At 63.0% G+C, this 226,832-nt stretch carries 234 protein-coding genes and 4 tRNA genes (1 of these 238 running past the window's edge); 72 read left to right on the top strand and 166 right to left on the bottom strand.

Annotated features, from left to right (window positions below; all coding sequences use genetic code 11):
• From mftC to mftA, 3 genes are all read right to left on the bottom strand, one after another.
• On the bottom strand, positions 1-717 hold the 5' portion of the coding sequence (gene mftC / locus R4P70_RS14735; protein ID WP_003942089.1) for a mycofactocin radical SAM maturase. Its footprint begins 501 nt before the window's first position; 717 of the gene's 1,218 nt are visible here — the first part of the coding sequence; the start codon lies at positions 715-717; its stop codon lies off the left edge, out of view.
• A gap of 76 nt (positions 718-793) precedes the next feature.
• On the bottom strand, positions 794-1,081 hold the full coding sequence (mftB, locus tag R4P70_RS14730) for a mycofactocin biosynthesis chaperone MftB (RefSeq protein ID WP_007728309.1): 288 nt from the start codon (positions 1,079-1,081) through the stop codon (positions 794-796).
• A complete protein-coding gene (mftA, locus tag R4P70_RS14725) occupies positions 1,066-1,161 on the bottom strand; it encodes a mycofactocin precursor MftA (protein ID WP_063836238.1) in 96 nt (31 codons plus the stop codon). The genes mftB and mftA overlap by 16 nt, the downstream gene beginning before the upstream one ends.
• 150 nt (positions 1,162-1,311) lie before the next feature.
• Here mftA and mftR point away from each other — a divergent pair, with 150 nt between their 5' ends.
• Complete coding sequence (gene mftR / locus R4P70_RS14720; protein ID WP_007728311.1) at positions 1,312-1,911, top strand: mycofactocin system transcriptional regulator; 600 nt, start codon at positions 1,312-1,314, stop codon at positions 1,909-1,911.
• Positions 1,912-1,940: 29 nt separating this feature from the next.
• Complete coding sequence (gene mftM, locus R4P70_RS14715; protein WP_050656074.1) at positions 1,941-2,774, top strand: mycofactocin oligosaccharide methyltransferase MftM; 834 nt, start codon at positions 1,941-1,943, stop codon at positions 2,772-2,774.
• A 6-nt stretch (positions 2,775-2,780) separates the two neighbouring features.
• Here the strand turns inward: mftM and R4P70_RS14710 are convergent, their stop codons facing one another.
• Positions 2,781-2,984: a DUF4287 domain-containing protein gene (locus R4P70_RS14710; RefSeq protein WP_007728313.1), complete on the bottom strand. Its 204-nt coding sequence runs from the start codon at positions 2,982-2,984 to the stop codon at positions 2,781-2,783.
• A gap of 141 nt (positions 2,985-3,125) precedes the next feature.
• Here R4P70_RS14710 and R4P70_RS14705 point away from each other — a divergent pair, with 141 nt between their 5' ends.
• Entirely contained in the window at positions 3,126-3,338 is a 213-nt protein-coding gene (locus R4P70_RS14705; protein WP_003942061.1) for a molybdopterin-binding protein, read from the top strand.
• A 16-nt stretch (positions 3,339-3,354) separates the two neighbouring features.
• Here the strand turns inward: R4P70_RS14705 and R4P70_RS14700 are convergent, their stop codons facing one another.
• Positions 3,355-3,780 (bottom strand): DUF6314 family protein, encoded by a 426-nt coding sequence (locus R4P70_RS14700; RefSeq protein WP_003941962.1) that lies wholly within the window; start codon positions 3,778-3,780, stop codon positions 3,355-3,357.
• 110 nt (positions 3,781-3,890) lie between these two features.
• On the opposite strand from R4P70_RS14700, the gene R4P70_RS14695 reads away from it, so the two are divergent.
• Both R4P70_RS14695 and R4P70_RS14690 read left to right on the top strand, forming a co-directional pair.
• Entirely contained in the window at positions 3,891-4,367 is a 477-nt protein-coding gene (locus tag R4P70_RS14695) for a MaoC/PaaZ C-terminal domain-containing protein (RefSeq protein WP_050656084.1), read from the top strand.
• A gap of 233 nt (positions 4,368-4,600) precedes the next feature.
• Positions 4,601-5,389 carry a thioesterase family protein gene (locus tag R4P70_RS14690; RefSeq protein WP_042920993.1) on the top strand — a complete coding sequence of 263 codons (789 nt, stop codon included), beginning with the start codon at positions 4,601-4,603 and terminating at the stop codon, positions 5,387-5,389.
• A gap of 12 nt (positions 5,390-5,401) precedes the next feature.
• On the opposite strand, the gene R4P70_RS14685 is transcribed toward R4P70_RS14690, so the two are convergent.
• A complete protein-coding gene (locus tag R4P70_RS14685) occupies positions 5,402-7,072 on the bottom strand; it encodes an ABC transporter permease (protein ID WP_076948840.1) in 1,671 nt (556 codons plus the stop codon).
• Entirely contained in the window at positions 7,069-8,004 is a 936-nt protein-coding gene (locus R4P70_RS14680; protein ID WP_003942009.1) for an ATP-binding cassette domain-containing protein, read from the bottom strand. Before R4P70_RS14680 ends, R4P70_RS14685 begins: the two co-directional genes overlap by 4 nt.
• Positions 8,005-8,072: 68 nt before the next feature.
• On the opposite strand from R4P70_RS14680, the gene R4P70_RS14675 reads away from it, so the two are divergent.
• Both R4P70_RS14675 and R4P70_RS14670 read left to right on the top strand, forming a co-directional pair.
• Positions 8,073-8,567 (top strand): GbsR/MarR family transcriptional regulator, encoded by a 495-nt coding sequence (locus R4P70_RS14675; protein ID WP_047268922.1) that lies wholly within the window; start codon positions 8,073-8,075, stop codon positions 8,565-8,567.
• Positions 8,568-8,650: 83 nt separating this feature from the next.
• Positions 8,651-9,190 carry a hypothetical protein gene (locus tag R4P70_RS14670; RefSeq protein WP_007728324.1) on the top strand — a complete coding sequence of 180 codons (540 nt, stop codon included), beginning with the start codon at positions 8,651-8,653 and terminating at the stop codon, positions 9,188-9,190.
• Here R4P70_RS14670 and R4P70_RS14665 read toward each other — a convergent pair.
• Genes R4P70_RS14665 through R4P70_RS14655 form a run of 3 tightly spaced genes read right to left on the bottom strand, consistent with a single transcriptional unit; the run spans position 9,187 to position 12,489 of the window.
• Complete coding sequence (locus R4P70_RS14665) at positions 9,187-9,870, bottom strand: MadR family response regulator transcription factor (protein ID WP_003942005.1); 684 nt, start codon at positions 9,868-9,870, stop codon at positions 9,187-9,189. The genes R4P70_RS14670 and R4P70_RS14665 overlap by 4 nt on opposite strands.
• Positions 9,867-11,240, bottom strand: coding sequence for a MadS family sensor histidine kinase (locus R4P70_RS14660; RefSeq protein WP_283569181.1), 1,374 nt, complete (start codon positions 11,238-11,240; stop codon positions 9,867-9,869). Before R4P70_RS14660 ends, R4P70_RS14665 begins: the two co-directional genes overlap by 4 nt.
• A 43-nt stretch (positions 11,241-11,283) precedes the next feature.
• Positions 11,284-12,489 (bottom strand): iron-containing alcohol dehydrogenase, encoded by a 1,206-nt coding sequence (locus R4P70_RS14655; RefSeq protein WP_003942060.1) that lies wholly within the window; start codon positions 12,487-12,489, stop codon positions 11,284-11,286.
• 435 nt (positions 12,490-12,924) lie between these two features.
• On the opposite strand from R4P70_RS14655, the gene R4P70_RS14650 reads away from it, so the two are divergent.
• Both R4P70_RS14650 and R4P70_RS14645 read left to right on the top strand, forming a co-directional pair.
• The gene (locus R4P70_RS14650; protein ID WP_003941922.1) at positions 12,925-13,287 is read left to right on the top strand and encodes an RNHCP domain-containing protein; all 363 of its coding nucleotides are present in this window, start codon (positions 12,925-12,927) and stop codon (positions 13,285-13,287) included.
• Between the two features lie 11 nt (positions 13,288-13,298).
• On the top strand, positions 13,299-13,718 hold the full coding sequence (locus R4P70_RS14645) for an RNHCP domain-containing protein (RefSeq protein ID WP_037129880.1): 420 nt from the start codon (positions 13,299-13,301) through the stop codon (positions 13,716-13,718).
• Here R4P70_RS14645 and R4P70_RS14640 read toward each other — a convergent pair.
• From R4P70_RS14640 to mdo, 4 genes are all read right to left on the bottom strand, one after another.
• A complete protein-coding gene (locus tag R4P70_RS14640; protein WP_047268921.1) occupies positions 13,707-14,054 on the bottom strand; it encodes a hypothetical protein in 348 nt (115 codons plus the stop codon). The genes R4P70_RS14645 and R4P70_RS14640 overlap by 12 nt on opposite strands.
• 56 nt (positions 14,055-14,110) lie before the next feature.
• Positions 14,111-15,634, bottom strand: coding sequence for a MadC family VWA domain-containing protein (madC, locus tag R4P70_RS14635; RefSeq protein WP_050656403.1), 1,524 nt, complete (start codon positions 15,632-15,634; stop codon positions 14,111-14,113).
• On the bottom strand, positions 15,631-16,713 hold the full coding sequence (locus R4P70_RS14630) for a MadB family AAA-type ATPase (protein WP_047268919.1): 1,083 nt from the start codon (positions 16,711-16,713) through the stop codon (positions 15,631-15,633). Before R4P70_RS14630 ends, madC begins: the two co-directional genes overlap by 4 nt.
• A gap of 85 nt (positions 16,714-16,798) precedes the next feature.
• The gene (gene mdo, locus R4P70_RS14625; protein WP_003942095.1) at positions 16,799-18,073 is read right to left on the bottom strand and encodes an NDMA-dependent methanol dehydrogenase; all 1,275 of its coding nucleotides are present in this window, start codon (positions 18,071-18,073) and stop codon (positions 16,799-16,801) included.
• 361 nt (positions 18,074-18,434) lie between these two features.
• Between mdo and R4P70_RS14620 the strand changes: the two genes are divergently transcribed.
• Entirely contained in the window at positions 18,435-19,490 is a 1,056-nt protein-coding gene (locus tag R4P70_RS14620) for a ferredoxin--NADP reductase (RefSeq protein WP_003941851.1), read from the top strand.
• Here R4P70_RS14620 and R4P70_RS14615 read toward each other — a convergent pair.
• Together R4P70_RS14615 and R4P70_RS14610 are read right to left on the bottom strand one after the other, a co-directional pair.
• Complete coding sequence (locus R4P70_RS14615) at positions 19,462-20,766, bottom strand: glycosyltransferase 87 family protein (RefSeq protein WP_042921009.1); 1,305 nt, start codon at positions 20,764-20,766, stop codon at positions 19,462-19,464. The two genes, R4P70_RS14620 and R4P70_RS14615, sit on opposite strands and share 29 nt — an antisense overlap.
• A 38-nt stretch (positions 20,767-20,804) precedes the next feature.
• Positions 20,805-21,542: a DNA alkylation repair protein gene (locus R4P70_RS14610; RefSeq protein ID WP_042921012.1), complete on the bottom strand. Its 738-nt coding sequence runs from the start codon at positions 21,540-21,542 to the stop codon at positions 20,805-20,807.
• Positions 21,543-21,903: 361 nt separating this feature from the next.
• Between R4P70_RS14610 and R4P70_RS14605 the strand changes: the two genes are divergently transcribed.
• Positions 21,904-22,272: an SPW repeat protein gene (locus R4P70_RS14605; RefSeq protein ID WP_003941901.1), complete on the top strand. Its 369-nt coding sequence runs from the start codon at positions 21,904-21,906 to the stop codon at positions 22,270-22,272.
• Positions 22,273-22,367: 95 nt separating this feature from the next.
• On the opposite strand, the gene R4P70_RS14600 is transcribed toward R4P70_RS14605, so the two are convergent.
• Positions 22,368-23,132 carry a glutamate racemase gene (locus tag R4P70_RS14600; protein WP_042921015.1) on the bottom strand — a complete coding sequence of 255 codons (765 nt, stop codon included), beginning with the start codon at positions 23,130-23,132 and terminating at the stop codon, positions 22,368-22,370.
• Between the two features lie 42 nt (positions 23,133-23,174).
• On the bottom strand, positions 23,175-24,353 hold the full coding sequence (locus R4P70_RS14595) for an NAD(P)/FAD-dependent oxidoreductase (RefSeq protein ID WP_228232526.1): 1,179 nt from the start codon (positions 24,351-24,353) through the stop codon (positions 23,175-23,177).
• A gap of 184 nt (positions 24,354-24,537) precedes the next feature.
• On the opposite strand from R4P70_RS14595, the gene R4P70_RS14590 reads away from it, so the two are divergent.
• Genes R4P70_RS14590 through R4P70_RS14570 form a run of 5 tightly spaced genes read left to right on the top strand, consistent with a single transcriptional unit; the run spans position 24,538 to position 27,081 of the window.
• Complete coding sequence (locus R4P70_RS14590) at positions 24,538-25,005, top strand: Asp23/Gls24 family envelope stress response protein (RefSeq protein WP_003941912.1); 468 nt, start codon at positions 24,538-24,540, stop codon at positions 25,003-25,005.
• Positions 25,002-25,379: a hypothetical protein gene (locus R4P70_RS14585; protein ID WP_042453130.1), complete on the top strand. Its 378-nt coding sequence runs from the start codon at positions 25,002-25,004 to the stop codon at positions 25,377-25,379. The genes R4P70_RS14590 and R4P70_RS14585 overlap by 4 nt, the downstream gene beginning before the upstream one ends.
• Before the next feature lies 1 nt (position 25,380).
• Positions 25,381-25,560 (top strand): hypothetical protein, encoded by a 180-nt coding sequence (locus R4P70_RS14580; protein WP_003942043.1) that lies wholly within the window; start codon positions 25,381-25,383, stop codon positions 25,558-25,560.
• The gene (locus R4P70_RS14575; protein WP_007728390.1) at positions 25,547-26,521 is read left to right on the top strand and encodes an Asp23/Gls24 family envelope stress response protein; all 975 of its coding nucleotides are present in this window, start codon (positions 25,547-25,549) and stop codon (positions 26,519-26,521) included. Before R4P70_RS14580 ends, R4P70_RS14575 begins: the two co-directional genes overlap by 14 nt.
• Positions 26,518-27,081: a hypothetical protein gene (locus tag R4P70_RS14570; protein WP_042921019.1), complete on the top strand. Its 564-nt coding sequence runs from the start codon at positions 26,518-26,520 to the stop codon at positions 27,079-27,081. Before R4P70_RS14575 ends, R4P70_RS14570 begins: the two co-directional genes overlap by 4 nt.
• Before the next feature lie 137 nt (positions 27,082-27,218).
• Here R4P70_RS14570 and tuf read toward each other — a convergent pair whose 3' ends face one another.
• The 14 genes from tuf to R4P70_RS14500 form a co-directional block, all read right to left on the bottom strand.
• Positions 27,219-28,409, bottom strand: a complete 1,191-nt coding sequence (gene tuf, locus R4P70_RS14565; protein ID WP_003941926.1) for an elongation factor Tu — start codon at positions 28,407-28,409, stop codon at positions 27,219-27,221.
• Positions 28,410-28,534: 125 nt separating this feature from the next.
• Positions 28,535-30,637 (bottom strand): elongation factor G, encoded by a 2,103-nt coding sequence (gene fusA, locus R4P70_RS14560; RefSeq protein ID WP_007728394.1) that lies wholly within the window; start codon positions 30,635-30,637, stop codon positions 28,535-28,537.
• A gap of 200 nt (positions 30,638-30,837) precedes the next feature.
• Positions 30,838-31,308, bottom strand: a complete 471-nt coding sequence (gene rpsG, locus R4P70_RS14555; protein WP_003941856.1) for a 30S ribosomal protein S7 — start codon at positions 31,306-31,308, stop codon at positions 30,838-30,840.
• Complete coding sequence (rpsL, locus tag R4P70_RS14550; protein WP_003941908.1) at positions 31,308-31,682, bottom strand: 30S ribosomal protein S12; 375 nt, start codon at positions 31,680-31,682, stop codon at positions 31,308-31,310. The genes rpsG and rpsL overlap by 1 nt, the downstream gene beginning before the upstream one ends.
• Positions 31,683-32,091: 409 nt before the next feature.
• Positions 32,092-32,637, bottom strand: coding sequence for a DUF3558 domain-containing protein (locus tag R4P70_RS14545; protein WP_042453122.1), 546 nt, complete (start codon positions 32,635-32,637; stop codon positions 32,092-32,094).
• On the bottom strand, positions 32,634-33,182 hold the full coding sequence (locus R4P70_RS14540) for a DUF3558 domain-containing protein (protein ID WP_003941874.1): 549 nt from the start codon (positions 33,180-33,182) through the stop codon (positions 32,634-32,636). The genes R4P70_RS14545 and R4P70_RS14540 overlap by 4 nt, the downstream gene beginning before the upstream one ends.
• Before the next feature lie 83 nt (positions 33,183-33,265).
• On the bottom strand, positions 33,266-33,877 hold the full coding sequence (locus R4P70_RS14535) for a TetR/AcrR family transcriptional regulator (RefSeq protein ID WP_003942008.1): 612 nt from the start codon (positions 33,875-33,877) through the stop codon (positions 33,266-33,268).
• Between the two features lie 60 nt (positions 33,878-33,937).
• Positions 33,938-34,723: an enoyl-CoA hydratase family protein gene (locus R4P70_RS14530; protein WP_007728400.1), complete on the bottom strand. Its 786-nt coding sequence runs from the start codon at positions 34,721-34,723 to the stop codon at positions 33,938-33,940.
• Between the two features lie 13 nt (positions 34,724-34,736).
• A complete protein-coding gene (locus tag R4P70_RS14525) occupies positions 34,737-35,897 on the bottom strand; it encodes an acyl-CoA dehydrogenase family protein (RefSeq protein WP_003942033.1) in 1,161 nt (386 codons plus the stop codon).
• On the bottom strand, positions 35,897-37,882 hold the full coding sequence (locus tag R4P70_RS14520; RefSeq protein ID WP_193595479.1) for an acetyl/propionyl/methylcrotonyl-CoA carboxylase subunit alpha: 1,986 nt from the start codon (positions 37,880-37,882) through the stop codon (positions 35,897-35,899). Before R4P70_RS14520 ends, R4P70_RS14525 begins: the two co-directional genes overlap by 1 nt.
• A gap of 8 nt (positions 37,883-37,890) precedes the next feature.
• Positions 37,891-39,489, bottom strand: a complete 1,599-nt coding sequence (locus R4P70_RS14515; protein ID WP_042921023.1) for an acyl-CoA carboxylase subunit beta — start codon at positions 39,487-39,489, stop codon at positions 37,891-37,893.
• Positions 39,486-40,634, bottom strand: a complete 1,149-nt coding sequence (locus R4P70_RS14510; RefSeq protein ID WP_042921024.1) for an acyl-CoA dehydrogenase family protein — start codon at positions 40,632-40,634, stop codon at positions 39,486-39,488. Before R4P70_RS14510 ends, R4P70_RS14515 begins: the two co-directional genes overlap by 4 nt.
• A complete protein-coding gene (locus R4P70_RS14505) occupies positions 40,631-42,352 on the bottom strand; it encodes an acyclic terpene utilization AtuA family protein (protein WP_047268913.1) in 1,722 nt (573 codons plus the stop codon). Before R4P70_RS14505 ends, R4P70_RS14510 begins: the two co-directional genes overlap by 4 nt.
• Positions 42,349-43,170 carry a TIGR03084 family metal-binding protein gene (locus R4P70_RS14500; protein ID WP_003941918.1) on the bottom strand — a complete coding sequence of 274 codons (822 nt, stop codon included), beginning with the start codon at positions 43,168-43,170 and terminating at the stop codon, positions 42,349-42,351. Before R4P70_RS14500 ends, R4P70_RS14505 begins: the two co-directional genes overlap by 4 nt.
• A gap of 109 nt (positions 43,171-43,279) precedes the next feature.
• Between R4P70_RS14500 and R4P70_RS14495 the strand changes: the two genes are divergently transcribed.
• From R4P70_RS14495 to R4P70_RS14485, 3 genes are read left to right on the top strand one after another with little or no spacing between them, the layout of a single operon-like run.
• Entirely contained in the window at positions 43,280-44,080 is an 801-nt protein-coding gene (locus R4P70_RS14495) for a crotonase/enoyl-CoA hydratase family protein (RefSeq protein ID WP_047268912.1), read from the top strand.
• Positions 44,077-44,937, top strand: coding sequence for an EamA family transporter (locus tag R4P70_RS14490; protein WP_076948841.1), 861 nt, complete (start codon positions 44,077-44,079; stop codon positions 44,935-44,937). Before R4P70_RS14495 ends, R4P70_RS14490 begins: the two co-directional genes overlap by 4 nt.
• A gap of 44 nt (positions 44,938-44,981) precedes the next feature.
• Positions 44,982-45,509 (top strand): gamma carbonic anhydrase family protein, encoded by a 528-nt coding sequence (locus tag R4P70_RS14485; protein ID WP_003941993.1) that lies wholly within the window; start codon positions 44,982-44,984, stop codon positions 45,507-45,509.
• Positions 45,510-45,549: 40 nt separating this feature from the next.
• On the opposite strand, the gene R4P70_RS14480 is transcribed toward R4P70_RS14485, so the two are convergent.
• From R4P70_RS14480 to R4P70_RS14450, 7 genes are all read right to left on the bottom strand, one after another.
• Entirely contained in the window at positions 45,550-46,536 is a 987-nt protein-coding gene (locus R4P70_RS14480) for a pirin family protein (protein WP_039972959.1), read from the bottom strand.
• Positions 46,537-46,556: 20 nt separating this feature from the next.
• Positions 46,557-47,030 carry a MarR family winged helix-turn-helix transcriptional regulator gene (locus R4P70_RS14475; RefSeq protein WP_007728410.1) on the bottom strand — a complete coding sequence of 158 codons (474 nt, stop codon included), beginning with the start codon at positions 47,028-47,030 and terminating at the stop codon, positions 46,557-46,559.
• Positions 47,017-48,111, bottom strand: a complete 1,095-nt coding sequence (locus R4P70_RS14470) for an LLM class flavin-dependent oxidoreductase (RefSeq protein ID WP_054187847.1) — start codon at positions 48,109-48,111, stop codon at positions 47,017-47,019. The genes R4P70_RS14475 and R4P70_RS14470 overlap by 14 nt, the downstream gene beginning before the upstream one ends.
• A 147-nt stretch (positions 48,112-48,258) precedes the next feature.
• Positions 48,259-49,791, bottom strand: a complete 1,533-nt coding sequence (locus R4P70_RS14465; protein ID WP_003942006.1) for a DHA2 family efflux MFS transporter permease subunit — start codon at positions 49,789-49,791, stop codon at positions 48,259-48,261.
• Positions 49,788-50,258 carry a MarR family winged helix-turn-helix transcriptional regulator gene (locus R4P70_RS14460; protein WP_003941890.1) on the bottom strand — a complete coding sequence of 157 codons (471 nt, stop codon included), beginning with the start codon at positions 50,256-50,258 and terminating at the stop codon, positions 49,788-49,790. Before R4P70_RS14460 ends, R4P70_RS14465 begins: the two co-directional genes overlap by 4 nt.
• 89 nt (positions 50,259-50,347) lie before the next feature.
• The gene (locus R4P70_RS14455) at positions 50,348-51,313 is read right to left on the bottom strand and encodes an NADPH:quinone oxidoreductase family protein (RefSeq protein ID WP_076948842.1); all 966 of its coding nucleotides are present in this window, start codon (positions 51,311-51,313) and stop codon (positions 50,348-50,350) included.
• A gap of 79 nt (positions 51,314-51,392) precedes the next feature.
• Positions 51,393-52,049 (bottom strand): TetR/AcrR family transcriptional regulator, encoded by a 657-nt coding sequence (locus R4P70_RS14450; RefSeq protein WP_039972951.1) that lies wholly within the window; start codon positions 52,047-52,049, stop codon positions 51,393-51,395.
• A gap of 65 nt (positions 52,050-52,114) precedes the next feature.
• Here R4P70_RS14450 and R4P70_RS14445 point away from each other — a divergent pair, with 65 nt between their 5' ends.
• Both R4P70_RS14445 and R4P70_RS14440 read left to right on the top strand, forming a co-directional pair.
• Positions 52,115-53,104, top strand: coding sequence for an NAD(P)-dependent alcohol dehydrogenase (locus tag R4P70_RS14445; protein WP_007728421.1), 990 nt, complete (start codon positions 52,115-52,117; stop codon positions 53,102-53,104).
• A gap of 44 nt (positions 53,105-53,148) precedes the next feature.
• Positions 53,149-53,907: an acyl-[acyl-carrier-protein] thioesterase gene (locus R4P70_RS14440; RefSeq protein WP_007728423.1), complete on the top strand. Its 759-nt coding sequence runs from the start codon at positions 53,149-53,151 to the stop codon at positions 53,905-53,907.
• Here the strand turns inward: R4P70_RS14440 and R4P70_RS14435 are convergent.
• Positions 53,904-54,104 carry a hypothetical protein gene (locus tag R4P70_RS14435; RefSeq protein ID WP_003941897.1) on the bottom strand — a complete coding sequence of 67 codons (201 nt, stop codon included), beginning with the start codon at positions 54,102-54,104 and terminating at the stop codon, positions 53,904-53,906. The two genes, R4P70_RS14440 and R4P70_RS14435, sit on opposite strands and share 4 nt — an antisense overlap.
• Positions 54,105-54,177: 73 nt before the next feature.
• On the opposite strand from R4P70_RS14435, the gene R4P70_RS14430 reads away from it, so the two are divergent.
• On the top strand, positions 54,178-54,675 hold the full coding sequence (locus tag R4P70_RS14430) for a SixA phosphatase family protein (protein WP_214923631.1): 498 nt from the start codon (positions 54,178-54,180) through the stop codon (positions 54,673-54,675).
• Between the two features lie 13 nt (positions 54,676-54,688).
• Here R4P70_RS14430 and R4P70_RS14425 read toward each other — a convergent pair whose 3' ends face one another.
• Positions 54,689-55,696 (bottom strand): LLM class flavin-dependent oxidoreductase, encoded by a 1,008-nt coding sequence (locus R4P70_RS14425; protein ID WP_064113961.1) that lies wholly within the window; start codon positions 55,694-55,696, stop codon positions 54,689-54,691.
• An 88-nt stretch (positions 55,697-55,784) separates the two neighbouring features.
• On the opposite strand from R4P70_RS14425, the gene R4P70_RS14420 reads away from it, so the two are divergent.
• The gene (locus R4P70_RS14420) at positions 55,785-56,171 is read left to right on the top strand and encodes a glyoxalase superfamily protein (RefSeq protein ID WP_003942070.1); all 387 of its coding nucleotides are present in this window, start codon (positions 55,785-55,787) and stop codon (positions 56,169-56,171) included.
• A gap of 72 nt (positions 56,172-56,243) precedes the next feature.
• Here the strand turns inward: R4P70_RS14420 and R4P70_RS14415 are convergent, their stop codons facing one another.
• The 27 genes from R4P70_RS14415 to R4P70_RS14285 all read right to left on the bottom strand — a co-directional run bounded on the left by R4P70_RS14415 (position 56,244) and on the right by R4P70_RS14285 (position 83,519).
• Positions 56,244-60,200: a DNA-directed RNA polymerase subunit beta' gene (locus R4P70_RS14415; RefSeq protein ID WP_003941914.1), complete on the bottom strand. Its 3,957-nt coding sequence runs from the start codon at positions 60,198-60,200 to the stop codon at positions 56,244-56,246.
• Positions 60,201-60,317: 117 nt separating this feature from the next.
• A complete protein-coding gene (gene rpoB / locus R4P70_RS14410) occupies positions 60,318-63,824 on the bottom strand; it encodes a DNA-directed RNA polymerase subunit beta (protein ID WP_003942068.1) in 3,507 nt (1,168 codons plus the stop codon).
• A 483-nt stretch (positions 63,825-64,307) separates the two neighbouring features.
• Entirely contained in the window at positions 64,308-65,156 is an 849-nt protein-coding gene (locus R4P70_RS14405) for a hypothetical protein (RefSeq protein ID WP_064113963.1), read from the bottom strand.
• A gap of 45 nt (positions 65,157-65,201) precedes the next feature.
• The gene (locus tag R4P70_RS14400) at positions 65,202-65,930 is read right to left on the bottom strand and encodes a hypothetical protein (protein WP_007728440.1); all 729 of its coding nucleotides are present in this window, start codon (positions 65,928-65,930) and stop codon (positions 65,202-65,204) included.
• Positions 65,931-66,029: 99 nt separating this feature from the next.
• Positions 66,030-67,277, bottom strand: coding sequence for an MCE family protein (locus R4P70_RS14395; RefSeq protein ID WP_003942085.1), 1,248 nt, complete (start codon positions 67,275-67,277; stop codon positions 66,030-66,032).
• The gene (locus R4P70_RS14390; protein ID WP_317830940.1) at positions 67,274-68,551 is read right to left on the bottom strand and encodes an MCE family protein; all 1,278 of its coding nucleotides are present in this window, start codon (positions 68,549-68,551) and stop codon (positions 67,274-67,276) included. The genes R4P70_RS14395 and R4P70_RS14390 overlap by 4 nt, the downstream gene beginning before the upstream one ends.
• A complete protein-coding gene (locus R4P70_RS14385) occupies positions 68,548-69,801 on the bottom strand; it encodes an MCE family protein (RefSeq protein ID WP_317830939.1) in 1,254 nt (417 codons plus the stop codon). The genes R4P70_RS14390 and R4P70_RS14385 overlap by 4 nt, the downstream gene beginning before the upstream one ends.
• Complete coding sequence (locus R4P70_RS14380) at positions 69,801-70,796, bottom strand: MCE family protein (protein ID WP_003942053.1); 996 nt, start codon at positions 70,794-70,796, stop codon at positions 69,801-69,803. The genes R4P70_RS14385 and R4P70_RS14380 overlap by 1 nt, the downstream gene beginning before the upstream one ends.
• Positions 70,793-71,872 (bottom strand): MCE family protein, encoded by a 1,080-nt coding sequence (locus R4P70_RS14375; protein ID WP_283569180.1) that lies wholly within the window; start codon positions 71,870-71,872, stop codon positions 70,793-70,795. The genes R4P70_RS14380 and R4P70_RS14375 overlap by 4 nt, the downstream gene beginning before the upstream one ends.
• Positions 71,869-73,230: an MCE family protein gene (locus R4P70_RS14370; RefSeq protein WP_003942007.1), complete on the bottom strand. Its 1,362-nt coding sequence runs from the start codon at positions 73,228-73,230 to the stop codon at positions 71,869-71,871. The genes R4P70_RS14375 and R4P70_RS14370 overlap by 4 nt, the downstream gene beginning before the upstream one ends.
• A complete protein-coding gene (locus R4P70_RS14365; RefSeq protein ID WP_283569179.1) occupies positions 73,227-74,087 on the bottom strand; it encodes an MlaE family ABC transporter permease in 861 nt (286 codons plus the stop codon). Before R4P70_RS14365 ends, R4P70_RS14370 begins: the two co-directional genes overlap by 4 nt.
• Positions 74,088-74,092: 5 nt before the next feature.
• Positions 74,093-74,887, bottom strand: coding sequence for an MlaE family ABC transporter permease (locus R4P70_RS14360; RefSeq protein ID WP_003942038.1), 795 nt, complete (start codon positions 74,885-74,887; stop codon positions 74,093-74,095).
• 9 nt (positions 74,888-74,896) lie between these two features.
• Positions 74,897-76,018 (bottom strand): ABC transporter ATP-binding protein, encoded by a 1,122-nt coding sequence (locus R4P70_RS14355; protein ID WP_024487305.1) that lies wholly within the window; start codon positions 76,016-76,018, stop codon positions 74,897-74,899.
• Positions 76,019-76,277: 259 nt separating this feature from the next.
• Entirely contained in the window at positions 76,278-76,664 is a 387-nt protein-coding gene (gene rplL, locus R4P70_RS14350; RefSeq protein WP_003941857.1) for a 50S ribosomal protein L7/L12, read from the bottom strand.
• 78 nt (positions 76,665-76,742) lie between these two features.
• The gene (gene rplJ / locus R4P70_RS14345; protein ID WP_275231850.1) at positions 76,743-77,327 is read right to left on the bottom strand and encodes a 50S ribosomal protein L10; all 585 of its coding nucleotides are present in this window, start codon (positions 77,325-77,327) and stop codon (positions 76,743-76,745) included.
• Between the two features lie 419 nt (positions 77,328-77,746).
• Positions 77,747-78,439 (bottom strand): hypothetical protein, encoded by a 693-nt coding sequence (locus R4P70_RS14340; RefSeq protein ID WP_042453090.1) that lies wholly within the window; start codon positions 78,437-78,439, stop codon positions 77,747-77,749.
• A gap of 151 nt (positions 78,440-78,590) precedes the next feature.
• Positions 78,591-79,310 carry a 50S ribosomal protein L1 gene (gene rplA, locus R4P70_RS14335; RefSeq protein ID WP_003941982.1) on the bottom strand — a complete coding sequence of 240 codons (720 nt, stop codon included), beginning with the start codon at positions 79,308-79,310 and terminating at the stop codon, positions 78,591-78,593.
• A gap of 109 nt (positions 79,311-79,419) precedes the next feature.
• Positions 79,420-79,854 (bottom strand): 50S ribosomal protein L11, encoded by a 435-nt coding sequence (gene rplK / locus R4P70_RS14330; protein ID WP_003941896.1) that lies wholly within the window; start codon positions 79,852-79,854, stop codon positions 79,420-79,422.
• A gap of 66 nt (positions 79,855-79,920) precedes the next feature.
• Complete coding sequence (gene nusG, locus R4P70_RS14325; RefSeq protein WP_003942049.1) at positions 79,921-80,757, bottom strand: transcription termination/antitermination protein NusG; 837 nt, start codon at positions 80,755-80,757, stop codon at positions 79,921-79,923.
• 84 nt (positions 80,758-80,841) lie between these two features.
• On the bottom strand, positions 80,842-81,345 hold the full coding sequence (secE, locus tag R4P70_RS14320; RefSeq protein ID WP_283569178.1) for a preprotein translocase subunit SecE: 504 nt from the start codon (positions 81,343-81,345) through the stop codon (positions 80,842-80,844).
• Between the two features lie 31 nt (positions 81,346-81,376).
• Positions 81,377-81,449, bottom strand: a tRNA-Trp gene (locus tag R4P70_RS14315).
• Between the two features lie 173 nt (positions 81,450-81,622).
• Positions 81,623-82,048 (bottom strand): (3R)-hydroxyacyl-ACP dehydratase subunit HadB, encoded by a 426-nt coding sequence (gene hadB / locus R4P70_RS14310; RefSeq protein WP_003941909.1) that lies wholly within the window; start codon positions 82,046-82,048, stop codon positions 81,623-81,625.
• Entirely contained in the window at positions 82,035-82,589 is a 555-nt protein-coding gene (gene hadA / locus R4P70_RS14305; protein ID WP_019744315.1) for a (3R)-hydroxyacyl-ACP dehydratase subunit HadA, read from the bottom strand. Before hadA ends, hadB begins: the two co-directional genes overlap by 14 nt.
• 86 nt (positions 82,590-82,675) lie before the next feature.
• Positions 82,676-82,843: a 50S ribosomal protein L33 gene (gene rpmG / locus R4P70_RS14300; protein ID WP_003941903.1), complete on the bottom strand. Its 168-nt coding sequence runs from the start codon at positions 82,841-82,843 to the stop codon at positions 82,676-82,678.
• Positions 82,844-82,904: 61 nt separating this feature from the next.
• Positions 82,905-82,977, bottom strand: a tRNA-Met gene (locus R4P70_RS14295).
• A 45-nt stretch (positions 82,978-83,022) separates the two neighbouring features.
• A tRNA-Thr gene (locus R4P70_RS14290) sits at positions 83,023-83,095 on the bottom strand.
• Positions 83,096-83,436: 341 nt separating this feature from the next.
• Positions 83,437-83,519: transfer RNA gene (locus tag R4P70_RS14285), tRNA-Tyr, on the bottom strand.
• 224 nt (positions 83,520-83,743) lie between these two features.
• On the opposite strand from R4P70_RS14285, the gene R4P70_RS14280 reads away from it, so the two are divergent.
• Positions 83,744-84,235: a YajQ family cyclic di-GMP-binding protein gene (locus R4P70_RS14280; RefSeq protein ID WP_003941854.1), complete on the top strand. Its 492-nt coding sequence runs from the start codon at positions 83,744-83,746 to the stop codon at positions 84,233-84,235.
• 71 nt (positions 84,236-84,306) lie between these two features.
• Here the strand turns inward: R4P70_RS14280 and htpX are convergent, their stop codons facing one another.
• A complete protein-coding gene (htpX, locus tag R4P70_RS14275) occupies positions 84,307-85,170 on the bottom strand; it encodes a zinc metalloprotease HtpX (RefSeq protein WP_007728460.1) in 864 nt (287 codons plus the stop codon).
• Between the two features lie 153 nt (positions 85,171-85,323).
• Positions 85,324-86,373 carry a polyprenyl synthetase family protein gene (locus R4P70_RS14270; RefSeq protein ID WP_037129929.1) on the bottom strand — a complete coding sequence of 350 codons (1,050 nt, stop codon included), beginning with the start codon at positions 86,371-86,373 and terminating at the stop codon, positions 85,324-85,326.
• Positions 86,374-86,477: 104 nt separating this feature from the next.
• Here R4P70_RS14270 and R4P70_RS14265 point away from each other — a divergent pair, with 104 nt between their 5' ends.
• The gene (locus R4P70_RS14265; RefSeq protein ID WP_411742471.1) at positions 86,478-87,740 is read left to right on the top strand and encodes a geranylgeranyl reductase family protein; all 1,263 of its coding nucleotides are present in this window, start codon (positions 86,478-86,480) and stop codon (positions 87,738-87,740) included.
• Positions 87,741-87,795: 55 nt separating this feature from the next.
• Here the strand turns inward: R4P70_RS14265 and R4P70_RS14260 are convergent, their stop codons facing one another.
• The 4 genes from R4P70_RS14260 to menD form a co-directional block, all read right to left on the bottom strand.
• Positions 87,796-88,494 carry a demethylmenaquinone methyltransferase gene (locus R4P70_RS14260; protein WP_003941879.1) on the bottom strand — a complete coding sequence of 233 codons (699 nt, stop codon included), beginning with the start codon at positions 88,492-88,494 and terminating at the stop codon, positions 87,796-87,798.
• A 37-nt stretch (positions 88,495-88,531) separates the two neighbouring features.
• Entirely contained in the window at positions 88,532-89,677 is a 1,146-nt protein-coding gene (locus R4P70_RS14255) for a glycosyltransferase family 4 protein (protein WP_197523597.1), read from the bottom strand.
• Between the two features lie 68 nt (positions 89,678-89,745).
• Complete coding sequence (locus tag R4P70_RS14250; protein WP_007728471.1) at positions 89,746-90,189, bottom strand: DUF3592 domain-containing protein; 444 nt, start codon at positions 90,187-90,189, stop codon at positions 89,746-89,748.
• Positions 90,186-91,799: a 2-succinyl-5-enolpyruvyl-6-hydroxy-3-cyclohexene-1-carboxylic-acid synthase gene (menD, locus tag R4P70_RS14245; protein ID WP_003942063.1), complete on the bottom strand. Its 1,614-nt coding sequence runs from the start codon at positions 91,797-91,799 to the stop codon at positions 90,186-90,188. Before menD ends, R4P70_RS14250 begins: the two co-directional genes overlap by 4 nt.
• A gap of 68 nt (positions 91,800-91,867) precedes the next feature.
• On the opposite strand from menD, the gene R4P70_RS14240 reads away from it, so the two are divergent.
• On the top strand, positions 91,868-92,470 hold the full coding sequence (locus R4P70_RS14240; protein WP_209908020.1) for a flavin reductase family protein: 603 nt from the start codon (positions 91,868-91,870) through the stop codon (positions 92,468-92,470).
• A 58-nt stretch (positions 92,471-92,528) separates the two neighbouring features.
• Entirely contained in the window at positions 92,529-93,356 is an 828-nt protein-coding gene (locus R4P70_RS14235) for a siderophore-interacting protein (RefSeq protein ID WP_042453072.1), read from the top strand.
• A gap of 66 nt (positions 93,357-93,422) precedes the next feature.
• On the opposite strand, the gene R4P70_RS14230 is transcribed toward R4P70_RS14235, so the two are convergent.
• From R4P70_RS14230 to R4P70_RS14220, 3 genes are read right to left on the bottom strand one after another with little or no spacing between them, the layout of a single operon-like run.
• Complete coding sequence (locus R4P70_RS14230) at positions 93,423-93,869, bottom strand: DUF6918 family protein (protein ID WP_003941973.1); 447 nt, start codon at positions 93,867-93,869, stop codon at positions 93,423-93,425.
• 48 nt (positions 93,870-93,917) lie between these two features.
• Positions 93,918-94,913, bottom strand: coding sequence for an o-succinylbenzoate synthase (locus R4P70_RS14225; protein WP_054187820.1), 996 nt, complete (start codon positions 94,911-94,913; stop codon positions 93,918-93,920).
• Between the two features lies 1 nt (position 94,914).
• Entirely contained in the window at positions 94,915-95,559 is a 645-nt protein-coding gene (locus R4P70_RS14220; RefSeq protein ID WP_037129937.1) for a PaaI family thioesterase, read from the bottom strand.
• Between the two features lie 83 nt (positions 95,560-95,642).
• On the opposite strand from R4P70_RS14220, the gene R4P70_RS14215 reads away from it, so the two are divergent.
• The gene (locus R4P70_RS14215; protein ID WP_024487301.1) at positions 95,643-96,536 is read left to right on the top strand and encodes a 1,4-dihydroxy-2-naphthoyl-CoA synthase; all 894 of its coding nucleotides are present in this window, start codon (positions 95,643-95,645) and stop codon (positions 96,534-96,536) included.
• A 28-nt stretch (positions 96,537-96,564) separates the two neighbouring features.
• Entirely contained in the window at positions 96,565-96,954 is a 390-nt protein-coding gene (locus R4P70_RS14210; RefSeq protein WP_003941917.1) for a VOC family protein, read from the top strand.
• Positions 96,955-97,051: 97 nt separating this feature from the next.
• On the opposite strand, the gene R4P70_RS14205 is transcribed toward R4P70_RS14210, so the two are convergent.
• Genes R4P70_RS14205 through R4P70_RS14185 form a run of 5 tightly spaced genes read right to left on the bottom strand, consistent with a single transcriptional unit; the run spans position 97,052 to position 102,648 of the window.
• A complete protein-coding gene (locus tag R4P70_RS14205; RefSeq protein WP_003942018.1) occupies positions 97,052-97,411 on the bottom strand; it encodes a hypothetical protein in 360 nt (119 codons plus the stop codon).
• 2 nt (positions 97,412-97,413) lie between these two features.
• A complete protein-coding gene (locus tag R4P70_RS14200; protein ID WP_003941866.1) occupies positions 97,414-98,172 on the bottom strand; it encodes an ABC transporter ATP-binding protein in 759 nt (252 codons plus the stop codon).
• Entirely contained in the window at positions 98,169-98,912 is a 744-nt protein-coding gene (locus R4P70_RS14195) for an ABC transporter ATP-binding protein (RefSeq protein WP_007728482.1), read from the bottom strand. Before R4P70_RS14195 ends, R4P70_RS14200 begins: the two co-directional genes overlap by 4 nt.
• Positions 98,905-101,163: an ABC transporter permease gene (locus R4P70_RS14190; RefSeq protein WP_283569176.1), complete on the bottom strand. Its 2,259-nt coding sequence runs from the start codon at positions 101,161-101,163 to the stop codon at positions 98,905-98,907. The genes R4P70_RS14195 and R4P70_RS14190 overlap by 8 nt, the downstream gene beginning before the upstream one ends.
• 60 nt (positions 101,164-101,223) lie before the next feature.
• Complete coding sequence (locus R4P70_RS14185) at positions 101,224-102,648, bottom strand: ABC transporter substrate-binding protein (RefSeq protein ID WP_003942040.1); 1,425 nt, start codon at positions 102,646-102,648, stop codon at positions 101,224-101,226.
• Between the two features lie 284 nt (positions 102,649-102,932).
• Here R4P70_RS14185 and R4P70_RS14180 point away from each other — a divergent pair, with 284 nt between their 5' ends.
• The 7 genes from R4P70_RS14180 (at position 102,933) to R4P70_RS14150 (ending at position 108,164) form a co-directional block, all read left to right on the top strand.
• Positions 102,933-104,132 (top strand): inorganic phosphate transporter, encoded by a 1,200-nt coding sequence (locus R4P70_RS14180; protein ID WP_007728486.1) that lies wholly within the window; start codon positions 102,933-102,935, stop codon positions 104,130-104,132.
• Positions 104,133-104,147: 15 nt separating this feature from the next.
• Positions 104,148-104,411: a hypothetical protein gene (locus tag R4P70_RS14175; protein ID WP_003942079.1), complete on the top strand. Its 264-nt coding sequence runs from the start codon at positions 104,148-104,150 to the stop codon at positions 104,409-104,411.
• A gap of 54 nt (positions 104,412-104,465) precedes the next feature.
• Positions 104,466-104,801, top strand: a complete 336-nt coding sequence (locus R4P70_RS14170) for a DUF3349 domain-containing protein (protein ID WP_003941853.1) — start codon at positions 104,466-104,468, stop codon at positions 104,799-104,801.
• Between the two features lie 4 nt (positions 104,802-104,805).
• Positions 104,806-105,108, top strand: a complete 303-nt coding sequence (locus R4P70_RS14165; RefSeq protein ID WP_003941976.1) for a DUF3349 domain-containing protein — start codon at positions 104,806-104,808, stop codon at positions 105,106-105,108.
• Complete coding sequence (gene menE, locus R4P70_RS14160) at positions 105,105-106,244, top strand: o-succinylbenzoate--CoA ligase (protein WP_042925655.1); 1,140 nt, start codon at positions 105,105-105,107, stop codon at positions 106,242-106,244. Before R4P70_RS14165 ends, menE begins: the two co-directional genes overlap by 4 nt.
• 88 nt (positions 106,245-106,332) lie before the next feature.
• A complete protein-coding gene (locus R4P70_RS14155) occupies positions 106,333-107,340 on the top strand; it encodes a daunorubicin resistance protein DrrA family ABC transporter ATP-binding protein (RefSeq protein ID WP_003941960.1) in 1,008 nt (335 codons plus the stop codon).
• A complete protein-coding gene (locus R4P70_RS14150; protein WP_003941848.1) occupies positions 107,337-108,164 on the top strand; it encodes an ABC transporter permease in 828 nt (275 codons plus the stop codon). The genes R4P70_RS14155 and R4P70_RS14150 overlap by 4 nt, the downstream gene beginning before the upstream one ends.
• A 21-nt stretch (positions 108,165-108,185) precedes the next feature.
• Here the strand turns inward: R4P70_RS14150 and R4P70_RS14145 are convergent, their stop codons facing one another.
• Positions 108,186-111,434: a BTAD domain-containing putative transcriptional regulator gene (locus tag R4P70_RS14145; RefSeq protein ID WP_051649750.1), complete on the bottom strand. Its 3,249-nt coding sequence runs from the start codon at positions 111,432-111,434 to the stop codon at positions 108,186-108,188.
• A 49-nt stretch (positions 111,435-111,483) separates the two neighbouring features.
• Here R4P70_RS14145 and R4P70_RS14140 point away from each other — a divergent pair, with 49 nt between their 5' ends.
• Positions 111,484-112,353: a 1,4-dihydroxy-2-naphthoate polyprenyltransferase gene (locus tag R4P70_RS14140; protein ID WP_007728497.1), complete on the top strand. Its 870-nt coding sequence runs from the start codon at positions 111,484-111,486 to the stop codon at positions 112,351-112,353.
• Positions 112,354-112,365: 12 nt separating this feature from the next.
• On the opposite strand, the gene R4P70_RS14135 is transcribed toward R4P70_RS14140, so the two are convergent.
• The 4 genes from R4P70_RS14135 to R4P70_RS14120 are packed head-to-tail and all read right to left on the bottom strand — an operon-like array spanning position 112,366 to position 114,410.
• Entirely contained in the window at positions 112,366-112,746 is a 381-nt protein-coding gene (locus tag R4P70_RS14135) for a phage holin family protein (RefSeq protein WP_003941998.1), read from the bottom strand.
• A gap of 48 nt (positions 112,747-112,794) precedes the next feature.
• A complete protein-coding gene (locus R4P70_RS14130) occupies positions 112,795-113,361 on the bottom strand; it encodes a Clp protease N-terminal domain-containing protein (RefSeq protein WP_042925657.1) in 567 nt (188 codons plus the stop codon).
• Positions 113,362-113,366: 5 nt separating this feature from the next.
• Complete coding sequence (locus tag R4P70_RS14125; RefSeq protein WP_003941869.1) at positions 113,367-113,618, bottom strand: HTH domain-containing protein; 252 nt, start codon at positions 113,616-113,618, stop codon at positions 113,367-113,369.
• Between the two features lie 54 nt (positions 113,619-113,672).
• Positions 113,673-114,410, bottom strand: coding sequence for a lysophospholipid acyltransferase family protein (locus R4P70_RS14120; RefSeq protein ID WP_283569175.1), 738 nt, complete (start codon positions 114,408-114,410; stop codon positions 113,673-113,675).
• Between the two features lie 122 nt (positions 114,411-114,532).
• Between R4P70_RS14120 and R4P70_RS14115 the strand changes: the two genes are divergently transcribed.
• Entirely contained in the window at positions 114,533-115,156 is a 624-nt protein-coding gene (locus tag R4P70_RS14115) for a GNAT family N-acetyltransferase (protein WP_007728507.1), read from the top strand.
• On the opposite strand, the gene R4P70_RS14110 is transcribed toward R4P70_RS14115, so the two are convergent.
• Together R4P70_RS14110 and R4P70_RS14105 are read right to left on the bottom strand one after the other, a co-directional pair.
• A complete protein-coding gene (locus R4P70_RS14110) occupies positions 115,054-116,157 on the bottom strand; it encodes a PLP-dependent cysteine synthase family protein (RefSeq protein ID WP_003941980.1) in 1,104 nt (367 codons plus the stop codon). The genes R4P70_RS14115 and R4P70_RS14110 overlap by 103 nt on opposite strands.
• The gene (locus R4P70_RS14105) at positions 116,154-116,540 is read right to left on the bottom strand and encodes a DUF4229 domain-containing protein (protein WP_030535490.1); all 387 of its coding nucleotides are present in this window, start codon (positions 116,538-116,540) and stop codon (positions 116,154-116,156) included. The genes R4P70_RS14110 and R4P70_RS14105 overlap by 4 nt, the downstream gene beginning before the upstream one ends.
• Before the next feature lie 291 nt (positions 116,541-116,831).
• On the opposite strand from R4P70_RS14105, the gene R4P70_RS14100 reads away from it, so the two are divergent.
• Both R4P70_RS14100 and R4P70_RS14095 read left to right on the top strand, forming a co-directional pair.
• A complete protein-coding gene (locus R4P70_RS14100; RefSeq protein WP_003942029.1) occupies positions 116,832-117,044 on the top strand; it encodes a BldC family transcriptional regulator in 213 nt (70 codons plus the stop codon).
• A 165-nt stretch (positions 117,045-117,209) separates the two neighbouring features.
• Complete coding sequence (locus tag R4P70_RS14095) at positions 117,210-117,416, top strand: hypothetical protein (RefSeq protein ID WP_003941996.1); 207 nt, start codon at positions 117,210-117,212, stop codon at positions 117,414-117,416.
• A 25-nt stretch (positions 117,417-117,441) separates the two neighbouring features.
• Here the strand turns inward: R4P70_RS14095 and R4P70_RS14090 are convergent, their stop codons facing one another.
• The 7 genes from R4P70_RS14090 to hemL all read right to left on the bottom strand — a co-directional run bounded on the left by R4P70_RS14090 (position 117,442) and on the right by hemL (position 125,353).
• Positions 117,442-119,085, bottom strand: coding sequence for a MinD/ParA family protein (locus R4P70_RS14090; protein ID WP_083471193.1), 1,644 nt, complete (start codon positions 119,083-119,085; stop codon positions 117,442-117,444).
• A 143-nt stretch (positions 119,086-119,228) separates the two neighbouring features.
• Complete coding sequence (ccsB, locus tag R4P70_RS14085) at positions 119,229-120,191, bottom strand: c-type cytochrome biogenesis protein CcsB (protein WP_047268895.1); 963 nt, start codon at positions 120,189-120,191, stop codon at positions 119,229-119,231.
• On the bottom strand, positions 120,188-121,852 hold the full coding sequence (locus R4P70_RS14080) for a cytochrome c biogenesis protein ResB (protein ID WP_003942064.1): 1,665 nt from the start codon (positions 121,850-121,852) through the stop codon (positions 120,188-120,190). Before R4P70_RS14080 ends, ccsB begins: the two co-directional genes overlap by 4 nt.
• A complete protein-coding gene (locus tag R4P70_RS14075; RefSeq protein ID WP_007735278.1) occupies positions 121,849-122,697 on the bottom strand; it encodes a cytochrome c biogenesis CcdA family protein in 849 nt (282 codons plus the stop codon). The genes R4P70_RS14080 and R4P70_RS14075 overlap by 4 nt, the downstream gene beginning before the upstream one ends.
• A 2-nt stretch (positions 122,698-122,699) precedes the next feature.
• On the bottom strand, positions 122,700-123,305 hold the full coding sequence (locus R4P70_RS14070; protein ID WP_042925638.1) for a TlpA disulfide reductase family protein: 606 nt from the start codon (positions 123,303-123,305) through the stop codon (positions 122,700-122,702).
• Positions 123,302-123,961, bottom strand: coding sequence for a histidine phosphatase family protein (locus R4P70_RS14065; RefSeq protein WP_003941868.1), 660 nt, complete (start codon positions 123,959-123,961; stop codon positions 123,302-123,304). Before R4P70_RS14065 ends, R4P70_RS14070 begins: the two co-directional genes overlap by 4 nt.
• Positions 123,962-124,027: 66 nt before the next feature.
• Positions 124,028-125,353, bottom strand: a complete 1,326-nt coding sequence (hemL, locus tag R4P70_RS14060) for a glutamate-1-semialdehyde 2,1-aminomutase (protein WP_037129903.1) — start codon at positions 125,351-125,353, stop codon at positions 124,028-124,030.
• 110 nt (positions 125,354-125,463) lie between these two features.
• Between hemL and R4P70_RS14055 the strand changes: the two genes are divergently transcribed.
• On the top strand, positions 125,464-125,811 hold the full coding sequence (locus R4P70_RS14055; protein WP_007735283.1) for a hypothetical protein: 348 nt from the start codon (positions 125,464-125,466) through the stop codon (positions 125,809-125,811).
• A gap of 59 nt (positions 125,812-125,870) precedes the next feature.
• Positions 125,871-127,802, top strand: a complete 1,932-nt coding sequence (locus R4P70_RS14050; protein WP_024487810.1) for an acyl-CoA dehydrogenase — start codon at positions 125,871-125,873, stop codon at positions 127,800-127,802.
• Between the two features lie 40 nt (positions 127,803-127,842).
• Here the strand turns inward: R4P70_RS14050 and R4P70_RS14045 are convergent, their stop codons facing one another.
• On the bottom strand, positions 127,843-128,859 hold the full coding sequence (locus R4P70_RS14045) for an ABC transporter permease (protein ID WP_215515742.1): 1,017 nt from the start codon (positions 128,857-128,859) through the stop codon (positions 127,843-127,845).
• Between the two features lie 131 nt (positions 128,860-128,990).
• Here R4P70_RS14045 and R4P70_RS14040 point away from each other — a divergent pair, with 131 nt between their 5' ends.
• Positions 128,991-129,551, top strand: a complete 561-nt coding sequence (locus tag R4P70_RS14040; RefSeq protein WP_042925640.1) for a TetR family transcriptional regulator — start codon at positions 128,991-128,993, stop codon at positions 129,549-129,551.
• Here R4P70_RS14040 and R4P70_RS14035 read toward each other — a convergent pair.
• The 9 genes from R4P70_RS14035 to R4P70_RS13995 all read right to left on the bottom strand — a co-directional run bounded on the left by R4P70_RS14035 (position 129,542) and on the right by R4P70_RS13995 (position 139,133).
• Positions 129,542-130,417, bottom strand: a complete 876-nt coding sequence (locus R4P70_RS14035; protein WP_283569215.1) for a TIGR03619 family F420-dependent LLM class oxidoreductase — start codon at positions 130,415-130,417, stop codon at positions 129,542-129,544. The two genes, R4P70_RS14040 and R4P70_RS14035, sit on opposite strands and share 10 nt — an antisense overlap.
• On the bottom strand, positions 130,414-132,072 hold the full coding sequence (locus R4P70_RS14030) for an ABC transporter substrate-binding protein (protein ID WP_215515741.1): 1,659 nt from the start codon (positions 132,070-132,072) through the stop codon (positions 130,414-130,416). The genes R4P70_RS14035 and R4P70_RS14030 overlap by 4 nt, the downstream gene beginning before the upstream one ends.
• Positions 132,073-132,096: 24 nt before the next feature.
• A complete protein-coding gene (locus R4P70_RS14025) occupies positions 132,097-133,158 on the bottom strand; it encodes a DUF1214 domain-containing protein (protein WP_283569214.1) in 1,062 nt (353 codons plus the stop codon).
• 88 nt (positions 133,159-133,246) lie between these two features.
• Positions 133,247-134,392, bottom strand: a complete 1,146-nt coding sequence (locus R4P70_RS14020) for a sulfotransferase family protein (RefSeq protein WP_283569213.1) — start codon at positions 134,390-134,392, stop codon at positions 133,247-133,249.
• A 22-nt stretch (positions 134,393-134,414) separates the two neighbouring features.
• Positions 134,415-135,206, bottom strand: a complete 792-nt coding sequence (locus R4P70_RS14015) for an SDR family oxidoreductase (RefSeq protein WP_064074195.1) — start codon at positions 135,204-135,206, stop codon at positions 134,415-134,417.
• Complete coding sequence (locus R4P70_RS14010) at positions 135,200-135,559, bottom strand: nuclear transport factor 2 family protein (protein WP_070162618.1); 360 nt, start codon at positions 135,557-135,559, stop codon at positions 135,200-135,202. Before R4P70_RS14010 ends, R4P70_RS14015 begins: the two co-directional genes overlap by 7 nt.
• 24 nt (positions 135,560-135,583) lie before the next feature.
• Positions 135,584-137,485, bottom strand: a complete 1,902-nt coding sequence (gene cysN, locus R4P70_RS14005) for a sulfate adenylyltransferase subunit CysN (RefSeq protein WP_054187832.1) — start codon at positions 137,483-137,485, stop codon at positions 135,584-135,586.
• Positions 137,485-138,390 (bottom strand): sulfate adenylyltransferase subunit CysD, encoded by a 906-nt coding sequence (cysD, locus tag R4P70_RS14000; protein ID WP_019744365.1) that lies wholly within the window; start codon positions 138,388-138,390, stop codon positions 137,485-137,487. The genes cysN and cysD overlap by 1 nt, the downstream gene beginning before the upstream one ends.
• Positions 138,387-139,133 (bottom strand): 3'(2'),5'-bisphosphate nucleotidase CysQ, encoded by a 747-nt coding sequence (locus R4P70_RS13995; protein ID WP_042453014.1) that lies wholly within the window; start codon positions 139,131-139,133, stop codon positions 138,387-138,389. The genes cysD and R4P70_RS13995 overlap by 4 nt, the downstream gene beginning before the upstream one ends.
• A gap of 254 nt (positions 139,134-139,387) precedes the next feature.
• On the opposite strand from R4P70_RS13995, the gene R4P70_RS13990 reads away from it, so the two are divergent.
• Positions 139,388-139,999 (top strand): TetR/AcrR family transcriptional regulator, encoded by a 612-nt coding sequence (locus tag R4P70_RS13990; protein ID WP_003942004.1) that lies wholly within the window; start codon positions 139,388-139,390, stop codon positions 139,997-139,999.
• 12 nt (positions 140,000-140,011) lie between these two features.
• On the opposite strand, the gene R4P70_RS13985 is transcribed toward R4P70_RS13990, so the two are convergent.
• The 12 genes from R4P70_RS13985 to R4P70_RS13930 form a co-directional block, all read right to left on the bottom strand.
• Entirely contained in the window at positions 140,012-140,293 is a 282-nt protein-coding gene (locus R4P70_RS13985; protein WP_003942012.1) for a metal-sensitive transcriptional regulator, read from the bottom strand.
• 31 nt (positions 140,294-140,324) lie between these two features.
• Entirely contained in the window at positions 140,325-140,597 is a 273-nt protein-coding gene (locus tag R4P70_RS13980; RefSeq protein WP_007735305.1) for a hypothetical protein, read from the bottom strand.
• Positions 140,590-141,105, bottom strand: coding sequence for a hypothetical protein (locus tag R4P70_RS13975; protein ID WP_003941872.1), 516 nt, complete (start codon positions 141,103-141,105; stop codon positions 140,590-140,592). Before R4P70_RS13975 ends, R4P70_RS13980 begins: the two co-directional genes overlap by 8 nt.
• Positions 141,098-141,535, bottom strand: a complete 438-nt coding sequence (locus R4P70_RS13970; RefSeq protein WP_003942066.1) for a hypothetical protein — start codon at positions 141,533-141,535, stop codon at positions 141,098-141,100. The genes R4P70_RS13975 and R4P70_RS13970 overlap by 8 nt, the downstream gene beginning before the upstream one ends.
• 15 nt (positions 141,536-141,550) lie before the next feature.
• Positions 141,551-141,706 carry a hypothetical protein gene (locus R4P70_RS13965; protein ID WP_003941930.1) on the bottom strand — a complete coding sequence of 52 codons (156 nt, stop codon included), beginning with the start codon at positions 141,704-141,706 and terminating at the stop codon, positions 141,551-141,553.
• A gap of 57 nt (positions 141,707-141,763) precedes the next feature.
• Complete coding sequence (locus tag R4P70_RS13960) at positions 141,764-142,426, bottom strand: hypothetical protein (protein ID WP_007735307.1); 663 nt, start codon at positions 142,424-142,426, stop codon at positions 141,764-141,766.
• 49 nt (positions 142,427-142,475) lie between these two features.
• The gene (gene hemB / locus R4P70_RS13955; protein ID WP_007735309.1) at positions 142,476-143,450 is read right to left on the bottom strand and encodes a porphobilinogen synthase; all 975 of its coding nucleotides are present in this window, start codon (positions 143,448-143,450) and stop codon (positions 142,476-142,478) included.
• A gap of 75 nt (positions 143,451-143,525) precedes the next feature.
• Entirely contained in the window at positions 143,526-145,088 is a 1,563-nt protein-coding gene (locus R4P70_RS13950; RefSeq protein WP_003941969.1) for a uroporphyrinogen-III synthase, read from the bottom strand.
• A 60-nt stretch (positions 145,089-145,148) separates the two neighbouring features.
• Positions 145,149-146,123 carry a hydroxymethylbilane synthase gene (hemC, locus tag R4P70_RS13945; RefSeq protein ID WP_019744374.1) on the bottom strand — a complete coding sequence of 325 codons (975 nt, stop codon included), beginning with the start codon at positions 146,121-146,123 and terminating at the stop codon, positions 145,149-145,151.
• On the bottom strand, positions 146,120-147,481 hold the full coding sequence (locus R4P70_RS13940; protein ID WP_003941867.1) for a glutamyl-tRNA reductase: 1,362 nt from the start codon (positions 147,479-147,481) through the stop codon (positions 146,120-146,122). Before R4P70_RS13940 ends, hemC begins: the two co-directional genes overlap by 4 nt.
• Positions 147,478-148,365: a redox-sensing transcriptional repressor Rex gene (locus tag R4P70_RS13935; RefSeq protein WP_007735314.1), complete on the bottom strand. Its 888-nt coding sequence runs from the start codon at positions 148,363-148,365 to the stop codon at positions 147,478-147,480. The genes R4P70_RS13940 and R4P70_RS13935 overlap by 4 nt, the downstream gene beginning before the upstream one ends.
• Before the next feature lie 140 nt (positions 148,366-148,505).
• A complete protein-coding gene (locus R4P70_RS13930; protein ID WP_003941953.1) occupies positions 148,506-148,766 on the bottom strand; it encodes a glutaredoxin family protein in 261 nt (86 codons plus the stop codon).
• Positions 148,767-148,966: 200 nt separating this feature from the next.
• On the opposite strand from R4P70_RS13930, the gene R4P70_RS13925 reads away from it, so the two are divergent.
• Entirely contained in the window at positions 148,967-149,962 is a 996-nt protein-coding gene (locus tag R4P70_RS13925) for an HAD family hydrolase (protein WP_020968932.1), read from the top strand.
• Positions 149,963-150,001: 39 nt separating this feature from the next.
• Here the strand turns inward: R4P70_RS13925 and R4P70_RS13920 are convergent, their stop codons facing one another.
• From R4P70_RS13920 to R4P70_RS13890, 7 genes are all read right to left on the bottom strand, one after another.
• Positions 150,002-151,039: a lysophospholipid acyltransferase family protein gene (locus tag R4P70_RS13920; RefSeq protein ID WP_007735315.1), complete on the bottom strand. Its 1,038-nt coding sequence runs from the start codon at positions 151,037-151,039 to the stop codon at positions 150,002-150,004.
• The gene (locus tag R4P70_RS13915; RefSeq protein WP_063314775.1) at positions 151,036-152,169 is read right to left on the bottom strand and encodes an NAD-dependent epimerase/dehydratase family protein; all 1,134 of its coding nucleotides are present in this window, start codon (positions 152,167-152,169) and stop codon (positions 151,036-151,038) included. Before R4P70_RS13915 ends, R4P70_RS13920 begins: the two co-directional genes overlap by 4 nt.
• Before the next feature lie 217 nt (positions 152,170-152,386).
• Positions 152,387-152,488, bottom strand: coding sequence for a 30S ribosomal protein bS22 (locus tag R4P70_RS13910; protein ID WP_003402602.1), 102 nt, complete (start codon positions 152,486-152,488; stop codon positions 152,387-152,389).
• A 244-nt stretch (positions 152,489-152,732) separates the two neighbouring features.
• Complete coding sequence (locus tag R4P70_RS13905; protein ID WP_003941845.1) at positions 152,733-152,969, bottom strand: helix-turn-helix domain-containing protein; 237 nt, start codon at positions 152,967-152,969, stop codon at positions 152,733-152,735.
• Positions 152,970-153,095: 126 nt separating this feature from the next.
• The gene (gene proC / locus R4P70_RS13900) at positions 153,096-153,911 is read right to left on the bottom strand and encodes a pyrroline-5-carboxylate reductase (protein WP_003941923.1); all 816 of its coding nucleotides are present in this window, start codon (positions 153,909-153,911) and stop codon (positions 153,096-153,098) included.
• A 34-nt stretch (positions 153,912-153,945) separates the two neighbouring features.
• Entirely contained in the window at positions 153,946-154,791 is an 846-nt protein-coding gene (locus R4P70_RS13895; protein WP_118606373.1) for a thioesterase family protein, read from the bottom strand.
• On the bottom strand, positions 154,788-155,426 hold the full coding sequence (locus tag R4P70_RS13890) for a MerR family transcriptional regulator (protein ID WP_058038152.1): 639 nt from the start codon (positions 155,424-155,426) through the stop codon (positions 154,788-154,790). The genes R4P70_RS13895 and R4P70_RS13890 overlap by 4 nt, the downstream gene beginning before the upstream one ends.
• 150 nt (positions 155,427-155,576) lie before the next feature.
• On the opposite strand from R4P70_RS13890, the gene R4P70_RS13885 reads away from it, so the two are divergent.
• The 4 genes from R4P70_RS13885 (at position 155,577) to R4P70_RS13870 (ending at position 161,592) form a co-directional block, all read left to right on the top strand.
• Positions 155,577-156,200 (top strand): TetR/AcrR family transcriptional regulator, encoded by a 624-nt coding sequence (locus R4P70_RS13885; protein ID WP_118606376.1) that lies wholly within the window; start codon positions 155,577-155,579, stop codon positions 156,198-156,200.
• A 155-nt stretch (positions 156,201-156,355) separates the two neighbouring features.
• Positions 156,356-157,822, top strand: a complete 1,467-nt coding sequence (locus R4P70_RS13880) for a wax ester/triacylglycerol synthase domain-containing protein (RefSeq protein WP_003941881.1) — start codon at positions 156,356-156,358, stop codon at positions 157,820-157,822.
• A 3-nt stretch (positions 157,823-157,825) separates the two neighbouring features.
• The gene (locus R4P70_RS13875; RefSeq protein WP_007735324.1) at positions 157,826-160,162 is read left to right on the top strand and encodes a glycerol-3-phosphate 1-O-acyltransferase; all 2,337 of its coding nucleotides are present in this window, start codon (positions 157,826-157,828) and stop codon (positions 160,160-160,162) included.
• The gene (locus R4P70_RS13870; RefSeq protein ID WP_003941905.1) at positions 160,159-161,592 is read left to right on the top strand and encodes an HAD-IB family hydrolase; all 1,434 of its coding nucleotides are present in this window, start codon (positions 160,159-160,161) and stop codon (positions 161,590-161,592) included. Before R4P70_RS13875 ends, R4P70_RS13870 begins: the two co-directional genes overlap by 4 nt.
• Here R4P70_RS13870 and R4P70_RS13865 read toward each other — a convergent pair.
• From R4P70_RS13865 to R4P70_RS13855, 3 genes are read right to left on the bottom strand one after another with little or no spacing between them, the layout of a single operon-like run.
• On the bottom strand, positions 161,572-162,456 hold the full coding sequence (locus R4P70_RS13865; RefSeq protein WP_003941889.1) for a sugar phosphate isomerase/epimerase family protein: 885 nt from the start codon (positions 162,454-162,456) through the stop codon (positions 161,572-161,574). The genes R4P70_RS13870 and R4P70_RS13865 overlap by 21 nt on opposite strands.
• A gap of 7 nt (positions 162,457-162,463) precedes the next feature.
• Positions 162,464-163,597 (bottom strand): hypothetical protein, encoded by a 1,134-nt coding sequence (locus R4P70_RS13860; RefSeq protein WP_256520488.1) that lies wholly within the window; start codon positions 163,595-163,597, stop codon positions 162,464-162,466.
• Positions 163,597-164,547: a Ppx/GppA phosphatase family protein gene (locus R4P70_RS13855; protein WP_003941975.1), complete on the bottom strand. Its 951-nt coding sequence runs from the start codon at positions 164,545-164,547 to the stop codon at positions 163,597-163,599. Before R4P70_RS13855 ends, R4P70_RS13860 begins: the two co-directional genes overlap by 1 nt.
• 66 nt (positions 164,548-164,613) lie before the next feature.
• Here R4P70_RS13855 and R4P70_RS13850 point away from each other — a divergent pair, with 66 nt between their 5' ends.
• Positions 164,614-165,399 carry a hypothetical protein gene (locus R4P70_RS13850; RefSeq protein ID WP_003941928.1) on the top strand — a complete coding sequence of 262 codons (786 nt, stop codon included), beginning with the start codon at positions 164,614-164,616 and terminating at the stop codon, positions 165,397-165,399.
• A gap of 87 nt (positions 165,400-165,486) precedes the next feature.
• Here R4P70_RS13850 and R4P70_RS13845 read toward each other — a convergent pair whose 3' ends face one another.
• The 8 genes from R4P70_RS13845 to R4P70_RS13810 form a co-directional block, all read right to left on the bottom strand.
• The gene (locus R4P70_RS13845; RefSeq protein WP_003942020.1) at positions 165,487-166,176 is read right to left on the bottom strand and encodes a response regulator transcription factor; all 690 of its coding nucleotides are present in this window, start codon (positions 166,174-166,176) and stop codon (positions 165,487-165,489) included.
• Positions 166,173-167,408 carry a sensor histidine kinase gene (locus tag R4P70_RS13840; protein WP_003941938.1) on the bottom strand — a complete coding sequence of 412 codons (1,236 nt, stop codon included), beginning with the start codon at positions 167,406-167,408 and terminating at the stop codon, positions 166,173-166,175. Before R4P70_RS13840 ends, R4P70_RS13845 begins: the two co-directional genes overlap by 4 nt.
• 162 nt (positions 167,409-167,570) lie before the next feature.
• Positions 167,571-168,326, bottom strand: a complete 756-nt coding sequence (locus R4P70_RS13835; RefSeq protein ID WP_317830937.1) for a phosphoglyceromutase — start codon at positions 168,324-168,326, stop codon at positions 167,571-167,573.
• A gap of 46 nt (positions 168,327-168,372) precedes the next feature.
• Entirely contained in the window at positions 168,373-169,974 is a 1,602-nt protein-coding gene (locus R4P70_RS13830) for an AMP-binding protein (RefSeq protein WP_317830936.1), read from the bottom strand.
• 139 nt (positions 169,975-170,113) lie between these two features.
• Complete coding sequence (locus R4P70_RS13825; RefSeq protein WP_047268888.1) at positions 170,114-170,611, bottom strand: YbjN domain-containing protein; 498 nt, start codon at positions 170,609-170,611, stop codon at positions 170,114-170,116.
• Positions 170,608-171,936: a D-inositol-3-phosphate glycosyltransferase gene (gene mshA / locus R4P70_RS13820; protein ID WP_075832632.1), complete on the bottom strand. Its 1,329-nt coding sequence runs from the start codon at positions 171,934-171,936 to the stop codon at positions 170,608-170,610. The genes R4P70_RS13825 and mshA overlap by 4 nt, the downstream gene beginning before the upstream one ends.
• Positions 171,937-171,978: 42 nt before the next feature.
• A complete protein-coding gene (locus R4P70_RS13815; protein WP_317830935.1) occupies positions 171,979-172,806 on the bottom strand; it encodes an alpha/beta hydrolase in 828 nt (275 codons plus the stop codon).
• The gene (locus R4P70_RS13810; RefSeq protein WP_003942019.1) at positions 172,752-173,978 is read right to left on the bottom strand and encodes an MFS transporter; all 1,227 of its coding nucleotides are present in this window, start codon (positions 173,976-173,978) and stop codon (positions 172,752-172,754) included. Before R4P70_RS13810 ends, R4P70_RS13815 begins: the two co-directional genes overlap by 55 nt.
• Positions 173,979-174,089: 111 nt before the next feature.
• Here R4P70_RS13810 and R4P70_RS13805 point away from each other — a divergent pair, with 111 nt between their 5' ends.
• The 3 genes from R4P70_RS13805 to R4P70_RS13795 all read left to right on the top strand — a co-directional run bounded on the left by R4P70_RS13805 (position 174,090) and on the right by R4P70_RS13795 (position 176,321).
• Positions 174,090-174,863 carry a PIG-L family deacetylase gene (locus R4P70_RS13805; RefSeq protein ID WP_003942001.1) on the top strand — a complete coding sequence of 258 codons (774 nt, stop codon included), beginning with the start codon at positions 174,090-174,092 and terminating at the stop codon, positions 174,861-174,863.
• A 64-nt stretch (positions 174,864-174,927) separates the two neighbouring features.
• A complete protein-coding gene (locus R4P70_RS13800; RefSeq protein ID WP_058227471.1) occupies positions 174,928-175,320 on the top strand; it encodes a PaaI family thioesterase in 393 nt (130 codons plus the stop codon).
• Positions 175,317-176,321, top strand: a complete 1,005-nt coding sequence (locus R4P70_RS13795; protein WP_007735336.1) for a tocopherol cyclase family protein — start codon at positions 175,317-175,319, stop codon at positions 176,319-176,321. Before R4P70_RS13800 ends, R4P70_RS13795 begins: the two co-directional genes overlap by 4 nt.
• Here R4P70_RS13795 and R4P70_RS13790 read toward each other — a convergent pair.
• Positions 176,287-177,156, bottom strand: a complete 870-nt coding sequence (locus R4P70_RS13790) for a LysR family transcriptional regulator (RefSeq protein ID WP_054828413.1) — start codon at positions 177,154-177,156, stop codon at positions 176,287-176,289. The two genes, R4P70_RS13795 and R4P70_RS13790, sit on opposite strands and share 35 nt — an antisense overlap.
• 70 nt (positions 177,157-177,226) lie before the next feature.
• Between R4P70_RS13790 and R4P70_RS13785 the strand changes: the two genes are divergently transcribed.
• Positions 177,227-177,586 carry a YybH family protein gene (locus R4P70_RS13785; RefSeq protein WP_054187841.1) on the top strand — a complete coding sequence of 120 codons (360 nt, stop codon included), beginning with the start codon at positions 177,227-177,229 and terminating at the stop codon, positions 177,584-177,586.
• A gap of 15 nt (positions 177,587-177,601) precedes the next feature.
• Here the strand turns inward: R4P70_RS13785 and R4P70_RS13780 are convergent, their stop codons facing one another.
• Positions 177,602-178,873, bottom strand: a complete 1,272-nt coding sequence (locus R4P70_RS13780; protein ID WP_208689752.1) for an ROK family transcriptional regulator — start codon at positions 178,871-178,873, stop codon at positions 177,602-177,604.
• A gap of 342 nt (positions 178,874-179,215) precedes the next feature.
• Between R4P70_RS13780 and R4P70_RS13775 the strand changes: the two genes are divergently transcribed.
• From R4P70_RS13775 to R4P70_RS13765, 3 genes are read left to right on the top strand one after another with little or no spacing between them, the layout of a single operon-like run.
• Entirely contained in the window at positions 179,216-180,193 is a 978-nt protein-coding gene (locus R4P70_RS13775) for a TauD/TfdA dioxygenase family protein (RefSeq protein ID WP_007735342.1), read from the top strand.
• Positions 180,190-182,511: an arylsulfatase gene (locus R4P70_RS13770; RefSeq protein ID WP_317830934.1), complete on the top strand. Its 2,322-nt coding sequence runs from the start codon at positions 180,190-180,192 to the stop codon at positions 182,509-182,511. Before R4P70_RS13775 ends, R4P70_RS13770 begins: the two co-directional genes overlap by 4 nt.
• 15 nt (positions 182,512-182,526) lie before the next feature.
• Positions 182,527-183,276, top strand: coding sequence for an SDR family NAD(P)-dependent oxidoreductase (locus tag R4P70_RS13765; RefSeq protein WP_003942076.1), 750 nt, complete (start codon positions 182,527-182,529; stop codon positions 183,274-183,276).
• A 15-nt stretch (positions 183,277-183,291) separates the two neighbouring features.
• On the opposite strand, the gene R4P70_RS13760 is transcribed toward R4P70_RS13765, so the two are convergent.
• The 4 genes from R4P70_RS13760 to R4P70_RS13745 form a co-directional block, all read right to left on the bottom strand.
• Positions 183,292-184,050, bottom strand: a complete 759-nt coding sequence (locus R4P70_RS13760; RefSeq protein ID WP_054187843.1) for an ESX secretion-associated protein EspG — start codon at positions 184,048-184,050, stop codon at positions 183,292-183,294.
• The gene (locus tag R4P70_RS13755) at positions 184,047-185,594 is read right to left on the bottom strand and encodes a hypothetical protein (protein ID WP_317830933.1); all 1,548 of its coding nucleotides are present in this window, start codon (positions 185,592-185,594) and stop codon (positions 184,047-184,049) included. Before R4P70_RS13755 ends, R4P70_RS13760 begins: the two co-directional genes overlap by 4 nt.
• 120 nt (positions 185,595-185,714) lie before the next feature.
• Positions 185,715-186,911: an Ig-like domain-containing protein gene (locus tag R4P70_RS13750; RefSeq protein ID WP_042452959.1), complete on the bottom strand. Its 1,197-nt coding sequence runs from the start codon at positions 186,909-186,911 to the stop codon at positions 185,715-185,717.
• 32 nt (positions 186,912-186,943) lie between these two features.
• Entirely contained in the window at positions 186,944-187,987 is a 1,044-nt protein-coding gene (locus R4P70_RS13745; RefSeq protein ID WP_051649640.1) for a UDP-N-acetylmuramate dehydrogenase, read from the bottom strand.
• 74 nt (positions 187,988-188,061) lie between these two features.
• On the opposite strand from R4P70_RS13745, the gene R4P70_RS13740 reads away from it, so the two are divergent.
• The 3 genes from R4P70_RS13740 (at position 188,062) to R4P70_RS13730 (ending at position 189,932) form a co-directional block, all read left to right on the top strand.
• Positions 188,062-188,559, top strand: coding sequence for a DUF2505 domain-containing protein (locus R4P70_RS13740; RefSeq protein WP_003942023.1), 498 nt, complete (start codon positions 188,062-188,064; stop codon positions 188,557-188,559).
• A 76-nt stretch (positions 188,560-188,635) separates the two neighbouring features.
• Positions 188,636-189,136 (top strand): DUF2505 domain-containing protein, encoded by a 501-nt coding sequence (locus R4P70_RS13735; RefSeq protein WP_007735352.1) that lies wholly within the window; start codon positions 188,636-188,638, stop codon positions 189,134-189,136.
• A 7-nt stretch (positions 189,137-189,143) separates the two neighbouring features.
• Entirely contained in the window at positions 189,144-189,932 is a 789-nt protein-coding gene (locus R4P70_RS13730) for a hypothetical protein (protein ID WP_007735354.1), read from the top strand.
• A gap of 70 nt (positions 189,933-190,002) precedes the next feature.
• On the opposite strand, the gene R4P70_RS13725 is transcribed toward R4P70_RS13730, so the two are convergent.
• From R4P70_RS13725 to R4P70_RS13715, 3 genes are all read right to left on the bottom strand, one after another.
• Positions 190,003-192,036, bottom strand: coding sequence for an Ig-like domain-containing protein (locus R4P70_RS13725; protein WP_212633909.1), 2,034 nt, complete (start codon positions 192,034-192,036; stop codon positions 190,003-190,005).
• 81 nt (positions 192,037-192,117) lie between these two features.
• Positions 192,118-193,548: an Ig-like domain-containing protein gene (locus tag R4P70_RS13720; protein ID WP_064688312.1), complete on the bottom strand. Its 1,431-nt coding sequence runs from the start codon at positions 193,546-193,548 to the stop codon at positions 192,118-192,120.
• Positions 193,549-193,858: 310 nt separating this feature from the next.
• Positions 193,859-194,437 carry a hypothetical protein gene (locus R4P70_RS13715; protein WP_317830932.1) on the bottom strand — a complete coding sequence of 193 codons (579 nt, stop codon included), beginning with the start codon at positions 194,435-194,437 and terminating at the stop codon, positions 193,859-193,861.
• 127 nt (positions 194,438-194,564) lie between these two features.
• Between R4P70_RS13715 and R4P70_RS13710 the strand changes: the two genes are divergently transcribed.
• Complete coding sequence (locus tag R4P70_RS13710) at positions 194,565-195,335, top strand: DUF2993 domain-containing protein (RefSeq protein ID WP_007735358.1); 771 nt, start codon at positions 194,565-194,567, stop codon at positions 195,333-195,335.
• Here R4P70_RS13710 and deoC read toward each other — a convergent pair.
• A complete protein-coding gene (gene deoC / locus R4P70_RS13705; RefSeq protein ID WP_047268935.1) occupies positions 195,332-195,997 on the bottom strand; it encodes a deoxyribose-phosphate aldolase in 666 nt (221 codons plus the stop codon). The two genes, R4P70_RS13710 and deoC, sit on opposite strands and share 4 nt — an antisense overlap.
• A gap of 64 nt (positions 195,998-196,061) precedes the next feature.
• Between deoC and purU the strand changes: the two genes are divergently transcribed.
• Positions 196,062-196,949, top strand: coding sequence for a formyltetrahydrofolate deformylase (gene purU / locus R4P70_RS13700; RefSeq protein WP_003941509.1), 888 nt, complete (start codon positions 196,062-196,064; stop codon positions 196,947-196,949).
• 12 nt (positions 196,950-196,961) lie between these two features.
• On the opposite strand, the gene R4P70_RS13695 is transcribed toward purU, so the two are convergent.
• From R4P70_RS13695 to R4P70_RS13675, 5 genes are all read right to left on the bottom strand, one after another.
• Positions 196,962-197,993, bottom strand: a complete 1,032-nt coding sequence (locus R4P70_RS13695) for an alpha/beta fold hydrolase (RefSeq protein WP_021333908.1) — start codon at positions 197,991-197,993, stop codon at positions 196,962-196,964.
• A 168-nt stretch (positions 197,994-198,161) separates the two neighbouring features.
• Entirely contained in the window at positions 198,162-198,458 is a 297-nt protein-coding gene (locus tag R4P70_RS13690) for a DUF2516 family protein (RefSeq protein WP_003941505.1), read from the bottom strand.
• Positions 198,459-198,553: 95 nt separating this feature from the next.
• On the bottom strand, positions 198,554-199,381 hold the full coding sequence (locus tag R4P70_RS13685) for a heparin-binding hemagglutinin (protein ID WP_003941552.1): 828 nt from the start codon (positions 199,379-199,381) through the stop codon (positions 198,554-198,556).
• On the bottom strand, positions 199,374-199,880 hold the full coding sequence (locus R4P70_RS13680) for a helix-turn-helix domain-containing protein (RefSeq protein WP_003941483.1): 507 nt from the start codon (positions 199,878-199,880) through the stop codon (positions 199,374-199,376). Before R4P70_RS13680 ends, R4P70_RS13685 begins: the two co-directional genes overlap by 8 nt.
• Positions 199,881-199,983: 103 nt before the next feature.
• Entirely contained in the window at positions 199,984-201,264 is a 1,281-nt protein-coding gene (locus R4P70_RS13675; protein ID WP_020968906.1) for a DUF445 domain-containing protein, read from the bottom strand.
• A 170-nt stretch (positions 201,265-201,434) separates the two neighbouring features.
• Here R4P70_RS13675 and R4P70_RS13670 point away from each other — a divergent pair, with 170 nt between their 5' ends.
• Together R4P70_RS13670 and R4P70_RS13665 are read left to right on the top strand one after the other, a co-directional pair.
• Entirely contained in the window at positions 201,435-202,169 is a 735-nt protein-coding gene (locus R4P70_RS13670; RefSeq protein ID WP_003941527.1) for a TetR/AcrR family transcriptional regulator, read from the top strand.
• Positions 202,170-202,226: 57 nt separating this feature from the next.
• A complete protein-coding gene (locus R4P70_RS13665) occupies positions 202,227-203,081 on the top strand; it encodes a polyphosphate kinase 2 family protein (RefSeq protein WP_042951170.1) in 855 nt (284 codons plus the stop codon).
• A gap of 16 nt (positions 203,082-203,097) precedes the next feature.
• Here R4P70_RS13665 and R4P70_RS13660 read toward each other — a convergent pair whose 3' ends face one another.
• Complete coding sequence (locus R4P70_RS13660; protein ID WP_020968904.1) at positions 203,098-203,319, bottom strand: hypothetical protein; 222 nt, start codon at positions 203,317-203,319, stop codon at positions 203,098-203,100.
• Positions 203,320-203,433: 114 nt separating this feature from the next.
• On the opposite strand from R4P70_RS13660, the gene R4P70_RS13655 reads away from it, so the two are divergent.
• Positions 203,434-204,003 carry a DUF2231 domain-containing protein gene (locus R4P70_RS13655; RefSeq protein WP_020906743.1) on the top strand — a complete coding sequence of 190 codons (570 nt, stop codon included), beginning with the start codon at positions 203,434-203,436 and terminating at the stop codon, positions 204,001-204,003.
• A 22-nt stretch (positions 204,004-204,025) separates the two neighbouring features.
• Here the strand turns inward: R4P70_RS13655 and R4P70_RS13650 are convergent, their stop codons facing one another.
• Positions 204,026-204,439 (bottom strand): DUF6292 family protein, encoded by a 414-nt coding sequence (locus tag R4P70_RS13650; RefSeq protein WP_020968902.1) that lies wholly within the window; start codon positions 204,437-204,439, stop codon positions 204,026-204,028.
• A 120-nt stretch (positions 204,440-204,559) separates the two neighbouring features.
• Here R4P70_RS13650 and R4P70_RS13645 point away from each other — a divergent pair, with 120 nt between their 5' ends.
• A complete protein-coding gene (locus tag R4P70_RS13645; protein WP_020906742.1) occupies positions 204,560-205,828 on the top strand; it encodes a glycosyltransferase in 1,269 nt (422 codons plus the stop codon).
• Positions 205,829-205,899: 71 nt separating this feature from the next.
• Here R4P70_RS13645 and R4P70_RS13640 read toward each other — a convergent pair whose 3' ends face one another.
• On the bottom strand, positions 205,900-206,343 hold the full coding sequence (locus tag R4P70_RS13640; RefSeq protein ID WP_020968900.1) for an STAS domain-containing protein: 444 nt from the start codon (positions 206,341-206,343) through the stop codon (positions 205,900-205,902).
• A gap of 391 nt (positions 206,344-206,734) precedes the next feature.
• Here R4P70_RS13640 and R4P70_RS13635 point away from each other — a divergent pair, with 391 nt between their 5' ends.
• Both R4P70_RS13635 and R4P70_RS13630 read left to right on the top strand, forming a co-directional pair.
• Positions 206,735-207,166 carry an ATP-binding protein gene (locus R4P70_RS13635; RefSeq protein WP_020968899.1) on the top strand — a complete coding sequence of 144 codons (432 nt, stop codon included), beginning with the start codon at positions 206,735-206,737 and terminating at the stop codon, positions 207,164-207,166.
• The gene (locus R4P70_RS13630; RefSeq protein ID WP_020906739.1) at positions 207,163-207,957 is read left to right on the top strand and encodes an RNA polymerase sigma factor SigF; all 795 of its coding nucleotides are present in this window, start codon (positions 207,163-207,165) and stop codon (positions 207,955-207,957) included. Before R4P70_RS13635 ends, R4P70_RS13630 begins: the two co-directional genes overlap by 4 nt.
• A 37-nt stretch (positions 207,958-207,994) precedes the next feature.
• On the opposite strand, the gene R4P70_RS13625 is transcribed toward R4P70_RS13630, so the two are convergent.
• From R4P70_RS13625 to aceA, 4 genes are all read right to left on the bottom strand, one after another.
• Complete coding sequence (locus tag R4P70_RS13625) at positions 207,995-209,035, bottom strand: NAD(P)-dependent alcohol dehydrogenase (RefSeq protein ID WP_019744429.1); 1,041 nt, start codon at positions 209,033-209,035, stop codon at positions 207,995-207,997.
• 72 nt (positions 209,036-209,107) lie between these two features.
• Positions 209,108-211,414, bottom strand: coding sequence for a 5-methyltetrahydropteroyltriglutamate--homocysteine S-methyltransferase (gene metE / locus R4P70_RS13620; protein WP_019744430.1), 2,307 nt, complete (start codon positions 211,412-211,414; stop codon positions 209,108-209,110).
• A 91-nt stretch (positions 211,415-211,505) separates the two neighbouring features.
• A complete protein-coding gene (locus tag R4P70_RS13615) occupies positions 211,506-212,402 on the bottom strand; it encodes a 3-hydroxybutyryl-CoA dehydrogenase (protein WP_003941541.1) in 897 nt (298 codons plus the stop codon).
• A 184-nt stretch (positions 212,403-212,586) separates the two neighbouring features.
• The gene (aceA, locus tag R4P70_RS13610; protein ID WP_003941533.1) at positions 212,587-213,876 is read right to left on the bottom strand and encodes an isocitrate lyase; all 1,290 of its coding nucleotides are present in this window, start codon (positions 213,874-213,876) and stop codon (positions 212,587-212,589) included.
• Between the two features lie 504 nt (positions 213,877-214,380).
• Between aceA and R4P70_RS13605 the strand changes: the two genes are divergently transcribed.
• The 4 genes from R4P70_RS13605 (at position 214,381) to ramB (ending at position 218,259) form a co-directional block, all read left to right on the top strand.
• Positions 214,381-215,004 (top strand): serine/threonine protein kinase, encoded by a 624-nt coding sequence (locus R4P70_RS13605; RefSeq protein WP_244891388.1) that lies wholly within the window; start codon positions 214,381-214,383, stop codon positions 215,002-215,004.
• Positions 215,005-215,083: 79 nt separating this feature from the next.
• Complete coding sequence (locus R4P70_RS13600; RefSeq protein WP_020906737.1) at positions 215,084-215,371, top strand: FmdB family zinc ribbon protein; 288 nt, start codon at positions 215,084-215,086, stop codon at positions 215,369-215,371.
• 94 nt (positions 215,372-215,465) lie between these two features.
• Positions 215,466-216,725, top strand: coding sequence for a formamidase (gene fmdA, locus R4P70_RS13595; RefSeq protein WP_019744435.1), 1,260 nt, complete (start codon positions 215,466-215,468; stop codon positions 216,723-216,725).
• A gap of 121 nt (positions 216,726-216,846) precedes the next feature.
• Complete coding sequence (gene ramB, locus R4P70_RS13590) at positions 216,847-218,259, top strand: acetate metabolism transcriptional regulator RamB (protein ID WP_019744436.1); 1,413 nt, start codon at positions 216,847-216,849, stop codon at positions 218,257-218,259.
• A 5-nt stretch (positions 218,260-218,264) separates the two neighbouring features.
• On the opposite strand, the gene R4P70_RS13585 is transcribed toward ramB, so the two are convergent.
• From R4P70_RS13585 to R4P70_RS13550, 8 genes are all read right to left on the bottom strand, one after another.
• On the bottom strand, positions 218,265-219,287 hold the full coding sequence (locus tag R4P70_RS13585) for an alpha/beta hydrolase (RefSeq protein ID WP_070384577.1): 1,023 nt from the start codon (positions 219,285-219,287) through the stop codon (positions 218,265-218,267).
• Between the two features lie 131 nt (positions 219,288-219,418).
• Entirely contained in the window at positions 219,419-220,438 is a 1,020-nt protein-coding gene (locus tag R4P70_RS13580; RefSeq protein WP_317830931.1) for an alpha/beta hydrolase, read from the bottom strand.
• Positions 220,439-220,506: 68 nt separating this feature from the next.
• Positions 220,507-222,147 (bottom strand): class I adenylate-forming enzyme family protein, encoded by a 1,641-nt coding sequence (locus tag R4P70_RS13575; protein ID WP_317830930.1) that lies wholly within the window; start codon positions 222,145-222,147, stop codon positions 220,507-220,509.
• A 9-nt stretch (positions 222,148-222,156) separates the two neighbouring features.
• On the bottom strand, positions 222,157-222,861 hold the full coding sequence (locus R4P70_RS13570) for an ABC transporter ATP-binding protein (protein ID WP_317830929.1): 705 nt from the start codon (positions 222,859-222,861) through the stop codon (positions 222,157-222,159).
• A 1-nt stretch (position 222,862) separates the two neighbouring features.
• On the bottom strand, positions 222,863-223,636 hold the full coding sequence (locus R4P70_RS13565) for an ABC transporter ATP-binding protein (RefSeq protein WP_046378188.1): 774 nt from the start codon (positions 223,634-223,636) through the stop codon (positions 222,863-222,865).
• Positions 223,633-224,661 carry a branched-chain amino acid ABC transporter permease gene (locus R4P70_RS13560; RefSeq protein ID WP_084325138.1) on the bottom strand — a complete coding sequence of 343 codons (1,029 nt, stop codon included), beginning with the start codon at positions 224,659-224,661 and terminating at the stop codon, positions 223,633-223,635. The genes R4P70_RS13565 and R4P70_RS13560 overlap by 4 nt, the downstream gene beginning before the upstream one ends.
• The gene (locus tag R4P70_RS13555; protein ID WP_317830927.1) at positions 224,661-225,536 is read right to left on the bottom strand and encodes a branched-chain amino acid ABC transporter permease; all 876 of its coding nucleotides are present in this window, start codon (positions 225,534-225,536) and stop codon (positions 224,661-224,663) included. Before R4P70_RS13555 ends, R4P70_RS13560 begins: the two co-directional genes overlap by 1 nt.
• Positions 225,537-225,551: 15 nt before the next feature.
• Complete coding sequence (locus R4P70_RS13550) at positions 225,552-226,736, bottom strand: ABC transporter substrate-binding protein (protein ID WP_019744444.1); 1,185 nt, start codon at positions 226,734-226,736, stop codon at positions 225,552-225,554.
• Positions 226,737-226,832: the final 96 nt, after the last annotated feature.

Genomic DNA, 226,832 nt, shown 5'->3' with positions numbered 1-226,832 from the left:
GCCCGTCAGGACGCCTTCGCCATTGGCGACCAGCCAGTTGTAGAGCTCACGCTGCTGCTCCGGACGCGGGTGCAGGTCGTCCCACACGTCGGCGCCGCGGCCCGAAGGACGCAGTCGAGTGATGCGCAGGGTCGCGTCGTACTTGTCCGCGAGAGCCTTGAACTCGTCGAGCTGACTGACGTTGTGCCGCGTGACGACCACCGAAATCTTGGCGTCCTTGAAGCCGGCTTCCTTCAGGTTCGCGAGAGCGCGCTCGGCCATCGCGAACGAACCAGGCCCGCGCACAGCGTCATTGACCTCAGCGGTGGCACCGTCGATGGAAATCTGCACGTCGACGTAGTCACTGGCTGCGAGGCGCGCCGCGACCTTCTTGTCGATCTTCACGCCGTTGGTGGAGAACTTCACACCAACCTGGTGGTCGGTCGCGTAGTCGACGAGCTCCCAGAAGTCGGAGCGTACCGTCGGCTCGCCGCCACCGATGTTGACGTAGAAAACCTGCATACGCTGCAGCTCGTCGATGATGGACTTGCACTGTTCGGTGCTCAGCTCGTTGGGGTCACGACGACCCGACGACGAAAGGCAGTGCACGCAGGACAGGTTGCAGGCGTAGGTGAGTTCCCACGTCAGGCAGATGGGGGCGTCGAGTCCGAGTTCGAACTGATCGACGAGGCGACCCACCTTGGCGGGCGGGGAGGGCTGTTCAAGAACTGAGGTCATGGCTGTGTCCTCGCGAAGAAATGAAGCGGGCGAACGTGCGGAAGGGCTGTTCCGCACGTGGGGGCGAGCGTCTGGCTCAGACAGGCACGATCATGTGCGAGTCGGCGAGAGTGCTCAGCGCGCGGGCATATTGGGGAGCCGCGTCATCTTCGATGCCTTGCGCACGTAGTGCGGACCGGACATCAGGATGGTCTGGCAACGCCTTGACCACCGCAACGATGGTCGTGTTCTTCAGGAACGACAGCTTGCGTGTTCCGAAGTGGTAGAGCAACGCCCCGAAAGGTTCGGGGCGAAGCGCTACCTGCGGGTGGAGTTTCCACCCCGCATCGAGATCCAAAGCAGACACGGTCAGTACACGCCGCACATGCCGTCGATGGAAACTTCCTCCACGAGGGACTCCTCGACGAGGTCGTTCTCGAGCGCCTTGTTGTCACGATCTGACATGGATTCCTCCTGCGGTCGCACTCCGTCTGGAAGTCTGTAGATCAGACTTCCAACCTGGGAGTTGGTGGTCACTAGTGGGACTTCACTGTGACTCGGTTCACCACTGTAATGGCATCGAGTGCAGAATGACACACATGGAGCGAAAAAAGTATGCGTAGCCGCAAGAAACCGTCCGCTCGGATAGGTCGTCGCCCCTCCACAACGAAGGAGGGAATCAGCACGATCGGGATCGAACTGTTCTCGACAGTCGGCTTCAACGAGGTGAGCGTCGACCAGATAGCCGATGCCGCCGGCATCGCGCGTCGGACCTTCTTTCGCTACTTCCCGTCCAAGAACGCCGTCCCCTGGGGAGACTTCGACGGACATCTCGACGAGATGCGCGAGCACCTGGATTCACTGCCCGCTGATATTCCGTTGGTCGACGCACTCGAATCCGCATTGTTGACGTTCAACACCTTCCCACCGGAAGAGACTGCGGTACATCGCAAACGGATGGAATTGATCCTCGAAGTTCCGACGCTTCAGGCATACTCTGTGGTGATGTACGAAGGTTGGCGGCAGGTGGTCGCCGACTACGTCGCACGCCGAATGAATCTCGAGCCGACCGATCACGGCCCACGCACGGTCGGCTATCTTCTGCTCGGGGTCGCGATGTCGGCGTACGAGCAGTGGCTCACCGACGATTCACTCGAGCTACCGGAACTCTTGAAAACAGGTACGCAGTCCCTGCGGACCGGTATCAGCACCTGAGAAAGCATCACCACCTGAGAAAGGCGATCATGTCCACCATCACGAACGAACCCGTCCTGGATTCGCTGGCACCGTCGACGCCGGGCTTGTGGTCGTTCGGGCATGTCACCGTCGAACGTGTCGATTCCGGTCCGATCTCGCTCGATCGTCGAGGCGGCCGACTCCACGTCAGGCACTCCCTCACTCCCGCCGATCTGAGCGAGCGACTCGTAGCCGGAGTCACCTCGTCGATCCAGGACGCGGAGTTCGGTCAGGACGAATTCGAGTTGACGATGGTCGGACTGGTTCGGTCCACCGTGGACGGCGCTCTCGAATCCTGGACCACCTACTACCGGAACTCCCTTGCCGAACTATTGGACGGCACTGCAGATTTCGCGCCGATTCACGACAAAGCCGAAGAACTGGTTCGCGGTTCCGTACTCGATCTGGGTTCCTGCTTCGGTTTCCTGCCCCTGCGGCTCGCGCGCGCCGGAATGGACGTGACCGCCACGGACATCCTGCCCGGAACGATGATCCTGCTCGACGCGGTCGCCCCCGAACTCGGCATCACGATCGACACGGTGATCTGCGACGCGGGTGAAGTACCGGCACCGGACAACAGCGCCGACACCGTCACCGCGATTCATCTCCTCGAACACGTCGACGACGCAGTCGGCGAGGCCGTGATCGCGCAAGCACTCCGGATCGCGCGTCAACGGGTCGTCATTGCAGTCCCCTTCGAAGACGAAGCCACCGCGTGCCACGGCCACATCCGCACTTTCGATCTCGAGTCACTGCGTGCGGTCGGCCGGCAGAGCCGTGTGCCCTTCGAGGTATTCGAGCATCACGGCGGCTGGTTGGTGCTGGACGCATCGGCCGCCTGAAAAGAACTAGCCTTCTTTCAGCGTATGGGCGACAAGCGCATTCGCGTGCCCATGACCCATACCGTGCTCCGACTTCAACCAGTTGACCAATTCCATGTGCTTCGTGAGGTCTGAGCTTCTGATCAGCTCTTGCCATTCACCGATCGGCCGACCGTACTTCTTCTCGATCGACGGAAAATACGACGCCGGGCCTTTCACGGGTTCAGTCATGACCGGAATCTACCTCCACCGCCCGACAATATTCGCGCACCGGCGGCGCCCGCATGTCCGCACCTGCGGAATCGCTGGGTAGACACGCGACCATCGCATTATGGTCGAAGAACACCCACCCGAGAGCACAGGAGTTCAGCGATGCGACTGTCCACACGAAATCAACTCACCGGCACCATCACCGAGGTCAACCTCGGCACCGTCATGGCGACGGTCAAGGTGAAGTTGGACGGCGGGAATCAGATTGTGACCTCGTCGATCACCCGCGATGCCGCACTGGATCTCGATCTTGAACCAGGCCAAGCCGCAACGGTATTCGTGAAGTCCACCGAGGTGACGATCGGCGTCGAGTAACTGGCGAGCGATGTGATCAGGGCCGGGTGAGATGCGTGGTCATCGTGTAGTCCTTGCTCGGCCCCGTCACGGTCCAGACGACAGTCCAGGTCGATCGATCTCCGGCAGTGACGTCGATTCGCCCGCGGTAGGTATCCGCACCGCACAGGTGCTCGACTTCCTCCCCCGGCGCCCAGTCGTGGAACTCTCTGCCGTCTTCGAATGTCACGGCCCACTCGAGGCCGCGCTCGGCAATGAACAGAGTTCGGAACACGGGTAATTCCAGGTCGCCGTCACGCAGCGTGCCGCTCTCGTACCAGCGCATCCGACCGTCACCGGCGTCGGAGATAGTGGTCTCGCCGAATACATGCTTGGTGGAACCGGAAAGGCGGTCGACGATGTCCCGCTCGAAGTGCCACTTTCCTACCAGCGCCCTCGGCTCGATTTTCGCGTCGTCGACCATGTGGCGATTCTAGTGACCCTGCATTGCCCGACGACACCGGAGACCGACTCGAACACACTGCGAGAGTATGTTCCGAGTACACCCGGAACACGCAGGAGATTTTCACAACCATGAACGATTCGGCCGCCCTTCACAAACGCGCAGTGTTCGCCGAGGATCTCGAGATCGGCCAAGTGATCCCATTGGGTTCGTATTCGGTGACCGAAGAGGAAATCGTCGAGTTCGCAACTCAGTGGGATCCCCAGTGGTTTCACATCGACAAGGAAGCCGCCGAGTCCGGCGTCTTCGGCGGGTTGATCGCCAGCGGGCTGCACACCCTGTCGATCTGCCAGAAGTTGGTGGTCGCCAGTCTCTACGACCAGTGGAACGTGATCGCCGGGAAAACCATGCGCGACGTGAGCTTCCTCCGTCCGCTTCGCCCCGGTGACACCCTGAGCGGAAAGGTCACCGTCGACAACGTCGTGTTCGACAATCGCGCGCGAGGATTGGTGACCATCACAGCGAAATTGGTCGATGCACACGGCAATCGCGTTCTCGACGTGGTCACTGACGCCTACCTGCACTGCCGCTCGACTCGCGGACAGTGAATTATCGGTAAATTTCGCACCACACTGTTCGAATTGCCGTACTTTCAGTGACGTTGCGACGCAACAATACCCATCCCTGCAATCAGGAGTTCCTCACACATGAGCAGCCTCGGCGAGATCAATCCTCTCGGCATTCTTCAGATCCTCATCTACATGCTCTTCGGTGGGTCGTCCAGCACTCCCGAATAGACCCTAGCTTGCCATAGCCATAGTCAGCACCTAGGGTGCTGACTATGGCAATTACTAGTCAGGCATCAGTGGCGGCCGCGCCGTCGACCGACGCAGCGCGTCATCACACCGAATTCGACTCCAGTTGGCGGAGTTTCGACGGCATCCAGGGCGGACTCGCAATTGCACGGATGCTGCGGGTGGCGGCCGACGCGTCCGGAGCCGAACCGCTGGCAGTCACGGCGCATCTGGACCGCCCCGTTCCTCCTGGGCCGGCCGAGTTGACTGTCGGCGAGATGCGGGGCGGGCGGACCGTCAGTTGCCACGTCACGCTGACCGGTTCGGGATCCGCTCTCGTTCGGTTGGCCCGCGACATAGGAGCTACAACAATGTCCGCCCCTGTCGCCGAACCGGCTCCGGCCGACCCGTCAACCCTGCCGCCGCTGGAGATCCCGGTGGATTTTGTGCCGTTCGCCCAGCACCTCGACATCCGGCCGATCAATTCCGCGAGGCCGTTCGCCGGTGGCGACTCCCCTGAATTCGACGTCTGGATCCGCCTGCTCACAGACCTCGATTTCACGGCCCAAGAGCGCGCCGCGGTCCTTCTCGACGCGCTTCCGCCCGGACTGTTCGCGACACTGACGATGCCCGTGGCCATACCGACCATCGAGTTCACCGCGCATTTCACCCCGGAGCACCTCACGGCAGATCCCCGAACGCTGTCACCGTGGTATCGCCTACGCCACGGGACTGCCTGGGCGACGGACACTCTCTGTGTTGACGAATCCGAACTATTCGACTCGACCGGACGACTTGCTGCTCGGGCTCGCCAGCTTCGTCGAATTCTGAGTTGAGTTTCAGCTCTCCTACACCTGGAGGTCGCGACGACGGAACGCAACAAGCGATGCTGTCGAAAGCACCACTGCCACAACGATCATTGCCAGCAGTGGCAGAACTGTCACCGGCTCGGCAGGGGCACCCGGCACGTGAGTGTAGGGCGACAGATCCAGCACTACCTGCGGAAGCTTCAGCAACGTGCCGAGTTGCCCGAGCACGATGCATGCCGCCAAGATTCCCCAGGAGAGCGCCGACGCGTACGTCGGAAACAGTCCGAAAGCCAACGACACCAACCCCACGACTACGAGCACCGCAGGCAGATAGGCCAACGCGGCGCCAGTCATACGAAGTGTGTTGCCGCCGATGTCGTCCGTGACGAGCCCGAAGGCAAAACCGGTGAAGGCACCCATCAAGACGTGCGCGAGGATCACGCCGCCCACAACCACACCCAGGTGGGAAAGCATCCACCTCCACCGCGACAAAGACGTTGCCAGCAACGGTTCGAGCCGTCCCGATGTTTCCTCGCCCCGCATCCGGAGAAGACTCTGGACCGAATACGCCGCGATGACTATCGACGTGAGCCCCAGAGCAGTGGCCAAGTAGGAATCCACCAGATCCGATCCGCCGCCGCCAAGTTTCTCGAACATCTCCGCGGTCTGCTGCGACGATCCCACCATCGCGTCGATCTCGTTGCCCACAGCGCCGTACGCGAACCCGAGTATGACAACGGCAAAGATCCACCAGAACATCGTCATTCGCTGCATGCGCCACGCCAGGCCCCAGGCCGACGGTAGCCACGATGCCGCGACTGGCGGGCCGGGTCGGGGCTGAACGAGTCCCGCTCCCTGATCGCGATGGCCGATGAGAACAAAAGCCACCACCACGTGCACAGCCGCAAATCCGATCAGCAACAACAGGATCCACCAGGCGTCGTCGTCGAAGGGCCGGATCTGTTGTGCCCATCCGATCGGCGAGAGCCACGACAACCAGCCACTGACCACGCGAGTTCCGACGTCGACGACCGTACTGTTCACGTCGCCGATCGCGCGCAGCATGAAGGCAACGCCGATCGCGGCACCCGCCAGGCCGTTGGCCGTACGAGCACCATCGGTGATCTGCGCCGTCACGGCTGCCACTCCGGCAAACGCGATTCCGGTCCCACCTATCGAGGCGCCCAACGCGAACGAACCGACGACAGGCAAACCGACGGCGATCGATCCCAGTGCAATTCCCAGTGCAAGAACGACGTTCGCACCGACCGTTACGATCAGTGCGGAGGTCAGGAGCGCTCGTCGACCTACCACCGCTGCACCGATCATCTCGGCTCGGCCGGTCTCCTCGTTCTGTCGCGTATGGCGAACCACCGCAAGGGTGCTCATCAATGCGGCCACCAACGCGAACACGAGCACCGACTGACTGGCGACTATCGCGCCCTGCGAATCACCGGACACGATCCCGTTGGTCGCCAGCGCGACCGGCGATACCGCGGAACTGACTGCGATGTTTCGTAATTCCTCGGGTGTCGAGTACAGCCCGGTCACACTGGCGACAACCAGCAGCATGAACAAGACGATGGAGATAACCCACACGGAGAGCTGAATTCGGTCCCGCCGCAAAGCCAGCCGAACCAGTCGGCGTGTGCCGGTGAATTGACTTGCCGAGGCCGGTACCGGTGGAGCGGCCTCGACAACAACGGTCACGGCCGTACTCCGGTCTCGGCTCGCAGGTGTACCGAAGTCTCCCTAGCCCGTTCGTCACCGTAATGCCGCAAGAAAAGTTCTTCGAGAGTCGGCGGAGTGGAAGTGAGCGCCACGATTCCGAATCCGACCAAGTACGTCATGAGTGGTCCGAGTTGCGCGCTGTCGACTTCGCAGGTGACGTGGTTACCGTCGATCACCGCGTCGTGGACACCGCCGAGTCCGTCGAGTCCACCGATCGGACGCTGCGTCTCCGCCGCGACGGACGTGCGCGTGAGATGCCTGAGTTCGGACAGTGTTCCCTCTTCCACCGTCCGCCCGTCGCGGATGATGCTCACACGATCGCACAGCGCTTCGACCTCGGCGAGGATATGGCTCGACAGCAGTACCGTCTTTCCGGCGTGAGCCACCTCCTCGACGCAGTCCTGGAATACCGCCTCCATCAACGGGTCGAGCCCCGATGTGGGTTCGTCGAGGACGTAAAGGTCGACGTCGGACGAGAACGCGGCCACGAGTGCAACCTTCTGCCGGTTACCTTTCGAGTACGTGCGCGCCTTCTTGGTCGGGTCCAATTCGAAGCGATCGAGCAACTCGCTGCGGCGTTTTCGGTCCAGGCCACCGCGCAGGCCCGCCAACAGATCGATAGCCTCACCGCCGGTGAGGTTGGGCCACAGATTCACGTCGCCAGGCACATAGGCGAGACGTCGATGCAAAGTGACAGCGTCTCGCCACGGATCGCCGCCGAGAACGGTTGCGTCTCCGGAGTCCGAGCGGAGCAGGCCGAGGAGCACCCGAATAGTGGTGGACTTTCCGGAACCGTTCGGCCCCAGGAATCCGTGCACTTCACCCGTCGAGACGTCGAGGTCGAGGCCGTCCAGCGCGCGGGTGGTACCGAAGGTCTTGACGAGGCTTTTCACTGAAATTGCCGCACCCATGAATTTGACCGTACGCCGATTTCACAAATGTGTGAAGATAGAAAAGACGGAAAGATCGAAGGGTTCCGATGACCGACACCAGCCACACCGTTGCACCGGACGAGAGCCGACACTATGTCGAGCGACTCTCACTCGTACTGAGCAACATGGGTTTTCCGCCGATGCCCGCCCGCGTCTGGGCCGCGTTGATGACCAGCGAGGCACCCTCGTCCACGCCAGGAGATCTCGGATCTCGGTTGGGAGTGAGCCCCGCCGCCATTTCCGGAGCCGTCAGATACCTCCAGCAAGTCGGATTGATCGAGCGTGTGGCCGTCCCCGGATCGCGGCGTCAGCACTACTGCGTCAGCGTCGACATGTGGGCCGACGCGTTTGTCACGAAACAGTCCTCGCTCTACCAGGTCTCGGCAGTTGCGGACGAGGGCATACGAGTCCTCGGTGAAGGAACAACAGCCGGCGATCGAATGGCAGATCTGCGCGACTTCTTCGACTTCATGGCCGCGGAAATGCCGCGAATGCTCGCGGACTGGCGCTCCCGGCGAAAAGACCGGACACCTGGCAGGTAACTTCAGGTTTACCCGCAATTTCGGCGGGGTACCTCAATTCTCGTTCCAGCATGGTCAGGTGCGGTGTAATCGAGGAGTTGCTGATGAAGCTGTCGATCAGGGGCGCGAACACTTCACCGACTCCACCCTTCGCGCGTACCGCTTCACCCGAAACCTGTGAACGATCGATTTCCCTGAATCGCACCGCCGCCGAGGCATTCGCCGGTGATCACCATGCACTGTCGAAACTACTGGCCCGGTTGCACCCTCGCGTCGTTCTCTACTATCGCGCCAGACTCCTCGGGACGCCCGTCGCGACGTTCGCCGACGATCTCGCCCACCAATGCACCCTGGACGTCGTCACACGAATGTCCGACACGATCTCGGCCGACACACGCATCGAGACCTTCGCGTACGAGTTGGCCTCTCGACGAATTGCGTCAATTCCCCAGTCACGCAACATCGACGGACAATTCAAACGCCCGCGTCGCCTGACCGACGACCAACGTGAGGTTCTGGTACTACGAATCGCAGTGGGTCTGACTGCCGAGATGACCGCGTCGACTCTGCGCACAACTCGTTCGAGCGTGCTCCTCCTACAGCATCAAGCGCTGCGCGCCTGGACGGTCTCCGAGCAGAGCTAGATCAGACCTTGCTTACTCGCGGCGTAGACGGCCTCTGCTCGACGGCTAACCTCGAGTTTGCGCATGATGTTGCTGACGTGAAACTTGACGGTGGTCGGTGAGATGAACAATCTCTCACCGATCTTGATGTTGGACAAGCCGTTTGCGAGGAGTCTGAGCACTTCGAGTTCGCGATCGGTCAATCGTTCTTTCGACGACGACTGCCCGTTGAGCGATCGCACGACAGCTGACGCGCTGCGCGAATCGAACGCACTCTCACCCCGCGAGACCGCCCTGATCGCACGCACCAATTCGGTGGTGTCGACGTCTTTGACGACATAGCCGCGAGCACCCGCGTGCACCGCTCGCACCACCAGTTGATCGTCGAGAAACGTGGTGAGAACCAACAGTCCGAGGCCGGGATGCGCCGAGGACAGCTGGCCACACAGGGTCAGTCCCTCGTAGTCGGAACTGGCGGAGAGTTTGAGATCCATCAGGACGATGTCCGGGCCGACCTTGTCGACCACGGCGAGTGCCTCGGCGAGGGACGACGCCTCCCCCACGATCTCGAGATCGCTTTCGCGCTCGAGAACCGAGCGGAGCCCTTGCCGCAGAATTGCATGGTCGTCGACCAGGACGATTCGAACCAATCCCTGAACCGGCGATGCTCCGCGGGTGATGACGGGACGCGCAGTGGTCATGATTCCTCGCTCTCGATTTCAGTGGTGGAGCAAAGGTTTTCCATGCCCGAGTCGAACGGCAGTGGTAGTCGCACGAGAATCTGAATCCCACCGATCCGCGCGCGCCGTACTTCGAGCGCACCACCCAACTCGAGTGTTCGCGCCTGCATGTTCGCGAGACCGCGATGGCGGCCGTCGACGTCGTTGGTGGCTGCGAGTTTGAGGATCAGACGCATTCGCGCAGGGTCGCCGTCACCGTCGTCGGAGACCGACAGCAACACGGAGTCCGCCCGATAGGTCAGACGTAGCACCGCCCGATTCGCGTGAGCATGGACCGCTGCATTGAAGAGAGCTTCCCCCGCGATCCGGAGAAGAGCGTGTTCGGCATCGCCCGGAAGTTCGGTCGGGGTACCGCCGACGCGAACGCTCACCGCCAACTCGTCCGGCATGTGAACCACGCCGAGTTGCTCGAGCATCTCGGGCAACGACGTCCGGTCCGCGTCCGACGAATGATTGAGCGCGTAGATCGCCGAACGAAGCTGCTCGACCGCCCTCCTGGTCAAATCCTTTGCCAAGTCCAGTCTTTCACTGCGTTCAGCCTCCGGGATGTCACTCCGGCAGACCTCGATCTGCATGCCGGCCGACAACACCGCCTGTGTCACACTGTCGTGCAGTTCGCGGGCGATCCGGTGACGTTCGTCGTCGACCACTTGGTGCCGGTGCGCCACTCCGAGTTGACGCTGGGTGGACTCCAATTCGCTGTTGCGCACCGCAAGGTCGGCTGCAGTACGATTGGCCTCCGCATACGCATCTTCGGCACGCTCGAGCAGCAGTTGTCCGCGCTGATAGAGCGCCGAATTCTGCAGAGCCACAGCAGTCTGGCTGGCCAGAATGCTGAGCACGGCTCCGTCCGTCGTGTCGAGGGTTCGGTTGGCCGGCGTCCAGGCTGCAAAGGCACCTACCACGCCGCCACCGAGCACGATCGGCACAAACGCGTAGTGCGCGTCGATCACCGAGCTGGATTCGATTCTTCCGTACCGGATGTCGTCGAGGCATTCGACGACATCCTCCGGAAGTGGCGGCCCCTCCACATTGTCGACCAGAAAAGGGGTGGCGTCCGGGCCGAGAACCAGTCGCCGTGGTCCGGCGTCGGGCAAAGTTCCGTCAGCCAAGGCGAAGACTATCCAGTTGGCACTCAGATGCGCACGGGCAGCTTCCGCGACCGCGCAGACGAGGGTTTCCGGCCCCTCGACGGTGCGCACCAAAGCCCGCGAGATCAACTCCAAGGCATGCACGACGCGTTCGAGGCGCTCGGCCGCACCGCGATACTGCGGGTAGAACGAACTCTTACCCGATCGTAATCCGGTGAGCCGGGACAGGTCCGCGGTCATCGCCTGCACCAATTCACAGCGGCCCTCTTCACAGCGTCCATCTTCACAAGGCACCTCGGAACAACGCCACCATCTGTTCCTGCGTCGCTTCCCTGGGATTGGTGGACATGCAGGCGTCGAGCAACGCGAAGCTGGCGAGCCTACTCAGGTCTTCCTCGCGAACACCCAACTCCCCCAGCCCCTTCGGCACACCGACCTCCCGGGCGAGACGTTCGACACGGTCGGCCACCGCCAGCGCTGCTTCCTCCGGGGTGCCGCGCTGCTCGGGAAGACTCAGTGCCGCAGCGATGGCGACAAAGGGGGCGGCGTCCGTGGTGGAATTGAACCGGATGACGTGGGGCAAGAGAATTCCGTTGATGACGCCGTGCGGAAGGTCGAGCATGCCGCCCACCTGATGGCTCATGGCGTGCGCGGCTCCGAGTATCGCGTTGGTGAACGCCAACCCGGCCTCGAGGCTCGCCTGCGCCATCACCGATCGAGCTTCCATCTCCATCGGGTCCTGGATCGTGTGCACCAGATTCTCGGTCACGAGGCCGACAGCGCGGAGCGCGTGATGATCGGTCAACGGATTGTGCGCCAGTGAGACGAAGGCTTCGATTCCGTGCGTCAGTGCGTCCAATCCTGTTGCCGCATTGAGCCACTCGGGCATCGTCGTGAGCAACCGCGGATCGATGACCGTCACATCTGGAACCAGCGCCCGGCCGATGATGGTGATCTTGGTGCCGCGGGTCGTGTCCGTGACGATGCAGAACTGCGACACGTCCGCGCCCGTGCCGGACGTGGTGGGAACCATCACCAACGGCGGGATCGGTTTGGTCGCCTGATCTACCCCCTCGTAGTCGAGTATGTTGCCACCGTTGGCAGCGAGGACGGCTACACCTTTAGCCGCGTCGATGACCGAACCGCCGCCGAGCGCGATGATGACGTCACACTCGCCTTCCTGGTACACCTCGAAACCGGCCGCGATCTCGAAGTCCTTGGGATTGGGCGTCAGCCCTGACCACACCGTCGCCGTCAATCCCTGCTCCGTGAGATGGTCTTCGAGTTCGCTGACCCATCCCGCGTCGATCAGACCGGGATCGGTGACCAGGAATGGTCGGAACCCGCCGAACCTCAGAGTCGCGTGTGCTGCCTCGACCAGGGAACCGATACCGAAGACGATCTCGGGGGCGTGAAATTTGACCAGTCGAGCAGCAGTGCCGCGGCGATGAACACCGTGGTTCACAGCATCCGGGTATGCCACGGACACGACCCCACTCTCCTCTCGCTGCTCTGAGATCTCCGGTCGGGATTTCGCATCCGTCGCTCTCAGCGCATCAACTCCCACGTGCACAAACTGGTGTGATCCACCTTACAATCGCTGGCCCCGAGCCTACGCGGACAGCAGTCGGGGCACACCCACCGAAGGAGAGGCGCTTACCTACCCGTTCGGGCAGGTAAGGCGTCTCGGGAAAATGAATGGCGCGGCGAGAAGGTCCCGCTGTACTTTCGCTTGCGGCCAGAGTGGCCCGTAGAACCGATTCAGAAGGTGTTTATGACCCAGCCCGCGCCGAGCGCGCCTCCCGCCCCTGCACTGCCGGCAACCTCGAGGGTCACATGCTGATCCTCGAAACGTCGGACTGACAGCCGCGAGGCCCCCTCGGCCTGCTCCTACTGCTTTGTTCACTCAGCTAGGAGTTCTCCAGTGCCTCAATCACACAATTCCATCTCGAAAACCGACACCTTCTCGTGCATTCAGTGCGGACTCACAGTCATGACGTACGGCCCCGATGGTGATCGCCGAAACCACTGCCCCAGTTGCCTGCATTCCCGACACTTGTTCGACCAGGTGGAAGGTGGACCGTCGGACTGCGGAATGCGGATGGCTCCCATTTCGATCGCAGTACTGCGCAGTGGCGATTGGATGATCATCCACCGCTGCGCACAGTGCCTCGAGCTCACCTCCAACCCCGTCAGCCGAGACGACAACCAGTTGTTGTTGATGAGAATGGCAGTGCGGCCGCTCGCGCAACCGCCCTTCCCGCTCGAAGCCTTCGGCGACTTGTGAGGAGGAATCAGATGCCACGTAGGAATCCCAGCACCCGCCCGCGGCGGGCACCGCAACGGGCCAAGCACGTACTGCACGGAATCGGCGGAGAACAAGGATCGAGCTTCCGTTGTCTCACATGCCGTTTGGACATCTCCACTGCGGCGCCGGGTACCGCTCATCGGAACCACTGCCCGAACTGTCTGGCCAGCCGCCACGTGGACGGTCGCGTTCCGGGCGACCGAGCACAACAGTGCCGAGGTGCCATGGCGGCGCTCTGCCTGTCGGTCCGGCAAGACGGTGAATGGATGCTCGTTCACCAGTGTGTCGAGTGCAATACGTTGAAAGTCAACAGGATTGCCGGCGACGACAACGTCTTGGTCCTGCTGCGCTTGGCGCTACGTCCGTTGGCAGACCCTCGCCTGCGCTCGCGCGCGTTGCTAGCGCTCTGATGATTCGTCCGGTGCAATCGTGCGGTTCTGCGCACGATTACACCGGACGAACACCACGAACACGATCCCGGCGAGCAAGCCCACCGCCGTCGGTCCGAGGACCAGTCCCGAGTACAGCCACGGGGCAGGTTCTGCCGGAAAGAGGTCCATGAATCCGGGTCCGGTGTATGTCGGTTCGGAAAACGGCTCCCGATAGGATCCTCCGGTGAGAATGTGCGGTGACGCCAACGACTTCCACCACCACTGAAACACGCCGAGCGCCACAACCCCACACACGGCGCCGAGCACTGTCAGCGCCGCGATCGGTCGCCAGATCGATCCCCTGATTTCGGACATGAGATCAAACTAGTTCACGACAGATCGCGCAGTGACATCGGTGAAGTGCACTGACATCAGCGAAGTGCGTGCCCCAGCTCGGCGGCCTTTGCCATCAGTTGCGCGGCATCTCGGGCAACAACAACCTCGTCGCAGATCTCCGAATACTCCGGCATCGCGCACGATGCCTGGTTCCAGTAACGCTGTGGTTCAGGCGTAATCCAGGCCAGACGGTGGACCTTTCGGCGGAGTTCCTCGAGCTTGTCCGCCTGCGGGGGCAACCCGTTGCACCGACCGTCGCCCACGATGATGACAGACGTCCGTGAGTTCAAGGTGTTTCCGTGCTCGTCCAACAATTCTGTGAGCACCCGCCCGTAATCGCTGCTGGCTTCCAGATCCAGACCCGGGTGCGCGAGTACCGCGGCCAGTGCGCCGTCACCACTACTGGCGAGAAGGGTGTCGGTCACGTCGACCGGACGATCGACGAAGGCGAGGACTTCACAACGATCTGCTCGGCGATGCATTGCCTGAGCCAAGCGCAGAGTGAACGCGGTGATGGGGCGCACGGACAGCGACACGTCGGCGATGAGAAGTAGTCGAACACGATCGGGGCGAGGAGCTTTCACGACGAGATGGAAGGGTATCCCGTCGGTGCGCAGGCTCGAACGCACCGTGCGCCGCATGTCGAGATGCCCACGAGAGCGCTCTCGGGGCCGCGGTCTGGACGGTCCTCTCATCCGCCGAAGCACTTCGTGGCACGCGAGTTCGATGTCGTTGTGCGTTGCGCCCGCAGCAGATTCGCTGTCGGGCGCATCGGGAGCGCTTTCGGCGAGTGCAGCGGCCGAGAGTGCTTGCACGAACGCTTCGACCGCCTCGACGAGCCGGTTCAGTTGCGCCTGCGTCAGCGGCCCGTCGTCGGAGACGTCCGCATACGCTTTGCTCGGGTCGTATGCATCCAGCCAGGCGAGGATCGACGTCGGATCGTCCCAGGACAACGAACCGACCACTGCTGCAGCAACACTGGTGCTCAAGTCGCCGACCACTGCCGATGCGGCACGGTCCACGTCGACCGTGTAGCTGACTCCCCGTCGACCGGTCTCCGAACCGGTATCCACCGACAGTTCCGCATCGCTGGACGTCATCGACACATCGTCGTCGTCCTTGTGCGGGTTGAACCCCTTCTCCGCTTCCGGAGTATCGAAGTAGTCGCCGACCTCGGCTGCACGCTCGTTGTACTCGGCATACCGGCCTACTTCTTGATCCTCGTCGATCCCCAGCGCGGTGGGCAGACCGTCCGCCACCTCGGCGCGCGAAGCCATCCGCTCGGCGTGCGCTTTGCCTGCGGCTGGCCGGAACAGCGCGTCGAACGCCCGATCGAAACCGGCCTGCTCGTGAGAGTACTTGGCGCACACTGCCCGAAGACATGCTCGCAACGTCTCACGATCCGAAGCGCCGACCATCGCGAGAACACGCCGAACCTCGATGACCTCGGCCGGTGACGCGGAAACTCCGGCCGCCCTCAGCAATCGGCCGAAACTCGCGGACACCACGTCGAGAACAAACGACGGTTGCCACACGGCAAGGCCACCGAGCGTCGTCATCGCGTCGAACGGATTCCGCTGCCGCCGCGGATTCCCTGTTGATGAGGGTCACGTCCACCCGTGCCCCGGAACACGGCCGTCGTCGTGTTGGCGGGTTTGCTTGCCACCGTGGCCCGCTCGATCGGCTCGCCACCGTCACGCGACGATGATTCGAAACGCTTTCCGTCGAATCGTTCCTTGGCCAGCGTCACATCGGACGAGTACTTGAGCAACGCCGTGAGCAGGATGTCGCGCACCTTGGCGTCGGAAGCGGTGTCGAATCCGCCGGCCGCGAGCACTGTTGCCGCTCTGGCCGCGTCGATGACCTCCGAGATGGACGGGCTCTTGCGCAGCGGGAGATCACGCAAGATGCGAGCCAATTCGACAACCTCGGTGGCCGTAGCCGTATCCACCTCAGGCGCTCGGGCCGTGACGATCTCGCGTTCACGCTCCGATGTCGGATAGCCGAGATGGTAATGCAGACAACGACGCTTGAGCGCGGGTGAGAGCTCGCGGGTGTCGTTGGACGTCAGGATGACCCAGGGCTGCGAGCGGGCAACGAACGTACCGACCTCGGGAATGGTGATCTGCTGTTCGGCGAGAATCTCGAGGAGCAGTGCTTCCATCGATTCCTCGGTGCGATCTACCTCGTCGACCAGAAGCACTACCGGATCGGGTGAGAGGATTGCTTCGAGCAGCGGTCGTACGGACAGGAAGTTCTCGGAGTACAAACCGAAATCCTGATCGGCCAGAAACTTGGACGCTTCGGCGACGCTGTCGAATTCGGAAACCTGATCGCTGATCCGGTCGCGGAGCATCTGCACGTGCAGGAGTTGCTTCGCGTAGTCCCATTCGTACAGGGCGCGATTGTCGTCCAGCCCTTCGTAGCACTGCAATCGCACCAGTTTGCGGCCCCCGATCGCAGCCAGAGACTTCGCCAGTTCCGTCTTGCCGACACCGGCCGGACCTTCGAGCAGGAGCGGGCGCCCCAGCGCCGTCGCCAGATGAACGACTACCGCGAACTCGTCATCGGCAATGTAGTCCTGCTCTCGCAGAGCATCTTTCACTTCGATTCCGCTGGAGAAACTGCGACCGGACATGGAACACCTTTCATGGGGGGCAAGCCCCTGTGCGCCTTTTTGGTAGTGCGGGCTACCAAAAAGGCGCACGGGGCCGAAGGCCCTGCTAGAAGTACGACTTGTTGATCGCGTGATCGACAACCGGGATCATCGACTCCACGGTGACCTCACGGGGATTGCCCGGGGTGCACCAGTCGTCCTGAATGTGCTCGGAGATGGCGCGCACAGTCTTCTCGTCACCCTTGATGACATCACCACGGCCCTCGTACTTCTTGGTGTTCATCTGGTTCTTCGCGTACGAGTCGGTGCGAACCTGACCGAAGTTGTCGGGGATACCGACGTCCTTGGCCAGACGGATGGCAGCCTCGACGGCAGCATCTGCGGCCTGAACCGTGGTGAGGTTGCGAGTGTCGACACCGAGTGCGCCGGCCAACTGGGCGTAGCGCTCGTAGCGCGAAGGCAGGTTGTACTCCCACACACGCGGCAACGCGATGGCGTTGTTCAGACCGTGGTGGCTGTCGAAGAAGGCACTGACCGCGTGCGAGATCGAGTGAACGATGCCGAGGCCACCGGAGTTGAAGGCCTGCCCGGCAATGTACTGCGCGTTCATCATTCCCTCGCGGGCCTTGAGGTTGCGAGGCTCGAAGACGGCCTCGCGCAGGTTCTTCGCGACCAACTCGACCGAGTAGATCGCGTTACCGAGCGAAGGCGCGAAATCGAGACGAGACACGAAAGGCTCACTGCCGTGCGCGAGTACGTCGAAGCCGCAGTACGCGGTGAAATGCTGAGGGCAGGTGTAGTAGAGCAGCGGATCGTCGATCGCCAGGGTGACGATGGTCGCCTCGTCGAAGCCCACCCACTTGTGCGGGTTGTTCATGTCCGACGTGTCGGTGATGACGTACGCCCACGACGTCTCGGAACCCGTTCCGGCCGTGGTGGATACGGCGATATGGGGCGGGTTCTCCTTGTTGGTGGACTTGGCGAAGCCCTCGAACTCGTTGATGTTGCGACCGTCGTGTGCGATCACGACGCGAGCGCCCTTGGCGGCGTCGTGGCTCGAACCACCGCCGATCGAGATGATCGAGTCGCACTTCTCCTTCTGGTAGAGAGCCGCGGCCTCCATGACGTTGTAGTCCTTGGGATTCGACTCGACCTTGTCGTAGAGCACGACCTCGACACCCTGGTACTCGATCTTGCCGACGAGTTCCTCGATGATGCCCGAACCGCGCAGACCGGTCGTCATCAGAAGGGTGCGCTTGAAGCCGAGGTTCTTGGCCTCCACCCCGATGATGTCGTGAGCGCCCACACCCATCAGGGCGCGAGGGAAGGGGTGGAACTCCTTGATGGGAAAGTCCCAGATCTGGTTGAGCTCGATAGCCATCGGTATCTCCTCAGGGATGTGCACGAATGTGACTGCGGGAGGGATTCGAGCCGAATCTTTGTGACCGGCGTCTCACCTGGTTCCCACTGTGTACCGACAAACAGCCCGTGCACAGACTTCGGCAGCTCAACCGCCCGGACGCCACTCACGAACCGCCCGTTCGGGCAGGTCGACGCCACCCCGGACTGCCAGGACGGCTGGATCAGACCGCCGTGGTTCCCGCTGATCGGGAACGTGTTGCTCGGCGACTACGATCCCCAGTAGCTTTTCATCACTGCTAACATTGAACTAGAACACGTTCTAGATGTTGCACTTCACTGACCTGCGCTTTACCCAGCTTCACGAGAGGACTAGCTTCGCGATGACGACAGTCGAGGTACCGCACAGCTCGCGATCGGCGGTACTCACCGTGTCCGGAGTCATCGAAGAGACTTCCGACGCCCGGTCGCTGGTGTTCGAGATTCCCGCAGAACTGAAGGACAAGTTCGACTACAAGCCAGGTCAATTCCTGACCCTGCGCATCCCGAGTGATCAGACCGGCTCGGTCGCACGCTGCTACTCGCTGGCCAGTTCACCCTTCACCGACGACGCCCCCAAGGTGACCGTCAAGCGAACCGTCGACGGCTACGGCTCCAACTGGTTGTGCGACAAGCTCCAGGTCGGCGACACCATCGAAGTGCTGCCGCCGTCAGGTGTCTTCACGCCCAAGTCGCTCGATCACGACTTCCTGCTCTTCGGTGCAGGCAGCGGAATCACTCCGGTGATCTCGATCCTCAAGTCCGCCCTCACGCAGGGCAGCGGCAACGTCGTGCTGATCTACGCGAACCGCGACGAGAAGTCCGTCATCTTCGGCGCCGAACTTCGCGAATTGGCAGCGCAACACCCCGGCCGCCTCACCGTTGTCCACTGGATCGAAACCGTGCAGGGACTCCCCGCCGTCTCACAGTTGGCGACACTGGCCAAGCCATTTGTCGCGTACGAGGCCTTCATGTGCGGTCCAGGCCCCTTCATGGACGCCGTCCACAAGGCACTGGCAGAGGCCGGCATGCCCCGCACGCAGGTTCACGCCGAGGTCTTCAATTCACTCGCGGGTGACCCGTTCCGTGACGTCGAGGTAGCCGAGGTCTCCGACGAGGAAGCAGCCGACGCCGCAACCGTCGAGGTCGAACTGGACGGTGAAACCCACACCCTCGTCTGGCCGCGCAAGCAGACGCTCGTCGACATCATGCTCGCCAAGGGCCTCGACGTGCCGTACTCCTGCCAGGAAGGCGAGTGCGGGTCGTGTGCCTGCACCGTCACCGAAGGCGAAGTTCAGATGGACAACTCCGAAATCCTCGACGCCGAGGACGTGGCGAACGGCTACATCCTCGGTTGCCAGGCGAAGCCGATCACCGATCACCTGAAGATCGAGTTCTGAACCCTGCTTCGATGCATGACGGCCCCTGATTCCCTGCGGAATCGGGGGCTTCGTCATGTTCGGAGTCTCCCGAGTCCCGCCGCGAAACCCACGCAGGCGCCGTTGTGGGCAACCGCCACAGGGCAAGAATCAGTACGAGGGTCACGATCAGGAAACCCTCACGAAGGACCAACCCGAACGGCAGCAGGAGCGGTGACGTCTCGATGAACTGCTGTCCCATACTCGGCCCGCAGTAGACGATGGCCAACCCCAGAGCGGCCGCACCGAACTGCAGCGGCGATCGAAGCCGAAAGAGAACCGTGACGGCAGCAGGCACGAGATACACCCAGTGGTGAATCCAGCTGATCGGCGAAAGAATCGGCGCGCTCAATCCGATCACCAACGCCGCATCGACCGCTCGCCCGACGCGATAGACATCTCGGGCGATCCATAGCGCTACCCCCGCGCACAGCACGGTCGACGGCATCGCCAGAGACGCTGTCCATGGGCCCAGCGCGGCAAGTCCGCCCTGCAGCGAACTGTTGCCGGCACTCGCGATCGCCTGCCCGCTCAAATCCACCCGGTCGCTGAGGTTCCAGACTACGTCCGACCAGAAGGTCCAGCTGACGGCCGGGTCCACCACTGCTGCGACGGCGGTCGCCGCGGCAAATCCGATCGAACTCCAGATCGCGAGTCGCCACTGCTTCGTGACGACGAAGTAGACGATGAAGAGAGCCGGAGTCAGCTTGATCGCGGCCGCGACGCCGATCAGCAGTCCTCGCGGAAACCACCGGCCGAATCTCGAATCCTCTCGGCGAGTCACATCGAGCAGTACGAGCGCCATCAGCACCAAGTTCACCTGGCCGAATGAGATGTGCGCACTGACGATGGGAGTCACCGACACGGCCAGGACCAATGCCGCCATGACGAGCGGCCGCTTGGGGACGCGAGCGGGAGTGAACCTCGCAACCGTCCACACCAACGCCGCGATGCACAATCCCGACCACAGCAGATAGGCAGTCCACCAGTCGAAGAGGACAGTCGGCCAGAGGAAGATCACCGCGAACGGGGTGTAGGTGAACGGCATACCCTCGTCGACGATCAACGGGCCGGACAGATTGCCCTCGTAGATGTTCGATCCCGCTGCGAACGCCTGGGCAGCGTAGCGGTAGACGAGAAAATCAACGGGTTCGACGGCTCGAACGGAGTACACGAGATAACACAGAGCTGCGACGCCGGCAGCGATCAGTGAACCGATCGTCACAATTCGAGACGCCTCGACACGGGTGGCGGGCATACCGAGAATCGTCCCACAACCTACCGAGCGGTACTTCGCTAGCGGGCCGCCCGGAAGTGCGCTCGCTCGTCTGCGGTCAGGTGTTCGCACGCGTAGCTCAGTGCCGTGCGTCCCATGTCTGCTGCATTCGTCGCGAGGAAACCGGTCAACAAATCCCGGTCCACCCGCTTGCCCACCTCGCGGAGCATCCAGCCCATCGCTTTCTGGGTCAGGTCTCGTCGATCACCCAGCACCCGCGCGGCAAGCTCGAGCGTGGTCGACCCGTCGCCGCGAGTGATGAATCCGTACGTCGTCAGCAGCGCCACCCGTCGTCGCCACAGGTCACCCGAATCGGAAAGCTCGAAGATCAGCCGGCGATCTCGGTCGTACAGCCAGCCGCCGAGGATCTGTCCGGCGGACGAATCCACGAGATCCCAATTGTTCACCCGCCCGTCCTCGACAGCGCTGAGATAGAAGTCGGCGATGCGGGAGCGACTCTCGTCGTCGAAAAATTTTGGGCGACTGACCTTTTCGAATCGAGCAACAAGGATCAACAGACCGGCCAAGCGATGCTCGTGGACGTCGCTGTCGAGAAGGAGGCGTACCTGAGGCAACTCGAGACCGACATGCTTCTTCACCACCGAACGCGTCTTCGGTACTCGCACGCCGATGAAGACGTCACCCTCTCCGTACTCCCCCGGCGCTGTCTTGAAGAACTTCTGTAGCTGGACGGCATCCGCGGGATCCGCGAGGTCGGCCAACTGTTCGATCACGTCCTGGGCACTCGATTGCGTCACCCCAGAACCTTCTCACGGGTCGTCTGTGCGGACTCTTCGATTCTCTCAGCGTCCTCACACCGTGTGCCCTGCTCGGCCACAGGTCGGCAGACGACACTCGAGGACAGTCAGTGAAAGGACCACCCATGATCACCGCCGCTATCGCATTCACCACTCTCACCCTCATGGCACTCTCGGGACATATCGCGGCCAGCGCTCCGCGCGGGCTCGTGGCAATCCGGACGAATAGTCACAAATCTTGATATTCGAGCCGCCACATCGCCTCTAACTGCAACGCGAATGCAATTGGCGGAGAGTTGATCTCGATCTGCCGCGGGCGTGTACTACAGGTGGACACACTCTCGTCTTTGGAGGTCTCGTCATGAAGTCGTGGAATCGAATGCAAGATGCCGTCGCGGTGGTTCTCGGCGTCTTTGCGGCTCTCTCGCCGATGTGGCTCGACACCACCGATCGGGCAATGTGGTCACTCGTCGTCCTGGGTGTCCTGGTTGCACTGTCGGGTCTGGCGCACATGGCACGTCCGGACATGGCCATGGCGGATTACGCGATGGGCGTTTTCGGCGTCTTGATGTTCATTTCACCCTGGGTCATGAGCTTCGACGCTCTACGCGGTGCGTCGTGGACGGCCTGGGTGGTCGGGGTCCTGACCGTTGTGGTCGCGGTGAGTGCGATGCCGGTGATGAGTGCGCGGATGCATCACGGGGGTCACGGCGGCGTAGCCGCACATTGACGGAGCGGCGTAGCCGCACATTGACGGAGCGGCGTAGCCGCCCATTGACAGAGCGGAGTAGCTGCCCGTTGATGAATGGCTGAATACAGGTTGGATCAGGCTTTGATCGCGCCCAACAACCGCCCGGCGTCGAAGGCTTCGGCGCTGGGCGGTAGCGCGCCCGGACGACCACTCACGAAAACCTCGACGGTTCCCGATCCTTCACCCGCGTCACCGAGCCCGTCGATCCGCCGCAGGGTCTGTCGTGCAACGGCTTCGGCACTGTCGAAGAGTGTGACGCCGGCGGGTAGCCGCGCTGCGATTTCGTCCGCGAGCAGTGGGTAGTGCGTGCAGCCGAGGACAACGCCGTTGACGTCGTCCGGCGTCCGGGCCACTGCGGATTCGATGGCTGCAAGTGCGGCTGCACGATCACCGAGGTCTATCGAATCGGCCAGGCCGTGGCACGGCACCCCGACGACTTTGGCGCCGTTGCCGAACTGTTCGATCAGATCGGCTTGGTACCGGCTGGCAGTCGTCGCGGCGGTAGCCCAGATCGCCACTGAATCGCACGCGGCGGCCGCGGGCTTGATCGCGGGCACCGTTCCGATGACCGGCACACCCGGTCCGACCAGTTCACGGACGTGTGGGAGAGCGGTGACGCTCGCGGTATTGCATGGAAGAACGATGACCTGAGCCCCACGATCGAGGCTCCGGCGCACCGCACCGAGTACCCGGTCGACGACCCACTCCTCGGGCTTGGGCCCCCAGGGGGCGCCGTCCGGATCGAGGGACAGCACAAGATCGAGATCCGGGCGCAGGCGTCTGAGCCACGCAGAGGTAGGGAGCAGGCCCAGTCCCGAGTCGATGAGTGCAACGATCACCGCACAAATCTATCGTCTCGGAACCGGTCCTGCCTCATCCGTTCAGGCCGGTGTGGACTCCAACACGTCCGAGATGGGCGTGCCGGCTGCGATCTTCGCGCGCATCTTCATCACAGCTCCCGCGCTACCGCCGCCGACGACAGCTGCCAGCACACCGTCGCGCTCGTAGTAGGCGACGAACTTTCGGCCGTCGTCCTTCACGATGTGAACGGTGTCCGTGGGTGCGACGGTCCCCAATGCCTGGATCTTGACGTCGTACTGATCGCTCCAGAAGTACGGAACCTGCGCCGGCGCATCCGGATCACCCGTTCCGGTGATCGCTCCCGCCAGGATCTTGGCCTGGTCCCCAGCATTGGTCCAGTGTTCGACACGCTTGCGTCGATCTCCGATCTGCCAGGACGCGACGTCGCCGACCGCCCAGACGTGTTCGGTGCTGGTGCGGCCGACGCCGTCGCAGAGCACTCCGTTGTCGAGTTCGATCCCCGAACCGTCGAGCCATTCCGTGACCGGCACCGAACCGACTCCGATCGCGACCACGTCGACCGGGATTTCCGAACCGTCACTCAAGGTCGCAGCGGCAACCGCTCCGTCGCCGGACAACGAGGTCAAGCCCGTACCGACTCGGACGTCGATGCCCTCGTTCCGATGCAGACGTTCGACGAGGGCGCCGACGGTGGGGCCGAGCACCGACGCCAGCGGCGTCGGCTGGGGTTCGAGCAACACGACGTCGACGCCGTGAGACTTCATGCTCGCGGCCAGTTCGCAGCCGATGAAGCCGGCCCCGACGATCAGCGCACGCTTACCGGGAGCAAGGTCGGCGCGGAGGGCCAACGCTTCCTCGATGGAGCGCAGAACGTGCACTCCGGACAACTCCGGAAGGCCGGCGATGCGGCGCGGAGTCAGTCCGGTCGCGATGACCAACTCGTCGTAGTCCAGGGTGGATCCGTCGGCGAACGCCACCGACTTGGCGACCGTGTCCACCGAGGTTGCCGGCGAACCGAGCTTGAGATCGACCTTGTTCTCGACGTAGAACTCGGCCGGACGCAAGGTCGTCTCGTCCTTGTCGCCGCGGATCACTTCCTTCGACAACGGAGGCCTGTCGTAGGGCAGATGCGTTTCCCCACCCGCGAGCGTCAATTCACCTTCGAAACCCGCTCGTCGCAGTTCCTCGACGGTCCGCAGTCCCGACAAACCCGCACCCACGATCACTATCCGTGCCACCACGTACCACCCTGTCCGACCCACGTCACTTGCAGCGCTCACTATGAACGCCGTCACTATTTGCCTCCGACTCTGCCATACCAAATGCCGGAGTAGGTGTGGTGCATCCCGCATGGTCACCTACCAGTCACTACAGTTGGAGGTACTTCAGACGCACGCACTGACACATGAGCAGGGAGCCCCCATGACCAGCGATTCCAGTGAAAAGAACAGCGTCCGATTCGGCGCCGACGGTGGCGCGGAACTAGTCAGCACCCAGGGTAAGACGATCATCGCCGACGCCGTGGTCGCCAAGATCGCCGGTATCGCGACCCGCGAGATCAACGGCGTGTACGACGTCGGCGGGGGCACAGCGCGTGCGGTGGGGGCACTTCGCGACCGCATACCGGGCGCCCGCGTCAACCATGCCCAGGGCGTGGCGGTGGAGGTAGGCGAGAAACAAGCCGCCATCGACATCGGCATTGTCGCCGAGTACGGCGTCGCACTCCACGAACTGGCGGTAGGTATCCGCCGCAACGTCATTGCCGCAGTGGAAAGCATGACGGGTCTCGAGGTCACCGAGGTCAACATCACCGTCTTCGACGTCATGCTCTTCGAGGATGCAGAGAGCGGCGGCAGTACCGATCCGGAAGCCAAGCCGAGGGTTCAGTGAGTACCGCCGACGCCGGCCGCGAGATCGACGCGGCCGAGGTAGTCGCCGACGCGGTTCTTGCCATCCCGGAAGTGGCAGATCTGCACGGAGGACAGTTCGGCGAAGTGGGAACCTACCTCCCCGGACGCCGCATCACCGGCGTCGTCGTCGACGAAAACTCCTGTGCTGTACACATTTCCGTTCACTATCCGGCAGACGTTCGCAGCGTCGCCGAACGCGTACGAGCGGTGGTGGCGAGATTGGTCGACGTACCGGTGAACGTGACCGTCGGCGACCTGTCGACAGCGGGATATCTACCCGTTGATGCCGAAAATGCAGTCACCGAGCCTGCCACCGTCACAGACATTGCACCGAACATTCGAGAAGGGAACTGACATGAACAGCACCACCGTCGGACTGCTGGTCGGTCTGCTCCTCGCACTCGCCGGAATCATGGGTGGGTTCAGCGGTTTCGTCTTCGCAGTCCTGCTCGGCGCCGCCGGTATGGCGATCGGAGCACACCGCGACGGACATCTCGACCTCGGCGCGATCCTCCGAAGCCGTGGCCGTGGCTGAGCCGTCCGATCCCAGCGCAGCGGACGATCCTGGTCTACGCGGCTCCTTGGTCATCAAGGACCGTGCGATGGCCAAGATCGCCACGGCCGCAGCGGTGAACGTCCCGGGGGTGGTCCGCCAGTCCGGTGGCTTGACTCGCCTGACAGGACGCGACCTTCCGCGAGCCGACATCTCGATGGGTAGCGACGCCGTCGCCATCAATCTCTTCCTCGCCGTGTCCTGGCCGTGTTCGGTCACCGAGTTGACCGGCCGGGTGCGAACGGAAGTCGGACGCAGCGTCGAATCGCTGACCGGGCTTCCACTCCACGACATGAACGTGATGATCGCGGCAACCGAGGGTTCTGACGACTCCTGTGTTTCCGGCGTCGAGATCGCGGAGGGCCCGGCACAGCAGGCACTCTCGGATCCGATTCCGCCGCGTGTCCCCTCTGCGAACCCGGCGGCCGCAGTTTCGGCCGTCGTCATCGCGTGTGGTCTACTCGCACTCGCCTTCGTCGTCTCGCGCGAATGGTTCATCAACCGTGGAACTTTCGAATCGGCACCCTGGATCCGAAACTCCGTGGAGTGGACGTCTCGTCTGCACTGGCAACCGTGGCTACTTCCGGTGGCAATCGCTGCCGTTGTCGCGGGTGTTGTCCTGATAATGTCGGCGATCAAACGCCGTGCGAAAACCCATGTCCCACTCGGGAACCCGAGCGCATCGACGGTGTGGATGCGGCCGACTGACATTGCACGTCTGTGCAGTAGCCACGCAGCGGTCGTTCCCGGCGTCGGCTCGGCTCACACCAGCGTCGACCGTAAACACGTCAAGGTCCACATCGAATCGACCGGTGGCGATCGAGCTGAACTTGCCGCAGCCGTCGACGCGGCGGTTCGGCCTCATCTCGCGATACTGCAGCGGCCACTGCAACTTTCGGTTGTCGTGCGAGAAACTGTAGTACGACGAAAGGACGCCTCGTGAACCGTTGGATCTCCGTGGTCGATCGGATCATCGTCCTCATCGTCGGAATCGCACTCCTCGCGGCGGGCGCATACGCCATCGCGTGGGACGCGGGCGCGTCGCTGATTCGAACCTGGGTGTCACGCCTCGATCGGGAGGTCCTCTTCGGCCTTCCGGAGGAGCCGTGGTGGCACTGGGTACTGTCGGGCACCTTCGTCCTCTGTGTCTTCGCCGGTTTCGGGCTGTTGTACCTGAACCTTCGCCGGCGCCGTACAAGCGCAGTCACATTGCGGCACAACGAATCCGGTACCGACGTCAGCGTGGATCTCGGACCCGTCGCAGACGGCGTAGCGGCCGAGCTCGCTCAGCTGACCGGCGTGCGGAGCACCAAGAGCAAAGCGACGGTCGATCGCGGATTGCCGACGCTGTCGATTGTCGTCACTGCAGATCCGTCGATCGACGTCGCCGGATTCACCGCTTCGGCCGAACGTATCGCCGGCGCAACCAGGCGCAGCCTCGACGGCTCAACCGTCGCAGTACAGGTTCTGCTGCACCTCGACCGGGTGGAAGCCAACAAGTAAGCAAGAACCACGCAGGCACCCGATCACCGAACACTCGATCACAGGCCAACCGATGGAAGACACAGAAAAGGCGCTCACTCCCCGAAGGGAATGAGCGCCTTTTTCAGTGCTGTGAATCAGCTAGCGAGACAAGAGTCTCACTTGATGATCTTGGCAACCTTGCCGGCGCCGACCGTACGGCCGCCTTCGCGAATTGCGAAGCGCAGGCCCTCGTCCATGGCGACAGGCTGGATCAGCTTGACGGACATCTCGGTGTTGTCACCGGGCATGACCATCTCGGTGCCCTCAGGCAGCGTCACGACGCCCGTAACGTCCGTGGTACGGAAGTAGAACTGCGGGCGGTAGTTGTTGAAGAACGGGGTGTGGCGGCCGCCCTCGTCCTTCGACAGGATGTATGCCTGGCCCTCGAACTCCGTGTGGGGAGTCGTGGTGCCCGGCTTGACGACAACCTGTCCACGCTCGACATCTTCGCGCTTGATGCCACGAACGAGCAGTCCGACGTTGTCGCCGGCCTGGCCCGAGTCGAGCAGCTTGCGGAACATCTCGATACCCGTGACCGTGGTCTTGGTCGAGGTTTCCTTGATGCCGACGATCTCGACCTCTTCGTTGACGTTGACAACGCCACGCTCGATACGACCGGTGACAACGGTGCCACGGCCGGTGATCGTGAAGACGTCCTCGACGGGCATGAGGAAGGGCTTCTCGGTCTCACGAATCGGGTCCGGGATGGACTCGTCGACAGCAGCCATCAGGTCGAGAATGGACTGCGTCCACTTCGGGTCACCCTCGAGTGCCTTGAGTGCCGAGATCGGAATGACGGGGGCTTCCTCGTCGAATTCCTGAGCGGCCAGCAGTTCGCGGACCTCCATCTCGACGAGCTCGAGGATCTCGTCGTCGTCAACCATGTCGGCCTTGTTCAGGGCGACGAGGATGTAAGGAACGCCAACCTGGCGAGCGAGCAGGACATGCTCGCGCGTCTGGGGCATCGGGCCGTCGGTAGCTGCGACGACGAGGATAGCGCCGTCCATCTGAGCTGCGCCGGTGATCATGTTCTTGATGTAGTCGGCGTGACCCGGTGCATCGACGTGCGCGTAGTGGCGCTTTTCCGTCTGGTACTCAACATGCGAGATGTTGATCGTGATGCCACGAGCCTTTTCCTCGGGAGCCTTGTCGATCTGATCGAAGGCCGAAGCCTCGTTCAGGTCGGGGAATGCATCCGCGAGAACCTTGGTGATGGCCGCCGTCGTCGTGGTCTTGCCGTGGTCGACGTGACCAATGGTGCCGATGTTCACGTGCGGCTTCGTCCGCTCGAACTTCGCCTTCGCCACTTTGTGTCCTCCTGGACTGTTGTTGCTTGCCGTATGCAGCAGTGCGGTTGGTTGTTACTAGGTCGTGCTTCGTGCCGGAAGAAACCGAGGTTACTTGCCGGCGCGGGCTGGGGAGCTCGCTGTGCTTACTCGCCCGTCGCCTTGGCGATGATTTCCTTCGAGACGTTCGCGGGAACCTCTGCGTAGGAATCGAACACCATGGAGAAGTTCGCTCGGCCCTGGGTCTTCGACCGCAGGTCACCGATGTAACCGAACATCTCCGAGAGCGGAACCAGCGCCTTCACGACACGGGCACCACTGCGTTCCTCCATGGCCTGGATCTGGCCACGGCGGGAGTTGAGGTCGCCGATCACGTCGCCCATGTACTCCTCGGGCGTTGTGACCTCGACAGCCATGAGCGGCTCGAGAATGACGGGGCCGGCCTTGCGGGCGGCTTCCTTCAGTGCCTGCGAACCGGCAACCTTGAACGCCATTTCCGAGGAGTCGACGTCGTGGTAAGCACCATCGAGCAGCGACAGCTTCAGGTTCACGAGCGGGTAGCCGGCGAGAACACCGTACTGCATCGCGTCCTGCGCACCGGCATCCACGGAGGGGATGTACTCGCGCGGGATACGTCCGCCGGAGACCTTGTTCTCGAACTCGTAGGTAGCACCGTCTTCGCCCACGAAAGGCTCCAGAGCGATGATGACCTTTGCGAACTGGCCCGAGCCACCCGTCTGCTTCTTGTGGGTGTAGTCGTGCTTCTCGACCTTCTTGGTGATGGTCTCGCGGTACGCAACCTGCGGCTTACCGACGTTCGCCTCGACCTTGAACTCGCGACGCATGCGGTCGACGAGGATGTCGAGGTGGAGCTCGCCCATACCGCCGATGACGGTCTGACCGGTCTCTTCGTCGAGTTCGACCGAGAAGGTCGGGTCCTCTTCGGCGAGCTTCTGGATCGCGACGCCCAGCTTTTCCTGGTCGGACTTGGTCTTGGGCTCGATGGAGACCTGGATGACCGGCGCGGGGAACGACATCGACTCGAGGACGATGGGGCTCGCCTGATCGCACAAGGTGTCACCGGTGGTGGTGTCCTTGAGGCCGATCATTGCGTAGATGTGGCCGGCTACGGCCTCGTCTACCGGGTTCTCCTTGTTGGCGTGCATCTGGAAGAGCTTTCCGATGCGCTCCTTCTTGCCCTTGGTTGCGTTGAGCACCTGAGCACCCGGATCGATACGACCCGAGTACACGCGGACGAAGGTCAGCTTGCCGAAGAACGGGTGAGCAGCGATCTTGAAGGCGAGAGCCGAGAACGGCTCGTCCTTGCTCGGCTTGCGAGTGATCTCTACTTCTTCGTCACCGAGCTTGTGGCCGATGACCTCGCCGATGTCCAGCGGGTTCGGAAGGTAGTCGATGACAGCGTCGAGCATGGGCTGAACGCCCTTGTTCTTGAACGCGGAGCCACAGAGAACCGGGTACAGCTCGGAGGCGACCGTCATCTTGCGGATGGCGCCCTTGATCTCCTCGATGGTGAGCTCTTCGCCGCCGAAGTACTTCTCCATGAGAGCTTCGTCGGACTCTGCAACCGTCTCGAGCAGCTTCTCGCGGTACTCGGCAGCCTTCTCGACGAGATCCGCGGGGATCTCCTCGATGGTCGGAGCGGTTCCCGTCGGGACCACGCCGCGCCAGGTGATGGCCTTCATCTCGACCAGGTCGACGACGCCGTCGAAGTCGTCCTCAGCGCCGATGGGCAGCTGGAGAACGAGCGGCTTCGCGCCCAAGCGGTCGATGATGGTCTGGACTGTGAAGTAGAAGTCCGCGCCCATCTTGTCCATCTTGTTGACGAAGCAGATGCGCGGAACGTCGTACTTGGCAGCCTGACGCCAAACCTGCTCGGACTGCGGCTCGACACCCTCTTTACCGTCGAAGACAGCAACTGCGCCGTCGAGCACGCGCAGCGACCGCTCCACCTCGACCGTGAAGTCGACGTGGCCGGGGGTGTCGATGATGTTGATCTGGTTGTTGTTCCAGAAGCAAGTCACGGCGGCAGACGTGATCGTGATGCCGCGTTCCTTCTCCTGCTCCATCCAGTCCGTCGTCGACGCACCGTCGTGCGTCTCACCGATCTTGTAATTGACACCGGTGTAGAACAGGATGCGCTCGGTGGTGGTGGTCTTGCCGGCATCGATGTGCGCCATGATGCCGATGTTGCGGACCTTGTTCAGGTCAGTCAGCACTTCCTGTGCCACAGGTTTCTTCCCCGCTCGTTGCTTGGTTTTCGGGTGTCGGCCTTATCGGTGTGTTCCACCGTCAGGGCCATGGTCTTTCAATTATGTCTCTGCCGAGGCGAACCTGGCCACCTGCGTCCGGAATCCGTCGCGATGATCAGGCCGCCAACGGCGACAAGCGTCGGAGCCCCACCCGATGGCAGTTGCTCCGACGCTTTACATCACCAGCGGTAGTGGGCGAATGCCTTGTTGGCTTCGGCCATCTTGTGAGTGTCTTCGCGACGCTTCACAGCTGCACCGAGGCCATTGCTGGCATCGAGGAGCTCGTTGGCGAGACGCTCGACCATGGTCTTCTCACGACGTGCACGCGAGAAGGTGACCAGCCAGCGCAGTGCCAGCGTGGTGGAACGACCGGGGCGAACCTCGACCGGCACCTGGTAGGTAGCGCCACCGACGCGGCGGCTACGAACCTCGAGTGCAGGCTTGACGTTGTCCAGGGCGCGCTTGAGGGTGACGACCGGATCGGTGCCGGTCTTCTCGCGTGCCTGCTCGAGAGCCTGGTACACGATTCGCTCTGCGGTGGACTTCTTGCCGTCCAGCAGGATCTTGTTGACGAGCTGCGTCACCAACGGGGAACCGTAAACCGGGTCGTTGATGAGCGGGCGCTTCGGAGCGGGGCCCTTACGTGGCATTAGCTCTTCTCCTTCTTGGCGCCGTAGCGGCTGCGTGCCTGCTTGCGACCCTTGACACCCTGGGTGTCGAGGGAGCCGCGGATGATCTTGTAACGGACACCCGGGAGGTCCTTCACACGACCGCCACGGACGAGCACCATGGAGTGCTCCTGAAGGTTGTGACCTTCACCGGGGATGTACGCGGTGACCTCGACCGAAGTCGTGAGGCGAACACGTGCGACCTTACGGAGCGCGGAGTTCGGCTTCTTGGGGGTGGTGGTGTACACGCGAGTGCACACGCCACGACGCTGCGGGCTGCCCTTGAGGGCTGCCGTCTTGACCTTGGCGGTCTTGTCGCGGCGACCCTTGCGGACCAGCTGGTTGATGGTTGGCATTTACCGGCTTTCTTGTGACGAACAGACTGCTCGAGCGAACTCGGGCCGTTCGAAAACGTGGCTGTTCTGAAATTAGGGATCTAGCAGTTGGAGCAAGAGAGCTGCTGCTCCTCACCCACCTCAGAGTCTGTACTCAGCACTTTCATGCCGCGCACTGCCCCCGAGGTCGGGCGTGTCGCATACCCCCACACAGGCAGCCGGATGCTCGTTCATCAGCAGTTTCTGCTCGAACGCGCGCACGGCAATACCTAGCTAGGCACACAGATCGGCCCGGGCATGCCGGACACGACCCATAACGATACCTGTCGGCGCGCCACGAGGTCAAAGCGAGGCCACGGTGATAGTGACCTCACGCTCTGACCAGAGACTCTGGCTGCACACTCAGACCACGCAGCCGGACCGGTCGCGATCAGATGCTGCGGTTCAACGTCAACGCGCCGAGCTTTGCCGCAGCCTCGCACGGATCCGCGCCGCCTTGCGGCTCGGTGACCCACCAACCGAACACTCCCCCGGCCGGTGCGCTCGCGCTCACCCCGCAGCTCTGCGGATCGGCCGGCTGGCGAACCTGGTACCCGCCACTGCCGTTGATGTCGATTTTCGCCACCACGTATCCCAGGTGCTCGAATGCAGCGCGCTCGTGATCGAGGGTGCCCGTCTCGAACCAGTTGAAGGTGATCTTGATCGGACCCGCGGCTCCGATGCCGTCCCAACGGCAGATAGCGCCGAAGAACCCACGCCCGACGGCGTCGGCACCCACTGCGCCGGCGATCTGCTCGTCGGTGACGGCTTCGCATTCTTGGAGGACGTTCGCGAATTCCTGGCTGTCACTACCGCCGTAGCTGCCCTCCGCACGAGGAGTCCCGGTGACCACGGAGCCGCACCCCGTGAGTAGAACCAGCGACCCCGCCAAGGCGAGCCCGATCCTTACGCGCTTCACGGCGCCCTCGAACTTCACTGTGCCCTCGAAACTGTTTTTTCCATCAGATCCCGCGCCACCGTGCATGGATCCGCGGTCGGTGGCAGCAAACCGTAGGTGATCGACCAGTGCACGAAGTCTCCGCCGAACGCGATACCCAACTCGCACAACGAACCTGCCGTGGACGCGATGAAGCCCTGGTGTCCACCGATCGTGATGTCGTCGGCAGGACGTCCGAGCAGGTCGGACCCGGCCCGTTCGCGGCCGATCGGGCTACCGCGGTACCAGGAGAAACTGACGCTCGGGCCGTTCGAACCGGCGACTTCCCACTGGCAACCGACGCCGTTGCGCGTCGTCGTCGCAAAAGCGCCGAGATTGAAGGCGTTGACAACTTCCTCGTCGGTCACCGAGCCGCATTCGGCGAACATCGGGCCCGGATCCGTAGGTGCGAGTGCCTGCGAACCCGCACCGTCGCCCGGCTGATCGACGGACCCGTCGCCGGAGCTGCAGCCGACCACGGCCGAGAGCACGGCAGCCGAGACCAATACCGAAGTCCCGATCGAAGTGAGAGTGCGTGCGGCCATGGAGCCGACTGTACTTCTCGGTGGCCCCCGACACACGCCACGTGCGCGTCGAGAGCACCGGCGCCGGCCCCGCCGCTACCGATTCAGGGAGTTGCCACCGGTACCCGAACAAGCGTGGAATCCAATTGCGCCGCCCACTGTTTGACCACCTCGGTGCGTCGGCGCGAGTCGTCTGTCAAGACATCAGCCAGCCCCAGCCCGCGGGCCAGGTCCAGGGTCGCCTGTACCAAGCGGTGCGTCACCGGGTCGGAGTCGTCGACACCCAGACTCTCGACGGCCATGCGGTGCGCGATGCGCCCGAATCGTTCCTCGAGGGGCAGTACGCGGGCACGCAGGTCGGGGTCGGAGGCAGCGGCCGTCCACACCTGCAGCGCTGCTTTGAACAGAGTCCCGGTGTAGTACTCCACCAACCGCGAAATGATCGCCTCGGTTCGTCCGGCACCCACCGGAAGGTCGGTCGATTCCTTTCGTGCCTGATCCATCCGGGCGTCGAACATCACCTCGAGCGCCGCGGTGATGAGGTCCTCGCGGGTCGGGAAGTGATGCTGCATGGCGCCTCTGGACACCCCGGCACGCTGCGCGACGACGCTCATCGTCGTTGCGCTCCACCCGAGTTCGGCGAGACACTCCACAGTCACTTCGAGCAGGTGGGAGCGCGTGACTCGACTTCGGTCCTGCTTGGGCTCTCGAGTCATCGCGCCGCCATCCCTTCTACTTCTGTGTTCCAGCGCTTCTGTGTCCCAGCTGCGCAGTTTCTACTGCGCCCAGGCCGCTGGACGCTTCTGCAAGAAAGACATCATGCCCTCACGAGCCTCGTCAGAGGAAAACAGCCGAGCCGACTGCGCGATCATCTCCTCGCCGTCCCGGTCGAATCCAGCCAGGACCGAACGCGTCGTGATCCACTTCGATTCGGCAAGTCCCTGCGGTGAACATTGGCGCAAGGTGCCGAGCAGTTCGGTGATCGACTCCTCCGTGTCCTGCGACGCGGAGGTGACGAGTCCGATGGATTCGGCCTCGTGCTGGCCGAACTTCTCGCCGGTGAGCAGATAGCGGCTCGCAGATCGCTGGTCGAGCCTCGGTAGGACCGTGAGCGAGATGATGGACGCCGCCAAACCCAACCGTGATTCCGTCACCGCGAAGGTGCTCGCCGGTCCGGCGACGACGATGTCGCACGCCCCGACAAGACCCATGCCTCCGGCCCGGACGTGACCGTCGATCCGCCCGATCACCGGCTTGGGAAGCTCGAGAATGCTGCGCAAGAGTGTCAGCATCCCCCGTCCTCGCTCCTTGACGGCGTCCTCCGGTGATGCGGACGAACCGGAGGCCTCACTGAGATCGGCTCCCGCACAGAATGTTCCACCGGTGTGGGTGAGTACCACCGCTCGAACTGCCGGATCGGCGGCAGCCGACGTCAACCCAGCCTGCAACTCCGTGACCAACCGCGTCGAAATCGCGTTGCGGTTGTGGGGTGAGTCGAGAGTGATCGTGGCAGCACCGCCCGATACTTCGTACCGTACGTATGGCTTGTCCTGATCCGTCATGAGTCGCCTCTTCCTAGTAGGACCGTGGCAGACCGAGGGAATGCTGTGAGACGAAGTTGAGGATCATCTCGCGGCTCACCGGCGCGACGCGGGCGATACGAGCCGCACCGAGCATGGCGGCCAGTCCGTATTCCTTCGTCAGTCCTGCGCCGCCATGCGTCTGGATCGCCTGATCGAGCGCCTTGATGCTGGCTTCGGCGGCGGCGTACTTTGCCATGTTCGCGGCTTCGGCAGCACCGAAATCGTCACCGCTGTCGTAGAGCACCGCGGCCTTCTGCATCATCAGCTTGGCGAGCTCGAGTTCGATCTTCACCTGCGCGAGTGGATGCGAAATACCTTGGTGCGCACCGATCGGCGTCTTCCACACCGTGCGCTCGTTGGCGAACTTCACTGCGGCGTTCAGGGCGTAACGGCCCATGCCGATGGCCATCGACGCACCCAGGATGCGCTCGGGGTTGAGGCCGGCGAACAACTGCATCAAGGCGGCATCGGCTTCGCCGACCAGAGCGTCGGCCGGCAGACGGACGTCGTCGAGGAAGAGGATGAACTGGTGGTCCGGCTCGATGATGTCCATCTCCATCTGCGTCTTCACGAATCCGGGAGAATCCGTGGGGACGATGAACAGAGCAGGCTTGAGCTTGCCCGTCTTGGAGTCCTCGGTCCGCGCAACGACGAGGACCGCGTCAGCCTGATCGACACCCGAGATGTAGATCTTGTTGCCGCTCAGGATCCAGTCGTCGCCATCCCTGCGTGCCGTCGTGGTGATCTGATGAGAGTTGGAACCAGCGTCGGCCTCGGTGATTCCGAACGCCATGATCTTGGAGCCGTCGGCGAGGCTGGGTAGCCACTGCTGCTTCTGCTCCGCCGTGCCGTACTTGCCGATGATGGTGCCGCAGATGGCCGGGGATACGACAACCAGGAGCAGACCGGCACCCTGCGCCGCCAATTCCTCCTGCACCAGCGCGAGTTCGTAGATGCCTGCACCGCCGCCGCCGTATTCCTCAGGCAGGTTGACGCCCAGGAATCCGAGTTTGCCCGCCTCGTTCCACAATTCGGTGAGCGGCTCCCCCTTTCGCGCCTTGGGCAGCACGTAGTCGACGTAGTTGAAGCGCTCACCCAGTTTGGAAACGGATGCCCGCAGTTCCTTCTGCTCTTCGGTTTCGATGAAACTCATCATGCTTCCTCTTCTGTAGCGGGTTCTTCCACACGTGCGAGTACCGATCCGACCTCGACCTGCTGGCCGACGGCGACCGGAAGTTCCACCAGGACACCGGCAGTCGGCGCGGTGACGGTGTGTTCCATCTTCATGGCCTCCAGCCACAGAATCGGCTGGCCGGCGGTGACGGTGTCACCGAGTGCGGCACCGAGGCGGATGACCGATCCCGGCATCGGAGCGAGCAACGAACCGGCGGCGACTTCTGCCGACGGATCCACGAAGCGCGGTGCTGCCGTCAACGCGACGGGTCCGAGCGAGGAGTCGACAAAAATCTCACTCCCGTAGGCCGCAACGTCGAACGAGCGCTGTACTCCGCTCTGCTCGAGCACTACCCGGGTCGCAGTTGCCGATACCAGGCGCACGTCGTCGAAGCCTTCTGCACTCAGCACGCCGCTTCGGCTCAGGGAGTAGCGGACGTCGTAGTCGCCCGACGCAGTGGAATAGCTCTTGCTCTGCGGCTGCGACGGGAGGTTGCGCCACCCGCTGGGCAAGCGGCCGATGACGCGGGCCGACGCCCGGTTGTGCGCGGCATCGGCAAGTGCCGCCGCCAGCGCCGAGAGTCTTTCGGCGGCGGTATCGGCCAAGGGCGTAGACAGCTTCTCGAGGTCGTGAGTCTCGAAGAAGGCAGTGTCGGTGTCTCCGGCAATGAAGGCGGGGTGGGCCAGGACGTTGACGAGCAGGTCGCGGTTGGTGCGCAGGCCGTGAATCCTGGTGCGCGCCAGCGTCGATGCGAGCAGCCGGGCAGCTGCGGTCCGCGTCGGCGCGTACGAGATGACCTTGGCCAACATCGGGTCGTAGTGGACGCCGACAACACTGCCGTCGACGACGCCGGAGTCGAGGCGAACGCCCTGCTCACGCAGAACACTGAATTCTTGCGGGTCACCGGGCAACTCGATGTGGTGGACGGTTCCGCTCTGCGGCTGCCAGTTCTTGGCGGGGTCCTCGGCGTACAGGCGCACTTCGATCGAATGCCCCCGGATCTCCGGCTGTTCGTCCGGAAGTGCTTCACCTGAAGCGACCTGCAATTGGAGTTCCACCAGATCGAGTCCAGTGGTGCACTCGGTGACCGGATGCTCCACCTGCAAACGCGTGTTCATTTCCAGGAAGAAGAAGTCGCCTTTTTCGTCAGCCAGGAATTCAACGGTTCCTGCGCCTTCGTAACCGATGGCGTTGGCGGCGAGCCGCGAGGCGTCGAACAGCTTGTCGCGCATGGCGGGGATGCGTTGCACGAGCGGCGACGGTGCCTCTTCGACCACCTTCTGATGCCGACGCTGGATCGAGCACTCGCGCTCCCCCACCGCCCACACCGCACCGTGGCGGTCGGCCATGACCTGAACCTCGATGTGCCGACCGGTCTCGAGGTACCGCTCACAGAAGACTGTCGGGTCGCCGAAAGCGGACTGCGCCTCACGCCGCGCCGCTTCCAGTTCGCCGTCCAGCGCCGACAATTCACGAACGACACGCATTCCGCGTCCGCCGCCGCCCGCCGACGCCTTGATCAGCACCGGCAGATGAGCCTCGGTCACCGCGGCGGGATCGAGTTCGGAGAGCACCGGCACTCCGGCGGCGTCCATGATCTTCTTGGACTCGACCTTCGACCCCATGAGCTCGATGGATTCGACGGGCGGGCCGATCCACGTCAGTCCCGCGTCGATGACGCTGCGCGCGAACTCCGCGTTCTCGGAGAGGAATCCGTATCCGGGGTGAATCGCGTCGGCGCCCGAAGCCTTGGCGGCGGCGATGACGAGCTCACCCCGCAAGTAGGTCTCGGCGGGCGTGTTACCCGGCAGGCGAACCGAAGCATCGGCTTCGGCGACGTGCGGGCTGTCGGCATCTGCGTCGGAAAATACCGCGACCGTGCCGATTCCGTTCTTGCGGCAGGTTGCAAAGACACGGCGGGCGATTTCGCCACGATTGGCGACCAGTACTGAAGTGATTGTCACGGCGTGCCTCACATACGGAAGACGCCGAAGTTGTCGGTGCCTTCGATCGGGGCGGTGGCGATGGCCGACAGGCACATTCCCACCACGGTGCGGGTGTCTCGGGGATCGATGACGCCGTCGTCGTACAGACGACCCGACAGGAACATCGGGAGTGACTCGGCCTCGATCTGGTTCTCGATCATCGCGCGCATGCCGGCATCGGCCTGCTCGTCGAATACCTGGCCGCGCGCCTCGGCAGCAGCGCGTCCCACGATGGAGATGACGCCGGCGAGCTGCGCACCGCCCATGACGGCGGACTTGGAACTGGGCCACGCAAAGAGGAACCGCGGATCGAACGCGCGTCCGCACATACCGTAGTGACCGGCGCCGTAGGACGCTCCGAGCAGGATCGAGATGTGCGGAACCTTGGAGTTGGCAACCGCATTGATCATCATCGATCCGTGCTTGATCATGCCGCCCTCCTCGTATTCCTTACCCACCATGTACCCGGTGGTGTTGTGCAGGAACAGCAACGGCGTGTTGGAACGATTGGCGAGCTGGATGAACTGCGTGGCCTTCTGTGATTCCTCACTGAAGAGCACTCCACGTGCGTTCGCCAGGATGCCGATCGGGTAGCCGTTGAGCTCGGCCCACCCGGTCACGAGGGAGGAACCGTAGAGCGGCTTGAACTCGTCGAAGTCGGAACCGTCGACGATACGGGCGATGACCTCACGCGGATCGAACGGGATCTTAAGGTCGGCCGGAACGATGCCGAGCAACTCTTCCGGATCCTCGAGCGGTTCGATGATCTCCGCGCGCGGCGCCGGCCCCTTCTTGGTCCAGTTGAGCCGCTTGACGATCGAGCGCCCGATGCGGATCGCGTCCTGCTCGTCGGCGGCGAAGTAGTCGGCCAACCCGGACTTGCGAGCGTGCATTTCGGCGCCGCCGAGTGCCTCGTCGTCGGATTCCTCACCGGTGGCCATCTTGACCAGCGGCGGGCCTGCGAGGAACACCTTGGAGCGTTCCTTGATCATCACGACGTGGTCGGACATGCCCGGGATGTACGCACCGCCGGCCGTCGAGTTACCGAAGACCAGTGCAATGGTGGGGATTCCGGCTGCGGACAGCTGAGTGAGGTCACGGAACATACGCCCGCCCGGGATGAACACCTCTTTCTGCGTCGGCAAGTCTGCGCCACCGGACTCTACGAGGGAGATCACCGGGAGGCGGTTCTGCATGGCGATGTCGTTGGCCCGGAATCCCTTACGCAGCGTCCACGGATTGCTGGTGCCGCCGCGCACGGTGGGATCGTTGGCGACGATCAGGCATTCGACACCTTCGACGACGCCGATACCGACCACAGTGCTGGCGCCGACCGGGAAGTCACTCCCCCACGCAGCGAGGGGACACAGTTCGAGGAACGGTGAATCCTGATCGAGCAGGAGTTCGATCCGCTCGCGTGCCAGGAGCTTTCCCCGCTTGTGGTGCCGCTCGGTGTACTTCTCGCCGCCACCCGCCAACGCCTTGGCGTGCTCGACCTCGATCTCGGCGAGCTTGGTGTTCATGGTCGAAGTTGCGGTCTTGTACACCTCGGAATTGGTGTCCAGTGTTGACCGGATGACACTCATGACTGATACCCCAATCGCTTGGCCGCGAGGCCGGTGAGGATTTCGGTGGTTCCGCCACCGATTCCCAGAATTCGCATGTCCCGGTACTGCCTCTCCACTTCGCTTTCCTGCATGTATCCGAGGCCGCCGAACAGCTGAACGGCTTGGTTCGCAACCCATTCGCCCGTCTCGACTGCCGTGTTCTTGGCGAAGCACACCTCGGCGATCAGATCGCCGTCACCGGCCATGTGCCGTTCGATCACCGAGTGCGTGTACACCTTGGCGACGTCGATCTTGCGGGCCATCTCGGTGACGGTGTTCTGCACGGCCTGCCGGCTGATCAGGGGGCGACCGAAAGTCTCGCGGGCGCGACACCATTCGAGGGTCAGCTCCAGGCAACGCTCTGCACTGGCATACGCCTGCGCGGCGAGAGCGACACGTTCGGAAACAAATGCCTGGGCGATCTGTGCGAAGCCGCTGTTCTCTGCGCCAACCAGATTCTCCACCGGAACCCGAGCGTCGACAAAGGACAGTTCCGCGGTATCGGATGCGCGCCAGCCCATCTTCTCGAGTTTGCGCGAGACGGTGAATCCCGGTGTGCCCTTCTCGATCACGAGCAGTGAGACACCACCCGCACCAGGGCCACCGGTGCGGACGGCGGTGACAACGAAGTCGGCGCGAACACCAGAGGTGATGAACGTCTTGGCCCCGTTTACGACGTAGTGATCACCGTCGCGCTTGGCCGTTGTCGTCAGGTGGCCGACGTCGCTGCCACCGCCGGGTTCGGTGATGGCGAGCGAGCCGATCTTGTCGCCGCGCAGGGTCGGCTTGACCCACTTCTCGATCTGCGCCTCGTCGCCGGCCGCGATCAGGTGCGGCACCGCGATGCCGCAGGTGAAGAGCGATGCGAACAGCCCGCCCGATGCACCTGCCTGATGCATCTCCTCACAGATCACGATGGAGTCGACGGCGTCGCCGCCCTCACCACCGGCCGATTCGGGTGCGCTGGCCCCGAGGAGTCCGAGAGCGCCTGCCTTGCGGTGCAATTCGCGCGGAATCTCGCCGTCTCGCTCCCACTGCGTCAGATGCGGCAGAATCTCCTGGTTCACGAATCCGCGTACGGTCTCGCGAAGCGCAAGCCTTTCCGGTGTGGTCCACACGGTCACCGTGAATCCTCTTTCTCGTCAGTTACGGGGAGTAGCGAAATCGGGATGTCGATGTGGCGCGAACGCAGCCATTCACCAATTCCCTTGGCCTGCGGATCGAACCGCGCCTGCGAGGCGACGCCCTGACCGAGAATTCCCTCGATCACGAAGTTGACGGCACGAAGGTGCGGAAGCTGGTAGCGAGTGACGTTCAGGTCTGCTGCTTCCGGTAGCAGTTCCTTGAGCATCTCGACGGTCAGTGTGTGCGCCAACCACTTCCACTGATCGTCCGTGCGAACCCAGACGCCGACGTTGGCATTTCCGCCCTTGTCGCCGCTACGGGCACCGGCGATCGTGCCGAGTGGTACTGAAAGCGACGTCTGTGGCGGCAACGGCTCCGGACGCTCCGGTTCGCCGACGGGTTCGAGGTCCTGCGTCAACGTGGACGGAGCGATGTCCACGCGCGTGCCGTCCGGCAGTACGGCCACGTGCGGCACCGATCCCGCGTCGACGTAGCCGGGGGTGAACACTCCGTACGGTTGGCCGTTGCTCGGCGGAGCCGTCAGCGAGAAGCCGGGGTAGCTGGCAAGTGCCATTTCCACCGCAACCGCGGAGAAAGGGCGACCGATCACCTTGGGGTCGGAATCGCGAACCACGCAGCGCAGCAACGCACTCGCGGTTTCCTCGGTGTCGGAATCCGGATGATCCGTGCGAGCGAGAGTCCAGACCAGTTCGGCGGGCTTCTTCGTCAGCCAGGATTCGAGCTGAGTCTTCGCCAGATCGGCCTTGGCCTCGATGTCGAGACCCGTGAGGATGAAGGTGGCCTCGTTACGGAACCCGGCCAGCGTGTTCAGGGAGACCTTGTACTGCGGCGGCGGAGCCTCGCCCGTGACGCCGCTGATCAACACCCGGTCCGGGCCTTCCTGGGTGAGCACTGCGTTGTCGATGCGGGTCGTCACGTCCGGGCCTGCATAGCGTCCACCGGTGATCTCGTACAGCAGCTGCGCCGTCACCGTGCCGACGCTCACCTCGCCGTCCGTTCCGGCGTGCTTGGTGATGACCGAGGTTCCGTCCGCGTTGATCTCGGCGATCGGGAAGCCAGGCCGGCCCAGATTGGGAATCTCTGTGAAGAACGCGTAGTTGCCGCCGGTGGCCTGGGTTCCGCACTCGATGACGTGGCCCGCCGCGACAGCACCGGCAAGCTGATCGAAATCATCTCGCTTCCAACCGAAATGGTGAGCGGCCGGACCGACGATCACCGACGCATCGGTGACCCGTCCGGTGACCACGACATCGGCGTCGGCCGACAATGCTTCGACGATGCCCCAGGCGCCGAGGTACGCATTGGCCGTCAGTGGGGAGCCGAGTCCGAGTTCGTCTGCCCGAGAGATCAAATCGTCGCCCTCGACGTGGGCGATCTTCGCGTTCAACCCCAGCTTGGTGTTGACCTCGCGCAACGCGTCGGCCAGTCCGGCGGGATTGAGACCGCCTGCATTCGCGACGATCTTCACCCCCTTGTCGAGCGCAAGGCCGAGCGTGTCCTCCACCTGCCGCAGGAACGTCTTCGCGTAGCCGAGCGACGGGTCCTTCATCCGATCCCGCCCGAGGATCAACATCGTCAGTTCGGCCAGGTAGTCGCCGGTCAGGTAGTCGAGTTCGCCGCCCTCGAGCATCTCGCGCATCGCCGAGACGCGGTCGCCGTAGAACCCGGAGCAGTTACCGATCCGTACCGAACTCATTTGCCCACCTTCGATGCTCGTCCCTCACCGCTGGATCCGACGGCGGCTCGTCCCTCACCGCTGGGTCCGGCAAAGGCCTGCGCGAACCCGAGCCACTCGTCCGCATCGGCACCCACGGCGACCAGATCGAGATCGGCGCGATTGGCACGCTGGGTGACCAGCAAGCAGAAGTCCAACGCCGGCCCGGTGACCTTCTGCGGCGCATCTTCCGGCCCCCAGGTCCAGAGCGACCCGTCCGGCGCGGTCAACTCAACCCGGAAATCGTCGGCGGGCGGCGTCTTCTCGTTGACCGAGTACGCGAAGTTTCGCGTCCGCACACCCAGGTGAGCGATGTTCTTGATGCGCGCCGTCGGAGCGCGTTCGACGCCGAGTGCGTCGGCAACGTCCTGCCCGTGCGCCCACGTCTCCATCAGTCGCGCGGTAGCCATGGAGACACCGCCCATGGGCGGGCCGTACCAGGGGAACTTGGTTCCGGCCGGGGCGGCGGTGAGCGCCTCGACGAGAGCGGTGCGCCCCGCTCGCCAATCGGCGAGCAACTCCGCCGGCTGGCGGGCCGCCTGTTCGGCAGCACCGTCGTCGACAAACCCTGCCGGGTTCACGAACGCCGCCTTCAACTGCTCCGCGAACCCGTCCGGGTCGGTGATCGCCAGGATCGCTGCACTGTCCGTCCAGTGCAGGTGCCCGATCTGATGTGCGATGGTCCACCCTTCCGCAGGCGTCATTGTCGCCCACTTCTCCTCGGGCAGATCCGCAACCAGGGCGTCGAGGCTCTCGCCTTCGGCCCGCAAGTCATCGATGAACGTCTGAAGTTCGGCCATGCGACCAGCATCACACTCACATCCATAAAAATCAAGCACGAATGATTGTTATTGCGAAATCCTGTGGTGAGAGACTGAGCTCAACTGCCATCGACAACCAGGAGCACCCATGAGCGACGCCGTACTGATCTCGCGAACCGGCGATGTGGTCACGTGGACCCTCAATCGCCCGGACACCCGCAATGCGATCTCCGAGATCGACATGATCGAGGCCCTCGAAGACGCAGTCACCGCGGTCAACCGAGATCAGAGTGTGCGCACGGTCATTCTGACGGGGGCCGGATCGGCCTTCTCCTCCGGCGGCAACGTCAAGCACATGCGAGACAAGGAGGGCATGTTCGGTGGCGCACCCGGCGAGATCCGCCAGGGCTACCGGCACGGCATCCAACGCATCCCGCTCGCGCTGTACACGTGTGAGGTGCCGACCATCGCGGCGGTCAACGGCCCGGCCATCGGAGCGGGCTGCGACCTCTCACTCATGTGCGACCTCCGCATCGCCTCGACCGCCGCAGTCTTCGCCGAGAGTTTCGTCAAGGTAGGACTCATTCCCGGCGACGGCGGAGCGTGGCTGCTCCCCCGCGCGATCGGCAACGCCCGCGCGGCCGAGATGGCGTTCACCGGTGAACCGATCGATGCTGCGAAGGCACTCGACTGGGGTCTGGTCTCGCAGGTGACCGAGCCCGAAGAATTGCTTTCCGCTGCGCACGCTTTGGCAGCTCGAGTAGCCGCCAATCCCCCGCAGGTACTCCGCATGACCAAAAAGCTCCTCCGCGAGGGCCAGCACCAGAGCCTCGAGAGCTTGCTCGAACTCTCGGCCGCCATGCAGTCGATCGCCCACCACACCCGAGATCACCACGAAGCCGTCGCCGCGATGCTCGAGCGTCGAAGTCCCGAGTTCACCGGAGAATGAAGGCCGGCAGTCAACTACTGCCGGTCGGAGCAGTCCTCACGTCGATACTGTCGCTCCAGTTCGGAGCGGCATTCGCGACGACACTGTTCTCGCAGATCGGGCCGGCCGGAGCCACGACGCTGCGGCTGACGATCGCCGCGATCATCCTCGGCGTCATCGTCCGCCCGCGATGGAGCAGATGGTCGAACCGGCAGCGCAAAGGCATCTTCGCGCTGGGCATCGCCCTCGCCGTGATGAACGGCGCCTTCTACCTCGCCCTCGACACGGTGCCCATCGGAACGGCCGTCACCATCGAGTTCCTCGGACCGCTCACCCTGGCCGCAGTTCTGTCTCGTCGGTGGGCCGACGGAGCATGGGTGCTGCTCGCCTTCGGCGGAGTGTTGCTGCTCGGGTTGGGCGATCACGGCGAATCCGGTTTGGACCCGATCGGGGTGATGTTCGCGTTGATCGCCGCTACTGCGTGGGCCGGATACATCGTGGCCGGTTCCCACCTGGCCGCGACGCTCCCGAGCGCCGACGGGTTGGCAGGCGCAAGCATCGTCGCGGCCGTATTGACGCTGCCCTTCGGCGTCGTCTCGGGCGGAAGTGAACTGCTGGATCCGACGATGCTCGCCGCAGGCGCAGCCGTCGCCGTCCTCTCGTCCGTCATCCCGTACAGCTTGGAAATGTGGGCGCTGCGCTCTCTAGCCAAGAAAGTCTTTGCCGTCCTCATCGCCCTCGAACCCGCAGCGGCCGCACTGGCCGGAGTCCTCGTGATCGGGCAAACGCTCGACGCGTTCGCACTCGTGGCCATCGCACTGGTGGTGGCCGCGGGCGTCGGCACAGTCGTCATGAATCGAAAACCCACAGCGAAGTAGTCCAGGTACCGTCAGAGCACGTCATTCCAACGCACAGGAGAACCATGACCAACCCGATAATCGCCACCGTTCTCGGTAACACCCCGCAGATCGACGAAAGTGCGTTCATCGCACCCAACGCCACCGTTGTCGGCGCGGTGACCATCGCTGCGGGAGCCAGCATCTGGTACGGCGCGGTCATCCGCGGCGACGCAGAATCGATCTCCATCGGCGCTGACACCAACATTCAGGACAACTGCACCGTGCACGCCGACCCGACGTTCCCCGCAGTGCTGGGCGAACGAATCTCGGTCGGCCACAACGCAGTGCTGCACGGGTGCACCGTCGAAGACGACGTTCTCGTCGGCATGGGTGCCGTGGTGCTCAACGGCGCACACATCGGCTCGGGGTCACTGATTGCAGCCGGCGCCGTCGTGTCTCAGGGGATGCAAATCCCGCCTGGATCACTGGTCGCCGGCGTGCCCGCCAAGGTCAAACGTGAACTCTCCGAAGGCGAAAAGGCCGGTATCACCGCCAACGGCGCCGGCTACATCATGCTCGCGAAGGCTCACCAGGACATCGAACAAGCCTGATCGAAACGACGCTCGCGGCCGGTAGCAGCAAGAGCAACGACTAGCCTCGGGGCCGCAACGTGCTGTTCGGCAACTCGGGTGCCGGGAGCGCCGGACCGTCGTATCCCGGCACGACGCCGAAACGCCGGTCCGGGACGCTGCCGTCGAATCCGGAGGCAAGCTCGGCCTGCCACTTGCGTCGATACTCGACGATCTCTTCGTGTGTACGGCCCATGAAGTTCCACCACATGATGACCTGCTCGCCCAACGGTTTCCCGCCGAGAAGTAGCAGTCGAGCCGGTTCGGATCCCGGATTGCGCAAAGTCAGTTTTCCGAAACCCGGTGCTTGATAACCCAACTCGGCCCAGCCGACAGTGGTACCACGCAGAACAACCGATCCTTGATCGACGATCACGCCGTGCTCATGTGAACGATCGACATCGAGGGCGATCTCGGCCCCAGGATCGAGAATCACCTCGGCACCGAGTAATTCGGTGAAGGTAGACACCGGAGACGTTTCACCGGCGAGCGAACCGAGGAACACACTGAGCGTGACACCATCGGTGGTCACCGGCTCCGGTCGATAGTGAACGAACGCGGGTGCGGTATCGCGCGCCGCATCCGGCAGCGCCACCCACAACTGCATCCCGTGCAGAACCTTCGTATTCGGCGTCGACACCTCGGAGTGCGCGATCCCACTCCCGGCCGTCATCAGATTCAGTTCACCCGGCCGTACCATCGCATGGGAACCGATGCTGTCACGGTGCTCGATCTCTCCGGTGAACAGCCAACTCACCGTCTGCAAACCGGTATGCGGATGCGGCGGCACATGCATGCCCGGTCCTGAGCCGACGTCATCCGGACCGTAATGATCTGCAAAACACCATCCCCCGATCAGCGAACGCTCGCGTTGCGGGAGGGTGCGTCGCACTCGCATGGCCCGCGGGCCACCGAGCGGTACGTCGCGCGGGGTGAGGATCTGAATCTCGCTCTCCGCCGGATGGCCTTCGCATTCCTGCTCGACGGGCTGCGCTTCGAGGTTGCTCATATCGTCCATCCTGCCTCCAGTCATGACTGCGCGAGACGCAGACGCGTGCACAATTCGGCCAACAGTCGAAGTTCATCCGCGTCCAGGGCCGGTCCGACGTGGCGGCGAATGCTCGCCGCATGACGGCGACCCACTGATTTCTGCAGCGCTGCACCCGTTTCGGTGAGTTGCACGATCGTCCCGCGGCGATCCTGTGGATCAACACTTCTCGTTACCAGACCTTCGCCCTCCAACCGTTCCACCAGGCGACTGAGCGAAGGCTGGCTCAGCAATATCTCCCGATTCAGGTCATGCAGGCGAAGGGAACTACTCGGCGCAAGACTCAGCGTGAACAGCACGTCGTACTCGCGCATCGACACCTGATCCCAGACGTCGTCGGCAGAGAGCCGCCGCATCACCGACACCTGGGCGCGAAACAAGGCTTCCCAGGCGTCGGTGGCGAGTTCGGTGGTGCTGACCGGAACCTCAGGCGGTTGCTCGTCAGGCAGTGACACTGCTTGCCTCACGAGCCGCCTTCATCGACGCGTGAGTGGGCGGGTTGTCCGGCACATGTGCTGGCCGCCTGGCCGCGAACTCACGGCGCAGAACCGGAACAACTTCCTCACCGAGCAGATCGAGCTGCTCGAGCACCGTCTTCAGCGGCAGTCCGGCGTGATCCATCAGGAACAGCTGGCGCTGGTAGTCACCGAAGAAATCGGCAAACGCCAACGTCTTCTCGATGACCTGTTCAGGGGAACCGACGGTCAGCGGCGTCTGCTCGGTGAACTCTTCGAGTGAGGGCCCGTGGCCGTACACCGGAGCATTGTCGAAATACGGACGGAATTCCTTGACCGCGTCCTGACTGTTCTTGCGCATGAAGACCTGACCACCGAGACCGACGATCGCCTGATCCGCGGACCCGTGGCCGTAATGCTCGTAACGCCGGCGGTAAAGATTGATCAGCTCGATGTAGTGCTCTTTCGGCCAGAAGATGTTGTTCGCGAAGAATCCGTCGCCGTGATACGCCGCGATCTCCGCGATCTCGGGGCTGCGGATCGAGCCGTGCCACACGAACGGCGCGACGCCGTCCAGCGGGCGCGGGGTGGACGTGAATCCCTGGAGTGGAGTGCGGTACTCCCCTTGCCAGTTCACGACCTCCTCGTCCCAGAGCCGGCGAAGAAGTTGATAGTTCTCGAGCGCCAACGGGATACCGGCGCGAATGTCCTTGCCGAACCACGGGTACACAGGCGCGGTGTTTCCGCGTCCCATCATCAGGTCGACGCGCCCCTCGGCGAGGTGTTGAAGCATCGCGTAATCCTCGGCGATCTTCACCGGGTCGTTGGTGGTGATCAGCGTCGTGGACGTGGAGAGCGTGATCTTCTCGGTCTGGGCCGCGATGTATCCGAGCATCGTGGTCGGAGATGACGGCACGAACGGCTTGTTGTGATGCTCGCCGGTCGCGAAGACGTCGAGACCGACTTCCTCGGCGTGCTTGGCGATGGTCGTCATGGCCTTGATGCGCTCGTGCTCTGTCGGGGTCTTACCCGTCGTGGGATCAGTGGTGACGTCACCGACCGTGAAGATTCCGAACTGCATGGTTGCTCCTCCGCGAACTAGATCCATGCGTTTGCATGTAACTGATCAAACATTCAACCATCCAGCTGTATTCCACGGCAAAAAGGTGAGGGCGGCACACAAGATGTGTGCCGCCCTCACCTGGACGAACGATCTACCGAAAAGCGGTCAGTGCATAACGATCGGCGTTGCCGTCTCGCCCTCGGCCACCGGCCTGGTGGTCTTGCTCCGCGGCAGGAAGAACGCCGGGATGAGGGTCAGGACGATAAGCACAGTGGCAACGAGGAAGGTGTTACCGAAGGCATCCGACGCCGCACTGAGAATCGAATTCGCAGCAGACTCCTGCGGACTTCCCGGTTCGGTCGGAATGTGCGAGGCCGCACCGACCATCGTCGTGTCGAGGCCACGATCGAGAAGCTGGTTGGTCAAGACCACCGACATCACGGCGGTACCGATCGAACCTGCGGTCTGCTGAACGATGTTCATCAGGGTGGAGCCGCGAGCAATCTGCTCGTTGGAGAGCGTCACGATAGCTGCGGTCATCAGCGGCATCATGGTGCAACCCATACCGAGGCCCATGACGAACAAGGCGCCCATCAGCAGCCACGTCGGGGAATCCGAGGCAACCTGTGTGAACACACCCAAACCGATGAGAATCAGCGGCAAACCGGTCAGGACGATCTTGCCCGGGCCGATCTTGTCGACCAGTCGACCAGCGATCGGCATGGTGACCATAGCGCCCAGACCCTGCGGAGCCATCAACAATCCGGCCGCGAGCGTGGTGTGACCGCCGACCTGGATGAAGTAGCTCGGGAACAGCAACCCGGCGCCCATGAAGGCGACGATGAACAGCGACGTCGTGATGACGGCGGTGGTCAACTGACGGTTCTTGAACAGGTGCAGGTCGATCAGCGGGTGATCCTTGTTGAGCGCGTGGAACACGAAGGCGATGATCAGCGCCAGACCGATACCGGCCGACACCAGAACCCGAGCGGACGCGACGGTTCCCACCTCAGGGATGGACGACACACCGAACAGGAACAGCGCCAGGCCGGGCGACAGCAGGATCATGCCGAGGAAGTCGAACGACTCCGAAGGCTTCGCCTTGTCGGACGGCAGAATGATGAATGCTGCTGCCAACGCGATGATGCCGATCGGCAGGTTGATCAGGAAGATCCAGTGCCAGCTCGCGGCCTCGATCAGCCAACCACCGAGGATCGGGCCACCGATGGGGCCGAGCAGCATCGGGATACCGAGAACTGCCATGACGCGACCGACGCGGTCCGGACCGGCGGCCCGGGTCATGATCGTCATACCGAGCGGCATCAACATGCCGCCGCCGAGACCCTGGAGCACGCGGAAGCCGATGAGCGAGGTGATGTCCCACGCCATCGCACAAGCGACCGAACCGAGTACGAACAGCACCAGGGCCGTCATGTACAGGCGCTTGGTGCCGAAACGGTCGGCAGCCCAACCGGTAACCGGAATGACCGTCGCCAAAGCGAGGGTGTAGGCCGTCATCGTCCACGCGACGGTGGCGTACGAAGTTTCGAAGTCCTCGGCAAAGGTGGTGAGCGCGACGCTCACCACGGTTACGTCGAGAATCGACATGATGGCGCCGAGCACCACCACGGAAGCGATCTTGAGGACCGCCCCGTCAAGTTTGTCGGACGCCGGTGCCGGCGCGTTCGGCGATGTCATCGCGAAGTCTCCTGGTTAAGTGCTCGCAGATAGTCACCCGCGAGAATGGGCTTGAGAGCCTCGAACAAACGAATCCGCTCTGGCTCAGGAACACGCGACGCGAATTCGCGAAGCTGGCCGCGCTTGCACTCGATGTGGTTGGTCGTCACCTTACGACCGGCCTCCGACAAGGAAACCCGCTTGACGCGTCGGTCCCGCTCGTCTTCACGGCGATCGACCAGACCCATATTCACGAGCTGATCGATGTTCCGCCCCGTAGCTGCCACCGAGAGCCGAAGCTCGTCGGCAACCTCGTTGATCGGGATCGCCGCATCACGTTGTGCAAGTACGAACAGCACACGCACCTGAGAGAACGAGAGATCCAGTTCGATCAACGCATCGATCGACTCCGAATCACCGGCGCTCATCAGGCGAGTGAACAACTCGTCGAGTGCTCCATACAGGTCATCAGAATCGGAAGCGATCACCTGGCAAATGGTAGTGCGGTTGCAACTATTGCCCAAATGAAAACATGTTGCAACTTATTATTTGGTGACCACCATCACGTTGCGAAGAATCATTCCTGCAGCAAGATGGCCTTTCCGAGAACTTTGCCGCTTTCGAGATCAGCCAGGGCAACTGCTGCGTCGGCAAGCGGATACCGTGCCTTGACCAGCGGACGCAAGCCGTTTAGGACGTGTTCTACCAGCGATGCGTGTACCTCGGCTACCGCCTCGGGATTGGTACGCGTGAACTCACCCCATGCCGCGCCGACAATGCTGATATTGCGAAACAGCACCCGGTTCACCTTTACCTCGGGAATACCGCCGCCGGCGAATCCGATCACCACGAGTCGTCCTTCTGGTGCCAGAACCCGGACCGCGTCGTCGAACGCATCGCCGCCCACCGGATCCACCACGATCTGAGCGCCGACGCCGTCGGTCAGTTCCCGAATCCGCTCTCCCCATCCCGGAGCCAGCGCGACCACCTCGTCGGCACCGAGCTCACGCAAGAAGTCATCGACGCCCTCGCGTCGTACCACGGCGATCACCCGGGCACCGTGCGCCTTGGCCAGCTGGATGGTTGCCGTTCCGACTCCGCCTGCAGCGCCCAGCACGACGACAGTCTCCCCCGCGACGATCTTCGCGCGACGAGCGAGCGCGAACTCCATCGTCTGATAGTTGATGATCAGCGAGGCCGCCTCGTCGAAGGCGAGTCCGTCCGGAATTCGGAGTACCTGCGCCGGGTTGACGGCAATCCGCTCTGCATACCCACCCAGATACGCGGCCGCGAGAACACGATCGCCCGGAGCGAAACCCGACCCTTCCGGCGCGGAGACCACGACGCCCGAGATCTCCGCGCCGGGAATGAACGGCGGTTCCGGGCGGATCTGATACTTGCCGTAGGTGATGAGCAGGTCCGGAAAGCAGACGCCACTTGCCTTCACATCGATGAGAACAAGACCTTCGGCTGCGGGCTCGGGAACCTCCTGCGCGACAATTCCTTCGGGACCGGACAGTTCCGTAACCACCATGGCGCGCACAGAAAGCTCCTCTTCGGGACATCTGAAGTCTGGACCGGTAACCCGGTTTTCTCGACTTTAACCCGGTACTCACGTCAGATCATCGTTCGCTCCCGATGTGCAGACGTTCGAGTCCGTCGAGAATCAGATCGAGACCGAAAGCGAATTCGGCGGCGTAGCTGTATCCCGGAGCAAGGACGTGCTTGGTGGTCAACTCGGCCAGGTGCGGATACTGACCGCTCTCGAACGAGCCCATGATCGCCTTCGCCAGTTCCGTCGTTTCCTGCGCTGTTTCGAACGGCAAGCTCACTTCTTGCAGCACGAAGCCGTAGATGTACGCATCCATGATCGAAAAGGCATGCGCAGCAAGGGCGACGGGAAAGTCGGCGGCGCGTAGCGTTCCGATGACGGCATCGTGGTGGCGCAGGGTCGCGGGACCAGGCGTCGTTCGGGACTCCATCAACGGAGTTGCCCACGGGTGCCTCCCCAACACTTCCCTTGTCGATACCGCTCGCACGTGAAGTTCCGTGCGCCACGGGCGTCCCGGCGTCGGCAGATCGATCTCCGCGAAGACCGCATCGACCATTCCGTCGAGCAGATCCCCTTTGTCCGAAACATGGTTGTACAGAGACATCGCTTCGACGCCCAGTTCGGTGCCCAGCTTCCGCATGGTCATCGAATCGATTCCGACGGAATCGGCAAGCGCGACAGCAGCGTGTACGACGTCGTCTCGGGTCAATCTTGCGCGCTTCTCCACGTTGACAGAACTTACACCGTAAGTGCAATACTTACGCTGTAAGTATTCGACGAACGGAGACTCGCATGCCGAAGGAACTGATGACCGCCGTCGTACAGGATCGCTACGGCGAGGCCGACGTTCTCTACGTCGACCACATTCCGCGCCCCACTGTCGCCGACAACGAAGTGCTGATACGCGTCGAGGCCGCGTCCGTCGACCGCGGGGCATGGCATCTCATGGCCGGACTGCCATATCCGTTGCGCCTCGCGGGTTTCGGGCTGCGCAGACCTAGGAACCGGGTACGCGGACTGGACGTATCCGGCCGAGTCGAGGCCGTCGGCAGTTCGGTGACCCGCGTGGCAGTCGGCCAGGAGGTATACGGGATCGCGGTCGGTTCGTTCGCGGAGTACGCACGCGCACTCGAGACGAAGATTGCCGCAAAACCTGCCCGGTTGTCGTTCGCACAAGCAGCAGCGGTGCCGGTCTCCGCCCTCACAGCGTTGCAAGCCGTGCGCGACCACGGCCGCGTGCAGGCGGGCCAATCCGTCCTCGTACTCGGCGCATCCGGTGGCGTCGGGATTTACGCGGTGCAGGTGGCAAAAGCCATGGGCGCTCACGTCACCGGCGTGTGCAGCACCTCGAAAACCGATACCGTCCGCTCCATCGGTGCCGACGAGGTTCTCGACTACCGCGTCGACGACGCCACCGACGGATCGCATCGGTACGACGTCATCATCGACACCGGCGGCAACCGCCGACTGCGAGATCTTCGACGGGCGCTCACACGCACTGGAACGCTGGTGATCGTCGGCGGCGAGAACGGCGGACGGTGGCTCGGCGGAACCGATCGCCAAATACGCGCACAGTGCTTGTCTCCGTTCATATCTCAGAAAATGGGCACCTTCATCGCTTCGGAGAACGCCGACGATCTGGAGGTCCTGACGCAGATGATCGACGCAGGTGACATCACCCCGGTGATCGACTCCGTTCATCCCCTTGCCGACACCGCCGTCGCCGTGGCACGAATGGTCGACGGCTCCGGCTGCGGAAAGCAGATAATCGCCACTCGCTGAAAAGCCTGACAGAATCGGCTCACTCCAGCGAACAGGAATCTCACGTGAACCCAGATCTCACGCTCGCGCAACAGCCGGACCGAGGACCGATCTTCGTCAAGTCCCGCCCGGTCCGCACCGGCGACATCGACGTCGCCAAGCAGGTCAGGCTCGACGCCGTCGCCCGCTACCTGCAGGACATCGGCAACGACAACATCGAGGCCGCGGGAGCCATCGACACCCATCCGCTCTGGATAGTGCGTCGTACGGTCGTCGACGTCGTACGCCCGGCGATCTGGCCGGAAGAGTTGACGATGACTCGCTGGTGCTCCGGCTTCTCCACGAGATGGGCGAACATGCGTGTGCGCTTCGACGGCAGCAACGGCGCGCTGATGGAAACCGAAGGCTTCTGGATCAACATCAGCGCCGAGTCGGGCATGCCCACGCGGATGAGTGACGACTTCATGCGGCCACTGGAGGAATCCACCGACGAGCATCGCCTGAAGTGGAAGCGAGTCCTCGCCGAGAACGCACCGGAGGCGGACGACGCCGGTGTTCTGGACACGCCGTTCGCTCTGCGCGCCACGGATATCGACCCGTTCGACCACGTCAACAACGCCGTCTACTGGCAGGCAGTCGAAGAGGTCCTCAGCGCTCGCACCGAACTACGGACAGTTCCGCATCGAGCACTGATCGAGTACCTCTCCCCCATCGTCTCCAGCGACGACGTCGTCCTGCGCAGCCGCGTCGACGACAAGACCGTCACGGTCTGGTTCCTGGTCGGCGAAGCGCTCCGCGCAGTTGCGCAGGTGAGCGCCCTCTAACGCAGTTTCTGGGTCGCGACAGCCGCGACACCGAACACCAACGCAAGAAGAATCGCGGCCCAGAAACCGAAGAGCCACCACACCACGCCGAACACGACCACTGCCGGGGCAACAGTGATGAAAGCGATGGTGGGGCTTTCTCGTACCACCTCGAGTGCAGTTCGGGCATTAGTTCGATCGAGCTTCTTACCGGCCATCGAAAACCTCCTTCAAGGTCCTGACCATCCAGAGTAACCGGACTGACGGGCACAAAGCGGATACCGTGAACGCATGGCCGACCACCGCACCCTCGTCCTCATGCGACACGGCAAGTCCAGCTACCCCGAGGGCATCCGTGATCACGAGCGTCCGCTCGCCGAACGGGGCCTGCGCGAGGCCCGCATCGGCGGCGAATGGATCCGTAAAAACGTCCCGCCCGTCGACGCCGTTCTGTGCTCCACCTCCCGGCGGACCGTCGAAACCCTTGCCTCGACGGGAATCGAAGCTCCCGCCGGGTTCGAGAAGTCCATCTACGGCGGCTCACCCGCAGACGTCATTGCAGCTGCGCGAACCACGTCCGACCACGTCAAGACGCTCCTGATCGTCGGACACGAACCCGGAATTCCCTGGACTGCACTCGATCTCGCATCGAACGAAAACTCCGAAGCGGCCCAACGTATCCGCGACAAGTTCCCGACTTCGGCGATCGCCGTCCTCTCCGTACCGGTGCCGTGGACCGAACTCGACGACTCCGTCGCCACTCTGCTCGAGTTTCACGTGCCTCGTTAGATCAACCACACTGCTAAACCACCTCACGCAGTAGGCGGTCCGAAAGTGCAAGCGCGTCACGGTCGTACGTCGATGTCGACGCCAACACTTCGTCGGCACCGGTCCGTTCGGCGAGATCGTGAAGTTGCTGTTTCACCTCGACGGGTGTGCCGTGCAGCGCCGACGCCATGAACGACTCGATCCGCCTGGCGTTTCGATCACTGCGCGGAGCACGCCTGATCTCGTCCAGCGACGCGAGCGGCGGAAACTCCCCTGTCCGTGACGATTCTGCGAGCGCGTATGCCTCCGGGATCAGCAACTCACGCGCCGCGTCGGTGGAATCGGCAACCGCCACTTCGAGAGAAACCACCACATAGGGTTCGGGATGAGCGTCGGTGGCCCGGAAAGCTCGGCGGTACTCGTCCAATGCCTCCACCCGGTCGGTGCTCCCAATTCCGAGTATCGGCCCACCCACGACCACCGGAAGCCCCAGTTGCGCTGCCACTTTCAGACCTGTGCGCGTCGCCAGCACGAAGATCGGGACTCCAGTCTGCGACGCCGGCCGTGCCGTCACTGCCGCGGATCCGTCCAGATAACGCCTCACCTCGTCCAGGTCCGACACAAACGTGTCCGGAGCGTCCTTGCTGCGTCGTAGTGCCTGACGTACGGGCTCCGTGAATCCCAGCGATCGGCCGAGGCCGAGATCGATTCGCCCCGGGTAGAGAGCCTCCAGCATCAGGAACTGCTCGGCGACGATCAGCGGTTGGTGATTCGGCAGCATGACCCCACCGCTGCCGAGTCTGATATCGCGCGTATGCGCGCCGATCGCGGCAAGCAGTACTGCCGGCGACCCGCTCCCGATCCCGGGCACCGCGTGATGCTCGGCGACCCAGAACCGGTGGTAGCCGAGAGCGTCGGCGTGCGCGGCACGTTCGACGGAATGCGTCAGAGCTGCGGAGTCGGGGTATCCGCTCCGGGTTCGGGATCGGTCGAGCAGTGAGAGAAGCACCCTCGGAGCAACAAGGAATTCGGAAAGTTTCATCCGGACGCCTAATGAGGACCGTTTCTGACCGCAATACCCGCAACACTGGACCTGTCGCCGGAATTCACCATCACATGAAGGGCACGTCATGGACATCAAGCTCGAACTGGTCGCCATTCCCGTCACCGACATCGACCGCGCCAAGGACTTCTACGTCCGCCTCGGATTCAATGCCGACCACGATCACACGGTCAGCGAAGACCTGCGATTCGTCCAGCTGACCCCTCCCGGTTCGGCCTGCTCGATCTGCATCGGCAAGGGAATCACCGACGCCGAGCCCGGCTCGGTCGTCGGCATGCAGGTAGTGGTCAAGGACATCGAAGAGGCTGAGCGCGAGTTCAAGAGCCGCGGCATCGACATCAGCCCGATCGACGACCAGGCCTGGGGGCGGTTCATCTACTTCGCCGACCCCGACGGGAACAAGTGGGCCGTCCAGGAGATCGTCATCCCGGACCTCAGCGGCAGCAACTCCTGAAAACGTCCCACTCCTGACATGAAAAATCCCCCCACCTCTTTCGAAGTGGGGGGATTTTCTACGAACTAACGCTTAGCGGTAGTCGTTGCTGAAGCCGTAGTCGTCCAGCGGAACTGCAGCACCGGTGTTCTGGCCGAAGCCGTCCGGGCTGTAGTACTGGTCGTCGTACGACGGCACTGCGTAAGCAGCGGCGCGTGCCTCTTCGGTGGGCTGAACCTGGATGTTGCGGTAACGGTTGATACCGGTACCGGCAGGGATCAGCTTGCCGATGATGACATTTTCCTTCAGACCGATCAGCTTGTCCGAGCGGCAGTTGATAGCCGCGTCGGTCAAGACACGAGTGGTCTCCTGGAACGATGCCGCGGACAGCCACGAATCCGTCGCGAGCGACGCCTTCGTGATACCCATGAGCACCGGACGGCCGGCTGCGGGCTCGCCACCCTCGGCGACAACGCGGCGGTTTGCCGACTCGAACTCGGCGCGCTCGGTGAGCGAACCGGGCAGGAACTCGGTGGCACCGGAATCGATGATCGTCACGCGACGAAGCATCTGGCGCACGATGACCTCGATGTGCTTGTCGTGGATCGACACACCCTGGCTCCGGTACACCTCCTGGACCTCGTTGACCAAGTGGATCTGAACCTGACGCGGACCCATGACTCGCAGGACCTCGTGGGGATCGGCAGCACCTTCCATGAGCTGCTGTCCGACCTCGACGTGGTCACCGTCAGCCAAGAGGCTTTCGCGACCGTCGGCGTGCTTGAAGACACGCAGACGCTGACGCTTGCTGAGCTTGTCGTAGACAACCTCTTCGCCGCCGTCGTCCGGAACGATGGTGATCTTGTAGAAACGATCGCCGTCTTCGAGCTGTACCCGACCGGTGACGTCCGCGATAGGAGCCTTGCCCTTGGGCACACGTGCCTCGAACAGCTCCTGGACACGCGGCAGACCGCCGGTGATGTCATCTCCTGCGACACCACCCTGGTGGAAGGTACGCATGGTCAGCTGGGTACCGGGCTCACCGATCGACTGTGCGGCGACGATACCGACAGCCTCACCGATGTCGACCAGCTTGCCGGTGGCCATCGAGCGGCCGTAGCAAGTGGCGCAAACGCCGGTGCCGGTGGTGCAGGTCAGGACCGAGCGGACCTTGACCGTCGTGATGCCGGCTTCGAGCAGAGCATCGATCGCGGGGTCACCGAGATCGTGGCCACGCTCGACGATGACGGTGCCGTTCGCGTCGACTGCATCGGCCGCCAAGGTACGGGCGTACGTGCTGGTCTCCACGTGAGCATCGCGGATCATCGTGCCGTCGGCCTGCTTCTCGGCGATCGTGGTGACGATGCCGCGCTCTGTTCCACAGTCGACCTCGCGGACGATGACGTCCTGCGAAACGTCCACCAGACGACGGGTCAGGTAACCCGAGTCGGCGGTGCGGAGTGCGGTATCGGCCAGACCCTTACGAGCACCGTGCGTGTTGATGAAGTACTCGAGCACGGTCAGGCCTTCCTTGAAGGAAGACTTGATCGGACGCGGGATGAACTCACCCTTCGGGTTTGTCACCAGGCCCTTCATACCGGCGAGCGAGCGAACCTGAGTCATGTTGCCGGCTGCGCCGGACTTCACGATCATCGGGATCGGGTTGCTGTCGGGGAAGTGAGCCTCCATGGCCTTGCCGACCTTGTCGGTCGCTTCCTGCCAAATGGTGACCAGAGCGCTGTTGCGCTCCTTCTTGTCCAGAGCACCACGCTGGTACTGCTTCTCGATCTTGTCGGCCTGAGCCTCGAAGTCCTCGATGATGGCAGGCTTCTCCGGCGGCACGAGCACGTCGGAGATCGAGACCGTGACACCCGAACGGGTGGCCCAGTAGAACCCGACGTCCTTGAGCTTGTCGACGGTCTGAGCAACCACGATCATCGGGTACCGCTCGGCGAGATCGTTGATGATCGTCGCCTGGCGCTTCTTCGGCATCTGCTCGTTGACGAACGGGTAGTCCGCCGGAAGCAGCTCGTTGAAGAGCACACGGCCGAGTGTCGTGGTGGCGGTCCAGCCGTCACCGTAGTTCCAGCCCTCGGGGAACAGTTCGTTCTCGAGGTCGCGCGGCGGACGCTGCTGCGTCAGACGCACCTTGATCTGAGCCTGAACCGAGAGCGCGCCGCGGTCGACTGCCATCTGAGCCTCGGCGGGCGAGGAGTACACGCCCTGCTCTGCCTCGTCGTTGGTCGGAGCAACGAGCTCACCGGTGACACCCTCGTCGAGACGGGTCAGGTGGAACAGACCCGTGACCATGTCCAGACGCGGCATGGCGAGCGGGCGACCCGAAGCAGGCGAGAGGATGTTGTTCGAGGACAGCATCAGGATGCGTGCCTCGGCCTGTGCCTCTGCCGACAGCGGGAGGTGAACAGCCATCTGGTCACCGTCGAAGTCGGCGTTGAAGGCCTCACACACCAGCGGGTGGAGCTGAATGGCCTTGCCCTCGACGAGCTGCGGCTCGAATGCCTGGATACCCAGACGGTGCAGCGTAGGTGCACGGTTGAGCAGCACGGGGTGCTCGGCGATGACCTCTTCGAGGACGTCCCACACCTGGACGCGCTTGCGCTCGACCATGCGCTTTGCCGACTTGATGTTCTGCGCGTGGTTCAGATCGACCAGACGCTTCATCACGAACGGCTTGAACAGCTCGAGAGCCATCAGCTTGGGCAGACCACACTGGTGCAGCTTGAGCTGAGGACCGACGACGATGACGGAACGACCCGAGTAGTCGACGCGCTTACCGAGCAGGTTCTGACGGAAGCGACCCTGCTTGCCCTTGAGCAGATCGCTCAGGGACTTCAGCGGGCGGTTACCCGGTCCGGTGACCGGACGTCCACGACGACCGTTGTCGAACAGGGCGTCGACCGACTCCTGCAGCATCCGCTTCTCGTTGTTGACGATGATCTCGGGAGCACCGAGGTCGATCAGTCGCTTGAGGCGGTTGTTGCGGTTGATGACGCGGCGGTACAGGTCGTTGAGGTCGGACGTCGCGAAACGTCCACCGTCGAGCTGAACCATCGGGCGAAGCTCCGGCGGGATCACCGGAACAGCGTTGAGGACCATGCCCATCGGCGAGTTGCCGTTGGTCTGGAATGCCGCAACCACCTTGAGGCGCTTGAGTGCACGCAGCTTCTTCTGGCCCTTGCCGCTGCGGATGGTCTCGCGGAGAGACTCTGCCTCGGCGTCGAGGTCGAAGTTCTGCATCAGGATCTGGATGGACTCTGCGCCCATCGCACCCGTGAAGTACTCGCCGTAACGGTCGACCAGCTCGCGGTACAGGAGCTCGTCGATGATGAGCTGCTTGACGCTCAGCTTGGTGAAGGTGGTCCAGATCTCGTCGAGACGATCCAGCTCACGCTGCGCGCGGTCACGGAGCTGACGCATTTCGCGCTCGCCGCCGTCCTTGACCTTGCGGCGGACATCGGACTTCGCGCCCTCTGCCTCGAGCTCGGCGATGTCGGCTTCGAGCTTCTGCGCACGTGCCTCGAGATCGGCGTCGCGCTGATCTGCGACGGTCTTCTTCTCGACCTGCATCTCGGCTTCGAGGGTGGACAGCTCGTTGTGACGGAGCTCCTCGTCGACACCGACGATGACGTAGGCAGCGAAGTAGATGATCTTTTCGAGATCCTTCGGAGCCAGGTCGAGCAGGTAACCGAGACGGCTCGGAACACCCTTGAAGTACCAGATGTGCGTGACCGGTGCGGCCAGTTCGATGTGACCCATGCGCTCACGACGAACCTTGGCGCGAGTGACCTCGACGCCACAGCGCTCACAGATGATGCCCTTGAAGCGGACACGCTTGTACTTACCGCAGTAGCACTCCCAGTCCCGAGTGGGGCCGAAGATCTTCTCGCAGAAGAGGCCGTCCTTCTCGGGCTTGAGCGTGCGGTAGTTGATGGTCTCCGGCTTCTTGACCTCGCCGTAGGACCAATTGCGGATGTCCTCTGCACTGGCCAAGCCAATGCGGAGTTCATCGAAGAAGTTGACGTCGAGCACGTAACTTCCTTTCCCCGTTGGGGTTACGGTTGCCGGTCACCCGGCAACCTGACTGCCAATTCAAATGTGAACTACGCCCCCGGGCCGCTCTTTCAAGAGCAACCCGGGGACCGAAACCTAGTTCGCGAGGTCGTCGACCGTCGCAGCTTCGTTCCTGGACAGGTTGATGCCCAGGTTCGCTGCGGCCCGCTCCAAGTCCTCGTCGTCGCCGTCCGCCATCGTGATGGCCGCGCCGTCCGAGGACAGCACCTCCACGTTGAGGCAGAGCGACTGGAGCTCCTTGAGGAGCACCTTGAACGACTCGGGGATGCCGGGTTCGGGGATGTTCTCGCCCTTGACGATGGCTTCGTACACCTTGACTCGACCGACCACGTCGTCAGACTTGATGGTCAGCAGTTCCTGCAGCGTGTAAGCCGCGCCGTAGGCCTGCATCGCCCAGCACTCCATCTCACCGAAGCGCTGGCCACCGAACTGGGCCTTACCACCGAGAGGCTGCTGCGTGATCATCGAGTACGGACCGGTCGAACGAGCGTGGATCTTGTCGTCGACCAAGTGGTGCAGCTTGATGATGTACATGTAACCGACCGAGACCGGGTACGGGAACGGCTCGCCGGAGCGGCCGTCGAACAAGGTGGCCTTTCCGTCGGGTCCGACCATCTGCTCGCCGTCACGGTTCGGCAGCGTCGCGCCGAGGAGACCGGTGAGCTCGTCTTCCTTCGCACCGTCGAACACCGGGGTGGCGATGTTCGAGTCGGCCGGAGCGGACAGCATCTCTTCCGGCAGGGTCGCAGCCCAGTCGGGACGAGAGCCGTCGGACGCGATCTGAACGTTCCAGCCGGTCTTGCCGATCCACCCGAGGTGGGTCTCCAAGACCTGACCGATGTTCATACGACGCGGGACGCCGTGCGTGTTCAAGATGATGTCGACAGGCGTGCCGTCCGAGAGGAACGGCATGTCTTCCTGCGGCAGGATCTTGCCGATGACGCCCTTGTTACCGTGGCGGCCGGCGAGCTTGTCACCGTCCTGGATCTTGCGCTTCTGTGCCACGTAGACGCGGACCAGCTCGTTGACACCGGGAGGCAGATCGTCGTCTTCGTCACGCGAGAACACGCGGATTCCGATGACCTTGCCGGTCTCACCGTGAGGAACCTTGAGGGACGTGTCACGAACCTCGCGAGCCTTCTCACCGAAGATGGCGCGAAGGAGGCGCTCTTCGGGGGTCAGCTCGGTCTCGCCCTTCGGCGTGACCTTTCCGACCAGCACGTCGCCGTCACGAACCTCGGCACCGATACGGATGATGCCGCGCTCGTCGAGGTCGGCGAGGACCTCGTCGGAGACGTTCGGGATGTCGCGAGTGATTTCCTCGGCACCGAGCTTGGTGTCGCGGGCATCGATCTCGTGCTCCTCGATGTGAATCGAGGTCAGGACGTCCTCTTCCACGAGACGCTGCGACAGAATGATCGCGTCCTCGTAGTTGTGGCCTTCCCACGGCATGATCGCGACGAGCAAGTTCTTGCCCAGCGCCATCTCACCGTTCTCGGTGCAAGGACCGTCGGCCAGAACCTGGCCGGCCTCGACACGCTGTCCCTCGTCCACGATCGGACGCTGGTTGGCGCACGTGCCCTGGTTGGAACGCGCGAACTTGCGCATCCGGTACGTCTTGCGGCTTCCGTCGTCAGCCATCACCGTGACGTAGTCCGCGGAGATCTCCTCCACGACACCGGTCTTCTCGGTGATGATGACGTCGCCGGCATCCACAGCTGCACGCAGCTCCATGCCGGTACCGACGAGAGGTGCCTCGCTGCGAACCAGCGGGACAGCCTGACGCTGCATGTTCGCGCCCATCAGGGCACGGTTTGCATCGTCGTGCTCGAGGAACGGAATCATCGCGGTTGCGACGGACACCATCTGACGCGGCGAAACGTCCATGTAGTCGATGTCGGAGGACGCGACGAACTCGACCTCGCCACCCTTACGGCGGACGAGAATCTTCGAGTCGGTGAAGCGACCCTCGCGGTCGATGGCCGAGTTGGCCTGCGCGACTACGTGGCGGTCTTCTTCGTCAGCGGTCAGGTAGTCGACCTCGTCGGTCACCTGTCCGTCGACGACGCGACGGTACGGGGTCTCGATGAAACCGAACGGGTTGACGCGGGCGTAGACCGACAGCGAACCGATCAGGCCGATGTTCGGGCCTTCCGGGGTCTCGATCGGGCACATGCGGCCGTAGTGCGACGGGTGAACGTCGCGAACCTCGAGGCCGGCGCGCTCACGGGACAGACCACCCGGGCCGAGGGCGGACAGACGACGCTTGTGCGTCAGCCCCGACAGCGGGTTGTTCTGGTCCATGAACTGCGACAGCTGGGAGGTTCCGAAGAACTCCCTGATCGCAGCGACGACGGGACGGATGTTGATCAGCGTCTGAGGCGTGATTGCCTCGACGTCCTGTGTGGTCATGCGCTCACGAACCACACGCTCCATGCGGGACAGGCCCACGCGGATCTGGTTCTGGATGAGCTCGCCGACGGTACGCAGACGACGGTTGCCGAAGTGGTCGATGTCGTCGACCTCGACGGGAACCTCGACGCCGCCCGGAGCCGTCATCGAGGTGTCACCTGCGTGCAGACGCACGAGGTACTCGACGGTGGCGACGATGTCTTCTTCGGTGAGCGTGGATGCAACGATCGGCTGACCCGCGTTCAGGCCGAGCTTCTTGTTGATCTTGTAACGACCCACGCGAGCGAGGTCGTAGCGCTTGTCCTTGAAGAACAGGTTCTCCAGCAGGGTCTGCGCGCTCTCCTTGGTGGGGGGCTCGCCCGGACGCAGCTTGCGGTAGATGTCGAGCAACGCCTCATCGGTGCCGGCGGTGTTGTCCTTCTCCAGCGTGGCCATGAGGATCTCGGAGAAGCCGAAGCGCTCCGTGATCTGCTCGGTGGTCCAGCCGAGTGCCTTGAGCAGGACGGTGACAGGCTGACGACGCTTGCGGTCGATACGGACACCAACGGTGTCGCGCTTGTCGACGTCGAACTCGAGCCATGCGCCGCGACCCGGGATCACCTTGACGCTGTGCAGATCCTTCTCGGTGCTCTTGTCGACGCTCATGTCGAAGTACACACCGGGGGAACGCACGAGCTGCGAGACGACCACACGCTCGGTGCCGTTGATGATGAAGGTGCCCTTGTCGGTCATCATCGGGAAATCTCCCATGAAGACCGTCTGGCTCTTGATCTCACCAGTGTTGTTGTTGATGAACTCCGCGGTGACGAACAACGGCGCCGCGTAGGTCATGTCCTTGTCTTTGCACTCGTCCGTCGAGGCCTTGACCTCGTCGAATCGAGGGTCGGAGAAGGACAGCGACATAGTGCCGTTGAAATCCTCGATCGGAGAAAGCTCCGCGAGGATGTCCTCGAGACCACCGGACACTGCATTGTCGCCGAGTGCCGCTGCTCGTTCACGCCAACTCTGCGCGCCGATCAGCCACTCGAACGAATCTGTCTGTACGTCAAGAAGCCCGGGAACTTCGAGGGGTTCGCGAACTTTCGCGAACGAAACCCTCTTCGGGGCTCCGGGGATTCCGGAAACTGCCTTGGTCTGGCTAGAGACTGCCAAGATGCGTCCTTCCAGCACCTCACGCGGGCCGCTCCGTGCTGTTGCGACCGCCGCTGTATCTGCTTCGAATTTCGCTGGTTACAACCCGAACGAAACCCGTCGCAGAAAGCAAGAAGTACTTGACTTCGCAGCGGTTGAGACGAGGGGTGGACAGGAGGCAGCCAGCGCAACGTCCAAAAGTACACCCTTACTCTGGAAATGTCGAGTCGGGTGTAACTGAGGGTCGAATTCAGATACTGACGTGAGACTGCCGATCACTCGTCCGTGCATGTTCACCGATCAGAGTGGACCTTGCGGACCGCTCCGTCAAGGGCGAGAGCGCGTGTCGCAGCATTCGAACATTCGTGACGCGCATTCGAACACTGCCACCGGGAGTGTAGCCAGCAACGGCGTCACATACGAAAAATCTGGACCGACATCGTGCGTCGATCCAGATCTTCGCGCTGGTGCGCAGGTGCTACTGGTCGCGAATCTCCGAGCTACTGGTCGCGAATCTCCGAGCTACTGGTCGCGAATCTCCGAGATCAGCCAGTTTCCGTCCTGCTTCTCCAGACTCACGATGACCATTCCGGAGCGAGAGTCTGCCGCCACGCCGTTCTGCGTCGAGCTGACGTTCAGTTGGGCGAGCAACTGCGCCCGGTCCTTCTCTAGCCGTGTGATCCCGATCAGCGGGACATCAGCGGTCGTTGCCGTCTGGGTTTGTTCGACGCCGGCCTTCTGCGTGTCCTTGTACTGCGTCAGCTGATCGCGCATCGACTGGTTCAGGCCCTGGACACCCTTGTCGAAATCGGCGTCGAAGGTGTCGGGAGAAAACGTGAAGACTGCAGCCAACGCCGACGGCGTCACACGAAGAACTTCAGCCGTGGCGCCTTCGTCCACCCAGGCGATGTCGTCCGTCTTCGCGCCGACTTTGAAGAAGGCGATGCCGGCGAGGATCGCGACGATGACCGCTGCGGCCCCCAGGATCGCGACCAGGCGCCAACCGGCCTTGGATTGTGTAGGTGTTGTCGCCGACTCCCCCGCGCCCGTCTCCGGGGTAGCAGGGGCCTTGGGCTCGTCTGCGACGGTTTTCGCCGGTTTGGTCAGATCGGGGCCCGGTGTGGATTCCGGAGCGTCGGTTTCCGTCTTCGGCGGCTCGATTTCTCCGGACTCGGCCTTCGTGAGCGTCGGCTTCGCAACCTCCGGCTTCACAGCCTCCTGTGTTTCTTCTTCCGGCTGTTCGATCGTGGGCTCGACCGGATCCGAATCGGACGTCCCCGCGGGGACGTTGAGCGAGCGAGCGCTTCCCGCGATCTTCGGCCGACGGTTCTGCGGGGAGGACGGTCCGCCGGTACGACGTTTGGGTGGCATTACGCGCTTCTCCTTCGAGGGATGTCGGTGTGCAGGTTCGACGAACTACTGGCCACCGGAATCACCACCCTCGGTTGTCGGTGCGGGAGCACCGGAGGCAGGTGCCTCGGTCCCCGAACCGGGTGCGGGCGTTGCGTCAGGAGCAGGCGTGGAGCCGTCGGTGGCCGGCAGGGTGCCGGAGCCGAGATCGAGCCGAGAGCCGATCGGATCAGCCGACTGAGCCTTCCAGACCCCGTCGACCTCGACCATGCCCAGCCGCATGCCGAGCTGATTCTTGACGAACTGGTTGCCCTGGGTCGTGGTGACTCGAACGACGACCAGTGCCGTGGCGGTCCGGTCATCGGTATTGAGCTCGGTCAGCGCGGACTGAACGACTTCGGTGTCAGCCTTCGAGCCCGAGTTACGCAACTCGTCTGTGATGGAATCCTGAACGGTCTGCAGATACGTCGTCATCTCGTCACCGGTCACCGAAGAACGCATGTTCTCGATCGACTGGTCGAGATTGGCCGAATCCGCGTTGTTGAGGTTGATCGCGACTTGCTGCGCACCGATCAACGCGTCGTCACGCATCTCGGCGGTGGTGCGGTCGGTGGTGAGCGCCCGAACGTACGGGACGCCGAACACACCGAGCGCAACCACTGCCGCCAGAAGCAAGACACCGACCGCAATCAGAGACGCTGTCAGCCCCTTCGGTCTACCGGTTGTCGGCGCTCCCGATTCGACTTGCTCGGGCCCGCCGGACTGCGGGGAACTGTTTCTCTGAATCACACTCACTACCCTACTTACCTGTTTTGCCCAGCCTCTGGCCGCGAATCGTCAACTGCCACAACTCAGTAGCCTGAACTGCACAAACTCGACCACATTCGGATCGGTCTACTTCGGTGTCACTCCGAGCAACGGCGCCAACTGCGTCGCGATCGGGTTGAGGTTCAACTTGTCCGGATCGACCTTCGGCTTGAAGTCCCAAGGCTGGATCGTGTCGGGATCGGCGTACACCACGCGGTTGGCACTGCGGACGCCCGTCTCGCTGCCCAGCGGCGTCTCACACGAGGCCGCGGTGTTGAGCGGGAAATCCTGCTGGGTGTCGTCGAAGTTGGGATTCTGACGCTTCATCTCGTCCAGGATCGCCATGGTGCCTTCGTAACCCACCGTGCACGAGAGCGGATTGTTGGTCTCGAGCACCAAGCCCTGATGGACCGTTCCGTCGCCGGGAGCAACCGTCGGTGCGGCAGCGGCCAGGCCGGGAAGGAAGATCAGGAACGGCTGCAGCGCGATCGTTCGGGGTGCAAGCGTCTTGGTGGTCGCGGCAAGATTGGTCAGGTCAGTCGTCAGGCTCGGGCCCGCCTCGTTGATGAGGGCACCGATCTGATCGCTGGCCGGGATGCCGTTGTCGATCAAGCGACGGATGTCCGGATCGCTGGTCCTCAACTGCGCCGTGACAGCATCGAGATCGGTACTGAACTGCTTGATCGCGGAGGACTGATCCGACTGCGTCGTCAGTACCGTCTCACTGTTCCGAATCAGCGCGAGCGTCTGAGGCAGAGTGTCGAGCCCGGACTGCGAGAGACCGGACAGCGAATCGGCCAGGACCTGAATGTCCTCGCCCTTGCCGTTGAACGCTGCACCGAGTTCGACGGCGACGGTGTGGAGCGCGTCGACGGGCACGGACTTGACCAAGCCGTTGGCACTGGTCAGCACATCCTCGATCGGGATCGGAGTTGTGGTGTCCCCCACCGCGATCACCGAGCCGTCCTCGAGAAACGGTCCCTGGTCGGTATCGGGCTGAAGGTCGACGTACTGCTCACCGATGGCGGAGCGGTTGGCCACGACGGCACGGGCCGACGCGGGAATCTCCGGAGCACTGTTGTCGATCTTCAGGTCGACCTGAATTCCGTCCTCGGTCAACGACATGTCGCCCACTCGCCCGACCGGCACGCCGCGATACGTCACCTCGGCGTTGGTGAAAATTCCACCGGACGTGGCCAATTCGGTCTTGACCGTGTACTGACCGAACCCCATGAGGTTGTCCAGGCGCACGTACTTGGCGCCGACGTAGATGAGACCCAGGAGCGCAACCACGACAAAGCCGACGAGCTGCCATCTGACCAGAGCTGATCTCACTGTCCATCACCGCCGATTCCGAACTGTTCCAGCATTCCCTGGATGGGGTTGAGTGGGTTCGCCGCGGGCGCCGGCGTTGCCGGGTCACCCGCTGTTGTGGCGGGAAGGCCGGCGACAACGGGAACCTGCGGCAGGATCGGAGCGATCGGCAGCAGTGACACTGTCGGCCAGCCCGGTCGCGGTCCGTTGCCGTTGTAGTACGGGTTGGAGGGGTCGACCACCGGCTTGGGATTGCCGAACTTGGGCTGGCGGTATTCCGGTTCTCCCTGCCCGACACCGAGACCCGAGAGTGTATTGCCGATCTGCAGGTCGACACTCAGGAAGAGGTTGACGGAACCACCCTGTGCAATCTTCTCGACACCGTCCGGGAACGGGAACGTCGGAAGGAACGGAAGTGCCCCCACGAAGTCGTCACCGGAGTCTGCGAGCGCCTGCAGCGTCGGACGCAGAGCCTGAAGATCAGCGATCAGATCGTCCTTGGACTGTGTGAGGACGTCGGTTCCCACTGTTCCGAGTCGATCCACCTGAGCGAGCATCTGCGTCAGCTGCGGACGCTGCTCGTTGAGAACCTGTGTCGCAACGGGGAGTTCCTCGAGAATCTTCCCGATCTTCTCGTTCTGATCGTTGACGCGAGTCGAGAGCACATCCAGGCCGTCGAGCGCGCGTGTGATGTCGTCACGCTGCTCGTTGAGTCCACCGATGAGTGTGTTCGCCTGCTCCAGAAGACTTCTCGTCTTGCCTTCGCGACCGTCGAACGCGGCACCGAGTTCTTCGACGATGGGCTGCAACTGGCCCACACCGCCGCCATTGAGCAGCAGCGACAATGCGCCGAGAACCTGCTCGATCTCCGTGGCGTGGCGAGTGCGATCCAGCGGAATGAGATCACCGTCGGCCAGCTTCGTAGAGTCCGGTCCGGACGGCGGGGCCGACAGCTGGATGAACTTCTCGCCGAGCAGGTTGGTCTGCTCGACCGCGGCAATTGCGTTGGCGGGCAGATCAACCGACGAGTCGAGGATAATGCCGACATCCGCGGTCCATCCGTCCGGTCCGACCGACACGTCGTCGACGCGACCGACGGGAACGCCGTCGACCTTCACAGCGGAGTGCGGAACCAAGTCGAGCACGTCGTCGAACTGAATGGTCAAGTGCATCGGATCGGAACCCACATCAGGACCGCCGGGAAGCGGGACAGCGTAGATCCCCTCGGACGAGCAGGCGGTTGCCGAGATCAGGACGGCGCACAATCCGGCGCCGACTATCAATGAACGCTTCACTCGCCCTCCCCGTTTCCACTGGTCAGTCGCGGTGACACGACGCCGGGCACAGTGCCCGGAACTACCTGCATCTGTCGTTCGGAACCGGCAAGGATGCCGAAGGGAAGGTTCAGGCCTGCAGCCCGATTGGCTGCGTCGGTCATCGCTGCGACGTTTGCGCACTGGTCGATAGCCGGTTGCATCTGCCTTCCCAATGCCTCGAACCGCGGATCACCGGGCAACAGCTTGCCGAGGTCCATCAACTTGCAGAGCACGCCGGCCGGGTTCTGAAGATCAGGGAACGCCAGACGTGAAGCCAGCACACCTGATTCGGCGTCGTACGAGTTGACCAAGTTGGAGATCGCCAGCGGAAGCATGGTGAGCGTGTTGGCCAGTGCTTCCTTGTTGTTCGCCAATGTCTGTGTCGGTTCGACGAGACCTTCGGTTGTCTGGACCAGTTGATCGCGGTTGTCGGCCACGAACTTCGCGACGTCGCCGAGCGCAATCGAGAGCTGGTTCAGAGCGGCACCGAGATCGTCGCGCTCACCTGCCAGGAATCCGGTCAGGTCCGACAACTGCGTGTTGAACTGGCGCACCTGCTGATCGTTGGCCGCGAGAGCGCCCACAAAAGTATCCAGGTTCTTGATGGTGAGCGAGATGTTGTCACGCGAATCGTTGAGCGTCCGTGCGGCATCCGAGAGGTTGGTGATGCTGTCTCCCAACGCTTCACCGTTGCCCTCGAGGTTGGCCGCACCTGTCTCGACGAAATCGGACAGTGCTCCGTTCTTGTTGGCACCTTCAGGACCGAGAGCCGACGCGAGTTCGTCGATGCTGGAGTACAACTGGTCGACCTCGACAGGCGTCGCCGTCTTCTCGATCGGAATTACTGCACCGCTGGCCATCTTGTCGCCGCCGGTGAAGACCGGTGTCAGCTGGATGTAGCGGTCGGCAACCACCGACGGCGTGATCTGAGCGGCACTGGCACCCGCGGGAATGTCGATCCCACGATCGACACGCAGCTCGACCTTGACCTGATCTCCCTGGGGTTCGACGGATTCGACGGTGCCGACCTTGACACCGAGGACACGAACGTCGGAACCGTCGTAGATACCCACCGACTTGTCGAAGTAGGCGGTGATCTTGGTGGTACCGGCGCGAGTGAACACCCACCACAGCGCGCCACCGATTACGAGTAACCCGATCAGAACAGCGGCGATGATCGCGACCGAGCGCTTCTTGGAGCCGCTTCCGGCTTCGGCAGTATCAGCCATCAGTTGCCTCCCAACGTACGAACGGGGTCACGGTAGCCCGGAATGTCCGGCAGACCCGGCGGAAGGAGGTTCACGACGACCTGGTCGAACCAACGGCCGTTGCCGACCACGTTGGCGTACAAGCGAATGAAGGGTTCGTAGAGCTTCAGTGCCTTGTCTAAGTTCTCGTTGTTGGCCTTCAAGATGTCGATGACGCCGTTGAGCTGCGTCAGCGCCGGCCCGATTGCCGCCTCGTTGTCACGAACGAGACCGGTGAGCTGCTGAGAGACGCGCTGAGTTCCGGTGAGCAGCTGCGAAATCGCTTGCTGGCGATTGTTGAGTTCCTGCACCAAAAGTCCGCCGTCACGGATCAGCTGGGTGAATTCCTTGTTGCGGTCAGCAAGAATCTGCGACGTCTTCCCGGTGGCGGCGAAGAGCTTCTGCAAGTCCTGATCGCGGCTCGCGATCGTCTGCGACAGCCGACTGACGCCGTCGAGCGAAGCGCGGACATCGCCAGGTGTCTCGGAGAATGCCTGGGACAACGTCTCCATGCTCTTCGCCAACTGGTCGGTGTCGATGTCGCCGACGGTGTCCGCCGCGGCCGAGAAGGCCTGAACGACGTCGTACGGAGAGGTGGTGCGCTCGAGCGGAATCCGATCCTTGGGATCGAGGTTGTCGGTTCCGCGCGGATCTAGGGCGAGGTACTTCTGTCCCAGAATGGTCTTGATCTGAATGGACGCAGAGGTTTGATCTCCCACCCACGCGTCACTGACCTTGAAGTCGACGAGAACACGGTCACCGTCGAGATCGACGGAAGTGACCTTGCCGACCTTCACGCCGGCGATACGAACCTCGTTACCAGGCTTGAGACCCGCGGCTTCGGAGAACTCGGCGGAGTAGGACGAGCCTGCTCCCACGAACGGAAGCGAATCGAGGAAGAACGCGGACAAAGTGGCCAGCAGCACCACGAAGATACCGATGGCTCCGGCCATTGCCGGACTGCGACGTTTACTCATCGACCTTGCAACTCCCTCATACCGTCTTGAGTGCATCGCGTGGCCGCGTTGGTGTAAATCGGCTGATTGACCGTCGGCAGGCCGGTGGGCAGATTCAGCGACGCAGACTGTCCTGGACCGGCAACGATGTCGATTCCGCACAGATAGAACTGGATCCAGGAACCGTAGCTCGCTACGCGTGCGAGCTTCTCGAGCTTGACCGGCAAGGTCTCGAGCACCGCGTTGACGTCGTCACTCCGACGATTGAGTGTGGTCGCCAGCGTGTTGAGTGCCGTGATCGAGCCCTGAATCGACGGCCGCGTCGGCTCGAGCAAGTCTGCCGTCGCGTCGGTCAGGCCTGCGAGTGAGGTGACGGCCGAACCGACCACCCCACGCTCGTTGGCCAACCCGGTGACGAGTTGCTGGGTGTTGACGATCAGTGAATCGAGGTTCTTGTCGTTCGCGTTGACGGTGTCGAGAACGTCGTTGAGGTTCTTGATCACCGCGCCGATGACCGCGTCCTTGTCCGCGACGGTGTTGGTCAGGCTCGCGGTGTTGCGCACGAGCTCACTGATGGTGCCCGATTCGCCTTGGAAGACCTGGATGATCTGGTACGACAGCTTGTTGACGTCGTCCGCGCTCAGGGTGGTGAACAGCGGCTTGAAGCCGTTGAAGAGTGTCGTGAGGTTGACTGCCGGGCGCGTCTGAGACAGCGGCAGGGTATCGCCGCCGGTGATCTTCTTGCCTTGGCTGCCTTCACCTTGCGAGAGCGAGATGTACCGCTGCCCCACCAGGTTGCGGAACCGGATGGTGGCGATGGAACTGGCCGGCAACCAATCACGGTCGGATACCGAGAACTGGACCTCGGCCTGGTTGTCGTTGACGATGGCAATCTTCTCGACCTGGCCGACACGAACACCGGCAATGCGAACCTCGTCGCCCTCGTTCAACGAAGTGACGTCGGAGAAGACTGCGTTGAACTTGGTGCCGCCACCGCCGCCGAGGTTGGCGATACTGGCTGCCAGCAGTCCTGTCGCCAGGACCGTCACCACAACGAAGATGATGAGCTTTGTCAGCGGAGCTGCGAGTCCTCTCATTGGACGCTCACCTCCGCACCTGCGAATGCCGGAGCGCTGACCATCGTGGTCCACGCCGGAACATCGTCCGGCGCAACACCGTTGGCCTGTCCGTAGATCACCTTCAACGTATCCTCTTCGAGTTTCGAGCCCGCGTAGCCGGCCTGCTGAGCCGGACCGCTGTTGTTGGTCGAGAACAACTGAGGTCCGGAGCCCTCGGGTGCAGGCAGGAATTCCATGGTGGCGGGACCTGGATTGCGGGAAGGAACCTGGTAGGAACCGTCACCGTACGAACCGCCGGGGTACTGCGGGAACGGACGGCCGGGCTCGGTGACGTTGTCGTAGCAAACCGGGCCGCGGTTGTCGACGAGCCGTGGCTCGTCTTGGTTGGGCAGGTAGCGACCCTTGGGGTTCACGATCTGAATACTCGCACGCACACCAGGATTGGGCGCGTCGGTGGACAGGATCTTGGCAGCTTCCGGAGCGGTGTCCGAGAAGCCCTTGAACGTGCACCCGAAGGTCGGAGAGTACTGGGCCAGAAGCTGGAGAGCTTCCTTCGAATCCGCAGCGAGCGTGATGATCGAGGACGAGTTCGCTTCGAGGAAGGCTGCGGTGTCCGACGATGTCACGGTGAGCGACGCCAGCAGTGTCCGCAACTGGTCCTGCTTCTGCACCACCGTGTTACCCGTGGTCCGCAGATTGTCGAGAGCGTTGATCAGATCGGGCGCAGCGTCCGAGTACGTCTGGGAGAAGTCCGCGAACTTGCGCAGATCCTCTTGCACCGCGGGCAGTTCGGTATTGACGCCGCGGAAGATCTCCTCGAGACGATCGACCGTCAGACCGAGCTCGGCGCCGCGTCCCGTCAGACCCTGCGCGAGAGAACCGAGAGTGTTCGCCAGATCCTGCGGCGGAATCGCCTGCAGAAGTGGGAGCAGTCCGTCCAGAACGTCGCCGACCTCGACAGCATTGCCGCTCTTGTCCTGGTGGATCACCGTTCCCGCGGAAATCGGGGTCGCGGTGGTTCCCTCCGGAATGATCAGGGAGACGTAGCGCTCACCGAAAAGCGTCTTCGGGAGCAGACGCGCCGTGACGTTGGACGGAATGAGATCAGCCTTGTCCGGCTCGATCGCGAGGACCGAGGTGACCTGGCCGTCTTTCGTCGACGCGGATCGCACCTCGCCGACCAGCAGCCCACGGACCTTGACGTCCGCGTTGGGTGGCAACGCATTTCCGACTGTGTCGGTCACGAGGTCGATCTTCACGACGTCCTTGAACGTCTTGTTGAAGGTTCCGATGGTGAAGGCCAGGAACAATGCCAACACCACGAAGAACACGAGTCCGAGCACACGGCGGCGCAGGACTGACGGAGCCTCGATCATCCGGCCACCCTCACTGTCGTCGTGGTGCCCCAGATTGCGAGGCTGAGGAAGAAGTCGAGAACGGCGATCGTCACGATTGCGGCGCGAACAGCGCGGCCGACGGCCACGCCGACACCTGCGGGACCACCTGAGGCATGGAACCCGTAGTAGCAGTGGATCAGGATCAGCACGAAGGCGAATACCAGGACTTTCGCAAACGAATACAGCACGTCCTGCGGTGGCAGGAACAGGTTGAAGTAGTGGTCGTAGGAACCCGTCGACTGCCCGTTGAAGACCGTGCTGATCACTCTCGAGGCGAGGTACGCCGCAAGCAGACCCACGATGTACAGCGGGATGACGGCGACGAAGCCGGCGATCATGCGCGTCGTGACCAGGAACGGCACCGACGGAACTGCCATGACCTCGAGCGCGTCGATCTCTTCGGAGATACGCATGGCACCGAGTTGGGCGGTGAAGCCACAACCAACCGTGGCCGAGAGCGCAAGAGCCGCAACGATCGGAGCGATCTCACGGGTGTTGGCGTATGCGGAGAGGAAGCCGGTCAGGACCGAGCTACCCAACTGCTCCAGAGCGGCGAAGCCCTGGAGGCCGACGACGACACCGGTGAATCCGGACATCATCGCGATGACGCCGATGGTTCCGCCGATCACTGCGAGCGCACCGCTACCGAAGGTCACTTCGGCGAGTAGTCGAAGCGTCTCCTTCCGATACCGATGCAGGGTGCGCGGGGTCCACGCGATGGCGCGCGCGTAGAACGACATCTGCTCGCCCGCGCGGTCCAACGCGTTCACTGGAATTCTGGCTACTTTGCGACTCTTCAGCAGGAACTGATCGCCGCGGCCTCGTGCGATGGTCATTTAGGTCAAGATCCCTTCGCCGGCACGATCTGGAGGTACACCATCGTCAGAATCAGATTGGCGAAGAACAACAGCAGGAACGTGATGACGACGGCCTGGTTCACCGCCTCACCGACGCCCTTCGGGCCACCGGACGGGTGGAGTCCCTTGTACGCGGAGATCACACCAGCGATGACACCGAACACCGCGGCTTTGATCTCACCGCTCCAAATGTCCGGTAGCTGCGCAAAAGCTGAGAACGACGAGATGTAGGCGCCGGGGTTACCGCCCTGCAGGATCACGTTGAAGAAGTAACCACCCGCGATACCGACGACGGACACCAGTCCGTTGAGCAGAACAGCGATCAGCACCATCGCGAGTACACGCGGAACCACCAGGCGCTGAATCGGATTGATTCCGAGGACTTCCATCGCGTCGATCTCTTCGCGAATGGTTCGAGAACCGAGGTCGGCCGTCACGGCCGATCCGGCCGCACCGGCGACCAACAATGCTGTCACCAGAGGGCTACCCTGCTGGATCACCGCCAGGACGCTGGCAGCGCCGGTGAACGATTCTGCGCCCAACTGCTTGATCAGCGAACCGGTCTGCAGTGAGACGACGGCGCCGAAAGGAATGGCTACCAATGCCGTCGGCAAAATTGTCACGCTGGCGATGAACCAGGCCTGCTCGATGAACTCACGGAACTGAAATGGACGCCGGAACGTATTCCTGACGACGTCGACAAACAGTTCGACGATGTTTCCGGCCTGAGTTAATGCTCCGTTGACCGGACTCAGAACCGAGTTGCGGGTAACCCCCATCCGATATGCCTACCCTTGCCCGTGTGTCGTGTTTCCGTAGGGATCGCCCTCGTATGCAGGAATGACCTGCGTGTCTTGCGAGTTGTCGTTCCACTCCCCCTGATAGCCGCTCGCGTCGGCGTACTGGGGAGCGTACTGCCCAGTTCCGTCAACCTCGTCAAGGCTGTCCTGAATTGCCGCCTGAGCGTTAGCTGGGAGGGTGTGCATGATCTGGCGGACGCGCTCCTGGCGACGACGAACAGCCTGACGCTCCGGGTTTCCGGGGGTGGCCTTCATCTGCGGCACGATGCCCTCGACGTCGTCGACACCACCGGCGTGGTGACCGGCGTCGACGAGCGCCTGCTCGTGCGCCATCTGAGCCTCGTCCTTCTCCTCCGACATACCGATCGGACCGATCATCGTTCCGTTGAGGAACTGCTTGACGACGGGCTCGTCCGAGGTGAGCAGCACCTCACGAGGACCGAACATCACCAACTGACGACGGAAGAGCATGCCGATGTTGTCCGGCACCGTGCGTGCGAGGTTGATGTTGTGCGAGACGATCAGAATCGTCGCGTCCGACTGGGCGTTGATGTCGATCAGCGTTTGGCTGATGTACGTCGTACGCACCGGATCCAGACCGGAGTCGGGCTCGTCGACGAGGATGATCTCGGGATCGAGAACGAGTGCACGCGCCAGACCGGCACGCTTGCGCATACCGCCGGAGATCTCACCGGGAAGCTTGTCCTCGGCGCCGACCAGACCCGTGAGGTCCAACTTCTCCATCACGATCTTGCGGATATCGGATTCCGACTTCTTGGTGTGCTCACGAAGCGGGAAGGCGATGTTGTCGTACAAGTTCATCGAGCCGAACAGTGCGCCGTCCTGGAAGAGAACGCCGAACAGTTTGCGGATCTCGTAGAGCTCCTTGGAGGAGCACTGCAGGATGTCCGTGCCGTCGATGACGATGGAGCCTTGTTCAGGGCGGAGCAGTCCGATCAGGGACTTCAGGAACACCGACTTACCGGTACCCGAAGGCCCGAGCAGTGCGCTGACCTCACCCGCGGGAAGTGTCAACGACACGTCCTGCCAAATCCTCTGCGACCCGAAAGACTTTGTCAGTCCTTGTACCGCTACCTCGACTCCCACCATTACCTCCGCGACGTCCGTTGCATGCATGCACCCGTGTGGGTTGGGTCACTCTATCGCATGGGAGTGGTACCCGTGACTGCGAATACTACCAACGAGTAGGGAAGAAGCATAATTCAGATCACAGCCTAGTTCGGACACCCCTCCCACCTGCATGAATTCCGGCATATCACCCGCGAAAAAAGTTCAAAAAAAGAGGGCCACTCCCCGTGGGGAGTGGCCCTCTTCGTTACTACTCGCGAAGAGCAGCGGGAAAACCGTCTTACTTGATGACGATCTTTGCGCCGGCAGCTTCGAGCTTTTCCTTGGCAGCCTCTGCGGCGTCCTTGGCAACCTTCTCGAGGATGGCCTTCGGAGCGCTCTCGACGAGATCCTTGGCTTCCTTCAGGCCGAGGCCGGAAACGACCTCACGGACGACCTTGATGACCTGGATCTTCTTGTCGCCAGCCGACTCGAGGACGACGTCGAACTCGTCCTGCTCTTCAGCAGCTTCTGCGCCGGCAGCCGGTGCGCCTGCAGCGGCGACGGCGACGGGAGCAGCAGCGGTGACCTCGAAGGTCTCCTCGAATGCCTTAACGAACTCCGAGAGCTCGAGGAGGGTGAGCTCCTTGAACTGGTCCAACAACTCTTCGGTGCTGAGCTTCGCCATTGTGGCGGTCCTTCCTGTAAGTCCCATGTCGCTGATCCGCGACCGGGCGGGGTTATAGCAGTGATGCGCGGGTGCGGATCAGCTTTCGGCTTCGGCCTCGGCCGGAGCCTCGTTGGCAGCCTCTGCGGGGGCCTCTGCGGCTCCGCCTTCTGCAGCCTTCTTCTCCTGCAGGGCAGCGGCCAGACGGGCCATCTGCGAAGCGGGAGCATTGAACAGGCCTGCGGCCTTTGCCAAGTTGCCCTTCATCGCGCCGGCAAGCTTTGCCAACAGGATTTCGCGGGATTCGAGATCCGCGATCTTGTTGACCTCTTCCACGGACAGCGCAGCGCCGTCCATGTAGCCGCCCTTGATGATGAGCGCCTTGTTGTCCTTAGCGAAGTTCTTCAGAGCCTTCGCAGCGTCGACCGGTTCGCCCTTGATGAATGCAATGGCGGTCGGACCAACGAACAGGTCATCAAGGCCCTCGATGCCAGCCTCTGCGGCGGCACGCTTGACCAGGGTGTTCTTGGCGACGGAGTAGGTGGCACCTTCTCCGAGAGCGCGTCGCAGTGTCGTGATGTTGCCAACCGAAAGGCCACGGTATTCCGTGACCACAGCGGCGGTCGAACCCTTGAACTGCTCGGTGATTTCCGCAACTGCGGAAACCTTCTCAGGCTTTGCCATACTTCGCCTCCTCTCGTGACAGTCGTTGTCCCACTCAGGAACCGCTGCACCTCATCGGGGTGAACCCGAGAAGACACAGTCCGCGACATGCAAAACGCCCCGGCGCAAGCGCACGGGGCGTACAGAGGAAACATGAAGAAGAGGCTTACGAATCAGCGTAACGATGCAAAGCGAGGCAGTGCATAACCAGGCAAACTGTAGAACCACTACATCAAGCTATCCCCCTACCTCGTTCACCTACGTGGGCCGCCGGGCACTCCCGGACTTTCAACCACACCCATCACTGAGTGCAATCACCAACGGTCTTGGGTAGAACATGATTTTGGGGTGAAGTTCATATCCAGCACTGAACTCCGCCTCGAAGACTACCTGACTGCTCGCTGCACAACCAAATCGGGTTCGTCACGCACCCGATTCCTTCAAGCACCGATAGCCCTGGCGATCTTGTGTTCGATTGCTGCCCGAGCTCGGTCCGGCAACACCAGCAATCCATCGAGTTCCTTGTGCGCCTTCCGGTACGCACTCTGACGTTCCTGTGGCGTCGCGCCCTCGTCCATGGCCAGTCGCAGCAGACGTTGCGCCCTTACCAGGCGTTCTTGTTCGTCGAGGGTGAATCCGCTCCGTCGGCGGCGCTTCGCCTCAGCTTCCGCGATTTCGAAGGCGATCGAGTAAGCGTGCACCGCCTCGCGGTACTCGGTTTGTGCCTGCTGGTTGCCGATCATCGTCTCCGGATTGCCTGGGCGAAGCAGATCGGCACGATATTTGGCTCGATGAAAATCGGCCGTCAAAGGCTCGCGCATGTCCGTCATCATCGGGGTGTCGAGCAGTGTGACCGGATCGAGCTCGTACGAGAACCATCGGGCGTCGACCGCATCGTGCTGCTCGATTGCCTTGGCCAGCTCTCGGCGCTGTGTTTCTTCGTCGGCGTGATGTTGTGCGTTGGCTTGCGCGATGGCCACCTTGGTCTGCTGCTTGAGCCGGAAGCGCTCTTGCCGGCGCTCGATCCGCCTTTCGTTGGCAACCGCGACACCTTTCAGCGCCCCACCGATGGTGCCGCCGAAAACGAAGATCAGCCACCAAAAGTTTCCGAGGAACTGGAACGCTTCGTGCATACCCCGATGATGCCACCGTTAGATCGATACCACCGTTGGACCGATACCACCGTTGGACCGATACCACCGGCAGGGATCACCCTCTCCCGAAACGACAAGAAGGCCGGCAGGGAGTGATCCCTGCCGGCCTTCTTGTTCGTATGCGGACTGCTTACGCGTCTGCAGCATCCTCGAGGAGGTTGCGAGTACGGTTCGGATCCACCGGGATGCCCGGACCGGTGGTGGTCGAGACCGTGATCTTCTTCACGTAGCGACCCTTGGCCGACGAGGGCTTCGCACGCAGGATCTCGTCCAGGGCTGCGCCGTAGTTCTCCACCAGCTTCTCATCGTCGAACGATGCCTTGCCGATGACGAAGTGCAGGTTGGCCTGCTTGTCGACGCGGAAGTTGATCTTTCCGCCCTTGATGTCGTTGACAGCCTTGGTGACATCCGCCGTGACGGTGCCCGTCTTCGGGTTCGGCATCAGGCCACGCGGTCCGAGGACACGGGCGATGCGGCCGACCTTGGCCATCTGATCAGGAGTCGCGATTGCGGCGTCGAAATCGACCCATCCACCCTGGATGCGCTCGATCAGGTCTTCTGCACCGACTACGTCAGCGCCTGCAGCCTCGGCTTCTGCTGCCTTCTCGCCAACAGCGAACACGATGACGCGAGCGGTCTTACCGGTGCCGTGGGGCAGGTTGACCGTTCCGCGGACCATCTGGTCAGCCTTACGGGGGTCGACGCCCAGACGAACTGCAACCTCAACGGTTGCATCCATCTTGGTGGACGACGTCTCCTTGGCGAGCTTTGCAGCCTGAAGCGGGCTGTAGAGCTTGTCTGCGTCGATCTTCTCAGCGGCGGCGAGGTACGCCTTGCTGCGCTTTGCCATTTGTTCTGTCCTTACTTGTCACTGCAGCGAATTACCTGTGCAGTGGTGAATGGTTCAGTTGTGGTCGGGGCCTGGCCGGCCCTCCCACGTAATGCTGTGGAGCGGACTATCAGCCCTGGACCGTGATGCCCATGGAACGAGCGGTGCCGGCGATGATCTTCGCGGCCTGCTCGATGTCATTGGCATTGAGGTCTTCAGCCTTGGTCTTCGCGATTTCGCGCACCTGATCCATGGTCACCGAAGCAACCTTGGTCTTGTGCGGTTCGCCGGAGCCCTTGGCGACGCCGGCTGCCTTGAGGAGCAGCTTGGCGGCGGGAGGGGTCTTCAGCTTGAAATCGAAGGTCCGGTCTTCGTAGACCGAGATCTCGACCGGCACAACGTTGCCGCGCTGGGACTCAGTCGCCGCGTTGTAGGCCTTGCAGAACTCCATGATGTTCACGCCGTGCTGACCGAGCGCGGGACCCACGGGAGGTGCAGGGTTAGCCTGACCTGCCTGGATCTGCAGCTTGATGAGCCCGGCGAGCTTCTTCTTCTTTGGGGGCATCTCTAGTTCCTAGTTTCTAGCTTGGGTGTGTGTCTTGCGTCGAACAAATTGCAAGTTTTGGGGTGGTCAGATCTTCGCGACCTGGTTGAAGTTGAGCTCAACCGGGGTTTCACGACCGAAGATCGACACGAGAACCTTGAGCTTCTGCTGCTCGCCGTTGACCTCGCTGATGCTGGCCGGAAGGGTTGCGAACGGGCCGTCCATGACGGTGACCGACTCGCCGACCTCGAAGTCGACCTCGATGAGGGGCTTGCCGAAGGACTCGGACGGTGCCTCGCCTGCTGCGACGGCGGCCGCTGCAGCCTGCTGCTTCTTCTGCTCCTGCTGCGGGAGCAGGAACTTGACGACCTCGTTGAGGGTCAGCGGCGAGGGACGCGACGTGGCACCGACAAAACCGGTGACACCAGGCGTGTTGCGCACGGCGCCCCACGACTCGTCGTTGAGCTCCATGCGAACGAGGATGTATCCGGGCAGAACCTTGCGGTTGACCTGCTTGCGCTGGCCGTTCTTGATCTCGGTGACCTCTTCGGTGGGAACTTCCACCTGGAAGATGTAGTCGCCGACATCGAGGTTCTGAACGCGAGTCTCGAGGTTGGTCTTGACCTTGTTCTCGTAACCGGCGTACGAGTGGATGACGTACCAGTCACCCGGGGCGCGGCGCAGCGCAGCCTTGAGTTCGGCAACGGGATCCTCGACCTCGAGCTCGGCGGCGGGAGCGGCCTCGTCGGAGTTCTCGGCATCGTCGGAGATGACGTCCTCGGTCGCTGCAGCGTCTGCATCAGTGCCTTCGGCAACGTCTGCATCGGTGCCTTCGGCAACCACGACGTCTACTTCGGCTGCCGCCTCGGCAGAAACACGCTCTTCGGCCAAAGCCTCATTCGTGTCGTTCTCGGGGGTGCTCACTGGGGCACTCGCTTCCTCTCGTTACTCGGACCCGGGTCGGGTCTTGTCGCGCTCGCAGGCAAAGACGCCCGACTGCTACGGCGATCAGCCGAACAGCCAGGTGACACCCTTGATCACAGCGATATCGACGCCGCTGATGAAAGCGACCATGAAGACCACGAACGTCAGCACGACGCTGGTGTAGGTGATCATCTGCTTGCGGTTCGGCCAGATGACCTTACGGAGTTCTGCGATGACCTCGCGGAAGAATTTGCGCAGGCGCTTGAAGATGTTGTCCTTCTTCGCCTTGGGCTTCTTGCCGGGGTTCGTTGCAGTCGGCTTGGCCGAAGATGTCCGGGATGCCGTCCGGGCCGGAGTCTTCACGGTGGACGCGCTGACCGAGGCGCCGCGTGCAGCGCGCTTGCCGGTCGGCTTGTTGGAAACCCCACTGGATGCGGAGGGAGCCTTCTCGGCACCGTGCTTGTCCAACGAAAGATCGGAACGCGTAGTCGCGTCAGCTGCAGTGTCGTCGACACCGGTCGAATCGGCAGACAGTGAAGTCTCCGCATCCGAAGTGTCGGCGTCGCGCTTGGCGCGCTCCTCGCTCACGTCGTTCCTCTCAGTCGCTGGCATCCGGGGGCAGGGGCGACAGGACTTGAACCTGCAACCTGCGGTTTTGGAGACCGCTGCTCTGCCAGTTGAGCTACGCCCCTTTGGTTGACCTCGACAGGTAGACCCTGCCTGAATCAACCGTTCTGCGATCACACAACATACGCGCTACCCGAGGTGAATGTCTTGCAACATTCAGGGCAGCGCGCAGCGCTGAGGAATCCCAGAAATCTCAGTGTACTTCAAAGCCCCGGAACAAACACAATCCGCCCTGCGATCAGGCTAGACGGACCGTGGCAGTGGCACGACCGAAGATCTTCTTACCTTCGGACTTGGCCACAATTGCCAGTACTGCGGTCTTGCTTTCTTCGTCGATCGACTTCACCTTGGCGGTGAACTCGATCTCGGCAGCCTTGTCGGCTGCCACGATCACCGGGCTCGTGAACCGTACGTTGTACTCGGTCACTGCGCCCGGATCTCCCAGCCATTCAGTGACGTAGCCGGCACCGATGCCCATGGAGAGCATGCCGTGCGCGACGACGTCCGGCAAGCCGGCAAGTCGTGCGACCTCGTCACTGAAGTGAATCGGATTGGGATCTCCCGAAACACCTGCGTAGTTGGCGAGGTTTCCACGCGTCAGGGTGACGGACTTCTCGGGGAGAAGTTCGCCGACACTCACGTCGGAAAATTTACGAAGCGACATGCATCATCACGTCCTTGACTGCGTGGGCGATGTTCTCGTCCACTTCCCCACCCGTTCGAGCAACAAGCGTCGTCCACGTGGTGACGACTGCTTCGTCGTTCTGATCGGTGATGATGTTCTTGGTCACGATGATGTCGCTACCTGCGGCCTGCCTGAACGAATCCAGGAAGACGTCGCAGAAGAGTCGGTCACCGACCTGCATGGGCTTGTGCAGCACCAAGCGCTGATCGGTCTGAAGAATCTGACTCAGGTCGTAGCCTGTGACGATCTCTTCGAACAGACGTCGCTGAGCGATGGCACCCACGATGGCGACGAACGTGATGGGAGCGATCAGGCCGTCGTATCCGAGGCCCTTGGCTGCCGACTCGTCGTAGTGCGCGGGATGGGCGTCCTGGACGGCGCGAGCGAACTCGCGCACCTTCTCGCGTCCGACCTCGTAGAAGTCTTCGACACGATAGTGGTGACCGACCATCTGGACGGCATGAGCGGCCGGGTCCGTAGGGACCTCGGCCGCTGCCTGGTTCTCTTGCAAATCTGTCACGCGGTGAGACTCTCTTCTAGCTAGGACCCGAAGACGCAGGCCCAGAGAGGGTCTTCCGCGAAAATCGTCGTCCTGTTAAGGACTTACTACTTCGACTCGCGATGCGACTGGTGGGTTCCGCAGTTGGGGCAGAACTTCTTGAGCTCCAGGCGATCGGGGTCGTTGCGCCGATTCTTCTTGGTGATGTAGTTGCGGTGCTTGCATACCTCGCAGGCCAAGGTGATCTTGGGCCGAACGTCGGTCGAGGAGGCCACGGGATGCCTTCTTTCGGGTGTATCTGATTACGAGCAATCAGGGTGGATCATGCATATTGTGTAGCGGTGACCGGACTTGAACCGGCGACGCAACGATTATGAGTCGTTTGCTCTACCAACTGAGCTACACCGCCTCGGTGTCGAGTGTCGCGCGGAAAGCACGGCACCACAATCCAGCGAGCCCCCTAACGGAATCGAACCGTTGACCTTTTCCTTACCATGGAAACGCTCTACCGACTGAGCTAAGGGGGCGTGGCTCAGGAGCGCGTTGCCGCTCTCTTGAAGCCTCCGAAAGATTACACACGAACGAGCGCCAGCACCAAATCCGCTGGTCATCGGGGCAAAAATGGTGCCGGAGCCCATTGTTGCACCGATCGGGGCCGCTGGCGAGGGCTTTGCGGGAACCAGTCTCGACCCTGCACTCCCCCTGAAACCATCCCCCGGTGCCCATCCCGAGGCCCCTGAGCCCCCGACACCCCCGACACCCCTGAGCCGAAGCCGGCGCCTGCGTCGCCAACGCGCGCTCGACCTCGGTACACGCACAAAAAAAGTCAGCCCCGACTCTCGCGAAGAGAATCGGGGCTGACTTGGTGTGGCAGATGTAGGATTCGAACCTACGTAGGCATAAGCCGACGGATTTACAGTCCGCTCCCATTGGCCGCTCGGGCAATCTGCCGTGCTTGCACCAGGCTTCGATCCGGCGCATTCGCAAGTATATCGCGACGTGCGGCGGCCGAAAACGGCTTCCTCGGTGCGGTGAGAAGAATACAACGAACACACCCCCATTTTGCAAACCGGGTGGTAACGGGCGGTGCCGACCCGATAACGTCGAGGTGTCCACCGGTATGGAAGGTGGGCGGAACTCGATGTTCGTGAACTACCGGAAAGCGGGAGTGTGAAGTGGCTGATTCGTCCTTCGACGTGGTGAGCAAGGTTGACCGTCAAGAGGTGGACAACGCCCTGCATCAGGCTGCCAAGGAGTTGACCACGCGTTTCGACTTCCGAAACACGGGAGCGTCGATCGAGTGGTCTGGTGAAGAGACGATCACGTTGAACGCCGACACCGAGGAGCGACTGCTGGCCGCCCTCGACGTGTTCAAGGAGAAGTTGATCCGTCGTGACATCTCGCTGAAGGCATTCGATGCCGGCGAGCCGGCGCAGTCCGGAAAGATCTACAAGCTGTCCGGAACCTTGGTCCAGGGCATCAGCAGCGAGAACGCGAAGAAGATCACCAAGAAGATTCGCGACGAGGGCCCCAAGGGCGTCAAGGCGCAGATCCAGGGTGAGGAACTTCGTGTGAGCAGCAAGAAGCGCGACGACCTCCAGGGCGTCATCTCCCTGCTCAAGGGTGAGGACTTCGGGATCGCCCTGCAGTTCGTGAACTACCGGTAGTAGGGGCTGTGCCCCTGTGCGCCTTTTTGGTAGTTCCGACGACCAGAAAGGCTCACAGGGGCCGAAGGCCCCTACATCCCCGCCATCTTCTCCAAACGCTCGATCCGGTCCGCCATGGGCGGATGCGTCGAGAACAGCTTGCTGACCTTGTCGCCCGCTCTGAAGGGGTTGGCGATCATCAGGTGGGACTGCGCCGCGAGCTTGGGCTCAGGCGGCAACGGCGCGGCTGCGACGCCCGACTCGAGCTTGCGCAGCGCCGACGCCAACGCCAGCGGGTCACCGGTGAGCTCGGCTCCTGATTGATCCGCCTGGTACTCGCGAGAGCGCGAGACGGCCAGCTTGACCACGGTTGCCGCGATCGGTCCCAGTAGGGAGACGAGCAGCAGCGCGATCGGATTGCTTCCCTGCCCGTTCCCTCGGCCGCCGAAGATGCTCGCGTACATCGCGAAGTTGGCCAGGCCAGAGATGACGCTGGCCATCGCGCCGGCCACGGACGAGATCAAAATGTCCCGGTTGTAGACGTGGGAGAGTTCGTGCCCGAGCACGGCACGCAGTTCGCGTTCGTTCAGGATCTGCATGATGCCGCTGGTCACGCACACCGCGGCATGCCGAGGGCTACGACCGGTGGCAAACGCGTTCGGGGCGTTCGTGGGGCTGACGTACAGCCTGGGCATCGGTTGGTGCGCCGTCGTGGCGAGTTCGCGCACGATCCGGTAGATCGCCGGTGCCTCGACCTCGGTGATGGGCTGGGCGCGCATCGATCGAAGCGCCAGCTTGTCGCTGTTGAAGTACACGTAGGCATTCATGCCGACGGCAAACAGAACGGATCCCCACAGAAGGAACGGGCTGTTGAACAGCGAGCCGATGAAGACGATCAGCGCCGACATCCCCACCAACAAGCCGAATGTCTTCGCACCGTTCGCGTAGCCGTGCAAACCGCTCACCTCTTGCCTCGCTGGAGCCGAAGGCTCACCCGAACTCCCCGGTGTATGCACCGGTTCTGTTCAGTCAACGAAGGACAGGGGCATCAGGGTTCCCACCCAGTGACTGTCGGGGTTTCCACCCGGTAGCCCCGATTCGCCGAGGTGTCAGCCGACTCGTTCGATCGTGTAATCGACGAGACGCACGAGCGCTTCGTTGGCCGGTCCCTGCGGGAGCTCAGCCAACTGAGCTTTCGCCGCGACGGCATACTCGCCCAGCTTTGCCTTCGCCTTGACCATGCCCGGCGAACGCTCGAGCAGTTCGAGGGCCTCTTCTACCAGGGCATCTTCGGTAACCGGGCCCGCGAGCAGCTCCCGCAGGCGATCTGCGTCGGCCCCTTCTTCGCGGAACGCGTACAGGACGGGCAGGGTGTGGACACCCTCGCGCAGGTCGGTGCCGGGCGTCTTGCCGGACTGCGCCGATACGGACGAGATGTCGATGATGTCGTCGGAGATCTGGAACGCGGTGCCGACGGCGTCACCCAGGCGCTCGAGGCGCTCGATGTGAGCTGCGTCGGCGCCGGAGAAGGTGCCGCCGAAGCGTCCCGAAGCAGCGATCAGCGAACCGGTCTTCTCCCACACGACCTTGAGGTAGTGCTCGACCGGATCCTGCTCCTTCTTGACACCGATCGTCTCGCGCATCTGGCCGGTGACCAGTTCGGCGAATGTTTCGGCGATGATCCGAACGGCCTCGGGTCCGAGCGTCGACACCAGTCGTGATGCGTGCGCGAACAGATAGTCGCCGGCCAGGATCGCCACACTGTTTCCCCAGCGGGCGTTGGCGCTGGGTGCTCCGCGCCGCATGGACGCCTCGTCCATGACGTCGTCGTGATAGAGCGTCGCCAGGTGAACGAGTTCGGTGACAGTCGCTGCGGTGATGATCGACGGATCGTTCGGCACCGGTCCGAGTTGCGCGGTCAGGATCGTGAACAACGGACGGAAGCGCTTTCCACCAGCTCGCGCGAGATGCAGCGCGGCCTCGGTGAGGAAGTCTTCTCCGTCGGACAGCTCGCTGACCAACAACTCCTCGACATCGGAGAGTCCACCACGCACTACTGCGGCGAGCTGTTCGTCGCCCAGGTCGATGCCTGCAACGACGGTGCTCGATGCGGTTGCGTCGGCAGCAGTCTTTTCGGTGCTCACGATGTCAGTACCCATTCCTGTCGTCAGTGACGGCTCGGTTCCCACGGTAGTGAACCTAGCGGTTCGCACTCGGGACGGCCTCGCCACGGTGGCGATCGCGAGCCTGGGAAGATGTGAGTGTGTCCGTAGAAGAGCAGTCCCCCGTCGTCGATACGCTTCCGACCGAAACCGACATTGTGGTCATCGGCGCAGGTCCCGCGGGTTCTTCGGCCGCGGCATGGGCCGCCCGCAGCGGCCGAGACGTCGTGCTGGTGGACGCTGCCGTGTTCCCGCGAGACAAGACTTGTGGTGATGGACTCACTCCGCGCGCCGTGGCCGAACTGGATCTCCTCGGCCTCGGCGAGTGGGTTCGGTCACACACGACGAACAAGGGACTACGGTTGTCCGGCTTCGGACAAGAACTCGAACTCGAGTGGCCAGGGACGTCGTTCCCGCCGATCGGCAGTGCGATCCCCCGCACCGAACTCGACGACGCCATTCGCCGGTGCGCCGTCGAATCGGGCGCGGTCATGGTCGAGGGCACCAAGGCCGTCGACGTCGAACTCGACGGTGATCGAGTAGCCGCCGTCGTACTCGCCGGCCCCTCGGGACGAAGCACCCTTCGTTGTCGGACGCTGATCATCGCCGACGGCGTTCGCTCGACGCTCGGCAAGAAGCTGGGACGGCAGTGGCACCGGGACACCGCGTACGGCGTCGCGGCACGCACGTATGTCGCGACGCCGCGCAGCGCCGACCCGTGGATCACCTCGCATCTGGAACTGCGGGACACCGAGGGCACGTTGCAGGCGGGGTACGGCTGGATCTTCCCGCTCGGCACCGGCGAGGTGAACATCGGCGTCGGGACACTGGCGACGTCCAAGCGCCCGGCTCCAGGTGCCCTGCGACCCTTGCTCGACCTCTACACCGATCAGCGCCGAAGCGAGTGGCAGTGGAGCAGCGAAATACATTCCGTCGCTTCGGCTTTGCTACCCATGGGTGGAGCAGTTTCCAACATCGCCGGACGCAACTGGGCCGTGATCGGCGACGCCGCAGCGTGCGTGAACCCGCTCAACGGTGAGGGCATCGACTACGGCCTCGAAGGCGGACGTCTGGTGGTCGAACAGCTCGGCGCCGACGATCTGACGGAGCTGTGGCCGACCGTGCTTCGGGAGCATTACGGGCAGGCGTTCTCGGTCGCGCGCCGGCTCGCAGGCCTGCTGACGGTTCCGCAGTTCCTGCCCGCCTCGGGCCCGATTGCGATGCGCTCACGGGCACTGATGACGGTCGCCGTTCGGGTGATGGGGAACCTCGTCACCGACGCCGACGTCGATCTGACGGCGAAGGCATGGCGTGCGTCGGGGGCCGCGTCGAGAAAGATCGACTCCCGACCGCTGTTCGGTTGAGCAAGTGCTGTGCGCCTTTATTAACCGCCGGGGGTTGATAAAGGCGCACAGCAGTTCAGGCAGTGGCGTAATGCAGCGCCACGATGCCGCCGGTGAGGTTGCGCCACTTGACGTTCTTCCAGCCGGCAGCCTCGATCTTGCGGGCCAACTCTTCCTGGGTCGGCCAGGCGCGGATCGATTCGGCGAGGTAGACGTAGGCGTCGGGGTTGCTGCTGACGGTGCGTGCGACCTGCGGGAGCGCCTTCATCAGGTACTCCATGTAGACCGTGCGGAAGGGCCCGAAGACGGGCGTCGAGAACTCGCTGACGACGAGACGTCCGCCCGGCTTGGTGACGCGGGCGATCTCACGCAGTCCGGCTTCGAAGTCGGAGACGTTGCGCAGGCCGAAGGAAATCGTCGCGGCGTCGAACACGTTGTCGGCATAGGGCAGGTACATCGCGTCACCGGCGACCATCGGAACTTTGCGCGAGATTCCGGCCTTGAGCATGCCCTTGGAGAAGTCGGTGGCGACGCACCAGGCACCGGAGCGCCCCAGTTCGACGGTCGAGACTCCGGTTCCGGCGGCGAGGTCGAGTACCTTCTCGCCCGGCTTGAGGTCGAGGGCTTCGCGGGTGGCCTTGCGCCAACCCTTGTCCTGGCCGAAGGACAGCACGGTGTTGGTGAGGTCGTATCGCTCCGCGACGTCGTCGAACATCGACGCGACTTCGTGCGGTTGCTTCTCGAGAGTTGCTCGGGTTCCGTGTGTAGTGGCCACACCCGAAACGCTACCAACCCTCGGGCAGCGAGGGCGTTCAGGCTGCTCTGGCACCCGTTCGCCGCCCGAGGCCCTGCACGTCCTCGTAGTGACGGAGCAACTCTTCGCAGATTGCCGGCCAGGTCCGGTGCAGCACCGAGCGCCTCGCCGCGGAGCCGAACTGCACCCGCAGATCACGCTGACGAAGTGCGTCGACGGCGCTTGGCAGGAGTTCGGTGAACCGGTCCGTCGGCAGGAGGTAGCCGTTGCGGCAATGCGAGATCAGGTCACGCGGTCCGCCGGCGTCCGGTCCGACGACAGGCACACCACTCGCGAGGGCTTCCTGAACCGCCTGGCAGAAGGTCTCGTGCTCGCCGGGGTGAACGAATACGTCCAGGCTCGCATAGGCGTCGGCCAGCGCGGTACCGCCGAGTTGTCCGGTGAAGATCGCGTCCGGCATCAGTCGTCGTAGGTTCTCGCGGTCCGGGCCGTCTCCGACGACGACGATCTGCACACTGGGATCGCCGGCCAGGGCCGCCAATCGTTCGACGTGCTTTTCGGGCGCGAGGCGACCGACGAAGCCGACCACCAACCGGTCGCTGTCGCCGATCCAGGACTGCCGCAACACCGAGCTACGACGCGAAGGCGCGAATCGTTGTGCGTCGACGCCGCGGGCCCATCGGTGCACGCGCGGAATGCCGTGCTCTTCGAGGGCGTCGACTGCCGACGTGGAGGGCGCGAGTGTCCTGTTGCAGCTCTTGTGGATTCGACGGGTCCACGCCCATGCGGCGCGGCTGGTGACGCCGAGACCGTAGCTTTCGGCAAATCCGGCGACGTCGGTCTGGTAGACCGCGACGGTCGGGATCCCGAGCCGCTTGGCGACGGCCACTCCCCCGGCGCCGAGCAGGAACGGTGACGCCAGATGGACGACGTCGGGCGCGAAGGTCCGCACGGCCGTGGTCAATCGTGGTTGCGGCAGGCCGACGGGAAGTGAACTGACTTTGGGCACCATGACGGCTGGCACCCGAACCACCTGAACGCCTTCGTGTTCGGTGGCGGCAGAGGTGTCGGATCCGACGGTGTCCGGCGCAATGACCATGGCGTCGTGGCCAGTGCGATCGAGGTGTTCGAGCACGCGTAGTACCGAGTTGGTGACGCCGTTCATGTTGGGCAGGAATGACTCCGCAACGATGGCTACTCTCACACCGAGAACGGTGACAGGGCCAGGAAAAGTCCACGTCATGTTCGTGTGAAGTTCGGGCGAAGCGCGAACTAACTCGAGGCGACCGGCGCCGAACTTGCCGCCTGCGCTTCCCGCTTGCGCAGGTACCAGATCGACGGTCCAGCCAGGAGCCACGTCACGACGATCACCGATCCTGCCGGGATCAGCGCCACCGTCGCGTTGCGTCCCGCTACCCGGACCAAATCAGGGTCGGCTTTGGAGTACTCCACCTCGATGCGTTGTCCCACAGTCAGATTGGTGGGGTAGAGCACGCCGAGTTCAGGGTTGTGGTTGGCGCCGTCCGGTGTCACGAAGCTGATCGCCGAACGTAGCGAGCCTGCCGAGAGCACCTCGGCGGTTGCGGTCCCCATGTTCGATTCGATGGTCCGATCGTTGCGCCAGGCACCGAGAACCAGAATCACCGCGAGCACGGAAATGCCGACCGCAACCACCAGCACACCGATGCGGAGGCGACGCAGAACTGTTTGCGTCACAGCTGTGCCCGCACGGAAGCGTGGAGTTCGCGCAGCCCACTGCGATCCGTCGCGACCTCGAGCACACGAATGCCGTTGGCCGGTTGCGCCAGCGTCGTTGCCAGGGCGTCGACGGTGACCGCTGCGTGCGGCACGCGGTAGGCCGCGCACAGCGCAGCCAGGTCCATGCCGTGTGGTGTTCCGAACACTCGCTCGAAGACGCCGGCGTACTGCGGGTCGCCTTGTTCGAGGAGCTCGAAGATACCGCCGCCGTCGTCGTTGGCGACGACGATGGTGAGGTCGCTCGGCCTCGGCTCACCGGTCCCGATCAGCAGCCCGGACGCGTCGTGCAGGAAGGTCAGGTCGCCCATGAGAGCGACGGTCCGGCCGCCCTCGTACGCCAACGCAGCACCGACCGCCGCCGAGACGGTGCCGTCGATACCTGCGACGCCGCGATTCGACAGCACCCGTACGGCGGGCTTGGGATAGCTCACGAGGGCCGCGTCGCGAACAGGGTTGGATGCGCCGAGCAGAAGCTGGTCGCCGTCCGCGAGAGCATCCATCACAGCAGCTGCCACGTGCAGGCCGGTGGCCTTGGGGTGGGCGTCGAGTTGCTTGCGGACGGCAGTTTCGGCGTGTTCGGTCAGCGCGGCGCATCGAGCGATCCAGGCGGGATCGGGAGTCCCGGTGACCACTGCTCTGGTTCCGGTGGCGAGTACGTTGCCGGATACGTCCGGCCAGCGCGGCCCGGTAGTCAGCGCGTAGACGTCGACGCCCGGGTCGGCCAGCACCTTCGAGACCTGACGATGCAACGTCGGGCGGCCGGTGATGATCGCCTGCTTGGGCTTGAGTTGCGAGAGCGCGAGTGGATGCAGTGCGATCCCGTGCATCGGAGCCGTCGGCTCGGCCACGGTCGGCAGGCCCGCCAGCTCAGGCCGAAGCGCACTACCGTGTCCGGAAATGACCACCGTATCTGCGGTGAGATCCAGATCGACGGGAACGTCGAGCGTCGCATTCTGGGTGGTGGTCCAGGCCGCACCGCCGGGACGGCCCTCCGGGACCGGTCCCTGCACGTGCACGTCCGGCACCAGCGGCTCACGAAGTGGAATGTCGAAATGCACCGGACCCGCGTTTCCGGATCGGGTTCCGCGGGCAGCGGCGAGGACCCGGCAGACCGCCGAGCGCCACTGGCTGTTCTGCGTCGAATCGTCCTCCGCCAGGCCCAGGCTGATGGTTGCGCGGACTTGACTGCCGAAGAGCCCGAGTTGCTCGACGGTCTGGTTGGCGCCGGTGCCGAGCATCTCGTACGGCCGGTTGGCGCTCAGGACCACCAGCGGCACTCGCGCGTAGTTGGCCTCGAGGACAGCGGGTCCGAGATTCGCGACGGCGGTCCCGGAAGTCATCACGATGGGGACCGGTCGTTTCCCGGCGATTGCCAGTCCGAGTGCCAGAAAGCCTGCTGTCCGCTCGTCGATCCGCATGTGCAGACGCAACCGGCCGTCGAGATCGGCGGCCTGGAGGGCAAATGCGAGGGGCGCGTTGCGAGAGCCTGGACACAGCACGACTTCACGCACGCCACCACGAACCAGTTCGTCGACGACGGCTGTGGCTTGTGCAGTGGACGGATTCACGCCTTCAAGAGTGTCAGATGTTCGGGCGCAAGCATGCCCAGGGGCGGGGACAGCGGCATTATGTGTGGGTGCGCACACTCTTCGATCCAGCCGAGCTCGAACCCCGTCGGTTCTATCAGTTACTCACCGCTTCGGTGGTCCCCCGGCCGATTGCCTGGGTGTCCACCCTGTCGGCGGACGGCGTCGGCAATCTGGCTCCGTACAGCTTTTTCACCGTGGCAAGTTCGGCGCCGCCGATCGTGCAGTTCACGTCGGTCGGACGCAAGGACAGTCTGCGCAACATCGAAGCGACCGGCGAATTCGTGATCAACCTGGCGACTGCCAGGCTTGCCGACGTGGTGAACCAGAGTTCCGCCTTCTACGACGCCGAGGCCGACGAGTTTCTCGAGTTGAACATCCGTAGCGAGCCGAGCGAGCGGGTTCGCCCCGTCCGGGTCGCCGACTCCCCGATCGCCATCGAATGCACGCTCCACCAGGTCGTCGAGGTCGGTAATTCATTTGTCGTGATGGGAAATGTGGTCGCGGTCGCAGTACGTCCCGAGGCTGTCGCCGACGACGGCCTACCGGACTTCGCGTCAATCGCACCGATGAGCCGACTTGGCCGAGCGCAGTGGGGTCTTCCTCCCGAAGTCGTCGAAAAGGACAGACCCACCACTCCACAGCGACCATAAATCAGGTTAGGGTTACCTGATTAGGTACGAGTAACAGATAATCAGGGAGCAACCAGTCATGGCCAAGCGCGCCAAGTTCGTGAAACCGGCCTCACGCAGCATCGTGTCGGCGCAGGTCGTGGCGAACAAACGAATCAGCCCCAGCTTCATCCGGGTGACCATTGCCGGCGAAGAGCTGTCCACCATCGCTCCGATGGGTGCCGATCAGTGGTTCCGCATGTTCATCCCGCAGGTCGGCCAGAGTGAACTCCGGTTGCCGAGCGCGGCCAGCAATCTCTGGTATGCGCAGTACCTGTTGATGTCCAAGGACACGCGACCCGTCGTGCGCAACTACACGATTCGCGCCTACCGTGCTGCCGGATCCGGTCTCTTCGGCGAGACCACGGAGATCGACATCGACTTCGCTTATCACGGCGACATCGGCCCGGCATCCGCGTGGGCGGACACCGCGTCGGCCGGCGACGAGGTCGCCCTCTTGGACGAAGGCTGCATCTACAACCCCACACCCGAGGCCAAGTGGCAACTGCTCGTCGGCGACGAGAGTGCACTTCCCGCGATCATCGGCATTCTGGAATCCGCGCCCGCAGACCTGCGTGCCGAGGTCTTCGTCGAGATTCCGAACATCGAAGACAAGCAAGACATTCCGGAGTTGGCGAACGTCAACGTGCATTGGCTCGTTCGCGAGGACGAACACGCGACGCCGGGTGTTCTGACCCTCGAGACCGTCCGCGCCGCCGAACTGCCCGAGGGGCCGTCGTACACCTTTGTCGCCGGCGAACAGGCACTCACCACCGGGCTGCGTCGGCACCTCGTGAACGACCGGAAGTTCGCCAAAACCGACATCACCTTCACCGGCTTCTGGCGCCACGGACATTCGGCTCACTGACAAACGCACCGAAAACGACGAGTGGCCCGAGAGAAACTCCCGGGCCACTCGTCGTTTTACGTTCGCTTATGCAGCGTGCTTCTGGATCACATCGCCCAGACGCGGCAGAGCTGCAGTCACATGCTTCTTCGCCGAACCGCGCAGCTTCGAGTACATCGACTTGACGACGGCCTTGTCGCTGCCCTCGATACGCTCGTCCGTCACCTCGAGGAGGGAATCGGCAACCGCGTCACCGCGGGCGCTGATGAAATCGGCGAAGCTGCCTTCACCGGAAGCCGAGAATTCCTGCCAGTACGGCTCGAGCTTTGCCACGAAAGCCGGCAGAAGCGCGGTGACGGCGTCCGGCACGATGGACGGGCTCACCTTCTTGACCGCGCCGTAGCCACCCTTGAGAGCCAGCCCTGAGGCCCCCGACTTATCCGAAACCTCTGCGTCGATCAAGGTCTGCACGTCCGCGACGACCGCGGGAACCCGTGATTCCTCGAGCAGGGTTTCGTTCAGAGCTGCAACCACTTTCGATCCCTTCATTCTTCACTGATGTTCATCAGGTCGCGCCCGAGACTATACGAAATTCGGCTGGTCCCTACTGCCGAGTATCCGATGGCAGCGCCGAGCCCGCTCCAGCCACCAGTCGCGCCGGTCCGCGGGCGCGGCCAGCGTCTCGAGCAGAACCGGATCAGGCTCGACGGCACCCACCGACAAAGCACCGTCGACAGCTGCCCCGGTGACCGCGACATCCCGGACGAACAGGCCGCCGGTACCGAGTCCGCAGGCAAACGGAAGGGTGGGCAAGGCTGCCGCGGCCGCCAGTCCCGCGGACATCCCCACAGCCGTGTCCAGAGCGCTCGAGACCACCACCGGCACCCCGTAGTCCGCCAGCTGCGCCGACAGCGCCACCACAGCACGCATTCCGCCCAGCGGCGGCACCTTCACGACGGCGACGTCCGCTCCCCCCGCTCGTACGACGCGCAGCGGGTCCTCGGCACGGCGAATGCTCTCGTCGGCAGCGATCCGCACACCGGTCCCCGCGGCGCGGACCCTGACCAGTTCCTCGACGCTTGCACACGGCTGCTCGGCGTATTCGAGTTCACCGTCATCGGTGATCGCTCGCAAGGCCGTGATCGCCTCGTCCACGCTCCACCCGCCGTTGGCGTCGACGCGCACGTTCGGGATGTGCCGACGCACCTCGTTCACCCGGGCGACGTCCTGCGCCAGCGACTGTCCCTTCTCGGCGACCTTGACCTTGGCGGTCCGGGCCCCGGGGAAGCGCTCCAGCAATTCCGGAACGGCAGACGCGTCGATCGCCGGCACGGTCGCGTTGACGGGAACTGCGTCACGAAGCGCAGGCGGCGGACCCAGCCACGCCGCTTCGATACCCGCGAGCAGCCACTGCGACGCCTCGTCGTCGTCGTACTCGACGAACGGGGCGAATTCTCCCCACCCGGCCGGGCCGCGAACGAGCAGGGCCTCACGAGTCGTGATGCCGCGAAAGCGAACTCGCATCGGCAGCGCGAGCACCACGGCGTCCGCGATCAGATCGTCGAACGAGGGGAACATGTCAGGGCTGTCCCGGAAGCAGTTCGATCATGAGCGCCTCACCGTCGGCGAGGAGCTTGCCGTCGAGATCGGTCAGGCGCGCGCTGACAAAAGTCTTGCGACCCTCGACCCGATCCACCTGCCCCTCGATCACCAGTTGTTGATTGAGCGGAGTGATCGCGCGGTAATTGATGTGGAGGTAGCCGGTGCGGGAGATCGGACGGCCACCCGCGTGGACCGTCATCCCGAAGACGTCGTCGAACAGCAAGGGCAGGACACCGCCGTGAGCGGCGCCGTTGCCGCCCAGGTGGTAGCGACGGAAGACGCCGGTACTGCGGACTCCTTCGGTGTCGAACTTCTCGACCATCCACGGGAGCATGAGGAGGCTGCCGCGTCCGGGCAGTTGGATGTTCGAGCCTGCGGGCGACTTGCCTTCCGGGACCTCGTACGGAGTCAACCGATCGGCAAGCTCCTCGGCTTGCGTAGCGATGTCTGCGAGTACGTCGTCGGGAACATTGGTCGAGACGGCAAGGTCCTGCAACCTGCGCATCGCTTCGACGAAGCGGCCGAAGTCCGGACCTGCGGGAGTGTGCCGGAACCGTGGAAATCCGCCCCGCTTCTCACCGTCTGTGACGATCTCCGTGCCGTCTGCGGTTTGTTCGCTCATGACCTGCACGTTAGCGCGCCCGGGAACGTGTTCTACCTCAGGTATCCGTTAGACGCGCGAGCCGTGCCTCTATCGTGGCTGAGGTGACCTTCAACCCGCAGCTCTGGCGCCCTGTCCCCGGATTCGAGAACCTCACCGACATCACGTACCACCGGCACGTCAGTCAAGGCACCGTTCGCGTCGCCTTCGACCGACCGGAAGTGCGTAATGCGTTCCGCCCGCACACCGTCGACGAGTTGTACCGCGCGCTCGATCACGCCCGGATGACCTCCGACGTGGGAGCGGTGCTCCTGACCGGCAACGGACCGAGCGAGAAGGACGGCGGTTGGGCGTTCTGCTCCGGCGGAGACCAGCGCATCCGTGGTCGCAGCGGCTACCAGTACGCCGAAGGTGAAACGGCGGACACCGTCGACAAAGCACGCGCCGGGCGCCTGCACATCCTCGAGGTCCAGCGCTTGATCCGCTTCATGCCGAAGGTCGTGATCTGCCTGGTCAACGGCTGGGCTGCGGGCGGCGGCCACAGCCTGCACGTGGTGTGCGACCTGACGCTCGCCAGCCGCGAGCACGCACGGTTCAAGCAGACCGACGCCGACGTCGGAAGCTTCGACGGCGGCTACGGCAGCGCCTATCTGGCAAAGATGGTGGGCCAGAAGTTCGCTCGCGAGATCTTCTTCCTGGGTGAGACGTACACCGCCGAGGAAATGCATCAGATGGGCGCGGTCAACAAGGTTGTCGACCACGCTGAACTCGAAAACGTCGCGATCGACTGGGCCGGCAAGATCAACGGCAAGTCGCCGCAGGCACAGCGGATGCTCAAGTACGCGTTCAACCTGCAGGACGACGGGTTGGTCGGCCAGCAGCTGTTCGCCGGTGAGGCAACACGTTTGGCGTACATGACCGACGAGGCCGTCGAGGGTCGTGACTCGTTCCTCGAAAAGCGTGATCCCGACTGGTCACCATATCCCTGGTATTTCTGACACAGTAGGTGCGAGAGGGAGGTCGGACGTGGAGATTCTGAGCAGTCGGACGATATTGCGCCCGAGCGAGTACGAACGAACGCTGAGCTTCTACCGAGACACCCTCGGTCTGGCGATCGCTCGTGAATATCCCGGCGGCACAGTCTTCTTCGCCGGCCAAGGGCTGATCGAAGTCGCTGCGCACGGCGGCACCGGCGAGGGCGGCTTTCGCGGCGCGATCTGGCTGCAGGTCCGGGACCTCACTGCCGTTCAGACCGAACTGGTTCTCGCCGGGGTCAAGATCGCGCGCGAGGCAAGACAGGAACCGTGGGGTCTACACGAGATGTGGATCGCCGACCCGGACGGGACACCGATCGTGATGGTGCAGATCCCGGAGGACCATCCCATCCGACGCGATTCCCGGCCACCGTCCGCGTAGTCGAGACACCGCGGTAGTCGAGACACCGCTGTAGCCGAGCAGTGACAGATGCCCGCCACGACTTTCGTGGCGGGCATCTGTCGGTTCTTCGCAGAGATCAGTTGCGCGTGCTCAGCGCCTGAGAGATCTGATCTGTCTGTGCCTGGCCCTCGAGCAGTTGGCGAACCAACCACAGCCGCAGCACCTTTGCCACCGATGCGGCCAGGAAGAGTGCGGCACCGACCACTGTCAGGGCGAGGAAAACCACGGTGAGGATCTGGTACGACACCAGATCCCGCAGGTCCGAGAGCGTCAGCGAAGAGATGTAGACGACGAAGGCGCCGACCACTCCGACGACCATGAGCACCAGGCCCGCGATGCGCGTCGCCGCGTCGCCGCCTGCCTGCTTCTTGTCCAGCTTCAACTCTGCGATGTTCTTCTTGAATTCCTCACGGCGATCTTCGGCGAGAGTAGTCATCGTCATCCTCCTAGATAACTGGTAGAAAGTTCGTTTTCGATGTCGTGTGGATCGCCGGTCTTGACGACGCGTCCCTGCAACATCAGTGCGGCCGAGGTCGCGATGGGCAGCACCGCTCGCGCGAACTGCTCGGCGACGAGAATGGAAATGCCTTCGGCTGCAAGCGAGCCGACGACGTCGTACATCTGCGAGACGATTCGAGGTGCGAGACCCATCGACAGCTCGTCGAGCAGGAGCACCGTCGGGTGAGTGCCGAGTGCCCGTGACAGCGCCAGCATCTGCTGCTCACCACCGGACATCGATCCGGCCAACTGTCCGCGCCGCTCCCCCAGGATCGGGAACCTGCCGTACGCAACCTCTTCGAGTTCGGCCAGCCCGACGCCCGTTCCGGTGGCGATCCACAGGTTTTCCCGCACAGTGAGGTTGGCGAAGATCCCGCGTCCTTCGGGGATGGAGCAGACCCCCAGCCGAGCCAACTCCGAAGGCTCGACTCCGTTCACGACCTGGCCCGCGAGCCGGAACTCGCCGCGGGTGACCGGAAGGACGCCCGAGCAGATCTTGAGCGTCGACGTCTTGCCGCCACCGTTGGGTCCGAGTAGCGCCACCACGGCGCCCGGTTCCAGAATCAGGTCCACCCCGTGCAGAACTTCGATGGATCCGTAACCGGCGCGGACACCGGACAGTTCGAGCAACGGTTCGGCGCGGTCGGGGCTGCGTATACCCTCGTCGATTTTCGCCTCGCCAATTTTCGCTGACGTCATACCGCCTCCTCCTCGGTCCCGATGTAGGCCGCGATCACTTCCGGATCCGTCCGGATCTTCTCCGGATCACCCGAGGCGAGGACTGCGCCGTAGTCGAGCACGTGGATGGTCGAGCACACTTTCATCACCAGCGGAATGTCGTGCTCCACCAGACAGATTCCGAGTCCACCCGCAGCAAGTTCGGTGAGCATCTCGGCAAAGACCTCGGTTTCCTGCTCGGTCTGACCCGAGGCCGGTTCGTCGAGCAGCAGCACTCGCGGGTCGGTCATGAGCGCCCGTGCAACTTCGACGACGCGGGCGCGTCCGGTGGGGATGTCCGCGACGTCCTTGTCCGCGACATCCGTCAGCCCGGTCAGCTCCAGCAGACGATCCGTCTCGCTGTCCACGTCGATCTTGTTGCGGCCGTTCGCCTTGTGGATGTCTCCGGCGACGCGCAGGTTGTCACGCACCGACAGCGAGACGAACAGTTCGAGCCGCTGGAAGGTACGTGCCAGCCCGCGACCTGCCCGCTTGTGCGGCGGTAGCTTCGTCACGTCGACGCCGCCGAGGAACACCTGGCCGGACGTGGGTTTCTGCAGCCCGGTGATGGTGTTGAAGAGCGTCGTCTTGCCGGCACCGTTCGGTCCGATGAGTCCTGTCACGGTGCCGGGTTGCACGGTGAGCGAAACGTCCTTGACCGCGACGTGTCCACCGAAACGAACGCTCACACCGCGCGTTTCGAGAAGTGGTGTATCAGACATGGACGGTCAACTCCTTCGGCGAGCCACCCTGGTACTGAGGAATCCCCAGTTCGCGGTCGATCTCGTCACGGATCTCGGGGCTGTAGGGGACATCGATCCCGATGTCCTCGGGAACGACTGTCGCTTTGGCGGCCAGTTCCTCCGGAGTGAGAACCGCGCTGGGCATGACCATCTCACCGATCACCGGCAGCATGAACACCACCGCGATCGTGATGGACGCGAACCACCAGTTGCCGAGTACACCGGTCAGAGCAAGGACGTAGATCAGCAGAACGACTGCGGCGCCGCCGATCAGAACAGGCTTGGCACCGGCGAGCCGTCGGTAGCCCTCGATCACGCTGTGGACCGTTCCGCTGGGGTTCGCGCCGACGCCGATGCCGATCAGTGCCGGGCTGACTGCCGCGATGTTGCCGAAGAGCAGCCACATTCCCTCCAACTCCGGTTGCGCCGAAGCCAGATTGGTGAACGAGACCATGATGACCGCAAACCCGATTCCGGCCATCAGTCCACCGAACAGGGCGCCGGTGACGTATCCGATACCCGCGACGACGGTCAGCATGAGCAGCGAGAGGCTGACCATGATGGCAAAGCTCTCGCCCGAGACGGACCCCATGGCGCTCGACATCAGAATGCCGCCGAGACCGGCGATCCCCGAAGAGATCATGAAGACGCTCAGCTTGAGCCGAACCAGGCTCTGTCCGAGCATGGCCGAACCGGCCGGGCTGTCCTTCATCGCCGCGAGTCGGCGCCCGTAGCCGCTGTTACGCAACGCGATGACGCCGACGCCGAGTATCGAGAACAGCGCGGTCACGGTCATCAGGAACACCGTCTCGTTGCTCAGATCGAGCGGACCGATCTTCAGCGGAGGGAGGGCGATGTTCCCGTCCTTGAACAGCGAGTACTTCATGCCGAACATCTCGTGTTCGGTGGTGTCACGAAGAACCATGTTGGAGAGGAACACTCCGAAGGCCATGGTTGCCAGCGCGAGATACAGCCCTCTCAGCCGCAGCGCCGGTAGGGCGACGAGGCCACCGATCACGGCGGTGACGAGGACTCCGACGACGATGCCCCACAGGTTGAGGTGCGCAGCCAACCCGGAACCGGAGATCCCGAAGTGGAAGGCCACGATGGTAGCGATAGCGCCGAAAGACACCGGCGCCAAGTTCAATTCACCCGCGTAACCGGTGAGGAGTGTGAGCGAGAGCGCGATGATCGCGAACGTCATTCCGATGGTCAGTGTGGTGACGGCGGACGTCACCATCAGCAGACGGATCAGGTAGACGATGACGATCAGGGCCACGCCCCAGACGACGGCCTTGCGCACGCTCGGCACGTGGTAACGCTCGCGAGTACGAGTGACCGCGCCACGCAACCGGTCCTGTGGGAGCACGATCAGCACCACGAACAGCGCGATCATCGGCAGGGAGACACGGAAATTCGACGTCCAACTCCAACTCGTCGGGAAGTACGCCAATACGTACGTACCGGCAAGCCCGAGGACCACGGCGCCGACGAACGTGCGCGGAATGCTGCGCAACCGGCCGAACATGGCCGCGGCAAACGCGTCGATCACCAAGAGTGTCAACATGTTCGCCTCGAGTGTGCCGCCACTGATCGGGGTGATCAGGATGCCGGCCAGGACTGCGAGCGTCGAACCCATCGCCCAGGACAGGGCCGCAAGACGCTCCGGATTGTGGCCGTTGAGGCGCAACAGTTCCGGATCGTCGACGACGCCGCGCATCGCGACACCGGCGCGGGTGCGCGTGAACAGGATGCGCAGGCCGACGGCGATGGCGATCGCAACGAGGATGCAGATCAACTCGTGGTAGCGGATGCTCGCGCCGAACACCGTGATCTTGGACTGGTCGCCGAAGAACATCTGCATCGTCCGAGCGGTCTCGGGGTGCCAGAACCAGTGCGAGATCGAGAGCATTCCGAGCAGGATCGAGACCGTCACAACGATTTTGGTGACCTCGGCGGTATCGCGCAGACCCTTCATGATCAAGACGTAGAGGCCGAGGCCCATCAGTGGCCCGACCAGGACGAGTGAAATCAGCAAGGCGACGAAAGTGGGAAGTTCCCAGCCGTAGCGCAACTGCCAGTAGATGAACGCACCGAGCATTGCCTGTGCACCGTGCGCGAAGTTGAAGATGCCTGACGTGTTGTACGTGAGTACCAGCCCGGAGGCGGCGATCGCGTACACGGACCCCAGGACCAGGCCCAGGATCGTGAAAGTGACAAAAGTGTTCATGGCTGAACCCTCGTTAGGGACTCGGGCGGCGGTTGGCGCTCGCCGCCCGAGTCGGAAGAATCAGGACTGCGGCTTGATGACGTTGGCGTTCTGGTACTTCGTCGACACGCGGTCAGCGCCGAGTTCGGTTCCCCAGGTGCTCTTGTCGGTCGCGACGAGGTACTTGGGGTCACACTTGAATTCGCCCGCGGTGGACGGGAACGCCTGCGCGTAGGTACTGCCCTTCAGAGAGGTCATGAGTCCGCAGGTGGCCGGCATGTTCTTGCCGGGATCGGTGACGGCGTGCAATCCGCCGCCGTCCCACTCGTGAATGTTCGAGAGTTCGTTCACCATGCACTGACGCGTCAGATCGCTACCGCACTCGTCCGCGGCGGCCGCCCACAGCAGGAACGACGACGCCGCCTGCATACCGAGGAGCGCGGTCTTGCCACCCTGCTCGGAGACCAGATCCACGTACTTCTTCACTGCGGGCACCTTGTCCGCGTTCTCGAGCATCTGGAAGGTCATGCCCGCGTTGAGGTTGTCGAGCAGTCCGGTGTCCTTGTTCCAATCGGAGACGGTCGCGCCGTACCAGGTGGCTTCACCGAAGAAGATGGGATCGATCCCGACCTGATCGAGCGCCTTCACGAAGTTCAGCTCCGACGGGCTCGCCGATCGTGACGTCCAGATACCCTTCGCACCGCACTCCTTGTACTTCTCGGCAAACGGCACGTAGCTCGATTCCCCCTCGTAGTTGAGTGTGACGCCGCAATCCTTGAGCTTGAAACCCGCAGCCTCGGCGATCGAGCGAATCTTCGTGGTGGAGCTGATGATCGTGGGCATCGTGCTGTTGACGACGTCGAAGTCGTTCACCAGATCGGGGTGCATCTCGGCCATCTGGAACCACTGCGAACCGTTCGCGTAGTCGACCGGGAACGGGACACCCTGGAATGTCATCGGTCCGTTGGCTGCGTCGGGTGACACGGTGAAGCCTGGCACGGACACCAGGTTGCACGCGACACGCGTCTGCTCGGCGGTCTGATCCATCGCGAAGCCGTAGCCGACCATCATGAACTGGCTCGCGCACGCTTCCTGCATGACCGAGTTGGCCTGCGTCATCGCGGCGTCGTAGTCGGTACCGACAACCTTGCGGCCGTTGATGCCGCCCTGATCGTTGCACCAAGAGATGAGCGCGTTCACCGCATCGCTCATTTCCTTGTTCAGCCCAGGAGACTTCACATAACCGCGGTCGTCACCGAACCCGATCTTGATCTCGGTGTCGCTGACGCCTTGATCGGTTGCGCCGGTGGCGTCGCCTTCACCACAGGGCGAATCGAGGGTGCCGAACTTCGCGTCGGATGTGCTCGACGCAAGGTCTGCGCTGACGCCGGGTCCGCCGACAGCGACGGCGTAGGGATCGTCACCACGATTCGATGCGCAGGCTGACGCCAGAACGGCGGTCGCGGCGAGTGCCACGATCAGCTTCGTGGACTTGTTGGGCTTCACGGTCGGAGCTCTCCTTCTCACTGACAGACACCGAGAAACAGGGGTGAAACCCCTGTTCCGGTGCGCTCGGTGCCCGTAGGTAATCAGCGTTTAAAACGGTCCGAATGTGCCTTCCCGGTGAGTGAGACCAAAAAGTGAGGTCCCACACAGGGTTCCGATTTCGTGGCGCTGAACACATCGCGAACGGCAGCGCCGCAGCCCACGCGCGGGGACGTACTCCGCGGAGCCCCTGTTCGCATCCCGTTCGCTGTACTTTTACGCGTTCGATACGCACAATTCACGTTGTGACCGCAGAGCTCGTAATCCTCCTGGTGGTAGTTGTCACCGCCCTCGCGTTCGATTTCACGAATGGTTTTCACGACACCGGTAACGCAATGGCCACCTCCATCGCGACCGGAGCACTCAAGCCCAAAGTTGCGGTCACACTTTCCGCGATCCTGAACCTGGTCGGTGCGTTCCTGTCCGTCGAGGTCGCTGCGACCGTGGCCAAAGGCGTCGTCAACCTCGGCGCGGTCAGTGGGCAGGATCTGCTGCTGATCGTCTTCGCAGGTCTCGTCGGCGGAATCATCTGGAATCTGGCGACCTGGCTGCTCGGATTGCCGTCGAGCTCCTCACACGCACTGTTCGGCGGATTGATCGGCGCCGCAATCGCCTCCATCGGTATGGGCGGCGTCGAGTGGGGTGGAGTTCTGACCAAGGTCGTCGTCCCCGCGATCCTCGCGCCGGTCGTCGCGGCCCTGGTCGCAGGCGTCGGTACCAAGCTCGTGTACCGAATCACCGCATCCGTCAAGGAAGACGAGCGTGAGCGCGGTTTCCGTTTCGGCCAGATCGGCACCGCCTCGCTGATCTCACTTGCGCACGGCACCAATGACGCCCAGAAGACTATGGGCGTCATCTTTTTGGCCCTGGTCGCTCACGGCACCATCACCGCCGAGACCGAGATGCCGTTCTGGGTGAAGTTCACCTGTGCCGTCGCGATCGCTCTCGGCACCTACCTGGGCGGTTGGCGCATCATCCGCACCCTGGGCAAGGGCCTTGTCGAGATCGCCGCGCCGCAGGGTCTGGCAGCCGAAGCGTCGTCCGCCGCCATCATTCTCACGTCGAGCCACCTCGGACTCCCCCTCTCGACCACCCACGTCGCCACCGGATCGATCCTCGGTACCGGCATCGGGCGCAAGGGCGCCGAGGTCCGCTGGGGCGTCGCAGGCCGGATGGCCGCCGCCTGGTTGATCACCTTGCCGTCGGCTGCAGTGGTCGGCGCCATCTGCTGGGCACTCGCGCATCTGATCGGCGGCCTGGCCGGCGTGCTCGTCGTCTTCGCTGCCCTCATCGCGTTCGCGATCTTCATGTACCTGCGTTCGCGTAAGGAACCCGTAGACGCCGCCAACGTGACCGCCGAATGGGACGAGAATCCGGATGCGACGGCTCGCGAGATTCCGACTGCTGATCCCACTCCGTCCACCGAACCCACTCGCAACTCCTGAAAGGGGCGCAAGAGAATGCATCTACTCACCGATACCCTCGATTCGCTCTGGCAGGTAGTGGCAGTCGGACTGCTCTTCGGAGCCGGACTGCCGGCGATCTTCGCCTTCGGCCTCAAGTCGCTGAGTCTGCCGAACGCCGACGGCACCGAAGGACCGTCCACACTGGGTAAAATGGGTGCGTACCTCTGTTTTGCGGTCGTGCTCGTCACGATCTTCGCCGGAATTCTGTTGTTGATGAAGAACTTCTTGGCCAGCACGTTCGGAATCCACGTCTTCTGAGTGGTCGTCGCGGCGCACCACTGAAACCACCGAAACGAAAATGAGGCCGAGGATTTGAGCAAGTATTCATTGCGCAGCGTGCTCGACTGGCTGCGTGCCGGGTATCCCGAGGGCATCCCGGACAAGGATCATTTTGCGCTGCTCGCCGTTCTCCGTCGTCGTCTGACCGACGAGGAGATCGAGCAGGTCGTTTCGATGTCCATCGAGTCGGCACACGAAGTGCCGGACCGCCACGTCGACTACGACACCATCCGCGCCATCATCGAGGGAATCCTCAACGAGGAGCCGTCCGAGGACGACGTCGATCGTGTCACCGAAAGGCTGCGCGCAGGTGGGTGGCCGGTCATCGAAGACGTGGACACCGACAACGAAGTTCGAGACGTGAGCTGACGTCATGGCCCTTCCGCCCTTCCTCACGTCGATAGTCGGCTGGTTGCGGGCCGGCTATCCCAATGGCGTCCCCGAGCAGGACTACATCCCACTTTTCGCGCTCCTCACTCGCAGACTCTCCGAAACCGAGGTCGACGCCGTCGCCGATGCGTTGATCGAGGACGGCGATCTGCCCATCGAGAAGACCGACATCCAGGTCCTCATCACGAAGATCACCAACGAGATGCCACTCGAAACCGACGTCGACCGCGTACGAAGCCATCTGGCTGCCGGTGGTTGGCCGCTGGCCGGGCCGGACGTCCGGTGAACGTTCTTCGCACACTGGCCGTTCCACAGGGTGAGGCGGTCTTCGAGGTACTGCCTGCCATCGCGCAGATCCTGGACGGCGTGCACGACGCCGTGCTTCCCGTCCCGGCGGCCGACGCACGCGAGACGGCCCGACTGAGCGACGCTCTGCACCCCGATCAGCCCATCGACGACGGCATCTCGCTGGTGGTCGCCACGTCGGGGACCACCGGAACCCCGAAGGGCGCGATGCTCGCCGCGAGCGCACTGCGAGCCAGCGGCGACGCGACCCATGAACGCCTCGGCGGCACCGGATCCTGGTTGCTGGTTCTCCCCCCGCACCACATCGCCGGGATGCAAGTTCTGTTGCGCAGTGTCCTCGCCGGAACACAACCGGTGATCGTCGACGTCAGTGCGGGTTTCGACCCTGCCGCATTGCCGGGCGCTGTCGCCGCGATGAGCGGACCGCGCCGCTACACCTCGTTGGTGCCGACGCAGTTGGTCAAGGCACTCGGTGATCGCGCCGCGGTCGAGGCTCTGGCTTCGCTCGACGCGGTTCTGCTCGGCGGCGCTGCTACTCCCGCACCGGTACTCGCGCAGGCCACCGAAGCGGGCATCACCGTCGTCCGCACCTACGGGATGAGCGAAACGTCCGGCGGTTGCGTCTACGACGGAATCCCGTTGTCCGGAGCGCAGATTCGTATCGACGACGGCCGAGTTCTGCTGGGCGGTCCGATGCTCGCGTCCGGGTACCGCGGGCTTGCCGACCACCCCGCTTTCGCCGAGCCCGGGTGGTTCCGGACCGACGACGCCGGATCAGTGGTCGACGGAGTCCTGCGCATCACCGGCCGGTTGGACGAGGCAATCTCCACCGGCGGGCTGACCGTCGTACCGCAGGTGGTCGAGGCCGCGCTGGCCGATCACCCCGCCGTTCGCGAGTGCGCGGTGATCGGCATCAAGGACCCGCGGCTGGGGCAGCGGGTGGTGGCCGTGGTCGTACCCGAGGGCGAAGCTCCGACGCTCGACGAACTGCGCGCACATGCTCAGCGGACACTCGACGTCACCGCGGCGCCGCGGGAACTCTTCGTCGTGGACGCGCTCCCCCTGCGTGGACCGGGAAAGCTCGACCGCGCCGCCCTGGTAGAGCGGTTCAGCTAGCAGCCGCAGCACCGACCTCGCGCGCTGTGCAAGTAACCGCAAGTTCCACGCAAGGTCCATGCAAGATCGGTCTGCCAAGCTTCATCCCATGAACCACACAGCTTCGCCTCTTGCCATCGAGGCCGACGGACTCGTCAAGAAGTTCGGCGAGCACCGCGCGGTCGACGGCGTCAGCCTCACCGTCCCCACCGGCTCGGTGTTCGGCGTCCTCGGGCCGAACGGCGCCGGCAAGACCACCACCGTCCGCATGCTCGCCACTCTCCTTCGCCCCGACGGCGGTGAGGCGCGCATCTTCGGCCACGACGTCAGCCGTGAACCCACCGCGGTCCGATCCCTGATCGGCGTCACCGGCCAGTACGCCTCCGTCGACGAGGATCTGACGGCGACCGAGAACCTCGTGATCTTCTCGCGGCTGCTCGGCCTGAGCCGCCGCGATGCGCGCACCAAGTCCCTGGAACTCCTCGAGGAGTTCGATCTGGTCGAGGCCGCGACCAAACCGCTGAAGAACTTCTCCGGTGGCATGCGTCGACGCCTGGATCTGGCGGCAAGCCTGATCGCGCGCCCGCCGCTGCTGTTTCTCGACGAGCCCACCACCGGCCTCGATCCGCGCACCCGCGCCCAGATGTGGGTGACCATCCGGCGACTCGTCGCCGAGGGTTCGACGGTGTTGCTCACCACGCAGTACCTCGACGAAGCCGATCAACTGGCCGATCGCATCGCGGTGATCGACCGCGGCCGCGTGATCGCCAACGGCACCGCCGACGAACTCAAGGCTTCGGTCGGGATCTCCTCGCTCCAACTCAAGCTGGTCGATCGTGATCGCACCGAGGAGGCTCGCTCGCTCATCGCCGCTGCGCTGAGCGTCGAGGTGGGTGTCACTCCCGAGGTCGGGCGGATCACCGCCCCGCTGAGCGACCCGTCGATCACGGCGGACCTGTTGATCCGTCTGCGTGAGCAAGGTATCGCCGTCGACGAAATCAACGTACAGAAACCCAGCCTGGACGAAGTGTTCCTGACCATCACCGGGCACCAGCCCGAAGACGGTGGTCGCAACGACGCCCAGTCCGACAACGACTCCGATCGGAGCGTCGCATGACAACCACTCTCACCAAACCCCGGTCGCCGATAGCCCAGCCGGATGCCGCACCCCGCCGCATCAGCCTGCAGCAGAGCTTCGCGAACACGTTCACGATGGCGTACCGCGGAATTCTCAAGATCAAGCACAACCCCGAGCAACTGTTCGACGTCGTCATCCAGCCGATCATCTTCACGTTGATGTTCACCTACATCTTCGGCGGCGCGATCGCCGGTGACGTGACGGCATATCTGCCGACGATCATCCCCGGCATCCTCGTCCAGACCGTCATCACCGGTTCCATCGTCACGGGCACTCAGCTTCGTGAGGACATGGACAAGGGCGTGTTCGACCGCTTCAAGTCCCTTCCCATCGCTCGTATCGCCCCGCTGTCCGGTGCATTGCTCGCCGACGTCGTGCGCTACGGCATCGCCACGACCATCACGTTCATCGTCGGTTTCGCGATGGGTTACCGCCCCGCAGGCGGCGTGGTCGGCATTCTGTCTGCCGCGATCCTGGTCATGGTGTGCGCGTTCTCCATCAGCTGGATCTTCGCTCTCATGGGCGTGCTGATGAACAAAGCGTCCACGGTGCAGGGTGTTTCGATGCTCGTGCTGTTCCCGCTGACGTTCCTGTCGAATGCGTTCGTCGATCCTGCCACCATGCCGAGTTGGCTTCAGAAGTTCGTGAACGTCAATCCGGTCTCACACCTGGTGACCGCGGTTCGCGAGCTGGCCAACGACGGCCACTTCGGTATCCACGTCGTGTGGTCGCTGGTGGGCGCCGCGGTGATCGTTGCCGTCATGGCACCTTTGACCGTGCGGATGTACATGCGCAAGACATAAGTCCCGCACCATCGTCCAGACCTAGTCCAGCACCGGTCCGCGAAGCGCAGCCAACACTGCTTCGCGGACCGCTCTGCGTGAGTAACCCGATACCTTCTCGGTTTCCACAGACCACCTGTCGGCTCCGACCAGACCAACCGCGAAGTCGGAGAGGCGCGCGTGATGGAGCGAGACGAAGTCTTGTCTCCCCGGCATTTTCAACGACAAAGCCATCAGTTCGACTCCGCGTTCGATGTTGCCCGTGACAAGATCGAACGACCCGATCGCCGACGCCAACGAACCCGCGAGCGGCAGGTCCGCGTAACCGTTGGGATCGAGCTTGAGAGCACTCGACTCCTTCATCTGCAGAACGCGGCCCGCCACCAGTTCGTGCCGGCCGTGAACTGCGTGAGCGCACACAGCCGCGGCACCGAGCAGAACGACGAAGGGATCACCGAAGATGTTCTCGATCGCAGAACCCAACAGCTCCAGCGCTTCTCGATACCGAGCCAAGCCCTCGTCGATGCGGCCGTCCGCGAGATCCGCCTCGGCGATACTCGCTGTGAGCGCCGCGCGCCGTTGATCGGTTTCGATGGCCCCGGTCCCACCCGAATGCGCCAATGCCGGACGTGCACGATCGAGAAGCACCCGACCACCAGCGGTGTCACCGGCCGCGATCATTGCTCCGGCTTGAAAGCAGATGAGCTGCATCGCCTCGTCACGCGCACCGAGGCGTTCCATCGACGCCGCCGCGATCGCGTAGAACTCGATGGCCTCGCCATAGCGGGCGGATTGGCTGTGAACCGACCCGACATGTTGGGCCGCCATCGCCAGACCCCACTCGTCACCGATGCTGGTGGCGTAGTCGAACAGAGTCTCCCCGTCCAGCAACGCACCGCGCAGATCTCCGATGTTCTCCCGCATGTTCGAACGCGCGGACAGCGCCGCCATTCGGGTCTCGGGATCGGAACTGCGAACGCCTTCGGCCACCAACCGCGCAAGTTTGTGGTTGGCGATCCCACTCGTGGTCAGCTTGATCAGAAATGCGAACAACGGACCGAGATCATCGCGCTCACGCAACAGCTTTCGAAGTCGGATCCGCGCACGGGCATGGTTTCGATCGGCCTCTCCGAAGAAGAGATGCATCGCCACCAGGATGAACGTAGCGCCCACCAGTTCTGCATTCACGTCGCGCAGATCGTTGTCCGCGGTCGCCCCGACGATCTTCGACGCCCAGTTCGAAATTTCCGAGTTCGATCCTCGTACGGCCCACAGAATCGCAAGGACGGGGAAGACGTTGGCTACGGTCACCGCGTCGCCGCGTTCCACGGCCCAGCGAAGTACAGCCAGAAGGTTGTCGTGCTCGGCGTCGAGGTCGGCAATCAGACGGAGCTGATCCGTCCGTGCACGCACGACGGCATCCTCGGCGATCGCAATCGCCCAGTCGTCGAGGCGCCGAATCACTTCCGGTCCCTCCCCGGACGCGGCGAGTTGCTCCTCGCCGTATTCACGGACAGTCTCGAGCATGTAGTACCGAAGATCTCCCTGCCCGTCGCTGACGGAAAGAAGTGACTGATTCACCAGCGCTTCGACGGCACTTGCCACATCGGTCAACTCGCCCCACCCGGCAACGGCCTGCGCCGAAGAAAGGGTGAAGCCGGCCGGGAATCGGCACAATCGACGCAACGCAATCTGATCCCCGCTGCCCAACAGATTCCAGCTCCAGTCGATCACCGCGTGCAGGGTGCGATGCCGATCCGGAGACGTCGGATCATCGGAGCGCAACAACGCGAACCTGTCTCGCAGTCTCGAACCGATTTCGTCGACGCTCATGGTGCGGACCCGCGCGGCAGCGAGCTCGATCGCCAGCGGGAGTCCGTCGAGCGTCGTACACAGCTTGACGACCGCGTCGACGTCCAGATGAACAGACGGCCGCACCGCACGGGCTCTCGCCGAGAAGAGTTCGACTGCCGAGCCGGTTCCGTCTTCGATCGCCAACGGCGGCAACGGGTACACCGCCTCGGCACTGATCATGAGCGGAGAACGACTGGTGGTCAGTACCGTCAGCTGACGACCGGCCGCGATCATCTCGGCCACGATCTCCGAACACGCGCCGATCACGTGCTCACAATTGTCGAGGATGAGCAACATCGGACCGGCGGACAGCGCCTCTTTGAGTCGCTCTCTCGCCGAATGCGTTCGGCCGACGGTCAATTTGCCTGGCGCCAGATCGGATTCGCTGATTCCGAGGGTGCCTCCGATGGCCGCGATGACATCTTCGCTGCTGCGCAACGACGCCAACTCCACGAGGACCACCGAGACGCCCGGCTGGTTCACGGATCCGCGCAAGCCCAATTCGTGTGCGAGACGGGTCTTTCCGGCGCCACCAGGTCCGAGAATGGTGACGACGCGCGAGCGGGCGAGCAAGGATTCGATCTGGTCGATGTCGTTGTCGCGACCGAGCAAGGTGTTGGGGGCAGCGCGGAGACCGATCGCACGCGCGGCCCGCGGTGTAGCCGCAGGTGCCCCGAGAAGTTCAGCATTGAGGGTCACCAGTGCGGGTGACGGATCAGCGCCCAGGCGATTGGCGAGGTGGTTGCGGAACTCCGCGAACACTTCGAGTGCCTCGTTGACTCGGCCTGCTCCGGCGAGCGCACGCATCAACGCCTCGGCCGCTGTGTCGTCGAATGGGCTCGCCAGATGGCGTCCGCGCACCAGGGGAATGGCTGCCGCGTACTCCCCCAATGTGAGCAACGCGTCGATCTGCGCCGTCTCCAGTTCGTCGTACACCCGGCCTGCGTCGAGCGCCAGACGATCTGCAACGTCGCCGACGACGTCACTCCCGGGGGTACCGCGCCACAGGCGCAATGACGCGGTCGTGACGGCGAGCGCTTCGGACGCGTCGGCGCCGACGGTGCGCAGACCACGGGCGGCGTCCGCAGCCCTGGCCAGGTCGACACGCTCCCGAGCGAGAGTGAGCCGGTATCCGGCCGCCGTGACTTCGAGGGCCCCGTCCGGGAGTGCAGATCGCAGGCGCGAGACCTGAGTGTGGAGGGCGTTCATCGGTGAGCGCGGCGGCTCCAGCCCCCAGACGTCGTCGATCAGGCTCTGCGCGGTACGTGGCTCACCCGGATTGCGAGCCAGCGCAACCAGCAGAGTTCGAGCTCGCGGACCCGGCAACGGAACCAGACGATCGCCCACTTTGGTCGAAACGGGTCCGAGCAAGGCAATGTCTGCCAGGTCTTCGCCCGACTGCGCGTACCTGGCGCGCTCACTCACGTCTCGAGTCATGTGCTGATCCACCGCGTTCGATCGTATTGCACAGTGCAAAGATCGTTGTATGGCAACAGCTGCTCAATGGATCGAAGGCGCGAGGCCGCGCACACTCCCGAACGCGATTGCGCCCGTGCTGGTCGGCACCGGAGCCGCGGCGTCCCTGGACCTCGCAGTGTGGTGGAAGGCGCTCCTGGCACTGATCGTCTCCTTGGCCTTGATCGTCGGGGTGAATTTCGCGAACGACTACTCCGACGGAATCCGCGGAACGGACGACGACCGCGTCGGGCCACTGCGCTTGGTCGGATCGAAGTTGGTCAGTCCCGGAGCTGTGAAGGCCGCGGCGATCAGCTGCTTCACCGTTGCCGCGGTAGCCGGGTTCGTTCTGGCGGCGACCACAGCCTGGTGGCTGGTTGCGGTCGGCGTGTTCTGCATCATCGGTGCCTGGTTCTACACCGGCGGCAAGAAGCCTTACGGATACAGCGGGTTCGGCGAGATCGCCGTGTTCATCTTCTTCGGACTGATTGCAGTGCTGGGAACTCAGTTCGTACAGGCCGAGCGGGTGGATCTGGCCGGGCTGGCCGGCGCGATCGCCATCGGCTCGTTCTCGAGCGCGGTGCTCGTTGCCAACAATCTTCGAGACATCCCGACCGACACCGAGTCCGGAAAGATCACTCTCGCAGTCCGGCTCGGCGACGCCAGGACACGCACGCTGCACGTGATCCTGCTGGCCGTCCCGTTCGTCGCGACCCTGCTGCTGATCCTGCGTACTCCGTGGGCATTGCTCGGATTGCTGGCGTTGCCACTGGCAATCCGAGCCAACGCCCCACTGCGTTCGGGCGGGCAGGGTATGGCCCTGATCCCCGCGTTGCGCGACACCGGACTCGCCATGCTCGTCTGGGGTGCCGCGACCGCAGTTGCGCTCAGTCTCGCCTGAAAGTCGACGGACTCAACGGTTGTCCGGGACGAACGCGCTGAGCAGGAAGTTCACGATCGAGATGATCAGCGCGCCCCAGACTGCCGTCCAGAAGCCGTCGACCGTCAAGCCGTAGGACGTTCCGGACGAGATCCACGCCGTCAGCATCAGCATGAGGGCGTTGATCACGAGCGTGAACAATCCGAGAGTCAGGATGAGCAGCGGTAGCGAGAGAAGCTGCACTACCGGCTTGATGAACGCGTTGACCACCGTGAAGATCAAAGCGATCACCGCGATCACGAGAACCGTGCCCCAGGTGCCGTTGTCGTGGTTGGCGATCGTGATGCCGGTGACCCACGCCGACGCCAGCCAGATGGCTATGCCGTTGATGATGAGACGTGCCAGAAATGTCATGTCTGAATGCTGGCACATCCCTCCCGTGCATGCGGAACCGTGCCGAATCTAGGCCGCGCGATTCATCTTCGCTTCCAACCGCTCACGGATCGCCGACATCGTGACCTGCGTTTCGAGGGCCTGACGGGTAGGCCCGTCGGCGACACGCAGGATGCCGAGCAGGATGTGTTCGGCGCCGATGCGATTGTCCTTGTGCGCGAGCGCTTCACGGAGCGAGAGTTCCAACACCTTCTTGGAGTCCTTCTCGAATCGTGAACGAGGGAACCCGAATCGGCTCTTGCGAGAAGTATCGACGCCGTCCGGCACAGGAGTCTCGTCCAGCACACCTTCGCCGAAGGACTGCTCGAGACTCTCCCGAACCGCATCGAGATCGATGCCGATCGACTTGAGTATCTCGGCGTCGTCGTCGAAATTGTTCGAGCTACCTTCGTTCGAGCCGGCGCCGGCGTGGCGGATCACGTCGAGCGTGACACCAGACTCGGTGAGCACCTCGGTGGCGATGCCCCGATCAGAGGTGAGCAGCGCGGTCAACAGTTCCATCGGAGTGACAGGACCGGAGCCGGCGACAGCATCGACAACGACGCCTCGAGCCTGTGCGGAGAACCTTTCGAACATGGCAATTACCTGCCCTTCTCGCGCAGTGAACGCAGCATCGATTCCGACTGCGCGGACGCGTATTTCTTGTGGACGGCTTGACGGCTGACCTCGAGAGCTTCCGCGATCGCCTGCCAGGACCATCCGTGACGGCGCGCATTGGCGACCTGAATGGCCTCGAGTTTTTCGAGTAGACGACGCAGCGCTCGAACAGCACGCAATCCCTCGGTGGGATCCGGGCTACCGGCGGCAGCAGCGAGAGAGGTTGCTTCGGTCATGTTGTCAATTTAGGTTGACAACCGGAATTTGTCAACCAAAATTGACAGGCGCGCCTAGTACCCGGCGACGGCCCCGTCCACTGCCACCTGCAAGTCGGCCTGCACAGTTCGGGCGATATCCATCGGCTTGTCCGGAAGTTCGGTCACCGGCATTCCGACAAAGACACTCGCGGCCTTGACGTCGCCGGCCACCGGACCGTAATTGATGCCGATCGACACCAGCGCCGGTGAGCATCCCAACTTCTCGGCGCGCGCGACGATGTGGCCGATTCCGCTGTTGACGTGCTGCAGCCGCGTCGGATCTTCGGTGTTGCACGTCCCTTCCGGGAAAATCGCCAGACAGTCCCCCTTGCCCAGCCGCTCGGCCGCGACGTCCATCATCACTCGGCCGGCATCCGAAACTGCACGGAGGCCGTAGTTCTTGCTGCGAAAAACCGGGATGCTGCCCATCATGTCGACCTTCTTGCGCTGTGAAGGATCAACGAAGAGTTCGTCTTTGGCGAGGACCCGGGTCCGTCCGATCACTCGACGCAACGGAGTACGCCACGCGGTCGCGGCGAGCGTGAACTGGTCGCTCTCGGTCAGATGATTGACTGCCACGACCAACTGCGTCTTACGTTCCAGGAGAGTCTTCAGCGCAGCTTCCGCACCCGGCGCGTACCTCACTCGCGGGCGGTACTTCAGCGCCAATGCGGCATAGGCGAGCTTCGCCACGAATCGGTTCTGCTGATGACTGCGGTAGTACTCGTACACAGCCTCGTAATTGTCGAGTGAAACTTCAGGATTGCCCATGATCCGCCCTCGCTGGAGAAGTGCCCCTTGACCAAACGATACACAACCTACGGTTGCGTAGGTTTGCGTTACAGAAGGCGTAGCGCTGGGAGAAACGCACTTCTCGAGGTAAAACGGTTTCTGTGATCCGCTCGGCCATATCCACCGACCTACCCGCACTGCAACAGATCGAGGTCGCCGCGGGCGAACCGTTCCGAGACATCGGGATGGACGCCATCGCAGACGATCCACCGCCGACGCTCGACGAGTTGAACGATTTTCTCGCGGCCGAGCACATCTGGGTTCAGACCGACGCGAACGACGTGCCCGTTGCGTACGCACTCGTCGAGATCGTGGACGGCGGCGCGCATATCGAACAGGTCTCCGTTCACCCCGATCATGCCCGCAAAGGCCTCGGAGCCCAGCTGATCGACGCCGTCACCGAATGGGCGGCGGACCATCACCACGATCTCGTGACTCTGACGACGTTTGTCGACGTTCCGTGGAACGCGCCGTACTACGAGCGCCTCGGGTTCGTGCGCCTGGCCGAGAACACGCTCTCCCCCGGCCTGATACGCATCAGAACGGACGAGCAGTCGTCCGGGTTGGACGCCTGGCCGCGCGTGACGATGAGCCGCCCGTCACACGGTCCGGCGCCGGCGATTCAGGAACTGGCCGTCCACGCACCCGAACGGACGAACTCGTCCAGCACTGTCGTCGGGCCGAGCAGGTCGATCCCTTCCGAAGCCACCCATTCGTCGTTGTAATAGGTGCCCGAGTAACGCTCTCCGCCGTCGCACAGGAGGGTGACGACGCTGCCGCTGCGCCCGGCCGCCATCATTTCGGCAATCAACGCAAAAGCTCCCCACAGGTTCGTCCCCGTCGAGCCGCCCACTTTGCGCCCCAGGGCTGCGCTGGCGTGCCGGGCGGCCGCGATCGAGCCTGCGTCCGGCACCTTGATCATTCGGTCGACCACCTGACCGACAAACGACGGTTCGACGCGCGGACGGCCGATGCCCTCGATCCGGGAACCTCGCGTACCGACGATCGACGGATCGCTCGCTCGCCACGCGTCGAAAAACACGGAGTGCTCCGGGTCCACCACGCACAGCCCCGTGTCGAATTTCCGGTAACGAAGAAAGCGGCCGATCGTGGCACCGGTTCCGCCCGTCCCGGCTCCGACGACCACCCAGTCGGGAATCGGATGTTCCTCGTGTTCGAGCTGAGTGAAGATCGATTCGGCGATGTTGTTGTTTCCGCGCCAATCCGTCGCGCGCTCGGCGTGGGTGAACTGGTCCATGTAGTGACCGTTCAACTCACTCGCGAGCCGATGCGATTCCGAGTAGATCGACGACGGATCGCTCACGAAATGACAACGTCCCCCCTGCGCCTCGATCAACGCGATCTTGGCGGGACTCGTGCTCGCGGGCATCACCGCAACAAAATCCAGGCCCAGCAACTTCGCGAAATACGCCTCGCTGACAGCCGTCGATCCGGACGACGCTTCGATGACAGTGGTCTCTTCGGTAACCCAGCCGTTGCAGATCGCGTAGAGGAAAAGCGACCGTGCGAGTCGATGCTTGAGACTCCCCGTGATGTGGGTCGACTCGTCCTTCAGATAAAGCTGGACGGTCCAGTTACTCGGCAGCGGATAGCGCAGCAGGTGTGTGTCCGCGCTGCGTTGCGCGTCGGCTTCGATCAACCGCACCGCGTTGTCGACCCACTGGCGTGAGGTCCGACGGTCGACGTCGAGCGACCCCGTGGTCACCGCCCGTCTCCGCGCAGCTTGGAGCGAAGATCGTCACGATCGGACCGACGCTGGGCGTCGACCGCCGCAATGCCCGCATTGACACGCTTGCGCAGTTTCGCGAAGAGCAGCAACGACAGCGGCAGCGCGATCAGAACTGCGAACAGCGCCGCGACGATCAAGGGAACGTCCGTGCCGGCGAGCTTTCCGCCACCGATGATGACGGCACCGATCACGACGACAAGCAGCAGCCGAGCGACCGAGTACAGCACCACGTCGCGGGCTAGTTGACCCTTGGTCACCGGCCCGGAAGCCGACTTTGCTTGCCCAGAGTTTGCGGAAGGTTTACTGGCCTTGACCGGCTCAGAAGGAACATTTTCGGGGTTTTCAGACAACTGACTCACCCTCTCAGGTTACCCATTCCGAATACGGGTGGGACCGAGCCCGCTATATCCATTTTGTCCTTTACTTAAACATTACTTTTTCTTGAAAGATCGACTACCCGGCTATATCTGTGCAAACATTGCGCTACCACTCAGAAAACGGTCGAATGTGAGCGAAGGACTTCGAAACAAACTCGACGCAGGTTTTTGGCAACTGGTCGACACACCGGTTCGGAACCAAAGTTCGGAATCACTGCTCGGTTCGGAATCACTGTTCGTCAAACGTTCGACATCAACATGGAGGACCTCACAATGAGCGCACCAACCTTCAATACCGCCGCAGACGCACTCATGACGCCCGGACAGGTAGCGGCATTGTTTCATGTCGATCCCAAGACCGTGACCCGCTGGGCACACGCAGGACGACTGGGCTCGCTTCGCACGCCAGGAGGACATCGTCGATTCCGTGAGACCGAGGTCATGCAGCTTCTGCGCTCGCTGACCACCGAAGCAGACAACAACTGAGCAACTTCACCTCACTTCGAAGCACTTTGCAGTACCCGACAGATCTTGCAGTACCCGACAGATACAGCACTAGCGCACTGAGCCGAAACGCTTGTCCGCACCACTTCTGGTGAAGCGGGGCGGAGACTGAGTAGGCTCGACTTCAGTTCCCTGAGGAGGTGCGCCGTGTTGTATCTGTTGGCGTTGGTGGGTTTGGTGACATTGATCGTTCTGATGTGGAAGGCATTCGGGCCCGATCCGTCGACGCGCACCCCGGTGAGCGGTGTACGCGGGCCGGATGACGATCCCGAATTCCTGTGGAATGTGAACCAGCAAACACGACGCAAGCGCACGGAAGGTCCGGACGTACCGCCGACTGACGCGTCGACGTAGCGTCCGGGCTCGCCCGGCTATCCGATTACCGCCCCGTCAACGCGAACGGGGAGGCCGGAAAGTCCTGCGCAACCACCGCAGCCAACTCCAGCACCGCTTCCCGAGTACCTGGACGCAGCCGGTCCAGATCGATTTCGGCGCCCTCTTCCAAATGCGGATCGAACGGAATCAGTTTCACCGCTCGACAGCGCTGCTCGAAGTGCTCGACGACCCGCGGCAGATCAACCTTGCCCGAGCGAGGCCGTACCGCGTTGATGACAGCTACGGACGTGGCGACCAGCCTGCTGTAACCGTGAGCGTCGAGCCAGTCAAGTGTTGCGGAGGCGCTACGTGCACCGTCGACGGAACCGGAACTGACGACGATCAACGAATCTGCACCTTCGAGAATGGCCTGCATCGCCGAGTGCATCAATCCGGTGCCGCAGTCGGTCAGAACTATGCTGTAGAACTTCTCGAGCATGTCGACCGTGCGCGTGTAGTCCCCACCGCTGAAGGCCTCTGAAACTGCTGGATCGCTGTCGGAGGCAAGCACTTCGAGCCGGTGTCGATTTTGCGATGTGTAGCCACGGACGTCGCTGTACTTCTCGATGCTGTTCTCGTCGCGCAGCAGGTTTCGCACTGTTGCCGGAGTTTCGAGCGGGATCTTCTGGCTCAGCGTTCCCCGGTCGGGGTTTGCATCGACAGCGACGACGCGATCGCCGCGGATCGAGCCGAACATCGACCCCAGTGTCGCTGTGGTCGTGGTTTTTCCGACGCCGCCTTTGAGACTGAGCACCGCAACCTTGTAGCAGCCCTGCAGCGGCTGGTTGATCTGGCGCGTCAACTCGACGAGGTGCTGCTCTTTTGCACCGTTTCCGAGGTTCACCGATCGGCCGGACAACGTGTACAGCGCCTTGCGCCAGCCGCCCACCGGGGCAGGCCGGACAGGCCGCTTGACGAGGAGCGCAGCCGAGAGATCTTGCGCAGTCATCGGGAGAGCGGACTCGAAGCGACTGTCCGGAGCCGAGGTGAGTCCGGACTGCGGCATCGGAGCGCGAGTAGGTGGCGCCGTCGGCGGGGCCATCGGCACGGCCTGACCATTCTGGAGGGCGTGGCCGTTCTGCACCGGCGCAGCGCCGGGATGACCGAACTGCCGAATCGCGGGATTGGGCGGATGGACGCCGGGCGAAAAAGGTGCCTGCGGTTGCTGGAGCGGTCTCGCGGATGAATGCGCCGTCGGGCCGGGCTGCGAATTCTGGACAGGCTGCAGGTTCCGAACAGGCTGCGAATTCTGAACAGGCTGCGGAACGCCAGTTCGTGAATCCGGAAGCGACCCTCCACGATTCGTAGGTTCGTAGGTCTGCATCGGCATCGCAGGCGAGGTCGAGAACTGGCCGTTGATCGGGCCTGGCTGCGCTGCCGGATACTGGATGACCGGAGTCTTGGGACCTGTCACCGGAGCCGCTGGGGTCGTCGTCGGCGGCGGAGCGGCGGGTGCACTGGGCGCCTGGCCGGCGACTTGCTGGAGCGGCCCGGAGTCGACCGGGGCCACGAAGAGACTACGAACGTCGCTGGGAACCGAGTCCGATGACGGCTCGGGCGCGGATGCGCGCGGCTCGCGCCGCGTCGGCTCGGCAGGGCGCACCGGCTCCCACAATCCTGCTCCGGCGTCTTCAATCTTGTCGGCCATCTCGCCGCTCCCCCTCGTCGATCCCACAGCTACCAGACAGCTAGTAATTCGCCAAGCTGCATCGTAACTGTTGCCCGCCCCTGACGTACCTACCGGTAATACCTACAGACCGGTCGGCAGCCACCCACGGTACCTCGAGAGGATCAGGTGAGTCCCGCGTAGGAGTGCAAGCCGGAGACGACCATGTTGATGATGAAGAGATTGAACAGCATCGCAACAAAACCGGCGATGTTGATCCAGGCGGCCTTCGTCTCCCGCCACCCGGACGTTGCCCTCGCATGCAGGTAGGCCGCGTAGATCACCCAGGCGATGAAGGACATCGTCTCCTTCGGATCCCAACCCCAGAAGCGTCCCCACGCAGCTTCCGCCCAGATGGCACCGAGGATGACGCCGGCGCCGAACAGCGGAAACGCGATGATCGTGCTCTTGTACGCCAAGCGGTCGAGAGTCTGGGCATCCGGCAGTCGCTCTGCGATCCGGCCACCGATGCTCGTGCCTTCCTCACCGGGCGGGAACTTCAGTCGCAGCAGGAACAGAAGGCTCGCGATACCGCCGATCATGAAGATTCCGGAGCCGACGCTGACGATCGTCACGTGAATCGGAAGCCAGTACGAGCGTAGCGCCGGCACCACGGGAGCCGCGTCGGCGTAAAGGACCGTGCCGGCGAGGAACATCAAGATCAGAACCGGTACCAGCAGGAAGACCCACATCGGACGGTACGCCGGCTTGATCAACAGGACGTGCCCGACCAGCAACGACGCCGCACACGCCATCGCCACGAATTCGTACATGTTGCCGAGCGGGAATCGTTCCGTCGCAAATCCGCGGAGCACGATCGACGCGATGATCAGCACCGTTCCGACGACCAGGACAGCTCGGCCCATTCCGCCGAATCGCTCCGAGAGCGACTTGCTCGGAGTCTCCGCGACCCTGCCAGGCACGGACGCGTCGACACCGCCGGCGGAGACCAGTTCCTTGTCCTGAACCGCCTTTGCTCTGGCCGACGCGTACTGCACGATGAGCAGCACAAACGCCAGCACGAGCACGGTGAAGGCGGACTTGAAGGCCCAGTCGCTGTACTGCGCGAGTGTCTCGTTCGTTGTCATCGGGCGTTCTCCTGCGCGTGCGGTTGGTTCACCGCGGTGGTCGGATTGCTTTTCAGCAAGCGGTCGGCGAGGCGGTCGAACTCGTCGCCCCAGCCTGCGTGGTCGGTGCGGGCAAGCCCACCAAGTTCTACTACAGTACGTCGTTCGTCATCTGGATAGATACGTGCCCAGACGCGGCGACGCTTGATCACGAGCGAGACGAGTAGGCCCGCCATCATGGTCAACGCCGAAACCAACACCCACACCTGAGCGGGATCGTGGGAGACCTGCAGGTTCACGAAGTCGACGGCACCATCGAATCGCACCTGGGTTCCGTCGGCAAGCGTCGCGCTCTCCCCCGGAAACAGATTGACTCGATCCTGCTTGACCAGTCGGCCCTGATTGATCAGTTCGGTGTTGAGTTCGAACAGCGATTGCGGGTTACCGGTATCGAGTCCGGTGTCGCCCTTGTAGATGTCGATGGCGACTGCCGGATCGTTCATCGCCGGGTAACTCGACGACAGCAGGTTGCCGTGGAACAGCGCTGTGGGCGCGAACAATCCTTCGATGGCAATCTGATTCTTCCGACGCTCGTCCGCATCGGGATACATGCCGCCCGGCGGGTCGAAGCGCATCGCGCCACTGCTCAGGAACGTCGTGGCGTCGTCCGGACGCCACTGGAGCGTCTCGGTGCGGGTCTCACCGTTCGGGAACGTGACGGTGAACGTCGGCGCGTATCCGTGTCCCTGCAGGTACACACGATCGCCGGCGATCCGCAGCGGGTGGTTCACCTGGATGGTCGTGTCCCGCCAGGTATCGGACTCGAGGTCGTCGCCTGCCTGGTACGAGATGTCCGAGGTGAACATCTCGGCCTGACCGGTCTCGAGGTAGTCGGCCTGGAAATTCTTCACACGTACACACAGCGGGGTCATGCCGGTGCCGTCGAGGCTCAGACCGGCGACGAAGGAGTCGAACACTGCCGGCGAGGTCGTGCAGAACCCGGGGCCGTCGTTGGCGATGACGATGCGATTGCCCTCGTAGCCGAACAACTTGCCCGCGGCGATCGCGATCAACAATCCGACCAGCGAGAGGTGGAACACGAGGTTGCCGAACTCGCGGAGGTATCCCTTCTCCGCCGAGATGGTGATCTCGCCTTCGCGTCGTGATTTCGAATCGCCGCGACGCGTTTCGACGCGCCACCCGCGCAGTTCTTTCGACACCCGGGCAGCAAGTTCGTCGGGAGTCTCGCCGTCCACAACGCTCTTGGTGTGGTGCGGCAGGCGAGCAAGATTGCGCGGCGCATTCACCGGACGGGTGCGCAGCGCCTTCGCGTGCTCCACGCAACGCGGCAGGATGCAGCCGACCAGCGAGATGAAGAGCAGTGCATAGATCGCGGTGAACCAGAAACTGCTGAACACGTCGAACAATTCGAGGCGGTCCATCCACGGACCGAGCGTCGGACGCGCGGCGATGTAGTCGGTGACCTTGCCCTCGTTGAGGGTTCGCTGTGGCAGCAGGGCGCCGGGGATCGCAGCGAGCGCGAGGAGGAACAGCAGTACCAGCGCGGTCCGCATCGAGGTGAGCCCGCGCCAGGTGTTGCGCCCGAGTGCAACGACTCGACCGATCACCGACTGCTTCGGCAGCACGGGTTTCGGGTGGTCGTTATTGTCGTCAGCTGTCATATCGGCAGCGTCACCTCCGAGATAAATGCGTCGCGAACCCAGCCGACGAACTGGTCCCACGCGCCGGTGACGAGGGCGATTCCCACTGCCACCAACATGATTCCTCCGAAAATTTGAATGGTGCGTGCATTACGACGCAACCAGCCGACGCCGGTCAGCGCGCGCGCCGATCCCAGCGCCAAGATGATGAACGGCAGGCCGAGTCCGATGCAGTACGCGACGATCAACGTGACACCACGCGCGGCGGTCATCCCGTCGGTTCCCGCCGCTACGGACATCACGCCTGCCAATGTCGGACCGAGGCACGGCGTCCAGCCCAGAGCGAACACTCCCCCGAGCAGCGGCGCACCCACCAGTGACGACACGCGACGCGGTTCGAAACGAACGTCCTTCTGCAGCGCCGGAATCAGCCCGATGAAGACGAGACCCATTGCGATGGTGACGACACCGCCCACTCGCATCAGGACCTCGCGGTTGACGAGCAGCGTGGAGATCACGCCGAATACCGACGCGGTCGCGAGGACGAACACAACGGTGAAGCCCGCGACGAACAGTCCGGCCGCACCGGCCACCCTCAGTCGACTGCTCCGGGTGATCGTCCGCGTCTTCGCCTCTTCGGCGGTGATCGCGGGAGCGTCGGCACCGACGACGCCGGCCAGGTAGGACAGGTAGCCGGGAACGAGCGGCACGACGCACGGTGAAGCGAACGACACCAGACCGGCGAGCACACAGGCGCCGAGGGCGAGCAGAAGCGGACCGGACGACGCCGCGTTCTGAAACGCTTCGCCCACACCGGCACTCAATGTGTCGCTGCCGGCCAGCAGCGTAGTGGTCGTGGTTGTCATCTTTACTGCGCGTCTTCCTGAGCTACTCGCTGGACGACGGGCAGCAAATCCTCGGCGAGAAGTTCTTGGAGGAACACCGCGGCGACGCGATGCTGGCGGTCCAGGACGATCGTCGTCGGAATGACCGACGTGGGGTAGCCGTCACCGAGGGCGATCAGCGAACGCATCGACGGGTCGTAGATCGACGGGTACGAGACCTTGTTGTCGACCACGAAGTCCTGCGCTTTGTTCTTGGTGTCGTCGCGGACGTTGATGCCGAGGAACTGCACGCCCGAATCCTTGGTCTGCTCGTAGACCTGTTCCAGGTCGTCGGCTTCGGCGCGGCACGGTCCGCACCACTGACCCCAGACGTTGAGAACGACGACCTTGCCCTCGAAGTCCTCGACACCGACCTTCTGACCTTCGTTCATCAGATCGGGCCCGGAGAGCTTGCCGATGGTGCCTCGGTCGGACGGCGGATCGTAGAAGATCTTGGTTTGTCCGCCCGGTGAGACGAAGTCGAAAGTTCCGCCCTGTGCGACGGCGTCGTCGCCGGTCGCGCAGGACGAGAGAATAAGCATCGCCGACGCAGCGGCTGCGAATGCTGCGGCGATGCGGCGCGAAATCATGCTCCTGTCACTCTCGGGTCGGAGGCGCCGGCAGGTTCGGAGTAGACGATGTCGACCAGGGTGTCGCCTTCGTAGACCAGTGACGTCAACGACGCCAGTCCACACTGACGGTGACGGGGGTCGTGCCAGAGACGCTCACCCTGCAGGAATCGACGCAGAGTCCAGACCGGAAGCTGATGGCTGACGACGACGGCTTCGTGTCCGACTGCCGCGACGCGTGCGGCATTGACGGCTGCGAGCATGCGATGGGCGATCTGCAGGTAGGGCTCGCCCCAGGACGGGGTGAACGGGTCACGCAGTTTCCACCAGTGACGCGGACGCGAGAGCGCACCGTCCCCGACGGCAACCTTGAGACCCTCGAACTCGTTGCCTGCCTCGATCAGGTTTTCGTCCGTGACGATGTCGAGCTTGTGTGCCTCGGCGATCGGAGTCGCGGTCTCTTGTGCCCGCTGCAGCGGCGACGCGACCACGTGGGTGATGTCGTGATCGGCGAGCACCGACGCGACCGCACGAGCCTGAGCTTCGCCCGCCACCGACAACCGGAAACCCGGGAGCCGTCCGTAGAGGATCCCGCGCGGGTTGTGTACTTCGCCGTGGCGCAGGACGTGGACGATGGTGCGGGTGGACGTGTGGTCGGGGTGATCGGCGTCGGTCACAGTCGAGGGTCCTCGCTGAAGATGATGGATGTCGGAAGCGTGCGGGTGTTCTGGAACTGGAACTGCTCAGGGCTTGACGGCAGCAGCCGCGGCCTTGGCTGCGTGAGGCATGGCGTCGGCGATGATCGAGAAGGCTCGATCGTCGAGGGCTGCGGAGACGAACCACGCTTCGAACGCGCTCGGCGGCGGGTACACGCCGCGGGAGAGCAGTGCGTGGAAGAAGGCGGGGAATCGCCAGGTCTGCGCGGCTTTGGCTTCGTCGTAGTTGGTCACCGTGTTCTCGGTGAAGAACACGCTCACCAAGGTGCCTGCGTACTGCACTCGGTGTTCGACGCCTTCCGCGGTGAGTGCTTGGGTCATGAGGTCGCCGAGGGCGGTCGCGTTCCGGCCGAGCTTGGCGTACACCTCGGCGTCGGCGGCGCGAAGGCTCGCGAGTCCGGCGGCGACGGCGACAGGGTTACCCGAGAGGGTGCCTGCCTGGTAGACGGGACCGTCCGGTGCGAGGTGGCCCATGATGTCGGCGCGGCCGCCGAATGCTGCGGCAGGCAGGCCGCCGCTCATGACCTTGCCGAAGGTGTAGAGGTCGCCTGCGACGTTGTCGATGCCGTACCAACCCGAGGCACTGACGCGGAATCCGGTCATCACCTCGTCCATGATCAGGAGTGCGCCGTGCTCACGGGTGAGACGACGCAGACCCTCGTTGAATCCGGGAAGCGGTGCGACGGCGCCCATGTTTCCGGCGGCAGCTTCGGTGATGACGCACGCGATGGCGCCGGGATTGGCCGCGAAGGCCGCGGCCACCGCGTCGAGATCGTTGTAGCGCACGACGATGGTGTCTTCTGCTTGAGCGCCGGTCACGCCGGGAGAGGTCGGCAGCCCGAACGTCGCGAGGCCGGATCCGGCGTCGGCGAGAAGGGCGTCGACGTGGCCGTGATAGCAACCGGAGAACTTGACGATCTTGGTGCGTCCGGTGAATCCGCGGGCGAGGCGGACTGCGCTCATCGTGGCTTCGGTTCCGGAGTTGACCAGGCGAACCTTTTCCACGGGCGCGACGCGGGCGACGATTTCCTCGGCGAGGGCAACTTCGCCTTCGGTCGGCGCACCGAAGGAGAGACCTCCGAGGGCTGCTTCGCGAACGGCTTCGACGACTGCCGGGTGAGCGTGCCCGAGAATCATCGGACCCCAGGACGACACCAGGTCGACGTAATTGTTTCCGTCGACGTCGGTGAGGGTGTAGCCGGATGCTTCGCGAATGAATCGCGGTGTTCCGCCGACCGAACCGAACGCGCGGACGGGCGAGTTGACGCCACCCGGAATCACGTTGCCGGCACGTTCGAAGAGCCGAGCGGAGTTCGTTGCATGCACGTCGGGATCACCGGAAGACACAGTCACGGCTTCCAGTGTCCCAGTTCTGTCGAATCTGACAACGACAGGGTGTAGGACTTCGGTGCTCGAGGCGAGTTTTCCGGTCGAACCGGGCCCCGCGTGAGACGATTCCGGGCATGAAGCGACTGTTGACGACGCTGATGGTCTCGGCTGCGATTCTTCTCACATCGTGTGGTTCGGACGCTTCGAACGACGACAAGGCGACAGTTTCGTCGCCGCCGAGCGCCACCGACTCGGCTCGAACCACCGCGGCGACGAGCACCGACCCCGCGTTTCTCGGCGGGTGTTCGGCGGTGTCCGTCTACGTTCAGCAGCGTGTTCAGAGCGGCGACACGTCGACCCAGACGGCGGGCGCCGACTTCCTGAAGATCGTCGAGAACGACCCTTCGTACCAGGCTATGTCCGAGAGCGAGAAGGAACTCTTCCGCCAAGGAATCGAAGCGGGTGCCGCGGGCTCCTGCTGAATGTGAGGTTGGGATCGAACCGGGTTGCCCGCGGTGCGCTACGCGCTATCGTCGGTTCCATGGCCACCACAGCGGACCACCTCAGGACAACACTCGACGGACGCTGGCGGGAGGTGCGTGAGCGCGTTCGCGGCGAATTGAACGACGAACGTTTTGCTCCGCACTACACACCCAACACCGCCATTGCGCGCTCCAAGGCTCTCGAACAGATGCGGGTCCTCGCCGATCTCGGGTACGCCGCAAACGGTTTCGCCGTCTCTCACGGCGGAACGGGCGACGCGGGTGGCGCCGTCACCAGCATCGAGATGCTCGCGATGTCCGACCTCTCACTGATGGTCAAGGCCGGCGTCCAGTGGGGTCTGTTCGGCGGCGCCATCGAAAACCTCGGCACCGAGCGTCACCACCAGGCGTACGTCAAGCCGCTGATCGATCTGGACCTGCTCGGTTGCTTTGCGATGACCGAGACCGGTCACGGCAGCGACGTCCAGGAACTCGAAACCACGGCGACCTACGACGTCGAGACGGGCGAGTTCGTCGTCAACTCCCCCACTCCGTCCTCTCGCAAGGACTACATCGGCGGCGCTGCCCAGCACGCCACCGTCGCAGCGGTGTTCGCACAGCTGATCACCGGAGGCGAAAGTCAGGGCGTCCACTGCTTTGTCGTGCCGATTCGTGACGACGCCGGCAACGACCTCCCCGGCGTCACGACGTCCGACTGCGGGCTCAAGGGTGGACTGCCCGGAGTCGACAACGGCCGCATCGTCTTCGACCAGGTCCGCATCCCGCGTGAGAATCTACTCAACCGTTACGCCGACGTCGCCGAGGACGGCACGTACAGCTCGGCGATCGAGAACCCGAACCGTCGTTTCTTCACGATGGTCGGCACACTGGTTCGTGGACGTGTCACCGTCGGTGGTTCCGCGGCAGCGGCCGCCCGCGTCGGATTGGCCATCGCCGGTCGATACGCCCTGCAGCGCAGGCAGTTCAGTGCTCCGAAGAGTGACGACGAAGTCCTGATCATGGACTACCTCGTCCACCAGAAGCGTCTGCTGCCGTTGATCGCCCGCTCGTACGCTCTGCAGTTCGCACAGAACGAACTCGTAGCCGCGATGCACGACATCCAGAGCAGCGACGACCCGGATCCGCAGGAGCAGCGCGAACTCGAAGGTCGCGCCGCCGGACTCAAGGCCGCCAACACCTGGCATGCCACTCGGGCCATCCAGGAGGCACGCGAAGCCTGCGGCGGCGCAGGCTATCTCGCCGAGAACCGCCTCACCGCACTCAAGGCGGACACCGACGTCTTCACCACGTTCGAGGGTGACAACCACGTTCTGACGCAGTTGGTCGCAAAAGAACTCCTCACCTCCTACGCCGACGAAGTCCGCGGCATGAGCCCGGTCGACTGGATGCGCTTCGCCGCTACGACGGTCTCCGACGTGGTCAAGAAACGCACGGCAGCGCAGCAGATCCTGCAGACGATCGTCGACACTCGCCAGGACAACGAAGAGGACGGCAGCCTCTTCAATCGCGGCACCCAGATGAAGATGTTCGAAGACCGCGAAGAGTACCTACTCGCCACTGCGGCAAGGCGATTGCAGGCAGCGCAGAAGCGCGAGGAGAACCCGTTCGACGCGTTCAACTTCGTGCAGGACCACGTGCTCAAAGCCGCTCAGGCGCACATCGAGCGCGTCATCCTGGAAGCATTCGTCGCCGGCATCGACTCGTGTGAGGACGAGACCGCGAAGGAACTCTTCGGCGAGGTGTGCGATCTCTACGCACTGTCCGTGATCGAAGAGGACAAGGCCTGGTTCATGGAGCACCGGCATCTGTCGGTGGAGCGTTCGAAGGCCGTGACGCGCGGAATCAACGAGCGTTGCCGCACCCTGCGCCCCCACGTCGAGACACTGATCGACGGGTTCGGCATTCCGGACATCCTGCTGGGGTCCGCGATGCTCGACGGACCGGGCACCGACGCGGTACGGCTGAAGTAAAGGGTTCGGGTGGGGTCGGCAATCGCCGGCCCCACCACACTCAGTGCGCTGCTGCCTTTTTCGACTGGCGAGAGGCGAGCAGTCCGGTCAGGCCGAGTGCCGCGACCAGCCAGATCCCCAGAACGAGCAGGTGCGGTCCGGCGCCGCTGCCACTGAAGTAGATGACGGAGCGGATGGGCTCCATGGCTGCCGATCCGAGCCAGAACGAATGGATGTGCTGCCAGAATCCCGGCAGGAACGACACCGGAATGGCACCACCCGAACTCGGGAAGTTGATGAAAACGAGCACCGTCAGCACCGCGAAGATCGCGGCTTGGCCGAGCAGTCGATTGAGCAGGATGCTCACCGCACCGACGGTGAACGTGTAAACCATCGAGATTCCCAGCAGTTGCAGGATCTGGCCGAACGACGCCCCGAAGGCGTGCATGAAGATGCTGGTGATGCCGAAGGCTATGAGCGGGGTGAGTATCGCCGCACCGGCCAGGATCGAATACTGCTCTCGCAACCGCATTCTCGGCGCAACCTGACTGAGCACCGTGATGGTCAGGTAGCCACCGAGGGTGCAGACGATCAGGAAGTAGAAGAGTCCGACGGTCGAGGAGTCTCGCGCCGTGACAGGCGCCGAGTCGATCACCGTGACCTGCTGCCCCGTCTGCTCCGCAACCGAATGCGCCAAGCTGCTCACCACGGAAACCGTCGAGGCGCCCGCGCCGGTGGCGATATGTGCGGTCACGGTGTCACCGATCTCGATGGCGCCGATCGCATCGCGGTTGTCGATCCGAGAGAGTGCGTCGGCGGCGTTGGCTGTGGCAACGATGTCGAACTTGTCACCCGACGAAGCCTGGATTCCGTCGATCAGCGGGGCCGTGACGGACGGCGACCCGACCACCACGATCGGTGCCTGATTCGGCGTCGGCGCATGGAAGGCGCTGACGTAGCACAGGCAGAACATGATGACGAAGAACAACGGAAATGCGAGTCCACTGCCCACCATCTTCCAATTGGTCGGCGGATCGACAACTTCTTCGCTGGGTACTCGGACGTCGGTATCTGTCATATTCCACGCTCTCTTCACTAACCGCATCTAGCTGTCAACACCGTTGACAGACTCAACAGTCAACACCGTTGACACGTTATAGTCAACGCCGTTGACAACGCGGTCGGCGAGCGAGCACAGAGGTCGATGTCGTGACACCCACGAGGCACACGCCAGAGCAGAAGCAACCCTCGACATCCGAGGCGATTCGCGCGGCGGCGTTCCAACTGTTCGGCGAGCACGGGTTCGGCGGCACGTCAGTTCGCGCCATCGCCAAAGTTGCCGGAATCGATCCGGCCCTGGTCATCCGGCATTTCGGGTCCAAAGAAGCACTGTTCCTGGAAACCACGCCGGTTGCGGACTACTTCGAAGGCCAGTTCGACGGCCCACTCGACACCCTCGGTGAGCGAATCGCCGCCTTCGTCCTGGGCAAGGCCGACGCCCGGATGCTGTCGGTGTACACAGCGCTCATGCGAGCGTCGGACAGTCCACGCATCCGGGAGCGACTCCGAGACATGACCGGAGTATTCGCCACCAATCTCGCCGCTCGTCTAGACGGCGAAGACGCGTACACCCGCGCACTCCTGGTCTCCGCCCAGGTGTCCGGGCTGTTGAGCGTCCTCAGCGACGAGAGCATCCCCCAGTCCGCAGATCGCGACGAGTTGGCAAAACTCTACGGCCGGGCGATGCAGACGCTGATCGATCAGTACTGAGCGATGACCTCCTCGGCAAACCGCCGAACGGAGTCGAGTCGCCCCTGACGATCACCGGCGTCAACTCCGTAGCGATACCAGGGCAAAACTCTGATTTCCGTGACTCCGAGAGTCTCGAGTTCGCGATATCCGTCCAGATCACGAACATCCGTCGGCGAGACGTTGACGCCGAAAGGAACATCGGCACGACCGTACTCGACCCGCAATTCCGTGAGACAATCGATGGCGCAGGCTAATTCGGCTTTGGTCGTGTTCACCGACATCCAACCGTCAGCCAGCCTGGCTGCACGACGCAACCCCGGTTCGCTGTGCCCACCGATGTAGATCGGAACCGGAATCTCCGGAGCAGGACTGATCATCAGAGCGTCGAAATCGTAGTGCTTGCCGTGGTATTCGACCCATTCCGGCCCACGTCCCGCACACACCGCCTTGATGATCTCGATGGCTTCGTCGGTACGCGCGCCGCGGGTGCGCATCTCGGTACCGGTGAAGGTGAATTCCTCGGGAATCCAGGACAAACCGACGCCGAGAGCGACGCGGTTCCTCGACATCACGGCCATGGTCGCGACCTGCTTGGCTACCAACAGCGGATCGCGCAGTGGAAGTTTGAACACGTTGGTGTAGAAATGAATTCGCGATGTGACGGCCGCCATCGCCGCCATGGCAATGAACGGATCAGGCATCGGCGTCTCGGGCGCCCACATCCGCTTCCCGTCAGCAGTGTACGGGTACGGCGCCGACACCTGCTCCGGATAGAACACGGAATCCGGCATCGCGATTCCGTCGAACCCCACCTCTTCGGCGACCTGCGCCAACTCGCACAGTTCCAGGGCGTCGATCATCGCACCGGCCAAGGACCACTTCATCGTTCCACCGTTTCGCCGTTGGGCGAGATCCAAGCGCCGCCCAAGAACATGATGTCGGTGATGTTGCGTACGACGCCGTGAACATTGCCGTCCCATGCGGTCAACACCGACGCCGGCCCCCAGATCACGTAAGGCACAGTCGCGTTGGCGTACTCCTGCACCTTGCTGATCGCCTCACGGACAGCATCGTCCGTCGATGCCGTCTGCACAGCTGTGATCATCGCGTCCATCTCCGGGTCCGCGAAGCCGGACGGGTTGTTCCTCGAATCACTGGCCATACTGTTGTACAAATTGAGGTACGGCGCTTCTTCTCCGACCGGAGCGCCACCTCTGGTCATGTCGAAATCGTGGTCCTTGTATACCCGTCGAACCAGATCGGTCACATCGGTCGCGTAGTCGATGGTGACGTCGAAACCGATCGCGTTCAGCGACGCCTGAACCGTCAGTGCCGTCGCCTGTTGGCTCGGCTCCGAGGTGGTGAGGTAGCGGAGTTTCCCGTCGTACCCGTCGGACTTCGCTTGATCGAGCAGCGCCTTTGCCTTCACCTGATCGAACGGAATGCCTGCTGTGTTGTTGTACCAACGTGACGTCTGCGGGACCAGTTCGGAACTGGCGGTGCCCAATCCGTTGTTCGCCCGGGTATTGACCGCCGCCGGATCCACCCCGTAGGCGATCGCCTGACGGACGCGAACATCGGCCCCGGGCTTGCCCTCACGGTTGTTGATCGTGCCGATCCCGTTCTGTCCGGTCGGACTGAGGTAACCCGAGTATCCGTCGTCGAGAGCTTGTTCGATCACGGCCTCGTCGCGGAGGATGTACGTCATGTCGATCTGGCCGCTCTTCAACGATTCGTACTGAGACTGCGCACCCGACGTGGGAACAAACCGCACTGTGTCCAGTGGAGGTTTACCGCCCTGATAATCCGTGCGTGCGGCGAGTACCAGTTCTTCGTGCGGGGCGAACTTGGCCAAGGTGAACGGACCCGCCCCGATCGGTGTGAACGCTCTCTCCCCGGTTCCTGAAACCGACCCTGCCTCTCCCCCTGAACTTCGCGCAACGATCATTCCGGGCCCGAGCGACAACAGCGCCGGGAATTGACGCCAGGGCCGCTCGAGCACGAATTCGACTGTGGTGGCGTCGGGCGTCTCGATCCGATCCACGATGTTGAGCCAGGTCTGCGATACATCACCCTTGCCTGCCACGAATCGATCGATACTCCACTTCACCGCTTCCGCGTCGAGCGGACTTCCGTCGCTGAAGGTGAGGCCGTCAGCCAAAGTGACGGTGTACGAGGTGAAGTCGCTGTTGTTCGACAGTGTCTTCGCGAGTTGTGGCACGAAGCTCCCGTTTGTGGAGTCGCTGCGTACCAGCGTGTCGTAAATCGCGGCCATTTCGGTTCCGCCGGTCGAACCGGCGGCTTGCGTTCTCGTGGGGTCCAACGAGGAAGGGAACGAATAGGACCCGAAGGTGAGAACACCGCCGTCGATCCGCTCCCCCACATCTGGGGCGCCCACAAAACCAGCTGCGCCACTACTGCTCGGTGAAGCCGATCCCGAGTTGTCCCCACTGCTCGACGCGCAGCCGGCCAACATCAATGCACCGGCAAGCCCGAGCGCGACAAAGCGAGGGCCGAACCTAATCTTCCTGGTGTACATACGTTCCCAATCTCCGTCAGCGTGTCAGATCTTGACTACCTTCGACGTCGGGATCGGGTGCGAGTCCGCCTTGATCCAGCGCAGCGCCCATGTCCCATCGGCATGCGAATCGGTGTCGATCCAGTTGCCATAACCCGGATCCTTCGCCGCCACGACGATTGTCATGGTGCCGTCGTCGTTGAGCTTCGCGGTGTGATTGTTGATGTAGATGTTCGTGCGGTTGTAGTCGAGGGACTCGACCCAGAAGTTCTGCAGCACGAAGTTGAAGTACTCGCAGTTCGGAACCTCGGTCTCGATGACCCACGCCTCGTCCTCGGCGAGCTTCCAGTAACCGTGGAAGTAGAAGATCGTCGGATCGCCGCCGGCATCCTGGAAGTAGTCCTGTCCCCAGTCGAAGATCTCGTTGGTGTGCGGCTGGAATTTGCGCGACCATTCCAGGAAGGTCTCCGCCATCCCCTTCACGATCCCGACGGACTTGGTGAGGCGCTCGCCGATCTCTTCCGGAGTCAACGGGACGAACTCCCCGTCCGGGTTCAGGCATTCGATGGTCAGATCACCGACAATCTCGTTGCGTCGATCCTGGTGAGTTTGCCGAACGGAGATGAGGTTGCTGTCGGGCGCCAAAGGCAGCCAAGCGCCCTCATCGGGCTTGTCGACGCTCGCGATGAACTCGAAACGGCCGTTCTCGTCGACCTCGAGGTCGTGGATATGCAGATCGCCGGTCTGCAGCATGGTGCCGTCGATGTGGTACCGATTTACGCGCGAGCCGAAGGTGATCAGCGGGACGGTGCCTCGGGTGCCGATGATCCGGTAGTTGTACTTACCGGAAATGTTGGCGCGCATGTAGACGTTGTCCGGGTTGTCGGCACCGATCTTCGTCATCATGTTCGGGTTCGGAGCCGACGAGAACTGCGGCCACCGCGGATCGGTGTACTCGACACAGTTGATCGTGCCGTACCGAAGCAACCGACTCAGGTAGCGGACGCCCTCGGCTTGAGTCAGCGGATCCTGAGGGACGATCTCGTCTTCCAGGACCTTTCCGACCTCGAGCAGATCTGCGCAGAACTTTTCCCAAACAGCATTCATGTGAATCTCCTTGTTTCGGTTGGGGCTTCGCCCTGTGCGCCTTTTTGGTAGTCGGCACTACCAAAAAGGCGCACAGGGCCGGAGGGCTTCAGGGTGTGGTGGCGAACTTCGCTTCGACGTCGGCAGCGCTCACGCCGAAATCCTCGAGCGAATAGCGATGCGACGGACGACGGTGCTCGGCAAGGCTGGCCTGATGCGACGCCTCCACCGCGGCGCGGGCGTCGTCTGTGAAGGGCAGGGCGAACTGTGCATAGATCTTCTCGACGGTGCCGACCGCATCGGCGATGAAGTCCTTGTAGTCGACGTCGATGAACTGATCGGGGTTGTAACGGCTACGGGCATTGTTGAAGTTCGCATTCCCTCGCGCCCACAACTCCAGTTGCGTGCGCCCGATGGCCGGACGATCGAAGGCCCTCGACATGTCGTGTCCGCCCTGCTCGACGAGGCTGAAGGTGGACGCCATCGATGTCAACGGGTCCCGGAAGGTCCGAACGAACAGTGCATCCGGATAGACCGACATGATCTCGTCGATCGCGAAGACATGGCTCGGGCTTTTGAGCACCCACCGTCTGTCCTGGTCGTGCAGCCCGATCAACTGCAGGTTCTTCTTGTGCCGCGCATATGTTTCGGTCCAGTCCTGCTCCGCCGGCCACCGGGTGTAACTCGGCACGTACGCCACCGTCTCGAACGCGGTCGAGAGCATCGTCTGCTGCAGCAGCCGCCAGCATTCCTCGACCTCCTCCGCCCCCATGAAATGAACCTTCATCAGGTCTGCCTCGTTACGCTGGCGAGCACGGTAGAAGGCGTCGGAGCGAACGTAATCTTCGTTCTCCGACCACTTGTCGCGCTCGGGGCGCGGCTGCGGCGTCTCGGCGAGCCACATCTCGGCGCCCTGATGCGCCGGGTCGGCACCGAGCAAACGGTGCAGCGCGGTGCTGCCGGTGCGGGTCAACCCGACCACGAAGATCGGGCGTTCGATCGGAACATCTACGTGCTCTGGATATTTCGCGAATCCGGCCTCACTGGTCAGGCGACCCGCGAGCGCTCCGACGATCATCTTGCGAGCGATCACCTTGCCGTGAGGAGTGAGGTCGGCCTCGTTCTGGAACGACTCGAGGAGAACTCGAAGTCCTTCGAGATAGCTTTCGCTGCCGAAGTTTTCGTACCCGGCCGCCTCGCGCGCAGCCTGGTGCAGGTGATCGATGGAACCGATGCCGTCGTAATCCTGTGTCATGGCTAGTCCTTGTATGAGTTGATCAGTGGTGCGTGTGACCGCAGTTGACGTCGAGACATTGCCCTGTGATGGCCCTCGCTGAATCGGACAGGAGGAAGACGACAGCGTTTGCGATGTCATCTGGCTCCGGCAATCGGCGCAGATCGGCGCCCGCTGCGATCTCGTCGTAGATCACCTTGGGGTCGACTCCTGCCGCCGCCGCCTTCTTCTCGAACATGTTCTTGACCGAGTCCGCCCAGATATAGCCGGGAGCAACCGAATTGACTCGAACGCCCTTGGGACCGAGATCGATCGACAAACTGCGTGCCATTGCCAGGAGCCCGGATTTCATGATGCGGTAGGCCCCGAACCCGGGAAGCTGGTTGCGCAACACCATGGACGTGACCATCACGACGGACCCGTGCGACTCGATCAATGCCGGAGCAAATTCTCTGGTGACGTTCAACGCCGCGAGCAAGTTGATGTCGATGCCCGACTGGATGGACACCACGTCGGCGTCCAGGAGCGGGACCTGCGCGGGTTGAACAAATGCGTTGTTCACCAAGCAATGCACCGCACCGAACTCAGCGACAGTTGTCTCCGCCAACGAAGCGATCGAATCGACGTCGGTGAGGTTCGTCGGTACGGCCAACGCGATTCCGCCGCGGTCTCGAATCTCCCTTGCCACCGATTCCAAGCGCTCGGGTGTGCGGGCAGCCAGAACAACCTTCGCTCCGGCCGCCGCACTCTGCAGCGCAATCGAACGACCCAGCGCCGGGCCCACTCCCGAGACGACGACAACCTTGCCTGCCAGCAGGCCCTGATGGGTCAGCACAGCGCCTGCGGATCGAGAACAACACTCAGGAAGATGATCTTGCCGTTCTCGTCGAACTCGAACACGTCGGTGGCAGCGAAGTCAGGGATACCGGCGCGCTGCACCCGAAGCTGCATCGCTGCGTACTTTCCCGTCACCGAAATCGGACCGAGCAGGCTGACTGTGAAATCGACCTGCGCGTTCGCGGTATCGAATTCGCGAATCTCGTCGATGCCGCGGTAGGTCTGGACCCCCAGCGGTTCGTGTTGAACTGCGTCGGGCGCAAACAGCGCAACCAGTCCGTCGACGTCGTGACTTCCGAGACACTTGACGTAATCTTCTACGGCAGAAACTATTTCAGCCCTGTCAGGCATGGATGCTCCTCGTGTTCAGGCGGATCAAGAAATGGTTCCGCGGGCGCGGAGATGGTCGACGATCGCGATCGCAGCGTCCTCGGTCGTCGTGACACTGGTGTCGATGTGAATGTCAGGGTTCTGCGGCGGTTCGTACGGCGAATCGATTCCGGTGAAGTTCACCAACTCGCCCCGTCGAGCCTTCTTGTACAGCCCCTTGGGATCTCGCTCCTCTGCGACGGCAAGAGCGGTGTCGACGAAGATTTCGACGAACTGTTCGTCGCCGATCAATTCGCGGGCGGCATGACGCTCGGCCTCGAACGGTGAAATGAAGGACGCGAGCACGATCAGACCGGCGTCCGCCATCAGTCGGGTGACCTCGGTGACGCGACGGATGTTCTCGACGCGGTCGGCTTCGGTGAATCCGAGGTCTCGATTCAGCCCGTGACGGACGTTGTCTCCGTCGAGGAGGTAGGTGTGCGCGCCGAGTGCGTGTAGTTGACGCTCGACATCGTTCGCGATGGTCGACTTTCCCGAACCGGAGAGACCGGTGAACCACAGAACTGCGGGTTGGTGTCCCTTGAGCCTGGTGTGCGCGGCCTCGTCGACGTCCACGGATTGCCAGTGAATGTTGTCCGATCGACGCAGCGAGTGCGTGATCATGCCCGCACCGACAGTGCCGTTGGTAAGGCGGTCGATGAGGATGAAGCTACCGGTGTCACGGTTGCCGACGTACGGGTCGAACGGGACCGGTCGATCGAAACTGAGGTTGCAGACACCGATTTCGTTGAGCGCGAGAGTAGTCGTTGCGGTCTTCTCGAGAGTGTTGACGTTGATCTTGTGTTTCGGTTTGGTGATGCGCGCAGTGACTGTGACGGTACCGATCTGGCACAGGAACGGCCGTTCGGGCAGCATGGGAGCCTCACCCATCCAGACGATGCAGGCCTCGAACTGATCGGCTACGGCCGGCGGATTGTCGCCGATGGACAGCACATCACCGCGACTGATGTCGATCTCGTGGGCGAGCGTGATGGTGACCGAGCGGCCCGCACCGGCAACGTCGAGGTCGCCACCCATGGTCACGATGCGCTCGACTGTGGACGTCTTTCCACTGGGGAGCACGCGGATGGGATCTCCGGGAGATACGGTGCCGGAAACGATCTGGCCGGAGAATCCGCGGAAGTCGAGGTCCGGCCGGTTGACCCACTGCACCGGCATCCGGAACGGAGCCGCGGCGGCAGCATCGTCGATGTCCACGCTTTCGAGATGCTCGATCAGGCTTGGTCCGGAGTACCACGGGGTATTCGCACTGCGCTCGGTGAGATTGTCACCCATGTATGCCGACATCGGGATGGCGACGAACCCGTCCAGACCGATCTCGTGAGCGAACTCTGCATAATCCGCGGTAATGGCATCGAAGACCTCTTGCGAGTAGTCGACGAGGTCGAGTTTGTTCACGGCAAGCACCACGTGCTTGATCCCCAGCAACGACACCAGATACGAGTGCCGGCGGGTCTGGGTCAGTATCCCCTTGCGGGAATCGACAAGGATCACAGCAAGATCGGCGGTCGACGCGCCCGTCACCATGTTTCGGGTGTACTGCTCGTGCCCCGGAGTATCGGCGACGACGAACTTGCGTCGCTCGGTCGTGAAGTAGCGATAGGCGACGTCGATCGTGATGCCCTGCTCACGTTCGGCGGCGAGACCGTCGACCAGGAGCGCGAAATCGAGCCCCTCCCCCTGGGTTCCGCTCTTGCGCGAATCGGCTTCGAGCGCCGTCAACTGGTCGTCGAAGACGAGTTTCGATTCGTAGAGCAGACGGCCGATCAAGGTGCTCTTGCCGTCGTCGACGCTGCCGCACGTGATGAATCGCAGCATGCTCTTGTTTGCATGACGTTCGAGGTACGCCTCGATGTCGTCAGCGATCAGATCCGAGGAAACAGTCATCAGAAGTACCCCTCTTGCTTCTTCTTTTCCATCGACGCGCTGGAGTCGTGGTCGATGACCCGTCCCTGGCGTTCGGAAGTGGTGGTGAGCAACATTTCCGAGATGATCTCGGTCAGGCTCGTTGCGGTCGATTCGACGGCTCCGGTCAGCGGGTAGCAGCCGAGGGTGCGGAAACGAACGCTCTTGAGTTCCGGGGTCTCTCCCGGCAGTAACGGCATCCGGTCGTCGTCGACCATGATCAGCGCACCGTCCCGCTCGACGACGGGCCGCTTGTCGGCAAAATACAGCGGAACGATCGGAATCTCCTCCTGGCGTATGTATTCCCACACATCCAGCTCGGTCCAGTTCGAGAGAGGGAAGACGCGCAGGCTCTCGCCCGGCGCTTTGCGGACGTTGTACATCCGCCACAGTTCCGGTCGCTGCTGCTTGGGATCCCAACGGTGCGCAGCTGATCGGATCGAGAAGATGCGTTCCTTGGCGCGGGATTTTTCTTCGTCACGTCGGGCGCCGCCGAATGCAGCGTCGAACTTGTAGTGATCGAGGGCTTGTTTGAGGCCTTCGGTCTTCCACATATCGGTATGGACAGCGCTGCCGTGAGTGAACGGGTTGATCCCCTGCTTCACGCAGTCCGGGTTGGTATGGACGATCAGATCGAGATCGCCTGCAGCAGCGGTACTGTCACGAAGTTTGTACATTTCACGGAACTTCCACGTGGTATCGACGTGCAGAAGCGGAAACGGCAGCTTCGACGGATAGAAGGCCTTGCGCGCCAGATGCAGCATCACGGCGGAGTCCTTGCCCACCGAGTACAACATCACCGGGTTCTCGCTCTGGGCAACAGCTTCACGCATGATGTGAATGCTCTCGGCTTCGAGTCGTTCGAGGTGCGTCAGTGTCGCGGTCATCGGCCCAGTTCCTCCAGTGCTTTCGGGGCGAGTTCGGGTCGGCAGATCAGCAGATCCGGCAACCACGGGTTTTCCTGGTTGTAGCGCAGTTCGCTGCCATCGATACGCGAAACATGCAGTCCCGCAGCATGTGCGACAGCAACGGGCGCCGCCGAATCCCACTCGTACTGTCCGCCCGCATGTGCATAGATGTCTGCCTCACCCGAGACGACAGCCATTGCTTTGGCTCCGGCGGATCCCATTTCGATCAACTCCGCGCCCATCGAGTCGGCCATGCGCATGACCGGTTCCGGACGACGCGTCCGCGATACGACGACTCGAACCGGCGTCGCGGCATCCCGTTCGGTCCGATCATCGCTGCTCGAATAGGTGACGCCAAGGGCAGGCATTGCGACCGCACCGGTTGTGAGGACACCGTTTTCGGTCAGCGCAACATGAACGGCCCAGTCCGATCGTCCGGCCTCGCCGTACTCACGGGTGCCGTCGAGAGGGTCGACGATCCACACCCGATCCGCAGCCAGCCTCGCGAGGTCGTCAGCCCCTTCCTCCGACAGCACTGCATCCGCAGGAAAGCGTCGGGCAAGTTCGGCGACGATGAATTCGTGACTTAGCCGATCGGCCGCGTTCTTGAAAGTCGCGACATCACCGTCGTTTTCGCCGAGGGATTTCCGATGGTCGAGCAGAAGTTCTCCAGCTGCAGCGGCGATGTCGATCGCCGCGCGTTCATCGTTAGTGCGTGTCATAGGTACTCCACAACTGTGTAGACCTCCCGATCGATACGGGAAGAAAGGTCAGGCCGACCGCAGAGTGTCCAGCACTTTGCACTGGCCTCGATGTGGTCTGCGCCATACCGTAACACCAGAATGAACGATGTTCATTCTATTTCGAACAATGTTCATTCTATGATCTGAGTCACATCCAATTCTGGGCGGCGTTCGACAACGAACAGTGTTCGATGTGAATTGAGGATGCCGACCACCGCGACTACGGTGATCAAATGAGCAGTACCAGCAGCAAGTCGATCTACGGCGACGCCGAAGTGCGTCGACGCCGAACTCTCGACGCGGCGATCTCGCTTCTGGACGAAGGAGGCTACTCCGCGCTCACGATCCGCGCTGTCGCCAAACGAGCCGGCACCAGCACTGGCCTGATCTACCAGTACTTCGTCGACAAGCAGGACATCTTCGCCGCCCTCCTCAGCGAAAGTCAGCTGGAAATGGCGGACTTCGTGAACTCGCTCCCCCGCGAGCAGGGACTGAGCGCCTTACTCGAGTCCATGATTTCCGAGTTTGCTCGGCACTGGGCACGGGTGGGTCGACTCACCACCACTTGGCGCGACATCGAAGGCATGGCCGGGTCCGACCGAGAAAGCATGCGGGAACTTCACGCATCCGTAGCGGTCTACAACTCGGCATTGATTCGAGCGCTCACCGAATCTGCTGCAGCCGAAGGGAGCAGGTTGATCGACGACCCCGCGTTGATCCATCTCGTGCTCTCCGGACTCAAAGGCCTGTCGGACACCATCGTCATCAACATCGCCAAAGAAGTCACACCCGAGTACTTCGTGAGCTTCTCCGCCCGGGCGCTCGCGCGGTCCATCACGGAGTGACGGACCGACACCTTACGAACGAACGAGGCGAGCGATGGCCGCCTGAGCTTCCTTGATCTTGACGTCCGCTTCCGGACCACCCTGCTTGGCAGCTTCGACGACGCAACCCGCAAGGTGGGCGTCGAGAAGCTTCAGGGACACGGACTGCAACGCGCTCGTCGCGGCGGATACCTGGGTGAGCACGTCGATGCAGTACCGGTCGTCTGCGACCATGCGTGAAATTCCGGCTACCTGACCTTCGATACGACGAAGGCGCTTGAGCAGATCGTCCTGCTCGGGGCTGTAACTACTCATACCGCAACTATACCCCCTACCCGTATGAGGGCTACTGCGATGCGACGAAGCCCACCCGGACGCGGCGCACGACATCGATGGCCATCAGCCCCGCAACCAGAATCGACAACCCGGCGCCCGAGATCCAGAGACCGTCGTAGTGCGTGCTCTCGAACGGTGGAGCGCCCTCCAGTATCGGTCCGAAGTCGGACGTCGTCGTACCCGCTCGCCAGCACACGACCGCCAGAATCGTTGCGGCGACTATACCGAGTACACCGATCCACGTCTTCACGTCGACACGCGGGGATGGCTGTGGCTCAGTCATCGGCAGACCCGTCCGGTTCGACACCAACCACAACGACCTGACTCAACGCCTCGCGCAGTGCCTGATCGTCCTTTGCCCACGCCCGCACCAATCCCCCGGTGGTCAAACGTAAGCCGATACCGTGCCGACGCCTGGGCACTCCGGACAGCTCACCGAGCGCGCGTGCCGTTTCCCACGGTTCCATTTCGTCCTCGTAGGCAGCGTCGTCGGACTCCGGGAACACCTCGGCGATCTCGGTGATCGGCACCTCTTCGGTTCCCTGACGCAACGTGGTCGCGGTCAGAAGTACGCTCGCGTGCCGCCGTGCTGCGATCACCTGCACGTAGACCAATCCGGTGAGGATCACGGCGAACATCGCCAGACCGAACCAATGCACCACCGGGCCCGTGAACAGTTCGATGACCAAGGCGATCAGGCAGAAGATCGGACCGAACGCGATGGCCCACCACCGAGAACCCGGTTCGTAGTACAGAACGTCCGGGCCGATTTCCGGCGCGCGATCAGCCACGGGCAAACCAACTTCGGGTGGTGTCGCGGTAGATCGCGACGCAGGCACAGATCAGCATGACGGGAACAACCAGCGCGAGCACGGTACTGATCCCGGCGACGACCAGCGCGATCTGCAGCACCGCGAACACTCCGGACACGATCACCAGGATCCGTCGGCACAACGCCCGTCCGGCGCGAGTGGGACCGGCGAGGCCGCCGATCGCGAGGCCGGTCAACAGCAGAACCAGCCCGGACACCCGCACGAAGGTGACGTAGATGTCGATGTTTCCGGCCGAAACGCCTTGATCGGTGAACTGCTCACGCAACGAATACGAAGCGCTGGTGACATTGATCAGGCCGAAGAGTATGAGCAGGAACGCGCTGGCGATCCACAGCCAGAATGCTGCCTCGACAGCCGTCGGGCGCCTGACCTTCGTAGAGATACTCACGGGTTCAAGTGTGCGCTATCCGCTGACGATGCCCGGAATCATGAGCATCAGGAGTGTCACCAGAACAGAGGCTCCGAGGATCGCGAACAAGATCACTTCGGTGCGTGAACCACGTTGGCGCAGTGGCGCGTCGTGGGTGCTTTCCGTACGCAGGGCTTCCTGAGAACTCATCGCGTCCGACCTCTCCCCTACTACTTCAGTGACCCGTTTCACAGTACCCCGAGCTACCTACCGGTTCCCCGCCGGGGGGAAACGAAGAAAGTACGGATTGGACTCTTTTCGGTGCATCATCACGATCGCCCCGACAGCAGCAACTGCCTGCAGGATTTCCGCTCCGCCGAACAGCAGAGTGGCCGCGCCGCCGTCTCCGCCGAGCCCGAAGATCACCGGGATCGCGGAGACCAGCATGAAGACGCCACAGAACGTCAGCAACATTCGAGCCCAGTTCCTGCCGCGACTCATCGCGCGCACGAACAGAAGGAACACCGCGGTGACGATCACGACCAAAACCGCAGAGAACACGATGACCAGTGGGAACATGCCCTCCACGTCGGAACGCGTCAGACCGGCGTCGACAGCTGCCTGATTTCTGAGCATCTCGTCGACGAACATCGACTTCTGCCCGAGCAGCATCCAGATCATCGCGCCGCCCTGGACCAACCCGAGCGCCGTCACAGCCCACCACAACTGAATCGCAGTCACGACGTCCGTCGGCGGCTCGGGTTTCGGCGCAGGTCCCGGGTATCCGTTGTAACCGGGGCCGTATCCCGGGATCTGACCCGTCGGCATCGGTCCGAGTTCGCGGTACGGCTGATTCTCGAACGGCTGGTTCTCGTAGGGAGGTTCCCGGCGGGGCGGTTCCTGGCGCGACGGCGGCCACTGCTCGGTCATGACACCAGCGTATCGGTCGATACCGGCGCAGCCACCATGCGTGACTCCGTCACAGCCATCCGGCAACTTCCGACGCCCAGTACGTGAGGACCACGTCGGCACCGGCGCGGCGAATGCTGATGAGCGATTCGAGAATCGCCGCGTCCCGATCGATCCACCCGTTCTGCGCGGCCGCGGTGATCATCGAGTACTCCCCCGAGATCTGGTACGCAGCGACCGGAACCGGGGACCGGTCGGCGGTCTCACGCAGAATGTCCAGGTAGGACATTGCAGGCTTGACCATCACCATGTCGGCGCCCTCGGCGACGTCGAGGTCTACCTCGCGCATCGACTCGCGGCGATTGGCGCCGTCCTGCTGATACGTACGACGGTCGCCTTGCAGTGAGGATCCGACGGCTTCACGGAACGGCCCGTAGAACGCTGACGCATATTTCGCGGCATAGGCGAGCTGGCCGACATCGACATACCCCGAAGCATCGAGTGCACCGCGGATCGCAGCCACCTGACCGTCCATCATGCCGCTGGGACCGAGCAGGTGCGCACCCGATTCAGCCTGCGCGAGAGCCATTTCTACGTATCGGATCAAGGTCGCGTCGTTGTCGACAGCGCCGCCGGCAGTCAACACGCCGCAGTGGCCGTGATCGGTGAACTCGTCGAGGCAGGTATCGGCCATGATGACCGTCGAATCGCCGAGTTCGTCTGCCAGAGCGCGCAATCCGACATTGAGGATTCCGTCGGGATCGGAGGCACCGGACCCCTGGGGATCCTTGTCCTCCGCCTTCGGGACACCGAACAGCATCAGGCCACCGACGCCGGCTTCCACCGCTTCCACCGCTGCGGACCGCAGCGAATCGAGGGTGTGCTGGAAAACGCCTGGCATGGAACTGATCTCACGCGGTGCGTCGATGCCGTCGGCGACGAACATCGGCAAAACGAGGTGCCGGGGTTCGAGCGAGGTCTCTGCCACGAGTCGCCGGAGCGCAGGAGTGCGCCGGAGCCGGCGAGGGCGATGAGTGGGAAACACGAGAAGTAGCCCTCCTTCGTCGGAACCTGTGAGCGGTTGAGGAGTCCACAGACTCCTCAACCACTCACGGGTGCGCTAGCGCCTTCGAGACTTCTTGCGCGGGGGCGGCAAAGCACCTTCGGCGCGCAGACGAGCAGCATGCTCGGCGAGAGCCTCCACCAGCGGTCCCACCTGCGAGGTCTCGGGCTGCACGTCGACGCGCAGACCGAACTCGATAGCGGTTTCGGCCGTCTTCGGGCCGATGCACGCGACCAACGTGCGGGCGTGCGGCTTGCCGGCGATGCCGACGAGGTTGCGCACGGTCGAGGACGAGGTGAAGCAGACGGCGTCGAATCCACCGGTCTTGATCATCTCGCGGGTCTCGGCCGGCGGCGGCGCTGCCCGGACGGTGCGGTAGGCGGTGACGTCGTCGATCTCCCAACCGCGTTCGCGCAGGCCCTCTGCGAGGGTTTCGGTCGCAATGTCCGCCCGCGGCAACAGAACCCGGTTGACCGGATCGAAAACGTCGTCGTACGGGGCGAATTCGGCCAACAGGCCTTCGCTGGACTGCTCACCGGTCGGGATCAGCTCGGGGTTGATGCCGAACGAGCGCACCTTGGCTGCGGTTGCTTCACCGATGCAGGCGATCTTCACACCGGAGAAGGCGCGAGCGTCGAGGCCGAACTCTTCGAACTTCTCCCACACTGCGCGAACAGCATTGGTGGAAGTGAAGACGACCCACTGGTAGCGACCGTCGACGAGTCCCTTGACCGAACGCTCCATCTGAGCCGGGCTGCGAGGCGGCTCGACGGCGATGGTCGGAACCTCGATCGGGATCGCTCCGTGAGTGACCAGACGGTCGCTCATCTCGCCGGCCTGATCCTTGGTGCGCGGCACGAGGACGGTCCAGCCGTACAGAGCGCGCGATTCCCACCACGACATCTTGTTGCGCTGCGCGACAACCTTGCCGACGGTGACGATGAGCGAGCCCACCAGTTCGGATCCGGCTTCGTTGAGCGTCGCGAGAGTTGCCTCGACGGTTCGCTGCTGACGAGTGGTACCGCGGACGGTGATCGCAGCAGGCGTCTGCGGGGCCAAGCCGTTCTCGACCAGCGCGCTGGCGGTCTCGGCGAGATGTCCGGACGTCGCGTGCAGGACAAGCGGTCCCGGTGCAGCGGCCAGAGCAGCCCAGTCGACTTCACCGCGAACGTCGGCCTCGGTGTGACCCGAGCCGAGCGCCATGCCGGCGTAGCTCGGCACAGCCGAACCGGAAGGCAGACCCGGGAGAACCTCGAACTGAACCTGCGTGCGGGCGACTGCGGTGACCTCTGCGATCACGGAATCCGTGGTCAGCGGGTCGCCGGAGACCAGACGCACGACGTCGTGGCCGTTCTTGGCCTCGTGCACCAATGTCTTTGCAACCTCGGCAGGCTCGCCGAGTGCCGGACGCACGTCCGCGATCAGCTCGCCGGTCTCCTCGTCGCGGCCCATGTCGATGCCGACGAGTGCGACGACGCCCTTGTCTACATCCGGATCGGTGAATGCCATTGCGGCGCCGGTGAGGACGTCACGTGCGCGAACGGTGAGCAGGGCGGGGTCGCCCGGTCCCGATCCCACGAACAGGATCCGTCCGGGAGTGTTCTTTCGGACTCGGGTCATCGGTGATTCTCCAGTGCGCTGTATCGAAATGGGAACTTGGTGCAAGTGCAAAGTGGGGCGTCAAACATCGGCTGCCTCGCCTGTAGTCACGTTCATCAACTCGCGGGCGCCGAGTTCGAGTAACTCGCGCGCTACCGCTCGGCCGAGTTCCTCGGCCTTGTCCGGCGCACCCACGGCGCCGGTACGGATGACGTCCGAACCGTCGATGGCGGCTGCGCAGCCGCGTACCGACAGTTCGTCGAAGATTCTGCCGTCGTCGTCGAGGGATTCGACGATCTCCGCGATCGCTCCCACCGGAGCGGTGCAGCCGGCTTCCAACTCGGCGAGCAGGGCGCGCTCGGCCGTAACTGCCGCCCGGGTACCCGCGTCGTCGTGCTCGGCGAGGATCGCCGCCAATTCCGCATTGGCAGAGAGGCATTCGACGGCCAGAGCACCCTGCGCCGGAGCGGGGAGCATCTGCACGGGCTCGATATTCTCGGTGATGAGATCGAGCAGGCCGATACGGGACAGGCCGGCGCGAGCGAGGATCACGGCGTCGAGTTCACCGGATTCGACTTTGCCGAGACGGCGCTGCAGGTTGCCCCGCAACGGCACGATGTCGAGGCCGAGACCGAGTGCCTTCAGCTGCGAAACACGGCGCGGCGCCGAGGTTCCCACCTTGGAACCGGCCGGAAGCTCCCCGAGGACCAGACCGTCACGGGCGACGAGCGCGTCACGCGGATCTTCGCGTGGCGGAATCGCCGCGATGACGAAACGCGGGTCCTGCGCGGTCGGTAAGTCCTTGTAGGAATGCACCGCAACGTCGACGCGGTTGTCCAGCAAGGCTTCTCGAAGCTCTGCCGTGAACACTCCGACGCCGATCTTCTGGACGGGATCGGTGGACTGGTCGCCCTTGGTCTTGATGATGACCAACTCGGCGGGATGTCCGGCCGCAATGAGGGCATCGCGCACGGTACCGGCCTGCGTGGTCGCGAGAAGACTTCCGCGAGTGCCGATCCGCAGCGGGCTCCCCGATCGAGGGGTGGTGACGCTCATGCCTGCAGGTCCCTTCCAGTGCGGTCGCCGTCCACCAGATCGGTGGGTGTGGCCACGGCCGCGGGAGATCCGGGGCTGAGTTCGAAGAGTTCGCGCAGCGCTGCTGCGTAGGAGTCGCCGCCGGGGGCCGACGCGAGTTGCTTGACGCGCACGGTCGGGGCGTGGAGCAGCTTGTCCACGACGCGTCGCACGGTGCGTGCAACCTCGTCGCGCTGCGGATCGTCCAGGCCGGGCAGACGCGAATCGAGTCGCATCAGTTCGGCTTCGACGACGTCGGCGGCGCGCTGCCGCAAAGCCGTCACGGTCGGAGTGACCTCGGCGAGGCGCTGTCCGGCAAGGTAGGTCGCAAGCTCACCGGCGACGATGGTGCGTGCGGCATCTGCGTCGGAAGCGGCTGCGCCTGCCGCTGGATCACGCTGCAGCGTCTCCATGTCGAGAACGGTCACACCCGGCAGGCCGGCGACGGCGGGATCGATGTCGCGCGGCAGCCCGAGGTCGCAGATGACGAGGTGCTTGGTGTTGTCGCGATCGGGCTCGGCGAGTGCGCGGTGCACATCCGCCAGGGTGACCACTGCCCCGACCGCGCCGGTACAGGTGACCATGACATCTGCCTGCGCCATCGCGGCCGAAAGCTGATCGAAGGCAACACCGTCGGCGTCGACGCCGTTGGAGCGTGCCGTCTCTGCCAGGTGCTCGGCGCGTTCCTGTGTCCGGTTGACGACGACGATGCGTGCGATTCCGGCGCGGGTGAGATGCGCAACCGACAGACCGCCCATCGATCCTGCCCCGACAACCACGGCAGTGCGGCCGACCAGGCCACCCTCACCGATGATGCCCGCTGCACGATCGAGAGCCACGGACACGACTGATGCTCCGGCGGAGTCGATTCCGGTTTCGGAATGCACTCGCTTGCCGACGCGCAGTGCCTGCTGAGCCAGTTCGTGGACTACGCGTCCGGCGGCCTGCTGCGCATCCGAAGATGCGTAGGCCGAACGGATCTGGCCGAGGATCTGCTGTTCGCCGATCACCATGGAATCGAGGCCGCTGGCCACCGCGAAGAGGTGCTCGACGGCTGCTTCGCTGTAGCGGACGTACGCGTGAGCGTGCAGCGCTGTCAGGTCGAGACCCGAATGGTCGGCCAGGATTTCACCGACCTCGGTGAGTGCACCGTGGAACGCGTCCACCACCGCGTAGACCTCCACCCGGTTACAGGTGGAGACGATCATCGCTTCGGAGATGTGCGAAGACGCCAGAAGCTTGTCGATCAGCTTCGGACGATCGGTGTCGGTGACAGCTACTCGCTCGAGCACCGGGACGGGCGCGGTTCGATGCGAGACCCCGACAAGCAGAACACTCACGGCGCGATCACTGATCCGTTTCTTGTCGAACCTGCTCCGACCGGAGCGGGTGAACTGGTGGATGGGACTGACGAAGCGGATGCGGCGTGAGCCACTCGTACTCGCGGCGCGCTGGATGCCTGATCGGCATTGCGCGCACTGTTGAAGGAGAGAACCTGCATCTCGACGGCTAGATCTACACGTCGCAGTTCCACGTGATCGGGAACGTCGAGGGCGATCGGCGAAAAACTCATGATGCAGCGCAGCCCGGCGCTGACGAACTGGTCGCACACGCCCTGAGCTGCCTCGTCCGGTGTGGAGATGACGCCGATGGTCGCATTCAGTTCACGGCAGGCGACGGTCAGTTCCTCGGTGCTGCGCACGACGAGATCCCCGACTCTGCTTCCGATTCGATCTGCGTCACTGTCGAAGAGTCCGACCATCTCGAAACCGCGGCGGCTGAATCCGCCGTAGCCGACCAGTGCCTTGCCGAGGTTTCCGACTCCGACGAGAACGACCTTGTGCCCACGATCGAGTCCGAGTGCACGCTCGATGCGGATGCGGAGCCTGTTGACGTCGTACCCGACGCCGCGGACGCCGTTGGGTCCGAGGAACGACAGATCCTTACGCAACTTCGCTGATCCGACACCTGACGCCTGCGCGAGTTCCTCGCTCGAGACGATGGAGGTACCCCGGTCGGACATCACTCCGAGGACCCGCAGGTATGCGGCCAAGCGCGTCACCGTAGCCTGGGGGATGACGCGATCCTGAGCGATCGGGTCGGTAACCGAGGCGCTGGAAGCGTCGGTGACGGAAGAGCCCGCAGCGCCGGTGACGCGCTGAGCCACAGGCTCATGCGTCTGGTGCGGTTCGGTCACGTCGCTGGCTCCTCGTCCGGTCGACACGACTGTCGACCTCCACGATGCTCCGGGGGAATGTTCACACCACGGTAACCGCTTGTGAACCCATGCACAAAGTTGCTCGAGACGGGTTCGATGTGCCGTTCACCTGCAAAGCGGCTCCGCGGACAACTTTGAGGGTTGCCTTACTTGCGTAAATCGTCACGAAGGCGCTCCTCGTCGACTTCCCAGTAACCGTGCTCGCGTCCGTCGAGAAGAATGACGGGCAATCTGTCTCCGTACTCCGCTCTCAGCTCTGGATCCGTCGCGGCAGCTTCGTCCACGTCGATGCACGTCAATTCCAGCTCGAACTCGGAACAGACCCGTCGCAGGACCTCCGCCGCGCCGACGCAGGACGCGCATCCTGCGCGTGTCAACAGGGTCACTTCATGCGTAGCTGCAGTCATCGACGCATACCTTTCTTCTACGGGGACGCCATCTACTTGATCGGTCGAGTGTGCCTCCGGAGCCCCACTCGGTACCAAATCGGCGGAGAGGAACGTCACACACCACAGGGAAGGTCACCATCCAACCCATCGGGCCTCATCGCGGAGGATAGGCTGACTCGAAGAGTTCTCTGCTCGAGAATGCAACACGGGAGGTGCGGGTGCCTGCGCGATCACTACCGAACGGCTCCGGATTCGGATCAGGGCTTGCCGGGGTCATTCTCCCCGGACGTCGCCATGTGAAGAATCCGCTGGGCCCGAGTGAGTCGGAAGTTCGAGCCAATCTCGCCGGCGAGGCGAGCGCTGACGCAGCTCTGGCATTGCACGAAGCTGCCAACCCCACAGAACCGGAAACCGGCGAAGAGCCCCCGGCCGTTCCGCGCGACCTCACGGCCGCCGCATTCTTCGACGTCGACAACACCATGGTGCAGGGTGCGTCGATCATCCACTTCGCCCGTGGTCTCGCTGCACGAAAGTATCTCAAGACCTCGGATCTGGTGGATTTCGCGTGGAAGCAGATCAAGTTCCGAGTCACCGGCCGAGAAAGTAGTGACGACGTCGCCGAAGGCCGCGAGAAAGCACTGTCCTTCGTGGCCGGTCGATCCACCGCCGAACTCGCCCGCCTCGGCGAGGAGATCTACGACGAGGTCATCGCCGACAAGATATGGCCAGGCACGAGGGCGTTGGCCCAGATGCACCTCGACGCCGGACAACAGGTGTGGTTGGTGACGGCAACTCCGGTCGAACTGGCTCAGGTCATCGCCGAGAAACTGGGATTGACCGGCGCCTTGGGCACTGTCGCCGAGAGTGAGGACGGCGTCTTCACCGGCCGACTCGTCGGCGACATCCTGCACGGCATGGGCAAGGCGCACGCCGTACGGACGTTGGCGGTGCGTGAAGGACTCAATCTCAAGCGCTGTTCCGCCTACTCCGACAGCCACAACGACGTTCCGATGCTCTCGTTGGTGGGGACACCGGTGGCGATCAATCCCGACGCAGATCTTCGTGAACTCGCGAAGAACCGCGGGTGGGAAGTTCGCGATTTCCGCACCGGACGAAAGGCCGCCAAGATCGGCGTACCGACGGCGCTGGTGCTCGGAGCGGTCGGCGGGGCGCTCGCGGCAATTCTCGCCAGGCGCAAAGAACAGAACGCCTGAGCGGGTTCGGTCCGGATCGAGCAGCGATCCGGACCGAACTCAGCCGAGAAAGACGTTGCGACGCTTGGCCAACAGTCGATACAGCGTCTGCTGAATCGTTTCTCGGACGTGGTCCGTGACCTCGAACAGGACCATCGGATCGTCGGCGGCACCGCTCTCGAAGGTATCGGTGACGATGGGCTTTCCGAACTCGATGTACCACTTCGACGGCAACGGAACCAGGCCGAGCGGCCCGAAGTGTGGAAACAGCGGTGTCACCGGGAAATACGGAAGACCGAGAACGCGTGCGAGTGTGGTGAGATCACCGATTTTGGGATAGATCTCCTCCGAACCCACGATCGAGCACGGAATGATCGGAACACCGGTTCGCATTGCGGCCGACACGAAGCCACCGCGCCCGAACCGCTGCAACTTGTACCGCTCACTGAACGGTTTCCCGATGCCCTTGAATCCTTCCGGGAACACGGCCGCGACTTCACCGTCGTTGAGCAGACGCTCGGCGTCGGGGTTGCAGGCCAACGTATGACCGGCTTTGCGCGCCAGTCCACCCACCACCGGCATCTCGAATGCCATGTCCGCAGCCAACATTCGCAGTGGACGATGCGCTGGATGGTGATCGTGCACGGCAACCGACGTCATCAGTCCGTCGATCGGGATCACACCGGCGTGGTTGGCGACCACAAGCGCTCCCCCGGTGAGGGGAATGTTCTCGATCCCACTGACCTCGACGCGAAACCACTTCTCGAACAACGGGCGCAACATCGGCATGACGACGTTGTCCGCGAAATGCGGGTCGAACCCGAACTCGTCGACCTCGTAGTCGCCGGACACCCGACGTCGGAGGAATTCTGCTGCCGAGGCGATCTGGTCGACGATCGCCGACCTGGCCGAATCGACGAACGTGCTCTCACCGCCGTGGTCGGCCGCCGAGGACACTCCGGACGGATGCCGGCGCTCACTTTGTTCACGGATGTCACGCTCTGCACCGGTGACGGACTCACGCGAACGGGAAGTTGCCGACTTTCCGGTGTGAGTTGCGCTGGGCCGCAGGGGAATTACCTTCGCCACGTCAGTCACCCCTTCACCGCACTTCGTCCCGACAGCGGCATGTGCATCACGTCTGCACTTGTTGCCGCCGCGGCGGCGTCACCGCCGAGGATGGTGGTCAACGCATTCTCCGCCCGATCGATCCACTCGGACTTGATGATCCGGCGCGTCTGCATCGCACGCATGAAATCGTCGAGTGCTTGCATGGTGGTCCATCGCGGCTCGAACCCCAACTCGCTGCGCATGCGAGTGGTGTCGAGTCCGCAGCCGAACCGGAAGTACTCGAGTTGCTCGTCGGTGTACAGCCTCATGGACGACCCCACCAACGCGCTCCCGACGCTGCGGAACAGAGCGAGCGGCATGGGAACTTCCACCCTGCCTGCCCGGCGGATCGCCTGCGACATCATGACCACTCCGTCGCCGGCGATGTTGTACGTACCCGAAGCGTGTCCGATGGTCGCCTTCTCCAGCGCCGCGAGGGCATCCTCGACGTGGAGCAATTGCAGGCGCGCGTTGCGCCCGACGATGGTGGGCACGAGTGGGGCGGTGACGTAGTGCCCGACGGTTGCAGTCAGCTGAGGTCCGATCAACGGCGCCAACCGCAGAATCCCGACCGAGATGTCCGGGCGCCGACGCCCCATTCCGCGGAGGTATCCCTCGATCTCGAGGCTGTCGCGGGCATATCCGCCCGGCGGCCGGCGGCGCGCACTCATTTCTTCGGTGAACTGAGCGGGATCCTTGGCACTGCACCCGTAGACGACCGAAGCCGAGCGCAGGACCACCTTGCGAACCGTCGGAGCTTTCTGGCAGACCGCGAACAGTTGCATGGCGCCGATGACGTTCATGTCCTTCATCGCGGCGCGGCTGCCGGCTTTGGGGGCTTTCTGAAGCGTCGACGCGTGCACGACGGTGTCGACCTCGGCGTTTCGGATCACTTTGCCGATCAGCGGATTGCGGATGTCTGCTCGCACGAATTCCGCGCGGCCCATTCTGCGCATCATGTCCTTGCTCGGACTGACGGCGTCGACGGCGATGACACGCTCGATCGACGGATTCTGCGCAAGCCTGGTCACCAGGTAGCCGCCGAGAAATCTGCTCGCCCCGGTCACCAGTACGACGCGAGGCGTCGTGCCCCCTGAAGTGTTGTCACCTTCAACCACCAAGTACCCCCATATCCAGTAGAAACGCGCTCTGCCGAAGCGTCCCTCCCGCGATTTTCCCCCACTTTACGGGCAGAGGGGGTCCCGCGCTGACTACCCAAATTTCGGCCATTCAAGACAAACCGCCCAGCCAATGAGACGTGGCACACATCGCTTCCCCCCGAATATGCTGATGCCCGCCACCCCGGAAGGGGTGGCGGGCATCAACAGGTACTGCTTATTTACCGAGTTTCCTGCGCTGTACTCGGGTACGACGAAGCAGCTTGCGGTGCTTCTTCTTCGACATGCGCTTGCGACGCTTCTTGATCACTGAACCCATAGCGGGTGTCCCTCACGTTCTTCTCTAGCGTTCCTGCGCACGCCGGTCACGTACGCCTGCGCCAAGCAATTGGCGCCTGGCCCTCGTTTTAACTAGCTCAGCGCCTTACGACACCAGCTTGCTGGTACGACAGTGACTCATCGTACCGGTGTGGTCTCACTCGGCATAAACCGAGCCTCCGGCACAGCAACCGCTGTGCCCGCGACTCGGCTCACGCCGAGGTCATCCTCTTCGAACCGGCTGGTCAGCCGGCATCGAAGTACGAGGTTTCGAGGTAATCGTGCACTGCCTTCGCATGTACACGGAACGAACGGCCCACTCGTACAGCGGGCAATTCGCCACTGTGTACCAACCGGTACACAGTCATTTTCGACACCCTCATCAAAGTTGCTACCTCAGCAACAGTGAGGAATTGCGTGCCGGCCACTGCCGGCTTTCCGTCGTGGGACGAACCCATGGACGGCTTGTTTGCAGACACCATTAATCCACATACCTCCAGCACGACTCGCGCCGCCGGCTTCCCCTCCGGCGGAACAGACACGTACGTACTAAGTCGAGCTTAGCTGTACTGGTGGGGTTAAAGCGACGGGTGTGGCTAAACGGACGACTAATCCGCAGCTGCACCCATTGCGGCCGAGCGCGACTTGGCGGCATCCAAGGCATCGAAGAACGCCGTCCGCAGGCCGCCCGCTTCGAGCTGACGCAGTGCCGCAGCCGTCGTTCCGCCCGGTGACGTCACCGCGGCGCGAAGATCCGTCGCGCTGTCGCCGGTGCGATCGAGCATCGCTGCGGAACCGACCATCGTCTGCACCACCAATTCGGTAGCGACCGGGCGCGTCAGGCCGAGACCGACTCCCGCGTCGATCATCGCTTCGGCGACCAGAAAGAAGTAGGCCGGGCCGGAACCGGAGACCGCCGTGACCGCGTCGATCTGCGATTCGGGAACCGTGACCACCTTGCCGACGCTGCCGAGGATGCCGCGTACGAGCTCGAGATGCTCGGCCTTGACGTGCCGTCCGGGCGAGAGCACGCTCACGCCCTCCCCGACCAACATGGGGGTGTTCGGCATGACGCGGATGACCGGGAACCCTGCGGGCAGACGCGTTTCGAAGAATCCCGTGGGGATTCCCGCCGCAAGGGAAACGATCAATTGTTCGAGGTCGCCGTCCAGATCGACCTTCGTCAACGCCGTGAGCGCTGACTCGACGTCGTTCGGCTTCACCGCGATGACGATGACGTCCGCACCCTCGGCGGCATCGGCGACCGTGCTGACGCGGATGGAGTATTCGGCGATCAATTCGTCTGCGCGAGGCTGATATTGCTCGGCGACGACCAGATCCTTGATGGCGTGGCCGGCCTGCAACAGCCCGGAGATCAGCGCCTCGCCGATCTTGCCGCCACCGATAATCGCAATTCTTGTCATGGCGAACAGCCTGCCACGACCGCAGCGATCGACCCTAGCGGGGCATCATCGCCAATTGACGACTCTGGACGACGACTGCGCCCGTCGAATCGAGAACAGCATGATCCTCTTCGAACCACGTGCTGCCCAGAACATCCGAGCTCGCCCGCACGCGAAGCCATCCCGGCGTCGGCAGTCGGCGCAGGTACGTCGTCAACTGCACGGTCGGCGCCCACCCGAACAGGCCGCGGTTCATCGTCACCGGCGCGCTGATGTCACCCGCCATGATCGCGAACAGCACGGCGGTGTCGAGGTCGTTTTCGTCCTCGGGTCGAGGACGGACCCACATCCTGACCTCGGCCTCGCCTTGGCTGCCGGTCAGGAAGTGCGCCGAGGTGGTGTCGATTCGCATGTCGCAACCCTGACCGACATGCACGACCTGCGCCATCGGGTGATCGCCGATGACTGCCACCGCACTCTCCGGCGGTTCCGGTGACATGGCATCGATCGACGAGGCCGTGACGAAGGTGGGGTCGCCGTCATCGGGGAATCCGAGCGTGACCGCCGCGCGAACAGCGCTGCGGCCCGCCTGGCTCAACTCGACGTCGAACAACGCGACCTGGCGTCCCTGCTTTCGGACGATCACCTCCAGTTCGACTTCACCCGGATCTGGGGCCGACAGATAGTTGGCGCTCACCGCGAGTGGCTGCATCTTCAGAAGCGAGTCGTTCTCACCTGCGCCGTCTCGCAGACATCGACGCGCGGCCGCGGCGCACACAGCCATCATGGAACCTCCGTGCACTTTCGGCCCGATGGTCCAGATCGAATCGATCGTTGCGGTGTATCGCCCGTCGCCGAGCGAGGTGAGGCGATTGAGATCTTGAAAGGGACTGGTGCTCATCGATTTTCCTGTTCGGTGCTTTCTCGGTGTTGCGGGAAATGTCGTGCGGCCAAATCTTGGTGCGCCAGGCGTCGCAAAGCTGTCAGGACGGGTTCGTACATGGCGGTTCCGAGGACCGCATAGCGAATGCCGTCCTCGGTCGAACTGGTAGGCATCAGCTCGATTTCCACTTCGGCAATCCCTCGGATGTGGTCGCCGTAGGCGCGCAGGCGCTCGTCCGAGAGACTCAGTCCTGCATCCTCGAGGCCGATCAGTGCCCGCTCGAGGTGCGCGACCGCCACGTACCTCGGTTCGAAGACCTGACCGAGAAACTCCAGAACCTTGCGAGCTCTGGGGAACTCTGGATCCGGTTCAGGTTCGACGTACGGGGGTAGTTGCGCGATTGCGCGGCCGAAAGTCTCGAATTCGGATCGCTCGTCACTGTCCACCAGTTCGAGCACCGCGCGAATCCGTGGAATCGCGAGTCCCGCCCCGGCCAGGGCCCTGATCAACGCGAGTCGCCGGACGTGCTGTTCGCCGTACCTCGCTCCCGTTGCGCTGGTCGGCTCACCAGGCATCAGCAGACCTTCACGGAGGTAGTACTTGATAGTGGCCAGTGCAACGCCGGACTGTGCGGCCAGTTCGGAAACCTTCACCGCTCCTCCGTCCAACTCGCTCGACCCTTTACTGGATAGTGATGCTATCCAATGGTGGCCGAGCATCGGTAAGGAGGACACGCCTTGCGCTAGGGTTGAACCTTCTTTAGTCACACCACCAGAAATTTCCGAACGGAGCGAACAGGCGGAATGACGGATTTGCAGTCGGAGGCTCAGCCCGACGAACAGTGGCGCATCGTGGAACCACTGACGCTGACTCCCCTGCTCACCGCCGCACTCGAGGTGTTCCACGAACTCGGTTACCACGGAGCGTCGGTTCGTGACATCGCAAAACGTGCCGGTGTCACCGTGCCGACGCTGTATTACCACCACGGCAACAAACAGGGCATCCTCGTCGCGCTGATGGAACCGGGCATCGAGAACGTCACCGCACGCGCGAGCGCTGCGGTCGACGCTGCCGGACCGTCGCCGACGGCACAGTTCGGCAATCTCGTCGAGGCGTGTGTTCTGCACATGACCAGTCGCTCCGACATAGCCTTCCTCGATTCCGAACTGCGATACCTCGAGGACGCGGAACGAAAGAGCTACGCCGCCAAGCGAAAGAAGCTCGAGAACCTACTCGTCGACGTACTGACGGCAGGCGTCGAGAGCGGTGAGTTCACGGTCCCGGACATCACCGGAACGGGCCGTGCACTACTGGGAATGTGTCAGTCCGTCGTCCTCTGGTATCGACTCGACGGACCGCAGACTCCGCGCGAAGTCAGTGTTCTCTACCGCGAGATAGCCCTGAAAGCCGTCGGCATCACTTCTTGAGCACTGAACTTCCCGGCATGTCCGATTAGCCCTTAACTGACGAACGTCACACCTGTCGGCTGACACCGAAACCGGGACGCGCCCACGGTCGCGGGTCCACACTTAGAAGCAGAGATGCGCGGGGTGGATCCGCAGACCGAGGGAGTTCTTGACGTATGGCCAACAGCAATCCATTTGTTCCTCCTAGCGCGGTCGACGTCGACCTTTCCGCGGTCGCCTGGGGGGCGAACCGCACGATGTCCGACTTCGAGACTGGAATGTGGCGGATGGAAGAGGCGCAGCCGCAACTGCGCTCACCGATCGTTGCGGTGGAGGTTCTCGATCGTGCCCCGGACTGGGATCGACTTCTCGACGCAGTCGAGTGGGCATCGCACGTGGTTCCGCGTATTCGTATGCGAGCAGTGGAACCGGCAATGCAGCTGGGCAATCCGGTGTGGTCCGTCGATCCCGAGTTCGACATCGGCTACCACCTACGACGCGTCCGCTTACCTGCACCGGCGGACTTCGATCACGCACTGCGCATGTGTCGTCACCTTGCGACGGAACCTTTCGACAAGGCTCGACCGCCGTGGAGCGCGCTGCTCATCGAAGGTCTCGACGACGGTCGCGCCGTGTTCGTGGTCAAGACTCACCACTCCATCACCGACGGCATGGGCGGCATCCAGATGATGACGCTCCTGCACAGCAGACGCCCGGACCCCACTCCGAACAAGCCCGACCGCACACCGCCTGCTCCTGAGCATCTGTCGTCGGTGGGCGCCTTCGGCGAGGAGGTGGTCAGCGAGATCCGGCGTGCGCCCTCGCGTATCGCCAAGCTGGTCCGTGGTGCCACCAATGTTGCGACCACGGCGATCTCGAGTCCGATCACGACAGCTTCCGAGGTCCTCGGTTACGCCAATTCACTCCGCAAGATCGTCACTCCCCCAGCTCGTTCCGGTTCCCCTCTGCTCCACGATCGTGGTCTCGGACGATGGTTCGGAACTCTCGAAGTGGGTGTTCCCGAGCTCAAGGCCGGAGCAAAAGCTGCCGGCGGCTCACTCAACGACGCGTACGTCGCCGCTTTGCTCGGCGGCTTCCATCGCTACCACGAAGCCTTCGGACAATCCGTCGAGAGCATCCCGATGGGTATGCCGATCAGCATGCGCACGGGCGCGGATGCCAACGGCGGCAACCGGTTTGCAGCCGTTCGCTTCAACGGCCCGGTCGCCGAAACGGATCCGGCCAAACGCATCAGGCAGGTGCGAGAGATCGTTCTGAGTCTGCGTGAGGAACCGGCGTTGGACGCTATCGACGTCGCCGCCCCGATCCTCGCTCGCCTGCCGAACTATCTACTCGCGAACTGGTATCTGTCCCAGTCGACGGGTCTGGACCTGCAGGCGAGCAACGTCGCCGGCGTACCGGTACCGGTCTATCTCGCCGGAGCGAAGATCGAGCGGATGTTCCCGTTCGGCCCGGCGCCCGGTTGCGCGGCGATGGCGACACTGGTCTCCCACGTCGGGGTGTGCTGTATCGGAATCAATCTCGACACCGCCGCGATCACGAAGCCCGCGCTGCTGATGCAGTGCTTGCAGGAGAGCCTGGACGAGATCGTCGCTCTCGGAGTCACAACGGAAGGTGCGTGAGTCATGAGCGAGAACACGACCAACCCGCGCGTGTACCTCACCGAAACCATGACAGAGGCCGAAGCCGGCGTGCTGCGAAAGTGGCTTGCCGACAAGGCAAGCTCATCCGAAACTCGGCCGGTCACCGTCAACATCACCGACAAGACCCTGGCAGAACTGGCGGCACGGACCGACGACCCGATGCTCGCACCGCTTCGCGTGGTGTGGATTCCGGACACCCATACCAAGCACAACGTCGCGGTGCGACTACGTGATGCGCTGGCACCACGCGATCCTCTCCACCCCGGACGCGGTGCACAACGCAGAACCCTGCGCACCGACCCCTCTCGGTGCCAGGTCATCGAAGGTGAACCCGCACCACTGAGCGATCTCGAGCGTCGCCTCGAAAAGAGCGGTGGCGGTTCGCTACCGGAGTTCATCCGACGGCAGGCCGCTCTGGCACTCGAACGCGCCGAATTGGGCCTACTGGGTGGCCAGTACAAGGTGTCACGGTTCGTCGTCGACGAGATCACCGACACCCGCCGATTCGCCACCGAGGTCATGGCTTTGGCCGACCGGTTGAACATCGCCGTCGCCGAAGTCGATCGCCGCGCACGTGAAGCTCTCGAAGAAATGGTTGCCACCCAGAGTCGCCAAGCCATCGCGGTGTGGGATCGCCTGGGCCGCTACTTCGCTCGCGCCTACAAGCTGGACGTGGACACGAGCCGCTTCGAGGAACTCCGTGAGCTGAACAAGGAACACTCACTGGTCTTCCTCCCCAGTCACCGTTCGTACCTCGATCCCCTCGTCCTGCGTCCGGCGTTGATCGCGAACGGCTTGCCGCTCAATCACGTCATGGGCGGCCTCAACATCAGTTTCTGGCCCATGGGCTCGATCCTCAAGCGCAGCGGCACCGTCTTCATTCGTCGAAGCATCGGCAACGACGAGGTCTACAAGTGGTCGATGCACGAGTACATGCGCTATCTGCTGACCAAGCGCTTCAATCTGGAGTGGTACATCGAAGGTGGACGCGGACGTACCGGGAAACTACGCCCGCCGCGCTTCGGTCTCCTGACCTACCTGACCAAGGCATTTCAGGTCAGCGGAGCGTCCGACGTGTACCTCGTCCCGGTTGCGCTGAGCTACGACCAACTCTACGAGGTCGGGGCCATGGCTGCCGAGGCGCTCGGCGCCGAGAAGACACCGGAAGGCCTGCGCTGGATGGTGGGTTACGTACGCGCCCAGGGAAAACGCAACGGTGTCGCGCACGTGACCATCGGCCGGCCGCTCTCACTCGCGGACGCACTCAGCCAGGAAACCGATCAGCGCCTCGCCATTCAGAAGGCCGGCATCGAGGTGTGTCACCGCATCAACGAGGTCACCCCGGTGACCGTGTCTTCACTGGCGATGTTGGCGTTCCTCGGAATCGAAGACCGGGCGTTGACAGTTCGTGAACTCACCGCGATTCTCACGCCGCTGTTCGGCTACATCACCGCGCGAAATCTTCCGATCGCCGGCGACGTCGAACTGTCCGATCCGCGTGTCATCGAGAAGGCATTGCAGACACACGTCGATTCCGGGGTGCTCGAGCGCTTCGATCGGGGCGGCGAGCAGGTCTTCTACCTCGGCAAGGACCAGCATCTTGTCGCTGCCTTCTACCGCAACAACACGATTCACTTTCTTGTCGTGCGTGCCATCACCGAACTCGTACTTCAGGCAGCCGTCGAAGAGCGGTTCGAGGACCCCATCGGGGACGGGTGGGCAGAGGCCAAGCGCATCCGAGATTTGTTGAAATTCGAGTTCTTCTTCAGTGACCGGGACACGTTCGAGCAGGAGATGCGGACCGAGCTGACGCTGATCGACCCCGAGTGGGAAACCGTCATGGCCGACGACAAACGAACCGAGCACATGATCGAGACGGTTCGCCCGTACCTCGCGCACCGCGTGCTCCAACCGTTCCTCGAGGCGTACCAGGTTGTCGCCGATCAGCTTGTGCTCGCGCCGATTTCGACATCGTTCGACGAAAAGTCGTTCATCAGCAACTGCATCGACGTCGCACATCAGCGTCGACTGCGGCAGCAGATCGCCAGCAACGAATCCGTCTCCGGCGAATTATTCGCCACCGCACTGAATTTGGCGCGCAACCGTAACTTGATCGAAGTCGACGACGACGGAGTCCGGGCCAGGCGCCTGGCATTCGCTGCCGAGATCAAGGTTCAGGTCGAGCGCCTGCGTCACCTTCGCGCACTCGCGCATGCACGACTCGATCAGGTGGCGATGCCGGTACCGGACGCCGCCGCGGTAGTGACCATTCCAGAAGCAAACCGAGCGCCCGCCGCGAACGAGGAAGTAGGACTGTGACCGGACTCGAGCGTCTGCACTCCGCCATCGAAGCCGCCCCGCCCGGGCCCGGAACGATCGCCGCCTTCGACCTCGACGGCACCTTGATCAGCGGGTACTCGGCCAGCGTTGTGTACCGAGACCGCCTGCGACGCTTGGATATCAGCGTCGGCGAACTCTTGCGCACCACCGGTGCCGCGATCGACACCCAATTCCGCGGCGCTGACGTCGGAGCACTGATGGACATCGGCGTTCGAGCATTGGGCGGCCGTACCGTCGAGGAACTGAACGACTGGGGCCGACGGCTGTTCAAGCAGGAGATCGCCGCGATGATCTACCCGGAAGCCCGCGGGCTACTGGCGGCACACCGGCGAGCCGGCCACACGATCGTGATGGCTACGTCGGCGACTCCGTTCCAGGCCAAGTACGTCGCCGAAGATCTCGACATCGAAGACGTGCTGTGCACCGAGCCCGAAGTCGTGGACGGCATGCTCACCGGCGAACTGTCTTCGCCCGCACTGTGGGGGCCGGCCAAGGCCAATGCCCTTGCAGGCTATGCCGAGAAGATGGGCGCCGATCTGAAGAACGCGTTTGCGTACTCCAACGGTGTCGAAGACGTATTCATGCTCGAGGCCGTCGGGCGACCTGTCGCGTTGAATCCCGATCGTGGTCTGGCCAAGATCGCGTTGCGCAATCACTGGCCTTCGGTCAGCCTGCGTAAACCGCAACGAGGCGCAACACCGATCTCCACGATCCGAACGGCGACTGCCATGGGCGCGCTTGCTGCCACCGCCGCCCTCGGTGCGTCGGCAGGCATTGTCACCGGGAACCGTCAACTGGGTGCGAACCTGGTCGGCACGTACGGCCCTGACATCTCGCTCTCACTGCTGGGCATCGACGTCGAGATCGACGGCGAGCACAACGTGTGGGATCACCGCCCGGCGGTGTTCATGTTCAACCATCAGAGTTCCCTGGACATGTTGGTCCTGGGCACCGTGATCAAGCGTGACGTGACCGGCGTCGCGAAGAAAGAAGCGGCAAGCGATCCGCGGTTCATGCCCGTCGGTGCACTGCTCGACGTCGCCTACATCGACCGCACCGACACCACGAAGGCGAAGGCTGCACTGCAACCGGCAGTCGACAAGCTGAAGAATGGTGTCTCGATAGTCATAGCTCCGGAGGGCACCCGTTCTCCGACGCCACGTCTGGGCCCTTTCAAGAAGGGTGGATTCCACTTGGCGATCCAAGCCGGTGTGCCGATCGTGCCCGTGGTGATTCACAACGCGGGTGAACGGATGTGGCGCAATTCGCTTGTCGCCCATCCAGGCCCGGTCTATGTCTCGGTGCTCGATCCCATCTCGACCGAAGGCTGGGAGACCAAAGACCTCGACGCACACGTCGAGAAGGTGCGCGCGCAGTTCGAAGCTGCGCTACTTGCCGGCCACCGCTGAGCGTGCCAGGTGCTCGCGTGCAAACGCGAGCGCCTGCGCCAGCATCGACGACCGCTCCCGCCGGGTGCGCGCGTTCTGCGTGTTGATCTCGATGACAGCCTGGCCGCTGAATTCGCTCGCAGCCAATTGCTGACACAACTCCGCGCACGGCTGTGAGCCATGCCCCGGAATCAGGTGCTCGTCCATCGACGCCCCGCGACCGTCGGCCAGGTGCAGGTGCTCGAGCCCCTTGCCCATACGGGAGGCCAACTCCAGGGCATCCATGCCCGCCGTCGCGGTGTGCGACAGGTCGAGTGTGTAGTGAGCATGATCGGAATCGGTCGGGTCGTACGACGGACTGAACGCGGACAACGCTGCCCCTGGACCGCCACGTTTACGCAGACGCTCCGCGGACTTGTCCTTGCCGCCGAAGAAGCTGTCGGCGCGCATGGGGAACATGTTCTCCACCGCCACCACGACGCTGCTCTTCGATTCGAGATCGACAACCTGTTCCGCGAAGCCTTCGGCGTACTTGCGCTGCCACCGGAACGGCGGGTGGACGACCACCGTCGTCGCTCCCAAGGTTTCGGCCGTGCGCACCGAACGCTCGAGCTTCTCGACCGGATCGGAACCCCACACGCGCTGCGAAATCAGAAGACACGGCGCATGCACGGCCTGCACCGGAATGGCGTACTTGCGAACGAGGGCGGCAACAGCACCGACGTCCTGACTCACGGATTCGGCCCACACCATCAGTTCGACACCGTCGTATCCGAGATCAGCGGCGTAGCGAAATGCTGCTTCCGTGTTCTCCGGATATACCGAAGCCGTCGACAGGCCGACGGCTATCGGCCGACGAACCATGCGCTGCGATCCCCCGATCATCGTCCGATCAACCCGAGGTCAACAAGAACGCCAGTGGACCGAGCGTCACGATCATGCCGACGACCACCGCGATCACGAAACTCGTGATGTCGTCCGTCTTCCGCAGAACCCGCACGACGGCAACCAGGCCGACGATCACGATCAGCGCGAGCACCAACGCCACCCACGGCAGCATGTCCCACAGCTTCTCGAAGCCCTTGAACATCGCGCCGCCGACGATCAGTGCAACAACCACCTGACCGGCAAGCACTGCCCATTCACGGATCGAGTTACGCTCGCCTGTCTCTTCCGCTGCCGATTCGGCTTCGACATCGGACTCCGCGACGGCACTGGACTTTTTTGCACCGTCATCGACTGCCGGAGCCTTGACCAGATCGACAACAGCGGTGGATTCGGCCTCGCCGACATCCGCGTCTGCGATCTTGTCGATCAGTTCGGTGCTCTCTTCCGGCGCGGCCGGAGCGGGAGCGGTCTGTGCAGGTGCCTTGGCGACGGGAGTGGGGACACGCGGCGGCAGGATCGGCGGACGCAACGACGGCGACTGCGTTGCGGCGCGCTCCTGACGCATCAGGTCGCCCGCCAGGGTCTGACCCGACAGCAGGGCTGGTTCCTGCGTTACCTGCGTCGGTGACGAGGAGTTGAGCGGTGCCCGGCTCACCCACTGCCCGGGCGAGGACTTCGAGGTCTGTCCCGGCGAACGTGTGGAAGTCGGCTTCGGAGTGGTGACCGGCGGCGCAGCAACCGGCTTCGACTCACCCTTGGGTGCCTGCGGCTCGTCATCGTCATCGTCGTCGTCGAACGAGACGGCGAAGGCTGCGGTGCGATCGGCGGGAACCTTCGGTGCCGGTTCGACTGACTTGGCGGTTTCCGCGACAGCCTCGGCCGGCGCTGAAGGTGCAGAGTTCTCCGGCGCAGCGGTTTCCGGCGCAGCGGCTTCAGGCTGGGCTGCTGGTTCGTCGGACTCGGGCTCGGCGGCCGCGCGCGATCCCGACTGGCGAACGATCGGGATCTCACCCGTCAGTTCGGCGACGGAGATGCCACCGGCTACGCCGCGCCGGCGTCGTCCACCTCGGGATTCGACGCTCTGACCGTTCCGCTTGAGCAGTTCCGCTACGGAAATCTGCTGACTGTCCTCGGTCATCAAGCACTCACCACCAATTCACCGCCCATTTCTGTGTCGAGCTTTCGCAGAATCAGACCCTCACGCAGTGCCCAGGGACAAATTTCCAGTTCGTCCACTCCGAGCGCCCGCATGGTTGCCTCTGCGATGAGCGCGCCGGCCACAATCTGCTGTGACCGATCCGAGCTCACTCCTTCCAATTCTGCACGGTCCGCTGCCGTCATCCTGGATATGAAGGCTATGAGTTGCCTGAGTCCGCTGGAAGTCAGGGTCCGTTTTGCCCGGGGGCCTGCGGCAGAAGGGGCCGCGCCGGTGAGCCGAGCCAACGATCGGAAGGTCTTCGAAGTCCCGACCGTGCGGTCCCAGTCGCCGGCGGCGCGCAGTTCCTTGGCTGGTCCGACCAACTCCGCGTCCAGCCAGTCGCGCAATACAGCGACCCGGCGCTTGCCCGGCGGATCGGCCTGTAGCCAGTCGCGCGTCAACCGTCCGGCACCGAGTTGCAGTGAGAAGGCGACGTCCGGATCCTCGTCACCACCTGCTGTGAGTTCGAGCGAGCCGCCGCCGATGTCCAGGTTCAGGATGCGTCCGGCGCTCCAGCCGTACCAGCGGCGCACGGCCAGAAAGGTCAAGCGGGCTTCGTCGACCCCGGACAGAACCTCGAGGTTGACTCCGGTCTCGGCGCGGACGCGGGCGAGTACGGCTTCGGAATTGTTGGCGTCACGGACCGCGGAAGTGGCAAAAGCCATCATTTCCTCGCACCCGGACGTCTTGGCGATACCGGCGAATTCGGAAACCGTCGACACCAACCGATCGGCTCCTGACGTGGTGATATCGCCGCGGTCGTCAGTGTTTTCTGCCAGCCTCAACGTGGACTTGGTCGAGCTCATGGGTGTTGGGTGGCCGCCCCGATGGGCGTCCACAACCAATAGATGGACGGTATTGCTTCCGACGTCGAGTACCCCTAGTCGCACATCGCCACGTTACTGGGTCTACGGTCGGCCCTTGTGACAGCAGGTAACCCAGACCGGTCCCACAAGATGACTCCGAGCCCCGAGGTCGATCTCGATTTCCCGCGCGAATGGGTCGAATTTGTCGATCCGGATAACTCCGAACACCTCATTTCCGCTGATATGACGTGGTTGCTCTCGCATTGGACCTGCGTGTTCGGCACGCCGGCGTGTCAGGGCATCATCGGAGACCGCCCGGACGACGGTTGCTGCTCGCACGGCGCTTTCCTCTCCGATCAGGAAGATCAGGACAAGCTCGATGCGTCAGTGAAAATGCTCACAGCCGAAGACTGGCAGTTCATGGAAAAGGGTCTCGGCAAGAAGGGCTACGTCGAAGAAGACGACCTCGAGGACGAGCCCGCGCTGCGCACCCGCCGCTACAAAGGAGCGTGCATCTTCCTCAACCGGCCGGGTTTTGCCGGAGGCGAGGGCTGCGCTCTGCATTCCATGGCGCTCAAGAAGGGCATCGAGCCGCTCGAGGTGAAACCGGACGTGTGCTGGCAGCTACCGATCCGCCGCACCCAGGACTGGGTCGACCGGCCGGACGGCGTCCAGATCCTCAAGACCACGATCACCGAGTACGACCGCCGCGGCTGGGGTGAGGGCGGCGACGACCTCGCCTGGTACTGCTCCGGCTCCCCCGACGCTCATGTCGGGGAGCGGCAGGTCTGGCAGTCCTACGGGCCCGAGTTGACGGAACTTCTCGGAAAGCGCGCGTACGACGAGCTGGCTCGCCTCTGCAGGCGTCGCGCGGGCCTCGGCCTCATCGCAGTCCATCCGGCGACCACGATCGCTCAGAACAAAGCTCAGGGCTGACTCCGCCTGAACAAAAAGAATTCAGCCGCTCACACGATCGTGTGAGCGGCTGAATTCTTCTCGACATTTCTTCTCGACGAGGTTCGATCACGCTTCGAGCTTGTAACCCAATCCACGGACCGTGACCAGATGTTCCGGCTTGGCCGGATCCGATTCGATCTTCGAACGCAACCGCTTCACGTGTACGTCAAGGGTTTTGGTGTCACCGACGTAGTCGGCGCCCCAGACGCGGTCGATCAACTGTCCGCGGGTCAGCACCCGACCGGAGTTGCGGAGCAGGTACTCGAGGAGGTCGAACTCCTTGAGCGGCAACGTCACCGGGTTACCCGCGACCTGCACGACGTGGCGCTCGACGTCCATCCGTACCGGTCCGGCCTCGAGCACCCCGTTGTCGGAGGCGAGGTCCGCCTCGTTCTCCACCCCGCGGCGCAGCACCGCACGGATGCGAGCGATCAGCTCACGCGCCGAATACGGTTTGGTCACATAGTCGTCCGCACCGAGTTCCAGTCCGACGACCTTGTCGATCTCACTGTCACGCGCCGTCACCATGATGACGGGGACGCCGGAGCGCGACCGCAGCGCCTTGCAGACGTCCGTGCCACTCATGCCGGGCAGCATGAGGTCGAGCAGGACGATGTCCGCTCCGGAGCGATCAAATTCCGCCAACGCCGACGGTCCGTCGTTGACGATGGTGGTCTCGAAGCCTTCCTTGCGGAGCAGGAACGCCAGCGGGTCCGCCAAGGACTCCTCGTCCTCCACGATCAGCACACTCGTCATCGTTTGGCCTCCATGCCGTTTTCTCTACTGCCTTGTTCTCGTCTGCCGATCCGCGTGGAACCGGCGGTTCCCGCGTCGTCAGAGTCGATGTCGTCGTCCGACTCCACGTGTGCCGGTATCTGCAACGTGAAGGTAGACCCTGTTCCCGGTTTGCTCCACAGTTCGATGGAGCCGTTGTGATTGGCCGCGACGTGTTTGACGATCGCCAGCCCCAGACCGGTTCCACCGGTCTGCCGTGACCGCGCCTTGTCCACGCGGAAGAATCTCTCGAACACTCGCTCCTGGTCCGCTTTCGCGATGCCTTCTCCTCGGTCGGTGACTGCGATCGCGACATTGTCGCCGCGTACCGAACGACTGACGGACACCGGAGAACCCTTGGGCGAGTACGCAATAGCGTTCTCGATGAGGTTGGACAATGCTGTGACGAGGAGAGTCTGATCCCCGAGTACTTCCAGCCCACTCGGATGGTCGGTGGTGACCGTGATCCCGGCGGCCTCGGCCGACAGATTCGACCTCGACAGTGCTTCGGACACCACGGTGTCGACGTCGACCACGTCGAGATCCGGCAGCTTCTCGGCACCTTGCAGACGCGAGAGTGCGATCAACTCGGTGACCATCTTGCCCAGACGAATCGACTCACCGAGCACCCGTTCGCCGAAGTGGCGCACCGATTCCGGGTCGTCAGCGGACTCGAGCAGCGCCTCCGCGAGCAGGCTCATCGCACCGACCGGCGTCTTGAGTTCGTGGCTGACGTTCGCGACGAAATCGCGTCGGGTCGCCTCCATGCGGACCTGCTCGGAATCGTCGTCGGCGAACAGGACCACGAAGTTGCGATCGTCCTTGCTGAGCAACCGGGCCGTGCCACGTACCGCGATCTTGTCGCGGCCGCGCTGAGCGGTCTGCGCCGTCAGATCGACCTCGACGGGTTGACCCGTCCGCAGAACTTCCTGAGCAGCCCGCCAAGCTCGCTCGTCGACCAGACGATTCTTGACGAGACCGAGTTCCTCGGCGCGAGGATTGAAGAGCACGACGTCGTGAAAACCGTCGACGACGGCGATACCGCTTTCCGAAGCCAACACGATGAGGTCGAGAACCTGGGACATCGTGAGCCCGGTCTGTTCGTCCGAGCGCTGACTCTGGCGCGACGACAGCCTGGGTACCAGCACCCCGCCGACGAGGTAGCCGACCAAGCCGGCGACCACGACCAGCAGCACTGCAATCACGACACTCACGGCGCAATCGTACGTTCGCGCGAAGAGTCGGTTACGGCGGGTTCGGACGTTCCCACCCGTGTAATCCGCCAGGTGGACGGCGTTGGTTCGTCGTTCATCTGCTGTTGGCCGAGGCCCCCCGAAATCACTGTTCGGGGGGCCTCGACGCACATCATCGGGTTGCTACTTTCCGCCCTGATTCGCCACCGCGGCGGCGCCGGCAGCTGCGGCCTCCGGATCCAGGTAGGTGCCGCCGGGATTGAGCGGCTTCAGGTTCTCGTCGAGGTCGTAACGCAGCGGGATTCCGGTCGGGATGTTCAGGCCCGCGATGTCCTCGTCCGAGATGCCGTCGAGGTGCTTGACCAACGCACGCAGCGAGTTGCCGTGCGCGGTGACCAGCACGTTCCGACCGGCGAGCAGCTCCTGGGAGATGGTGTCCTCCCAGTACGGGATCAGACGCTTGACGACGTCGAGCAGGCACTCGGTCAAGGGAACCTCGTCGAGGTTCGCGTACCGGGGATCGGTGTCCTGGCTGTACTCGCTGCCGGCTTCGATGGCGGGCGGCGGGGTGTCGTAGCTACGACGCCAGAGCATGAACTGCTCGTTTCCGTACTCTTCCTTGGTCTGCGCCTTGTTCTTGCCCTGCAGAGCGCCGTAGTGACGCTCGTTGAGACGCCAGTCGCGCACTACCGGGATCCAGTGGCGATCGGCGGCGTCGAGCGCGAGGTTGGCTGTGCTGATCGCGCGGCGCAGCAGAGACGTGTAGAGAACGTCGGGCAACAGGTTGTGCTCGGCGAGCAGTTCGCCGGCGCGCTTGCCCTCGGCGATGCCCTTGTCTGTCAGGTGTACGTCCACCCAGCCGGTGAACAGATTGAGTGCATTCCATTCGCTCTCGCCGTGGCGGAGCAGGACCAGGGTTCCGATACTCATGGCGTTCATCCTGGCACGAGTACCGGAACCCTTCTTGATCAACCCTGTCCGGAAATCAGCTCGGGGCAACTTCCGCAGTTCGCAGATCCTTGCGGAGGATCTTTCCGGCCGCGGATTTCGGCACGGTGCTGATGAACGAAACCTGGCGGACCTTCTTGTGCGGCGAGACGCGCTCGGCGACGAAGGTGATCACGTCGGCTTCGGTCAACTCGGCGCCGTCCTGGAGCACCACGAATGCCTTCGGAACCTCTTCGCCCTCGGCGTCGAGCACGCCGATCACTGCGGCGTCGGCGATCTGCGGGTGGGTCAGCAGCAAGGCCTCGAGTTCCGCCGGGGGAACCTGGTAGCCCTTGTACTTGATCAGTTCCTTGAGGCGGTCGACGATCTTGACGACGCCGTCGCCGTCGACGGTCGCGATGTCACCGGTGTGCAGGTAACCGTCGTCGTCGAGGGTGTCCTTGGTGGCCTGGTCGTTGCCGAGGTAGCCGAGCATGATGTTCGGGCCCTTGCACCACAGTTCGCCGGGCTCGCTGACGCCGTCCGAGCCGAGAGGCGGGTACGCGACCTCTTCGCCCGTTCCGGGGTCGACGAGCTTGCATTCCATGTTGGCGATGGTCGGACCGCAGGTGTCGAGCGCGATGTCGTCGCGGTCGAACGGGATCGCGTGCGAGACCGGGCTCATCTCGGACATGCCGTAGCCCTGGCGGACGTGGCAGTTCAACCGGTCGGCGACGGCCTTGCCGAGCGCCGCGTCGAGCGGGGCCGCACCGGAGAAGATGGTGTGCACGCTCGAGAGGTCGTACTGATCGACGAGCGGATGCTTGGCCAGCGCGACGGCAACGGGCGGTGCGACGAAGATGTACGTCGACTTCTCCTCGGCGACGATCCGCAGGAACTCGACGAGATCGAACTTCGGCATCGTGATGAGGCTCGCGCGGCGATAGAGCGCAGCGTTGAGCAGGACCGTCATGCCGTAGATGTGGAAGAACGGCAGGACCGCGAGAATCTTGTCGTCGGTCTCGATGCCCATCCGCGGAATGATCTGGCAGACGTTGGCCACGAGGTTGCGATGAGTGAGCATGACCCCCTTGGGTCGGCCGGTGGTGCCAGACGAGTACGGCAGCACCGCGAGCTGGGTGGCCGGATCGAAGGAGACCTCCGGCGCCGCTGCACCCTCGCCGAGCAGATCACGCAGCGACAGATGGCCTTCGGCCCCGTCGAGCACGAAGACGTTCTCAGCCGGGATACCGACCAGGTCAGCAGCGGCCTTTGCCTGCGGCAGGAGCGGCGAGACGGTGAAGAGGAACTTTGCCTTGGAATCGGTGAGCTGCTTGGCGATGTCCTCGGCGGTGTAGAGCGCGTTGATCGTGGTCGCGACGCCACCGGCACGAAGGATGCCGTGGAAGACGGAACCGAAGGCCGGGACGTTGGGCGAATGCAGCCCGACCACGTCGCCGACGGCGAGTCCGCGCGCTGCGAGAGCGCCTGCAACGCCGTTGATCTGTGCGATCAGCGAAGCGTATGTGGTGACTGCGCCCGAACTGCCCTCGACGAATGCCGTCTTGTCGAGGTCTGCGGGGTCGGTATTTCCGAACAGGAAGTCGTAGACGCTGAGGTTGGGGATTTCAACGTCGGGGAACGGACTCTTGAAGCTCACTGTGCTCCTCGAAAAGTTGCGCGGCGGGGTGGTGTGACCAACTTACTGTGACTCACGGGAACAGTATTATTCCGTGACGACAGTCACAAGTAAAGGTCACTTTACGTGACACATTCGCGATGTGTCTCACCCCGCTCGATCAGCTCTGCGCGGGCTCTTCCTCGATGAGGTGCTTGAACGGTTCGAGATTCGCCAGCGACTCGCCTCGCGACACCCGCCACGCCCACTCACGCTTGATGGACGAGGAGAAGCCGAGTTCGAGGATGACGTTGAAATCGCCGTCGGCGGCTTCGAGAACCTGACCGAGCACTCGGTCGAGTTCATCGCCGGTCACCGCATGCTCCGCGATCTTGCCGACGAGGTAGATGTCCCCGACCTTGTCGAGTGTGTACGCCACCCCGTACAGACGACGGTTGCGCTTGAGCAGGAACTTGTAGACGCCTTCGAAGTTCTCGTCCACCTTGCGGCACACGAAGGCCTCGACCCGCACACCGTGATTGCCGACGGTGAGCAGAGTCGACGTCTTGAGTTTGTGTTCACCGGGAAGTTCGACGATGAAATGCGCGTCGTCTTTTCTGGTGAAGTCGAGTTCGCGCTCGGTGAGAGCCTGCTCGATGGTGTCCGAAATGCTGCTCATGTACGCACTCCCCCGGTCCGGCGCAGACGCCACAGACCCCGCGCACGGCGGGGCGAGAAGTCGCTGGGACCGGTTCCGTTGTTGTAGTTGACTGCGGCTTTGCGATAGCTCTCGAGCAAACCGTCCGCGGTGTGTTCCCACGAGAAATTTTCGGCGTGACGCGGTGCCTGCGCGGCGAGTTCGGTCAAACGCGTCGGTGCTGTCACCAAGGATTCGAGGGCGCCGGCCCAATCTTCGGTGCGGTGTCCTTGAACCAGCAGGCCGGTCTCACCGTTGCGCACGGCCACTCCCAGCCCGCCGACGTCGGCAGCGATCACCGGGGTTCCGCAGGCTTGAGCTTCGATCGCCACCAACCCGAAGGACTCCGAATAGCTCGGCACCGCAACCAGATCCGAGGCACGGTAGACATCGGCGAGACGCTCCGGTGCCTGCGGCGGCAAGAATGTCACCTGCGCGGTGATGCCGAGTGATCGTGCAAGTTCGATCAGCACGTCCGGCCGCGCGAGGCCAGTTCCGGACGGCCCGCCGACGACGAGGATGCGCAACGGCAACTCGGGGCGACGGCTGATCACTTCGGCGGCAGCACGCAGCAGAACGTCGGGTGCTTTCAGAGGTTGGATGCGGCCGACGAAAGTCACGACGATCTCGCCCGGGTCCAACCCCAACGACGCGCGGGCTGAATCGCGATCGCCCGGTCGGTAGCGGGTGAGATCGGCGCCGGGAGCCACGACGTCGATACGCGTGGGATCTGCGCCGTACAACTCGTGCAGCGCCTTGGCTTCGTCGGTGGTGTTGGCGACCAGGCGATCGGACTCGGCGACTACTTGCTGCTCGCCGATCTGACGTGCTGCCGGCTCCGGGGTGTCTCCCTCGGCAAGCGAAAGATTCTTCACCGCCGCGAGGGTGTGTGCGGTGTGTACGAGGGGCACGCCCCAGCGGTCGCGGGCGAGCCAGCCGACCTGCCCGGACAACCAGTAGTGCGAGTGGATCAGGCTGTAGTACCCGGGCTCGTGTCGCGCTTCCTCCCGTAGAACTCCTGCGACGAAGGCACACAGTTGAGTCGGCAGATCCGCCTTGTCCAGCCCTTCGAAGGGACCAGCAGCAATGTTCCGAACCCGCACTCCGGGAGCGGCGTCCACCACGGGTGCGTCGGCCGAGGACGTCGCGCGGGTGAATATCTCCACCTCGACGCCACGTTTGGCGAGCTGAATGGCGGATTGCAGAACGTAGACGTTCATCCCACCCGCGTCACCGGTGCCGGGTTGCGCCAATGGCGAGGTGTGGACCGAGAGAACGGCCACCCGGCGAGGGCGCGAAATGTGCATGGGCGTCACGACTCCATACTGCCCCCTCACCGGGCGCGAACTCTAACCGAGGCTCGAGATGAAGGTTCGCACTTCGGACACGAATCGTGTCGGATCCTCCACGAACGGGCCGTGATTGCAGCCTTCCCAGTACGACGCCTGGGACTTGGGAATCAGTTCCTCGGCGTGCTTACCTGCGCTCACGTCGACGACGGAGTCGTCGGTTCCGTGCAGAACGAGAACGGGGATATCCAGGTTGCGAAGCAACTCGTCGTGACCGACAGCACGGTTGAACAGTGCTGCGCGCACCCGCGGACGCGTCGAGAGGCTGTACCCGAACAAGGCCTGCGAGGCTGCACCCTTGCCCTCGGGTGGGCCGGTGAGAGCATTGCCGAAGGCGCCGAGTGCACGGATCGCCTCGCGGGGATCTTCGGACATCGCGCCGGGAACTGCGCTACGCATCGCGGAGCCGACCTTGCCACCTTTTTCGCCGCGCCCGATGCTGGTGATCGCCCCGACCAGAACCGCACCCGCCACCGCGCCGGTGCCGTGCGCTGCCAGGTAATCGCAGATCACCAGACCGCCGTACGACCAGCCGAGCAGGATCGCGTTCTCGGTGACGCCTTCGGCCGCAAGAACAGCCGCGACGTCGCCGGCCCAGTTCGCGGAATCGTCGTATCCGGATTCGGGCACATCGGAGTAACCGTGGCCGCGCAGATCGACGGCGATCAGCCGATAGTCCGCGGCCAGGTCCGCGAGGACCTGCTCGCCCCAGCACTGCGAGGACTGAGCCCAGCCGTGCAGCAACACCAGCGGGGTCCCCGCCGAATTTCCGGTTACTCGATAGACGATGGACGTGCCGTCGACGCTGACGGCTTCACGAATAGACATGCCGTCACGATAGAGGCTGCGACTGCGGCGCCGACGGCGAGCATGTAGGCCGACGGGACGCCGTAGCGATCGATCAGCTGTCCGGCCAGCGCAGACCCGAGCGCCACGCCGACGCCGAGGCCGGTAACCGTCAGGGTCATTCCCTCGGTGAGCTTTTCCGGCGGGACGATCTGTTCGACCAGGGCTGTCGCGATGATGAGCGTCGGTGCGATGGTCGCGCCCGCCAGCACGTAGGCACCCGCAAGTGCGGCCACGTTTCCGACCAACAGAAGCGGGACGCTGAGAACGGCGACCGCCGAGGACGCGATCATCAACTGCCCGCGCAGCGATCGCGCCGGGTGCATCGACCCGAAGATCAGTCCCGCGATTCCCGAACCGCCGGCGAACAGCGCGAGGACCAGCGTCGCCGACCCCGGCGAATTCTGTTCCTTGGTGAACGCGATGGCGCCGACGTCGATGACGCCGAAGATCGTTCCGAGCATCACCATGATCACGATGACGATCCACATCACGTGGTTACCGAGAACCGATCGTCCGCGGCCGGGTCGGCGCGGATGCACCTTCGGTTCGGTTCCGCGCTGTATCACCAGCAGCAGGGTTCCGGTGACCAGCAGGATCAACCCTGCCAGTGGTCCAGCCTCGGGGAAGAGCCCGATGCTCAGACCTACCGATATGACCGGGCCCGCCACGAAGCAGAGCTCGTCCACCACCGATTCGAAGGCGAAGGCCGTGCGCAGCTGAGGTTTTCCGACATAGATCGCCACCCACCTGGCGCGAATCATCGCGCCGATCGTCGGAGTGGCGCCGCCGGGGACGACCAGAACGAACAGCAGCCAGTCGGGAGCTTCCATCCGGACTGCGAGCAGGAGCGCCCCGATCGCGGTGACGCTCACGGCTGCGGCAATCGGCAGGACCGCTCGCTGTCCGAAGCGGTCGACCGCACGCGAGACCGCGGGAGCGATGATCGCCGACGAGAGCGCAAAAACCGCGGCGAGCGCGCCGGCGAGCGCGTAGTCACCACGAAGTTGCGAGATCATCGTCACGATTCCGATACCGATCATGGCGATCGGCAGCCTTGCGACAAATCCGGCGGCCGAGAAGGCGACCGATCCGGGGGCGGCAAAGATCTCGCGGTAGGCGCTCAGCAGGCCTTTGTTGGTGGATTCGCTCATGTCAGCTTCTCGTGCACTGAACAAGGTTCACAGAGCCGAGGCCGACTCGACAAATCGTTTTCACTGTGCGCTCGGGTTGACCTGTCGGTAACTTGCCTTACGATTGCGCGAATGAGTGTCCTGGTGTGTTTCCACGCCCATCCCGATGACGAAGTTTTCACTACGGGCGGTGTGATGAGAATGGCCGCCGACGCAGGTCACCGCGTCGTAGTCGTCACCGCTACCGACGGTGCTCTCGGTGAATTCCCCGACGGACTGTTGGACGAATACGAGACGTTGGCTCAGCGCCGCAGCCGTGAGCTCGAGGCGTCCACCGACGCGTTGGGTGCCAGTCGCGTCGTGTCCCTGCACTACCCGGATTCGGGGATGGTGGGTACGCCCGAGAACGAGAATCCGGAAGCGTTCTGCAACGTCGACGTCGAGAAGGCCGCCGAGCGTCTGGCCGAGGTTCTTCGTGAAGAGAACGCCGATGTCCTGACCATCTACGACCCCAACGGCGGATACGGCCACCCGGATCACATCCAGGTCCACCACGTCGGCGTTCGTGCTGCAGAACTCGCGGGCACGCCGTTCGTCTACGAGGCGTCCACCAACCGCGATCACATGAAGATGCTGATGCAGGCCAACCCCGAGTGGACCGAGGAGGCGCAGCCGCCGGACATCGAATCGTTCGGGCTTCCGGCTGACCAACTCACCACCGCGGTCGATGTCAGTTCGGTGATCTCGTCCAAGCGCGCGGCCATGTACGCGCACGCAACGCAGGTCGGCGATTTCGGCCCGTTCCTCGAAATGCCGACGGAGCAGCTCGCCGCGGCATTCGGCACGGAGTGGTTCCGTCGTCGCAACGCGCCGGAAGGGCTGTCGGAAACCGCCCTGCCCCTGTGAGTCACCGCCCTCGATAAACCGAAGTCCCGACGGAGGTTTCGGCGGCTCGTTAACATCGGTAGGCATGGACCTCGAACAACTTGTCGCGAGCATGCCTTTTGCAGTTCACACCGGAATTCAGTTGGACAGCGCGGCACCCGAACAGGTTGTCGGCCATCTGGATTGGGACAGCCACCGCACCACCGCCGGCAACGGAATGCACGGCGGCGCCTTGATGACGCTGGCAGACAGCGTCGGCGCCGTCTGTGCATTCCTCAATCTGCCGCCCGGCGCAAGTACGTCCACCACCAGTTCGTCGACCGTCTTCACTCGCGGCGTGCGCAAGGGCACGGTCACCGCCACCGCCCGGCCACTGCACGCGGGGCGCAGCACCGTCGCGGTGGTGACCGAGATCCGCGACGACGAGGGCCGCCTCGTCGCTCAGGTCACCGCATCACAGGCAGTACTGGGATCGTGAAGCTTCCCGCGTACCGCGCCTCGGGTGCCACCCTGCCGTACGGCAATCTGCTTGCCTCCCATGACGTTGCGATGGAGGGTTACTTCTGGCGATTCACGATGCCAGACAGCGGACGGGTGGTGATCGCGCTCGCCGGAATCAACAAGGCCGACGGCGGCAGCTGGTCGACGCTCGGTCTCGCGGCACACCCAGGCGGATTCCTCCGCACTGCTGAGCATCCGAACGGATCGGCCGATCCCCGTATCCTGGGGGCCTACGCCGACAACGCTTTCCGCGGCAATGCCGATCGACTCCAGGTCGATTTCGGCGACAGTCATCTCGACGTACGCATCAGTAATCAGCGATTCTGGCCGCACCGCCGCTTCGGGGGGTCGAGTTACTTCCAATCAGTTCCCGCACTCAATCAGTACTGGCATCCGTGGCTGCTCGGCGGCCGGGTCGAGGGAAGCGCCGTCATCGACGGACAGAGCTGGGATCTCACCGGAGCGCAGGTGTACGGCGAGAAAAACTGGGGAAAGGGAGGATTCCCGGAATCCTGGTGGTGGGGACAGGCACAGGGGTTCACCGATCCTCGAGCCTGCGTGGCGTTTGCCGGCGGACAGGTCAGCGCCGGACCTCTGCGCACCGAAGTCACCGCCGTCGTTGCCGCGCTACCGGACGGAACGGTGTTGCGGCTGGGTAATCCTCTGACGTCACAGGTGGAGACGACGGTGTCCGACGATCGCTGGACGCTTCGGGGTTACAGCCGGAAGTGGAGCGTCGACATCGACGGGACCGCACCCATCGCCGACGCACACATACTTCCTGTTCCGATACCTGCCGAGCGTCGAAACGTGCCAGGAGCGCTCGAGCATCTCGGTGGAACGATGTCGGTCATCGTCCGGCGACGCGGCACCATCGTCTGGAAGGACAGGTCGAGGTTGGCTGCTCTCGAGCACGGCGGATTGGATCGGGCGCAGGCCGAACTCACTCGGCGGGAACAGCTCTCGCAAGATCGATGAGAGCGGAGGCCGCAGGATTCTTGCCGCCCGACGAACGCCAGACCAATTCCAGCCGAGATCGCGCCTCCGGTTCGAGATCGATCCGATGCAACTCCCCCACTGCCGACTCGGGAAGCACGGCCATTCCCAGCCCCTGCGCTGCCAATGAAACGATGATGCCGAGGTTGCTTGCCTCGAGCGCAACCGTCGGCGTGGTGCCGGCCGCGGCGCACGCGAAGTTCAGACACGTCCTGATACCGGTTCCCTCCGGCAGACAGATGACCGATCGCGTGGCGAGCTCGGCAAACGGTAGAGACGACACCTCGGCCAGCGGATGATCCGTTGCCACTCCGGCCACCAGTCGTTCGTCGGTGATCACCCTCGATTCGAGCCCTTCCGGCAGCTCTCCCGCCACCCCGATGACGGCTATGTCGAAGGTTCCGTCCAACACTCCGGCAAGCAGACTGCGCGAATCGTCCTCGGCCAGCGAAATGTCCAGTCCGGGGTGTTTGTTGTGCAACCGACTCAGCAGATCTGTGAGGTCGGCGGAAGCGCAGGCGGTAACCATCCCGACCGAAACGGAACCCCGGACCAGTCCGTTCAAGGCATCGACAGCGTCGCGGGTGCTCTGAACGGCAGCAAGTGCAGCGTAGGCGTGCGGGAGGACAGCTCGCCCGGCGTCGGTCAGACAAACGGTTCGACCACTACGATCGAGCAATTCCTGCCCCAACTCACGTTCGAGCCGTTTGACCTGGGCACTCACACCGGGTTGGGCTACGTGAAGCCGCTCGGCGGCGCGAGTGAAGTTGGCTTCCTCCACTACCGTGACAAAGTATTCGAGCTGCCGAAGTTCCATAACTGCTGATTCTAGCTGCGAGACAAACTAGATCTTGGACTTATCGCCGGAGTACTAGAACGATGGAAGCATGACAACAACAGATGACGTTCAGAAGGCCGGAACCCCGGAAGACATCGCGAAGCTTTTTGTGCAGTTCGCCAACGCTGGTGACGCAGACGCCGTCGCCGCACTCTACGAGGAGGATGCGGTGATGGCCTTCCCTCCCGGATCCCTCACCGTGGGCCGCCAAGCCATCCGCGAGGTGATCTCTCAGATGCTGGCAGCTGCACCGAGATTCACCGTCGAGGAATCTCTACCGACGGTGATCAGCGGCGACCTGGCCATGACCTCGACCAAACCTTCCGACGGAACCGGCGGGCGCACGCAGGTCGCGCGCCGCCAGCCCGACGGATCTTGGTTGCGAGTCTTGGATCGACCGGAACTCTGACTACCCTCTTCGCAGTCAGACGGCCGACGCGCGGCGCATAGCCGCAGCGGGATCTGCAAACAGCGAGCTCAGTGACACGACCGTGGAAGCGTATTCCTGAACCCGATTGCCGAAACCGGTAATTCGAATGTCCTTACGCTCCAAGGAGGATGCCGTCGAGAAAGCCTCGGCGACATGGGGCACCCCGGCCGGATAGTCGGTGAATGCCTGACCACCCAGAATCACACGATCCGGGTTGAACAGGTCACGCAGCATCGCCACTGTCCGGCCGAGGACGCGTGCTCGATCAACCAGAAGCTCGTGTGCCGGAATGGAACCCGACGACGCTGCCCGGTAGACGTCCGCGATCGTGACACGCTCGCCGCCCTGGATCACGGCGCCCGAAGACAAAGCCTGCGCGACTACGGCGCGGTCACTGATCGTCGCTTCAAGGCAACCCACGGCTCCGCAGGTGCACCGTGCGGACGAACCGGTGGGGAGGTGCGCGATCGAACCGGGTCCGCTGGACGGCGTGTGTACTCGCCCTTCGAAAGTGATTGCGATACCGGCAGTTTCACGAGCATAGAAGTACAGGCCGGTAGTGCCCGGCGTCGGGGCTTCGGCACGGTCGGTGCTGAGCAGAAGTTCCGACGCGGCCATCGCCTCGACGTGGGCGGCTACCGATACAGGGAGATCCAAGCCGGCTCCGATGATGGACCCGACCTTGGCGCCCTTCCATCCCAGACGCGGGTGATCGACGACTCCGGTCGCTGAATCGACGCGACCGCCGATGGCCACGCCGACGGCGAGCGGACGACGCTTGTGCCACCGCGAGGCAAAGGATTTGGCCGAGCGCGCAATCGTGGCAAGCGCGACAGCAGAATTGGTGGCAGGCGTCGGAATCTCGACGGCGCCGAGCACCTTTCCACGAATGTCGCTGGCGATGATGCTGGTGACGACGGCACCGATGTGGATGCCGACTGTCAGATAAGGCTCGTGGTTGACCTCGAACGGAACTCGCGGACGCCCGATTGCTCCGGATGCCGTCAGGTCCGCGCGTTCGCGCAGGATCCCGAGGTCCAGCAGGCTCGTGACCTGCCGGTTCACGGTGGCGATGCTCAGCCCTGATGCCTTTGCCGCAGTGTCACGTGAGAGCGGCCCACGGGATCGAGCAATGCGCAACACAGTCGCGGACGGACCGTCGGCGATGCGTAGTTCGGGCGCAACTATCTGGGTACGGGTCCGGGTTCCCGAGAGCGCGGTTCGCGATCGGATGTTCGGAATGGCGGAGATTGTGGGTGTCGACATGGCTGTCCCTTGCAGAAGGAGGAGAAGGCGCATATCTCTGTCGACCGAGAAATCAGCGTTTCCACTGGTCACACGAAGAAATAGACAGAAAAGGCGCAGAAATTAGCTGCAGAAAGAACGGCGGCGACAACACAGCTCTCGCGCCAGAGGCAGACGCGAACCAAGCGCAGCGGTCACATAGGTGACCCGCAAAGCGGCAGGCTGGTCGGTCGACATGGCTCCAAAAGTAGCAGCTTCACCGAGATTCACAAATCAGGTGCGGTAACGATCACACTGAACGCAACCCTGTCGGGGCGAAATCTCGCGTGTTTGGGTGGGCACACTCCCCACGAAAGGTGCACCATGTCTACAGCTTTCGCCAAGCCGACCCTCACGAATTCGGCATCAACGAACGGAGCGGCCGTTGACGCCGCTCGCGGCACTGTCACCACCCTCGGCGCGCATATCGGCGCCCGAATCGACGGAATCACTCTCGGCGGGCATCTCGACCCGGCGACGATTTCCCTCATCCGGCAAGCACTTCTCGAACACAAGGTGATCTTCTTTCGCGGGCAAGACCACCTCGACAACGATTCGCAGTACGAGTTCGCCCATCTGCTGGGTACCCCGACCACTGCCCACCCCACCGTGAAGTCGCACGGCGCAAAAGTTCTGCCCATCGACTCGGACCTGGGCAAGGCCAACAGCTGGCACACCGACGTCACCTTCGTCGACCGCATCCCCAAGGCTTCGATCCTGCGCGCGGTGCAGCTACCCGAATACGGCGGTTCCACGACGTGGGCGTCAGGGGTAGCCGCCTACAACGGGCTGCCGGATCCGCTCAAGGCGCTCGCGGAGAACCTCTGGGCTCGCCACACGAACGTCTACGACTATGCGGCGACCAGCGCCGAGCGGCTCACCGAAGATCGCACGGCCGCCTACCGCGAGGAGTTCCAGTCCACGTACTTCGAGACGGAACACCCGGTGGTGCGGGTCCACCCCGAAACCGGAGAACGCACGCTCGTCCTCGGACATTTTGTCAAGAACTTCGTCGGGTTGAGCACCGAACAGTCGAACGGTGTATTCAAGCTCTTGCAGGATCACGCCATCAAGCTCGAGTACACGACGCGGTGGAACTGGGAAGCGGGTGACGTCGCGATCTGGGACAACCGCGCCACCCAGCACTACGCGATCGCCGACTACGACGATCAGTACCGGCGTCTGGAGCGCATCACCCTTGCCGGCGACATCCCGGTCAACATCCACGGGGAACGAAGCCGCAGCATCGCCGGCGACGCTTCCGAATACTCGATCATCGAAGGCGCCTCGACTCTCCCATGACTTCACCGGATTCCGCCCCTCCTCCGCACGCCCGCGGATACGAAGGCTTCGAGGGTCGAATCGGCCGCACCGCAGCCGATTCGACCCCGTCGTGGCCCACCTCCACGACCCCGATTCCCGGATCACCCAACATCGTCGTGGTTCTGATCGACGACATGGGGTACAGCGACATCGGGCCGTTCGGCTCCGAGATCGAGACTCCCACCCTCGACCGCCTTGCCGCGCAGGGCATTCGGATGACCAACTATCACACGACGCCCCTCTGCTCGCCGTCGCGCGCAGCTCTTCTCACCGGCCTGAATCCGCACCGCGCCGGGTACGGTTTTGTCGCCAACGCCGATCCGGGCTACCCCGGACTGCGTCTGGAATTGGCCGACGACGTCCAGACACTCCCCGAAATCCTCCGCGGCGCGGGCTATGCGACCTATGCCGTCGGCAAGTGGCACCTCGTACGCGACGCCAACCTGGCCCCGGGACGAAGTCGTGACTCCTGGCCGACGCAGCGCGGTTTCGATCGCTACTACGGCTCACTCGAAGGCCTCAACTCCTTCTACTATCCCAATCAACTGATCTCCGACAATTCTGTGGTCGACGTGGACGAGTACCCCGAGGGGTACTACCTCACCGACGATCTGACCGACAAAGCGGTCGGGTACATCAAGGACCTCCGCGCCCACGATCAGGACAAGCCGTTCTTCCTCTACTTCGCACACGTCGCCATGCACGGACCGTTGCAGGCCAAGCCTGCCGACCAGGAAAAGTACCGCGGCCGCTACGACGAAGGGTGGGATCGAATCCGCGAGTCGCGGTTCGCCTCTCAGCTCGTGCAAGGCCTCTTTCCGGAAGGTACGCAACAAGCACCGCGAAACTCCGAACCCGGCTTCGACGTCCCCGAATGGGAATCACTCACGCCGGAAGTGCAGTCCAGGTTCGCCCGCTACATGGAGGTGTACGCGGCGATGGTCGACTCGATCGATCAGAGCGTCGGACGCATCGTCGACACCCTGGACGAACTCGGCGAGCTCGACAACACGATCATCGTCTTCACCTCCGACAACGGCGGCACCGCCGAGGGCGGTTCGGACGGGACCCGAAGCTACTTCGCACAGTTCGCGCATATTCAGGATCCGGACTGGGTGGGCGATGTCCCCCACGACGAATCCCTCATCGGCGGACCTGAATTGGGCGTCCACTATCCACGTGGATGGGGACAGACGTCCAACACCCCGTTCCGGTTCTACAAAGGGCAATCCTTTGCCGGCGGGATCCGTGTTCCTTTTCTCCTGTCCTGGCCCGCTGGATTGAAACCCGGAGCAGACGACAACGGGATTCGCGACCAGTTCGCGTACGTCACCGACCTGACCCCTACGCTGCTCGAACTGGCCGGAATCGACGCACCCAGTGTGCGAAACGGGCTCCCGGTGAAAGAGTTCGACGGGGTGTCTTCCGCGCCCGTTCTTCGTTCGTCTGCCGCTCCGAGCACTCACACCGAGCAGTACACCGAGATGACCGGCAACCGTGGCTACTACAAGGACGGCTGGAAACTGCTGGCTCTCACCCCAGCGGACATCGACAAACCGCACTGGCAGTTGTTCGACGTCCGCACCGACCCGACCGAGCTCGACGACCTGGCATCACGGTTTCCCGACAAGGTTCGCGAACTCGCCGAGGCCTGGGACCACTCGGCGTGGGCGAACACCGTGTTTCCTCTACTCGGCAATACCGTCGGCGCGGTTCGCCGTCCGGAGGAAGGAGCACTCTCACGCCCGGTGCGACTACTTGCCGGAACGCCCCCGCTGGAGCGCTACCGCTCATCCAAGCTGATCGGGTTCCGCGACTTCGACATCACGGTCGAACTCGACGGTTACCGCGAAGGTGACGCCGGTGTCCTTGTCGCCCATGGCGATCCGCAGGGTGGGTACCTTCTCTACGTCGAGGACGGGCACCTGCATCTCGGGTACAACGCGTTCGGTTCCTACTCCGTTGTCGACGCCGGACCGCTGGCGCTCGGCACCGAACGCATCGAGCTGTCGGTGACGGTGGTACCGCGGTTGCGTTGGGATCTCCACGTCAGCGTCGACGGCATTCACGCGGGCCGGCTGCTCGGGCAAGTACAACTGGTGGGAATGGCGCCGTGGACCGGTATCTCGGTCGGTGTCGACGCCAGGGGACCTGTGTCGTGGGAGGTACGACGACGCCATGGTCCCTTCCGGTACAGCGGCGCGCTGCGCGCCGTCACCTACACACCCGGTCGGATACAAGTACCGCGTCGTCACATCGAATCCATCGAACGGGAAGCAGAGTATGCCGCTGACTAGCCCTACGATTGCATCATGACCATTTCTTCCGATGCCCGCATCGCCGTAGTCACCGGAGCCAGCTCCGGAATCGGTGAGGCCACCGCCCGCACCCTGGCAGCTCAGGGATTCCACGTCGTGATCGGTGCTCGCCGCGTCGATCGTCTCGAGAAGATCGCCGAGGAAATCGGTGGTACCGCTCTCGAACTCGACGTCACCGACGAGGATTCCGTCGACGCGTTCGCGGCCGTGGTCCCACGTGTCGACGTGTTGGTCAACAACGCGGGTGGTGCAAAGGGTCTGGCAACAGTCCTGGACGCCGATCTGGACGACTGGCGGTGGATGTGGGAGACCAATGTTCTGGGCACGTTGCGTGTGACGAAGGCACTGCTGCCCAAGCTGATCGATTCGGGTGACGGTCTGGTCGTGACCATCACCTCGGTGGCCGCGCTGGAGGCATACGACAACGGCTCGGGCTACACCACCGCCAAGCACGCTCAAGCCGTCCTTCATCGGACATTGCGTGGTGAACTGTTGGGCAAGCCCGTTCGACTGACCGAAATCGCGCCGGGAGCCGTCGAGACGGAGTTCTCACTCGTCCGGTTCGAGGGCGATCAGGACAAGGCCGACAAGGTGTACGAGGGAATCACACCGTTGGTGGCGCAGGACATCGCCGAGATCATCGGTTTTGTCGCGTCGCGGCCGTCACATGTGAACCTCGATCAGATCATCGTCAAGCCGAGGGATCAGGCAAGCCCCGGTCGGTTCCACCGCACCACCAGCTAGTTCGAATCGTTCTGACTAACCAGTGCGAATCACCCGGTGCAGGACGAGGCCGAGATTGCGTGCAATCTCGGCCTCCGTCATTTCCGTGGAAGCGCTACGGGCACTTACGGTTTCATCAGCGGTGACGATGTACCGACCATCTCCGGCATAGTCGTACCAGTGGAACGTTATTCCGTCGTCTGTCGGTCTGCTGTCCACCGCTCCTCCCGGGTATGTGGTGACTTCACCGATCGAGGTCCGCTCTCGGCCGAAGAATCTGCTCACTTCCTCGCTCCCGCGCGCACCGGCAGCACTGCTCAGAAAGCTCGCTCTACCGGAAGTTTTCGGCCTTTCGATGCTCACACCACGCTCCGATCCAGCGGGGCAGGTCGGCAGGTGATCGACGAGCATCCGTGGAATTGCCGATGGGCGTACCACGGTGAAAACCACGTCGGAGCCACAGTCGACAGTCCTGCCGGGCAGTTGAGTCAGGAGCACCCCCAGGTCGCCGGCAACAACGCCGTGCAATCGCGTCACCGTACTCATGTTCTGCCCGTGAAAACCGGAAACCTCAACGCGAGCATCAGGATTCGCAAGAGCACCGAGAACGTGATGCAGCCGATCGTCGAGCAACCAAGCCAGGTGTGCTCCCGCTCGTCGTCGCTCTTCTGTCAGCTCGTTCATGGTTTCGGCCGTCGGACGAAACCGCAGCGGGTACGGGAGTCGGTCACGTCCGACCGCTTCCCAGAGAATCTGGAATTCGAGGCCGGTGAACTGCCACTGCATGGTGGTCATTCGCCCAGCACCGCCGGGGAGACCATCGGTAGGTCGCCGACCAGGGCATTGCCGTTCTCGACTGTGACGAGGTAGCCGGGGGTGTCGTGAACGTTGTCTTCGTCTTGCCCTTGCCCTCGTCCCGGCGCCATGCCACCGACGCCACCCATCGCACCCCGACCGCTCTGCGCGCCCGTCGCCGAAGTACCGCCAGCTCCGTTGACGCCCCCACGTCCGCCACCGGCGAGGCCACCGGTGCCGCCGGTTCCGCCAGGGCCGAGGGCTCCGACTCCGGTTCCGCCTGGCCCGAAGCCGCCGGTACCGATTCCACCAGCAGGACCACCACCCGAACCGCTACCTACCAGGCCTGACGGCGTTCCGGAACCAAGCTGAGCGCCATTCGGAGTTGCACGAGCTAGGCCATCTGGCGCTGCACCGGCGGACAGTGGACCGGCATGTGCCGCCGTGGTCCCGGCCGGGTCGGAATCGGTTCCGGATCGAACTGCATCGACGTTCGGATTCCCTTGGGCATCAACGCCGCTACGGTTGTCACCATTTCCGGAATCGGTGCCGGATGGATTCTGACCGGAACCGTGTCCGGGCGGGTTTGCCCCGCCGGAGTTTCCACCGTCCGCTCCCCCACCGACTCCGCCACCCGATGTAGACGGCGCGCCGAGCCCGTTTTCCGAACCCGAAGTGTTCCCGCCGCCGGCACCACCACCACCGAATGCGCCGCCACTTCCAGCCCCGCCACTTCCAGCCCCTCCACCGCCGGTGACCGGATTGAATGCGGCCGGGAGGATCGGCACCTGATCGTCCGCACGCTTCATGGACGGCAGATACACGTCCTTCATCACCTGGCGCGCTTGACGTTCGGCTTCTTCCGCTTCGTATTGGGCCTGCTTCCATGTAGCCCCGGGAACCATGCTGAGAAACCTCTCGACCGTCGAGGCGCCGTCGGGGGCCGGAATCGAGCGTTTGGCCTCGTCGAGTGCGATCTTCGCCTCCTCGATCTTGTTCGAGATCAGATCGACCCGCACCTTCAGCTCACCCGCATCAGCCGAGTAGACCAGCACTGCTTCCAGCGCAGCCGAGCCGCCGCGCCCCTGCCAGCCTTCGGTGATCGCACCGTTCACTTCGTTCTGGAACTTCCCGATGCCGGCTTCGACCCGGCCTGCAATGGCCTTCCAAGCCTCACCGATCGCACTCAGGGTTGCCGGATTCATCTCGTTGACGTGGTCGAAGATTTCGGAGTGCGACATCGCATCGAACGGATCGTCGTCCACGATTGCGTGTTCGCTGTACTCGAGCGACGACGTCTGGGCGGTGAGGGCATCGCGCTCACCCCAGGCTCGAGCGCGCTCCACATCGGCGTCGACGGTCGCAGCAGCCATCTCGTCGTCGAACGCGCCGCGGTCGTCGGTTATGGATTGCACCAGAGCAGATGTAGCGATTGCGCTCGCGATGGGAGTGCCGACAACTGGCAATGCCGCCACGCCAGGAGGCACGGCCTGCGTCGCATCGGAGATTCTTCCCAGCACGTCTTCCAGAAATGGAATGCCCACCGCTGTCCCCCTGAAGTCGAAAACCCCCGTCGGACTCCCCCGAGCCGACAGCACTTACCTGTACAGACGCAAGCAGAGCCCGGACGGTTCCCTCATCCACGGATTTACCGCAGTACAGAGTTACGGCAGTGCCGACATCGACTTCCAGGTCGGCAGATCGATTGCCCAGTCGTAGATGTCGCCGTCCGCAGGAGACAGGTCGATCGACGTGCCGGTCACCTCTACGGGGTCACCGTAGAGGGCGGTTCCGAAGTATTCCTGCGCGTCGGATGTCGACAGGTTGATGCAACCGTTCGTGACGTTCGACGAGCCCTGCACCCCGGTGGTCTCAGGATTGGCGTGGATGAATTCGCCGTTGTTGGAGATGCGCACCGCCCAACGCTCACGCACGTTCTCGTAGAACGGCGGATTGGACATCATGAAGTCTTCGTACTTCTCCGTCACCATGTGAATGCCGCTGCGCGTGACGTTGCGAGGTTCGTTTCCCTCGCCGTAGCTGACGGGAATGTCCATGATCGTCTGACCGTCGCGCACCACCTGCATGCGGTGGCTGGGCGCATTCGCCTTCACGATCTGGCTGCGACCGATCGTGAAGTCGAGCGTGAGATCCTGGTCGCCGAAGGCGCCACCGCCGTAGTTCAAGCCGTAGAGCTTGGCGTCCAGATGGACAGTCGTGCCCGGCACCCAGTAATCGGCCGGACGCCAATGGGCCCGCGATCCGCCGTTGTCGTCGGCCAGCCAAGCCCACGATCCGGCGGTGGGCGGCACGGTGGTCACGACAAGAGCCTTCTCGACGGCCGCCTTGTCGACGACGGAGTTGTCGAACTGCAACGTGATCGGTGCCGCGATACCAACTTCTTGGCCGTCGGCGATGTTGAGGGTGGCGCCGGTGGTCGACTCCGGGGCAACCGTCGTAAAGCTCCCTTGGACTGGCACGGATTTACCGTCGGTCCCGGTTGCCGAGCCCGACCACGAATACGTGGTGCCGTAGCCGAGTGCCTCACTGACCGTGAACGATGTCTTGTCAGGCGACAATTGTCCTGCAACGGCTTTACCGGCTGCGTTGCTGAGGCTGACGTCGGACAGCGTTCCCTGGGTCACGGCTACCGAGACGGGGGCGACCGGGCTGACATCTTTGGTGCCGGGCGCCGGCGTCGACACCACGGTCGCCACCGGTGCTGGTTCGGCGGCCGCCGCGCCGCCCTGTCCGTCCTTGCCGCCGATCGTGCAGCCGACGACGGCCACCATCACAGCGAGCAATACAGCTACCAACGCAACAAGACGCGAACGACTTCTCCTACCACCCAGCTCATGCACTTCAACAGGCTACCTGCGGGCTCTGTCAGGAATCAGACGGTGCAGCCCACAGTTACCGGTTCCGGTTCCAGGTGCACACCGAACGCGGCTTCGACGCCGTCGCGCACTGTCCGCGCGAGCGAGACCACATCCGCGCTCGTTGCCGACCCTCTGTTGGTCAACGCCAAGGTGTGTTTCGTCGACAGCCTGGCCGGTGCATCTTCACCGGGATAACCCTTCGAGAATCCGGCCCGTTCGATCAACCATCCGGCCGAGAGCTTGGTTCCACCACTGCCCGGGAACTGCGGCACGGTGACGTCTCCGAGCTGTTCGGTTATTGCTCCGAGCACAGCGGGCAGCTTGTCGTCCGGCACCACGGGGTTGGTGAAGAAGGAACCCGCGCTCCAAGTGTCGTGGTCGTACGGATCGAGGACCATCGCCTTACCCGTCCGAAGACCCAGAACTGCCTCGCGGACCTGCGACGCAGGTAACCGCTCGCCTTCTTCGGCCCCGAGTGCGGTGAACAGTTCGCGGTACGCGAGCGGGGCACTCAGTCCGTCGGTCGACGCATCGAATTCGACGGCGAGAACCACTGCTGCATCGGAATGCTTGAGGACGCTCGACCGGTAACCCAATTCGAGTTTCGACGGTTCGACCCACGACACTTCGCCACTGCGTCGGTCGAGCAATTGAACCCGCCGGAGCCGCGAGCCCACCTCGACGCCGTACGCGCCGACGTTCTGCACCGGCGTCGCACCGGTCGAGCCCGGAATCCCGGACAGGCACTCGAGGCCACCCAGTTCCGCGGCGACCGATTGACCGACTACTTCGTCCCACACGGCACCCGCTTCGGCGACGACGCGGTCCGTGTCGAGGCTCACGGTGGTGTTGGCCACACGAACGACAACTCCGTCGAATCCCGAGTCGGAGATCACGAGATTGGATCCGCCGGCGAGAATCAGCGTCGGGATCTGCTCGCGATCGAGCAGCGTCACGACGTCGATCAACGACTGCGTCGTCGGACATTCGGCGAGCAGCCGCGCCGGTCCCCCGATTCGGAGCGTCGTCAATCCCGACAAGTCAACGTTCTCGGACACGAAAGCGCCTGATTCCACGACGCGTCTGCCAATGGTTACGTCCCACACATCGATAAACGGTAGCCTCCACAATCGTGAGCCGTCGCATCGAGCATTCGTCGAAGTACACAGTCCCCGCCGAGAAGGTCCATGAGGCGGTGACCTCCGAGCAGTACTGGCGCGACCGAATCGTCGCTGTCGGTGGTCCCGGCGCAACGATCGAAGAGCTGACCGTTCGCGACGAGACCGTCGCGGTCACGATGTCGCAGATCATTGCCGCAGAGCACCTCCCCAGCATGGTGTCGAAAGTCGTCAACGGCGACATCGTCATCAAGCGCAGTGAAACGATGGCGCCTTTCAAGGACGGCAAGGCCACCGGCACCTTCTCCGCCCACGTCGACGGCGTTCCCGCCCGTGTCGAGGGCACGCAGGTGCTGACAGGTGACGAGAACTCCGCCACTCTCGAGATCGACGGTGAGGTCGAGGTCAAGATCCCGTTCCTTGGCGGAAAGATCGAAAGTGCGATTGTCGACGAGGTTGTCCGGCTCATCCAGGCCGAACAGGACTTCACCCGGGAGTGGATCGCGAAGTAAAATCCTGCGGGCGGCGACAGTTGTGGATACAGCCAATTTGGCTTGTCACAGCGTGTAACCGGTATTCTTTCCGATCATGGCTCGCCGCATCGACTACTCCGCCCGCTATCAGCACTCCCCCGAGCAGGTCTATGCGGCACTGGCGGACCGCTCGTACTGGGAGGCCCGTGTCGAGGAGATGCGCAAGCATTCCGAGAACCATGTGGAACATTTCGAGGTCACCGATTCCGGAATCGATCTCGTGCTGCACCACATTCTCCCGCGCACCGATTTGCCGGACATTGCTCAGACGGTGATGAAGAAGGATCTTGTCATCACTCGTAAGGAGTCGTACGGCGCCTTCGGTGACACCGTGACCGGAACGTACGAAGCGTCCATCCCGGCCGGGCCGGGGAGTTTGTCCGGCACCATGGAGTTGTTCGCGACCGATACCGGGTCCACGCTGCGAACCACGTCCGAGGCCAAGGTCTTCATACCGTTCATCGGCGCGAAGTTGGAGCAACTGATGCTCATCAACCTCGTAGATCTGTTCCGCACCGAAGCCCAGGTCACCGCGACCTGGCTCGCCGCACGCTGAACCCGGCGTGAAGAAAGCTCCACCCCCGAAGATCGAGGGGGTCATCACCCGTGGCACGACGGGAATCAACAGACTGCGACGTAGTGACCGGTGGATCGTGCACAACCGCACTATCGCGCACGCCCTGAACAACGCGACCGATCCGTTGATCGTCGACCTCGGGTACGGGGCGAGGCCGGACACCACCTTCGAGATGGCAAGCCGCCTCACCGCTGTCCGGCGGGATCGACGCGTCATCGGGCTCGAGATCGACCCCGCCCGCGTGGTCGAGAGTCGTGACGGTGTCAGCTTCGCCCGTGGTGGATTCGAACTTGCCGGTCTCACACCCGTCTTCGTACGCGCCTTCAACGTGCTCCGGCAGTACCCGGAGGAGGCTGTGGACTCTGCGTGGGCACACATTCAGTCCGGTCTCGCACCGGGCGGGCTGCTACTCGACGGAACCTGCGACGAACTCGGGAGACGTTGCGCCTGGGTGCTTCTCGACGCTGATCGTCCATTGACCCTGACACTGGCCTGGGATCCCTTCGACATCGAGCGCCCTTCCGACATCGCGGAACGTCTCCCGAAGGCTCTCATCCACCGCAACGTTCCCGGTGAGCCGATCCACGCGTTGCTCAGCGCGGCCGATCGAGCCTGGGCCACCGCCGCGCCGCACGCCTCGTTCGGACCTCGCCATCGTTGGGCTGCCGCATTGGAAATTCTTCGTGCGCAAGGAATTCCCGTGCAGCCCGCGCGGCGACGTCTTCGTGACTGCATCCTGACCGTGCCCTGGCACGTCGTAGCGCCGAATCCCTGAACTCACAGACGGGAAACGCCCCGCCGCGGAGGTGTTCTCCGCGGCGGGGCGTCCGTGTGCAGGCGTCGGGCTAGGACCCGAAGATGTTTTCCAGGCTTCCCAGTGAACCGGTCGAACTGCCGCCGTTGCCGGGATCGCCGCCGTCGGACGCTGCCGTTACCTTGACGGTGACTGCGGCCTGGGTCTCGGAACCGAGATAGCCGTCAGTTCCACTGAACACCGCGGTGATTCGGCGATCTCCGAGTTCAGTGAAGGTGTGCGAGAGCGTGGCCTTACCGTTCACCACCGCAACCGGTCCACCGATCGGGGTGGTTCCGTCCATGAACTGGACCGTTCCTGCGCTGAGCGTAGGTACCACTGCCGCAACAAGATCGACCTTCGCGCCCTTGACCGCTGACGCCGGAGCGCTCACGGTGATGGACGTTTCCTGATCCTCCGCGGCCGGAGCCGTGACCGAAACCGACTGAGCAGCCGAGGTAGAGGTGAGGAATCCTGTTGCACCCGAGTAGACGGCCGTGATGTCGTGCGTACCGACGCTCGCGAACTCGTGCATGATCGACGCCTTGCCCTCGACGACCGGCACCGGTGAGCCGAGATTGCCCGAGCCGTCCTTGAACTGCACTGTGCCGCCAACCGGCGTCGGCGTGACGGTTACGGACAGACCAACTGCCGTACCGGTTTTTGCATCCGCCGGAACGGTCAAGACCGTCTGGGTCTGCTGGTCGGTGGGAGCCGGCGCCTTGACGTTCACGGTCTGGGCGTTCGATGTCGAGCCCAGGTAGTTACCCGAACCCGAGAACACTGCGGTGATGCTGTACTCACCCGCCACGGTGAAGATCGGCGTGGTTTTCGCCTTACCTGTGGCGTCCACGGGAATCGGGGAGCCCAGATCCCTGCCACTTTCCTTGAACTGCACGGTGCCACCTGCAACACCGGTCGAGACCGAGGCAGTGAACGACAATGTCTCTCCGGTCGAAGCGGTCGACGGGCCGACGAGGGTGGTCGTTGTGTTCTCCTCGACCACCACCGGAGCGACTGTCAGCGCATGTGGCGCCGACGTCGAAGTCTGGTAGACACCGGAACCGGAGTACACCGCCACGATCGAATGCGCTCCGACTGCATAGGAATTCGTCAGCGAGGCCTTGCCGTTGGCATCGACGGGAACGGCGCCGCCGAGGTCGGTTGCACCGTCCTTGAACTGCACCGTGCCACCCGCCGGAGTGGGCGACACCGTAGCCTCGACGGTCACGGACTCACCTGCAACTGCACTTGCGGGACCGGTGATCGCGGTTGCAGTGCTCTTGTCCGCTTCGGACACTACGACGTCGACAGCTGACGACGTGGAAGACGCCACCTTTGCATTACCGAGATACTTGGCCGTCACGCTGTGGGTTCGGACGTCAGCCGGTGTCCAGGCAAGCGTTGCAACACCATTGGCGAGCGCGCCCGCACCGATCTTGGTGGCACCGTCGAAGAACTCCACCGAATCACCGTCGGCACCACCGGTCACCGTCGCGCTCAGCGGAACAAGTTGTCCCAACTTCACGCCACTGGTCGGTGACAGCGTCGTCGTCGAGACGTTCTTCTGAACGTTGATCGACGGACCACGACCATTTGTCGTGTCGTCAACGAACACCGTCCCGTCGAAATGCACCGTCGTCGACAAATCAGTACCACGAGCACAATCCGCACCGACGCGATACTGGAATTCGAACGTCTTGACGTCACCACCCCACATCGGCCATTCCGTAGCACCCGCACTCAAACGAACAGAATCAGTAGCCACCTCGTTGACACGGAACGCACTACCGTTCACCGTCGCCGAACCATCGACATACGTCATACACGCCGGATGAAAATCGCGCACCGCATACAGATTGTGAACCGCGGCAGTTCGCTTGAACACCGTCTTCGACGTGATCACATCACCCTCGGACGGCGTCCCGTTACTGATCGTCCGAGTCACCTTGTACCCGTCGGAATTGAACTCCGCCGTCACCGGAGCCGCACCAGCAACCCCGACACCCGCAACCACCGCGAAACCCGCAGCAACAGCAAACACACTCAAACCTGCAACTGCACGGCGTGCAGAACCTACAGACATAGCTTTTCCTTCTCGAGAAGTGAGCGAAATGGGTGATGCCCCGCCGCCGAACGCGGGCGGGGCATCACCAGGTGTCGGCGGCTAGGAGCCGAAGATGTTGCCGAGGCTGCCGAGCGAACCGGTGCCGTTGCCTGGTTCTTCACCGTCGACGGGTGCGGCGATCTGGACGGAGACCTGATCGGACGATGCCGTCACCGTGCCGGCGCCCGAGTACTCCGCCGCGACGACTCGCTGCCCTTGAGTTGCGGGCTTCCACGAAAGGCTGGCCTTTCCGGATGAATCGACCGTGGCCGTGCCGATGACGGTCTCGCCGTCCTTGAAGGTGACTGTGCCACCCGCATTGGCGGGGCTGATTTGAGCGGAGATCGTCTGGGCAACGCCGACCTGGCCCGCTACTACGCTGAGATCTGTTGTGGAGCTTGTTGTTCCGGCGGGTTGTTCGGCGACTGTCACATTCGCGGTGGTACTCGACCCGGTGACACCGGATCGACCGGCGAATACGGCTTCCACCGTCTGTGCACCGGCGACCGTCGGAACCCAGGCATAGGTCGCTTCACCGTTGCCTGCCACCGGCACCGAAGCGAGCACCGTTCCGCCGACCTTGAACGTGACCGTTCCACCGGTGCCCGACGCGGACACAGTCGCTTTGAGATTGGTCGACTTGCCGACCTGCGCGCCCGAGATCGGCGCCAGCGTCGTACTGGACTGAGCATCGGCCTGCGAAACGTTCACGATCAGCGCTGCCGAAGCGGAACCGACGGCACGCGCCGTGTCGGCGAACTTCGCTGTGATCGAGTGGTCTCCACGGGTGGTCGGTGTCCAGGCAAGTGTTGCAACACCATTGGCGAGCGCGCCCGCACCGATCTTGGAACCGGCGTCGAAGAACTCCACCGAATCACCGTCGGCACCACCGGTCACCGTCGCACTCAACGTCACCGGCTGCCCCACCTGAGCGCCACTGACCGGTGACACGGTGGTCGTCGACACGTTCTTCTGAACGTTGATCGACGGACCACGACCATTCGTCGTGTCGTCAACGAACACCGTCCCGTCGAAATGCACCGTCGTCGACAAATCAGTACCACGAGCACAATCCGCACCGACGCGATACTGGAATTCGAACGTCTTGACGTCACCACCCCACATCGGCCATTCCGTAGCACCCGCACTCAAACGAACAGAATCAGTAGCCACCTCGTTGACACGGAACGCACTACCGTTCACCGTCGCCGAACCATCGACATACGTCATACACGCCGGATGAAAATCGCGCACCGCATACAGATTGTGAACCGCGGCAGTTCGCTTGAACACCGTCTTCGACGTGATCACATCACCCTCGGACGGCGTCCCGTTACTGATCGTCCGAGTCACCTTGTACCCGTCGGAATTGAACTCCGCCGTCACCGGAGCCGCACCAGCAACCCCGACACCCGCAACCACCGCGAAGCCCGCAGAAACAGCAAAAACACTCAACCCACCGACAACACGACGAACACCACTCACGGACATCCAGATCCCTCTCGACAACGGGGCAGACAGGCGTCCAGGACAAGCGTCCGTCTGCTTTCGATGCCGTGACGTTATCCCATTGACTGTAAAGTAACTACGCTTTTCGCAGATTTAGTTCATCGGCGACATCGCCGAACTGCAGTAACAGTGGGCTGAACGTCCCGCACCGCACATCTGGATGCGTTCTTACCTGCGCTAAAGACAAAACAGTCGCCCGAAAATAGCGATTTACAAATCTCTGATATCGGCGTCATATTCGATTTCGGGCGTGATGCCAGAAGGTCGCAGGAGCCTCGAAGATCTCTCTCGGCTACAGGCTTGCGGCCAGAGCCAACTCGACCCGAACAGCAACGTCGACGCTCGCGTTCTCACACGAGAGATACAGCTCGTGCGCGTCCAGTCGGCCTATCGCGACCGCATCGGCGACTACTTCGTTGAGCAGGACTTGAGAAATTCCACCGGAAGCGAGGTCGTGCACGGTACGCAAAGGCGTGGTGATGCGGATGGGCCCGATCTGTTCACACTCGTCGTCCGCGAGCGGCAGTCGGTGCAGCGCTACCTGGCGGGTCGGCGCCGCGAGAGGGTGCGCAACGGAGAGGTGAATGAAGCGAGGTTGCAGGTGCCCGAGGCCATGCAGATCTGCGGCACTGTAGTGCGAGACGGTGGCGCTACCGGCGAACCACGTGCACCACTTCGCGAACTCGTCCAAGGCGGTATGTCTGACGCGTTCGAGGCGAAAAAGCCCGCGGCACTCACATGTCCATGTTCCGGATTCCGTCATTTCTTCCATCAACGCCAGACCGAAACCCAGTTCGGATGCCTGGAGAGCCGTGACAAATCCGCACTGTCGCAGCGCCAGCCGCTCGAGTGATTCGTAGTCCGAAGCCATGACCACCTCCGGTGACCGTCGAAAACGCCGTTTCGAACAGACTACGGGCGAGTGTGTCGCGCATCACAGGAATGAGGAAGTGCGTATTCACAGAGTTCGTTCAGACTCGTCGGGAAGAATCTGGCGAATGACTGTCGCAGCGAACAACCCTCGTCCGCGCAACCGAGTGCTCATCATCCTTCTCGTGGTGATCGCCGTACTCGTCGCGGCGCTCGTCGGTGGAGAACTGTACGTACGCAACCAGGTGAAGACCTGCATGGCCGATCAGTTCCAGAGCGAACTGGGATCCCAGGTCGACGTCGGGTTGAGCTGGAAGCCCGTACTCCTGCAGGCAGTCGACAAGAAGGTGCCGTACATCAGCATCGACAGCGACGACTCTTCGTTCGGCCCCGCAACGGGAATGCAGGTTCACGCGAAGGTGAACGACATCAACTTGCAGCCCTCGGCGGGCAACAGCGGCACCATCGGCAGCTCCAGCGCCGACGTCACCTGGTCTACCGCAGGCATTCTCGCCACCTTGCAGGAGCAGACCTTCGGCGGGCTCGTCTCCGGCGTCACCGCCGACTCGAGCGCCGGAACACTCGCGTTCGACGTCGGTCCGGTCGGGCTCGCGAAGCTCACGGTCAAGCCCACCGTCACCAACGGTGTGGTCGACGTCCAGACCGTCGGCGCCGAGATTCTCGGATTGGGTCTGCCGACCGATCTGGTCGACGGCATCGTCCAGACACTCACCGACAGCCTGCAGACCTACCCGCTGGACATGAAGCCCACGAAGCTGACCGTCACCGACGACGCTATCCAGATCTCGTTGGAGGGCGGCGCTTACGCCATGCCCGTCGCCGACGCGAACAACCAGAACACCTCGGCGGTTCCGGACAGCTGCGGCCTGCTGACCTAGTCGGCCAGACCGTCCAATACTGCTCGACTTCCGGATAGTCCGAGGCGGGTGGCGCCGGCCGCGATCATGTCGAGCGCTGCCTGCGTCGTACGTATTCCGCCACTGGCCTTGACTCCCACGCCCGGGCCGACCGTCTGCGCCATCAGTGCGACGGCCTCGACCGTCGCTCCACCCGCGGGGTGGAAGCCGGTGGAGGTCTTGACGAAGTTCGCCCCGGCACGCACAGCTGCGCGGCAACATTCGACGATGGCCTCGTCGGACAGCGCTGCGGTTTCGAGGATCACTTTGAGGATCGCACTCTCCCCCATCGCCTCGCGGACGGTGAGGATATCGGCCAACACCGCGCTGTAGTCGCCGGCGACCGCCGCTCCTACGTCGATGACCATGTCGATCTCGGCTGCGCCTTGATCGACGGCCAGTCGCGCTTCAGCACCCTTGACCAGCGAATGATGCTTCCCCGACGGGAATCCGACGACGGCCGCCGTCACAAGTCCCTCGGCGCGAATCGGCAACATCGACGGCGAGACGCAGACAGCCAGCACACCGAGGCTGCGTGCTTCGTCGATCAGGGCGGTCACATCGGCCGCGGTGGCTTCGGGTTTGAGGAGAGTGTGGTCCACCATCGCGGCAACCTGGGAACGAGTGAGTGCAGCTTCAGACATGTTGGAAAGCTTGGCACACCACCACGCGACCGTCGCTGCAGCCGCACCTGAGAGACTAGGCCGCATGACCGCTGCACCATCGATCGATGATCGTCGCTATGTTCTGTCCCTCGGCTGCCCCGACACCACGGGCATCGTCGCACGCATCTCGACCTTTCTCACCGACGTCGGTGGATGGATCGTGGAGGCCGCATACCACGCCGATGCCGACACCGGATGGTTCTTCACGCGTCAGGCGGTCCGTGCATCGTCGGTGAGCATGAGCATCGACGAGCTTCGTGAACGGTTCAAAGCTGTTGCGGCCGAGATCGGTCCGGAAACCGAGTGGACTCTTCACGACTCCGGCGCACCCAAGAAGATCGTGTTGCTCGTGAGCAAGGAAGGTCACTGCTTGCATGACCTCCTTGGCCGCGCCGCGGGCGGGGAACTCCCCGCAGAAATCAGCGCCGTCATCGGAAACCACGAAGATCTGCGCAGTGTCACCGAGCGCCACGGGATCGACTTCCACCATGTTCCGTTCGCCAAGGACCCGGCAGAACGGGGACCGTCCTTCGAGAAGGTCCGCGCCCTGGTCGACGCTCACAATCCCGACGCCGTGGTTCTTGCCCGATTCATGCAGGTGCTGCCCGAATCACTGTGCGAGCACTGGGCCGGGCGCGCGATCAACATCCACCACAGCTTCTTGCCGTCGTTCATCGGTGCCCGCCCCTATCACCAGGCGTTCGCCCGCGGCGTGAAGTTGATCGGCGCCACCTGCCACTACGTGACCGCCGAACTCGATGCCGGTCCGATCATCGAGCAGGACGTGATCCGTGTGGACCACGCCGACGATGTCGCCGACATGGTCCGCCAGGGTCGAGACATCGAAAAGCTCGTGCTCTCCCGCGGACTGCGCTGGCACCTCGAGGATCGTGTGCTGGTCCACGGGCGCAAGACGGTCGTCTTCAGCTAGAGCTGCGTTGCGCTAGAGATTGCGCAGTCGCACGATTTCCTTGTCGAACTCGTCGATGTTCTCGATCGACGACATGTGACCGACGCCCGGCAACACGATCAACCGTTCGAGGTTGCCGGCGTCGTCGAGGACTTGCGCAAGCTTGCGCGCATGGACCGGCGGAGTGAGCCGATCGAGCGAACCGACGAGCACGGTGGTCGGCACTTCGAGATTGTCGAGTCCCTCGTGAATGTCGAGGGTGCTCAGCGCTGCTCCCCAACCTCCACGGATGCGGGGCTTGCACTCACGAACGATGTTCTCGCAGAACTGAATCTCGGCTTTGGTCGCGTTCGGTGACATCGAGACGTACTGGATCGCCTTCGTCATGGCGCCCGAGGAGACGAACGGAACGGGCGAACTGAGGATGGCGCGGCCCACGGGGACCGGCACGCGAGGGAAACGATTGGGCAGTGGGATGACCGTGGTCTCGGCGATCAACCTTTCGCTCGCGGTGCTCGCGAGCATGACCGCCGACGCGTACTTCTTGACCTCGTCGGGGTGACGACCCGCCCAGGCGATGATGCTCATCCCGCCCATGCTGTGACCGACGATGACGGCCTTCTTGTCCTCACGAACGGTGGCCGCCAGCACTGCAGAGAGATCGTCGGCAAGGACGTCCGGGCCGAGCGGAAGATTGCCGACGGTGCTGCGGCCGTGACCGCGCTGATCGTAGGTGATGACCCGATATTCGCCGGCAAGCGCATTGACCTGCGGGTACCAGAATTCGGTGGAGCACGTCCAGCCGTGACTGAGAACGATCGGATCGCCGTCGACGGGACCGTAAGCCCGGACATTGATGATCGCACCGTCGTCGGTGGTCAGTTCGCTGATGTCAGCTTTGAGCGTCGGAGTCTTCAGGAGTGCATTGGGCTCGACGTCGCTCGACAGAGTCAACCCTCGCGTGGATCGCCGATGACGGATCCCAGCGACGGCCGCGACGAGTGCTCCCACTCCGACGGCGCCTGCCAGTACTCGAAGCTCTGTGGTGCGCGAACGACTGGACATGCATTTACCCCTGACTGCTGCTGACGACAGACGGATGCAATCTATGTGTGACTGCCGTTAACCGACACTATCACTCGAACAACGCCCGTTGTCAGCGTTGGAGAGAAGAGTGGGGCAGCACACCATGAGCCGGGAACCACGGCTCGGAATGAGCGGGAGTGCGGCAAACTACCAGCGAGAACCGCCGTGCTGAATGTCGTCCACCCGCGGGCGAACGTCGACGAGATACACGCACACTGCAACGACCGCGATGATGCCCAGGAGCCCGACAGGGGACGTCGCCAAGAGGATCAACGCCGCGACGATCAGAATTCCCAGCCAGATCGGCTTGGTCAATTTGTTGACCGCGGTGAAAGCGTCAGGACGCTGCCTGACGGCATGAACGATCGCGTAGACAGCACCCACCAATGCGAGCACTTTGAGTGCGAGAAAGATCAGACCGACTAGCCCATCGACTTGAGTCACAACTACATCCTAAGTTCTCATCCGGTTCCCGACGAACACGAAGGCTCCCACACTCGGCTGAGCGCGGGAGCCTTCGTCAGGTGGAGCTGGGCAAATCAGGCCTTCTTGGCCGGAGCAGCCTTCTTGGCCGGAGCCGGTGCGGTGGCCTTGGCCGGAGCAGCCTTGGCGGGTGCAGCCTTGGCCGGAGCGGCCTTCTTCGCGGCGGTGGTCGCGCGCTCCTGGACGTCGGAAGCAGCAGCGGTCACGCGAGCGGCAGCTTCCTTGGAAGCCTCGTCAGCCTGGTCACCGAGGTCGAGGACCTTCAGTGCAGCCTCGTCGCCTGCGTCGGCGATCTTCTCACCGGCGTCAGAGATCTTCTCGCCGACCTCTTCTGCGGTGTCGGAGATGCGTCCGGCAGCGCGGCCGGCCAGCTTGGCAGCCTGCTCGCCCACGGCGCGCGTCTGACGAGCAACGGTTCCGAGTGCGTCTTCGGTCAGCTCGACGGCGTCGCCGAGTGCCGACTCTGCAGCAGCGATGCCTTCTTCGACTGCGGGCTGCTTGCGGATGCGCTCGACTGCGTCTTCGCCACGTTCTGCGAGGGAGTTGTACAGATCTCCGGCAACCTTGAGGTATGCCTCGGCGACCTTGCGGAGTTCCTCGGGTGAGAACTTCTCGCGCAGCTCGGCGAGCTCTTCGGGCAGCTCGGACGGCAGGCCGGCGAGACGCTCGCGCAGCGCATCGACACTCTCGGCAACGTCACCCTGGACGGAAGCGAGCTTCTCGCGAGCACCGTCGACACGGCCGTTGACATCGCCCTGGGTGTTTTCGGCGCGCTCACGAACCTGAGCAACTACATCGGCCACGGCCTGGACAACCAGGTCGCCTGCGCCGACGGCGGCGTAGAGCGAGGTCTTGACGCTGTCGATGGCGTTCTTGTCAGTCATCTTGTTCTCCTAGTGAAGTCTCGGTGTCTGGAATTGCGGCCGATTCAGCGAAATCGGGCGCTGCGGCTGGTCTTGACGACTCGTTCTCGCGACAGAACGAGTCGTAGATTTCGAGCAGTACTTGCTTCTGCCGTTCGTTGATGGCCGTCTCGGCCAACACCGCGTCCCTGATGGGACTGTGCGGGCGTTGCTCGAGATATCCCGCTTGGACGTACAGCACTTCTGATGAGACTCGAAGGCCCTTGGCGATTTGCGCCAGTACGTCCGCCGACGGTTTGCGCAATCCGCGTTCGATCTGACTCAGATACGGATTGCTGACGCCGGCGAGTTGAGCGAGTTGGCGCATCGAAACTTGGGCGGCTTCCCGCTGTGCACGAATGAACCCCCCGATGTCGTGTGCCGCAGAGCTGACGACGCGAGCTGCCAAGTCGCTTGCTCCGGCTGCGGCACCGGATGATTCACGATCTCCGTCATCGGAGTTCGTCGACTTCGCTGGCATTGCGTCCTCCCTATCCAGTGGACATTTCCCAGGATAGGAGAGGGTGCTAACTATTGCAAGCACTACTGCTAGCACTCGTGGTGGACGTCACATACCGGACAGCTCAGCCGAAGATGAGCGTCGAAATCGTGTAGATCAGCAGTCCGGCGATCGAGCCCACAACGGTGCCGTTGATACGGATGAACTGAAGATCTCGACCGACCTGCAACTCGATCTTCTGGCTCGCTTCGTCGGCGTCCCACCGCTCGACGGTGTCACTGATGACTCCAGTGATCTCGTCGGTGTAGTTCTCCGCGATGTACTTGGTGCCCTGCACCAGCCAGCCGTCGACCTTCTCACGCATGGACTCGTCGTCACGCAGCCTGACTCCGAAGCCGGCGACGTTCTCGGCGACCTTGGTCCGCAGGGTGCTGTTCGGATCGTCGACGGACTCCATGATGAGCCGCTTGGCAACCTGCCATGTCGACGACGCCAGACCCGTCACTTCCTCGCGACCCATGATCTCGGCCTTGATCCCCTCGGCCTTCTTGATGGTCTCCGGGTCGTTCTGCAGATCATCGGCGAAGTCGATCAGGAAGCGGTTGGCGGCGAGGCGTACCTCGTGTTCGGGGTTGGAACGGACCTTCCAGGTGAACTCGACGAGTTCCTTGTATATCTTCTCCCCCAGCATGGCGTCGACGAACTTCGGCGACCACGCGGGCGAATCGCGAACGATCACACGATCGATCGTCTCCTGGCTGCCGAGAGCCCACTGATGTGCCCGCTCGGCAAGCAATTCGATGATCGGCAGTTGCTTGTTGTCCTTGAGAAGTTCACCGAGCACTCGGCCGATCGGCGGTCCCCACATGGGCTCGGCCAGACGCTTCACGATCGTGTTGTCGATGATCTGGGCGATGTCCTCGTCGCGAAGAACCTCGACCATGCCGCGCAAGACCGTCGACGTCTCGGCGGCGACGCGAGCGGCGTTGGCAGGTTCGGCCATCCACGTGCCGAGCCGCAGCGGAATCTGCGCCTGCTGCACCTTGGCCGACACAACCTCGGGAGCCAGGAAGTTTTGACCGACGAATGAGCTCAGGCTGGCTCCGAGCTGGTCTTTCTTACGCTTGATGATGGCAGTGTGCGGGATGGGAAGGCCCATCGGATGACGGAAGAGCGCGGTGACGGCAAACCAGTCGGCAAGCGCGCCGACCATGCCTGCCTCGGACGCGGCCCGGACGTACCCGACCCACTCTCCGGCGCCGCGGGATTCCTGCCACCGGCAGAAGATGTAGACCACCGTCGCGAAGCCCAGAAGGCCAGTAGCGAAGACCTTCATCTTGCGAAGGTCCCGACGCTTGGCGGCGTCGTCGAAGGCGGAGAGGCTCAGTTGCTGCACCCTCGCCATTGTGCCGAAAGGTGTGACGCGGCGTAGCGCGAGCGACACGAAGTCCGATTCTGCAGGACCTAATCCCCCGAACTGCGGATGTGAGTGCCCGAGATAAAGGCACGGACATTAAGCTGGACCGGAAAGTAGACCGATCGGACGTGGCTCGCACCACAGATATGAGATGACTCGTGGCCAAGAATGCCGTGCAGGACAACGAGCAGGTAGACGGCCCAGTCGTTGCTGATGCGAAGCCCGAGAAATCCGACGGTCGCAAGCGTCGTTGGCGTGAGCACAAGATCGCTCGCCGCGAGGAACTCGTCGACGGCACCATCGCCGCCATCCGCGCGCGCGGCCGTGAGATCGGCATGGACGAGATCGCGTCCGAGATCGGTGTCTCCAAGACCGTGCTCTACCGATACTTCGCCGACAAGAGCGACCTCACCACCGCCACGATGATGCGGTACGTCGAGACCATCCTGTCGCCGCGTATCTACGAAGCGATCAGCGGTGATCTCGACGATTTCGAACTCACCCAGGCAAGCATCACCGCGTACGTCGAGACGGTGGCGTCCGACCCCGACATCTACCTCTACGTCATGGCCAACGGCGCCGGCGCCAACCGCGACGTCGTTGCCGATTCCGAGCGCATGATCGCCGAATTGCTCTCCACGGTGTTGGGCAATCGCCTTCGCGAGATGGAGATGGATTCCGGCGGTTCCCTGCCGTGGGCGTTCGGGATCGTCGGCGGAATTCAGCTCGCGACGCACTGGTGGATCTCCAACAAGTCGATGTCCGCAGAATCGCTGATCGACTACCTCACCATGATGACGTGGGGCGGCATCACCGGCATTGCTGCGGTCAACGGATCACCGGCCAAGTTCAAGTCGGTTCCGCATCCCCTCGTCAAGCCTGCCGAGGACTGACTCGCCCGAGACCGAACTTTCGAGCCACAGGGGTCGATCCTGTGGCACTCTTTCGGCATGGCACAAGACTCGCTGTGGGAAACACCGGCCGCCAAGACACTGCGGGCGGAGCCCGGGTTCGAACTCGATCAACTCGATCGCAACAGCACTCCGGGATTCACCGGAAACAAAGCTGACGGCGAACGTCTGCTCGAGGAGCGCGGCGCGGTCCTGTCCGACCTGCAGGAGTTGCTCTACGCCAACGGCAGGTCCGGGGACAGCCGTTCCATCCTGCTGGTCCTGCAAGGAATGGACACCGCAGGCAAGGGTGGCATGGTCCGACACGTGATCGGTCACGTGGATCCTTCGGGAGTTCAGCACGCGGCCTTCGGCGTCCCGACCGAAGAGGAAAAGCAACATCACTACCTCTGGCGGATCAAGAAGGAACTCCCCCGCGGCGGCTATCTCGGTGTGTTCGATCGCTCCCACTACGAGGACGTCCTGGTCGTGCGCGTCCACGATCTTGTCCCTGAGGATGTCTGGAGCACGCGCTACGACGAGATCAACCAGTTCGAGAAGGAACTCGTCGACGCCGGAACCACCATCGTGAAGGTGGCGATGTTCGTCTCGCTCGACGAGCAGAAGAAGCGGCTCGAAGAGCGTCTCGACCGCCCGGACAAGTACTGGAAGTACAACCCGGGTGACGTGACCGAACGCGGTTTGTGGCCTGCATATCAACAGGCGTATCAGGCAATGCTCGACAAGACGTCGACCGAGCACGCGCCGTGGTACGTCGTGCCGTGTGATCGGAAGTGGTACAGCCGAATTGCGGTCACGGAGCTACTGATCGACGCTCTGGAAAAGCTCGATCTCGACTGGCCGTCTGCCAACTTCGACATCGAGGCGGAGAAAGCGCGACTGGCACAGTCCTGATCAGAAGCAGTCCTGATCAGAACAGGTGTGGGGATTCGCGGTGCACTTTGTGGTCGTGATGAACGGTGCTGGTGTACAGGGCAACCGCCAGTCCGATGGACGCGACACCGGCGAGCCCGGCAATCAACGCCCAACCACCGTGCCCTGAACCGGCGGCCACGAGAAAGCTGCCGAGACAGACAACTGTGGCCAGCACCAGGAAATACGACGCCCACGCTGCAAAGAGATTGAGCTTCATCGTTCGCTCCTCCGGTTGGATCTCTTTCGTTTCGACCGTACGCCGGAGCATGACGGTCGACAAGACACTCCTGTCGTGAGGTTTCCCGACGTCTACGCCGGGTAGCCGAATTGCATGGACATCGGAACTCTTTACCGCGGAATCGAATCGGCGCGCGGACTGGACGGTCCGTCCACTGGCATCAGACGCAGAATCCTCCAGATCACCGAGCGATCCGACAGATCGCGTACTGTCGCCGCACTTCTGCGCGGCGCCCTCGTCGGGCATCCCATCCATCCCGCCCTCGTGACCATTCCCGCGGGCGCGTGGACGGCTTCGCTGATCTTCGACGTGTCAGGCGATCCGCAGACTGCACGACGGTTGATCGGGCTCGGACTGGTCTCGACGCCGCCGGCTTTGCTGACAGGCTGGCTGGACTGGTCCGAACGTGGCGACGTCGCACGCCGTGTGGGGCTGGTACACGCCGCATCGAATGCTGTGGGGATCTGGTCTTTTGCCGCGTCGTACAGGCTACGCGGCAAGGATTCACTCGCGCTGGCGCGAGTTCTGTCGGTGCTGGGGCTCACCGCGGTCGGTGTCGGTGGCGCGCTCGGCGGTCACATCGTTTTCAAACTCATGGACGATCCTGCCGTCGAGGCTGCAGCGACTCCGGTTCTCGATCCCATCCTGGACGTGGTCAACTGAGCTGATCGGACCTCAATACTGCTCAGGCGTAAGCACTTCCGGAGTAGCTTCGTAGTTCTCGCGCGGTCTCGTCCGAATCCGCCAGTGGCCTGTTCATGACCCAGTGCGGGTTGCGCGTGCCCAGTGTCGCGGCAAAGTCGGCGACGGCGTCCGGGGTCGGCACTGCGTGTTCGCCCAGATATCCGAGAACGATGAGGTCCTCCCCTGAACGAGTCTCCACGGCCAGGGCCCAACCGCACGTCTCCTCCCACAGCAACGCCACCTCACGCCCAGGGAAACGCGGCACAGTTCGATCCAACGCGATGTAGGCCTCCAGAGGATGCTCGCGCCTGCAACACCATTGCTCTATGCCGGCCCCCACGCCGACCGCCACCCGTTGTACGTACCGCTCGAACCCGAGTCCGACGGTTGCGTCGACCAGCATTTGTTCTGTCATCGAACCTCACTCCTCGCCATCGTGTTTGGAATGTGCCCAGCGCTGACCGCGCCGAAACCCGGTTCAGATCACGGACTCCGGGTATCCCCAGACGAACCGATCAAGTGGAGAGGGGACCCGATGAAGTACTCGCCCGCTATGGCTCCCGGACGAATGCTGAAGATCTCCATGGTGTCGGTGAACGCCGATCCACTCGCACCGGTGGGCTGCTCGGCAGCCGGTGCACAGAACCTGCACGTCGACGAACTGTCCGCGGCCCTGGTTCGCGCCGGACACGATGTCACCGTCTTCACCAGGCGGGCACACGTCGGTGGACCGGACCGCGTTCGCGCCCGCGCCGGGTACTCCGTCGACTATCTCGAAGCCGGCCCGACACACGCTCTCCCTGACGCCGAAATACTCCCCCACCTGGGCACCTTTGCCAGCATTCTGCGCGCTCAGTGGAGTACCGACCGACCCGATGTGGTGCACTCGCACTTCTGGATGTCTGGTGTGGCAACGGAACTCGCGACCCGCTCACTCGGCATCCCCGTACTTCAGACATTCCATTCCCTGGGATCTGCGGCGCACCGACACCTCGGAGCAGCCGACGACAGCCCATCGGAGCGGACTCACCTGGAACCATTGATCGCCAGGGGCGCAACCCATGTCATCGCGACAAGTTCGGACGAAATCTTCGATCTGGTTCGGCAGGGATCACCACGATCACGGACCACGATGGTGCCCTCGGGCGTCGATACCGAAGCGTTCACCCCGGAGGGACCCGCCGCGAAGAAGACCGCGCCGCATCGATTGATCTGCGTCGGAAGGCTGGTGGAGCAGAAGGGCTTCGATGTTGCCGTCGCCGCGCTGGCTTCGCTGCCGGACACGGAGTTGGTGGTGATCGGCGGGCCACCCGTCGCGCAACTGAGCACCGACGAGGTTGCGATCCGCTTGGTCAAGCTCGCCGAGCGGCTCGGCGTCGCAGATCGAGTCCAATTGTTGGGACGCGTTCCGCACCGCCAACTACCGAAACTGATGCGGTCGGCCGACGCCCTCGTATGCACCCCCAGATACGAACCTTTCGGAATCGCGGCGCTGGAAGCGATGGCGTGCGGAGTTCCTGTAGTCGCGACTCCTGTTGGCGGACTGCGGGATACGGTGATCGACGGACTCACGGGGCGTCGGGTGCCGGTGAACAGCCCCGTGGAAACCGCGCGCGCGGTCCGGCATCTTCTCGACGACGAAGACGAGGGCGCGGCGTTTGCACGGCAGAGTCGGGCCCGAGCGTGCGAATCGTATTCATGGGATCACGTCGCCACCGAGGTGGTCCGAACCTACGGCCGCTGCGTCACAGCACCGCCGAGAGCCCGCCAACACAAGGGCACTCACCGAAGTGAAGTGCACTGACGCTGACGGGCTCTACGAAGCTGATTTCTCGAAACTGTAGGTGACTCGAAACTATCGGCGAAAGGGCGGTATCAAGCCGGGAAACGTCGGGTCTCTTCGAGTCCGATTGCATGATCCAGCGACTCGTAGCAGGCAAACATCGACTCCTGACCAGCTGCTTTGAGTAGCCTCTGAACCGGGCGGGCGCAGACGAGCGCGAGTGTGCCGCCCACGTCGCGTGATCGCGTCGACAGGACCGACAGCACGGACAAGCCGCACGTCCCCATGAATTCGAGTTCGGAGAGATCGACAACCAGCGTCCGGTCCGCGGCAACGTGGTACGTCAAGAAGTCACGAAAAGCATTGGCGCTCATCAGGTCGATCTCGCCACGAACGTGGATCACAGCGGTATGTGCACTGATGCGGTGCGCGTGAAACGATGCGGTCGCTGTCCCGGTCGCGGGAGGTCCGTAATCTACCGATCCCTTCGCCGCGTTCGTAAAGCCTGAAATAGATGATCCTGGAACAACAGTCATGGTTCTCCCATCCCGCAACGGTTTACACTCTGCAAAAGAGAAGGGACCTCCGAAGGAGCCGCACGATGAACGGGTCTCCAGAATTACGGATAAATCCCTCATCGGCTGTGTGCTCAACCTCGGTTTGAAACAGTACGCCAGCATGACCGGCGTCACAAGTGCGTTGCGACCATTCGTTTCGGTGTTCCGAACAAAAATGTGGTTTGGTCTGCGGTTCCGCGAGGTAATCCGATGTTGCGATCGCCAACGGTCGTGAGCAGAATCGTGTCGTTTACCCCGGCACCACCATCGACCAAATTTCGTGTTCGGGGGTCACTGTGAAGGTCGAGATGGGTATCGTTCTCGGCACCAGACTTCACCGCGACCCCTGGTACGACGATCCGGAGAACTTATGGCACACCTCAGCGCACTCGAGCCAGATCAGGATCAGACTCAGCCAGTTGTGGAGTTGAGGATTCAAGCGACTCTCGATCAGCTGTCGATTTTGCGTGCACTGGCCGCCACTGTTGCCATTCAGGAAAACTTCGACCTCGACGCCATCGCCGACATCAAATTGGCCATGGACGAAATCTGTACGCATCTGATTGTTCGTGCTGCGCCTGATTCGGTTCTGGTGTGTCGGTTCGTGTTCACTCCCCCGCAACTGCACGTATCCGTATCGACGACAACCACGGAGTACGAGGACAGCACTCAGCGATCGTTCGGGTGGCACATCCTCACCGAACTCACCGATTCGATTTCACTCGACCAGGAAGAGAACCTGGGCGGCGTCGGCTACATCACGACCATGAAGTTCACCAAGGCCCTCAGCGGGCGCCTGTGACCGCTTCCGCAGACGGCCCGTCACGCCCGCGCCGGCGGTCCACCGACGAATATCGGGACGTCATACCCGTTTTCGAGGAAATGCGGACCCTCGAGCCCCACAGTCCGGAGTACGAACGAGTGCGCACCGCACTGATCACCAGGTGCCTACCGTTGGCCGAACACATCGCCAGACGATTCGACGGGCGCGGCGAGGCACACGACGATCTGGTTCAGGTGGCGCGCCTCGGTCTGGTCAACGCCGTCGACCGTTTCGATTCCACGCGCGGATCCGATTTCGTCTCGTTCGCGGTTCCCACCGTGATGGGCGAAGTTCGACGACACTTCCGCGACACCGGTTGGGCATTGCGGGTTCCACGCCGGATGAAGGAGTTGCACTTCCAACTCGGGCAAGCCATCAGCGAGCTGTCACAACAACTCGGGCACGCGCCGACCGTCGACGAGTTGGCCGAGACGTTGGGGATCGAACGTGAAGAAGTTGCCCAGGCGTTGATCGCCGGCAACGCGTACCAGACCGTCTCGGTCGACGGTGCCGCGTCCAATCACACCGACGATCTTCCGCTCGTGGAAACACTCGGTGACTACGACGCAGCACTCGAGAACGTCGAGAATCACGAGGCCTTACGTCCACTTCTCGACAAGCTGCCCGAACGAGAGCGGACGGTGTTGATGCTCAGATTCTTCGGAAACCTGACGCAGACACAAATCGCCGAGAAGGTCGGTGTGTCCCAGATGCACGTGTCGAGGTTGCTCGCGAAGACATTGAGTAATCTTCGCGAGCAACTCGACTGAGCTCCGCGAGCAACTCGACTGAGCGGGACCGAGCGGGTCAGATTGTTGCGGTGTCGATCACGAATCGGTATCGAACGTCGCTCTTGATCACGCGCTCGTAAGCATCGTTGATGTCGCTCGCCGGAATCAGTTCGATTTCTGCACCGATGCCGTGCTCGGCGCAGAAGTCGAGCATCTCCTGCGTCTGCGGGATACCGCCCACCATGGAGCCGGCGAGGCTACGACGGTTTGCGGCGAGCGAGAATGCTCGAACTTCGATCGGCTTCTCCGGCAGACCCAGTTCGACGAGAGTGCCGTTGATGGCGAGCAAGGACATGTAGGCGTCGATATCGAGATTGACCGAGACCGTGTTGAGGATCAGGTCGAACTCGCCGCGAAGAGCCTTGAACGTCTCACGGTCATTGGTCGCGTAGTAGTGATCGGCACCGAGACGAAGGCCGTCTTCCTTCTTGCCGAGCGTCTGGCTCAGGACGGTAACTTCCGCGCCGAGCGCCTTGGCGATCTTCACACCGACGTGACCGAGGCCGCCGAACCCGATGATGGCGACCTTCTTGCCGGGGCCGGCATTCCAGTGCCGCAGCGGTGAGTACAAGGTGATGCCGGCGCACAGCAGCGGCGCGGCAACGTCGAGTTCGATGCCCTCGGGGATCGAGAGAACAAAATGCTCGGTGACGACGATGTGCGTCGAGTAGCCACCCTGAGTGCGCTCGCCGTCGCGTCCGGTGGCGTTGTACGTACCGGTCACGCCCTTGCGGCAGTACTGCTCTTCGCCGGCCAGGCAGGCGTCGCACTCTCCGCAGGAGTCGACGAAGCAGCCGACGCCCACGCGGTCGCCGACTTTGTGCTTGGTGACATCCGAACCCACGGCGGCGACGACGCCGGCGATTTCGTGTCCGGGGACGATCGGGTACTTGGCTCCGCCCCACTCGTTGCGAGCGGTGTGGATGTCGGAGTGGCAAATGCCGGCAAATTTGATGTCGATGAGAATGTCCAGTGGACCGAGCTCGCGGCGTTCGACGGTGGTCTTCTCGAGCGGACCGTCAGCGGACGTCGCGGCGTAAGCAGCAGCAGTAACCATGCACACATGCCTACCCGTGCATGGAGGGACCTGCAAATCGCAGGCCCCTCCATGACGTGTTCGTGACGTGACTTACCCGGCGTCGCGCTCCGCTTGTTCGGCGCGACGACGCAGGCGCCTCGCGGCCGCAACCATGTTGCGCAGCGAAGGCTCGAGCTGCCATGGATGGCGGGTCTTGAGGCCACCGTCCGGGTTGGCCCACAAACGATCGAGAGAGATCGATTCGCTTGCCTCGGTGAGCAATTCGTCGAGCTCGTCGATGTCGGGAATCCGAGCCGAACGAGATTCGTACACACCGGGGCCGACGCCGTGCGTGAGCGCGCCTTCCTTGAGTGCTTCGAGAACCCACGTGATGGAGCGGGTCGCGACGATAGCCGTCACATCGGCGTCCAACCGTTCGATGGCGTCGACCACCGACGACCGAGCGGAGTACGTCAGATGTGTGTGGATCTGTGTTTCCGGCTTCGCTCCACCTGTTGCCAGACGGAACGCGTCGACGGCCCACTCCAGGTAGGCCTCCCGGCCGTCCTCACGCAGTGGCAGCAGTTCACGAATTGCCGGCTCGTCCACCTGGATGATGGCGATTCCGGCAGCTTCGAGATCCGCGATTTCGTCTCGAATGACAAGTGCCAGTTGCTCTGCCGTTTCGTAGAGCGGCTGATCCTGACGAACGAACGAACGGGCGATCATGGTGACCGGACCCGTCAGCATGCCCTTGACCGGCTTGTCGGTCAGCGACTGCGCGTACGCAATCCATTCGACCGTCATCGGCTTCGGACGTGCGATGTCGCCGTAGAGAATCGGCGGACGCGTGCAACGAGATCCGTAGGCCTGAACCCAACCGTTGTGCGTGAAGGCATAGCCCTCGAGCAGTTCGGCGAAGTACTGGACCATGTCGTTGCGCTCGTGCTCGCCGTGCACGAAGACATCGAGACCGATGTCCTCTTGCAGACGGATTGTGCGCTCGATCTCTTCCTGGATGCGCTTGTAGTAGTCGTCCCACTCCAAACGCCCCTGGCCGAGTTCGTAACGAGCCTGGCGAATCGCGTCGGTCTGCGGGAACGAACCCAATGTCTGGGCCGGAACCAAGGGCAGGTTCAACCGTTCCTGCTGAGCTTTACGACGCTCCTCGTACGGTGCACGCACACGATCTTCGGGCTTGATCGCGTTGACCCGAGCACGGACAGCGTGCTTGAGCTTGAAGTGCACCTTCGTCGGACGCTTACGCCACTTGTCCGAAGGACCTTCGGTGAGCGCCTTCGCCAGGGAGACGACCTCGCCGACCTTCTGCTTCGCAAAAGCCAGACGGTCTGCGACGTCTCCTGGAATGTCGTACTCGGAGAGCACGTCGTACGGCACGTGCAGCAGCGACGACGACGTGGAGACGACGAGGTCGGGCACAACGTCCTTGAGTTCGTTCAGGTACGTCAAGGTGTTGAACCGGTCGACGCGCCAGACGTTGCGACCGTCGACGACGCCCGCGTAGATGCGCTTGCGCTTGATGTTCGGCACCGCGGCCAGTTCCTCGGCCGTGATCTTGCCGTGCACCAAGTCCAGACCGAAGGCCTCGATCTTGGTGGGCGCCAAGATGTTGAGGGCTTCGCCGAACTTGCCGTACGGACCCGTCACCAACAGGCGTGGGCGGAGCGGAGCCGTCGACAGCTTCTCGTACGCACGTCCAAGAGCGGCTAGCTCCTCGGGGGTGCGGTCCTCGGTCACCGAAGGCTCGTCCAACTGAACACAGGTGGCACCGGCCTTGGCGAGCTGCTCGAAGAGCTTCTCGTACTCGGGCAGGAGCGCGTCCAACAAGTCGAGCGGGGTGAAGTTGGGATCGGACTTCTCGGTGGCAGGTCCGACCTTCGAGAGCAGAAGCAGCGAGACGGGCCCCATGATGACGGGGCGCAATTCGATGCCGCGCGCCTTAGCGCGTTCGAACTCGTCGAGAAGTGCCTCCGAGTTGAGCGAGAACACCGTGTTCGCGTCGATCTCGGGCTGACGGTAGTAGTAGTTCGTGCCGAAGAAGCGCACCAGCTCGAGAGGCGGGAAGTCCGGGCGACCGCGGGCCATCGTGAAGTAGAAATCGAGCGGATCGAGGGCGCCCTCGAGCGGCTTGAACCGCTCCGGCACTGCGCCGAAGAGCAGCGCATTGTCGAGGACGTGATCGTAGAAGGAGAAGGTGTTGCCCGGAACCTGGCTCAGTCCCGTCGCAGCCAGTTCACTCCAGGTCGATTCCTGGAGTTCCTTGGCGACCGCGAGAAGTGCGTCCTTGTCCGAAGTGCCGTGCCAGTAGGACTCGAGGGCGCGCTTGAGCTCACGGCGCGGCCCGATGCGCGGATACCCCAGGACGCTGGAGCCGAATGCTGCAGTGCTGCTGGACATGCGGTCGACCTTTCTAACCGAGGGGCGCGAGCGCCCTGTGCGCCTTTGTGGTAGCCGGAACTACCAGAAAGGCGCACAGGGGCTTTGGGCCTTAGCTTGCCTGCTTGGTGGAGCGACCGTTGTCGGCGTATTCGTAGAAGCCCGCGCCGGACTTCTTGCCGGTCAATCCGGCTTCGACCATACGCAGGAGCAGCGGCGGAGCGGAGTACAGCGGCTCCTTGAACTCTTCGTACATGGAGTCGGCGATGGACTTGACGGTGTCGAGTCCGACCAGGTCCGTCAGAGCCAGCGGACCCATGGGGTGCGCGAGGCCGAGAACCGTTGCCTTGTCGATGTCTTCCTTGGTCGCGAAGCCAGACTCGACCATGCGGATCGCCGAGAGCAGGTACGGCACCAGGAGTGCGTTGACGACGAAGCCGGAGCGGTCGGCACTGCGGACGACCTGCTTGCCGAGGATGTCGCTGGCAAAAGCCTCGGCGCGCTGCGAGACGGAGGCACTGGTCTTGAGCGTCGTCACCAATTCGACGAGCGGCAGAACCGGAACCGGGTTGAAGAAGTGCATACCGATGACTCGCTCGGGACGCTTGGTCGAGATGCCGAGCTTCATGATCGGGATCGACGACGTGTTGGACGCGAGAACCGCATCCGGATCCGTCACGACCGCGTCGAGCTCGGCGAAGATTTCGCTCTTGATCTTCTCGTCTTCGACGACGGCCTCCACGACGAGCTGGCGGTCCGCGAAATCTCCCAGATCGGAGGTGAAACGCAGACGCCATGCGGCCTGCTCACGCTCACGTTCTGTGATCTTTCCGCTGCTCACGCCGCGGTCGAGCGAACGCAGGATGCGTGAACGCCCGGCTGCTGCAAGCTCGCGAGTCTGCTCGAAGACCAGAACATCGACATGTGCGCGGGCGCACACCTCGGCGATTCCGGCACCCATGATTCCGGCGCCGATAACGCCGACGCGCTGAATTTTTTCGCTGGTCACGTCAGCTCCTTGTTTGTCTCGTGGAGTTTGTCTGGTGAAGGTGTTGTAAAAGAAGCACTTCGAACTGCGTCGACGCTGGTGGCCGACGCAATCGGAACTGCCTTGAAGACGAGAGAAAGTAGTGCGGTGATACAAGCAGGGGAGAGACCCGAAGCCGAGCCTCTCCCCCACCCGAAGTCAGTTCTTAGTGGAACTGGCCCTCTTCGGTGGAGCCCTTGAGAGCTGCCGTCGAGGTGTTGGGGTCAACGGTGGTGGCGATGGTGTCGAAGTAGCCGGCGCCAACCTCACGCTGGTGCTTGATGGCGGTGAAGCCACGCTCTTCGGCAGCCTTGAACTCGCGCTCCTGCAGGTCGACGAATGCCGTCATGCCTTCGCGGGCGTAGCCGTAGGCCAGGTCGAACATGCCGTAGTTGAGCGAGTGGAAGCCGGCCAGCGTGATGAACTGGAACTTGAAGCCCATCGCGCCGAGCTCCTTCTGGAACTTCGCGATGGTCGCGTCGTCCAGGTGCGCCTTCCAGTTGAAGGAAGGGGAGCAGTTGTAGGCCAGGAGCTGGTCCGGGAATTCGCTGCGAACGGACTCGGCGAACTTCTTTGCAACCTCGAGATCCGGCACGCCGGTCTCCATCCAGATGAGGTCTGCGTACGGTGCGTAAGCCTTGGCGCGAGCGATGCAGGGCTCGATGCCGTTCTTGACGCCGTAGAAGCCTTCAGCCGTGCGGGTTCCGTCGAGGAACGGGCGGTCACGCTCGTCCACGTCGGAGGTGATGAGGGTTGCAGCCTCAGCGTCGGTGCGGGCGATGATGACGGACGGAACGTCCGCAACGTCGGAAGCCAGGCGAGCCGAGGTCAGGGTGCGGATGTGCTGCTGCGTGGGGATGAGCACCTTGCCGCCGAGGTGGCCGCACTTCTTCTCCGAAGCGAGCTGGTCCTCCCAGTGGACACCGGCAGCGCCGGCGCCGATCATGGCCTTCTGCAGCTCGTAAGCGTTGAGAGCGCCACCGAAGCCGGCTTCGGCGTCGGCAACGATCGGAGCGAGCCAGTTGCTGACGGAGGTGTCACCCTCGGTCTTGGCGATCTCGTCGGCGCGCAGCAGTGCGTTGTTGATGCGACGAACGACGGTCGGAACCGAGTTGGCCGGGTAGAGGCTCTGGTCCGGGTACGTGTGGCCCGAGAGGTTAGCGTCGCCGGCAACCTGCCAACCGGAGAGGTAGATGGCCTTCAGGCCGGCGCGAACCTGCTGCACAGCCATGTTGCCGGTAAGTGCACCGAGGGAGTTGATGTAGTCCTCGTTGTTCACGAGATCCCACAGGATCTCGGATCCGCGACGAGCGAGGGTCTGCTCCTCGACGACGGTGCCCTGGAGCTTGACGACCTGATCGGCCGTGTAGTTACGAGTAACGCCCTTCCAGCGAGGGTTGGTGTCCCAATCCTGCTGGAGCTCAGCTGCGGTCTTCGGGGTGCCGGTGGTCGACATCAAGACTCCATCTCTTTGATCTGCTGGTCCGGCCTGTTGTGAGCAGTACGTGCGTACTACTTCACATACTTGCCAGGCCCTTCTTGTGTACTTACCGAGAATGGCACATCGAAAAAGTGCCGTCTACCTGTTGCTAATGCCAATCTTCGCTACCTTTTCAACACACTTTGCTAAGTCTGTGAAGATTCCTACACGGCTGGTACTACCCAATCGGACAGGTTCCGTACTGGCGAGTAGCAAAGAAACCGCAGGCTGTGAACGAAATGCACTCAACTCCGTCACTTGCAAATTCCGGCAGTTCGCGCGGCACTCGGAACAGGCCCATCCGCTACTTCGGAGACAACTTCACGACTCGCAAGTGACCGCAATCACTTCGTGGCAACAGGCTTCGCTCGGGCAATTCCAGGGATCTACCCGTCAGAAAGCCACAGACAACCCATTCGCCGGCCATATGCTGTCGAACCATGACTTGTCGTTCGACGCCCCCGACCGGGCGATAAAGCGGTGCCGGACAACTATCAGCGGCCACCGAACAACCAGGCATGGTCGCAATCCGGTCCACAGCCGCCGCAGTTGGGCTACCGGGCCGCGCCGCAGTCGTATCCCCCGCCCCAGGGATTCCCGCCTGCACCGCCACGTGGAAATCCGCCGCGGCGTCGGCCCGGCTGGGTGATTCCGGTATCCGTAATCGGAGTTATCACTGTGTTGGCTCTCTTCGGCGGGCTTGCCTGGGTCCTCTGGCCGAAGGACGTCCCCAACTCGGCCGCCGGTGGCGCGGCCCAGACCACCATCACCGCCGCGAACACACCCGGCACCACGACAACCGCTCCCAGCACGACATCCCCGACGACCACACGCGCCGCGAACTTCCCGGCCGGTGCGTCCGCCTGCCCCGGCGGGCAGCCGGCCGGAAGTTACAAGGAGTCCGCGACAAGTGGGGGCAAAACTTCGTGCGAGTTTGCCGAGGCAGTTCGGATCGCCTACGGAAACTCCGGTGCCGCCGGTGCCTCCAGCACCGTGTCCGCACGTAGTCCGGTGACCGGCAAGGAGTACACGATGGCATGCAAGGTGACCTCCGGCATCGTCACCTGTACCGGCGGAGACAACGCGGTTGTGTACTTGCGCTGACGGGCGCAATTGCGGCATCGGCAACCCGGTGCGTGTCGTTCCAGTGTCGCACTTACGGATCCTCCGATAGCGTGACCGCATGCCTCTGTACGAGTTTCGCTGTACCGGCTGCGGCCCGCTCGAGCGGTCGTTCGCGATGGCCGAAGTGCCCCAGTCGATCCGTTGCCCCCAGTGCAGTCTCGAATCGAAGCGTGTTGTCTCGTCTCCCCGTTTGAGTCACAGCTCGTCAACCGCGATGGGTTTACTGGACAGCACTGCCCGATCAGCTCACGAGCCTGCCGTGGTCAGTGGGTCACTACCCGGCCGTGGCCGACAATCTGCCCCGACGACGTCCAATCCGTTGCACCGCAAGCTACCTCGCCCCTGAGCGTCCTCACCGCGCGTCTTCGCCGTGAGTCCCGATCCGACACGAAAGTCCTGCCGCCACGAGTTTTCCGTTTCTTCGAGAATGAGGAGTGCATATGCCTGAACTGCTGTTTCCACTCGATTCCGCCAAGAAATTCACCGACCAGGCGATCGTCGGCCACAATCGGTGGCACCCGGACATCCCGGCGGCGGTGACTGTGAAACCCGGTGATGCGTTTCGCGTCCATTGCCGCGAATGGTTCGACGGCGCAATACACAACGACGACTCGGCCGACGACATTCTCAATGCACCACTGACCACGGTCCACACGCTGTCCGGCCCCTTTTCCGTCGAAGGCGCGAAGCCCGGCGACCTCTTGATCGTCGACATCTTGGATATCGGGCCTATCCCCCAAGAAGATTCGGGTCCGTTGGCCGGCCAAGGCTGGGGGTACACGGGCATCTTCCCTCGGAACAACGGCGGCGGCTTCCTCACCGAACAGTTCCCCGACGCGTACAAGGCCGTCTGGGATTTCTCCGGCCAAACGGCGACGTCGCGTCACATTCCGCACGTCTCGTTCACGGGCATCGTCCACCCGGGGCTGATGGGTACTGCTCCGTCGGCGGCGTTGCTCGCCAAGTGGAATGCCCGCGAGGGCGCCCTCATTGCCACCGATCCCAATCGGGTTCCCCCGCTTGCACTTCCGCCCGAGCCCCGCGATGCAGTACTGGGAACCTTGACCGGTGACGAGTACACGCGCGTAGCCGGCGAGGCGGCGCGCACCGCTCCCCCTCGCGAGAACGGTGGAAACCAGGACATCAAGAACCTCACCAAGGGCAGCCGAATCTTCTATCCGGTATTCGTGGACGGTGCGAATCTGTCGGTCGGCGATCTTCACTTCTCCCAGGGCGACGGTGAGATCACTTTCTGCGGTGCCATCGAGATGGGCGGCTTCATCGATCTTCGTGTGGACATCATCAAGGGCGGAATGGATACCTACGGCGTTTCCGAGAACGCCATCTTCATGCCGGGCAACACAGATCCGCAGTATTCCGAGTGGCTTGCGTTCTCGGGCACTTCCGTCACGTTGGACGGCGAACAGAAGTACCTGGATTCACATCTGTCCTACCAGCGTGCGTGCCTGCATGCGATCGAGTACCTGACCAAGTTCGGGTACGCGCCGGAGCAGGCGTACCTGCTGCTGGGTGCGGCACCGATCGAGGGCCGCCTGTCTGGCGTCGTGGATATCCCCAACTCGTGTTCGACGGTGTATCTCCCGACTGCGATCTTCGACTTCCCCCTCGCACCCTCGTCGAGCGGACCGTTCCAGATCGATCCCGGAATCGGCGCTCCGCGTTCGGAGAACAGGGTCTAGGCCTCCGGCCCCGTGAGTGGTTGAGGAGTGTGAGGACTCCTCAACCACTCACAGGGGGTGCCGGTGCGAATTCTGCAAACCCACCTTTGCGAAGCCGGACTGTCACTCGTATCCTGGGAAAATGTCGAAAACCTTTGTCGGTGTCCGGCTCCGCCAACTGCGGACCGAGCGCGGGTTGAGTCAGGCTTCGCTGGCCAAGACGCTGGAGATCTCGGCAAGCTATCTCAATCAGATCGAGCACGACGTCCGGCCACTCACCGTGCCGGTCCTCCTGCGAATCAGTGAAGTCTTCGGCGTCGACACCACCTTCTTCTCCCCACAGGACGACACGCGCCTGATCGCGGAAATGCGTGAAGTTGCCCTCGATCAGGAGATGGGCATCGACGCCGACGCCCACGAAATCGCGGAGATGGTCTCCACACACCCGGGCCTGGCAAAGGCGATGGTCAACATGCATCGCCGCTTCCGCAACACGACGGCGCAGCTCGCCGCAGCGACGGAAGACCGCTTCTCGGACGGCAGCGGCAGCGGTTCGATCACCATGCCGCACGAGGAAGTGCGCGACTACTTCTATCAGCGGCAGAACTACATTCACGATCTCGACACCGCGGCCGAAGAACTGACTGCCCGGATGCGCTTTCATCGCGGCGACGTCGCCGGCGAGATCGCCAGACGCCTCGAAACCGTCCACGGCGTGCAGATCGTTCGACGAGTCGACCTGGGCGAGAACATACTTCATCGTTACGACCCGGATACCAGGGTCCTGGAAATCTCCGCACGGCTCTCCGGCGGGCAACAGGTCTTCAAGTTCGCGACAGAACTCGCGTACCTCGAGCACGGCGATCTGCTCGACTCGTTGGTGGCCGAAGGCAACTTCACCAGCGAAGCGTCGGTCTCTTTGGCGCGACTTGGATTGGCCAACTACTTCGCGGCGGCCACCGTGCTCCCATACAGCCAGTTCCACGACGTCGCCGAGGACTTCCGGTACGACATCGAGCGCATGTCCGCCTTCTATTCCGCGAGCTACGAGACGATCTGCCACCGCCTCTCGACTCTGCAGCGCCCCAAACTTCGCGGGGTTCCGTTCATGTTCGTCCGTGTCGATCGTGCCGGAAACATGTCGAAGCGTCAGTCCGCCACCGGATTCCACTTCTCCACCAGCGGCGGTACGTGCCCGCTGTGGAACGTCTACGAGACGTTCTCGTATCCGGGCAAGATCATGCCCCAGATCGCACAGATGCCCGACGGCCGCCGATACCTCTGGGTTGCTCGCACGGTCGAACGTCGAGCGGCTCGATACGGACAGCCCGCAAAGATCTTCGCCATCGGATTGGGATGCGAGATTCGACACGCCCACCGACTCGTCTACAGCGACGGTCTGGATCTGGACGAGTCGAATCCGGGAACGCCGATCGGCTCGGGCTGCCGCGTCTGCGAACGCCTCAACTGTCCGCAGCGTGCCTTCCCTCCCTTGGGTAAAGACCTCGACATCAGCGAGCACCGGAGTTCGATTTCGCCTTACGTGATTCGCTGACCGCGCTAACGCACGTAGTTGCGCAGGAACGCGACTGTGCGATCGAACGCGATCATCCCGTCCACGGTATCGAGGTCGAACTGATATTCGTGGTCCAGCGCAGGCTCGTGATCTTCGGGGTAGAACAGTGCGTCTACTTCGACGCCCAGATCGGCGAGCCGTTCTGCCATGGGTTTCGACTGGCTGGCGGTCAGTGGGTCGACATTTCCGCCGGTGATGAACGTCGCTGGAAAGTCCGAGGTCACATGGCCCAGTGTCGACATCTGACCCACTGCAGTCGACCCATCGAAGTCCCTCGTTCCGAGATACCCCCACAGCGATTGCTTGTCGACGCCCCAACCGAAGTACTTCCCCTGTGACAGCAGCGGTTTCAGATCGAAGACCCCACAGTCGAGGACAACTCCGCGTATCTGCTCGGGACGTAATGCCGGCTCCACACCCATTTCCGACGCGTAATCAGGGCTGGTCATGACCGTCGCCAACTGACTGGACAACTGCGCGCCTGCCGAATCTCCCGCAAGAAAGAGATTGTTCGAATCGACATGCAACCTGTCCGCATTGCTCACGATAAATCGATACGCGTCGTTCAGTTGATTCACTGCGGTGGGGTAATACGCATCTGGTCCCAGTGAGTAGTCCACCGAAATCACTGTGAACCCTTGATCTGCCAGCAGTTTGTAGTAACCGGCCGCATCGGTTCTCGAACCTGAAATCCAGCCACCGCCGTGTACCCAGATCACCGTCGGCAGCGGTGAAGTGGACTCCGACGGGTAGTACACGTCGAGTTGCGCATCGTCGTCGCCGTCGCGATACGACTGATCGAGGACCGAGACGATTCCTGATGGCGCGTGCCTGTCGAGTTGTGCGTGAGTCGCTTCGGAGCCACCCGCCGACATCCACCGTACGAGGAGAACTCCCGGCCACGGACTGACGAGCGCCGCGGCCACACCGGACAGCAGAATGACGACGAATACCGCAGCGATTCCGACAATGCGCCTTCGCCGTCTGTCGGGGGAAGACGCACGCACAACAACTCCTGGGGTCGGATCGGATTCACCCAGGCTAGACCAAAAGGACTAGTCGAGAATTCCCCGGCAACACACCCGCGGCGCTTTGTCTGAAATGACCATTTCTTTAGCGTCTCAGCATCATCCGACAACTAGCGGGTATGTGCGTCGAGAAACTGAACCGTGCGATCGAGTGCAGTGAGACCGTCGGCATTGTCCAGATCGAACTGATACTCGTGACCGAGCGCCGGAACGTGATCGGCCGGATAGAACAGTGTGTCGACCCCAACTCCCAACCCCGTCAATTTGTCAGCCAACGGTTTCGACTGAGAATCTGTCAAAGGATCCGCGTTGCCGCCGCTGACGTAGACAGGCGGAAATCGATCGGTGACGTAGTTCAAGGTCGACATCTGATCCGCCGCTTCGGTACTCATGAAGTCGCGCACCCCGGTATACGCCCATAGGGACCGATCAACTCCCCAGCCGATGATGCCTGGCCCGCCGACCATATTCCCGACGTCGTAGATGCCACAGTTGAGGACTACTCCGCGCAACTGATCCGGCCGCAGCGACGGGTTCACGCCCACTCGGTCCGCATACGCGGGATCAGTGATGAGAGCGGCGAGCTGACTCGTGAGTTGCGCTCCCGCAGAATCACCGGCGAGAACAATCTTCGTCGGATCAACATGCAGTCGTTCCGCATTCGCGACGACGTACGCGTGCGCGTCGTTGAGCTGCCGCACCGCGGTCGGATAGTGGTGCTCGGGTCCGAGTGAGTAGTCCAGGGACACAACGGTGTAGCCACGAGAGGCCAGCAACTCGTAGTACGGCGCGTAGTTGGACTTGCTTCCCGAGATCCAGGCACCGCCATGAGTCCAGATCACCGTAGGCAATGCGGTCGTTGTCGCTGCGGGAAAGTAGACATCCAGGTATGCGTCGTCGTCATCGGCGCGGTACTGCTGGTCCTTGATCGAGTCGACGCCTTCGGGCGCATGCTTCTCGAGCGCCTCGGTGACTTTCACGGCATCACGATCGAAGACCCATCGCACGGTGAGTGCGCCAGGTCTCGGGCTCAGAACGAAGGCCAGAACCACGGCTCCGACCAGAACGAACACAATTGCCAGAGCCCATAGCAAGCGCCTGCGCCACCGATGCGGTGAAGGGTTCGTCATCGGGTTTCCTTCACTCTCGGCAAAATGTCCGGATCAGCGTAACGCGACGCCGGTACTGTCAGGCGCGATCAGCCGAGTTCAGCGATCCGCCGCTGCGCGAGTGCCTTGACTTCGCCCTTGGCTACTTTGCCGCCTGCCGCCATCGGCAATTCGGCGACCGTCATCACGTACTCGGGTATGTACTCGCGGGTCACTCCTCGGCTCTGCAGCCAGGCGGTCAGGTCCACCGAACTCAGATCGTCATCGGCGGACACGACGACCGCACAGACCTTCTCACCGAACAGCGGATCGTCGACTCCGACCACGGCGACCAGTTCCACCGAAGGATGCGCGCGCACGTACTCCTCGACCTCGACCGCGGAAATGTTCTTGCCGCCTCGAATGATGATGTCGGCTTTGCGCCCGACCACACGCACCCGCCCGGTCTCGTCGATCTCGACGATGTCGCCGAGAAGCATCCAACCGTCGTCGGTGTACAACTCGTCGTTTGCATCGACGTCGCCCCAATAACCCTGGCACATCAGCGGGCCGTTGACCGCAGGCTGACCGCGACGGACGGAGCCGGTCACTTCCTTTGCCGCATCGTCGAATACACGAACTTGCATGCGATCGATGACGTGGCCGCACGTCTTCAGTCGGGTATCGGAACCGTCCGAAACCGTCGTCACCGAGACGGCGCCGGTTTCGTTTGATCCGTAGAACTGCAGGACAGCCGCTCCGGTACGTTGTTCGAAGGCCAGTGCCTCCGAATACGGCACGGCTTCACCACCGGTGAACATGAAACGAAGTGACGAGAGATCGGCCGATTCCGCGGCCTCCGAACGCAACAGCATCTTGAATTGTGTACTCACACAATTCAAAGCAGTCACCCGTTCGCGCTCGATCAACTCGATCATCACCGAAACGTCGAAGCGTTCCATGACGACATTGCGAGCACCGAGTAGCGCCGGCAGGAAATGCGAAGTCCAGAGGCCGAATCCGAAAGGTGCCGGAACCGCGCCGAGGAACACCTCATCCGGACCGATCGCCGCCGCCTCGGCGGCAATCTCGGAGAAACCAACCCAACGATCCTCGGTTTGTGTGACCAGTTTGGGTAGGCCCGTTGTGCCGGACGTCGAGTTCAGCATCGAAACGGCTGACGTGACAAAACACGGACTGGTTGCGGGGAACTGCTTTAGCTCGACCGGAAACGAGGTGAGTTCGCCGTTTGCACTCACGCGTTCGAAACTCACGTCGGCGCGTTCGTCGGCGAAGACGACGTCCAGTCCGGGATGCTCTGCCCGCAGACTCGCCACGAGTTCGGCGGTATCGACGCCGCGCAGCGTGCGAGTGGTGACGAGTACGGAGGCTTCCGAGCGGGCGATCAGATGAGAGATCTCGCGAATGCCCGAGCGCGAACCGATTCCGACCGCGACGCGGCCGGTACGAAATGCTGCGCAGAGAGCCGCATGGAATACAGCGGTGTCGGGGAGCAACACGGCTACATGTCCGTATCCCTCACCAGCTAGATCCAGCGCCGACGCGATCGCATCGGCAGCCGCGTCGTACTGTTTCCACGACACCCTCGATTCCGGAGTGACGAAGGCGGTTTCGTCCGGGATGGTCTCAGACCAATGCCTGACCATTTCGCTGATGCTGACGCCGGCGAACCGGTCCGGATTCGTGGCGAATTCACCGACGGTGAAGTCGAGTGTCTTCGTTTCAAGCATGATCGTCGATCATCTCCCGTCGGCGCTGAGTACGCCCATCGATTGTTTGTACGCGTTGTCCAGTGTCGCTGCGGAATCGCATTCGCGGACGAGTTCGCCGCGCTGCATGACATATCCGCGGTCGACAACCGATTTCAGTGCAGTAAGTGCCGGTTCCGTCACGATGACGGTCACACCCTCGGCGGCCAGACCCCCGACCAGCGCTCGCAGCTCCGCGACGATTTTCGGTGCCAGTCCTGTCATCATCTCGTCGAGGAGCAACACCTTCGGGGTTTCCAGAAGGGCCCGCCCCAGAACCAACATCTGCTGCTCACCACCGCTGAGGACCCCGGCATAACTCTCGGAGCGTTCATGCAGGATCGGGAACCTCTCGAAAGCTGTTTCCACGGCTTCGGCTTTCAATCCCAGCAGGTCTGCGCCGACGCGTAGGTTCTCGCGAACGGACATTCGCATGAACAGTTGCCTGCCTTGGGGTACGTAGGCAAATCCGCTGCGGACACGATGCAGTGCCGATAATTTCTGGATCTCTCGACCATCGAATTTGATTGTCCCGGTGGCGGGAACCGAGCCGTAGATGGATCCCGCCAAGCTGGTCTTGCCTGCACCGTTCGGCCCGACGATCGCTGTCACTTCACCGGCGGGGGCGACAAGGGAGACTTCCCGGACGGCGACAGCGGATCCGTATCGAACTGTGACTCTGTCGAGTTCGAGCATGTCAGGCGCCTTCCTCGTATTCGGAACCGAAATAGACTTCTCGCATCGCGTCGCTGGCCAAGCACTCCTGCGGTGGTCCGTAGAACGCCACTGATCCGAAATTGAGCAGCACGATCTTGGTGGCGAGCGCCGCGATGAGATCGACGTTGTGATCGACCAGGACTACTCCTTTGCCCTGCGCGGCAATCGATCGCACGGCACCGGAGATGGCAGCGATGCCGTCGTGATCCGCGCCGGCAAACGGTTCGTCCAACAGGAGAACATCGGGTTCGGTCGCCATCGCCCGCGCCACCTCGACCAGACGCTGCGCCCCCAAACTGAGATCCCCGCAAGCACTCTCGACGTCGGTGACCGAGTATCGCGCAGCAATCTCCCGGGCCCGCTGTGCTGTCCGGTCCCAGTTCTCGAAAGGTCCTTTGATCGCCCACCACAGCGAGTGCAGAGGTGAGGTGATCTTGTGCCCGTACAGTCCCGGGATGATGTTGTCGACGGCGTCGAGTTCCGCCGCGAGCTGCGGATGTTGAAACGTGCGCGAGAGCCCTTGCCGTGCACGGCGCTCCGACGGCCCGGTCAAGGCAGCACCCGCGAGCGCGACGGTTCCGGAATCTGCTTGCTGTGTGCCGAAGATGCAGTCCACCAGTGTGGTCTTGCCTGCCCCGTTCGGGCCGACCAGTCCGATCACCTCTCCCGGTCCGACGCTGAACGAGACATCGTCGACAGCGCGGACGCCGCCGTAGGACTTGTGGAGCCCGCTCACTTCGAGTAGCCGAGTCATCGATTGCCACGCTCCTTGTACAGACGGTTCATTCGACCCAGAACGTTCTGACTCCAACCGATCACCCCACCAGGCGCGACGATGAGGATCACCAGGACGGCTCCGGCAAGCAGGAGTTCGCCGCTTCCCTGGTAGCCGGGCATGTTCAGCGTCACGATCACCACGATCAATGCACCGAGCGGAGCACCCCACGCCGAACCGCGACCGCCGATGATCGGCATGAAGATTGCAAGGAAAACAATACTGAGAGTGAAGGTTTCAGGAGTGACAGCTTGCACCGACACGGTGAAAAGCGATCCGCCGGTCGACGCGATCGCGGCACCGATCGCCAGCGCCACGACGGTCAGGTGCGCAGGATTGACGCCGGAAGACCGTGCGACATTACGATTGTCGCGGGCAGCTTGCAACATCAGCCCCCACACCGATTTCCGGAGTCGATCGACAGCGACCGCGATCAGACACACGAACAAGATCGCGAACACGACCAATGCGTAGCGCGGTGGCTCCCAGCCGAACATCGTCACAGTCTCGACACCCGAGATCCCGGCCGATCCGCCGGTGAAACTCGGTCCGTCGATCAACCAGTGCTCGAAAGCGATACCGAACAACAAGGTCACCGCGGCAAGGTAGAAGCCGGAGAGTTTCTGCGTTGCCAAGCTGAGGAGTACTGCAACCGCTGCAGCGGCGAGGGCGCCGAGAATCCATCCCCACCACATCGACAACCCGGTCCGAACCGAGATCAGCGCAACGGCATACGCGCCGATCGCCGCATACGCGCTGTACGCCATCGACAGTGATCCCGCGAGCACGAATGGCACGTACATGCCGAGGGCGATCAGCGAATACGTCGCAGCGAGGAACACCAGATCCTGTCGGTACAGACTCGGCCCCATCCACAGCAGCACGGCAGCGACCACGACCACGGTGATCAGCGCTTCCCGTGACACAGCGAGCATCCTCGTCCGGGAACTGCCGGCCGGAGTGGGCGGATTTGACGTCAGCGGACTGGTAGAAAGCGAGGCCATCAGACGCGAACCTTCCTCGAGAGCAAGCCTTCCGGACGGAAAGCGAAGAACACCAGGGCAATCAACAGAATCGCGGTTTGAGCAGCACTCGCACCGAAGTAGTACGGGGCGAATACCTGGACGACGCCCAACACCATTCCGCCGATCAGCGGAGCCCAACTCCGGCCGGTACCACCGATGACGAGTGCGATGAATGCCGTCAGCGTCCATGACAGACCGCTCGTGAACTGAACACCGGCCTTGGGAGCGAACAGAAGTCCGGCGACGGCGGCGATCACACCCGCGAGGGTGAACGCGATGAGGCGTACCCGATCCACCGGCAAGCCCAGGACGCGGGCGGCATCCGGACTGTCGCCGACGGCGCGAAGCAGACGGCCCGAGGTGGACCGGTTCAGCCACAGTCCGATACCGACGAAGATCCCGGCAGTTCCGACGACGAGTACAACGGTCGAACTGTCGACGGTGGCACCGAGCACCGATATCGGATCGAAGTCGAAGATCTTCTGCCCGGGAAGTGGTGTGCGGCCGAAGACAGTGCCGGCGAGCTGCTGGATCCCGAACAGTACTGCGGTCACAGCCACCAACGCCGGTAGTTCCCCACGACCCGATCGCTTCTGAACCTGTTTGACCACAAGCTTTTCCGTCAGGATCGACAGCGCCACCGCTACCGCGATCCCTAGCGGCATGGCAATCCAGAGAGCGAGCCCGCAATTGATCGCGACCCAACTCGACGCCATGGCCGCAGCCATCGCATACGGACCCATCGCAAAATTGAAGAAATCGGCGCCGACCACCACGAGATACATTCCGAGGGCTATCAGTGAAAAGAATGCACCGATCTCGATGGCAGCGAGCCACAGTTGTGCGTCTGTCATGTCAAGGCTCCTCGGTTATCCACACGGGGGTTGGTAGGAATCCCACGGATGGGCCGGCTTGTTGTCCTCACCGAATTCGACGAGCACCAGTCCGCAGAGGCTGTCCGGAGCCAGGTGATCCTGCGAGGAGAACGACAGTGTCAATCCGTCCTGGCCGAAGCTGGCGGGAAGTGCCGAAACCTGTTGAAGAGCATCACGAACGGCCGTCCGATCTCGGTGGTCGCCGGCAATTTCGATTGCCTCGGCCAACATCATGACGGCGTCGTACGCCTGTGCGTCGTAGGCAGTCAGTTGATAATCAGGCCCCTTCACCGCCTGCACCTTGCGACGCAGTTCGGCGGTTCTCGGGTTGTTCTCACTGAGCGAGCCCATGTACACCATGCCGCTCAACGCCTTCGGGTCCGCCAAAGCCCAAGATGCGGGCTGGTTTCCGATGGAAGCGAGTGAGAAGCGTTGCGTCTGTGGGGTGATCTTCGACAACGTGTTGTGCGCGAGGATTTCGAAGTGCCCGCCGATACTGGCGACCAGAATCGCGTCCGGTTCGGTTTCCGCGAGACGTGAGACCTGTGCGGTGATGTCCGCGGCATCGACCGGCGCCTTTTCAACGCCCGTCACTCTCGCGCACTTCTCGAGCGCCGGCCGCAGGGTCTTGATGATTCCGTCGATGGACGCACTCGCGTCACCGAGAATTCCCAGGGACTTGTACCCCATCTTCTCGAAAGCCCCGCAGTACACCTGGGCGTACTGCTTCAACGAGTTCGGAATCATGAACGAGAAGTCGTTGTCGGGCGCCGAGGCAAAGGCGTCGCTGAGAACGACCGGAGCTATCGCGGGAATCTTCGACTGCTGGAGAATCGACTTGGCCTGCAGCACCGACCCGCTGCCGGTGGCGAGGATGACCGCACTTGATCCGTGATCGACCAACTTCCGAATGATCGACGGGGTCTTGGTGGGACTGCTCTCGTCATTCTCGACAACCAATTCGACCTGCTTGCCGTTGATTCCGCCGGCCTGGTTGATCAGGTCGACAGTCATACGCACGGTCTTGCCGGCGATCGTGCTGTACGACGCACCGGGCCCGGTGGAGTCCTCGTCCAAACCGATGACGATGGTGTCTTCGGGAATGACACCGGCAGATGCGCACGCGCTCGCCCCGAGGACCACTGCCGCGCAGACGGCAATCGCCTTTCCGAGTCTCACATCGAACTCCCGTCCAAACTGTGCTTGGTAAATCAAACAAGCGCTTGATTTATGAGTGTGGACAGAAGTATGCACTGGGTCACACCGATAGTCAAA

This window comes from Rhodococcus sp. IEGM 1241, assembly GCF_033142365.1.
GTDB lineage: Bacteria > Actinomycetota > Actinomycetes > Mycobacteriales > Mycobacteriaceae > Rhodococcus_F > Rhodococcus_F erythropolis.
The sequence above is the reverse complement of the archived record's forward strand: the minus strand, read 5'-3'. Positions and strand labels throughout refer to the sequence as shown.

Coding starts and splice junctions, on each gene's coding strand:
- mftA (WP_063836238.1), bottom strand. CDS start 1,161: ATGTCAGATCGTGACAACAAGGCGCTCGAGAACGACCTCGTCGAGGAG.
- mftR (WP_007728311.1), top strand. CDS start 1,312: ATGCGTAGCCGCAAGAAACCGTCCGCTCGGATAGGTCGTCGCCCCTCC.
- mftM (WP_050656074.1), top strand. CDS start 1,941: ATGTCCACCATCACGAACGAACCCGTCCTGGATTCGCTGGCACCGTCG.
- R4P70_RS14710 (WP_007728313.1), bottom strand. CDS start 2,984: ATGACTGAACCCGTGAAAGGCCCGGCGTCGTATTTTCCGTCGATCGAG.
- R4P70_RS14705 (WP_003942061.1), top strand. CDS start 3,126: ATGCGACTGTCCACACGAAATCAACTCACCGGCACCATCACCGAGGTC.
- R4P70_RS14700 (WP_003941962.1), bottom strand. CDS start 3,780: ATGGTCGACGACGCGAAAATCGAGCCGAGGGCGCTGGTAGGAAAGTGG.
- R4P70_RS14695 (WP_050656084.1), top strand. CDS start 3,891: ATGAACGATTCGGCCGCCCTTCACAAACGCGCAGTGTTCGCCGAGGAT.
- R4P70_RS14690 (WP_042920993.1), top strand. CDS start 4,601: ATGGCAATTACTAGTCAGGCATCAGTGGCGGCCGCGCCGTCGACCGAC.
- R4P70_RS14680 (WP_003942009.1), bottom strand. CDS start 8,004: ATGGGTGCGGCAATTTCAGTGAAAAGCCTCGTCAAGACCTTCGGTACC.
- R4P70_RS14675 (WP_047268922.1), top strand. CDS start 8,073: ATGACCGACACCAGCCACACCGTTGCACCGGACGAGAGCCGACACTAT.
- R4P70_RS14670 (WP_007728324.1), top strand. CDS start 8,651: ATGAAGCTGTCGATCAGGGGCGCGAACACTTCACCGACTCCACCCTTC.
- R4P70_RS14665 (WP_003942005.1), bottom strand. CDS start 9,870: ATGACCACTGCGCGTCCCGTCATCACCCGCGGAGCATCGCCGGTTCAG.
- R4P70_RS14660 (WP_283569181.1), bottom strand. CDS start 11,240: ATGACCGCGGACCTGTCCCGGCTCACCGGATTACGATCGGGTAAGAGT.
- R4P70_RS14645 (WP_037129880.1), top strand. CDS start 13,299: ATGCCACGTAGGAATCCCAGCACCCGCCCGCGGCGGGCACCGCAACGG.
- R4P70_RS14640 (WP_047268921.1), bottom strand. CDS start 14,054: ATGTCCGAAATCAGGGGATCGATCTGGCGACCGATCGCGGCGCTGACA.
- madC (WP_050656403.1), bottom strand. CDS start 15,634: ATGACGACGCTCGGTGGCCTTGCCGTGTGGCAACCGTCGTTTGTTCTC.
- R4P70_RS14630 (WP_047268919.1), bottom strand. CDS start 16,713: ATGTCCGGTCGCAGTTTCTCCAGCGGAATCGAAGTGAAAGATGCTCTG.
- mdo (WP_003942095.1), bottom strand. CDS start 18,073: ATGGCTATCGAGCTCAACCAGATCTGGGACTTTCCCATCAAGGAGTTC.
- R4P70_RS14620 (WP_003941851.1), top strand. CDS start 18,435: ATGACGACAGTCGAGGTACCGCACAGCTCGCGATCGGCGGTACTCACC.
- R4P70_RS14615 (WP_042921009.1), bottom strand. CDS start 20,766: ATGCCCGCCACCCGTGTCGAGGCGTCTCGAATTGTGACGATCGGTTCA.
- R4P70_RS14605 (WP_003941901.1), top strand. CDS start 21,904: ATGAAGTCGTGGAATCGAATGCAAGATGCCGTCGCGGTGGTTCTCGGC.
- R4P70_RS14590 (WP_003941912.1), top strand. CDS start 24,538: ATGACCAGCGATTCCAGTGAAAAGAACAGCGTCCGATTCGGCGCCGAC.
- R4P70_RS14580 (WP_003942043.1), top strand. CDS start 25,381: ATGAACAGCACCACCGTCGGACTGCTGGTCGGTCTGCTCCTCGCACTC.
- rpsG (WP_003941856.1), bottom strand. CDS start 31,308: ATGCCACGTAAGGGCCCCGCTCCGAAGCGCCCGCTCATCAACGACCCG.
- rpsL (WP_003941908.1), bottom strand. CDS start 31,682: ATGCCAACCATCAACCAGCTGGTCCGCAAGGGTCGCCGCGACAAGACC.
- R4P70_RS14540 (WP_003941874.1), bottom strand. CDS start 33,182: ATGGCCGCACGCACTCTCACTTCGATCGGGACTTCGGTATTGGTCTCG.
- R4P70_RS14535 (WP_003942008.1), bottom strand. CDS start 33,877: ATGACTCGAGAGCCCAAGCAGGACCGAAGTCGAGTCACGCGCTCCCAC.
- R4P70_RS14530 (WP_007728400.1), bottom strand. CDS start 34,723: ATGACGGATCAGGACAAGCCATACGTACGGTACGAAGTATCGGGCGGT.
- R4P70_RS14525 (WP_003942033.1), bottom strand. CDS start 35,897: ATGAGTTTCATCGAAACCGAAGAGCAGAAGGAACTGCGGGCATCCGTT.
- R4P70_RS14515 (WP_042921023.1), bottom strand. CDS start 39,489: ATGAGTGTCATCCGGTCAACACTGGACACCAATTCCGAGGTGTACAAG.
- R4P70_RS14505 (WP_047268913.1), bottom strand. CDS start 42,352: ATGAGTTCGGTACGGATCGGTAACTGCTCCGGGTTCTACGGCGACCGC.
- R4P70_RS14500 (WP_003941918.1), bottom strand. CDS start 43,170: ATGGCCGAACTTCAGACGTTCATCGATGACTTGCGGGCCGAAGGCGAG.
- R4P70_RS14495 (WP_047268912.1), top strand. CDS start 43,280: ATGAGCGACGCCGTACTGATCTCGCGAACCGGCGATGTGGTCACGTGG.
- R4P70_RS14490 (WP_076948841.1), top strand. CDS start 44,077: ATGAAGGCCGGCAGTCAACTACTGCCGGTCGGAGCAGTCCTCACGTCG.
- R4P70_RS14485 (WP_003941993.1), top strand. CDS start 44,982: ATGACCAACCCGATAATCGCCACCGTTCTCGGTAACACCCCGCAGATC.
- R4P70_RS14480 (WP_039972959.1), bottom strand. CDS start 46,536: ATGAGCAACCTCGAAGCGCAGCCCGTCGAGCAGGAATGCGAAGGCCAT.
- R4P70_RS14470 (WP_054187847.1), bottom strand. CDS start 48,111: ATGCAGTTCGGAATCTTCACGGTCGGTGACGTCACCACTGATCCCACG.
- R4P70_RS14465 (WP_003942006.1), bottom strand. CDS start 49,791: ATGACATCGCCGAACGCGCCGGCACCGGCGTCCGACAAACTTGACGGG.
- R4P70_RS14445 (WP_007728421.1), top strand. CDS start 52,115: ATGCCGAAGGAACTGATGACCGCCGTCGTACAGGATCGCTACGGCGAG.
- R4P70_RS14435 (WP_003941897.1), bottom strand. CDS start 54,104: ATGGCCGGTAAGAAGCTCGATCGAACTAATGCCCGAACTGCACTCGAG.
- R4P70_RS14430 (WP_214923631.1), top strand. CDS start 54,178: ATGGCCGACCACCGCACCCTCGTCCTCATGCGACACGGCAAGTCCAGC.
- R4P70_RS14425 (WP_064113961.1), bottom strand. CDS start 55,696: ATGAAACTTTCCGAATTCCTTGTTGCTCCGAGGGTGCTTCTCTCACTG.
- R4P70_RS14420 (WP_003942070.1), top strand. CDS start 55,785: ATGGACATCAAGCTCGAACTGGTCGCCATTCCCGTCACCGACATCGAC.
- R4P70_RS14405 (WP_064113963.1), bottom strand. CDS start 65,156: ATGCCACCCAAACGTCGTACCGGCGGACCGTCCTCCCCGCAGAACCGT.
- R4P70_RS14385 (WP_317830939.1), bottom strand. CDS start 69,801: ATGGCTGATACTGCCGAAGCCGGAAGCGGCTCCAAGAAGCGCTCGGTC.
- R4P70_RS14380 (WP_003942053.1), bottom strand. CDS start 70,796: ATGAGTAAACGTCGCAGTCCGGCAATGGCCGGAGCCATCGGTATCTTC.
- R4P70_RS14375 (WP_283569180.1), bottom strand. CDS start 71,872: ATGAGAGGACTCGCAGCTCCGCTGACAAAGCTCATCATCTTCGTTGTG.
- R4P70_RS14370 (WP_003942007.1), bottom strand. CDS start 73,230: ATGATCGAGGCTCCGTCAGTCCTGCGCCGCCGTGTGCTCGGACTCGTG.
- R4P70_RS14365 (WP_283569179.1), bottom strand. CDS start 74,087: ATGACCATCGCACGAGGCCGCGGCGATCAGTTCCTGCTGAAGAGTCGC.
- R4P70_RS14360 (WP_003942038.1), bottom strand. CDS start 74,887: ATGGGGGTTACCCGCAACTCGGTTCTGAGTCCGGTCAACGGAGCATTA.
- R4P70_RS14355 (WP_024487305.1), bottom strand. CDS start 76,018: ATGGTGGGAGTCGAGGTAGCGGTACAAGGACTGACAAAGTCTTTCGGG.
- rplL (WP_003941857.1), bottom strand. CDS start 76,664: ATGGCGAAGCTCAGCACCGAAGAGTTGTTGGACCAGTTCAAGGAGCTC.
- rplJ (WP_275231850.1), bottom strand. CDS start 77,327: ATGGCAAAGCCTGAGAAGGTTTCCGCAGTTGCGGAAATCACCGAGCAG.
- R4P70_RS14340 (WP_042453090.1), bottom strand. CDS start 78,439: ATGCACGAAGCGTTCCAGTTCCTCGGAAACTTTTGGTGGCTGATCTTC.
- rplA (WP_003941982.1), bottom strand. CDS start 79,310: ATGGCAAAGCGCAGCAAGGCGTACCTCGCCGCCGCTGAGAAGATCGAC.
- rplK (WP_003941896.1), bottom strand. CDS start 79,854: ATGCCCCCAAAGAAGAAGAAGCTCGCCGGGCTCATCAAGCTGCAGATC.
- hadB (WP_003941909.1), bottom strand. CDS start 82,048: ATGTCGCTTCGTAAATTTTCCGACGTGAGTGTCGGCGAACTTCTCCCC.
- R4P70_RS14270 (WP_037129929.1), bottom strand. CDS start 86,373: ATGGGTACTGACATCGTGAGCACCGAAAAGACTGCTGCCGACGCAACC.
- R4P70_RS14235 (WP_042453072.1), top strand. CDS start 92,529: ATGGCCAAGCGCGCCAAGTTCGTGAAACCGGCCTCACGCAGCATCGTG.
- R4P70_RS14225 (WP_054187820.1), bottom strand. CDS start 94,913: ATGTTCCCCTCGTTCGACGATCTGATCGCGGACGCCGTGGTGCTCGCG.
- R4P70_RS14220 (WP_037129937.1), bottom strand. CDS start 95,559: ATGAGCGAACAAACCGCAGACGGCACGGAGATCGTCACAGACGGTGAG.
- R4P70_RS14205 (WP_003942018.1), bottom strand. CDS start 97,411: ATGACTACTCTCGCCGAAGATCGCCGTGAGGAATTCAAGAAGAACATC.
- R4P70_RS14200 (WP_003941866.1), bottom strand. CDS start 98,172: ATGACGTCAGCGAAAATTGGCGAGGCGAAAATCGACGAGGGTATACGC.
- R4P70_RS14195 (WP_007728482.1), bottom strand. CDS start 98,912: ATGTCTGATACACCACTTCTCGAAACGCGCGGTGTGAGCGTTCGTTTC.
- R4P70_RS14190 (WP_283569176.1), bottom strand. CDS start 101,163: ATGAACACTTTTGTCACTTTCACGATCCTGGGCCTGGTCCTGGGGTCC.
- R4P70_RS14175 (WP_003942079.1), top strand. CDS start 104,148: ATGCATCTACTCACCGATACCCTCGATTCGCTCTGGCAGGTAGTGGCA.
- R4P70_RS14165 (WP_003941976.1), top strand. CDS start 104,806: ATGGCCCTTCCGCCCTTCCTCACGTCGATAGTCGGCTGGTTGCGGGCC.
- R4P70_RS14155 (WP_003941960.1), top strand. CDS start 106,333: ATGAACCACACAGCTTCGCCTCTTGCCATCGAGGCCGACGGACTCGTC.
- R4P70_RS14150 (WP_003941848.1), top strand. CDS start 107,337: ATGACAACCACTCTCACCAAACCCCGGTCGCCGATAGCCCAGCCGGAT.
- R4P70_RS14145 (WP_051649750.1), bottom strand. CDS start 111,434: ATGACTCGAGACGTGAGTGAGCGCGCCAGGTACGCGCAGTCGGGCGAA.
- R4P70_RS14140 (WP_007728497.1), top strand. CDS start 111,484: ATGGCAACAGCTGCTCAATGGATCGAAGGCGCGAGGCCGCGCACACTC.
- R4P70_RS14135 (WP_003941998.1), bottom strand. CDS start 112,746: ATGACATTTCTGGCACGTCTCATCATCAACGGCATAGCCATCTGGCTG.
- R4P70_RS14130 (WP_042925657.1), bottom strand. CDS start 113,361: ATGTTCGAAAGGTTCTCCGCACAGGCTCGAGGCGTCGTTGTCGATGCT.
- R4P70_RS14125 (WP_003941869.1), bottom strand. CDS start 113,618: ATGACCGAAGCAACCTCTCTCGCTGCTGCCGCCGGTAGCCCGGATCCC.
- R4P70_RS14120 (WP_283569175.1), bottom strand. CDS start 114,410: ATGGGCAATCCTGAAGTTTCACTCGACAATTACGAGGCTGTGTACGAG.
- R4P70_RS14100 (WP_003942029.1), top strand. CDS start 116,832: ATGAGCGCACCAACCTTCAATACCGCCGCAGACGCACTCATGACGCCC.
- R4P70_RS14090 (WP_083471193.1), bottom strand. CDS start 119,085: ATGGCCGACAAGATTGAAGACGCCGGAGCAGGATTGTGGGAGCCGGTG.
- ccsB (WP_047268895.1), bottom strand. CDS start 120,191: ATGACAACGAACGAGACACTCGCGCAGTACAGCGACTGGGCCTTCAAG.
- R4P70_RS14080 (WP_003942064.1), bottom strand. CDS start 121,852: ATGACAGCTGACGACAATAACGACCACCCGAAACCCGTGCTGCCGAAG.
- R4P70_RS14075 (WP_007735278.1), bottom strand. CDS start 122,697: ATGACAACCACGACCACTACGCTGCTGGCCGGCAGCGACACATTGAGT.
- R4P70_RS14070 (WP_042925638.1), bottom strand. CDS start 123,305: ATGATTTCGCGCCGCATCGCCGCAGCATTCGCAGCCGCTGCGTCGGCG.
- R4P70_RS14055 (WP_007735283.1), top strand. CDS start 125,464: ATGAAGCGACTGTTGACGACGCTGATGGTCTCGGCTGCGATTCTTCTC.
- R4P70_RS14050 (WP_024487810.1), top strand. CDS start 125,871: ATGGCCACCACAGCGGACCACCTCAGGACAACACTCGACGGACGCTGG.
- R4P70_RS14045 (WP_215515742.1), bottom strand. CDS start 128,859: ATGACAGATACCGACGTCCGAGTACCCAGCGAAGAAGTTGTCGATCCG.
- R4P70_RS14035 (WP_283569215.1), bottom strand. CDS start 130,417: ATGAAGTGGTCCTTGGCCGGTGCGATGATCGACGCCCTGGAACTGTGC.
- R4P70_RS14030 (WP_215515741.1), bottom strand. CDS start 132,072: ATGTACACCAGGAAGATTAGGTTCGGCCCTCGCTTTGTCGCGCTCGGG.
- R4P70_RS14025 (WP_283569214.1), bottom strand. CDS start 133,158: ATGAATGCTGTTTGGGAAAAGTTCTGCGCAGATCTGCTCGAGGTCGGA.
- R4P70_RS14020 (WP_283569213.1), bottom strand. CDS start 134,392: ATGACACAGGATTACGACGGCATCGGTTCCATCGATCACCTGCACCAG.
- R4P70_RS14010 (WP_070162618.1), bottom strand. CDS start 135,559: ATGCCTGACAGGGCTGAAATAGTTTCTGCCGTAGAAGATTACGTCAAG.
- cysN (WP_054187832.1), bottom strand. CDS start 137,485: ATGACTGTTTCCTCGGATCTGATCGCTGACGACATCGAGGCGTACCTC.
- cysD (WP_019744365.1), bottom strand. CDS start 138,390: ATGACCGCGACACTGACGCACCTCGAACGACTCGAAGCCGAGAGCATT.
- R4P70_RS13995 (WP_042453014.1), bottom strand. CDS start 139,133: ATGACACGCACTAACGATGAACGCGCGGCGATCGACATCGCCGCTGCA.
- R4P70_RS13990 (WP_003942004.1), top strand. CDS start 139,388: ATGAGCAGTACCAGCAGCAAGTCGATCTACGGCGACGCCGAAGTGCGT.
- R4P70_RS13985 (WP_003942012.1), bottom strand. CDS start 140,293: ATGAGTAGTTACAGCCCCGAGCAGGACGATCTGCTCAAGCGCCTTCGT.
- R4P70_RS13980 (WP_007735305.1), bottom strand. CDS start 140,597: ATGACTGAGCCACAGCCATCCCCGCGTGTCGACGTGAAGACGTGGATC.
- R4P70_RS13965 (WP_003941930.1), bottom strand. CDS start 141,706: ATGAGTTCTCAGGAAGCCCTGCGTACGGAAAGCACCCACGACGCGCCA.
- R4P70_RS13960 (WP_007735307.1), bottom strand. CDS start 142,426: ATGACCGAGCAGTGGCCGCCGTCGCGCCAGGAACCGCCCCGCCGGGAA.
- R4P70_RS13950 (WP_003941969.1), bottom strand. CDS start 145,088: ATGACCCGAGTCCGAAAGAACACTCCCGGACGGATCCTGTTCGTGGGA.
- hemC (WP_019744374.1), bottom strand. CDS start 146,123: ATGAGCGTCACCACCCCTCGATCGGGGAGCCCGCTGCGGATCGGCACT.
- R4P70_RS13930 (WP_003941953.1), bottom strand. CDS start 148,766: ATGACTGCAGCTACGCATGAAGTGACCCTGTTGACACGCGCAGGATGC.
- R4P70_RS13910 (WP_003402602.1), bottom strand. CDS start 152,488: ATGGGTTCAGTGATCAAGAAGCGTCGCAAGCGCATGTCGAAGAAGAAG.
- R4P70_RS13905 (WP_003941845.1), bottom strand. CDS start 152,969: ATGGTGTCTGCAAACAAGCCGTCCATGGGTTCGTCCCACGACGGAAAG.
- proC (WP_003941923.1), bottom strand. CDS start 153,911: ATGACAAGAATTGCGATTATCGGTGGCGGCAAGATCGGCGAGGCGCTG.
- R4P70_RS13895 (WP_118606373.1), bottom strand. CDS start 154,791: ATGAGCACCAGTCCCTTTCAAGATCTCAATCGCCTCACCTCGCTCGGC.
- R4P70_RS13885 (WP_118606376.1), top strand. CDS start 155,577: ATGACGGATTTGCAGTCGGAGGCTCAGCCCGACGAACAGTGGCGCATC.
- R4P70_RS13880 (WP_003941881.1), top strand. CDS start 156,356: ATGGCCAACAGCAATCCATTTGTTCCTCCTAGCGCGGTCGACGTCGAC.
- R4P70_RS13875 (WP_007735324.1), top strand. CDS start 157,826: ATGAGCGAGAACACGACCAACCCGCGCGTGTACCTCACCGAAACCATG.
- R4P70_RS13865 (WP_003941889.1), bottom strand. CDS start 162,456: ATGATCGGGGGATCGCAGCGCATGGTTCGTCGGCCGATAGCCGTCGGC.
- R4P70_RS13860 (WP_256520488.1), bottom strand. CDS start 163,597: ATGACCGAGGACAGTCAGCAGATTTCCGTAGCGGAACTGCTCAAGCGG.
- R4P70_RS13850 (WP_003941928.1), top strand. CDS start 164,614: ATGACTCCGAGCCCCGAGGTCGATCTCGATTTCCCGCGCGAATGGGTC.
- R4P70_RS13845 (WP_003942020.1), bottom strand. CDS start 166,176: ATGACGAGTGTGCTGATCGTGGAGGACGAGGAGTCCTTGGCGGACCCG.
- R4P70_RS13835 (WP_317830937.1), bottom strand. CDS start 168,326: ATGAACGCCATGAGTATCGGAACCCTGGTCCTGCTCCGCCACGGCGAG.
- R4P70_RS13825 (WP_047268888.1), bottom strand. CDS start 170,611: ATGAGCAGCATTTCGGACACCATCGAGCAGGCTCTCACCGAGCGCGAA.
- mshA (WP_075832632.1), bottom strand. CDS start 171,936: ATGCACATTTCGCGCCCTCGCCGGGTGGCCGTTCTCTCGGTCCACACC.
- R4P70_RS13815 (WP_317830935.1), bottom strand. CDS start 172,806: ATGTCTATTCGTGAAGCCGTCAGCGTCGACGGCACGTCCATCGTCTAT.
- R4P70_RS13810 (WP_003942019.1), bottom strand. CDS start 173,978: ATGAGCGAATCCACCAACAAAGGCCTGCTGAGCGCCTACCGCGAGATC.
- R4P70_RS13805 (WP_003942001.1), top strand. CDS start 174,090: ATGAGTGTCCTGGTGTGTTTCCACGCCCATCCCGATGACGAAGTTTTC.
- R4P70_RS13800 (WP_058227471.1), top strand. CDS start 174,928: ATGGACCTCGAACAACTTGTCGCGAGCATGCCTTTTGCAGTTCACACC.
- R4P70_RS13790 (WP_054828413.1), bottom strand. CDS start 177,156: ATGGAACTTCGGCAGCTCGAATACTTTGTCACGGTAGTGGAGGAAGCC.
- R4P70_RS13785 (WP_054187841.1), top strand. CDS start 177,227: ATGACAACAACAGATGACGTTCAGAAGGCCGGAACCCCGGAAGACATC.
- R4P70_RS13780 (WP_208689752.1), bottom strand. CDS start 178,873: ATGTCGACACCCACAATCTCCGCCATTCCGAACATCCGATCGCGAACC.
- R4P70_RS13775 (WP_007735342.1), top strand. CDS start 179,216: ATGTCTACAGCTTTCGCCAAGCCGACCCTCACGAATTCGGCATCAACG.
- R4P70_RS13770 (WP_317830934.1), top strand. CDS start 180,190: ATGACTTCACCGGATTCCGCCCCTCCTCCGCACGCCCGCGGATACGAA.
- R4P70_RS13765 (WP_003942076.1), top strand. CDS start 182,527: ATGACCATTTCTTCCGATGCCCGCATCGCCGTAGTCACCGGAGCCAGC.
- R4P70_RS13760 (WP_054187843.1), bottom strand. CDS start 184,050: ATGACCACCATGCAGTGGCAGTTCACCGGCCTCGAATTCCAGATTCTC.
- R4P70_RS13735 (WP_007735352.1), top strand. CDS start 188,636: ATGGCTCGCCGCATCGACTACTCCGCCCGCTATCAGCACTCCCCCGAG.
- R4P70_RS13725 (WP_212633909.1), bottom strand. CDS start 192,036: ATGTCTGTAGGTTCTGCACGCCGTGCAGTTGCAGGTTTGAGTGTGTTT.
- R4P70_RS13720 (WP_064688312.1), bottom strand. CDS start 193,548: ATGTCCGTGAGTGGTGTTCGTCGTGTTGTCGGTGGGTTGAGTGTTTTT.
- R4P70_RS13715 (WP_317830932.1), bottom strand. CDS start 194,437: ATGGCTTCGGACTACGAATCACTCGAGCGGCTGGCGCTGCGACAGTGC.
- R4P70_RS13710 (WP_007735358.1), top strand. CDS start 194,565: ATGACTGTCGCAGCGAACAACCCTCGTCCGCGCAACCGAGTGCTCATC.
- deoC (WP_047268935.1), bottom strand. CDS start 195,997: ATGTCTGAAGCTGCACTCACTCGTTCCCAGGTTGCCGCGATGGTGGAC.
- purU (WP_003941509.1), top strand. CDS start 196,062: ATGACCGCTGCACCATCGATCGATGATCGTCGCTATGTTCTGTCCCTC.
- R4P70_RS13695 (WP_021333908.1), bottom strand. CDS start 197,993: ATGTCCAGTCGTTCGCGCACCACAGAGCTTCGAGTACTGGCAGGCGCC.
- R4P70_RS13685 (WP_003941552.1), bottom strand. CDS start 199,381: ATGACTGACAAGAACGCCATCGACAGCGTCAAGACCTCGCTCTACGCC.
- R4P70_RS13680 (WP_003941483.1), bottom strand. CDS start 199,880: ATGCCAGCGAAGTCGACGAACTCCGATGACGGAGATCGTGAATCATCC.
- R4P70_RS13675 (WP_020968906.1), bottom strand. CDS start 201,264: ATGGCGAGGGTGCAGCAACTGAGCCTCTCCGCCTTCGACGACGCCGCC.
- R4P70_RS13665 (WP_042951170.1), top strand. CDS start 202,227: ATGGCACAAGACTCGCTGTGGGAAACACCGGCCGCCAAGACACTGCGG.
- R4P70_RS13660 (WP_020968904.1), bottom strand. CDS start 203,319: ATGAAGCTCAATCTCTTTGCAGCGTGGGCGTCGTATTTCCTGGTGCTG.
- R4P70_RS13655 (WP_020906743.1), top strand. CDS start 203,434: ATGGACATCGGAACTCTTTACCGCGGAATCGAATCGGCGCGCGGACTG.
- R4P70_RS13650 (WP_020968902.1), bottom strand. CDS start 204,439: ATGACAGAACAAATGCTGGTCGACGCAACCGTCGGACTCGGGTTCGAG.
- R4P70_RS13645 (WP_020906742.1), top strand. CDS start 204,560: ATGAAGTACTCGCCCGCTATGGCTCCCGGACGAATGCTGAAGATCTCC.
- R4P70_RS13640 (WP_020968900.1), bottom strand. CDS start 206,343: ATGACTGTTGTTCCAGGATCATCTATTTCAGGCTTTACGAACGCGGCG.
- R4P70_RS13635 (WP_020968899.1), top strand. CDS start 206,735: ATGGCACACCTCAGCGCACTCGAGCCAGATCAGGATCAGACTCAGCCA.
- R4P70_RS13625 (WP_019744429.1), bottom strand. CDS start 209,035: ATGGTTACTGCTGCTGCTTACGCCGCGACGTCCGCTGACGGTCCGCTC.
- metE (WP_019744430.1), bottom strand. CDS start 211,414: ATGTCCAGCAGCACTGCAGCATTCGGCTCCAGCGTCCTGGGGTATCCG.
- aceA (WP_003941533.1), bottom strand. CDS start 213,876: ATGTCGACCACCGGCACCCCGAAGACCGCAGCTGAGCTCCAGCAGGAT.
- R4P70_RS13600 (WP_020906737.1), top strand. CDS start 215,084: ATGCCTCTGTACGAGTTTCGCTGTACCGGCTGCGGCCCGCTCGAGCGG.
- fmdA (WP_019744435.1), top strand. CDS start 215,466: ATGCCTGAACTGCTGTTTCCACTCGATTCCGCCAAGAAATTCACCGAC.
- ramB (WP_019744436.1), top strand. CDS start 216,847: ATGTCGAAAACCTTTGTCGGTGTCCGGCTCCGCCAACTGCGGACCGAG.
- R4P70_RS13580 (WP_317830931.1), bottom strand. CDS start 220,438: ATGACGAACCCTTCACCGCATCGGTGGCGCAGGCGCTTGCTATGGGCT.
- R4P70_RS13575 (WP_317830930.1), bottom strand. CDS start 222,147: ATGCTTGAAACGAAGACACTCGACTTCACCGTCGGTGAATTCGCCACG.
- R4P70_RS13570 (WP_317830929.1), bottom strand. CDS start 222,861: ATGCTCGAACTCGACAGAGTCACAGTTCGATACGGATCCGCTGTCGCC.
- R4P70_RS13565 (WP_046378188.1), bottom strand. CDS start 223,636: ATGACTCGGCTACTCGAAGTGAGCGGGCTCCACAAGTCCTACGGCGGC.
- R4P70_RS13560 (WP_084325138.1), bottom strand. CDS start 224,661: ATGGCCTCGCTTTCTACCAGTCCGCTGACGTCAAATCCGCCCACTCCG.
- R4P70_RS13555 (WP_317830927.1), bottom strand. CDS start 225,536: ATGACAGACGCACAACTGTGGCTCGCTGCCATCGAGATCGGTGCATTC.